This is a genomic window from Tsukamurella paurometabola (assembly GCF_900631615.1).
GTDB classification, from domain to species: Bacteria; Actinomycetota; Actinomycetes; order Mycobacteriales; family Mycobacteriaceae; genus Tsukamurella; species Tsukamurella paurometabola_A.
Genome location: NZ_LR131273.1, coordinates 4,198,472 through 4,425,670, shown reverse-complemented (window position 1 = coordinate 4,425,670; position 227,199 = coordinate 4,198,472). Strand labels below are relative to the sequence as shown.

At 71.0% G+C, this 227,199-nt stretch carries 215 protein-coding genes and 3 pseudogenes (2 of these 218 only partly in view); 128 read left to right on the top strand and 90 right to left on the bottom strand.

All coding sequences use genetic code 11. The features are described 5' to 3' along the window. The 5 genes from ELY19_RS22010 to ELY19_RS21990 form a co-directional block, all read left to right on the top strand. Positions 1–905, top strand: the end of a protein-coding gene (locus ELY19_RS22010) for a penicillin-binding transpeptidase domain-containing protein (protein ID WP_126198992.1). The gene continues 922 nt to the left of window position 1, outside the view; 905 of the gene's 1,827 nt are visible here — the last part of the coding sequence; its start codon lies off the left edge, out of view; its stop codon occupies positions 903–905. Positions 906–1,078: 173 nt separating this feature from the next. Beyond that, on the top strand, positions 1,079–1,672 hold the full coding sequence (locus ELY19_RS22005; protein WP_126198390.1) for a GNAT family N-acetyltransferase: 594 nt from the start codon (positions 1,079–1,081) through the stop codon (positions 1,670–1,672). Next, complete coding sequence (gene map, locus ELY19_RS22000; RefSeq protein WP_126198389.1) at positions 1,669–2,535, top strand: type I methionyl aminopeptidase; 867 nt, start codon at positions 1,669–1,671, stop codon at positions 2,533–2,535. Before ELY19_RS22005 ends, map begins: the two co-directional genes overlap by 4 nt. Continuing rightward, positions 2,536–4,059 carry a cobyric acid synthase gene (locus ELY19_RS21995; protein WP_126198388.1) on the top strand — a complete coding sequence of 508 codons (1,524 nt, stop codon included), beginning with the start codon at positions 2,536–2,538 and terminating at the stop codon, positions 4,057–4,059. An 11-nt stretch (positions 4,060–4,070) separates the two neighbouring features. After that, entirely contained in the window at positions 4,071–4,904 is an 834-nt protein-coding gene (locus ELY19_RS21990; protein ID WP_126198387.1) for an alpha/beta fold hydrolase, read from the top strand. A gap of 170 nt (positions 4,905–5,074) precedes the next feature. Here the strand turns inward: ELY19_RS21990 and ELY19_RS21985 are convergent, their stop codons facing one another. Then, complete coding sequence (locus ELY19_RS21985; RefSeq protein WP_126198386.1) at positions 5,075–6,487, bottom strand: mycothione reductase; 1,413 nt, start codon at positions 6,485–6,487, stop codon at positions 5,075–5,077. 1 nt (position 6,488) lies between these two features. Further along, positions 6,489–7,481 carry an alpha/beta hydrolase gene (locus tag ELY19_RS21980; protein ID WP_126198385.1) on the bottom strand — a complete coding sequence of 331 codons (993 nt, stop codon included), beginning with the start codon at positions 7,479–7,481 and terminating at the stop codon, positions 6,489–6,491. Between the two features lie 161 nt (positions 7,482–7,642). On the opposite strand from ELY19_RS21980, the gene mqo reads away from it, so the two are divergent. The 9 genes from mqo to ELY19_RS21935 all read left to right on the top strand — a co-directional run bounded on the left by mqo (position 7,643) and on the right by ELY19_RS21935 (position 20,649). Next, positions 7,643–9,139: a malate dehydrogenase (quinone) gene (gene mqo, locus ELY19_RS21975; RefSeq protein ID WP_126198384.1), complete on the top strand. Its 1,497-nt coding sequence runs from the start codon at positions 7,643–7,645 to the stop codon at positions 9,137–9,139. Between the two features lie 4 nt (positions 9,140–9,143). Then, positions 9,144–9,593: a GNAT family N-acetyltransferase gene (locus tag ELY19_RS21970; RefSeq protein ID WP_126198383.1), complete on the top strand. Its 450-nt coding sequence runs from the start codon at positions 9,144–9,146 to the stop codon at positions 9,591–9,593. After that, positions 9,586–11,460 carry a VWA domain-containing protein gene (locus ELY19_RS21965; protein WP_126198382.1) on the top strand — a complete coding sequence of 625 codons (1,875 nt, stop codon included), beginning with the start codon at positions 9,586–9,588 and terminating at the stop codon, positions 11,458–11,460. The genes ELY19_RS21970 and ELY19_RS21965 overlap by 8 nt, the downstream gene beginning before the upstream one ends. A gap of 105 nt (positions 11,461–11,565) precedes the next feature. After that, positions 11,566–12,183 carry a cob(I)yrinic acid a,c-diamide adenosyltransferase gene (cobO, locus tag ELY19_RS21960; RefSeq protein ID WP_126198381.1) on the top strand — a complete coding sequence of 206 codons (618 nt, stop codon included), beginning with the start codon at positions 11,566–11,568 and terminating at the stop codon, positions 12,181–12,183. Further along, entirely contained in the window at positions 12,146–13,540 is a 1,395-nt protein-coding gene (locus tag ELY19_RS21955) for a cobyrinic acid a,c-diamide synthase CobB (protein WP_197715950.1), read from the top strand. The genes cobO and ELY19_RS21955 overlap by 38 nt, the downstream gene beginning before the upstream one ends. 63 nt (positions 13,541–13,603) lie before the next feature. Further along, positions 13,604–14,203 (top strand): DUF4822 domain-containing protein, encoded by a 600-nt coding sequence (locus tag ELY19_RS21950; RefSeq protein ID WP_197715949.1) that lies wholly within the window; start codon positions 13,604–13,606, stop codon positions 14,201–14,203. Between the two features lie 30 nt (positions 14,204–14,233). Further along, positions 14,234–15,451, top strand: a complete 1,218-nt coding sequence (gene cobA / locus ELY19_RS21945) for a uroporphyrinogen-III C-methyltransferase (protein WP_126198379.1) — start codon at positions 14,234–14,236, stop codon at positions 15,449–15,451. A 217-nt stretch (positions 15,452–15,668) separates the two neighbouring features. After that, positions 15,669–17,996, top strand: a complete 2,328-nt coding sequence (locus ELY19_RS21940; protein ID WP_227967030.1) for an MDR family MFS transporter — start codon at positions 15,669–15,671, stop codon at positions 17,994–17,996. A gap of 208 nt (positions 17,997–18,204) precedes the next feature. Beyond that, positions 18,205–20,649: an MFS transporter gene (locus ELY19_RS21935; protein ID WP_227967029.1), complete on the top strand. Its 2,445-nt coding sequence runs from the start codon at positions 18,205–18,207 to the stop codon at positions 20,647–20,649. Between the two features lie 9 nt (positions 20,650–20,658). On the opposite strand, the gene yaaA is transcribed toward ELY19_RS21935, so the two are convergent. Continuing rightward, positions 20,659–21,405, bottom strand: a complete 747-nt coding sequence (gene yaaA, locus ELY19_RS21930) for a peroxide stress protein YaaA (protein ID WP_126198378.1) — start codon at positions 21,403–21,405, stop codon at positions 20,659–20,661. Between the two features lie 25 nt (positions 21,406–21,430). Here yaaA and ELY19_RS21925 point away from each other — a divergent pair, with 25 nt between their 5' ends. After that, a complete protein-coding gene (locus tag ELY19_RS21925; protein WP_126198377.1) occupies positions 21,431–23,188 on the top strand; it encodes a proline--tRNA ligase in 1,758 nt (585 codons plus the stop codon). A gap of 70 nt (positions 23,189–23,258) precedes the next feature. Here ELY19_RS21925 and ELY19_RS21920 read toward each other — a convergent pair whose 3' ends face one another. Genes ELY19_RS21920 through ELY19_RS21910 form a run of 3 tightly spaced genes read right to left on the bottom strand, consistent with a single transcriptional unit; the run spans position 23,259 to position 25,055 of the window. Then, complete coding sequence (locus ELY19_RS21920) at positions 23,259–24,065, bottom strand: DUF4190 domain-containing protein (protein WP_126198376.1); 807 nt, start codon at positions 24,063–24,065, stop codon at positions 23,259–23,261. Between the two features lie 31 nt (positions 24,066–24,096). Then, a complete protein-coding gene (locus ELY19_RS21915; RefSeq protein WP_126198375.1) occupies positions 24,097–24,531 on the bottom strand; it encodes a DUF4439 domain-containing protein in 435 nt (144 codons plus the stop codon). Beyond that, a complete protein-coding gene (locus ELY19_RS21910; RefSeq protein WP_126198374.1) occupies positions 24,528–25,055 on the bottom strand; it encodes a hypothetical protein in 528 nt (175 codons plus the stop codon). The genes ELY19_RS21915 and ELY19_RS21910 overlap by 4 nt, the downstream gene beginning before the upstream one ends. An 87-nt stretch (positions 25,056–25,142) precedes the next feature. On the opposite strand from ELY19_RS21910, the gene rimP reads away from it, so the two are divergent. The 3 genes from rimP to ELY19_RS21895 are packed head-to-tail and all read left to right on the top strand — an operon-like array spanning position 25,143 to position 27,052. Further along, the gene (gene rimP / locus ELY19_RS21905; RefSeq protein WP_126198373.1) at positions 25,143–25,745 is read left to right on the top strand and encodes a ribosome maturation factor RimP; all 603 of its coding nucleotides are present in this window, start codon (positions 25,143–25,145) and stop codon (positions 25,743–25,745) included. Then, on the top strand, positions 25,746–26,747 hold the full coding sequence (nusA, locus tag ELY19_RS21900; protein ID WP_126198372.1) for a transcription termination factor NusA: 1,002 nt from the start codon (positions 25,746–25,748) through the stop codon (positions 26,745–26,747). Then, the gene (locus tag ELY19_RS21895) at positions 26,744–27,052 is read left to right on the top strand and encodes a YlxR family protein (RefSeq protein WP_227967027.1); all 309 of its coding nucleotides are present in this window, start codon (positions 26,744–26,746) and stop codon (positions 27,050–27,052) included. Before nusA ends, ELY19_RS21895 begins: the two co-directional genes overlap by 4 nt. Positions 27,053–27,070: 18 nt before the next feature. Here the strand turns inward: ELY19_RS21895 and ELY19_RS21890 are convergent, their stop codons facing one another. From ELY19_RS21890 to ELY19_RS21875, 4 genes are all read right to left on the bottom strand, one after another. Continuing rightward, on the bottom strand, positions 27,071–27,874 hold the full coding sequence (locus ELY19_RS21890; protein ID WP_126198371.1) for an ABC transporter ATP-binding protein: 804 nt from the start codon (positions 27,872–27,874) through the stop codon (positions 27,071–27,073). Between the two features lie 11 nt (positions 27,875–27,885). Then, positions 27,886–28,920 (bottom strand): ABC transporter substrate-binding protein, encoded by a 1,035-nt coding sequence (locus tag ELY19_RS21885; RefSeq protein WP_126198370.1) that lies wholly within the window; start codon positions 28,918–28,920, stop codon positions 27,886–27,888. Between the two features lie 25 nt (positions 28,921–28,945). Then, a complete protein-coding gene (locus tag ELY19_RS21880) occupies positions 28,946–29,806 on the bottom strand; it encodes an ABC transporter permease (RefSeq protein ID WP_126198369.1) in 861 nt (286 codons plus the stop codon). A gap of 125 nt (positions 29,807–29,931) precedes the next feature. After that, positions 29,932–30,963 carry a LacI family DNA-binding transcriptional regulator gene (locus ELY19_RS21875; RefSeq protein WP_126198368.1) on the bottom strand — a complete coding sequence of 344 codons (1,032 nt, stop codon included), beginning with the start codon at positions 30,961–30,963 and terminating at the stop codon, positions 29,932–29,934. 159 nt (positions 30,964–31,122) lie between these two features. On the opposite strand from ELY19_RS21875, the gene ELY19_RS21870 reads away from it, so the two are divergent. From ELY19_RS21870 to ELY19_RS21825, 10 genes are all read left to right on the top strand, one after another. Next, the gene (locus ELY19_RS21870; protein WP_126198367.1) at positions 31,123–32,289 is read left to right on the top strand and encodes a Gfo/Idh/MocA family protein; all 1,167 of its coding nucleotides are present in this window, start codon (positions 31,123–31,125) and stop codon (positions 32,287–32,289) included. Then, positions 32,286–33,479, top strand: a complete 1,194-nt coding sequence (locus ELY19_RS21865; RefSeq protein WP_126198366.1) for a dihydrodipicolinate synthase family protein — start codon at positions 32,286–32,288, stop codon at positions 33,477–33,479. The genes ELY19_RS21870 and ELY19_RS21865 overlap by 4 nt, the downstream gene beginning before the upstream one ends. Continuing rightward, complete coding sequence (locus ELY19_RS21860; RefSeq protein WP_126198365.1) at positions 33,476–34,357, top strand: sugar phosphate isomerase/epimerase family protein; 882 nt, start codon at positions 33,476–33,478, stop codon at positions 34,355–34,357. Before ELY19_RS21865 ends, ELY19_RS21860 begins: the two co-directional genes overlap by 4 nt. Beyond that, positions 34,354–35,469, top strand: a complete 1,116-nt coding sequence (locus ELY19_RS21855) for a glycerate kinase family protein (RefSeq protein ID WP_126198364.1) — start codon at positions 34,354–34,356, stop codon at positions 35,467–35,469. The genes ELY19_RS21860 and ELY19_RS21855 overlap by 4 nt, the downstream gene beginning before the upstream one ends. A 169-nt stretch (positions 35,470–35,638) precedes the next feature. Then, positions 35,639–38,446 carry a translation initiation factor IF-2 gene (gene infB / locus ELY19_RS21850; protein ID WP_126198363.1) on the top strand — a complete coding sequence of 936 codons (2,808 nt, stop codon included), beginning with the start codon at positions 35,639–35,641 and terminating at the stop codon, positions 38,444–38,446. Between the two features lie 80 nt (positions 38,447–38,526). After that, positions 38,527–38,817, top strand: coding sequence for a DUF503 domain-containing protein (locus ELY19_RS21845; RefSeq protein WP_126198362.1), 291 nt, complete (start codon positions 38,527–38,529; stop codon positions 38,815–38,817). A gap of 162 nt (positions 38,818–38,979) precedes the next feature. After that, positions 38,980–39,447: a 30S ribosome-binding factor RbfA gene (gene rbfA, locus ELY19_RS21840; protein ID WP_126198361.1), complete on the top strand. Its 468-nt coding sequence runs from the start codon at positions 38,980–38,982 to the stop codon at positions 39,445–39,447. Beyond that, complete coding sequence (locus ELY19_RS21835) at positions 39,444–40,388, top strand: DHH family phosphoesterase (protein WP_126198360.1); 945 nt, start codon at positions 39,444–39,446, stop codon at positions 40,386–40,388. The genes rbfA and ELY19_RS21835 overlap by 4 nt, the downstream gene beginning before the upstream one ends. Further along, positions 40,388–41,755 carry an MATE family efflux transporter gene (locus tag ELY19_RS21830; protein ID WP_374101485.1) on the top strand — a complete coding sequence of 456 codons (1,368 nt, stop codon included), beginning with the start codon at positions 40,388–40,390 and terminating at the stop codon, positions 41,753–41,755. The genes ELY19_RS21835 and ELY19_RS21830 overlap by 1 nt, the downstream gene beginning before the upstream one ends. Before the next feature lie 53 nt (positions 41,756–41,808). Next, entirely contained in the window at positions 41,809–42,225 is a 417-nt protein-coding gene (locus ELY19_RS21825; RefSeq protein ID WP_126198358.1) for a hypothetical protein, read from the top strand. Positions 42,226–42,307: 82 nt separating this feature from the next. On the opposite strand, the gene fmdA is transcribed toward ELY19_RS21825, so the two are convergent. Together fmdA and ELY19_RS21815 are read right to left on the bottom strand one after the other, a co-directional pair. Beyond that, positions 42,308–43,564, bottom strand: coding sequence for a formamidase (gene fmdA / locus ELY19_RS21820; RefSeq protein ID WP_126198357.1), 1,257 nt, complete (start codon positions 43,562–43,564; stop codon positions 42,308–42,310). 37 nt (positions 43,565–43,601) lie between these two features. Beyond that, the gene (locus ELY19_RS21815; RefSeq protein ID WP_126198356.1) at positions 43,602–43,922 is read right to left on the bottom strand and encodes an FmdB family zinc ribbon protein; all 321 of its coding nucleotides are present in this window, start codon (positions 43,920–43,922) and stop codon (positions 43,602–43,604) included. A gap of 80 nt (positions 43,923–44,002) precedes the next feature. Between ELY19_RS21815 and ELY19_RS21810 the strand changes: the two genes are divergently transcribed. Then, positions 44,003–44,413, top strand: a complete 411-nt coding sequence (locus tag ELY19_RS21810; protein ID WP_164711679.1) for an HNH endonuclease — start codon at positions 44,003–44,005, stop codon at positions 44,411–44,413. 12 nt (positions 44,414–44,425) lie between these two features. Here the strand turns inward: ELY19_RS21810 and ELY19_RS21805 are convergent, their stop codons facing one another. Both ELY19_RS21805 and ELY19_RS21800 read right to left on the bottom strand, forming a co-directional pair. After that, entirely contained in the window at positions 44,426–46,123 is a 1,698-nt protein-coding gene (locus ELY19_RS21805) for a purine-cytosine permease family protein (RefSeq protein WP_126198355.1), read from the bottom strand. A 94-nt stretch (positions 46,124–46,217) separates the two neighbouring features. Next, entirely contained in the window at positions 46,218–47,030 is an 813-nt protein-coding gene (locus ELY19_RS21800; protein WP_126198354.1) for an ion transporter, read from the bottom strand. 107 nt (positions 47,031–47,137) lie between these two features. On the opposite strand from ELY19_RS21800, the gene ELY19_RS21795 reads away from it, so the two are divergent. Genes ELY19_RS21795 through truB form a run of 3 tightly spaced genes read left to right on the top strand, consistent with a single transcriptional unit; the run spans position 47,138 to position 49,714 of the window. Further along, positions 47,138–48,151, top strand: a complete 1,014-nt coding sequence (locus ELY19_RS21795; RefSeq protein ID WP_126198353.1) for a metallophosphoesterase family protein — start codon at positions 47,138–47,140, stop codon at positions 48,149–48,151. Then, entirely contained in the window at positions 48,151–48,819 is a 669-nt protein-coding gene (locus tag ELY19_RS21790; protein WP_126198986.1) for a 4'-phosphopantetheinyl transferase family protein, read from the top strand. Before ELY19_RS21795 ends, ELY19_RS21790 begins: the two co-directional genes overlap by 1 nt. A gap of 1 nt (position 48,820) precedes the next feature. Then, complete coding sequence (gene truB / locus ELY19_RS21785) at positions 48,821–49,714, top strand: tRNA pseudouridine(55) synthase TruB (RefSeq protein WP_126198352.1); 894 nt, start codon at positions 48,821–48,823, stop codon at positions 49,712–49,714. Between the two features lie 5 nt (positions 49,715–49,719). Here truB and ELY19_RS21780 read toward each other — a convergent pair whose 3' ends face one another. Further along, entirely contained in the window at positions 49,720–50,802 is a 1,083-nt protein-coding gene (locus ELY19_RS21780) for a GNAT family N-acetyltransferase (protein ID WP_164711678.1), read from the bottom strand. Between the two features lie 109 nt (positions 50,803–50,911). Next, complete coding sequence (locus tag ELY19_RS21775; protein ID WP_126198350.1) at positions 50,912–52,033, bottom strand: citrate/2-methylcitrate synthase; 1,122 nt, start codon at positions 52,031–52,033, stop codon at positions 50,912–50,914. Between the two features lie 54 nt (positions 52,034–52,087). Here ELY19_RS21775 and ELY19_RS21770 point away from each other — a divergent pair, with 54 nt between their 5' ends. Together ELY19_RS21770 and ELY19_RS21765 are read left to right on the top strand one after the other, a co-directional pair. Next, complete coding sequence (locus ELY19_RS21770; RefSeq protein ID WP_126198349.1) at positions 52,088–53,161, top strand: citrate synthase; 1,074 nt, start codon at positions 52,088–52,090, stop codon at positions 53,159–53,161. A gap of 110 nt (positions 53,162–53,271) precedes the next feature. Beyond that, positions 53,272–53,862 carry a DNA alkylation repair protein gene (locus ELY19_RS21765; protein WP_232015598.1) on the top strand — a complete coding sequence of 197 codons (591 nt, stop codon included), beginning with the start codon at positions 53,272–53,274 and terminating at the stop codon, positions 53,860–53,862. Here the strand turns inward: ELY19_RS21765 and ELY19_RS23925 are convergent. From ELY19_RS23925 to ELY19_RS21755, 3 genes and pseudogenes are all read right to left on the bottom strand, one after another. Beyond that, positions 53,849–54,319, bottom strand: coding sequence for an MFS transporter (locus tag ELY19_RS23925; protein ID WP_227967024.1), 471 nt, complete (start codon positions 54,317–54,319; stop codon positions 53,849–53,851). The two genes, ELY19_RS21765 and ELY19_RS23925, sit on opposite strands and share 14 nt — an antisense overlap. 226 nt (positions 54,320–54,545) lie before the next feature. Further along, positions 54,546–54,974, bottom strand: a pseudogene (locus ELY19_RS23920) (MFS transporter); the annotation flags it as partial. A 59-nt stretch (positions 54,975–55,033) separates the two neighbouring features. Beyond that, positions 55,034–55,789, bottom strand: coding sequence for an SDR family oxidoreductase (locus tag ELY19_RS21755; RefSeq protein WP_126198347.1), 756 nt, complete (start codon positions 55,787–55,789; stop codon positions 55,034–55,036). A 79-nt stretch (positions 55,790–55,868) separates the two neighbouring features. Between ELY19_RS21755 and ELY19_RS21750 the strand changes: the two genes are divergently transcribed. After that, entirely contained in the window at positions 55,869–56,477 is a 609-nt protein-coding gene (locus ELY19_RS21750; RefSeq protein WP_126198346.1) for a TetR/AcrR family transcriptional regulator, read from the top strand. Between the two features lie 28 nt (positions 56,478–56,505). Continuing rightward, positions 56,506–57,504, top strand: coding sequence for a hypothetical protein (locus ELY19_RS21745; protein WP_126198345.1), 999 nt, complete (start codon positions 56,506–56,508; stop codon positions 57,502–57,504). Here the strand turns inward: ELY19_RS21745 and ELY19_RS21740 are convergent. Beyond that, positions 57,494–58,192 (bottom strand): metal-dependent transcriptional regulator, encoded by a 699-nt coding sequence (locus ELY19_RS21740; RefSeq protein ID WP_227967023.1) that lies wholly within the window; start codon positions 58,190–58,192, stop codon positions 57,494–57,496. The genes ELY19_RS21745 and ELY19_RS21740 overlap by 11 nt on opposite strands. 34 nt (positions 58,193–58,226) lie before the next feature. On the opposite strand from ELY19_RS21740, the gene ELY19_RS21735 reads away from it, so the two are divergent. Next, positions 58,227–59,189 carry a bifunctional riboflavin kinase/FAD synthetase gene (locus ELY19_RS21735; RefSeq protein WP_126198344.1) on the top strand — a complete coding sequence of 321 codons (963 nt, stop codon included), beginning with the start codon at positions 58,227–58,229 and terminating at the stop codon, positions 59,187–59,189. A gap of 89 nt (positions 59,190–59,278) precedes the next feature. Next, positions 59,279–59,548 carry a 30S ribosomal protein S15 gene (gene rpsO, locus ELY19_RS21730; RefSeq protein ID WP_126198343.1) on the top strand — a complete coding sequence of 90 codons (270 nt, stop codon included), beginning with the start codon at positions 59,279–59,281 and terminating at the stop codon, positions 59,546–59,548. Positions 59,549–59,715: 167 nt separating this feature from the next. On the opposite strand, the gene ELY19_RS21725 is transcribed toward rpsO, so the two are convergent. Beyond that, positions 59,716–60,465 (bottom strand): SDR family NAD(P)-dependent oxidoreductase, encoded by a 750-nt coding sequence (locus ELY19_RS21725; RefSeq protein WP_126198342.1) that lies wholly within the window; start codon positions 60,463–60,465, stop codon positions 59,716–59,718. Between the two features lie 103 nt (positions 60,466–60,568). Next, the gene (gene lysX, locus ELY19_RS21720) at positions 60,569–63,937 is read right to left on the bottom strand and encodes a bifunctional lysylphosphatidylglycerol synthetase/lysine--tRNA ligase LysX (protein ID WP_126198341.1); all 3,369 of its coding nucleotides are present in this window, start codon (positions 63,935–63,937) and stop codon (positions 60,569–60,571) included. 332 nt (positions 63,938–64,269) lie between these two features. On the opposite strand from lysX, the gene ELY19_RS21715 reads away from it, so the two are divergent. Further along, positions 64,270–66,525 carry a polyribonucleotide nucleotidyltransferase gene (locus ELY19_RS21715; RefSeq protein WP_126198340.1) on the top strand — a complete coding sequence of 752 codons (2,256 nt, stop codon included), beginning with the start codon at positions 64,270–64,272 and terminating at the stop codon, positions 66,523–66,525. Between the two features lie 3 nt (positions 66,526–66,528). Further along, positions 66,529–67,860 carry a M16 family metallopeptidase gene (locus ELY19_RS21710; protein WP_126198339.1) on the top strand — a complete coding sequence of 444 codons (1,332 nt, stop codon included), beginning with the start codon at positions 66,529–66,531 and terminating at the stop codon, positions 67,858–67,860. Positions 67,861–68,039: 179 nt separating this feature from the next. Here the strand turns inward: ELY19_RS21710 and ELY19_RS21705 are convergent, their stop codons facing one another. Continuing rightward, positions 68,040–68,636 (bottom strand): TetR/AcrR family transcriptional regulator, encoded by a 597-nt coding sequence (locus ELY19_RS21705; RefSeq protein WP_227967021.1) that lies wholly within the window; start codon positions 68,634–68,636, stop codon positions 68,040–68,042. Between the two features lie 58 nt (positions 68,637–68,694). On the opposite strand from ELY19_RS21705, the gene ELY19_RS21700 reads away from it, so the two are divergent. Continuing rightward, positions 68,695–69,540, top strand: coding sequence for an alpha/beta fold hydrolase (locus ELY19_RS21700; RefSeq protein WP_126198338.1), 846 nt, complete (start codon positions 68,695–68,697; stop codon positions 69,538–69,540). 16 nt (positions 69,541–69,556) lie between these two features. On the opposite strand, the gene ELY19_RS21695 is transcribed toward ELY19_RS21700, so the two are convergent. From ELY19_RS21695 to ELY19_RS21685, 3 genes are all read right to left on the bottom strand, one after another. Beyond that, a complete protein-coding gene (locus ELY19_RS21695) occupies positions 69,557–70,558 on the bottom strand; it encodes a glycerophosphodiester phosphodiesterase (protein ID WP_126198337.1) in 1,002 nt (333 codons plus the stop codon). A gap of 79 nt (positions 70,559–70,637) precedes the next feature. Next, positions 70,638–70,895, bottom strand: a complete 258-nt coding sequence (locus ELY19_RS21690; RefSeq protein WP_126198336.1) for a hypothetical protein — start codon at positions 70,893–70,895, stop codon at positions 70,638–70,640. A 172-nt stretch (positions 70,896–71,067) separates the two neighbouring features. Next, a complete protein-coding gene (locus tag ELY19_RS21685; protein ID WP_126198335.1) occupies positions 71,068–72,573 on the bottom strand; it encodes an amino acid permease in 1,506 nt (501 codons plus the stop codon). Positions 72,574–72,715: 142 nt separating this feature from the next. On the opposite strand from ELY19_RS21685, the gene ELY19_RS21680 reads away from it, so the two are divergent. Beyond that, positions 72,716–74,596, top strand: a complete 1,881-nt coding sequence (locus ELY19_RS21680; RefSeq protein ID WP_126198334.1) for a putative nucleotidyltransferase substrate binding domain-containing protein — start codon at positions 72,716–72,718, stop codon at positions 74,594–74,596. 23 nt (positions 74,597–74,619) lie between these two features. Here ELY19_RS21680 and ald read toward each other — a convergent pair whose 3' ends face one another. After that, positions 74,620–75,735: an alanine dehydrogenase gene (ald, locus tag ELY19_RS21675; RefSeq protein WP_126198333.1), complete on the bottom strand. Its 1,116-nt coding sequence runs from the start codon at positions 75,733–75,735 to the stop codon at positions 74,620–74,622. Positions 75,736–75,833: 98 nt separating this feature from the next. Between ald and ELY19_RS21670 the strand changes: the two genes are divergently transcribed. The 7 genes from ELY19_RS21670 (at position 75,834) to ELY19_RS21640 (ending at position 85,600) form a co-directional block, all read left to right on the top strand. Then, positions 75,834–76,343, top strand: coding sequence for an Lrp/AsnC family transcriptional regulator (locus ELY19_RS21670; RefSeq protein ID WP_126198332.1), 510 nt, complete (start codon positions 75,834–75,836; stop codon positions 76,341–76,343). Positions 76,344–76,428: 85 nt separating this feature from the next. Next, positions 76,429–77,517: a 2,3-butanediol dehydrogenase gene (locus ELY19_RS21665; protein ID WP_126198331.1), complete on the top strand. Its 1,089-nt coding sequence runs from the start codon at positions 76,429–76,431 to the stop codon at positions 77,515–77,517. Positions 77,518–77,543: 26 nt separating this feature from the next. Then, positions 77,544–78,269, top strand: a complete 726-nt coding sequence (locus ELY19_RS21660) for a pirin family protein (RefSeq protein ID WP_126198330.1) — start codon at positions 77,544–77,546, stop codon at positions 78,267–78,269. A 173-nt stretch (positions 78,270–78,442) separates the two neighbouring features. Then, complete coding sequence (locus tag ELY19_RS21655) at positions 78,443–81,148, top strand: MGH1-like glycoside hydrolase domain-containing protein (protein WP_126198329.1); 2,706 nt, start codon at positions 78,443–78,445, stop codon at positions 81,146–81,148. 131 nt (positions 81,149–81,279) lie between these two features. Beyond that, a complete protein-coding gene (locus ELY19_RS21650) occupies positions 81,280–82,563 on the top strand; it encodes a SidA/IucD/PvdA family monooxygenase (protein ID WP_197715948.1) in 1,284 nt (427 codons plus the stop codon). Continuing rightward, positions 82,560–83,396, top strand: a complete 837-nt coding sequence (locus tag ELY19_RS21645; RefSeq protein WP_126198327.1) for a GNAT family N-acetyltransferase — start codon at positions 82,560–82,562, stop codon at positions 83,394–83,396. The genes ELY19_RS21650 and ELY19_RS21645 overlap by 4 nt, the downstream gene beginning before the upstream one ends. Next, complete coding sequence (locus ELY19_RS21640; RefSeq protein WP_126198326.1) at positions 83,393–85,600, top strand: MMPL family transporter; 2,208 nt, start codon at positions 83,393–83,395, stop codon at positions 85,598–85,600. Before ELY19_RS21645 ends, ELY19_RS21640 begins: the two co-directional genes overlap by 4 nt. Here ELY19_RS21640 and ELY19_RS21635 read toward each other — a convergent pair. Beyond that, complete coding sequence (locus tag ELY19_RS21635) at positions 85,514–86,002, bottom strand: TspO/MBR family protein (RefSeq protein ID WP_126198325.1); 489 nt, start codon at positions 86,000–86,002, stop codon at positions 85,514–85,516. The two genes, ELY19_RS21640 and ELY19_RS21635, sit on opposite strands and share 87 nt — an antisense overlap. Before the next feature lie 122 nt (positions 86,003–86,124). Here ELY19_RS21635 and ELY19_RS21630 point away from each other — a divergent pair, with 122 nt between their 5' ends. Together ELY19_RS21630 and ELY19_RS21625 are read left to right on the top strand one after the other, a co-directional pair. Beyond that, positions 86,125–87,408, top strand: a complete 1,284-nt coding sequence (locus ELY19_RS21630) for an AAA family ATPase (protein WP_126198324.1) — start codon at positions 86,125–86,127, stop codon at positions 87,406–87,408. Then, positions 87,405–88,517, top strand: a complete 1,113-nt coding sequence (locus ELY19_RS21625) for a tetratricopeptide repeat protein (protein WP_126198323.1) — start codon at positions 87,405–87,407, stop codon at positions 88,515–88,517. Before ELY19_RS21630 ends, ELY19_RS21625 begins: the two co-directional genes overlap by 4 nt. Before the next feature lie 12 nt (positions 88,518–88,529). On the opposite strand, the gene ELY19_RS21620 is transcribed toward ELY19_RS21625, so the two are convergent. Both ELY19_RS21620 and ELY19_RS21615 read right to left on the bottom strand, forming a co-directional pair. Then, positions 88,530–89,501 (bottom strand): magnesium transporter CorA family protein, encoded by a 972-nt coding sequence (locus ELY19_RS21620; protein WP_126198322.1) that lies wholly within the window; start codon positions 89,499–89,501, stop codon positions 88,530–88,532. A gap of 10 nt (positions 89,502–89,511) precedes the next feature. Then, positions 89,512–89,892, bottom strand: coding sequence for an MmcQ/YjbR family DNA-binding protein (locus ELY19_RS21615; RefSeq protein ID WP_126198321.1), 381 nt, complete (start codon positions 89,890–89,892; stop codon positions 89,512–89,514). A 23-nt stretch (positions 89,893–89,915) separates the two neighbouring features. Here ELY19_RS21615 and dapB point away from each other — a divergent pair, with 23 nt between their 5' ends. From dapB to ELY19_RS21590, 5 genes and pseudogenes are all read left to right on the top strand, one after another. After that, positions 89,916–90,659, top strand: a complete 744-nt coding sequence (dapB, locus tag ELY19_RS21610) for a 4-hydroxy-tetrahydrodipicolinate reductase (protein ID WP_126198320.1) — start codon at positions 89,916–89,918, stop codon at positions 90,657–90,659. After that, positions 90,656–91,135: a hypothetical protein gene (locus tag ELY19_RS21605; protein WP_227967016.1), complete on the top strand. Its 480-nt coding sequence runs from the start codon at positions 90,656–90,658 to the stop codon at positions 91,133–91,135. Before dapB ends, ELY19_RS21605 begins: the two co-directional genes overlap by 4 nt. Beyond that, positions 91,135–91,365 (top strand): annotated as a pseudogene (locus ELY19_RS21600) (flavodoxin family protein); the annotation flags it as partial. The gene ELY19_RS21605 and the pseudogene ELY19_RS21600, both read left to right, overlap by 1 nt. A gap of 22 nt (positions 91,366–91,387) precedes the next feature. After that, a complete protein-coding gene (locus ELY19_RS21595; RefSeq protein ID WP_126198318.1) occupies positions 91,388–91,867 on the top strand; it encodes a flavodoxin family protein in 480 nt (159 codons plus the stop codon). Positions 91,868–91,890: 23 nt separating this feature from the next. Next, positions 91,891–92,832, top strand: a complete 942-nt coding sequence (locus ELY19_RS21590; RefSeq protein WP_126198317.1) for a hypothetical protein — start codon at positions 91,891–91,893, stop codon at positions 92,830–92,832. Between the two features lie 47 nt (positions 92,833–92,879). Here the strand turns inward: ELY19_RS21590 and ELY19_RS21585 are convergent, their stop codons facing one another. Genes ELY19_RS21585 through ELY19_RS21575 form a run of 3 tightly spaced genes read right to left on the bottom strand, consistent with a single transcriptional unit; the run spans position 92,880 to position 94,275 of the window. Then, positions 92,880–93,311 carry a hypothetical protein gene (locus tag ELY19_RS21585; protein WP_126198316.1) on the bottom strand — a complete coding sequence of 144 codons (432 nt, stop codon included), beginning with the start codon at positions 93,309–93,311 and terminating at the stop codon, positions 92,880–92,882. A 34-nt stretch (positions 93,312–93,345) separates the two neighbouring features. Beyond that, positions 93,346–94,023, bottom strand: a complete 678-nt coding sequence (locus tag ELY19_RS21580) for an AbiV family abortive infection protein (RefSeq protein WP_126198315.1) — start codon at positions 94,021–94,023, stop codon at positions 93,346–93,348. A 33-nt stretch (positions 94,024–94,056) separates the two neighbouring features. After that, positions 94,057–94,275: a helix-turn-helix domain-containing protein gene (locus tag ELY19_RS21575; RefSeq protein WP_126198314.1), complete on the bottom strand. Its 219-nt coding sequence runs from the start codon at positions 94,273–94,275 to the stop codon at positions 94,057–94,059. Positions 94,276–94,339: 64 nt separating this feature from the next. Between ELY19_RS21575 and ELY19_RS21570 the strand changes: the two genes are divergently transcribed. Both ELY19_RS21570 and ELY19_RS21565 read left to right on the top strand, forming a co-directional pair. Next, positions 94,340–94,702, top strand: coding sequence for a DUF732 domain-containing protein (locus tag ELY19_RS21570; RefSeq protein ID WP_126198313.1), 363 nt, complete (start codon positions 94,340–94,342; stop codon positions 94,700–94,702). A 43-nt stretch (positions 94,703–94,745) separates the two neighbouring features. Further along, positions 94,746–95,414 (top strand): hypothetical protein, encoded by a 669-nt coding sequence (locus ELY19_RS21565; protein WP_126198312.1) that lies wholly within the window; start codon positions 94,746–94,748, stop codon positions 95,412–95,414. 36 nt (positions 95,415–95,450) lie between these two features. On the opposite strand, the gene ELY19_RS21560 is transcribed toward ELY19_RS21565, so the two are convergent. From ELY19_RS21560 to ELY19_RS21525, 8 genes are all read right to left on the bottom strand, one after another. Further along, entirely contained in the window at positions 95,451–95,933 is a 483-nt protein-coding gene (locus tag ELY19_RS21560) for a hypothetical protein (protein WP_126198311.1), read from the bottom strand. A 452-nt stretch (positions 95,934–96,385) separates the two neighbouring features. Then, positions 96,386–97,165, bottom strand: coding sequence for a hypothetical protein (locus ELY19_RS21555; protein WP_126198310.1), 780 nt, complete (start codon positions 97,163–97,165; stop codon positions 96,386–96,388). Between the two features lie 48 nt (positions 97,166–97,213). Then, on the bottom strand, positions 97,214–97,909 hold the full coding sequence (locus tag ELY19_RS21550) for a hypothetical protein (RefSeq protein ID WP_126198309.1): 696 nt from the start codon (positions 97,907–97,909) through the stop codon (positions 97,214–97,216). A 33-nt stretch (positions 97,910–97,942) separates the two neighbouring features. Then, a complete protein-coding gene (locus tag ELY19_RS21545) occupies positions 97,943–98,287 on the bottom strand; it encodes a hypothetical protein (protein WP_126198308.1) in 345 nt (114 codons plus the stop codon). A gap of 94 nt (positions 98,288–98,381) precedes the next feature. After that, positions 98,382–98,513, bottom strand: coding sequence for a hypothetical protein (locus ELY19_RS24165; RefSeq protein ID WP_416222729.1), 132 nt, complete (start codon positions 98,511–98,513; stop codon positions 98,382–98,384). Positions 98,514–98,770: 257 nt separating this feature from the next. Continuing rightward, positions 98,771–99,373 carry a recombinase family protein gene (locus ELY19_RS21535; RefSeq protein WP_126198306.1) on the bottom strand — a complete coding sequence of 201 codons (603 nt, stop codon included), beginning with the start codon at positions 99,371–99,373 and terminating at the stop codon, positions 98,771–98,773. Positions 99,374–99,558: 185 nt separating this feature from the next. Then, the gene (locus ELY19_RS21530) at positions 99,559–100,245 is read right to left on the bottom strand and encodes a hypothetical protein (protein ID WP_126198305.1); all 687 of its coding nucleotides are present in this window, start codon (positions 100,243–100,245) and stop codon (positions 99,559–99,561) included. Next, positions 100,242–100,682: a hypothetical protein gene (locus tag ELY19_RS21525; protein WP_126198304.1), complete on the bottom strand. Its 441-nt coding sequence runs from the start codon at positions 100,680–100,682 to the stop codon at positions 100,242–100,244. Before ELY19_RS21525 ends, ELY19_RS21530 begins: the two co-directional genes overlap by 4 nt. A gap of 873 nt (positions 100,683–101,555) precedes the next feature. Between ELY19_RS21525 and ELY19_RS21520 the strand changes: the two genes are divergently transcribed. Genes ELY19_RS21520 through ELY19_RS21510 form a run of 3 tightly spaced genes read left to right on the top strand, consistent with a single transcriptional unit; the run spans position 101,556 to position 103,792 of the window. Then, positions 101,556–101,810, top strand: a complete 255-nt coding sequence (locus ELY19_RS21520; protein ID WP_126198303.1) for a hypothetical protein — start codon at positions 101,556–101,558, stop codon at positions 101,808–101,810. A gap of 8 nt (positions 101,811–101,818) precedes the next feature. Beyond that, entirely contained in the window at positions 101,819–101,998 is a 180-nt protein-coding gene (locus ELY19_RS21515; protein ID WP_126198302.1) for a hypothetical protein, read from the top strand. Between the two features lie 57 nt (positions 101,999–102,055). Continuing rightward, positions 102,056–103,792 carry an AAA family ATPase gene (locus tag ELY19_RS21510; RefSeq protein ID WP_126198301.1) on the top strand — a complete coding sequence of 579 codons (1,737 nt, stop codon included), beginning with the start codon at positions 102,056–102,058 and terminating at the stop codon, positions 103,790–103,792. 139 nt (positions 103,793–103,931) lie between these two features. Here ELY19_RS21510 and ELY19_RS21505 read toward each other — a convergent pair whose 3' ends face one another. Beyond that, positions 103,932–105,362, bottom strand: coding sequence for a recombinase family protein (locus tag ELY19_RS21505; protein ID WP_126198300.1), 1,431 nt, complete (start codon positions 105,360–105,362; stop codon positions 103,932–103,934). A gap of 25 nt (positions 105,363–105,387) precedes the next feature. On the opposite strand from ELY19_RS21505, the pseudogene ELY19_RS21500 reads away from it, so the two are divergent. The 6 genes and pseudogenes from ELY19_RS21500 to ELY19_RS21475 form a co-directional block, all read left to right on the top strand. After that, positions 105,388–105,630, top strand: a pseudogene (locus tag ELY19_RS21500) (flavodoxin family protein); the annotation flags it as partial. 69 nt (positions 105,631–105,699) lie between these two features. Then, positions 105,700–106,227, top strand: coding sequence for a DinB family protein (locus ELY19_RS21495; protein WP_126198298.1), 528 nt, complete (start codon positions 105,700–105,702; stop codon positions 106,225–106,227). Between the two features lie 76 nt (positions 106,228–106,303). Beyond that, positions 106,304–107,062, top strand: coding sequence for a thymidylate synthase (locus ELY19_RS21490; RefSeq protein WP_232015649.1), 759 nt, complete (start codon positions 106,304–106,306; stop codon positions 107,060–107,062). Next, on the top strand, positions 107,062–107,532 hold the full coding sequence (locus ELY19_RS21485; RefSeq protein WP_126198296.1) for a dihydrofolate reductase: 471 nt from the start codon (positions 107,062–107,064) through the stop codon (positions 107,530–107,532). Before ELY19_RS21490 ends, ELY19_RS21485 begins: the two co-directional genes overlap by 1 nt. Positions 107,533–107,575: 43 nt before the next feature. Beyond that, positions 107,576–108,481, top strand: a complete 906-nt coding sequence (gene dapA / locus ELY19_RS21480; RefSeq protein ID WP_126198295.1) for a 4-hydroxy-tetrahydrodipicolinate synthase — start codon at positions 107,576–107,578, stop codon at positions 108,479–108,481. Positions 108,482–108,484: 3 nt separating this feature from the next. Then, positions 108,485–110,434, top strand: a complete 1,950-nt coding sequence (locus tag ELY19_RS21475) for a ribonuclease J (RefSeq protein ID WP_126198294.1) — start codon at positions 108,485–108,487, stop codon at positions 110,432–110,434. Between the two features lie 22 nt (positions 110,435–110,456). On the opposite strand, the gene ELY19_RS21470 is transcribed toward ELY19_RS21475, so the two are convergent. The 5 genes from ELY19_RS21470 to ELY19_RS21450 form a co-directional block, all read right to left on the bottom strand. Beyond that, the gene (locus ELY19_RS21470; RefSeq protein ID WP_126198293.1) at positions 110,457–111,044 is read right to left on the bottom strand and encodes a hypothetical protein; all 588 of its coding nucleotides are present in this window, start codon (positions 111,042–111,044) and stop codon (positions 110,457–110,459) included. A gap of 71 nt (positions 111,045–111,115) precedes the next feature. Next, on the bottom strand, positions 111,116–111,688 hold the full coding sequence (locus ELY19_RS21465) for a hypothetical protein (RefSeq protein ID WP_126198292.1): 573 nt from the start codon (positions 111,686–111,688) through the stop codon (positions 111,116–111,118). After that, positions 111,685–112,272, bottom strand: coding sequence for a hypothetical protein (locus tag ELY19_RS21460; RefSeq protein WP_126198291.1), 588 nt, complete (start codon positions 112,270–112,272; stop codon positions 111,685–111,687). Before ELY19_RS21460 ends, ELY19_RS21465 begins: the two co-directional genes overlap by 4 nt. After that, positions 112,269–112,832: a hypothetical protein gene (locus tag ELY19_RS21455; protein WP_126198290.1), complete on the bottom strand. Its 564-nt coding sequence runs from the start codon at positions 112,830–112,832 to the stop codon at positions 112,269–112,271. Before ELY19_RS21455 ends, ELY19_RS21460 begins: the two co-directional genes overlap by 4 nt. Next, on the bottom strand, positions 112,832–113,437 hold the full coding sequence (locus tag ELY19_RS21450; RefSeq protein ID WP_126198289.1) for a hypothetical protein: 606 nt from the start codon (positions 113,435–113,437) through the stop codon (positions 112,832–112,834). The genes ELY19_RS21455 and ELY19_RS21450 overlap by 1 nt, the downstream gene beginning before the upstream one ends. Before the next feature lie 99 nt (positions 113,438–113,536). On the opposite strand from ELY19_RS21450, the gene ELY19_RS21445 reads away from it, so the two are divergent. The 3 genes from ELY19_RS21445 to ELY19_RS21435 all read left to right on the top strand — a co-directional run bounded on the left by ELY19_RS21445 (position 113,537) and on the right by ELY19_RS21435 (position 118,047). Further along, positions 113,537–114,154: a TIGR03085 family metal-binding protein gene (locus tag ELY19_RS21445; protein ID WP_126198288.1), complete on the top strand. Its 618-nt coding sequence runs from the start codon at positions 113,537–113,539 to the stop codon at positions 114,152–114,154. Positions 114,155–114,228: 74 nt separating this feature from the next. After that, positions 114,229–116,880, top strand: coding sequence for an FtsK/SpoIIIE family DNA translocase (locus ELY19_RS21440; protein ID WP_126198287.1), 2,652 nt, complete (start codon positions 114,229–114,231; stop codon positions 116,878–116,880). A gap of 141 nt (positions 116,881–117,021) precedes the next feature. Next, positions 117,022–118,047, top strand: coding sequence for a TerC family protein (locus tag ELY19_RS21435; RefSeq protein ID WP_126198286.1), 1,026 nt, complete (start codon positions 117,022–117,024; stop codon positions 118,045–118,047). Between the two features lie 3 nt (positions 118,048–118,050). Here ELY19_RS21435 and ELY19_RS21430 read toward each other — a convergent pair whose 3' ends face one another. Then, entirely contained in the window at positions 118,051–118,779 is a 729-nt protein-coding gene (locus ELY19_RS21430) for a putative protein N(5)-glutamine methyltransferase (protein WP_126198285.1), read from the bottom strand. 286 nt (positions 118,780–119,065) lie between these two features. On the opposite strand from ELY19_RS21430, the gene pgsA reads away from it, so the two are divergent. The 8 genes from pgsA (at position 119,066) to ELY19_RS21395 (ending at position 124,003) form a co-directional block, all read left to right on the top strand. Beyond that, positions 119,066–119,644 carry a CDP-diacylglycerol--glycerol-3-phosphate 3-phosphatidyltransferase gene (gene pgsA / locus ELY19_RS21425; protein ID WP_227967014.1) on the top strand — a complete coding sequence of 193 codons (579 nt, stop codon included), beginning with the start codon at positions 119,066–119,068 and terminating at the stop codon, positions 119,642–119,644. Continuing rightward, positions 119,631–120,134, top strand: coding sequence for a CinA family protein (locus ELY19_RS21420; protein ID WP_126198284.1), 504 nt, complete (start codon positions 119,631–119,633; stop codon positions 120,132–120,134). Before pgsA ends, ELY19_RS21420 begins: the two co-directional genes overlap by 14 nt. Before the next feature lie 28 nt (positions 120,135–120,162). After that, positions 120,163–120,438, top strand: a complete 276-nt coding sequence (locus ELY19_RS21415) for a helix-turn-helix domain-containing protein (RefSeq protein ID WP_126198283.1) — start codon at positions 120,163–120,165, stop codon at positions 120,436–120,438. Between the two features lie 166 nt (positions 120,439–120,604). Next, a complete protein-coding gene (locus ELY19_RS21410) occupies positions 120,605–121,420 on the top strand; it encodes a PspA/IM30 family protein (protein ID WP_126198282.1) in 816 nt (271 codons plus the stop codon). 13 nt (positions 121,421–121,433) lie between these two features. Continuing rightward, a complete protein-coding gene (pspM, locus tag ELY19_RS21405; RefSeq protein ID WP_126198281.1) occupies positions 121,434–122,303 on the top strand; it encodes a phage shock envelope stress response protein PspM in 870 nt (289 codons plus the stop codon). A gap of 127 nt (positions 122,304–122,430) precedes the next feature. Beyond that, a complete protein-coding gene (locus ELY19_RS23580) occupies positions 122,431–122,601 on the top strand; it encodes a hypothetical protein (RefSeq protein ID WP_164711677.1) in 171 nt (56 codons plus the stop codon). A 58-nt stretch (positions 122,602–122,659) separates the two neighbouring features. Continuing rightward, positions 122,660–123,802: a glycosyltransferase gene (locus ELY19_RS21400; protein WP_126198280.1), complete on the top strand. Its 1,143-nt coding sequence runs from the start codon at positions 122,660–122,662 to the stop codon at positions 123,800–123,802. 9 nt (positions 123,803–123,811) lie between these two features. After that, the gene (locus tag ELY19_RS21395) at positions 123,812–124,003 is read left to right on the top strand and encodes a DUF3046 domain-containing protein (protein ID WP_126198279.1); all 192 of its coding nucleotides are present in this window, start codon (positions 123,812–123,814) and stop codon (positions 124,001–124,003) included. On the opposite strand, the gene ELY19_RS21390 is transcribed toward ELY19_RS21395, so the two are convergent. Further along, positions 124,004–127,144: an arabinosyltransferase domain-containing protein gene (locus tag ELY19_RS21390; RefSeq protein WP_126198278.1), complete on the bottom strand. Its 3,141-nt coding sequence runs from the start codon at positions 127,142–127,144 to the stop codon at positions 124,004–124,006. It abuts the gene before it with no gap. A gap of 173 nt (positions 127,145–127,317) precedes the next feature. Here ELY19_RS21390 and ELY19_RS21385 point away from each other — a divergent pair, with 173 nt between their 5' ends. The 5 genes from ELY19_RS21385 (at position 127,318) to ELY19_RS21365 (ending at position 134,456) form a co-directional block, all read left to right on the top strand. Beyond that, on the top strand, positions 127,318–130,902 hold the full coding sequence (locus ELY19_RS21385; protein ID WP_126198277.1) for an indolepyruvate ferredoxin oxidoreductase family protein: 3,585 nt from the start codon (positions 127,318–127,320) through the stop codon (positions 130,900–130,902). A gap of 88 nt (positions 130,903–130,990) precedes the next feature. Next, entirely contained in the window at positions 130,991–131,803 is an 813-nt protein-coding gene (locus ELY19_RS21380) for a methyltransferase domain-containing protein (RefSeq protein WP_126198276.1), read from the top strand. A gap of 330 nt (positions 131,804–132,133) precedes the next feature. After that, entirely contained in the window at positions 132,134–133,183 is a 1,050-nt protein-coding gene (gene recA, locus ELY19_RS21375) for a recombinase RecA (RefSeq protein ID WP_126198275.1), read from the top strand. Positions 133,184–133,192: 9 nt separating this feature from the next. After that, on the top strand, positions 133,193–133,795 hold the full coding sequence (locus tag ELY19_RS21370) for a regulatory protein RecX (protein ID WP_227967011.1): 603 nt from the start codon (positions 133,193–133,195) through the stop codon (positions 133,793–133,795). Positions 133,796–134,081: 286 nt separating this feature from the next. Further along, positions 134,082–134,456, top strand: coding sequence for a VOC family protein (locus tag ELY19_RS21365; RefSeq protein ID WP_126198273.1), 375 nt, complete (start codon positions 134,082–134,084; stop codon positions 134,454–134,456). Here ELY19_RS21365 and ELY19_RS21360 read toward each other — a convergent pair. From ELY19_RS21360 to ELY19_RS21340, 5 genes are read right to left on the bottom strand one after another with little or no spacing between them, the layout of a single operon-like run. Then, a complete protein-coding gene (locus tag ELY19_RS21360) occupies positions 134,453–135,415 on the bottom strand; it encodes a glutamate ABC transporter substrate-binding protein (RefSeq protein WP_518165999.1) in 963 nt (320 codons plus the stop codon). The genes ELY19_RS21365 and ELY19_RS21360 overlap by 4 nt on opposite strands. 5 nt (positions 135,416–135,420) lie before the next feature. Next, positions 135,421–136,371, bottom strand: coding sequence for an amino acid ABC transporter permease (locus ELY19_RS21355; protein ID WP_126198272.1), 951 nt, complete (start codon positions 136,369–136,371; stop codon positions 135,421–135,423). Further along, a complete protein-coding gene (locus tag ELY19_RS21350; protein WP_126198271.1) occupies positions 136,368–137,051 on the bottom strand; it encodes an amino acid ABC transporter permease in 684 nt (227 codons plus the stop codon). Before ELY19_RS21350 ends, ELY19_RS21355 begins: the two co-directional genes overlap by 4 nt. After that, on the bottom strand, positions 137,044–138,243 hold the full coding sequence (locus ELY19_RS21345) for a transporter substrate-binding domain-containing protein (RefSeq protein ID WP_126198270.1): 1,200 nt from the start codon (positions 138,241–138,243) through the stop codon (positions 137,044–137,046). The genes ELY19_RS21350 and ELY19_RS21345 overlap by 8 nt, the downstream gene beginning before the upstream one ends. Further along, entirely contained in the window at positions 138,243–138,971 is a 729-nt protein-coding gene (locus ELY19_RS21340; protein WP_126198980.1) for an amino acid ABC transporter ATP-binding protein, read from the bottom strand. The genes ELY19_RS21345 and ELY19_RS21340 overlap by 1 nt, the downstream gene beginning before the upstream one ends. A 202-nt stretch (positions 138,972–139,173) precedes the next feature. Here ELY19_RS21340 and miaB point away from each other — a divergent pair, with 202 nt between their 5' ends. Together miaB and ELY19_RS21330 are read left to right on the top strand one after the other, a co-directional pair. Next, positions 139,174–140,628, top strand: coding sequence for a tRNA (N6-isopentenyl adenosine(37)-C2)-methylthiotransferase MiaB (gene miaB / locus ELY19_RS21335; protein ID WP_232015597.1), 1,455 nt, complete (start codon positions 139,174–139,176; stop codon positions 140,626–140,628). Positions 140,629–140,686: 58 nt separating this feature from the next. Beyond that, on the top strand, positions 140,687–141,313 hold the full coding sequence (locus ELY19_RS21330; RefSeq protein ID WP_227967006.1) for an Rv2732c family membrane protein: 627 nt from the start codon (positions 140,687–140,689) through the stop codon (positions 141,311–141,313). Between the two features lie 3 nt (positions 141,314–141,316). Here ELY19_RS21330 and ELY19_RS21325 read toward each other — a convergent pair whose 3' ends face one another. Both ELY19_RS21325 and ELY19_RS21320 read right to left on the bottom strand, forming a co-directional pair. Then, the gene (locus ELY19_RS21325) at positions 141,317–142,168 is read right to left on the bottom strand and encodes an AAA family ATPase (RefSeq protein WP_197715947.1); all 852 of its coding nucleotides are present in this window, start codon (positions 142,166–142,168) and stop codon (positions 141,317–141,319) included. A 13-nt stretch (positions 142,169–142,181) separates the two neighbouring features. Then, positions 142,182–143,567, bottom strand: coding sequence for a DUF349 domain-containing protein (locus ELY19_RS21320; protein WP_126198268.1), 1,386 nt, complete (start codon positions 143,565–143,567; stop codon positions 142,182–142,184). Positions 143,568–143,692: 125 nt separating this feature from the next. On the opposite strand from ELY19_RS21320, the gene ELY19_RS21315 reads away from it, so the two are divergent. The 5 genes from ELY19_RS21315 (at position 143,693) to ELY19_RS21295 (ending at position 148,283) form a co-directional block, all read left to right on the top strand. Further along, a complete protein-coding gene (locus ELY19_RS21315) occupies positions 143,693–144,334 on the top strand; it encodes a hypothetical protein (RefSeq protein WP_126198267.1) in 642 nt (213 codons plus the stop codon). Next, a complete protein-coding gene (miaA, locus tag ELY19_RS21310) occupies positions 144,331–145,251 on the top strand; it encodes a tRNA (adenosine(37)-N6)-dimethylallyltransferase MiaA (RefSeq protein WP_126198266.1) in 921 nt (306 codons plus the stop codon). Before ELY19_RS21315 ends, miaA begins: the two co-directional genes overlap by 4 nt. Positions 145,252–145,271: 20 nt before the next feature. After that, positions 145,272–146,153 carry a diaminopimelate epimerase gene (dapF, locus tag ELY19_RS21305; RefSeq protein WP_126198265.1) on the top strand — a complete coding sequence of 294 codons (882 nt, stop codon included), beginning with the start codon at positions 145,272–145,274 and terminating at the stop codon, positions 146,151–146,153. A gap of 73 nt (positions 146,154–146,226) precedes the next feature. Next, on the top strand, positions 146,227–147,636 hold the full coding sequence (hflX, locus tag ELY19_RS21300; protein ID WP_126198264.1) for a GTPase HflX: 1,410 nt from the start codon (positions 146,227–146,229) through the stop codon (positions 147,634–147,636). Beyond that, positions 147,633–148,283 carry a DUF1345 domain-containing protein gene (locus tag ELY19_RS21295; protein WP_227967005.1) on the top strand — a complete coding sequence of 217 codons (651 nt, stop codon included), beginning with the start codon at positions 147,633–147,635 and terminating at the stop codon, positions 148,281–148,283. Before hflX ends, ELY19_RS21295 begins: the two co-directional genes overlap by 4 nt. On the opposite strand, the gene ELY19_RS21290 is transcribed toward ELY19_RS21295, so the two are convergent. After that, positions 148,280–148,864 carry a TetR/AcrR family transcriptional regulator gene (locus ELY19_RS21290; RefSeq protein WP_126198263.1) on the bottom strand — a complete coding sequence of 195 codons (585 nt, stop codon included), beginning with the start codon at positions 148,862–148,864 and terminating at the stop codon, positions 148,280–148,282. The two genes, ELY19_RS21295 and ELY19_RS21290, sit on opposite strands and share 4 nt — an antisense overlap. 52 nt (positions 148,865–148,916) lie before the next feature. On the opposite strand from ELY19_RS21290, the gene ELY19_RS21285 reads away from it, so the two are divergent. Beyond that, on the top strand, positions 148,917–150,149 hold the full coding sequence (locus ELY19_RS21285) for an acyl-CoA dehydrogenase family protein (RefSeq protein ID WP_126198262.1): 1,233 nt from the start codon (positions 148,917–148,919) through the stop codon (positions 150,147–150,149). Continuing rightward, positions 150,150–151,298 carry an acyl-CoA dehydrogenase family protein gene (locus ELY19_RS21280; RefSeq protein WP_126198261.1) on the top strand — a complete coding sequence of 383 codons (1,149 nt, stop codon included), beginning with the start codon at positions 150,150–150,152 and terminating at the stop codon, positions 151,296–151,298. Between the two features lie 11 nt (positions 151,299–151,309). Here the strand turns inward: ELY19_RS21280 and ELY19_RS21275 are convergent, their stop codons facing one another. Next, on the bottom strand, positions 151,310–152,149 hold the full coding sequence (locus ELY19_RS21275; RefSeq protein WP_126198260.1) for a LysR family transcriptional regulator: 840 nt from the start codon (positions 152,147–152,149) through the stop codon (positions 151,310–151,312). 79 nt (positions 152,150–152,228) lie between these two features. Between ELY19_RS21275 and ELY19_RS21270 the strand changes: the two genes are divergently transcribed. Then, on the top strand, positions 152,229–153,158 hold the full coding sequence (locus ELY19_RS21270) for a DMT family transporter (RefSeq protein WP_164711676.1): 930 nt from the start codon (positions 152,229–152,231) through the stop codon (positions 153,156–153,158). Here the strand turns inward: ELY19_RS21270 and lexA are convergent. Then, positions 153,142–153,852: a transcriptional repressor LexA gene (gene lexA, locus ELY19_RS21265; RefSeq protein ID WP_126198258.1), complete on the bottom strand. Its 711-nt coding sequence runs from the start codon at positions 153,850–153,852 to the stop codon at positions 153,142–153,144. The genes ELY19_RS21270 and lexA overlap by 17 nt on opposite strands. A gap of 255 nt (positions 153,853–154,107) precedes the next feature. Here lexA and ELY19_RS21260 point away from each other — a divergent pair, with 255 nt between their 5' ends. Both ELY19_RS21260 and nrdR read left to right on the top strand, forming a co-directional pair. Further along, positions 154,108–154,740 carry a LysM peptidoglycan-binding domain-containing protein gene (locus ELY19_RS21260; RefSeq protein WP_126198257.1) on the top strand — a complete coding sequence of 211 codons (633 nt, stop codon included), beginning with the start codon at positions 154,108–154,110 and terminating at the stop codon, positions 154,738–154,740. 214 nt (positions 154,741–154,954) lie between these two features. Then, complete coding sequence (nrdR, locus tag ELY19_RS21255; RefSeq protein ID WP_126198976.1) at positions 154,955–155,428, top strand: transcriptional regulator NrdR; 474 nt, start codon at positions 154,955–154,957, stop codon at positions 155,426–155,428. 11 nt (positions 155,429–155,439) lie between these two features. Here the strand turns inward: nrdR and hrpA are convergent, their stop codons facing one another. After that, complete coding sequence (hrpA, locus tag ELY19_RS21250) at positions 155,440–159,432, bottom strand: ATP-dependent RNA helicase HrpA (RefSeq protein WP_126198256.1); 3,993 nt, start codon at positions 159,430–159,432, stop codon at positions 155,440–155,442. 20 nt (positions 159,433–159,452) lie between these two features. Here hrpA and ELY19_RS21245 point away from each other — a divergent pair, with 20 nt between their 5' ends. The 3 genes from ELY19_RS21245 (at position 159,453) to ELY19_RS21235 (ending at position 162,799) form a co-directional block, all read left to right on the top strand. Further along, positions 159,453–160,706, top strand: coding sequence for an aminotransferase family protein (locus ELY19_RS21245; protein ID WP_126198255.1), 1,254 nt, complete (start codon positions 159,453–159,455; stop codon positions 160,704–160,706). Positions 160,707–160,823: 117 nt separating this feature from the next. Then, positions 160,824–161,168 (top strand): DUF485 domain-containing protein, encoded by a 345-nt coding sequence (locus tag ELY19_RS21240; RefSeq protein WP_126198254.1) that lies wholly within the window; start codon positions 160,824–160,826, stop codon positions 161,166–161,168. Continuing rightward, positions 161,165–162,799, top strand: a complete 1,635-nt coding sequence (locus ELY19_RS21235) for a monocarboxylic acid transporter (protein ID WP_197715946.1) — start codon at positions 161,165–161,167, stop codon at positions 162,797–162,799. The genes ELY19_RS21240 and ELY19_RS21235 overlap by 4 nt, the downstream gene beginning before the upstream one ends. 102 nt (positions 162,800–162,901) lie before the next feature. Here the strand turns inward: ELY19_RS21235 and ELY19_RS21230 are convergent, their stop codons facing one another. The 3 genes from ELY19_RS21230 to ELY19_RS21220 all read right to left on the bottom strand — a co-directional run bounded on the left by ELY19_RS21230 (position 162,902) and on the right by ELY19_RS21220 (position 164,833). Next, entirely contained in the window at positions 162,902–163,582 is a 681-nt protein-coding gene (locus tag ELY19_RS21230; RefSeq protein ID WP_126198253.1) for a hypothetical protein, read from the bottom strand. A 120-nt stretch (positions 163,583–163,702) separates the two neighbouring features. Further along, positions 163,703–164,242 (bottom strand): alkylhydroperoxidase, AhpD family, encoded by a 540-nt coding sequence (gene ahpD, locus ELY19_RS21225; RefSeq protein WP_126198252.1) that lies wholly within the window; start codon positions 164,240–164,242, stop codon positions 163,703–163,705. 3 nt (positions 164,243–164,245) lie between these two features. Then, complete coding sequence (locus ELY19_RS21220; protein ID WP_126198251.1) at positions 164,246–164,833, bottom strand: peroxiredoxin; 588 nt, start codon at positions 164,831–164,833, stop codon at positions 164,246–164,248. A 122-nt stretch (positions 164,834–164,955) separates the two neighbouring features. Between ELY19_RS21220 and ELY19_RS21215 the strand changes: the two genes are divergently transcribed. Further along, positions 164,956–165,876 carry a hydrogen peroxide-inducible genes activator gene (locus ELY19_RS21215; protein ID WP_126198250.1) on the top strand — a complete coding sequence of 307 codons (921 nt, stop codon included), beginning with the start codon at positions 164,956–164,958 and terminating at the stop codon, positions 165,874–165,876. A gap of 54 nt (positions 165,877–165,930) precedes the next feature. Here the strand turns inward: ELY19_RS21215 and ELY19_RS21210 are convergent, their stop codons facing one another. After that, entirely contained in the window at positions 165,931–167,028 is a 1,098-nt protein-coding gene (locus tag ELY19_RS21210; RefSeq protein ID WP_126194392.1) for an IS630 family transposase, read from the bottom strand. Positions 167,029–167,092: 64 nt separating this feature from the next. Between ELY19_RS21210 and ELY19_RS21205 the strand changes: the two genes are divergently transcribed. Further along, positions 167,093–167,662, top strand: coding sequence for a cysteine hydrolase family protein (locus ELY19_RS21205; RefSeq protein WP_126198249.1), 570 nt, complete (start codon positions 167,093–167,095; stop codon positions 167,660–167,662). A gap of 3 nt (positions 167,663–167,665) precedes the next feature. Here the strand turns inward: ELY19_RS21205 and ELY19_RS21200 are convergent, their stop codons facing one another. Next, positions 167,666–168,394, bottom strand: coding sequence for a LysR family transcriptional regulator substrate-binding protein (locus ELY19_RS21200; RefSeq protein ID WP_126198248.1), 729 nt, complete (start codon positions 168,392–168,394; stop codon positions 167,666–167,668). A 29-nt stretch (positions 168,395–168,423) separates the two neighbouring features. On the opposite strand from ELY19_RS21200, the gene ELY19_RS21195 reads away from it, so the two are divergent. Further along, entirely contained in the window at positions 168,424–168,810 is a 387-nt protein-coding gene (locus tag ELY19_RS21195) for a DUF5997 family protein (RefSeq protein ID WP_126198247.1), read from the top strand. Between the two features lie 129 nt (positions 168,811–168,939). Then, on the top strand, positions 168,940–169,404 hold the full coding sequence (locus ELY19_RS21190) for an SRPBCC family protein (protein WP_126198246.1): 465 nt from the start codon (positions 168,940–168,942) through the stop codon (positions 169,402–169,404). Position 169,405: 1 nt separating this feature from the next. Here the strand turns inward: ELY19_RS21190 and ELY19_RS21185 are convergent, their stop codons facing one another. From ELY19_RS21185 to ELY19_RS21165, 5 genes are all read right to left on the bottom strand, one after another. Next, positions 169,406–171,961, bottom strand: a complete 2,556-nt coding sequence (locus tag ELY19_RS21185; RefSeq protein ID WP_126198245.1) for a DEAD/DEAH box helicase — start codon at positions 171,959–171,961, stop codon at positions 169,406–169,408. Between the two features lie 33 nt (positions 171,962–171,994). Next, positions 171,995–172,963 carry an alpha/beta fold hydrolase gene (locus tag ELY19_RS21180; protein WP_126198244.1) on the bottom strand — a complete coding sequence of 323 codons (969 nt, stop codon included), beginning with the start codon at positions 172,961–172,963 and terminating at the stop codon, positions 171,995–171,997. A gap of 69 nt (positions 172,964–173,032) precedes the next feature. Beyond that, positions 173,033–173,962 (bottom strand): alpha/beta fold hydrolase, encoded by a 930-nt coding sequence (locus ELY19_RS21175; protein WP_126198243.1) that lies wholly within the window; start codon positions 173,960–173,962, stop codon positions 173,033–173,035. Beyond that, positions 173,959–174,894 carry a proteasome assembly chaperone family protein gene (locus ELY19_RS21170; RefSeq protein ID WP_126198242.1) on the bottom strand — a complete coding sequence of 312 codons (936 nt, stop codon included), beginning with the start codon at positions 174,892–174,894 and terminating at the stop codon, positions 173,959–173,961. The genes ELY19_RS21175 and ELY19_RS21170 overlap by 4 nt, the downstream gene beginning before the upstream one ends. Positions 174,895–175,000: 106 nt before the next feature. After that, positions 175,001–175,426, bottom strand: a complete 426-nt coding sequence (locus ELY19_RS21165) for a MarR family winged helix-turn-helix transcriptional regulator (RefSeq protein WP_126198241.1) — start codon at positions 175,424–175,426, stop codon at positions 175,001–175,003. A gap of 59 nt (positions 175,427–175,485) precedes the next feature. On the opposite strand from ELY19_RS21165, the gene ELY19_RS21160 reads away from it, so the two are divergent. Beyond that, the gene (locus tag ELY19_RS21160; protein ID WP_164711675.1) at positions 175,486–176,289 is read left to right on the top strand and encodes an alpha/beta fold hydrolase; all 804 of its coding nucleotides are present in this window, start codon (positions 175,486–175,488) and stop codon (positions 176,287–176,289) included. Positions 176,290–176,299: 10 nt separating this feature from the next. On the opposite strand, the gene ELY19_RS21155 is transcribed toward ELY19_RS21160, so the two are convergent. After that, complete coding sequence (locus ELY19_RS21155; RefSeq protein ID WP_227967243.1) at positions 176,300–178,189, bottom strand: APC family permease; 1,890 nt, start codon at positions 178,187–178,189, stop codon at positions 176,300–176,302. 225 nt (positions 178,190–178,414) lie between these two features. Here ELY19_RS21155 and ELY19_RS21150 point away from each other — a divergent pair, with 225 nt between their 5' ends. After that, entirely contained in the window at positions 178,415–179,470 is a 1,056-nt protein-coding gene (locus ELY19_RS21150) for a DUF4192 domain-containing protein (RefSeq protein WP_126198239.1), read from the top strand. Positions 179,471–179,491: 21 nt separating this feature from the next. Here ELY19_RS21150 and galE read toward each other — a convergent pair whose 3' ends face one another. Both galE and ELY19_RS21140 read right to left on the bottom strand, forming a co-directional pair. Next, positions 179,492–180,478 carry a UDP-glucose 4-epimerase GalE gene (galE, locus tag ELY19_RS21145; protein WP_126198238.1) on the bottom strand — a complete coding sequence of 329 codons (987 nt, stop codon included), beginning with the start codon at positions 180,476–180,478 and terminating at the stop codon, positions 179,492–179,494. Positions 180,479–180,481: 3 nt separating this feature from the next. Continuing rightward, positions 180,482–181,165, bottom strand: a complete 684-nt coding sequence (locus ELY19_RS21140) for an iron-dependent transcriptional repressor DtxR (protein WP_126198237.1) — start codon at positions 181,163–181,165, stop codon at positions 180,482–180,484. A gap of 116 nt (positions 181,166–181,281) precedes the next feature. Between ELY19_RS21140 and ELY19_RS21135 the strand changes: the two genes are divergently transcribed. Both ELY19_RS21135 and ELY19_RS21130 read left to right on the top strand, forming a co-directional pair. Further along, positions 181,282–182,511 carry an acetoin utilization protein AcuC gene (locus tag ELY19_RS21135; protein ID WP_126198236.1) on the top strand — a complete coding sequence of 410 codons (1,230 nt, stop codon included), beginning with the start codon at positions 181,282–181,284 and terminating at the stop codon, positions 182,509–182,511. Positions 182,512–182,564: 53 nt separating this feature from the next. Beyond that, positions 182,565–185,276: a bifunctional acetate--CoA ligase family protein/GNAT family N-acetyltransferase gene (locus ELY19_RS21130; protein WP_126198235.1), complete on the top strand. Its 2,712-nt coding sequence runs from the start codon at positions 182,565–182,567 to the stop codon at positions 185,274–185,276. 38 nt (positions 185,277–185,314) lie between these two features. On the opposite strand, the gene ELY19_RS21125 is transcribed toward ELY19_RS21130, so the two are convergent. From ELY19_RS21125 to ELY19_RS21115, 3 genes are all read right to left on the bottom strand, one after another. Beyond that, positions 185,315–186,316 (bottom strand): sigma-70 family RNA polymerase sigma factor, encoded by a 1,002-nt coding sequence (locus tag ELY19_RS21125; RefSeq protein ID WP_227967004.1) that lies wholly within the window; start codon positions 186,314–186,316, stop codon positions 185,315–185,317. A 112-nt stretch (positions 186,317–186,428) separates the two neighbouring features. Further along, entirely contained in the window at positions 186,429–187,907 is a 1,479-nt protein-coding gene (locus ELY19_RS21120; protein ID WP_126198234.1) for a DUF7782 domain-containing protein, read from the bottom strand. Further along, a complete protein-coding gene (locus ELY19_RS21115) occupies positions 187,908–188,243 on the bottom strand; it encodes a DUF3099 domain-containing protein (protein WP_126198233.1) in 336 nt (111 codons plus the stop codon). A gap of 38 nt (positions 188,244–188,281) precedes the next feature. Here ELY19_RS21115 and ELY19_RS21110 point away from each other — a divergent pair, with 38 nt between their 5' ends. Next, complete coding sequence (locus ELY19_RS21110; RefSeq protein ID WP_126198232.1) at positions 188,282–188,518, top strand: DUF3039 domain-containing protein; 237 nt, start codon at positions 188,282–188,284, stop codon at positions 188,516–188,518. A gap of 3 nt (positions 188,519–188,521) precedes the next feature. Here ELY19_RS21110 and ELY19_RS21105 read toward each other — a convergent pair whose 3' ends face one another. Further along, on the bottom strand, positions 188,522–189,814 hold the full coding sequence (locus tag ELY19_RS21105) for a YihY/virulence factor BrkB family protein (RefSeq protein WP_197715945.1): 1,293 nt from the start codon (positions 189,812–189,814) through the stop codon (positions 188,522–188,524). A 151-nt stretch (positions 189,815–189,965) separates the two neighbouring features. Here ELY19_RS21105 and ELY19_RS21100 point away from each other — a divergent pair, with 151 nt between their 5' ends. Then, complete coding sequence (locus ELY19_RS21100; RefSeq protein ID WP_126198230.1) at positions 189,966–191,657, top strand: DEAD/DEAH box helicase; 1,692 nt, start codon at positions 189,966–189,968, stop codon at positions 191,655–191,657. A gap of 86 nt (positions 191,658–191,743) precedes the next feature. Here the strand turns inward: ELY19_RS21100 and ELY19_RS21095 are convergent, their stop codons facing one another. Then, positions 191,744–191,959, bottom strand: a complete 216-nt coding sequence (locus ELY19_RS21095; protein ID WP_126198229.1) for a DUF7455 domain-containing protein — start codon at positions 191,957–191,959, stop codon at positions 191,744–191,746. Positions 191,960–192,140: 181 nt separating this feature from the next. Between ELY19_RS21095 and ELY19_RS21090 the strand changes: the two genes are divergently transcribed. After that, a complete protein-coding gene (locus ELY19_RS21090) occupies positions 192,141–193,025 on the top strand; it encodes an EamA family transporter (RefSeq protein WP_322745653.1) in 885 nt (294 codons plus the stop codon). A gap of 10 nt (positions 193,026–193,035) precedes the next feature. Here the strand turns inward: ELY19_RS21090 and ELY19_RS21085 are convergent, their stop codons facing one another. From ELY19_RS21085 to ELY19_RS21050, 8 genes are read right to left on the bottom strand one after another with little or no spacing between them, the layout of a single operon-like run. Beyond that, entirely contained in the window at positions 193,036–194,373 is a 1,338-nt protein-coding gene (locus tag ELY19_RS21085) for an aspartate aminotransferase family protein (RefSeq protein ID WP_126198228.1), read from the bottom strand. 35 nt (positions 194,374–194,408) lie between these two features. Further along, entirely contained in the window at positions 194,409–195,407 is a 999-nt protein-coding gene (locus ELY19_RS21080) for a choline kinase family protein (protein ID WP_126198227.1), read from the bottom strand. Between the two features lie 52 nt (positions 195,408–195,459). After that, on the bottom strand, positions 195,460–196,425 hold the full coding sequence (locus ELY19_RS21075; RefSeq protein WP_164711674.1) for a phosphotransferase family protein: 966 nt from the start codon (positions 196,423–196,425) through the stop codon (positions 195,460–195,462). Further along, entirely contained in the window at positions 196,422–197,825 is a 1,404-nt protein-coding gene (locus ELY19_RS21070) for an amidase family protein (RefSeq protein ID WP_126198225.1), read from the bottom strand. The genes ELY19_RS21075 and ELY19_RS21070 overlap by 4 nt, the downstream gene beginning before the upstream one ends. Positions 197,826–197,834: 9 nt before the next feature. Then, the gene (locus ELY19_RS21065; protein ID WP_126198224.1) at positions 197,835–199,097 is read right to left on the bottom strand and encodes a Zn-dependent hydrolase; all 1,263 of its coding nucleotides are present in this window, start codon (positions 199,095–199,097) and stop codon (positions 197,835–197,837) included. Next, positions 199,090–200,646, bottom strand: coding sequence for a sodium:solute symporter family protein (locus ELY19_RS21060; protein ID WP_126198223.1), 1,557 nt, complete (start codon positions 200,644–200,646; stop codon positions 199,090–199,092). The genes ELY19_RS21065 and ELY19_RS21060 overlap by 8 nt, the downstream gene beginning before the upstream one ends. Position 200,647: 1 nt before the next feature. After that, positions 200,648–200,926 (bottom strand): hypothetical protein, encoded by a 279-nt coding sequence (locus tag ELY19_RS21055; RefSeq protein WP_126198222.1) that lies wholly within the window; start codon positions 200,924–200,926, stop codon positions 200,648–200,650. Next, positions 200,926–201,708, bottom strand: coding sequence for an inositol monophosphatase family protein (locus tag ELY19_RS21050; protein WP_164711673.1), 783 nt, complete (start codon positions 201,706–201,708; stop codon positions 200,926–200,928). Before ELY19_RS21050 ends, ELY19_RS21055 begins: the two co-directional genes overlap by 1 nt. 220 nt (positions 201,709–201,928) lie before the next feature. Here ELY19_RS21050 and ELY19_RS21045 point away from each other — a divergent pair, with 220 nt between their 5' ends. Further along, complete coding sequence (locus tag ELY19_RS21045) at positions 201,929–202,720, top strand: GntR family transcriptional regulator (protein ID WP_126198220.1); 792 nt, start codon at positions 201,929–201,931, stop codon at positions 202,718–202,720. Further along, entirely contained in the window at positions 202,707–204,920 is a 2,214-nt protein-coding gene (locus ELY19_RS21040; RefSeq protein WP_227967003.1) for a M13 family metallopeptidase, read from the top strand. Before ELY19_RS21045 ends, ELY19_RS21040 begins: the two co-directional genes overlap by 14 nt. Here ELY19_RS21040 and ELY19_RS21035 read toward each other — a convergent pair. Genes ELY19_RS21035 through ELY19_RS21025 form a run of 3 tightly spaced genes read right to left on the bottom strand, consistent with a single transcriptional unit; the run spans position 204,907 to position 207,517 of the window. Beyond that, entirely contained in the window at positions 204,907–205,692 is a 786-nt protein-coding gene (locus tag ELY19_RS21035; protein WP_126198219.1) for a rhomboid-like protein, read from the bottom strand. The genes ELY19_RS21040 and ELY19_RS21035 overlap by 14 nt on opposite strands. Before the next feature lie 34 nt (positions 205,693–205,726). Then, a complete protein-coding gene (locus tag ELY19_RS21030) occupies positions 205,727–206,884 on the bottom strand; it encodes an acyl-CoA dehydrogenase family protein (protein WP_126198218.1) in 1,158 nt (385 codons plus the stop codon). A gap of 18 nt (positions 206,885–206,902) precedes the next feature. Beyond that, positions 206,903–207,517 (bottom strand): TetR-type transcription factor C-terminal domain-containing protein, encoded by a 615-nt coding sequence (locus ELY19_RS21025; protein ID WP_126198217.1) that lies wholly within the window; start codon positions 207,515–207,517, stop codon positions 206,903–206,905. 170 nt (positions 207,518–207,687) lie between these two features. Between ELY19_RS21025 and ELY19_RS21020 the strand changes: the two genes are divergently transcribed. The 13 genes from ELY19_RS21020 (at position 207,688) to ELY19_RS20960 (ending at position 220,617) form a co-directional block, all read left to right on the top strand. Beyond that, entirely contained in the window at positions 207,688–208,905 is a 1,218-nt protein-coding gene (locus ELY19_RS21020) for an acetyl-CoA C-acetyltransferase (RefSeq protein WP_126198216.1), read from the top strand. A 204-nt stretch (positions 208,906–209,109) separates the two neighbouring features. Continuing rightward, positions 209,110–209,862: an SDR family oxidoreductase gene (locus ELY19_RS21015; protein WP_126198215.1), complete on the top strand. Its 753-nt coding sequence runs from the start codon at positions 209,110–209,112 to the stop codon at positions 209,860–209,862. Between the two features lie 3 nt (positions 209,863–209,865). Beyond that, positions 209,866–210,672, top strand: a complete 807-nt coding sequence (locus ELY19_RS21010; protein ID WP_126198214.1) for an SDR family NAD(P)-dependent oxidoreductase — start codon at positions 209,866–209,868, stop codon at positions 210,670–210,672. Then, positions 210,669–211,658 (top strand): NADPH:quinone oxidoreductase family protein, encoded by a 990-nt coding sequence (locus tag ELY19_RS21005; RefSeq protein WP_126198213.1) that lies wholly within the window; start codon positions 210,669–210,671, stop codon positions 211,656–211,658. The genes ELY19_RS21010 and ELY19_RS21005 overlap by 4 nt, the downstream gene beginning before the upstream one ends. Continuing rightward, on the top strand, positions 211,655–212,335 hold the full coding sequence (locus ELY19_RS21000; protein WP_227967002.1) for an HAD family hydrolase: 681 nt from the start codon (positions 211,655–211,657) through the stop codon (positions 212,333–212,335). Before ELY19_RS21005 ends, ELY19_RS21000 begins: the two co-directional genes overlap by 4 nt. A gap of 12 nt (positions 212,336–212,347) precedes the next feature. Further along, positions 212,348–213,100 (top strand): SDR family oxidoreductase, encoded by a 753-nt coding sequence (locus ELY19_RS20995; RefSeq protein ID WP_126198212.1) that lies wholly within the window; start codon positions 212,348–212,350, stop codon positions 213,098–213,100. Positions 213,101–213,134: 34 nt separating this feature from the next. After that, positions 213,135–213,587: a MaoC family dehydratase gene (locus ELY19_RS20990; protein WP_126198211.1), complete on the top strand. Its 453-nt coding sequence runs from the start codon at positions 213,135–213,137 to the stop codon at positions 213,585–213,587. Beyond that, entirely contained in the window at positions 213,587–214,603 is a 1,017-nt protein-coding gene (locus ELY19_RS20985) for a phosphotransferase family protein (RefSeq protein WP_126198210.1), read from the top strand. The genes ELY19_RS20990 and ELY19_RS20985 overlap by 1 nt, the downstream gene beginning before the upstream one ends. Position 214,604: 1 nt before the next feature. Next, entirely contained in the window at positions 214,605–215,828 is a 1,224-nt protein-coding gene (locus ELY19_RS20980) for an acyl-CoA dehydrogenase family protein (protein ID WP_126198209.1), read from the top strand. Next, on the top strand, positions 215,825–217,012 hold the full coding sequence (locus ELY19_RS20975; protein ID WP_126198208.1) for an acyl-CoA dehydrogenase family protein: 1,188 nt from the start codon (positions 215,825–215,827) through the stop codon (positions 217,010–217,012). The genes ELY19_RS20980 and ELY19_RS20975 overlap by 4 nt, the downstream gene beginning before the upstream one ends. Beyond that, positions 217,009–218,085: an acyl-CoA dehydrogenase family protein gene (locus tag ELY19_RS20970; protein ID WP_126198207.1), complete on the top strand. Its 1,077-nt coding sequence runs from the start codon at positions 217,009–217,011 to the stop codon at positions 218,083–218,085. The genes ELY19_RS20975 and ELY19_RS20970 overlap by 4 nt, the downstream gene beginning before the upstream one ends. Before the next feature lie 42 nt (positions 218,086–218,127). Next, the gene (locus ELY19_RS20965) at positions 218,128–219,111 is read left to right on the top strand and encodes a phosphotriesterase family protein (RefSeq protein WP_126198206.1); all 984 of its coding nucleotides are present in this window, start codon (positions 218,128–218,130) and stop codon (positions 219,109–219,111) included. Further along, positions 219,112–220,617, top strand: coding sequence for a long-chain-fatty-acid--CoA ligase (locus tag ELY19_RS20960; protein WP_126198205.1), 1,506 nt, complete (start codon positions 219,112–219,114; stop codon positions 220,615–220,617). 144 nt (positions 220,618–220,761) lie between these two features. Here the strand turns inward: ELY19_RS20960 and ELY19_RS20955 are convergent, their stop codons facing one another. After that, a complete protein-coding gene (locus ELY19_RS20955; RefSeq protein ID WP_126198204.1) occupies positions 220,762–221,694 on the bottom strand; it encodes an alpha/beta fold hydrolase in 933 nt (310 codons plus the stop codon). Positions 221,695–221,868: 174 nt separating this feature from the next. On the opposite strand from ELY19_RS20955, the gene ELY19_RS20950 reads away from it, so the two are divergent. The 4 genes in view from ELY19_RS20950 to ELY19_RS20935 are tightly spaced (at most 52 nt apart) and all read left to right on the top strand, a layout consistent with a single transcriptional unit that may run on beyond the window. After that, positions 221,869–223,251 (top strand): MFS transporter, encoded by a 1,383-nt coding sequence (locus tag ELY19_RS20950; RefSeq protein ID WP_126198203.1) that lies wholly within the window; start codon positions 221,869–221,871, stop codon positions 223,249–223,251. A gap of 52 nt (positions 223,252–223,303) precedes the next feature. Then, the gene (locus ELY19_RS20945; protein WP_227967001.1) at positions 223,304–223,918 is read left to right on the top strand and encodes a TetR/AcrR family transcriptional regulator; all 615 of its coding nucleotides are present in this window, start codon (positions 223,304–223,306) and stop codon (positions 223,916–223,918) included. A 26-nt stretch (positions 223,919–223,944) separates the two neighbouring features. Continuing rightward, a complete protein-coding gene (locus tag ELY19_RS20940) occupies positions 223,945–225,678 on the top strand; it encodes an AMP-binding protein (RefSeq protein ID WP_126198201.1) in 1,734 nt (577 codons plus the stop codon). After that, on the top strand, positions 225,675–227,199 hold the beginning of the coding sequence (locus ELY19_RS20935; protein WP_126198200.1) for an acetyl-CoA carboxylase family protein. 1,658 nt of this gene lie beyond the right edge of the window; 1,525 of the gene's 3,183 nt are visible here — the first part of the coding sequence; the start codon lies at positions 225,675–225,677; the stop codon falls past the right edge of the window. The genes ELY19_RS20940 and ELY19_RS20935 overlap by 4 nt, the downstream gene beginning before the upstream one ends.

Here is a 227,199-nt window from a genome sequence, read left to right as displayed (position 1 = left end):
CGCCGATCGCGCAGGCGGCGGCGCAGGCCGCCGTGAACACCCGCCGCGACCGCCAATCGATGATGGTCGTGATCCAGCCGTCCACCGGCAACGTGCTCGCCGTCGCTCAGAACCCGGAGGCCGACAAGCTCGGTTCGCTCGCCACCTCCGGCCTCTATCCCCCGGGTTCGACCGGCAAGATCGTCACCGCGACCGCGGCGATCTCCGCCGGCATCGCCACGCCCGAGACGATCGTGCCCTGCCCCGGGACGCTCACCATCGGTGAGCGCGAGGTGCCCAACTACAACCGCTTCGCCCTCGGCGACGTATCGATGCAGCGCGCCTTCGCCCGTTCGTGCAACACGAGCTTCGCCTTCCTCGGCGCCAAGCTCAAGCCCGAGGCGCTGCCCACCGCGGCCGCCGAGCTCGGCATCGGCCCGGAGTACGCGATCGCCGGGCTACCCGTCTCCTCCGGGCAGTACCCCCTGGCCAAGGCCATGGTCAACCAGGTCGAGGACAGCTTCGGCCAGGGCGAGGTGCTGGTCAGCCCGTTCGCCATGGCGCTGGCCGTCGCCTCCGTCGCGCACGGCGGCGCGGTCACCCCGCAGCTCCTCCTCGGCAAGCCCACCAAGGTCGACGGGGAACGTCCGCCGCTCGACGCCAAGGCCGCCGACGGCGTGCGCGCCATGATGCGCGAGGTCGTCGCCTCCGGAACCGCCGAGCTGATCCGGGGCTCGGGCGACATCCTGGGCAAGACCGGTGAGGCGGAGGTCGACGGTGGCTCGCACGCCTGGTTCGTCGGCTACCGCGGCGACCTGGCCTTCGCCACCCTCGTCGTGCTCGGCGGCAGTTCCGACAACGCCGTCGCGGTCACCAAGGAGTTCTTCGACCGCTTCGACGCGCCCGTCCCCGCCGCCCCGAACTGAGCACGCCCGAGTGCGAGGCCGGCCCCCGAGCGGCGCCACCTCCTACCTGCGGGAGGTTCTCACTCGTCATCGGGTTGCACCCCGATGATCCGTCAGAACGTCCCGCGCGAACACCGTCAACGCCCCACGAATTCGTTTGCGGAGCCGACGGGGACCGCGGGACGCTCGTTCCCATGGACATCGAGCTGATGGCACCGGCCGCCGACTGGCACGACGAGTGGCTGCGCAACGTCGCGGAGTGGGGCGACGTGACGCACCACCCGGGCTCCGGTGGCGCGCTCGCGGGCGACCTCGACCTGACGGCACCGTCGGACTTCGCGACCTGGGTGGACCGCCTGAACGAGCAGGCGACGGTCGACCGCGGCGGCGACCGCGTGCCCGCCACGAGTTGGTGGATGGTCGACGGTGACCGGTACCTCGGGGCGATCCAGCTCCGGCACGAGCTCAGTCCGATGCTCGCCGAGCTCGGCGGCCACGTCGGCTACCACGTGCGGCCCTCGGCGCGGCGGCGGGGCGTCGCCTCGGCGGCGCTGCGGGAGGTGGTCCGCCGCGCGGGCGCGCTCGGACTCACCGAGGTCCTCGTCACCTGCGACGAGAGCAACCTGGCCTCGCGCCGCACCGCCGAATCCGCGGGCGGTGTGCTCACCCGGATCCGCCCCGTCGACGACTACGGCATCGGCCACGACTTCCTCGAACCCGTCTGCCACTACTGGATCCAGACGGGGCCCGACGGTGTGCGCGCGGCGCCGATTACGCTGAACGGATGACCCGCGCTGCACTCGTCCCCGGCACCGTCTCACCCCGTCTGGCCGTCCCGGCGACGATCGTGCGGCCCGAGTACGTCGACAAGCCGTCGGCGAACGAGGGCAACGAGCCGTGGGTGCAGACGCCCGAGACGATCGAGAGGATGCGCGTCGCCTCGCGGATCGCCGCCGACGCCCTGCAGGCCGCGGGTGCCGAGGTGGCTCCCGGAGTCACCACCGACCACCTCGACCGGGTGGCGCACGAGTACATGCTCGATCACGGCGCCTACCCGTCGACGCTGGGCTACCGCGGCTTCCCCAAGAGCTGCTGCACGAGCCTCAACGAGGTGATCTGCCACGGCATCCCGGACTCGACGGTGATCGAGGACGGCGACATCGTCAACATCGACGTGACCGCCTACATCGACGGGGTGCACGGCGACACCAACGCCACCTTCCTCGCCGGCGACGTCTCCGAGGAGCACCGCCTCCTCGTCGAGCGCACGAAGATAGCCACCGAGCGGGCGATCAAGGCGGTCAAGCCCGGCCGCGAGCTCAACGTGGTCGGCCGCGTCATCGAGTCCTACGCGAATCGCTTCGGCTACACCGTGGTCCGCGATTTCACGGGCCACGGCATCGGCGAGACCTTCCACAACGGCCTCGTCGTGCTGCACTACGACGAGCCGAACGTGGAGACAGTGCTCGAGCCGGGCATGGTGTTCACCATCGAGCCGATGATCAACCTCGGCGGCCTCGACTACGAGATCTGGCCCGACGGCTGGACGGTCGTCACCGCCGACCGGAAGTGGACCGCGCAGTTCGAGCACACTCTCGTCGTCACGGACGACGGTGCGGAGATCCTCACCCTGCCGAGCGACGCCGCCTAGATGCGCGGGGCGCTGCTGATCGCCGGCGCCACCTCGGACGCCGGCAAGTCCACGATCACGGCGGGCCTGTGCCGGCTCCTGGCCCGGCGGGGCGTGCGGGTCGCGCCGTTCAAGGCGCAGAACATGTCCAACAACTCCGTCGCCACCGTCGAACCGGACGGCACCAGCGGCGAGATCGGCCGCGCCCAGGCGACCCAGGCGCTCGCGTGCGGGCTGGCCCCGTCGGTCCGGTTCAACCCCGTCCTGCTCAAGCCCGGCAGCGACCGCCGCTCCCAGCTCGTGCTCCACGGCCGCGCGGTCGGCGACGTGGGCGCCCGCGACTACGTCACCCGCCGCCAGTGGCTGCTCGACGAGGTCACCACCACGCTGCAGGGCCTGCGCGACGAGTTCGACGTGGTCCTGTGCGAGGGCGCCGGCAGCCCCGCCGAGATCAACCTGCGCGCCACCGACATCGCCAACATGGGGCTCGCCCGGGCAGCGGGCCTGCCGACGCTGATCGTCGGCGACATCGACCGCGGGGGAGTGCTCGCGCACCTCGCCGGCACCGTCGCCGTGATGCCGCCCGAGGACCAGCGCCTCGTGTACGGATTCCTCGTCAACCGCTTCCGCGGTGACCGCTCGATCCTCGAACCCGGCCTCGAGCAGCTCGCGGACCTCACGAAACGTCCCACGCTCGGCGTGCTCCCGTACCTCGCCGACCTCTGGCTCGACGCCGAGGACTCGCTCGCCGCGTTCGGCACCGACCTCGTCGGCCGCGGCTCCACCCGGCCCGATGCGCTCCGGGTGGCCGCCGTCGCGCTGCCGCGCGTCTCCAACACCACCGACGTCGAGGCGCTCGCGTGCGAACCCGGTCTGACGGTCCGCTGGACGACCCGGGCCGCCGATGTCGCCGCCGCCGACCTCGTCGTGCTCCCCGGCAGCAAGAGCACCGTCGGCGACCTCACGTGGCTGCGCGGCAACGGCCTCGCGGACGCGCTGGTCCGGCGCGCCGCTGCCGGCCGCCCGATCATCGGTATCTGCGGCGGCTACCAGATGCTCGGCCGCACCATCAGCGACCCGTCCGGCGTCGAGGCGCCCGCCGGCACCCGGGTGGACGGCCTCGGCATCCTCGATCTCGACGTCGTGTTCGCGCGCACCAAGTGCGTCCGGACGGTCGCCGGCACCGGGCTCGGCGTGGGCGCGACGGGTTACGAGATCCACCACGGCACCGTCGTCCGGAACGCGGAAGGTCCTGCGCTGCAGGGCCCCGACGGCCCGGAGGGGGCGCTCACGCCGCAGGTGCTCGGCACCCATTGGCACGGGCTGTTCGGGTCCGACGACTTCCGCCGGGCCTACCTCGCCCGAGCCTTCCCCGGCCACGACCCCGGGCCGTCCGTGAGCTACGACGGTGCGCGCCTCGCGCAGCTCGACACGATCGCCGACGCGCTCGAGGAGCACGGGGACGTCGATGCCATTCTGGAACCTTTGCTTTCACCTGTCGCATTTTCGGCGATCCTGCCGACCATTCGGATCATCAGTGACTAGCGTTGACGACCATGCCGATCGATTCAGCTGACACGGTGCAGGTGCCCACGGGCTCGTGGACCTTCGACGTGTCGGTCGGGGGGTCTGAGCACGGCGTGCCCGTCCTGCTGCTGCACGGATTCCCGCAGACCGAGGAGTGCTTCGACCAGGTCCGGGAGAGACTCCACGAGGCGGGTCTGCGCACCATCGCGCCCCGCCAGCGGGGGTACAGCGCGGGCGCGCGCCCGGTGGGCGTCGACCAGTACACGATGAAACACCTCGCGGAGGACGCGGCCGGTGTTCTCGACGCGCTGGACGTGCCCTACGCGCACGTCGTGGGTCACGGCCTCGGCGCGACGGTGGCGTGGCACTTCGCGGCCGCCTACCCGCTGCGCGCCATGAGCCTGACGGCGGTCTCCTTCGGCCACCCGTCGGCGTTCGGCGACGCGATGGCCACCGATCAGGACCAGCGGCAGCGCTCGCGTTACCTCGAGCTGTTCCTGCGGTCCGGTGAGGCGGAGAAGGCGCTGCTGGCCAACAACGCGCGCACGCTCCTCGCGACGGCGCCCGGCGGCGGCATCGAGGCGCTCGCGGACGAGCCGACTCTGACGGCCGCCCTGAACTGGTATCGCGCGAACCTCGCGCCGGGCGGCGAAGGACTGGAGTGCCCCGTGATCGAGGTGCCCACCACGCTGGTGTGGGGCAACCGGGACGCGATCGCGGGCGCGGCGCAGGCCAAGGGCACCGCGCACTACCTCCGGGCCGACTACCGGCTCAGCGAGGTGCCCGACGGTGACCACTGGCTCCCGTTGCGCGCGCCCGCGGCGCTGGCCTCGGAGATCGCGCTGCGGACGCTGCGGAACTGACCGCGCTCCCGCGCGGCCGGTCCGCAGCGGTCCGCGTTACTTGTCGCTGCCGCAGGTGCAGCTGTCGCCGCACGAGCAGTTCTCGCACGTGCAGTTCGGGTTGGAGCAGCCGGGAACGAAAGAATCATGCTGAATCATGCATATGACTCTACCTCGTGCGGCTCCCGCGATCACGCGTCCTTCCCGAGCCCCAGCAGCGCGTTCTCGACCAACTCCGGCAGCGCCGGGTGGATCCAGTACTGCCCGCGCGCGAACTCCTGCGCCGGGATGGAGAAGGACATCGCCGTGATCGCGGACTGGATCAGCGCCGAGGCCTGGTGCCCGACGATGTGCGCGCCGACCAGCAGGCCCGTGGACCGGTCGGCGATGAGCTTGCACACCCCGTCGGCGTCGGCCATCGCCCAGCCGTAGGCGATGTCGGCGTAGCGCTGCTCGGCGACCGCCACGTCGATGCCCCGCGAGCGGGCCTCCGCCTCCGTCAGCCCCACCGACGCCACCTGCGGGCGGGAGAACACCGCGCCCGGCACGAACCGGTGATCGGAGGTCGCGGCGGGGGAGTCCCAGCCCGACAGCAGGTTCTCCGCCACGACCCGGGCCTCGTGGTTCGCGACGTGCCGCAGCGGGAACCGCGTGCTCACGTCGCCGAGCGCCCACACGCCGCGGACCGGCGTGCGCTGGTGCTCGTCGACCGGGACGCGGCCGGCGTCGTCGAGCTCGATGCCGATCGCCGAGAGCGCGAGCGTGTCCCCGTTGCGCGTGCGCCCGGTCGCGACGAGCAGCACGTCGCCCGCCACCGCCCCGCCGTCGGTGAGGTCGACCTCCACGCCGTCGCCGGCCGGCCGGGTCGCGGTGACCTCGGTGCCGAGCCGCACGTCCCACCGCTGCGAGACCGCCTCGGTGAACGCCTCGGAGATGGTCTGGTCCTGGGAGCGCAGCAGCCGCTCGCCCCGCGCCACGACCGTGACCTCGGCGCCGAGGCCGGCGAAGACGTGCGCGAACTCGGCCGCGATGTAGCCGCCGCCCACGATGATCACGCGCCCCGGCAGAGCGTCGAGCCGCATGATCGTGTCGTTGGTGTGGAAGGGCGCCGCGCCCTCGGCGGTGAACACCGGCGGGATCACCGGGCGCGAGCCCGCCGAGATCACCACGTCGCGCCCGGAGACCACGGTGCCGTCGGCCAGCTCGAGGCGGTGCAGGCCGTCGCCGGAGGAGGGCAGGAACCACGCCTCCTGCTGGAAGACCGTGATGTTCGGGCACGTGTCGCCCTCGCGGTACCGCAGCCCGCCCGCCGCGTACCGGTCGATCCGGCCGAAGACGCGGTCCCGGATGTCGGCCCATCGGGTGCCGGTGATCTCCGCGTCGACGCCGACCACGCCGCCCTCGCGGGCCTCATCGGCGACGTCGGCGGGGTAGACGAACATCTTGGTCGGGATGCAGCCGACGTTCAGGCAGGTGCCGCCGAAGGCGCCGTTGAACTGCCCCTTGTCGACGATCGCGATCGAGCGGTCGTCGAAGCGGTGGTCGGGGATGGTGTTGCCGGCCCCGGACCCGATGATGACGAGGTCGAAGACGCGCTCGGCCATGTCAGGCCTCGATCTCGCGGGCCAGCCAGGCGCCCAGCTCGGCGTAGGCGGTCTCGCGGGCGTCCTTCTCGGAGAGGAAGACGTCGTGCTTGGCGTTCTCGACGGGGATCACCGTGAGCCGGCCGCCCAGGGCGCCCGACCACTTCGCGATCTGCCGGGTGTCGAGCACCACGTCGGCGCGCCCGGCCTCCTCGCTCCACTCCTTCGGGGCGAAGCTCTTCGTCGAACGCAGCACGAGCGACGGGACGCCCACGTCGAGGCCGCGGTGCAGCAGGCTGTGCGCGACGCGGACGGCGCGCAGCCAGCCGAACCGCACGGGGAAGCCCTCGATGGGCTTGATCCGCACGTCGAACTCGAACTCGCCGTGCTCGTCGGCGTGGATGGTCTGGCCGTACACGCCGACCGCCTCGACGGGGACGATGCGGGTGCCCACGGCCTTGCCGATGAGCTTCACGACCGGCGTCGCGACCTCGCGCAGCACCGCGGAGCCCTGCAGGTCGAACCACGGGCTGTCGAGCACCAGGCCGACGATCGGGGCGGTGCGACCCGCCTTGCGGCGGCGGTCGAGCCACAGCGGGGTGATCAGGCCGCCCGTCGAGTGCGCCGCGACGACGACGCCGAGGCCCGGGTGCTCCTGCTCGATCGCCGCGACGGCGAGGTCCAGCTCGGCGTCGTAGACGGTGAAGTCGGTCGCGTAGTGCGCCGACTGCCCGTCGCGCAGCGAACGCCCGCACTTGCGCAGGTCCAGCGCGTAGAAGGCGTAACCGCGGTCCGCGAAGAACTCGGCGACGGCGGTCTGGAAGAAGTAGTCCGAGAATCCGTGCACCCACAGCACCGCGTGGTGCGGGTCCTGTGGACCCGCCACGTGCTTGACCAGCGTGGCGACGACGTCGCCGCCCGGCTCGCCGTCCGGGTCGGGGCCCAGCTCGAAGGTGTGCTGGGCGAAATCGTCGCCCAGAATGTCGGGGGAGAAGGTCAGCTCAGTGGTCGCCACGGCTTCACTGTAATGACGCCGCGCGGTCCGGTCGTGCTCCGCGGGTGGTCCGGCCGTCCAGCACGGTGTGCCGCGCGCCACCGAAGGGCCCCGGAGTAAGGTTCTGGCGCAGAAGGGGGCCGATCGGTGGCCCCGCCCCACGTCGAGGAGTGAACTACCAGATGGCCCGTAACGTGATCAGCACGGACGTCGCGCTCGTCGGCGCGGGAATCATGAGCGCCACGCTCGGCACCCTGCTCCGCAAGCTCGAGCCCAGCTGGTCGATCAACGTCTTCGAGTCCCTCGACGCCGCCGCCGCCGAGTCCTCCGATCCGTGGAACAACGCGGGCACCGGCCATTCGGCGCTGTGCGAGCTGAACTACACCCCGCAGGCCGCCGACGGTTCCGTCGACATCTCCAAGGCCATCACGATCAACGAGCAGTTCCAGGTCTCGCGCCAGTTCTGGGCCTACGCGGTGGACGCGGGCGTGCTCGATCAGCCCTCCGACTTCATCAACCCCATCCCGCACGCCAGCTTCGTGCACGGTGCCGACAACGTCGAGTACCTCCGCAAGCGCTACGACGCGCTCGCGCACCAGACCCTGTTCGAGGGGATGGAGTTCTTCACCGACCCGGCCACCTTCACCGAGCGCCTGCCGATAATGGCGGCCGGCCGCAACTTCGGCGATCCCGTCGCCGTCAACTGGTACGAGGGCGGCACCGACGTCGATTTCGGGTCGCTGACCAAGAAGCTCATCAACTTCGTCGGCAAGGGCGGCGCCGTCCACTTCGGCACCAAGGTCACCAACCTCAAGCGCACGAAGGAGGGCTGGCGCCTCACCGTCAAGAACCTGCGCACCCACGAGGTCTCCCACGTGGACGCGCGCTTCGTGTTCGTCGGCGCGGGTGGTGGTGCACTGCCGCTGCTGCAGAAGTCCGGCATCAAGGAGGCCAAGGGCTTCGGCGGCTTCCCCGTTTCGGGCCAGTTCTTCCGCTGCTCGAACCCCGAGCTCATCGACCACCACGCCGCGAAGGTCTACGGCAAGGCGGCGGTCGGCGCCCCGCCGATGTCCGTGCCGCACCTGGACACCCGCGTCATCGAGGGCAACAAGGGCCTGCTGTTCGGGCCCTACGCCGGCTTCTCGCCGAAGTTCCTCAAGGCCGGCCAGTACACCGACCTGCCGCTGTCGGTGAAGCCGAACAACCTGCTCCCGATGATGGCCGTCGGCCTCAAGGAGATGGGCCTGACCAAGTACCTCATCGGCGAGCTCCTGCAGTCGCCCGCCGACCGCGTGAAGACGCTGTCCGAGTTCGTCCCCCGCGCCGACGGCCACGACTGGGAGCTCATCACCGCGGGCCAGCGCGTCCAGGTGATCCGCAAGGGCCCCGGCGGCGGCAACCTCGAGTTCGGCACCGCGGTCATCGCCGCGAACGACGAGTCGATCGCCGGCCTGCTCGGCGCCTCGCCCGGCGCCTCGACGGCGGTCCCCGCCATGCTCGACGTGCTGGGCAAGTGCTTCCCCAAGCACATGCAGGCGTGGAAGCCGTTGCTGCAGGAGATGATCCCGTCCTACGGGACCACCCTCAACGACAACAAGCAGCTGTTCGACCAGGTCTGGGACTGGACCAACCGCACGCTGCAGCTGTCCCCGGGTGTCGGGGCCGACGCGCAGGCGTAGCGGCGTGCGCCGGGCCACCGGGGACGAGCTCGACGCGAGCAGCCTCTACGCGCTGCTGAAGCTGCGCGCCGAGGTCTTCATCGCCGAGCAGCAGAGCCCGTGGCTCGACGTCGACGGGCGCGACCTCGACCCGTCGACCGTCCACCTCTGGCTGCCCGACGGTGCCGCCCCCGGCGGTTCCGGCGGCGCGATCGCGACGGTGCGCGTCACCGACGAGGGACCGGGCGTCGCCGCGATCGGCCGGGTGTGCGCGGCCCCCGCGTACCGCGGGCGCGGCCTGATCGGCGAGCTGATGAGGGCCGCGCTCGCCGAGCTCGACGGCCGTGCCTGCCTGCTCGAGGCCCAGTCGCACCTGGAGGGCATGTACGCCAAGTACGGATTCGCCCGCGAGGGCGACGAATTCATCGAGGACGGCATCCCGCACGTCCCCATGAGGAGGCCTGCCGGTGTCTGACCGCTACCCGTTCAGCGCCGTGGTCGGCCACGACGAACTGCGGCTGGCCCTGACCCTGTGCGCGATCGCGCCCGCCGTCGGCGGCGTGCTCGTGCGGGGCGAGAAGGGCACCGCGAAGTCGACCGCCGCCCGCGCGCTCGCCCCGCTGCTCCCGGCCCGTCCCGACGGAGCGCCCGCCCGCCTCGTCGAACTGCCCATCGGCGCCACCGAGGACCGCGTCGTCGGTTCGCTGGACCTGCACCGCGCCCTCGGCGAGGGACGCGTCGACTTCACGCCCGGCCTACTGGCCGATGCCGACGGCGGCATCCTCTACGTCGACGAGGTCAACCTCCTCTCCGACCACCTCGTCGACGTGCTGCTCGACGCCGCGGCGATGGGGCGGGTCACCGTCGAGCGGGACGCCGTCTCCCGCTCGTACCCCGCACGGTTCGTCCTGGTGGGCACCATGAACCCGGAGGAGGGCGAGCTGCGGCCGCAGCTGCTCGACCGCTTCGGCCTCGCCGTCGACGTGCGGGCGAGCCGCGACGTGGACGCCCGCGTCGAGGTGATGCGGCGCCGCCTCGCGTTCGAGGCCGACCCCGCCGCCTTCGCCGCGGAGTACGCCGATGCCGACGCCGCACAGGCCCGTCGCATCGCCGACGCCCGCGACCGGTTGCCCGGCGTGGCGCTGCCCGACGGGGAGCTGCGCCGCATCGCCGCGGTGTGCGCCGCCTTCGACGTCGACGGCATGCGCGCCGACCTGGTGATCGCCCGGGCGGCGCGCGCCCATGCTGCGTGGCGCGGCGCCGCCGAGGTCACCGAGGACGACGTGCGCGTGGCGGCCGCGCTCGCCCTGCCGCACCGCAAGCGCCGCGACCCGTTCGACGAGCCGGGCCTCGACGACGCCGAACTCGACCGCGCTCTCGACGACGCCCGTGACGCCGCCGACGAGCCCGATCCCGACCCGGACGGCCCCGATCCCGACGGCCCCGGCGACGGCGGACCCGGCGACGGCGGGCCCGGCGGACAGCAGGCGGACCCACCGGCGCAGGACGATGCCGCGGAGCCCGGGACCGAGCCGCAGGGCACCGCGCTGCCGACCACGCGACACCGCACCGTGGGCCGGCTGACCGTGCCCGGCACGGGCACCGGCGGAGCGACCGGCCGCCGGTCGAAGACGCGCGCGGAGCGCGGCAGCGTCGTGCGCGCCGCACCCGCCGGCACCGGTGCGGGCCTGCACCTGGCCGCGACGCTGCGCGCCGCCGCACCCGCACAGGCCGCCCGCGGCCGCATCGCCGGCCCGCTGCACCTGGCGCCGTCCGACCTGCGGTCCCCGATCCGTGAGGCCACCGAGGGCAACCTCGTCGTCTTCGTCGTGGACCTGTCCGGATCGATGGCCGCGCGGGAGCGGATCGCGCTGGTCGGCGAGGCCGCGGTGTCCCTGTTGCGCGACGCCTACCAGCGGCGCGACAAGGTCGCCGTGATCGGCTTCCGCGCCACGGAGGCCACGCTGCTGGTGCCGCCGACGCGGTCCGTCGACGTGGCCGTCGCGCGGCTCGCCCGCGCCCGCACCGGCGGCCGGACTCCGCTCGCGGAGGGGCTGATCGAGGCGCGGAAGCTGCTGCGGCGCGAGGACCTGCGCCCCGACGCGCGCCGCCCGCTCGTCGTGGTGCTCACCGACGGTCGGGCGACCTCCGGCCGGGACCCGCTGCCCCGCGCCCTCGCCGCCGCCGCGGGCCTGCACGCCGACGGTCGAGCGACGGTCGTCGTGGACTGCGAGACCTCGATGGTCCGGCTGGGCCTCGCGGCGAAGGTCGCGACGGCGCTCGGCGCGCCGATGATCCCGCTCGGCGGCCTGAGCCCGCAGGATCTGGCCCGCGTCGCCTGACGTATGTTCCGAAAGTCGACTCGCGGCGGGCAGCGCGACAGTATTCGTCGCCGCGCCTCGCTGGAGTGAAGTTCGGTAGCGCCCCCGACCCGAAGGAGTGATGTCATGCCGCAGGGCAAGGTCGAATCAGTGCCGCAGGACGGCCTGACCACCCGGCAGCGCCGCAACCAGCCGGTGCTCGCCGTCCACACCGGGCCGGGCAAGGGGAAGTCGACGGCCGCCTTCGGCATGGCGATGCGCGCGTGGAACCAGGGCTTCGACATCGGCGTCTTCCAATTCGTCAAGAGCGCGAAGTGGAAGGTCGGTGAGGAGGCGACCATGCTCGCGCTGAACGAGCTGCACGAGCGCACCGGTGCCGGCGGGCCCGTCGAATGGCACAAGATGGGGCAGGGCTGGTCCTGGCTGCGCCGCACCGACGACGCCGAGCAGGACCACGCCGAGGCCGCCCGCGACGGGTGGCGGGAGATCGCGCGCCGGCTCAGCGTCGAGCAGCACCGGTTCTACGTGCTCGACGAGTTCACCTACCCGCTCAAATGGGGGTGGATCGACGTCGACGAGGTGGTCGAGACACTGGTGCACCGGCCCGGCAATCAGCACGTCATCATCACCGGTCGCGACGCGCCGCAGGCGCTCGTGGACGCCGCCGACCTGGTCACGGAGATGACCAAGATCAAGCATCCGATGGATGCGGGGAGGAAGGGCCAGAGGGGGATCGAGTGGTGAGCCCGGCGTGAGCGTCCCCGCAGTCGTCATCGCCGCACCGTCGTCGGGCAGCGGCAAGACCTCCATCGCCACCGGCCTGATGGGGGCCCTCGCTCGGACCGGCGTCGTCGCCCCGTTCAAGGTGGGGCCCGACTACATCGACCCGGGGTACCACGCGCTCGCCACGGGCCGTCCCGGCCGCAACCTCGACGCGGTGCTGTGCGGAGCGCCCCGCGTCGCCCCGCTGTACCGGCACGGTGCGTCCGGCGCCGACATCGCCGTCGTCGAGGGCGTGATGGGGCTGTTCGACGGTCGCATCGTCGACGGCCCCGGTGGCGCCGCGACCGAGGGCATCGGCTCCACCGCCGACATCGCCCAGATCCTCGGCGCGCCCGTCCTGCTGGTGGTCGACGCCCGCGGGCACTCGCAGTCCCTCGCCGCGCTGCTCGCCGGATTCGCCACCTACCGGCCCGGAGTCTCCATCGCCGGCGTCATCCTCAACCGCGTCTCCAGCGCCCGGCACGAACGTGTCCTGCGCGACGCCTGCGCACAGGCGGGCCTGGAGGCCGTCGGCGCGGTGCCCGGCGCGGCGGCGCTGGAGGTGCCGGCGCGGCACCTCGGCCTCGTCCCCGCCGCGGAGCGGGGGCCGGGCGCCGTCGCCGCGGTCGCCGCGATGACCGACCTGGTGGAACGGCACGTCGACGTCGACCGGATCCGCGCGGTGGCCCGGCCCGTCGCGGACGGACCGGTGTGGTCACCGTCGGAGGAGGTGGCGCGCGCGGGCGAGCCCGTCGTCGCGCTGGCCGGCGGCCCGGCGTTCAGCTTCGGCTACGCCGAGCACGAGGAGCTCCTGCGCGCCGCCGGGGCGCGGGTGCGCCGATTCGACCCGCTCGCCGACGAGCTGCCGGACGGGGCCGCCGCCGTCGTCCTGCCCGGCGGCTTCCCCGAGGTGTACGCGGAGAAGCTGTCGGCGAACACGGCCCTGCGGGCGCAGCTGCGGAGCCTGGTCGCAGCCGGCGGTGTGGTGCACGCGGAGTGCGCGGGCCAGCTGTACCTGGCCGAGTCGCTCGACGGCGTGCCCATGTGCGGCATCGTGCCCGGGACGGCGACCTTCACCCCGCGCCTCACGCTCGGGTACCGGGACGCCGTGGCCCTGGGTGGCGGCGCCCTGTTCGAGGCGGGGGAGCGCGTCACCGGCCACGAGTTCCACCGCACGGCGCTCGCCCCGGGCCCCGCGCCGGCGTGGGGATGGCGCGACGGGGAGGGGGCCGCGGTGACCGATGGGCACCTTTCGCCCACAGTGCACTCCTCGTACCTCCATGTGCACCCTGCCGGATACCCGGACGTGGCGGAACGCCTGGTCAGAGCGGTCGCGTGAGGAATTCGTCTCACCCTGAACGGGGGCCTCGCGCGGGCTGAGAGCATCCTGTACAAAAGCCTCATGCACACGTCGATCAAGCTCGTCTCCGTCACCTTCGCCGCCGCTGCCGTGGTCGCCACCTCCGCCTGCGCCGCCGGTTCGTACGCCGCCCCCGGCTCGCCGTCCTCCTCGTCCTCCGCCAAGCCCAGCGCGTCGGCCAAGCCCTCCGTCAAGCCGTCGACCGGTGCTTCGGCGTCGGCCACGCCGTCGGCCTCGAAGCCGACCCCCGTCAAGGCCGGCACGCCGAGCGCCGTCCTCGCCTCGACCGCGTGGGAGACCACCTCCGCGAAGGATGCGAAGGGCGCCAAGGTCGCGCTCACCGACAAGGACGTCAAGAACTACGTCGGCTGGGCCTACTTCAAGAAGGACGGCACCTTCACCCTCTACAACCTGGACGACACCGCCAAGGGCAAGGGCACCTGGTACGTCTCGCCCGACGGCAAGAAGCGCACCATCGTCGCCAAGAACGCCGATGGCAGCGTCCAGTACACCCGCACCGTCGAGATCGTGACCCTCACCGAGAAGGAGTTCACGTACCGCGTGTACCCCGAGGCCTCGAACAAGGCCGTGTACTACGACATCGTGCACACGCCCACCAAGCACGCCGAGCCGCGCGCATAGCGACGGATGCCGCTCACTAAGCTGAGCGGAATGAACAGCCACGGCGCCCCGCACGATCCCTACCTCGTCGGTCTGGATCTGCGAGGGCGCCGTGTCGTCGTCGTGGGGGCCGGCACCGTCGTCCAGCGGCGACTGCCGGTGCTCCTCGCGGCCGGCGCGGACGTCCACGTCATCGCCCCCGAGGCGACGCCGGCCGTCGAGGCCACGCCCGGCATCGTCTGGCACCGCCGGGAGTACGCCTCCGGCGACCTGCTCGGCGCCTGGTACGCGCTGGCCGCGACCGACGACCCGGCGGTGAACGCCGCCGTCGTCGCCGAGGCCGAGGCGGCGCGCACCTTCTGCGTCCGCGCGGATCTCGCGCGTGAGGGCACGGCCGTCACCCCGGCCACGGTCGCCACCGACGGGCTCCAGGTGGGCGTCCTGGCGTCCGGGGATCACCGACGGTCCGCCGCGGTCCGCGACGCCCTGCGCGCCGTCCTCACCGGCGACGAGGCGGCTCGGCCCACCCACAAGCCCGAGGGCGTGGCCCTCGTGGGCGGCGGGCCGGGCGACCCCGATCTCATCACCGTGCGCGGTCGCGCCCTGCTCGGGCTCGCCGACGTGGTCGTCGCCGACCGCCTGGCCCCGCCGCGGCTGCTCGCCGAACTCGCGCCGCACGTCGAGGTCATCGACGCCGCGAAGGTGCCCTACGGCCGGGCCATGGCACAGCAGGCGATCAACCGGGTGCTCATCGACCGGGCGCGCGAGGGCAAGTTCGTCGTCCGGCTCAAGGGCGGCGACCCCTACGTCTTCGGCCGCGGCTTCGAGGAGCTCGAGGCGCTGGCCGCCGAGGGCATCCCCGTCACCGTGGTCCCCGGCATCACCAGCTCGATCGCCGCGCCCTCCGCCGCGGGGATCCCCGTGACGCACCGGGGCGTCACGCACGAGTTCGTCGTCGTCTCCGGCCACGTCGCGCCGGGGCACCCCGACAGCCTCGTCGACTGGGACGCGCTCGGCCGGCTGCGCGGCACCGTCGTGGTGCTCATGGCCGTGGAGCGCCTCGCCGCCATCGCCGAGGCGCTGATCGCGGGCGGCCGTCCGGCGGAGACCCCGGCGGCCGTCGTGGAGAACGCGACCACGGGCGGGCAACGCACTGTGCGCGGCACCCTCGCCACGATCGCGGCGGACGCCGCGGCGGCGAGCGTCGTACCGCCGGCCGTCCTCGTCGTGGGTGCGACGGCCGGTTTCACCGCCGCGCTGGGCGGCTGACCCACACCCGGGCTGGGTTTCGCGCGTGTCGGCGGAATGTGACGCCCCCGCGACGGCCGCGGCGCCTCCGGGCTGCGATCACCGCTCTGCGCTGCGCTGATCGCCCGAATCGGTGGAAATCCGCCGCCGTCAGACCTGTCACTACAGTAACTCTCGTCACAATTGTTACCGTTCACGACTTCCGAATCCGCTGGGGTAGTCGGTAGCCTCGGGCATCATGACCTCAACGATGGCGCCCAGCAGCCCGGCGCAGACCTACCGCGTCAAGGGCAGCGCCGTCGGCATCCCCATCCTCGTCCTGTGCGGGATGATCTTCCTCTCGGTGCTCGATGGCACCGTCGTCTTCGTGGCGATGCCGGAGATCCAGGACGCCCTGGGCCTCTCCGACGCCACCAAGGTCTGGGTGTTCGGCGCGTACGCGCTCACGTTCGGTGGGTTCCTGCTGCTCGGCGGCCGGCTCGGCGACACCTTCGGCCGGAAGAAGATGTTCCTGCTCGGCGTCATCGGCTTCACCGTGGCGTCCGCACTCGCGGGCTTCGCGACGAACGAGGCGTGGCTGTTGGCGGCCCGCGTCGGCCAGGGCTTCTTCGCCGCGATCGCGGGGCCCACCGCGCTGGCGCTGATCGCGACCACGTTCGCGCCCGGGAAGGCCCGCAACCAGGCCTTCGCCGTCTTCGGTGCGATGGCGGGCCTCGGCTCCATCGCCGGGCTCGTGGCGGGCGGGCTGCTCGCCACCATCGACTGGCGCCTCATCTTCTGGATCAACGTGCCCGTGGGCATCGCCTGTGCCATCGGCGGTTGGTTCACGCTCGACGAGGCGATGTCGGAGCGGCGCCACGCGCTCGACGTCAAGGGTGCCGTCCTCGCGGTCGCGGGCTGCGTGACCGGCGTCTACGCCCTCACCGCCGGGCCCGAGGCGCACTGGCAGAGCGCCTCGGTCTACATCGCGGCGGTGATCAGCGCGATCTGCCTGACCCTGTTCCTGTGGGTCGAGCGCACCGCGAAGAACCCGATCCTGCCCTTCTCGCTGTTCAACAACCGCAACCGCGTCGCCGCGATGCTCGCGATCCTGGTGTGCGGCGCCCTGATCCCCACCCTGGGCTTCTACGTCGCGCTGACCTTCCAGCTGGTCCTCGGTTACACGCCCTTCCAGTCCGGCCTCGCGCTGCTGCCCTTCGCCGTGGGCTTCGGCATCTCCGTGGCGATCAGCGCCTCGCTGGTGCGCCGCTTCCAGGCCCGCTGGCTGGTGGCCATCGGCGGCGTCATCGTCTTCCTGCCCTGCCTGTACGTGCCGACGCTGATGAGCAAGGCGCCGGCCACCATCGACTACTTCCCGCAGATCGCCCTTCCGGTCTTCTTCATCGGCATCGGCGTGGGTATGGCCGTCGTGCCGCTGCCGCTCGGGGCCGTCGCCGGGGTGCGCCCGTCGGAGATCGGCCCGCTGACCGCGCTGATCGAGGTCGCGCAGAATCTCGGCGGCATCATCGGCCTGGCGTCCGTGCAGGTCGTCGTGACCTCGCGCATCATGGCCGAGGGCGGCCCGACCACCGGCCACCTGCGCCACGACACGTTGACCGGCGACCAGATCCATGCCCTGGCCTCCGGGTACGGCCTCGCCTTCATCGCGTGCGCGGCGATCCTCATCCTCGCCGGCCTCGTGGTGGTGCCTTTCATGCGGTTCACCCCGGAGGAGATCGCCGAGGGGCAGGCCGCCAAGGAATCCAGCGAGTCCGGTGGCGCGATACCGTCCACGTCCTTCCCGGCGCAGGCCTTCGAGGATGATGACGACGACGTCGACGACGACTGGGAGCCTCTCGAAGGAGACGTGACCTCGGGGTCCTTCGCCGCGATCCGCCGCGAGGACTTCGACCGCGCCTACAACGAGGAGCCGGGCGATCCCGAGCCGGTGTACTTCACCGATCGGTTCCGCGCCATTAAGCGCTCCGACGTCGAGGGCGGATCCGCGCAGTCCGGCGCGGCAGCGCCCCCGGCGGGCCCGGTGCCGGCCCGACCCGGCCCCGGCGTGCCGCAACCGCCGACGCAGCAGGTCCCCGTCGCCCGCCCGCCGCGCCGTCCCGCGCCGTCCGCTCCGCAGCAGGCCCACCCGCGGCCCGCCGCCCCGCAGCCGCACCGCCGCCCGGCACCGTCGACGCCCCAGCAGGCCTACTCGCACCCGAGCGATCCGTTGCCCCGTCCGGGCAGCCGCCCGGGGGAGGGGCTCGCCGGGATCGCCCGGCCCTCCGGTCCGATCCAGCGCGAGAGCGTCGACCTGCCGCGCCCGCCGGTGCCGCCCACCCCGCGCGCCGCGGTTCCCGACTACCGCCCGCCGCGGCCCGCCCCGCAGCAGTACCGGGTCGACCCGCCCGCGCCGCGGACCGACGGGCCCGCGCCGGCACCCCGGCCCGAGCCCCGCTTCGAGCCCGTCCCCGCGGGTGCGCGCACGGGCCGGCACGCCGCACCGGAGCCCGACGGCATGCACCACCCGGCGCCGACCCCGCAGGCCGACCGCGTGAGCCGGGCGCGGCGGCACCGCCGGGAGGACTGACGGGGCCGTGCCCGGCGTGTCGCCCGAATTGTGACCATCGGGTGTGCGGCCCGGCGCTCGATTCGGCTGCACCGTCCGTGGTCTGCGCAAACGCCCCGCACAATGCTTGCTGAGTGCACGCACCGGCCCCGCGGGCCGCGCCCTGCCGCCCGGAAACCGGCACGAGCGATTTCTTCGTGACTTCTCTCAGCCGGTAGCCTCGGTCTTCATGACCTCAACGATGGCCCCCGGGGCCCCGGCGCAGACGTACCGCGTCAAGGGCAGCGCTCTCGGTCTCGCCATCGTCGTCCTCTCCGGCATGATGTTCCTCGCCGTGCTCGACGGCACCGTGGTCTTCGTCGCCATGCCGAAGATCCAGGACGCGATGCACCTGTCGGACGCCGCCAAGGTGTGGGTGTACGGCGCGTACGCGGTGACCTTCGGCGGCTTCATGCTGCTCGGCGGCAGGCTGGGCGACACCTTCGGCCGCAAACGGATGTTCATCCTCGGGGTCGCGGGATTCACGCTCGCGTCCCTCCTCACCGGCTTCGCGACCAACGAGGCGTGGCTGCTGGCCGCCCGGGCGGGGCAGGGCCTCTTCGCCGCGATCGCCTGTCCGACGGCGCTGGCGCTCATCGCGACCACGTTCGCGCCCGGGAAGGCGCGTAACCAGGCCTTCGCCATCTTCGGTGCAATGGGCGGCCTGGGCTCTGTTGCCGGGCTCGTCGCAGGCGGTGTGCTCGCGACGATCGACTGGCGACTGGTCTTTTGGATCAACGTTCCGGTCGGCATCGCCTGCGTGGTCGGAGGCTACTTCGCCCTCGAGGAGTCGGCCGCCGAGCGTCGGCACGCCCTTGATGTGAAGGGAGCGATCCTCGCAGTCGCCGGCTGCGTGACCGGCGTGTACGCACTCACCGCTGGACCGGAGGAACATTGGAAAAGCCCGGCCGTTTACGCCGCCGCCGCTGTCAGCGTCGTCTGCCTCGTAGCGTTCCTGTACGTCGAGCGATCCGCGAAGAACCCGATCCTGCCCTTCTCGCTGTTCCGTAACCGGAATCGTGTCGCCGCGATGATCGCGATCCTGATCTGCGGTGCTCTGATCCCGACCTTGGGCTTCTACGTTGCGCTCACCTTCCAGCAGGTGCTCGGTTACACCCCGTTGCAATCGGGTCTCGCGCTCGTACCGTTCGCCGTCGGCATGGGCATTTCGGTGGCCGTCGCCTCGAAGCTCGTGGTGAAGTACCAAGCGCGATGGCTGGTACTGATGGGTGGAATCATCGTCTTCGTGCCGTGCCTCTACGTGCCGACCCTCATGACGAAGGATCCCGCCGAGGTCACGTACTTCCCGTACATCGCGCTGCCGGTCTTCTTCATCGGCATCGGCGTGGGCTTCGCGATCATGTCGTTGCCACTGTGCGCCCTCGCGGGTGTGCGCCCGTCGGAGATCGGACCCATGTCCGCGTTGGTCGAGGTGTGCCAGAACCTCGGCGGCATCATCGGTCTCGCGTCGGTTCAGGTTGTCGTAACCTCGCGGATCATGAAGGAGGGCGGCCCCACCTCCGGTGAGCTGAGCAATGACCCGACTGTCCACGCTGAGCAGCTCAAGGCACTCGCCTCGGGGTATGGACTCGCGTTCATCTCCTGCGCCGCGATCCTCATCCTGGCCGGCCTCGTCGTGGTGCCCTTCATGCGGTTCACTCCGGAGGAGGTCGCCGAGGGGCAGGCGGCCCAGGAGTCCAGCAAGTCCGGTGGTGCGATCCCGTCGACCTCGTTCCCGGCGCAGGCGCTCGAACACGACGATGACGACGTCGACGACGACTGGGAACCGATCGAGGGCGATGTCACGTCCGGATCCTTCCCGGCGGTCAACCGCGCGGACTTCGACCGCGCGTACAACGAGCAGCCGGGCGACCCCGAGCCGGTGTACTTCACCGACCGGTTCCGCGCGATCAAGCGGCCGCAGGCCCCGCAGCAGCCGGCGCAGCACCGGCCGGCGGCGCAGCCGCCGCAGCGGTCGGCCGCGCCCCAGCCCGCCGCGTCCCAGCCGGTCGCGCCGCAGGCGTACTCGCATCCCAGCGATCCGCTGCCGCGCACCGGCCGGCCGGGCGAGGGGCTCGCCGGCGTCGCTCGCCCGTCCGGCCCGATCCATCGGGAGAGCTCCGACCTGCCGCGCCCGCCGGAGCCCCCGCAGCAGCCACCGCGGCCCGCGGCGGATCCGCAGTACCGGCCTCCGGCCGGCGCGCCGCAGGCACAGCATCGACCGAGTGCGCCGATCCAGCGGCCGAGCGCGCCGATACAGCGCCCCAGCGCGCCGATCCAGCGGCCGAGCGCACCGGTGCAGCGGCCGAGCGGTCAGGTCCCGCGGTCGGCGCAGCCGCCGCTGTCCGGCCCGGCCCGGCCCGGACACCCCGGCGGGCCGAGCCCGGAGCACCCCGGCGGCGCCCTCGGGCGTCCGGGACAGGCCCCGCGCCCGAGCGGCCCGGTGCGGCGTCCGAGCGGTGCCGTTCAGCGCCCCAGCGCCCCGGTCCAGCGCCCACCGGCGCCGCCGCAGCAGCAGGCTCCGGCAGGCGGCCGACACGCGCTGCCCGAGCCGGACGGCATGCACCATCCCGAGGCGTCGCCGCAGGCCGAGCGCGTCAGCCGCGCCCGCCGGCACCGCCTCGAGGAGGACTGACTCGGCGGGTCAGCCGGCGGTGACGATCGTGACCTCGGTGGGGGACGAGAGCTCGGCGCGCAGGCCCGCCTTCTCGGCCACCTTCACCACGGCCTTCGCGTCGCCGGGCTCGGCGCGCGTGACCACCAGTGCCCGGGCCAGCAGGCCCTTGTGGTGCTTGTTGAAGTGCGAGACCACGGCGCGCGAGCCGTCGGGTTTCTCGGTCACGACGGTGGCGGTGACCGCTCCCGGCACCTTGCCGAGCGCCGCATAGCCACCGGACCTCAGGTCGACGACGAGGCCGCGGTCGGCGGCGGCCAGCGCGTCGGCGAGGTCGGGCTTCCACTGCGCGGCGAGCGTTCCGAGTCCCGGCAGCTTCGATCCCGACGAGAGCCGGTAGGCGGGGATCGGATCGACGGCGCCGACCACCCCGAACAGCGCCGAGCCCACGGCCAGCCGGGCGTCCGCCTTCGCGCGCTGCGCCTTCGTCAGGCCGCGCACGTCGAGGGCGTCGTAGAGCACACCCGTGTACTGCTCGATCGCCGGACGGGTGGGCGCGGTGCGGAGCGTCCGGTTCCGTTCCAGCTCGTCGGTCTGCCCCTCGGACAGCCCCAGCGCCGCGCGGGCGGCACCGTCGTCCTGTGAGACGGCGATGAGCGCGTCGAGGAGGCGTTCGCGGGTCGGCGTGAGCGACGGGAAGGCCAACGCGCCCAGGTCCAGCGGCGCGCCCTTCCCGCCACCGGCCTTGGTTTCGGACGGGGGAAGCAGGATCAGCACACCGGACACACTAAGCTGTGGCGTCGTGATCACCCGATTCTCCCAGCTGTTCCTGCGCACGCTCCGCGACGACCCGGCGGACGCGGAGGTCCCCAGCCACAAGCTGCTCGTCCGCGCCGGCTACGTGCGGCGCATCGCCCCCGGCGTCTACTCCTGGCTGCCGCTGGGCCTGCGGGTGCTGCGGAACGTCGAACAGGTCGTGCGCGAGGAGATGAACGCCATCGGCGGCCAGGAGATCCTGCTGCCCGCGCTGCTGCCACGGGAGCCCTACGAGGCCACGAACAGGTGGACCGAGTACGGCGACAGCCTGTTCCGGCTCAAGGACCGCAAGGGCGCCGACATGATGCTCGGGCCCACTCACGAGGAGATCTTCGCCCTCACCGTGAAGGGCGAGTACAACTCGTACAAGGACCTGCCGGTCATCCTGTACCAGATCCAGACCAAGTACCGCGATGAGGAGCGGCCCCGCGCCGGCATCCTCCGCGGCCGCGAGTTCGTGATGAAGGACAGCTACAGCTTCGACACCTCCGACGAGGGTCTGGCCGAGGCGTACGCCAAGCACCGCGCCGCCTACCAGCGGATCTTCGCGCGCCTGAACGTCGAGCACGTCATCGTCTCCGCGACGTCCGGTGCGATGGGCGGCAGCGCCTCCGAGGAGTTCCTCGCGGTGAGTGAGGTCGGCGAGGACACCTACGTGCACTCGACCGAGTCGGACTACGCGGCGAACGTGGAGGCCGTGGTCACGCCCGCGCCGCCGGCGATCCCGCTCGACGGGCTGCCGGCCGCGCAGGTCTACGACACTCCGGACGCCCCCACGATCGACACGCTCGTCGCCTGGGCCAACCAGGGGGCCGACGGTGGCTCCGTCCTCGGCCGGGAGGTCACGGCGGGCGACACCCTCAAGAACGTCATGGTCAAGACCCGCGCGCCGGGCGGCGACTGGGAGCTCCTGGGCGTCGGGGTGCCGGGGGACCGCGAGGTGGACTTCAAGCGCCTCGAGGCGTCGCTGGAGCCGACCGAGGTCGCCCTGCTCGAGGAGGCCGACTTCGCGAAGTACCCGTTCCTGGTCAAGGGCTACATCGGGCCGAAGGCGCTGCAGGAGAACGAGGTCCGCTACCTCGTGGATCCTCGTGTGGTCACCGGCACCGCGTGGATCACGGGCGCCGACGCGCCGGGGCGGCACGTCGTGAACCTCACCGCGGGCCGCGACTTCACTCCCGACGGCACCATTGAGGCCGCCGAGGTCCGCGACGGCGATGCCTCGCCCGACGGCAAGGGCGTGCTCAAGTCGGCCCGTGGCATCGAGATCGGCCACATCTTCCAGCTGGGCCGCAAGTACACCGACGCCTTCGAGATCGACGTGCTCGGCGAGAACGGCAAGCCGGTACGGCTGACGCAGGGGTCCTACGGCGTGGGCGTCTCGCGCCTCGTCGCCGTCATCGCCGAGCAGCAGCACGACGACAAGGGGCTGCGCTGGCCGAAGGGCATCGCCCCGTTCGACGTGCACGTGGTCATCGCGAACAAGGACGAGGGGGCCTGGACCGGCGCCGAGTCGCTCGCCGCCGAGTTGGACGCCGCCGGCCTGCAGGTGCTGCTCGACGACCGCAAGGCCTCGCCCGGCATCAAGTTCAAGGACTCCGAGCTGGTCGGTGTGCCCACGGTGGTCGTGGTCGGTCGCGGCTGGGCCGACGGTGTGGTCGAGCTCCGCGACCGCCTCACCGGCGAGTCCCGCGAGATCCCCGTCGCCGACGCCGCCGCGGAGATCGTCGCCGCCGCGCGCTGACGCCGCCCCTCAGACGCAGGAAGCCCGCACCGACCGGTGCGGGCTTCCTGCGTCGTGCGAAGGGCCGACGTCAGCCCAGCAGCGACAGCAGCGAGTTGCCGGTGTCGAACTCTCCGGAAGCGACCAGCCCCACCCCGACGATCACGAGGATGACGCCGAGCACGATGTACACGATGCCGAGAACCAGACCGGCGATGGCCATGCCGTGGCCCTGCTGGCCGGTCTTCTTGGTCTGGTTCATCCCGACGGCGCCCAGGACGATCGCGGCGATCGCCATGAGGAACCCGACGACCCCCACGTACGGGATGCACGTGAGCGGGAAGGCGAGGACGCCGACCGCGAGCGATGCGATCGCGAGGCCGTTGGTGCCGGTCGGCTGGCCGTAGCCGGGCGCGGGGTAGCCCGGCGCGTTCTGGCCCGGGTAGGCGGGGAAGCCCTGCTGTCCGTAACCCGGCTGGCCGTAGGGATCCTGACCGTACGGCTGCTGCCCGTACTGCTGCTGGCCCGGGTACTGCGGGGGCGCGGCGTACGGGTTCGACGGTGCCGCATACGGATCCGCGGGCGCACCGTACGGGTTCTGCTGCGCGTACGGATCCGCGGGTGCGGCGTACGGGTTCTGCTGCGCGTACGGATCGGCGGCCGGTGCCGCGTAGGGATCCGCCGGCGGGGCGTACGACGGGGGCGCGGTGTACGGATCCGGCTGCGCCGTGTTGTGCACGGTGGTGGCCGCGTCGGGATCGCCGGCGACGTCCTGTCCGGCGGGCGCGTCGCCGTCGCGCTTCGTCAGGTCGGGCGCGGCGGGCTTCGGCTCAGCCGGGCGGATCACCGTCGGGTCGTAGGTCCCGTCGCCGGGCTGCTGCGGATCGCTGGACGTCATTCCCCGAGTGTAAAGGCAGGCAAAGGGAACGTCAGGTGCGGATACCGGGGAACGGCGTGGTCACCGGGGACGCTCCGAGCGCGGCGCGCCAGCGGGCCCCGCGGACCGCGGCGTCCCCGAGCCCGGTGACGCCGAGGTGCCGGATCCCGTCACCATCGGCGTGGGACAGTACGTTCCGATGCGCCGCGGCGGTGTCGTCCTCGGCCGCCGCGGCGACCTTGGCGGCACTGACGGGGTCGGTGACCGGCTCGGGCGGGGTGTACGCGGGAGCCGCGGCGGGAACTTCGACGCCGGCGGCACTGAGCACCCGCGCCAGGGCGTCCCGCTGTGAGCGGTGCTCGGCGGCGTACGTCGCGATCTCGGCCTTCCGGGTGGGGGAGGCGTACGCCTCGACGAGCCCGTACAGGTAGACGGCGGCGTGCTCGGACGTGACCGCGGCGGCGACGGCCTCCTGGGCGGGGGTCATCCGAGCACCACCTCCGCGTGGACGCGCGTCGCGGCGGCCACGGAGCCGAGCAGCGCGGCCTGGTAGCCGGACGCGGCGACCGCTGCATCTCCCGCGTCCTTCGCCGACCGGGCGAGCTGGGCGCGCAGCGATTGGCGGTTCAGCGGCGACGGCGCCGCGGCGGTCGACGACGGTGCGGCGGTGACGGACGTCGGGCGCTCGACGTACCGCGACAGCTCGTCGGCCAGTGCCGTGGCGTGCTGGCCGCGCTGATCCGCGATGAGTCGCAGCTGCGGTCCGGCGGCCCCGTCGAGCACGGCGAGGCCCCGGGCGGCGTCCGCGTCGGCCTGGGCCCGGGCGGCCGCGGCCTGCAATCGCACGGCCTGCGGGTCGTCGGCGCGGTCCTCGGGGGTGGTGCACCCCGCCAGTGCGGCCCCGCCCGCGAGGGCGCCCCCCGCGAGGAGGACGGATGTCAGGGCGGTGCGACGGTCGATGCCGGGACGGGACGGGGAGTCGTCGTCGCGGCTCGGGGATGGGGCGATCACGGGGCGAGTGTAGCGAGACGCCCGGGTACACTGGCTGCAGCGTTCGACACCGGGCACGTCCGGTGACAATTTCACAGGGAGGCGCGTATGGCTTACGACGAGGCGAAGGTGTTGGCCGTCATCGCGCCCCACCTGGATGCGGCCGGGCTCGACCTGGAGCGGCTGAAGATCAACAACGCGGGCACCAAGTCCTCCATCGCCGTGGTCGTCGACAGCGACGCGGGTCCCACCCTCGACGAGTTGGCGGAGGTCGCACGGACGCTCTCCGCCGCGGTCGACGACGCGGACGACGTCTTCGGTGCCCAGGCGTTCACCCTCGAGGTCACCACGCCCGGTGCGGAGCGCCCGCTCACCGAGCCGCGCCACTGGCGGCGCGCCCGCGGACGCCAGGCGGCGATCGAGCTGACGGACGGTACGAACCTCCTGGCCCGGATCGGGCGGCTCACGGAGGACGGGCCGCGCGGGGCGACGGTCACCGTCGTGCTGCCGGGGGTGAAGGGGGCCGCCCCGACGACCCGTGATCTCGACCTCGCGGAGGTGGCCGCGGCCGCCGTCCGCGTCGAGTTCCGCAGGCCGAACCCCAAGGAGATGGAGCTCTCGGGCATCATGCCCGGGCGCGTGGAGTCGGGTGCCGAACCGGAGGACCTGACGGGCGAGGACGCCGGTGCGGCGCAGAGGAATGAGGACTAGATGAACATCGACATGGCGACCCTGCGGGCGATCGAGGCGGAGAAGGACATCTCCGTCGACACGGTCATCGAAGCGATCCAGGTGGCTCTCCTCACCGCGTACAAGCACACCGAGGGGCACCAGCCGCACGCGCGGATCGACGTCAACCGCCGCACCGGCGAGGTGAAGGTGCTGGCGCAGGAGCTCGACGCGGACGGCAACATCATCACCGAGTGGGACGACACCCCCGAGGGCTTCGGCCGCATCGCCGCGGACTCGGCGCGCCAGCTCATCACCCAGCGGCTGCGCGACGCCGAGAACGACCGCACCTTCGGTGAGTTCGCCGTCTACGAGGGCGAGGTCGTCTCCGGTGTGGTGCAGGCCGACGCCCGCGCGGCGGCCCGCGGTTTCGTCGTGGTCCGCATCGGCAGCGAGCGTGAGGGCCACGAGGGGCTCCTGCCGCCCGCGGAGCAGGTGCCGGGGGAGACCTACGAGCACGGCGACCGGATGAAGTTCTACGTCGTGGGCGTGAGCCGCGGCCAGCGCGGCACCCAGATCACCCTCTCGCGCACCCACCCGAACCTGGTGAAGAAGCTCTTCGCGCTCGAGGTGCCCGAGATCGCCGACGGCAGCGTCGAGATCACCTCGGTGGCGCGGGAGGCGGGGCACCGCTCCAAGATCGCGGTGCGCACCTCGGTCGCGGGCCTCAACGCCAAGGGCGCCTGCATCGGCCCGATGGGCCAGCGCGTGCGGAACGTGATGAGCGACCTCGAGGGCGAGAAGATCGACATCATCTCCTACGACGACGACCCCGCGGTCTTCGTCGGCAACGCCCTGTCGCCGTCGTCGGTGGTGTCGGTGACCATCGTCGACGCCAAGGAGAAGGCCGCCCGCGTAGTGGTCCCGGACTTCAAGCTCTCCCTCGCGATCGGCAAGGAGGGGCAGAACGCCCGCCTCGCCGCCCGGCTCACCGGCTGGCGCATCGACATCCGCTCCGACGCGGAGGGTGCGGAAGCGAAGTGACGAGGAGGCCGGGCGGGATCCCCGGCCCCGGGCCGGGAACCGGCGTGCACGGCGACGCCCCGGGGCCGGTCCGCACCTGCATCGGATGCCGGCGCCGGGCCCCCGCGGGCGAATTGGTCCGGGTGGTCGCATCCGCGCCGGTCGACGGTGCGCGGACCGTCGTGGTGGACGGGCGGCACCGGTTGCCGGGGCGGGGCGCGTGGTTGCACGACGACCCCGGCTGCCGGGAGCAGGCACGGAAGCGGAACGCCTTCCGCCGGGCCCTGCGGGTCTCCGGCCCGCTCGACGACTCCGCGGTGGGGTGACGTCGGCGGGCCGGGCCGTCAGTCGGCCGCGGAACTGCTTCCGAGGAGCTCACGGACGCGGTTCGCGATCCGGATGAACTCCGGCCGCTCCATCGTGTCCGCGTAGTCCCGCTCGGCCGGCAGGTCCACGGCGATGTCCTCGACGATCCGGCCCGGGCGCGGGCTCATCACGACGACCCGGTTCGCGAGGTAGACGGCCTCGGCGACGGAGTGCGTGACCAGCACGACGGTCGTGCCCGTTTCCCGCCAGATCCGGTGCAGTTCGACGTTCATCTTCTCGCGGGTGAGCGCGTCGAGAGCGCCGAACGGCTCGTCCATGAGCAGCACGTCCGGTTCGTGCATGAGCGCCCGGCACAGGGACACTCGCTGCTGCATGCCGCCGGACAGTTCGTACGGCATCGCGTTGGCGAAGCCCGTGAGCCCCGTCATCTCGAGGAGATGATCGCAGCGCTGCGCGGCGGCCTGCTTGGGCATGCCCCGCATCTCCGCCTGCAGGAGGATGTTCTTGCGGACGTTGCGCCACTCCAGCAGCGCCGCGCGCTGGAAGACGTAGCCGATCTCGCGCTGGGGCCCGGCGACCTTCTTCCCGCGGAGGAGCACCTCGCCGCTGGACGAGTCGGTGAGTCCGGCGACGACCTTGAGGAGGGTCGACTTACCGCATCCCGAGGGGCCCGCGATGGTGACGAACTCGCCGTCGGCGACGGTCAGATCGACGCCCTCGATCGCGGTGGTGGTGCCGCGCTTGGAGGAGAAGGTGACGGTGAGGTCGTTCACCGCGATCGCCGCGGGTGCGGTCTGCAGCCGTTCGGTGGTGGCGGACATGGACATGGCGCCTACTTCCCGGCCGCGGTGAACGACGGATCCCAGTAGTTCTGCGGCGGATTCGCGGCCTTGAGCAGGCCGGCCTGGTTGAGCGTGGCGATGGTGGTCTTCCAGTCCTCCTCGGCGTTGACCCCGGGGCCCTTGTCCTTCGTGGCGGGGGTGGACAGCAGCGGAATGGTCTGGCGCCACTGCGCGAGCAGGACGTCGCGGGGCGGCATCTGCGGATCCTTGCCGGCCATCGCGTCGACGGCGGCCTCGGGGTTCGCCACGGCCGCGGCGAAGGCTTCGCGGACGGCGTCGAGCATGGACTTCGCGAGGTCGCGCGAGCCGGTGATCGTCTCGTCCGCGGCGATCAGGCCGTTGCTGTAGAAGTTCAGGCCCGCGTCGGAGTAGCGGAGGTAGCGCATCTCCCGCCCGCTCTTCGCGGCGATCGTCGGGCCCTGGTCGTGGGCGAAGCCGATCAGCCCGTCGACCCGTCCCGAGAGCAGGGCGGACATCTTGCCCGCGGCGTCCAGGCTCTGCTGCGTGACCTGGTCGGGCTTGAGGCCGACCTTGTCGAGGTAGATGGGGAACGTCGTGGTGGGCGCGTCGCCCGCGGAGACCGCGATGGTCTTGCCGGCGAGGTCCTGCGGGGTGGTGATGCCGGAGTCCGCGAAGACCTGTACCGCGGACGGCGTGGTCTGCAGGAAGACCGAGAGACTCTTGACCTTCACGCCCTTGTCGATGTTGCTGAGCACGGCGGGCGTATCGGCCCAGCCGAAGTCGGCCTTCCGGGATCCGACGGCCTGGACGGTCTTGGTCGAACCCTGGCCGGCGTCGATCTTCAGATCGATGCCGTGCTTGGCGAAGATGCCCTGCGCGACACCGAGATAGAACGGGGCGTGCTCGCCGTACGGGTACCAGTTGAGCATCAGCGTCTTCTGCGCGCCTCCGCCGGGGCCGGCGGAGGGGGAACCGTCGCCGCTCCCTCCGCCGCAGGCGGTCAGGGTGAGGGCGAGGGCTCCGGTGGCCGCGACGGTGGCGGCGATGCGGCGGGGGAACTTCATGGTGACTCCTGGGGAGGGTGGGCGGTCAGGCGCCGGGGATGGTGGACGAGGTCGCGCGGCGCGAGGAGTGCCACGGGATGAGCAGCTTCTCGGCGATCTCGATGACGGCGAAGAGCGCGATGCCCAGACCGGACATGATGATCAGGGCCGCGAACAGCATCGCGGTGTCGACGTTGCCGTTGGCCTGCAGGATGACGTAACCCAGGCCCTCGTTGGAGCCCACGAACTCGCCGACCACGGCGCCGGTCACGGCGAGCGTGGCCGCGACCTTCAGGCCCGACATGAGCTGGGGGAGCGAGGCGGGGAATCGGACCTTCGCGAACGTCTTGAGGCGGCTGGCGCCCATGGTGGAGGTCAGCTCGAGGATCTCGGGATCGACCGATCGCAGGCCGGCGAGCCCGGAGATGGCGATGGGGAAGAAGGCCATCAGCACGGCCACGAGGATCTTCGGCGTGGGCCCGAAGCCCAGCCACACGATGAACAGAGGTGCGATCGCGATCTTCGGAATGACCTGGGCGAACAGGATGAGGGGGTAGAGCGTCTTCTCGACGCTCGGCGAGTACACCATCGCGACCGCGACCAGTTCGCCGATGACGGCGGCGATCACGAAGCCGATGATGGTCTCCCAGGTGGTGACCCAGGTGTGGTCGGCGAGGTAGGCGGCGTTCTCGCGGGCGACGTTCCAGGTGTCGGCGGGCGAGGGGAGGATGTACGGCGCGACCAGTTCGGCCTTGGTGACCGCCCACCACGCGATGCAGAGGACCACGATCAGGGCGATGGGGCGCCAGAGGCTCGCGAGGGTGGATCCGGGCGCGAAGGTCGGACGTTGTCGCCTGGGAACCGGTGTCGCGGTGCGAGACGGTTCTGCCGGCGCGGATACGGCCATGGGCAGTTCCTATGTTCGAAGTGCCGGGTACGACGACCCGTTGGGAATGCGCTTTCCGAAGCGAGTTCGACGATAGCGTGATCCAGCACACAGTGTCAACGGATTCGGTGAATCCGCGGCCGCGCTCAGCCGTCCAGGGCGGTGCTCCTCCGCAGGACCACGCGGCCCGGTACGCGCTCGCGCAGGCCGGTGTCGTCGGCGTCCGTCCGGAGCGCGAGTTCCACGGCGCGCGTGCCGATCTCCTCCAGCGGGAGGGCGACGGTGGATAGGCTGGGCGTGTGATCCCGCAGCGTCGGGATGTCGTCGAAGCCCGCGATGCAGACGTCTTCGGGCACGGTGAGTCCCCGCTCGCGCCAGGCGGCGATCGCGCCGATCGCCATCACGTCGGTCACCGCGAAGACGCACGCCGGCGGGCCGCTGCGCGGAGCGCCCAACTGCAGGGCGTCGGCCAGCCGCCGGGCCGCCGCGTACCCGCCGTCGCGGGTGAAGTCCCCGGACACCTCCACCAGCGGGGTGAGGTCGTGCCGCGCGAGCGCCTCGACGAATCCGGTGCGGCGGTCCACCGCGGTGCGGATGCTCGCGGGCCCGCCGATCACGGCGAACTCCCGATGGCCCGCGGCGATCAATGCCTCCGCCAGTTCGCCGGCCCCGCTACGGTTCTCGGGCTCCACCGCGCTGCCGAAGGCGAGTGGCTGGCCGATCACCACGACCCGCCCGCCGTCGGCCCGGTAGCGGCCGAACTGCGCTTCGAGATCGCGGTCGAGATCGCCGCTCTGGCGCGAACCGGCGAGGATCACGGCGTCGGCGCGGTGGGCGATGAGGGTGCCCACCGCCTCGCGCTCGACGTCGAAGTCGCGATCGGTGCTGGCCAGGAGCACCTCCTTCGCAGCGGTGCGGGAGGCGGTCTGCACGCCGCGCACGATCGACGAGAAGTACGGGTCGGCGATGTCGTGCACCACCACCCCGAGGAGCCCCGTCGACGATCGGGCCAGGGCCTGGGCCTGTGCGTTCGGGACGTAGCCCAACTCGAGTGCCGCGGCGCGCACGCGATCGGCGACGTCCTCGCGGGGAACCCGGCTCGAGCCGTTGAGGACCCGCGATGCCGTCGACTGGGAGACGCCCGCGCGTTGCGCGACGTCCTGCAGGGTGACCGCCATGTCGTGTCCCGTCTGTGTGGCCGCAAGGGGTGCTCCGGCGCCGGAGCTTGACGCGTGCTGCCGGTCTAGCATAGCTTGGAATGCGCATTCCGAAGTGCAACCGACCGCAATGTCCGCGGGTGTCGATCGACGCCCGCGCCCGAAGACGGGGCACACCTGATGACTCATTCCGCACTTCCCTCCCGCCGCACCCTCCGGATCGCCATGAACGGCGTCACCGGCCGCATGGGGTACCGGCAGCACCTGGTCCGCTCGATCCTTCCGCTGCGCGATTCCGGGCTGCGGCTCGAGGACGGCACGCTCGTGGACGTCGAACCGATCCTGGTGGGGCGCAACGCCGAGCGCCTGCAGGAACTGGCCGCGCAGCACGGCGTCGAGCACTGGACCACCGACGCCGCGGCGGTGATCGCGGATCCCGCGGTGGACGTCTACTTCGACGCGCAGGTCACCTCGCGCCGTGTCGCGGCCCTGACGGCCGCGATCAAGGCGGGCAAGCACGTCTACACGGAGAAGCCGACCGCCGAGACACTCGTCGAGGCCGTGGAGCTCGCTCGGCTGGCGCAGAACTCCGGCGTCGTCGCCGGCGTCGTCCACGACAAGCTGTACCTTCCGGGCCTCGTGAAGCTGCGGAGGCTCGTGGACGAGGGCTTCTTCGGGCGCATCCTGTCCATGCGCGGCGATTTCGGCTACTGGGTGTTCGAGGGCGACGGTCAGCCCGCGCAGCGGCCCAGCTGGAACTACCGCGCGGAGGACGGCGGCGGCATCACGGTGGACATGTTCTGCCACTGGAACTACGTGATGGAGGGCATCCTCGGGCCGGTCCGTGCGGTCACCGCGAAGGCCGTCACCCAGATCCCGGTGCGGTGGGACGAGAACGGGAAGGAGTACGCCGCGACCGCCGACGACGCCGCGTACGGCATCTTCGAGATCGACGGCGGCATCATCGCGCAGATCAACTCGGCGTGGACCGTCCGCGTGCACCGGGACGAGCTCGTCGAGTTCCAGGTCGACGGCACGCACGGTTCCGCCGTCGCCGGGCTGCGCGGCTGCGTCGCCCAGCACCGGTCGAACACGCCCAAACCCGTGTGGAATCCGGACCTGCCGGTCACCGAGTCCTTCCGCGACCAGTGGCTCGACGTGCCCGCGAACGCCGACCTGGACAACGGCTTCAAGCTGCAGTGGGAGGAGTTCCTGCGCGACGTCGTGGCCGGACGCCCGCACCGGTTCGGACTGCTCTCGGCGGCGCGCGGCGTCCAGCTCGCGGAGCTCGGGCTCGCCAGCTCCGAGCGCGGCATGCGCCTCGAGGTCCCGGAGATCGAGCTGTGAGCGCCCCGGCCGGTACGAGCGCCGGACTGCTCCTACCCCTCGACGGCGAGCTCCGCCCGCACCGGCTCGGCGAACCGGGACCCTGGCAGCGGCCCACCGCGCCCATCACCTCACGCGTGGCGTTCGCGGCGGCGCACGTCGTGCCGCGGACCACGGCGGACAACACCCCCGGTGCGCCGGCCGACCTCGACTGGGACGCGACCCTGGCCTACCGCCGGGAACTGTGGTCGTACGGGCTCGGCGTCGCGGAAGCCATGGACACCGCGCAGCGCGGCATGGGCCTGGACTGGGCGGCGACGGCCGAGCTGATCCGGCGCAGCTCCGCCGAGGCGCGGGCGGTGGGAGGCCGGATCGCCTGCGGAGCGGGGACGGACCAGCTCGACCCGGCCACGCTCCCGTCCGGCCGGGCCGGGCTGCGTGCGATCACGGACGCCTATCGCGAGCAGATCGAGGTGGTGGCCGGCGCGGGCGCGCAGGTGATCCTCATGGCCTCGCGCGCCCTCGCGGCCGTGGCCGAGTCCGCGGAGGACTACCTCACCGTCTACGGAACCCTGCTCGCCGAGGTCGACCGCCCCGTCGTCCTGCACTGGCTGGGCGAGATGTTCGACCCGGCCCTGCGCGGGTACTGGGGCAGCGCCGACGTGGGAGAGGCGACGCGGACCTTCCTCCGCCTCATCGAGGAGAACGCGGCGGCCGTCGACGGCGTCAAGGTCTCGCTGCTCGATGCCGGCCACGAGATCGCGCTGCGGCGCGCACTTCCCGAAGGGGTGCGGCTGTACACCGGCGACGACTTCAACTACCCGGAACTCGTGGTCGGTGACGAGCACGGTCATTCGGACGCGCTGCTGGGGATCTTCGCCGCGATCTACCCCGCGGCCTCCACCGCCTTGCAGGCGCTCGATGCTGGGGACGCCGCCCGCGCGCGGGCGATCCTGGACTCCACCCGCGACCTCGGCCGCCTCGTCTTCGAAGCGCCGACGTACTACTACAAGACGGGGATCGCCTTCCTGTCCTGGCTCAACGGCCGGCAGCCGGGCTTCGTCATGGTGGGCGGGCTCGCGACGGGTCGGTCCGTCGAACACCTGTCCCGGGTCTTCGTGCTCGCCGACCGCGCCGGCCTGCTGCGCGACCCCGAGTACGCGGCCCGCCGCATGCGCGGATACCTCGAAGTGAACGGAGTCCTGGGATGACCATCACCGCAACGCAATCCGTCGCCGCCCCGGGCGGTGCCGGGAGCACCGGGTGGGAGCGGCTCTCGCTCAACACCCGCACCACCGCGTCCTGGACGCTCCGCGAGGCCGTCGAGGGCGCCGCTCGTGCGGGCCTGCCGGCGGTGGGCCTGTGGCGCGACCGGCTCGAGGAGGCGGGTGTCGACGAGGCCGTGCGGGTCCTCGCCGACAGCGGCCTGCGCGTCTCGAGCCTGTGTCGGGGCGGCTTCCTCACCGGTCACGACGACGCGGCGCTCGACGACAACCGTCGCGCCCTCGACCAGGCGGCCGCCGTCGGCGCGCCCGAGCTCGTGATCGTGGCGGGGGGCATGCCCGACCGGGACCTCCGGGGTGCCCGCCTGCGCCTCGCCGACCGGATCGCCGACCTCGCGCCGTACGCCGCCGACCGCGGCGTCCGGCTCGCGCTGGAGCCGCTGCACCCGATGTACTGCGCGGACCGCGCGGTGATCTCCACCCTGGGACAGGCACTGGAACTCGCCGCCCCGTTCCCGGCGGAGCAGGTCGGCGTCGTCGTCGACGCCTTCCACGTGTGGTGGGACCCCGAGCTGGCCGACGCGGTGGCCGCGGCGGGCCGCGCCGGACGGATCAGCAGCTACCAGATCTGCGACTGGCTCGTGCCCATCGCCGCGGACCCCCTGCTCTCCCGCGGGATGATGGGCGACGGCGTGGTCGACTTCGGATACCTCACCGAGCTGGTCACGGCGGCGGGCTACCGGGGCGACATCGAGGTGGAGATCTTCAATCAGGAGATCTGGGACACCGATCCGGCGGCGGTGGTCGACAGCATGAAGGAGCGGTACCGCGAGCTGGTGCTGCCCGGCCTGCGGTCCGGCGCGTGAGGGTCCTCGTCGCCCCGGACTCCTTCAAGGGATCGCTCGACGCGGCGGCGGTCGCCGCCGCCCTCCGCGAGGGGTGGCTGGGGGCGCGCCCCGGTGACGATGTGATCGCCCTGCCGCAGGCCGACGGCGGCGAGGGCACGGTCGCGACCGTCGCCGCCGCGCCCGGGTGGGCGGACCGGTACACCGTCGTCACCGGACCGGATGCTCGCCCAGTCCGCGCGCGCTGGATCCGCGACGGCGCCGGTACGGCCGTCGTCGAGCTCGCCGAGTCGTCCGGCATCGCGCTCCTCGCGGCCCCGGACCCCATGGCCGCCACCTCCCGGGGGCTCGGTGAGGTGATCCGCGCCGCGCTCGACGACGGTGCACCGGCCCTGCGGGTCGGGCTGGGCGGCTCCGCCAGCACCGACGGTGGCCTGGGTGCCCTCACGGCGCTCGGGTTGCGCGCCCTCGACCGACGGGGGCGGCCGCTGGGACGCGGGCCCCTGGCGGCCGTCGCCGCCGTCGACGTCGAGGGGCTGATCCCGGTGCCGGCGGGTGGCGTCGAGCTCCTCGTGGACACACGCGCGCCGCTGCACGGGCCGGACGGCGCCGCGCACGTCTTCGCGCCGCAGAAGGGAGCCGATCCGGCGCAGGTGCGCGAGCTCGACGACGCCCTGCGCGCGTGGGCGGGCCTGCTCGCGGCCGCGGGATGTGATCCGGCGCTCGCGGACGCGGCCGGCGCGGGCGCCGCGGGCGGCGTGGGCTTCGGCCTGATGTGCTGGGGAGCGAGCGCCGTGTCGGGCGCCGACCGGATGGCGGACCTCACCGGGCTCACGGAGCTGCTGCCGACGGCCGACCTGGTCATCACGGGGGAGGGCCGGTTCGACAGCACCTCCGCGACCGGCAAGGTCGTGGGGCGCATCGTTCGCCGATGCGCGGCGCTGCGGGTGCCCGTCGTGGTGGTCGCGGGGCAGGTCGCGGCTGGTCTGGGCGACCCGGACGCGGCGGGCGGCACGCTCGCGCTGACCGATCTGGCGGGTTCCGCGGCGGCCTCGCTCGCCGCGCCGCAGCGGTGGCTGCGCGTCGCCGGCGACCGCGCGGCGAATCGATTTGCCACGACGCGCTATTATTGACAACGGTCTGAAGACGGCAGGTCTGCAGTGGCCGCCGGACGGAAGAATCGAAGGAATCGAGCTGAAGACATGAGCACACCGTGAAGCACCAGCGATGAACGGCAATCGGAGTTACTAACCGAGGTCGGCGGGACCTGCAGTGCCCTCGACCTCGCAGATGAGGAGAGTAGTGGCAGGCAAGGCCCGCGTGCACGAGTTGGCTAAGGAACTCGGTGTCACCAGCAAGGAAGTTCTCGCACGGCTCAGTGAGCAGGGCGAGTTCGTGAAGTCCGCGTCGTCGACGGTGGAAGCACCCGTCGCGCGACGCCTGCGCGAGTCGTACGGATCCAAGTCCGACGGCGGCGCCAAGCCGGGCCCCGCCCCGGCGAAGAAGCCCGGCCCCGCGGCCGCGAGCACCCCGGCAGCAGCGGCACCGGCCGCGGATGCCCCCCGTCCCACGTCGGCTCGTCCCGGCCCGCGCCCGGCGGCGCCGGCCGCGCCCGAGCCCGCCCCGGAGCCCGCCGCACCGGCGGCTCCCGCGGCGAGCGCCGCACCGTCGGCGCCCGAAGCCCGTCCGGCGGCGCCCGCCGCACGCCCGGGCCCGCGCCCGGCCGGCCCGAAGCCCGGGCCGCGCACCCCGAAGGTGGGCAACAACCCGTTCTCCTCGCAGGCTCCCGTCGAGCGTGCGCCGCGCCCGCAGCCGGGCCCCGGTGGCCCGCGTCCGCAGGGCGGCGCCCGTCCGGCTCCGGGCCAGGGTGGTCCGCGTCCGCAGGGCGGCGCGCGCCCGGCTCCGGGCCAGGGTGGTCCGCGTCCGCAGGGCGGCCGTCCCGCGGCCGGTCCCGGCGGCCCGCGCCCGACCCCCGGCAGCATGCCTCCGCGCCCGACCCCGGGTGCGATGCCGCAGCGCGCCGCGCGCCCGGCCGCACAGGGCCGCCCCGGCCCCGGTGGCCGTGGCGGGCCCGGCGGGCGTCCCGGCGGTGGCGGCGGCTACCGCGGTGGGCCCGGCGGTACCGGCACCGGTGCTCCCGCGGGCGGTTTCCGCGGGCGTCCGGGCGGTGGCGGCCGTGGCCGCCCCGGCGGCACCGCTGGTGCGTTCGGTCGTCCCGGTGGCGCCCCGCGCCGTGGCCGCAAGTCGAAGCGGGCGAAACGCGCCGAGTACGAGAACATGCAGGCGCCGATCGCCGGTGGCGTCCGGCTGCCCCGCGGCCAGGGCGAGACCATCCGTCTCGCTCGCGGCGCATCGCTGAGCGACTTCGCGGAGAAGATCGACGCGAACCCGGCTTCGCTGGTCCAGGCGCTGTTCAACCTGGGCGAGATGGTCACGGCCACCCAGTCGGTGAACGAGGAGACCCTCGTGCTGCTGGGCGAGGAGATGAACTACGTCGTCCAGGTCGTCAGCCCCGAGGACGAGGACCGCGAGCTGCTCGACAGCTTCGACCTCACCTACGGCGAGGACGAGGGCGGCGAGGAGGACCTCGAGTACCGTCCGCCGGTGGTCACCGTCATGGGCCACGTCGATCACGGTAAGACCCGGCTGCTCGACACGATCCGCAAGGCCAACGTCCGCGAGGGCGAGGCCGGCGGCATCACGCAGCACATCGGTGCCTACCAGGTGCTCACGGAGCTCGACGGCAACGAGCGGCTCATCACCTTCATCGACACCCCGGGTCACGAGGCGTTCACCGCCATGCGTGCCCGTGGTGCGAAGGCCACCGACCTCGCGATCCTCGTGGTCGCCGCCGACGACGGCGTCATGCCCCAGACGGTGGAGGCCATCAATCACGCGCAGGCGGCCGACGTGCCGATCGTCGTGGCGGTCAACAAGATCGACAAGGAGGGCGCGCAGCCGGAGAAGATCCGCGGCCAGCTCACCGAGTACGGTCTGGTGCCCGAGGAGTACGGCGGCGACACGATGTTCGTCGACATCTCCGCGAAGCAGGGCACCAACGTCGACCAGCTGCTCGAGGCGGTCCTGCTGACCGCCGACGCGTCGCTGGACCTGCGGGCCAACCCGGACATGGACGCGCAGGGCGTCGCCATCGAGGCGCACCTCGACCGCGGCCGTGGCCCGGTCGCCACCGTGCTCATCCAGCGCGGCACGCTGCGCGTCGGCGATTCGATCGTCGCGGGCGACGCGTACGGTCGCGTCCGCCGCATGGTCGACGAGAACGGCGACGACATCTCGGAGGCGACCCCGTCGCGTCCGGCGCAGGTCATCGGCTTCACGTCGGTGCCCGGAGCGGGTGACAACCTGCTCGTCGTCGACGAGGACCGGATCGCCCGGCAGATCGCCGACCGGCGCGCGGCGCGCAAGCGCAACGCCCTGGCGGCGCGCTCGCGCAAGCGCGTCTCGCTCGAGGATCTGGATGCCGCGCTGAAGGAGACCAGCCAGCTCAACCTCATCCTCAAGGGCGACAACTCGGGCACCGTGGAGGCGCTCGAGGAGGCCCTGCTCGGGATCGAGGTCGACGACGAGGTGCAGCTGCGCGTCATCGACCGCGGCGTCGGTGGCGTCACCGAGACGAACGTCAACCTGGCGTCGGCGTCGAACGCGATCATCATCGCGTTCAACGTGCGGGCCGAGGGCAAGGCGACGGAACTCGCGAACCGTGAGGGCGTGGAGATCCGGTACTACTCGGTGATCTACCAGGCGATCGACGAGGTCGAGGCCGCGCTCAAGGGCATGCTCAAGCCGGTCTACGAGGAGAAGGAGCTCGGCCAGGCCGAGATCCGCGCGATCTTCAAGTCGTCCAAGGTGGGCAACATCGCGGGTTGCATGGTCCAGTCCGGGATCATGCGGCGCAACGCGAAGGCGCGCCTGCTGCGCGATTCGGCGGTCGTGGCCGAGAACCTCACCGTCACGTCGCTCAAGCGCGAGAAGGACGACGCGACCGAGGTCCGCGAGGGCTACGAATGCGGTCTGACGCTCTCGTACTCCGATATCAAGATCGGCGACGTGATCGAGACCTACGAACTGGTCGAGAAGCCGCGCGACTGATCCCGGGATCGGGTGCGGCCGGCGCGATCCGCGCCGGCCGCACCCGCCCGACTATCCCCGGGGCCGGGTGGCCCGAGAAGATGTTCACAGGTGTCATCGAAGTAGACCTGCTCCTGGGTGACGTGCATTCGCTCAAGCACAAGCGTTCCGTCCTCCGTCCGATCCTGGCCGAGCTGCGCCGGTTCTCCGTCAGCGCGGCCGAGGTGGGCCATCAGGACCTGCACCGTCGCGCCCTGGTCGGGGTGGGGCTCGTCGGCCCCGATGCGGGCCACGTCGGCGAGGTCCTCGATCGGTGCGAACGCACCGTCGCGGGGCACCCCGAGGTGGAATTGTTGTCGGTGCGGCGTCGCCTGTGGGGCCCGGAGGACTGAACCTCACGGTCGTGCGGCTTCGGTCGCAGGTTCGCCGCAGGATTGAGTGTGGTGGACGCAGGTGCCGACGCCGCAGTGCCACACCGGGATATGCTCGCTGTTCCATCGGTTGATCGCACCGTTCCACCGATTGATCGTTCGACGTGTAAGGGAGGACTGGCCATGGCTGACCCGGCACGGGCCGCTCGGCTCGCCAAACGGATCGGGACCATCGTCGCGACCGCGATCGAGCACGACATCAAGGATCCGCGGCTCGACTACGTCACCGTCACCGACACCCGGGTGACCAACGACCTGCACGATGCCACGGTCTTCTACACGGTCATGGGACCGACGCTCGACGTCGAGCCCGACTACGAGGCGGCCGCGGCCGGCCTGGAGAAGGCCCGCGGTCAACTGCGCAGCAAGGTCGGCGCGGGCACGGGGGTGCGGTTCACCCCCACGCTGCGGTTCGAGCTCGACGGCGTGCCCGCCGCGGTCGCGAACATGGAGGCGCTGCTCGCCAAGGCGCGGGAGCAGGACGAGCGGGTCGCGGCCGTCGCCGCCACCGCCACACCGGCGGGCGAGGCCGACCCCTACAAGCACGACGACGAGGACGCCGACGACGACCCCGACGGGGACGAACGGTGACCGACGCCGCAGACGCCGCCGCGGCGGCGCTGCAGGGCGCCCGCAGCGTGGCGGTGTACTGCCACGTGCGCCCCGATGCCGACACCCTCGGCTCGGGTCTCGGCCTCGCGCGGGTGCTCCGCGCCCGCGGCGCGGCGGTCACCGTGAGCCACCCGGGCCCGGACCTGCCGTCCGGGATCGGTCTGCTTCCGGGTGTGGACACCTTCACCGCCCCGATGGCCGACGCGGACGTGGCCGTCGCGGTCGACTGCGCCAGCTCGGAGCGGCTCGCGGGGCTCGAGGAGTCCTTCCACGGTCATCCCGTCAGGGTGGTCATCGATCACCACGCGACGAACACCGGATTCGGCACCGTCGACCTGATCGATCCCGCGGCGAACTGCACCACGGAGCTCGTGCTCGCGGTCATCGACGCGCTCGGCGCGGAACTGGACCCGGGCACGGCCGACTGCCTGTACGCGGGCCTCATCACGGACACGGGTTCGTTCCGATGGGCGACACCCGCCGGGCACGTCATGGCGAGCCGGCTGCTCGCCGCGGGCGCGCGCGGCCGGGAGCTCTCGCGCGATCTGCTCGACAGCCATCCCCGCGCCTGGTTCGCGATGGTCGCCGCGGTGCTCGGCTCCGCCACGGCGGTGCCGGAGGCCTTCGGTGGGCGCGGCGCCGTGTACGCCGTGTGCCGCGCGGCGGATCGCGGGCCGCTGGGCTGGGACGCCGCCGAATCGCTCATCGACCTCCTGCGCACGGCCGAGGACTGCGAGGTCGCGGCCCTGTTCAAGGAGAGCGACGACGGCGAGTGGTCCGCCTCCCTCCGCGCGCGCACCGACCTCGACGTCTCCGCGCTCGCCCGCGGCTTCGGCGGCGGCGGGCACCGGCTGGCCGCGGGGTACTCCGCCACCGGTTCCAGCGACGACGTCGTCTCCGCCTTCCTGGCCCGGGTCTGATCGCGGGGAAGGATCGCGTGACCGGGACCTCCGTCGCGCCCGCCGGTCTCGGTAGGCGCATCGTCGGGCAGGCACTGCCCGCGCTCGGCGTGCTCGCCGCCGAGCCCCTGTACCTCCTGTGGGACACCGCGATCATCGGCCGCCTGGGCGCGCTCCCGCTGGCCGGACTCGCCGTCGGCGGGCTGATCCTCGCGACGGTCTCGACGCAGCTGACCTTCCTGTCCTACGGCACCACCTCGCGCTCGGCGCGCCGCTACGGTGCCGGCGACCGGGACGGCGCCGTCGTCGAGGGCGTGCAGGCCACGTGGATCGCGCTGGCGGTGGGCGGCGTGCTGCTCGCCCTCGTGCAGGGCTTCGCCGGCCCCGTGACGCGGGCGGTCGCGGGCCGTGCGGAGATCGCCGCCGCGGCGGAGTCCTGGGTGCGCGTCGCCGCGTTCGGCATCCCGCTGATCCTGGTCACCATGGCCGGCAACGGCTGGCTCCGCGGGGTGCAGCGGCCGCGCGCGCCCCTGGTCTTCGTGCTCGTCGGGCTGGGCCTGTCCACCGTGCTGTGCCCCGTCCTGGTCTTCGGGTGGGGCGGAGCGCCGGACCTGGGACTCGTCGGATCCGCCTGGGCGAACCTGGCCGGGCAGGTCCTGAGCGGCGCACTCTTCCTCGGCGCAGTGATCCGCGCGGCCCGGGAGGGCGGCGGCGCGGCGGCCCTCCGCCCGCGGCCCGACCTGGTGCGTGCACAACTGGTGCTGGGGCGCGACCTCATCGTGCGGAGCCTGTCCTTCCAGGTCTGCTTCGTCTCCGCGGGCGCGGTGGCCGCGCGTGCGGGCGCGCAGTACGTGGGCGCCCACCAGATCGCGATGCAACTGTGGAACTTCGTCGCGCTCGTCCTGGACTCGCTGGCCATCGCCGCGCAGACCCTGGTGGGCGCGGCGCTCGGCGCGGGGGACACCGGCGCCGCACGGTCCCTCGGCCGCCGTGTGACCGCCTGGTCCACGGCGTTCGCCGTCGGGATCGCGGCGGCACTCGCCGCGCTGCAGGGCACCCTGCCGCGCCTGTTCACCACCGACGCCGCCGTTCTCGATGCCCTCACCGTGCCGTGGTGGTTCCTCGTGGGGATGATCCCGATCGCCGGCGTGGTTTTCGCGTTGGACGGAGTGCTGCTCGGGGCCTCCGACGCCGCGTTCCTCCGGTCGGCGACGATGGCAGCGGCCCTCGCCGGCTTCCTCCCGCTGATCTGGCTGTCCTACGCGTTCGGATGGGGCCTCGCCGGGATCTGGTCCGGGCTCGCGGCGTTCATGGTGCTGCGCTGCGTCGCGGTGGTCGCCCGCTTCCTGGGGCACCGGTGGGAGCGGGTGGGCACCGCGCCGGCGTGACCGGCTTGCAATGCGGCCCTGAATACGATCCTATGTTGCATATGGCATTCACTGTGATTACCACCACGGCCGCGCTCCGCAGGGCCCTCGCCGGGGCGGCGGTGGTCGCGGCGTGCGGCGCAGCGGTCGCCTGCGCCCCGTCGGACCCCGAATCGGTGCCCTCGTTCACCGTGAATCCCTCGGCGACGCAGAGCGCGCCCGCCGGCCCGTCGTCGGCGCACGCCTCGGCGTCGTCCTCGGTGCCCGCCACCACCACCGCGCCCGCTCCCGCGGTCACCCAGGAGCAGCCGGCCGAAGCGCCGTACACCCCGCCGACCACGACCTACCCGACGGCCGGGACCACGACGGCCGCGCCGACCACCACGCAACAGCCGTACCCCACCACCGTGGTGATCCCGCCCGGCATCGACCTGCCGCCGGGTGCCCCTCGCACCATCACGATCCCCCCGGGCCTGCCCTTCCCGCGCTGACCGTGCACCTCGGCCCCGGGGCGCGGCGCCCCCTCGGCGACATCGCCGAGGCCGCGCTCCCGGGGCCGAGGACGGACGGGGATCAGCGCGACGCGCGCGGCGCCCCCTGACCGGGATCGATCTGCACCGGCCCGTCCTTGCCCGGGGTCACATCGAAGTCGAAGATCGACGTCGGGATGTACACGGTGGCACAGGAGTTCGGGATGTCGACGACGCCCGATAGGCGGCCTTCGATCGGTGCGGCGCCGAGCAGCAGGTACGCCTGCTCCGGGCTGTAGCCGAACTTGGTGAGGTAGTCGATCGCGTGCAGGCACGCCCGCTGGTAGGCGAGGTGGCTGTCCAGGTAGCGCTGCTCGTCGTCGAGGGTCACCGAGGTGCCGGAGAACGCGAGGAACTGCTCGTACCGCGGACCCACGTCGCCGCCGGGCAGGAAGATCGCGTTCTCGCTGACGCCGTAGGTCTCCATGCCGCCGGAGATGATGTCGACGTGCAGGTCGATGAAGCCGCCCATCTCGATGGCGCCGCAGAAGGTGATCTCGCCGTCGCCCTGGCTGAAGTGCAGGTCACCCACCGAGAGGTTCGCGCCGTCCACGAACACCGGGTAGAACACGCGGGTGCCGCGGGTGAGGTTCTTGATGTCCTGGTTGCCGCCGTTCTCGCGCGGCGGCGCGGTGCGCGCGGCCTCCGCGGCCGCCGCGGTGAAGGCGTCGCCCGTGAGCGTGCCGAGGATCGCGTCGTTCGGCTCGGGCGGGAGCGCCAGCGGCGGCACCCGGTCCGGATCGGTCGCGATGAGCGCCGCCTCGCGGGCGTTCCAGCGGGCCAGGAGGTCCTTCGACGGTGCCGTGCCCATGAGGCCCGGGTGGATGATGCCGGTGAAGCTCACGTGCGGCACGTGCCGTGAGGTCGCGGTGTGGCCGGTGAAGTCCCAGACGGCCTTGTAGGCGTCGGGGAACTGCTCGGTGAGGAAGCCGCCGCCGTTCTCCTTGGCGAAGATGCCGGTGTAGCCCCAGCCCTGGCCGGCGAGCGGGCCGCTGTCCTCCTGCGGGATCGGGCCCACGTCCACGATGTCCACGATGAGCAGGTCGCCCGGCTTCGCGCCCTCCACGGCGATCGGTCCCGAGAGCGTGTGCACCGTCGTCAGCGGTGCGTTGAGGATGTCCTCCGCCGAGTCGTCGTTGTGGATGGCACCGTCGAACCACTCCCGGCAGTGCACGCGAAAGGTGTCGCCGGGCTTGACGGTGACGGCCGGCGGGATGGCGTAGTGCCACCGGTTGTGGCCGATCTTCTCCTGGTCGGTGAACTTCTTGCTGGAATCGAGCGGAAAGACGACTTCGGGCATGGAGCGGGCCTTTCTTCGGTGGGTGATCTTCGGTGGTCTAGGGACGGGGCAGGCGGGCGTGCCGGGGGTCCGACGGTGCCGATTCACGGCTCGGCCGTGGTGCCGGCCGGCTCGGTCGGAGCGCGCTACCGGCGGTGCGGGCCGGCGGCGCCGACACGACGGCGGGCCGGTCCGCGGTCGCCTTCGTGGCGTCGATCAGGCGCATCGCGTTCGACGCGCCGCTGCCCAGCCGCGGCGCCGTGATGCCGCGCCGTGCCGGGGCGCCGCACCGGCACGCCGTGCTCGCCGGGACCTCGCGCATGCTGAACACGGCGTCGAAGGGTCCGCAACTGCTGCACCGGAATTCATAGGTAGGCATGAGTGGACCGTATTCCTTTCGTCCGGTTCCCGAGGGGAAACTACCGAATCGGTATCGTCTTTCGTGGGTACGGTGTCTCCGTGCCCCCGAAGTCGACGCCGCCGCGCGCACGGACCCGCAAGGCCAGGATCGCCCGCCGGCGCGCGAAACGCGTGGCCGCCGCCGACAACGACCTGACCGCGGCTCAGTGGGCGGAGCTGGTCGCGCTGTGGGGCGCGTGCGCCTACTGCGGGGGAGCGGGGCCGTTCCAGAAGGACTGCGTCCTGCCGATCTCGCGCGGCGGTCGATACACCCAGCAGAACGTGGTACCCGCGTGCCGTTCGTGCAACGCCAGCAAGTGCAATTCCGAGGTCACGGCGTGGATGCGGCGCAAGAAGCTCGACGAGAAGGCGTTCCTCCAGGGCCACGCCGAGATCCTGATGCACCTGCGGGAGCGGAACGCCGACGACGGCGCGCCGACCGGGGAGGTCGGCGCACCGTCGGGCACCTGAGGGGGAGGGCGCCTACCGCACCGGCGGGTCGGCGGGCAGGACGTGCGCACCGGTCTTGTCCGTCGACAGGGCCAGCGAGCTGATGTACTGCTTCTGCCCGTCCGGGCCGGGCACCGCGGAGGCCACCATGTCGGGGCGCTCGAACTCGACACCGGTCACGCAGCAGAGCAGCTTCTCGCCCGACGGGTTGCCGTACTCGTCGAACATCGGCAGGTCGATGCCGTCGTCGGATCGGCGCAGGTAGTACTTGCCCCGGGTGGCGAGGGCCAGCACCGGCGGCAGCACCAGGGCCAGGACCAGTGCGACCAGCGGCGAGTAGGGCTGCAGGGCCGAACCCAGGAGGCCGAAGAACGCGGCGATGGACAGGCCCGCCGCCACGATCACCGAGACGAAACCGACGGGGTTGACGCTGTAGAGCATGCCGCGGCGGAACTCCGGGACCTTCGGCGAGATCTTCAGCAGGTACTTGTTGATCGCGATGTCGCTGGCGACCGCGACGATCCAGGCGATGCCGCAGTTGGCGTAGAAGTTCAGCAGGTTGTTGAGGAAGCTGAACATGTCGGCCTCCATCAGCACGATCGCGATGACCACGTTGAACACGAGGAACACGAGCCGGCCGGGGTACGTCTTGGTGACGCGGGTGAAGCTGTTGGTCCAGGCGAGTGAGCCCGAGTAGGCGTTGGTCACGTTGATCTTGATCTGGCTGATCACCACGAGGATCACGGCCAGGGTGAGCGCCAGCCAGTGCGGCAGGAAGTCCTGGTAGATCTCCACGAACTGGTGCACGGGCTGGTTGGCGATGCCGGCGTTGTCGATCGTGATCCCGATCAGGTAGACCGCGAGGAACAGGCCGACGATCTGCTTGATCGCACCGAAGAAGACCCAGCCCGGTCCGGCGGTGATCACGGCGGTCCACCAGCGGCGCGAGTTCTCGGGCGTCTTGGGCGGCATGAACCGCAGGTAGTCGATCTGCTCGGCGATCTGCGCGATGAGCGACAGGCACACGCCCGCGGCCAGCATGGTGCCGGCGAAGCTGACGCCCTTGTTCAGGGGCTCGCCGGTGGCGGTGTCGATGCCGCCGAACGCGAAGAAGTCACCGATGGCCTCGGGATGCTTGAAGAGCAGGTAACCGAACGGCAGCACCATCATCACGAGCCACAGCGGGGTGGTCCACACCTGCAGCTTCGCGAGCGTGTTCATGCCGTAGATCACCAGCGGGATGATGAGCACGGACGAGAGCAGGTACCCGAGCCAGAGCGGGATGCCCAGGCCGAGCTCGAGGCCCTGCGCCATGATCGAGCCCTCGAGCGCGAAGAAGATGAACGTGAACGACGCGAAGATCACGTTCGTGAGCACCGAGCCGTAGTAGCCGAAGCCGCTGCCGCGGGTGATGAGGTCGAGGTCGATGTTGTACCGGGCCGCGTAGTAGGCCAGCGGGTAGCCGGTCAGCACGATCACCAGCGCGAAGAAGCCGATGCCCCACAGCGCGTTCCCGGTTCCGTTCGCGATGCCGATGTTGGCGCCGATCGCGAAGTCGGCGAGGTAGGCGATGCCGCCGAGTGCCGAGGTGGCGACCACGGCGGGCCCCCACTTGCGGTAGCTGCGCGGCGCGAAGCGCAGCGTGTAGTCCTCGAGCGTCTCGCGCGCGGCGGCGTCGCGGAGCGCGGTCGACGGTGCGCCCTCGGCCTCCGCGGGTTGCAGTGCGGTCACGGTTGTCCCTTCCGGCCCGCACCGCCCGGTGCGGGGTTGGGAAAATCGTGCTGGCGCGGCGTTCGGCGGGGGTGACTGCGTCGTAACGGATCGGTTACAGGGTCGGGCCGCGTGTGACGGCGGTGTTGCCCGCCTTCGGCTTCGCGGCCGCGTCCTCCTTGCGCTTCACCGAGTCCCGGATCTGGTCGATGTTCTCGCGCAGCATGTCGGCCACCAGCTCGTCGGTCCGCTCGTCGGCCAGCACCTGCAGCACCATCCGGAAGGTGGTGTCCACGATGAGCTGAATGATCTCGTCGTGGAACGGGATGTACTTGACGCGTTTGGTCTGCGGATCGTTCTTGATGGTCTCGAGGATCATGCCGCTCATCTCGGCCTTGTTCTCCTCGAGCGCCGCCGCGATGTTCTTGGTGTAGTGCCCGGATTTGAGCACCTCGGCCACCTCGTCCAGGACCGCCACGGTGATCGGGCGCTTGACCGCGTCGACCACGGTATCGGTGGCGCGGTTGACGACCGCGGCGGTGATCCGGTCGCCGTACAGCCGGTCGATCGCGCGCGCCAGGCGCGCGAGCGCCACCGCGATGCGGATCAGCCGGAACAGCCGCGGAGCCGGACTCGGCACCACCAGCGCGGGGATCATGCCGAGCAGTTCGTACCAGTTGACCAGTAGGAATCGTCGGTGCCAGCCGACCTGGCGCCACCGGTAGAGGAATTCCGCCGCGAAGACCGCGCAGATCACCGCATCCAGGATGAGGACGGCGGTGCGCGTCCGGTCCGCGACGTCGAAGAACGTGATCCACACGATGAGGCCCACGGAGACGAAGGCCAGGGCCACCATCGCCCAGTCGGTCCACAGGACGGGCGGTTTCCGCGGGTAGGGCGCGAGTCGTTCGTCGGTCGTGGCGTTCATCGCGTCCGAGACTACTGAGCGCAGGGCGCGCCGGAGGCCGGTCCGCCCGGACGGCCACCGGACCGGCGTCCGCCCGGTCGCGCGTCGGCGCCCGGTAGCGTGGAGGGGTGGCGAAGCTCTGGGCGATCAGTGACCTGCACGTCGGGCACCGCGGCAACGAAGGCGTCGTCGACCGCATCTGGCCCGACGCGCCCGACGACTGGCTGATCCTCGCGGGCGACCTCTGTGAACGCACGGACCAGCTCGACGAGGTGCTCGGAGCGCTCGCACCGCGGTTCGAGACCGTGATCTGGGTCCCCGGCAACCATGAGCTGTACACCACGTCGAAGGACCCGATGCAGGTCTTCGGCGAGGCCCGGTACGACCACCTGGTGGAGATCTGCCGGCACCACGGCGTGCTGACCCCGGAGGACCCCTTCCCGGTTTTCGAGGACGCCGACGCGGGACCGGTCACGATCGTTCCGATGTTCCTGCTCTACGACTACAGCTTCCGCGACGAGGGCCTGACGACGCTGCAGGCGCTCGCCCACGCGAAGGAGAAGAGCGTGGTCGCCACCGACGAGTTCCTGCTCTCGCCGGAGCCGTACGCCACGCGCGATGCCTGGTGCCGGGCCAGGCTCGAGTACACCCGCCGCAGGCTCGCGGCGCTGCCCGCCGGCACCCGAACGGTGCTCGTGAACCACTGGCCGCTGCGGCGCGAGCCCACCGAGGTGCTGTTCTATCCCGATTTCGCGCTGTGGTGCGGCACCACCTCGACGCGGGACTGGCACACGCGTTACGACGCCGAGGCGGTCGTCTACGGCCACCTGCACATCCCGCGCACCACCTGGTACGACGGGGTGCGGTTCGAGGAGGTCTCCGTCGGTTATCCGCGCGAGTGGCAACAGCGCGGCCTGCCCGACCCTCTGCTGCGCCGCATCCTGCCGGCGCCGGAGTACACGGAGGAGTCGCTCGGGCACTACGGCGTCCACTTCGAGGTGGATCCGAAGTACCGGGACGACCCGGAGCGGTTCGCCGCCGAACGCGCGGCGGCCCAGGAGCGACTGAGTGACCGTCGCGCCGCCGCGCGGGAACGGATCGCCGAGCGCCGTGCGGCGCGGGCGAAGGAGGGGGAGAAGTGATCCTGCAGTCGATGCTGCCGCGGGGCGTGGTCGCACGGGAGTCGCACGCCGATGTCGACGCGCCCCTGCATCCGCGGGAGGCCGCCCAGATCGCGAAGGCCGTGCCCAAGCGGCAGGCGGAGTACGCGACGGTGCGCCACCTCGCGCGGGAGGCGCTGGGCGAATTGGGCATCGGCGACGCCGTGCTGGTCAAGGGCGAGGGAGGTGGTGTGGACTGGCCGCGCAACGTGGTGGGCGCCCTCACGCACTGCGACGGCTATCGCGGCGCGGTGGTGGGTTTCCGGATGGGGGTGCGCACCGTCGGCATCGACGCCGAGCCGCACCTCGCCCTGCCCGACAAGGTGCTGCCGACGGTCTCCGTGGAGTCCGAGCGGGAGGTGCTCGCCGCGCGCCCCGACGACGGGCTGCACTGGGATCGGCTCCTGTTCTGCGCCAAGGAGGCCACGTACAAGGCGTGGAATCCCATCACCGGGCGGTGGCTGGGCTTCGAGGACGCCGAGATCAGCTTCGATCTCACTGAGCGCACCGCCGATGCGGCGGCGGGAACGTTCCGCTCCCGGATCCTCATCGACGGGAAGGCGACCGACGGCGGCCCGCCGATCGCCTCGTTCGACGGACGCTGGCGGATCACCGACGGCCTCATCGTGACCTCGATCGCGGTGGTGTGACATGGGATTCCTGGAACCGGACGGTGCCGGACTCGTCATCGTCGACAAACCGGCGGGCCTGACCAGCCACGACGTGGTCGCGCGCTGCCGGCGCGCGATGGGTACCCGCAAGGTCGGGCACGCCGGCACGCTCGACCCGATGGCGACGGGCGTGTTGGTGATCGGCGTCGAGCGCGCGACCAAGCTGCTGGGTCACCTCGCGCTGACCACGAAGGCGTACTCGGCCACGATCCGGCTGGGCGTCGCGACGTCCACCGACGACGCCGAGGGCGAGGTCACGGGAGGCGCCTCCGCGGTCGCGCTGGACGAGGCAGCCGTGCGGGCCGCGATGGCGCCGCTGACGGGCGACATCGAGCAGGTCCCCAGCAGCGTGAGCGCCATCAAGGTCGACGGTAAGCGGGCGCACCAGCTGGTCCGCGAGGGGGCGGACGTGCAGCTCAAGGCGCGCCCCGTCACCGTCGACGCGTTCGCGGCGCACGCCTTCCGCCGGGAGGGCGACCTGCTCGACGTGGACGTGACCGTGGAGTGCTCGTCGGGCACGTACGTGCGGGCGCTCGCTCGGGACCTGGGCGGAACCCTCGGCGTGGGCGGGCACCTCACCGCGCTGCGGCGCACCCGCGTGGGGCCGTACGGGCTCGACCACGCGATCACGCTGGAGGATCTCTTCGAGACGCCGCGCCTGTCGTACGGCATCGACGCGGCGATCGCCGCGGGCTTCACCACCCGCGAGATCACGCAGGCGCAGGCGGTCGACCTGTCGCTGGGACGGTGGCTCGACCCGATCGGCCTCCCCGGCGTCTACGCCGCGGTCACCCCGGACGGCCGCGCGTTCGCGCTGCTCCAGGAGTCGGGCAAGCGCGCGAGCTCGGTCTTCGTCGTCCGTCCGGCCGCCTGAGCGGGCTACAGGTCGTCTCGGACGCGGGTCCAGGATTCCCGCGCCGTGCTCTCGTCCCCGATGGTCGGGAGGGCCTGTCCCTCGGGGGCGAAGCCGACCGCAGCGAGCGCGTCGTGGCCGGCCGCGTTCCGGTCGGCCAGTGCGATCGTGAGGCGCCGGGTGTCCTGGCGTTCCGCTGCGGCGCGGCAGGCCGCGACGATTGCCGCGGTGCTGACGGAGGCCGGCGTATCGGTGCGCAACCAGTCGATGATGGTGGTCGTCGAACTCCCTCCGTCGACGGTCAGCTGCAGATCGCCGACCGGCGCTCCGTCGACGGTCACGGCGTAGCGGCCGTCGTGCGGATCGCCGTACTCGATGTCGAGGCCGTCCTCGCTGCGGGCGCGTGACGGGAGCGCTCGGGCCGGGCCGGCCTGCTGGGCGGCGCGGCGTGCGCGCAGGCGCCGAACGGCGATGCGCGCAACGTCCACGGCCGCGTGGGCCGGGGGGAGAGCCGCGCGCCTGGGGGGCATCGGCTGCGGCTCGACCGAGTCGATGATCGCCTGCATATCGCGCCGGGACTCGGCGGTGTTGTACCTGACGTAGATGGTGTGGTCAGTGGGGACTCCACCGTAGGTGCGCAGCGATCGCGCGGTCTGGAGATAGGTGAAACCGAGCGCTTTGGCCAGTCCCAGCGAGCCGCGGTTTTCGACCGGCTGGACTGCGAGCAGGGCGGAGACGTGTGGATTCGCGATGAACGTGTCGAGGACATTCACCGCCGACATCCACAGGGTGATCGTCTTGGAGTGGGGCAGGCCCGCGACCCAGGTGAGGGATTCGATGTGGCCGGACCGCGGATCGGGGCCGAGCATCTCCTGCTGGCCGACGACGCGCTGTTCCGCCCCGTCATCGACGGTGAGGACGCGGGAGAGCAGAGTGGTCTCGGCATGGCGAGCGTTCCACCACTCCTCCGCCCATGCGGCGGTGGAATGTTGATCACTCCAGGAGACTGCGGGGTCGTAGAATGCGGCTCGCAGCCACTCTTCGTGGTCGAGGTTGGTCTGGCGCCACGACGGGCCGTCGGACAACCGGGGGGAGCGCAGGTCGACCACGTGGTCCCCGATCCGGTAGCGCCCAGCATTGCTTCTGGTCATGGCTCGATGCTATTGCAACAGGCGTCGGGATGTTTCATCACCTGGCGCAATCGCGCACGTTCCGTCGTCAGGCCTCGGATTCGGGACAAGGTCCCGTGTACCGCGCGGAGGGGCGGATTATCTTGCCCTGGCGCACCTGTTCGAGGACGTTGGCGGTCCACCCGACCACGCGGGCGACGCCGAACGTCGGCGTGAACATCGACGGCGGCAGGCCCACCTCGCTCATCAGCACGCCCGCGTAGAACTCGACGTTGGCGTACAGCCGCCGGCCGGGCTTGAGCTCGTTGATCCCGGCTTCGATCTCGGCCTCGACCGCGAGTGCCCGCCGCACCAGCGGGGAGTCGAGAGGCGTGACGACGGACTTGAGCAGCTCCGACCGCGGGTCGTGCGTGCGGTAGACCGCGTGCCCGAAGCCCATGATCTTCTCGTCGCGGGCGATCTTCCCGCGCACCCAGTCCCGGGTGTTCGCGGGGTCGCCGATCTCGTCGAGTGCGGCGAGCGCGCGGCTCGGCGCGCCGCCGTGCAACGGCCCGAGGAAGGCGCCCAAGGCGCCGAGCAGGCACGAGGCCATGTCCGAACCGGTCGACGCGATGACGCGGCCGGCGAACGTGGACGCGTTGAAGCCGTGGTCGATGGTCGCGACGAGGTAGGTCTGCAGGGCGGCCGCGGCGTCCGCATCGGTGTTCCCGGTCGCCATCCGCAGGTAGTCGGCGGCGTGTCCGGCGCCCGGGTCCGCCTCGAGGAGCGCCTCGCCCCGCGCCAGACGGTGCGCCGCCGCCAGGACCGTCGGCGTCACGGCGGCGTACCGCAGGGCGGCGTCGGTTCGCTCGTCCTCCGGCAGGTCCATGAGGGGGCGGTCGCCGAGGCCGAGTCCGGCGAGCGCCACGCGGAGCGCGTGCATCGGCTCGGTGTCCGGTCCGACGGTGGCTCGCAGCAGGTCGTGCACGCCGCTGGGCAGCGTGCGGAGGGCGCCGACGCGGCGGGCGAAGGCGGCACCGTCGGCCCGACCGGGCAGGGAGCCGAACAGCACGAGGTGCCACGCGTCCTCGAAGGAGACCTGTGCTGCGAGGCGCGTGGCGTCGTGGCCGCGGTAGTGGAAGTAGCCCTCCTCGCCGCGGACATCGCCGATCGCGGTGTCGGTGACGATGACGTTCTTGAGCCCCGCCGGGGCGATGAGCGGTGTGGTCATGGCACGAGTGTGGGCGATATTGATCAACACCCGCAATGTTGATTCAATCAATACGTGGACCGGTGGATCACGACCTCGGAGGCGGCCGAGCGGCTCGGAGTCAAGCGCGGAACGCTGTACTCCTACGTCAGTCGCGGCGTGCTGACGTCGCGGAGGATGCCGGGACAGGCGGAGTCGCTCTTCGACCGGACCCAGGTCGATTCGCTCGCCGCGGCCAAGCACGACGGCCGTCGGGAGGCCGACCGCCTGCTGCGCTTCCGGGCCGTGACCACACGGGTCTCCGCGCTCCGCGGCGACGCCCTGTACCTGCGCGGCCGGCCGATCGCGGATGTCTGTGCCGAGATGGACTTCGCGGCGGCCGCCCGGTTCGTACTGGAGGCGGAGCAGGCCGCGGCGCCGCCCGCCGTCGATCTGGAACCTGCGCGGACGGTCGCGCTGGAGCGCCGGATTCCCCTGGCCGTGGCTCTCCTCGCGGCCCGGGACCCGGTGCGGGCGGACCGGTCCCACGTCGCCGAACGTGCCCTGGGCCTGCTGCCGGTCCTCGCGGACCTCGTTCCCGAGACGCGGCTCGAACACCCCTGGGTCGACGCTCTCGCCACGTGCCTCATCGACAACGGGCTGGCGGCGTCCACCACGGCCGCGCGGGTCGCGGCCTCGGCGCGGGCGGGTTTCTACGACGCCCTGCTCGCCGGCTACGGCGCGATGGCGGGCGTGCTGCACGGCGGGGCTCCGGCCGCGGCTCACGCCATGCTGGGGCGCGTGCTGGACGGCGGCGACGTCGACGCGGCGATCGCCGATGCGGCGTGGGGTGGGCACCTCGCGGGTTTCGGGCACATCGTCTACACGGGAGAGGACCCGCGCGCCACCGTCGTCCTGGGCCTGATGCGTGCGGACGACCCGGACGCGCCCGCGCTGCGGGCCGTCGCCGAACTCGCCGCCCGCACGGGCCGGGCGGTGAACATCGACCTCGCCGGCGCCGCCGTCGCGCACACGCTGGGGCTCCCGGCCCGTGCCGCGGAGGTGCTCTTCCAATACGCCCGGACCGTCGGGATGGCGGCGCACATCGCCGAGGAGTACGAGGAGGCGCCGCTGCGCTGGCGCGGCACGAACAGCGGCGGGGTGCGCTGAGGGCCGAGTAGCATCGCGCGCGTGAGGACGAGGTGAGGCTGGTCGACGGGATCCGGGCGTCACTCCGGGACGCGGCGGATCCTCAGCGGGCGCCGGCGATGCAGGCGTACATGAAATCCACGATGCCGTTCCTGGGTGTGCCGTCCCCGCAGGTGCGCGCCATCACCGCCGGCGTGCGCCGCGATCACCCGCCCAAAGACCTCGGCGAGTTGCGGGCCGCGGTGCTCGCACTCTGGGACGGCGCCGAGTACCGCGAGGAGCGCTACGCCGCGCAGAACCTGCTGCGGTACCGGCTCGGCAGGGGCGACCCCGCGCTGCTCCCGCTGCACGAGCACATCGCCGTCACGGGGGCCTGGTGGGACCACGTCGACGAGACCGCCCGGCACATCGCCGCGCTGCACGACGCGCATCCCGAGAGCACCGCGGCCGCCGTCCGCGCGTGGAGTCGCGGCGACGACCTGTGGCTACGCAGGCTGGCGATCCTCTCCCAGCTGGGCCGCAAGGACCGGCTCGACGTGGACGTGCTGACGGACGTCATCGAACCGGCCCTCGCGGAGTCGGAGTTCTTCCTGCGCAAGGCCATCGGCTGGGCGCTGCGCGAGCACGCCAAGACCGACCCGGACTGGGTGCGGGCGTACGTCGCCACGCACGAAACCGAACTCAGCGGGTTGTCCCGGCGCGAGGCGCTCAAGAACCTGTGAGGCACTCCGCGGGTCGTGCGGGCACGGCCCGCGGTGCGCGCCCCACCACGGAGTCGAGCGTCGCGATGGTCGCGGCGACGACCGCGAGCGCCGCACCCGCGACCGGCAGGGTCCGGTACGACGCGCCCAGGTCCAGGAGTGCTCCTCCCAGCCACGGCCCGATGGCGATCCCCACGTTGAAGGCCGCGACGGTGAAGGCCGGCGCGAGCGTCGGAGCGCCCGGTGCGAGGGCGAAGACGCGCGAGTTCAGGGCGGGGTTGGTCACGAAGCCGGCCGCCCCCGGCAGCGCCGCGGCCGCGGCGGCGACGACCGGGTGCGGCAGCGCCGCGGCGAGTGCCATCGAGGCGATGGCCAGCGCCGCCGTGCCCCCGATCAGGACCGAACCGGGGCGACGGTCCGCCAGCCGACCGCCCGCAGCGATCCCCGTGACGGCACCCGCGCCGTACAGTGCGAGCACGACCGGGACCGTGCCCGGCGCGGCGTGTGAGGTCGCGCGGAGCATCGCGCCGAGATAGGCGAACGAGATCAGGAGCGCCGCGATCGACGTCGTGGTGATCGCGTAGGACGTCCACAGCCGCCCGTAGCGCGCGTACCTCGCCCCGGGGGTGTGCGGCCGTACCCGTCGCGACCTGTGGTGGAACCGTGCCGACGATCGCGGCGCCCGCCACGACGGTCGCGACGGCCACCGCGACGAAGGTCGCGCGCCAGCCCGCGTGCTGGCCGAGCACCGTCCCCGCCGGGAGGCCGAGCACCGTGGCGAGCGTGAGCCCGCCCGCGACGACGCTCATGGCGCGACCTCGCCGGTCCGGTGGAACGAGGGCGATCGCGGTCGAGGCCGCCACGGCCCAGAATCCGGCGTACACGAAGGCGCCCGCGAATCGCGTCACCAGCAGGACGGCGAAGGAGTCGGTCACGGCCGCCACGAGGTGGGTGGCCGCGAAGATCGCGCAGAACACGAGCAGTGCCCGCCGTTTCGGCCAGCGGAGCGTCGCGAGGGCGAGGACGGGCGCGCCGAGCATCATGCCCACGGCGAAGCCGGAGATGAGCAGCCCCGCGCGCGGGATCGACACCTGCAGGTCGGCGGCGAGCTCGGGCAGGAGGCCGGCGAGCATGAGCTCCGACGTGCCCTGCGCGAAGATCCCGAATCCGAGGGCGTACACCGCGGGGCGCATCACAGCAGCGAACCGCCACTCGCGTCGATCCACTGCCCGGTGACCCATCCCGCCGCGTCGGACACGAGGAAGCCGACGACCGCCGCCACGTCGGCGGGGCGGCCGATGCGGCCGAGCGGCGAGTCGGCGGCCATCGCGGCGCGTCCCTCGGGGGTGGCGAGCCGCGCGGCGTTCATGTCCGTCGCCGTTCCTCCGGGGCCGACGGCGTTGACGGTGATCGACCGGGGCGCGAGCTCCTTCGCGAGCGCGAAGGTCAGCGCGTCGATCGCGGCCTTGGACATCGAGTACGGCAGCAGCGACGGGTTGTACGAGCCGTGCGTGAACCGGGTCGAGACGTTCACCACGCGGCCGCCGTCCCGGAGCCGGGGGAGAGCCTCCTGGACCAGGAAGAACGGGGCGCGGGTGTTGACCGCGAGCACCCGGTCGAAGGACTCGCGCGTGACTTCGGCGAACGGCGTCCGCCCACCGAGGATGCCCGCGTTGTTCACCAGCAGATCGACACCGTCGAGTCGCTCGTCGTACGCCGCCCACAGCGCGGATTCCGCCCCGTCCGCGCCGAGTTCGGCGCGCAGCGCGAACGCCGTCCCGCCTGCGCCGGTGATGGCCGATACGGCCGCGCCGGCGGCCTTGTCGTCGGATCCGTAATGCACTGCGACGGCGGCTCCGCGGCGCGCGAGGTCCTCCGCGATGGCCCGACCGATCCCTCTGCTCGCTCCTGTGACCAGGGCGTTCTTTCCTGTCAGGTCGTTCGGCACGGTGCCTCCTCCATTTCGTAGTAACTGTTACGGATTGTGACTGTACCGCATAACGTAGCGGACGTTATAGAATGACCTCATGGCGACGACCACACGCGGGAGGCCGCGGTCCTTCGATCGGGGCAGCGCGCTCGATGCGGCTGCCCGGTTGTTCTGGGAACGCGGATACGAGGGCACGTCGGTGCGCGACCTGACCGAGCGGCTGGGGGTGGAGGCTCCGAGCCTCTATCGGGCTTTCGGTGACAAGCGGCGCCTCTTCGAGGAGGCCGTCGCGGAGTACGACCGCCGCTACGGCGGCTTCATCGATCTCGTCCTCGCGGAGGAGGGGTCGGCGACGGCGGTGGCGCGCCGGCTCCTTCTCGAGGGGCCCGCGCGGTACACGCGCGACGGACTGCCGCGTGGCTGCCTCGTCGTGAGCGGCGATGCCGGCACCACGAATCCGGAGGTGGCGCAGTACCTGTCGGGGCTCCGTGCGGCGAACGTCGCTCGCGTGGCGGAGCGGATCCGGCGCGACGTGGCGAGCGGTGCGCTGCCGGATGAAGTGGATCCCACCGCGCTGGCGCGTTTCACGCTCACCGCGCTCAACGGGCTCGCCGAGGCGGCGCGCGAGGGCGTCTCGGCGGACGACCTGCGCGCGGTGGGTGACGTGGCCCTCCGTGCGTGGCCTGCGCCGGCAACTATTGATTGAGCAGTCAGTCAAATAATACAGTGGGAGCATGCGCAGCGCCCGGATGCAGATCGTCGGACTCCTCGTGCTCTGCGCGGTCTGTGCGGAACTTATTGCGGCATACGGAGATACCACCGGAGATATAGGAGGAGTCGCCTTCTCCACGGTGTTCTTCGCAGGCCTGTACGGTGCGCCGGCCCTCCTGGCGCGGGAAGTGGCTCGCCGCCGTGGTTGGGGGTGGGGAGCGTTGCTGTGGCTCTATCTCGGTCTCGGAGTGGCGCAGGCGTGTCTCATCGACCAGTCCCTCTTCGCGCAGGACTACATGGGGTACCAGGGCTGGGAGGCGATGCGCGCGGAGGCCTACCTGCCTGCGCTGGGGTTCAGTGCCGCGAACGCGTTCACCTTCATCGGCGGTCACCTGATCTTCAGTTTCGGCGCACCGGTGGCCCTCGCCGAGCGGTGGCGCCCACGGACCGCCGACCGGCCGTGGCTCGGCCGGATGGGCCTGGTGGTGGCGGCGGTCGCGTACGCCGCGACCGCCGGCATGATCGCGGCCGATCCGGAGTCGCACAGCGCGTCCGCCGGGCAGCTCGCCGGGGCGGCCGCAGTGGTGTTCGCATGCTTCGCCGCCGCTGCCGTCACCGGGACTCGACGGTCCGGGGCGACCGTGCGGCGGCTCGCGCCGGTGTGGGTGGTGTTCCTCGCCGCGATTCCGCTCGCGGTCGCGGCCGAGTACGTGGGCGGCGAGGGGTGGGTGGGTCTCACCGTGGGCGTGCTCGCGCTCGGTGGCGTCGGCGTCCTGCTGCGATACGCGGGCGGCGGGCGCTGGCGTTCGCCGCACGTGGCTGCGGCCGGATTCGCCTTCCTCCTGGTCCGGGGCGTGCTGGCGTTCACCTACTACCCGTTGCTCGGCCACGTCGACGCCGGGCCGAAGTACGTCCACAACGTGGCGATGCTGCTGATCGTCGTCGCCGCCGGAGCGGCTGCCCACCGTGCCCGGCCCGACCGTGCGCGGGTGCCCGCGAGCTCGGCCGAGATCAGCTCCTGACCCAGATCGCCTGCGCGGCCACGTCACCCAGATCCAGTGGCGCACCGTCGTCGACGGTGACCGCGATGGTTCCGAGGAACTTGCGCAGCTCCACGACCTCGATCCGCGCGTCCGGTGCGATGCCGACCTCCTGGAAGTACCGCAGCATCTCGGGATCCGAGTCGGAGATCCGGGCGACGGTGCCGGCCTGCCCCGCCGCGAGTTCGGACAGTAGGCACGCGTCGGGGGTGGGTACGGTGCCGTCCGGCTGGGGGATCGGGTCGCCGTGCGGGTCCCGGTCCGGGTAGCCGAGGCGTTCGTCGAGGCGGGCGAGGAAGCGCTCGGACACCGCGTGCTCGAGGACCTCCGCCTCGTCGTGGACCTCGTCCCAGCCGTAGCCGAGCTCGGAGACCAGGAACGTCTCGAGCAACCGGTGCCGGCGCACCATCGCCGTGGCCGCGGTACGGCCCTCGTCGGTGAGGGTGACGGCCCCGTACTTCTCGTGATCGACGAGGCCCTGATCGGCGAGCTTGCGGATGGCCTCGGAGGCCGTGGAGGCGGAGACGCCCAGCGCATCGGCGAGCGACTTGGTCGTGACCTTCACGTCGGACCACTCCTGGGCGGTCCAGATCTGCTTGAGGTAGTCCTGCGTGACCGCGGACAGCTCGCCGACGGGGCGCGGCGAATCGGGCAGGGGAGGCTTGGGCACGCACCCACCATAGGCCGTCCGATAGGGTGAGTGCGTGCTTCGCTGGCGAGGGCTCGATGACGTTCCCGCGGACTGGGGACGCTGTGTTGTGACGATCGGCGTGTTCGACGGTGTACACCGCGGACACGCCCAATTGATCGCACGCGCGACCGCGGAGGCCCACGAACGTGGCCTTCCCGCGGTCCTGATGACGTTCGATCCGCATCCCGCCGAGGTGGTGCGGCCGGGATCGCACCCGCCGCAGCTCACCACGCTCACCCGGCGCGCCGAGCTCGCCGAGGAACTCGGCATCGACGTCTTCTGCGTGATGCCGTTCACCGCGACCGTCATGGCGCAGCCCGCCGAGGACTTCGTGCACTCCGTGTTGGTCGAGAGGCTCCACGCGGCCGCCGTCGTGGTGGGGGACAATTTCACCTTCGGCTACCGCGCCCTGGGCAACGTCGAGATGCTCGAGGGACTCGGTCACAAGTTCGGCTTCTCCGTGGACGCGGTGCCGCTCCTCACCGAACACTCGGTGACGTACTCGTCCACCTACATCCGGTCGTGCGTCGACGCCGGGGACGTGAAGGCCGCCGCCGAGGCGCTGGGGCGGCCGCACCGGGTCGAGGGTGTGGTCGTGCGCGGCGACGGTCGTGGCCGGGAGCTGGGGTTCCCGACGGCGAACGTCGCGCCCCCGATGTTCGCCGCGATCCCCGCGGACGGCGTGTACGCCGCCTGGTTCACCGTGCTCGGCGCGGGTCCCGTCGTCGGTCAGGTGACGCCCGGCGAGCGGTACCCGGCGGCGGTCTCCGTCGGCAGCAACCCGACCTTCTCGGGGCGCACCCGCACCGTCGAGGCCTTCGTCCTGGATACCTCCGCCGACCTCTACGGCCAGCACGTGGCGGTCGACTTCGTGGACCGGGTGCGCGGTATGGAGCGGTTCGACTCGGTCGAGTCGCTGCTCGAAGCGATGGGAGGCGACGTGGACAAGACCCGAGCGATTCTGGGAATCTCCTGACCCCTGGTAAGGTGGTCGATCGTGCCTGCTGCAGTTCGCGGCGGCGGCACGGATTTCTGACGACGCGATACTGGAACAAGGAGCCTCGCATGGCGCTGACCACCGAGCAGAAGAAGAGCATCCTGGCCGAGTACGGCCTGCACGAGACCGACACCGGCTCGCCCGAGGCGCAGGTCGCGATGCTGACCAAGCGCATCACCGACCTCACCGAGCATCTCAAGCAGCACAAGCACGACCACCACAGCCGCCGCGGCCTGCTGCTGCTGGTCGGCCGTCGTCGCCGCTTGCTGAAGTACGTCGCCTCGGTCGACATCAACCGCTACCGTTCGCTCATCGAGCGCCTCGGCCTGCGTCGCTGACCCACGTCACCGAACGGCCCGCTCCCGGATCACCGGGTGCGGGCCGTTCGTCGTTCCGGGTGCGCCGGCGCGGGCGGCTCACGATGTGAATCTCCGGCGCCGCCCGCGTGTTCTCACGCACGTCCGACCGCGCGGAACCCGACATCCTGAGCGCGATCCGCGTGCGCTCAGCCGCGGCCGAGGAGAGTGCCGCCGTTGACCTGCAGGATCTGGCCGGTCGTCCAGCCCGCGTCCGGCGCGGCGAGGTAGGCCACCGCCGCGGCGACCTCCTCAGGGGTGCCGGGGCGCCCCACGGGGATCTGCGCGACGCGGCTGTCGTGCAGTTCGGCGGTCAGACGGTCCGTCCAGAACTCCGTCGCGGGCACGAATCCGGGCGCGACCACGTTGACGGTGACACCCTCCGGTGCCAGCTCCGTCGCGAGCCCCGCCGACCACGCGTGCAGGGCTCCCTTGGCCGCGCCGTACGCCCCCGGGCCGCGCAGCCCCGCGATCGAACTGATCGAGACGATCCGGCCGCCCGGGCGCGCGAGATGCGGGCGGAGGGCCTCGGTCGCCAGGACCGCCGTGATCACGTTGAGCCGGAACGTCGTGGCGTACGAGTCGGCCAGCGACGCGAGCTCGCCGGGCGCGCCGTCCCGGCCGGGATTGCCGCCGACGTTGTTCACGAGCACATCGACGGTGCCCGCCGCTCCGATCCGATCGGCGAGGGCTTCGACGGCCGCCGGATCCATCAGGTCGGCGACCTCGAAGGACACCCGCTCGGCGCCGATACGCGCGCCGATCGCGGTCGCGGTCTCGCGGAGGACGTCCTCGCGACGGCCCACGATGACCACGTCGTTCCCGTCGGAGGCCAGGCGGTGCGCGATCGCCCGCCCGATTCCCGTTCCGCCGCCCGTCACCACTGCCCGTCGTGTCATCGTTCGAATCTCTCACGATCGCTCGGCGTCCGCAGCGCGCGGCGTTCCGGGCCGTCGCTCGTCTCGACTCACGGCCCGCGACACGGGCCCGCCCCTCGGTGGCTCAGCGGTCCTGCGGCTTGACGAACGGGAAGGCCAGGGTGGCGCGGATGTTCACGCCCGCGAGCAGCATGACGATGCGGTCCACGCCGATGCCGAGACCACCCGTCGGCGGCATGGCGTAGGACAGCGCGTCGAGGAAGGACTCGTCGAGCTCCATCGCCTCCGGGTCTCCCGCGGCCGCGGCCATCGACTGCTTCGTGAGTCGCTCCCGCTGGTCGATGGGGTCGGTGAGCTCCGTGTAGGCGGTGCCCAGCTCGGCGCCGAAGCCCACCAGGTCCCACTGTTCGGTGAGCCGCGGATCGTCCCGGTGTCGCCGTGCGAGCGGCGAGACCTCGATCGGGAAGTCGCAGTAGAACGTGGGGAACTCCGTCTGCTTCTCCACCAGCGCCTCGTACAGCTCCATCACGAGCTTGCCCGCGGTCGCACCGCGCGGTATCGCGACGTGGTGCCGGGCGCACACCGCCGAGACCTCCTCGAGCGTCGACGCCGACGTGAGCTCGACCCCGGCGGCCTTCGAGACCGCGTCGTGGACCGTGACGACCGGCCACTCGGCCGTCAGGTCCACCTCGCGCGTCCCGCCGGCACCGTCCGGTCGCACGGCCACCGGCCGGCCGTTCACCGCGATCGCGGCGGCCAGGATCACCTCGCGCGTGAGCGCCCGCATCGTCGTGTAGTCCCCGTAGGCCTCGTAGGCCTCGAGCGCGGTGAACTCCGGGTTGTGGGTCGCGTCGGCGCCCTCGTTGCGGAAGTTGCGGTTGAGCTCGAAGATCCGGCCCATCCCGCCCACGGCGAGTCGCTTGAGGTAGAGCTCGGGCGCGATCCGCAGGTAGAGCCCCATGTCGTAGGCGTTGATGTGCGTGGTGAACGGACGGGCCGCGGCGCCCCCGTGCACCGTCTGCAGCATGGGTGTCTCGACTTCGGTGAAGTCGCGGCCGACGAACACGGCCCGCATCGCGGCGACGGCCCGCGAACGGCGGTACAGCAGATCGACGGCACCGTCGTCCGTGATGAGTTCCAGCGGGCGGTTGCGGGCACGCGTCTCGTCCCCGAGCCGCGCCCGCGTCTTGGGGACGGGGGAGAGGCATTTGCCTGCCATCGCCCACGCCGTGAGGAGCACCGACGGTTCACCCGTCCGCGAGCGGATCGCCTCGCCCGTCACCGAGACCAGGTCGCCCATGTCGATCGAGGTGCGCCACAGTGCCCGCACGTCGTCGGGGGTCCGCGAGCGCTCCGCGATCACCTGCAGGTGCGCGCCGTCCTCGTGGAGATCGACGAAGGTCACGCCACCGTAGTCGCGGACCGCGCGCACCCGCCCGGTCACGGAGACGACGGTGCCCGAGGCGCCGTCGGGCGCGAGGGCGGAGGCCTGCTCCCGGACCCGGGCCAGGGAGGCCGTGCGCGGCACCGATGGCGGATACCCGGGCATGCCCGCGTCCTCGAGGGCCCGCAGCTTGCGTCGCCGCACCCGCTGCTGCTCGGAGAGCCGCTCCGGCGGCGCTTCGCGGCGCAGCAGCCGCTCCTCCTCGGCGAGCAACCGGTCGACGAACTCGGCGTCCCGCGGGAATTCGTCCGGGATCGACGGTCCCGCCAGGAACTTCGGGCCGATCTGTGGAAGGAATCCCTCGGCGGTGCCGACGGCGATACCGGCGCGCACGGCGCTGAGTGCCGGGTCGTAGCAGAGGACCCGCGGAACCCAATCGGGCCGGTACTTGTCGTTCGACCGGTACAGGGACTCCAGTTGGTAGAACTTCGACGCGAAGCTGAGTACCGAGTCCACCATGCGTGTGATCGGTCCGGCGCCGACGCGGTCCGCCTCCGAGAAGACCGACCGGAACACCGCGAAGTTCAGTGAGATCCGCCGGATACCGATCTCCGCGCAGTGCTCGATGAGCCTGGCGACCATGAACTCGTTGAGGCCGTTCTCCGCGTCGCGGTCGCGGCGCATGAGGTCGAGGGACAATCCGCGCGTGCCCCAGGGCACGAAGCTGAGCAGCCCGCGAACGGCGCCGTCGGCGTCGTGGGCGGAGACGAGGACGCACCGGCCGTCCACGGGGTCGCCGATCCGGTTGAGGGCCATGGAGAAACCGCGCTCGGTCTCCTCGCCGCGCCACCGCTCGGCGAGCTCGGCGACCTCCGCGAGCTCAGCGGCGGACAGGTCGCCGTGCCGCCGGACCTGGAGCGTGTACCCGGCTCCCGCGACGCGGGTGACGGCCTGCCGCACGGCGCGCATGTCCCGGCCCTTGAGCGTGAACGCGTCGACGTGGATGATCGCCTCGTCGCCGATGGTCAGCGTGCGCAGCCCGGCGTCCTCGTACACCGTCGCGCCGTCGGCGCTCGCCGCCAGCACGGCGGGGTAGAGGCTGTGCGAGCGGCAGTCCTCGATCCACGCCGCCACCGCCGCGGGCCAGGAATCGCGGTGACCGATGGGGTCGGCGCTCGCCATCGACACCGGCCCGACGGCGCGGCAGGTCACCACGGCCCGACGGTCCCGCGAGGCGATCACCGCCTTGTCGCGCCGGGTCGCGAAGTAGCCCAGCGAGTCGTCCTCGCCGTACTCGAGCAGCAGCCGCCGGACCTCGAGCTCCTCGGGCTCGGTCATCAGTTCGTCGCCGCGTCCCGCGCGCCAGAACGCCATGAGGGCGAGGATCAGGACGGACGCGGACAGGACCCCGGCCAGCGAGTAGAGCCACATCGGGCCGGAGTGCCCGTTGAGCGCCAGGTCGATCCGTCGCGGCACGGCGACGCCGAAGGTGGACCGCAACGACCACACCAGGATCTCCACGGTGCCGCTCAGGCGGTTCGGCCCGCGGCCGGGGAAGGTGAACGCGAGCGCGACCACCACCAGGTACACGCCGACGAAGCCGCCGACCAGCACCCCGATGGCGGCGCGGCGCGAGCCCCGCGCGAGCTTGGCCGGGTACTGAGGGCGGGCGGCGATGACGAAGGCGAGGCAGACGGCGCTGATGGCCGCGGTGAGCGCGGCGCCGGGGAGGGAGAAGCGCACGGACACGTACGCGTCGATGTACGACGGGAGATGCCGCGTCTCGTCGGGATCGATCTGGTCGGTCGCGACGATGACCAGCGTCGCGATGTTCACCAGCACCTGGAGCGACATCATGATGACGGCGACGGTGTGCGCGGCCCGCAGCCGCCGGCGCAGAGCGCCCTGCAGGACCGTGAGCGCGGCGACGAGGAGCAGACTGGGGTGCGAGGGAATGCCCACGATGCTCAGGAGATCGGCCACCAGCGGCAGCACCCGGTCGCTGCGGATGACCACGCTGAGCAGCGACACGACGCCCGCGGCGGTGATCATGTGCGCGAGCCACGTCGCCGTGGCCTCCTGCACCCGCTCCCGGCTGGTCTGCGACACGGTTCGACCCCCCTCGGCCCGCGCACACGGCGTGTGCGACTCACGTGGAAAAGACTCCCGATGATAGCCTTGACACAGGTCCGTCCGACGTCGGTGCCGGTAGATCCGGTTCCCGGCCTCTGCGGTGCGCCGTCACGGTGTCACTCCCCGCGGGGTGGTCCTCGGTAGTGGTCGCCGGAAGCGCCGTCCTCATCCGACGCGCGAGTCCGACGGCTTCGATCGATGACCGCGCCCACGGCGCCCCGCCGCCATGTCGAACGACTCCGGCCGCGCGCAGCATGCGCGCCGCCAGGTGGGGACGGACCGCGCGAAGAAAGGCTTCCCCCCACTTCATGTCGGACAACACTCAGGTCGAATTCGACGACGACATCACCGAAGCGGTCGCCGTCATCGACAACGGTTCCTTCGGCACGCGCACCATCCGGTTCGAGACCGGCCGGTTCGCGCAGCAGGCCGCCGGTTCGGTGGCCGCGTACCTCGACGACGAGACGATGCTGCTCTCGGCCACGTCGCACAGCAAGCAGCCGAAGGAGCACTTCGACTTCTTCCCGCTGACCGTCGACGTCGAGGAGCGCATGTACGCGGCGGGCCGGATCCCCGGCTCGTTCTTCCGTCGCGAGGGTCGCCCGTCGACCGACGCGATCCTCACCTGCCGCCTGATCGACCGGCCGCTGCGCCCGTCGTTCGTCGACGGTCTCCGCAACGAGATCCAGGTCGTCGTGACCGTGCTGTCTCTCGATCCGAAGGATCTGTACGACGTGGTCGCGATCAACGCCGCCTCGGCGTCGACCCAGATCGCCGGCCTGCCCTTCTCCGGCCCCGTCGGCGGCGTGCGCGTCGCCCTGATCGACGGCCAGTGGGTCGCCTTCCCGACCGTCGAGCAGCTCGAGCGCGCGGTCTTCGACATGGTCGTCGCCGGCCGCATCGTCTCGGGCTCCGGCAAGGACGCCGACGTCGCGATCATGATGGTCGAGGCCGAGGCCACCGAGAACGTCATCGAGCTCATCGAGGGCGGCGCCACCGCGCCCACCGAGGCCGTCGTCGCCGAGGGCCTCGAGGCCGCCAAGCCGTTCATCGCCGTTCTCTGCGAGGCGCAGAAGCAGCTCGCGGCGGGCGCCGCCAAGCCGACCGGCGAGTTCCCGCTGTTCCCTGCGTACCAGGACGACGTCTTCGCCGCCGTGGAGGCCGCGGGTGCCGCCAAGCTCAACGACGCCCTGTCGATCGCCGGCAAGCAGGAGCGCGACAACGCGACCGACGTCGTCAAGGCGGAGGTGCTCGAGGCCGTGGGCCCGCAGTTCGAGGGCCGCGAGGGCGAGATCGGCGCGGCCTTCCGCTCGCTGACCAAGAAGCTCGTGCGCAAGCGCATCCTCACCGACCACTTCCGCATCGACGGCCGTGGCATCACCGACATCCGCTCGCTCAGCGCCGAGATCGCCGTGATCCCGCGCGCCCACGGCAGCGCGCTGTTCGAGCGCGGCGAGACCCAGATCCTGGGCGTCACCACGCTGGACATGGTGAAGATGGCGCAGCAGATCGACTCGCTGGGCCCCGAGACCAGCAAGCGCTACATGCACCACTACAACTTCCCGCCGTACTCGACCGGTGAGACGGGCCGCGTCGGCTCGCCGAAGCGCCGCGAGATCGGCCACGGCGCGCTCGCCGAGCGTGCGCTCGTGCCGGTGCTGCCGTCGGTGGAGGAGTTCCCCTACGCCATCCGCCAGGTCTCGGAGGCGCTGAGCTCCAACGGCTCCACGTCGATGGGCTCCGTCTGCGCCTCGACCATGTCGTTGCTCAACGCCGGCGTGCCGCTCAAGGCGCCGGTCGCGGGCATCGCGATGGGCCTCGTCTCCGACGAGGTCGACGGCCAGGCCCGCTACGTGGCCCTGACCGACATCCTCGGTGCCGAGGATGCCTTCGGCGACATGGACTTCAAGGTCGCCGGCACGGCCGATTTCGTCACCGCCCTGCAGCTCGACACCAAGCTGGACGGCATCCCGTCGCAGGTCCTGGCCGGCGCGCTGGGTCAGGCGAAGGACGCCCGCACCACGATCCTCGAGGTCATGGCCGAGGCGATCGACGCCCCCGACGAGATGAGCCCGTACGCCCCGCGGATCACCACGATCAAGGTGCCCGTGGACAAGATCGGCGAGGTCATCGGCCCCAAGGGCAAGACGATCAACTCCATCACCGAGGAGACCGGCGCCAACATCTCGATCGAGGATGACGGCACGGTGTTCGTCGGTGCGGCAGACGGTCCGTCGGCGCAGGCCGCGATCGACCGGATCAACGCCATCGCCAACCCGCAGCTGCCGAAGGTGGGCGAGCGCTTCCTGGGCACCGTGGTCAAGACCACCGCGTTCGGCGCGTTCGTCTCGCTGGTGCCCGGCCGCGACGGCCTGGTGCACATCAGCAAGCTGGGCAACGGCAAGCGCGTGAACAAGGTCGAGGACGTGGTCAACGTCGGCAGCAAGCTGCAGGTCGAGATCGCGGACATCGATGAGCGCGGCAAGATCAGCCTGATCCCCGTCGTCGAGGAGGACGCGGCGAAGGCGACCGCGGACGCCACGGCCGCAGCGGGCGAGGAGTAGGAACTGAGCAGCCTGACGTCACGGGCTGCGCGGACGGGGGTATCCGGATCGGGTGCCCCCGTTCGTCGTAGCGTCCTGCCCGGCGGCCTACGGGTGGTCACGGAGACGGTGCCGGGTTCCCGGTCCGCCGCCGTCGGCCTGTGGGTCGCGGTCGGCTCGCGCGACGAGCACCCCGCCTCGGCCGGGTCCGCGCACTTCCTCGAGCACCTGTTGTTCAAGGCGACACCGCACCGCGACGCGGCCTCCCTGGCCGCGGAGGTGGACGCGGTCGGCGGCGAGATCAACGCCTTCACGTCGAAGGAGCACACCTGCTACTACGCGCACGTGCTCGACACCGACGTCGATCTCGCGGTCGACGTGGTGACCGACGTCGTTCTGGGCGGGTTGTGCCGCGCCGCCGACGTGGAGGTCGAGCGCGAGGTGGTGCTCGAGGAGCTCGCCATGCGCGATGACGACCCGGAGGACCTGGTCAACGAGGCGGCGACCGCCGCCCTGTTCGGCGATCATCCGCTGGCCCGGCCGGTGCTCGGCACCGAGGAGTCGGTGGAGGCGATGACCGCCGCGCGACTGCGCGGTTTCCATCGTCGGCGGTACACGCCGGAGCGGATGGTGCTCGCGGTCGCCGGGAACGTGACGCACGCCCAGGTGGTCAAACTGGCGCGGAAGGCGTTCGAGGGCAGGCTCGACGGTGACGCCGCCTCGGCGCCCGTGCGGACCGGCGTCCGGCGCCTGCCCGGGCCGCCCGCGCTGCACGTCGTGAACCGCGAGGGCGAGCAGTCGCACCTCGTCGCGGGCACCCGTGCCTACGGCCGGTTCCACCCGGACCGGTGGGCGCTGTCGGTGCTCAACACCGCGATCGGCGGCGGTCTGAGTTCGCGCCTGTTCCAGGAGATCCGGGAGCAGCGCGGCCTCGCGTACACGGTGTACTCGGCCGTGGACACGTACGCCGACACCGGGCTGTTCTCGGTGTACGCCGGGTGCTCCCCGGAGCGGTTGGGCGAGGTGGCGACGGTGGCGCGGAAGGTCCTCGAGGACGTGCGGGACGACGGCCTCACGGCGGAGGAACTGGCGCGCGCCAAGGGCTCGCTCCGCGGCGGGCTCGTGCTGGGCCTGGAGGACGCGCAGTCCCGCATGCACCGGATCGGCCGCAGCGAGATCAACTACCAGAACCAGCGCACCGTCACCCGGACGCTCGCGCGGATCGACAAGGTATCGGCGGCGGACGTGAACCGCGTCGCGCGGGACCTGCTCTCGCAGCCCTTCGGCGGCGCGGTCCTCGGTCCGCACCGCGGGAAGCGCGGCGTGCCGTCGCCGGTCCGGAACTGGCTCGGCTGAGATGACGGTGCTCGTCGCGGCGGGCGGCTGGGAAATCGTGGACCGCGGTGCGGGCGGCCATGGCATTGCGCGCGAACATCGACGTCGTCCGGCCGGATCGGTGGAACGAGGGGCGGGGACGGCCGGATGGTCCGAGCGGATCCCCCGACGATCAGCGCTGAGTCGCGGCCATGGTGACGTTACGTGTGTTCGGCTGAAGTCACGACGAGCCGAACATGCTCGCGCAGTGCGGATCCCGCTGCCAGTAGCGGATCCGGACTGCGCAGCGATCGCGCGAGGATGAACGCGCCCTCGAGCGAGCTCAGCACCGCCAGTGTCAGTGCCCGCGCCGCGTCGTCGTCGAGACCCCGCGCCACGAAGTACGCGGTGCCGCCGGCGATCCAGTCCGCGAAGACCTCCGCCGCCGCGGCGGCCACCTCGGGCTCGGAGTCGGCGACCTCGCCGGCGACGGTGCCGACCGGACACATGGTGATCCAGCCCGCCTCGGCGATGTGCTCCGCGGCCAGCGCGAAGGCGCCCGGGATCGCGTCCTCGAGGTCCGGCGCATCGTCGAGCAGTGCGGGCAGGAGCGCCCCGTACGCGGCCCCGGAGGTGCGGAGCGCCGCCGCGGCCACCTCGGGCTTCCCGCCGGGGAAGTGGTGGTAGAGCGAGCCCATCGGGGCGCCGGCGGCCTCGGTGAGCTGTTTGACGCTGGTGGCGCCGTAGCCCTGACGGCGCAGCAGTTCCCCCATCGCGACGACCAGGCGCTCGCGGGTGGGCATTGACCGATCGACCATCACACCCTAGATTCTAGAGTGTCCGCTCTAGAGCGTTCACTCTAATGGAGGTGATGGCATGCCGGAGGTCGCCGTTCCCGCCGGCCGGATCCACTACGAGGCGTTCGGCGAAGGTCCGCCGGTCGTCCTCCTGCACGGGCTGCTCATGGACCACACGGTGTGGAACCCCGTGCTGCCGCTGCTCCCGGAGGGATATCGCTACGTACTGCCCGACCTTCCGCTCGGCGCCCATCCGGTGCCCCTGCGCGCGGACGCGGACCTGTCGAACGAGGGGATCGCGCACCTCATCGCCGACGTCCTCGAGGCTCTCGATCTGCGCGACGTCGCCCTGGTCCACAGCGATTGGGGAGGCGGCCTCCTCCTCACGTCGCTCGGTCGCGACGAGCGGATCGGCCGCCTCGTGATCCTCCCGAGCACGGCCTTCGACAACTTCCCGCCCGGCCTGCCGGGAAGGGCCGCGACGGTCGCCGCCCGGTTGCCCGGCCTGCGTTTCGGTCTCCGTGCCCTGCGGATCGGGGCAGTGCGCCGCCTGCCGATCCTGTTCGGGCGGATGGCGCACGACGTTCCCGATGCGCTGATGCGCGCGTGGACCCGCCCGGCGGTCGAGGACCCCCTGATCCGCCGCGACCTCCTCAAACATGCGCGGGCTCCGTTCGATCGTGCCGATCTCACCCGCCGGACCGAGGCGTTGCGCGGCTTCTCGGGCGATGCCCTGGTGCTGTGGATCGCCGACGGCACCGTCATGCCGCGGGAACACGGACGCCGGCTCGCCGAGCTGTTGCCGCGCGGCCGACTGGTGGAGCTGGGGGATTCGTACGTGCTGGCGATGCTCGACCGGCCGCAGCGGGTCGCCGACGAGATCGCCGGTTTCCTCGCGGAATCGGCGCCGGCGCGCAGGGATTGACGCGCTCGCCGCGCGCCTACTTCGTGAACGCCGGAGGCAGCGGCTTGCCCGCGGCCGCGAGCACCCCGCGCAGGCGGGTGGGGTAGTCGGTGATGATGCCGTCGACGCCGAGCGCGAGCTGCGCCCGCATGTCCTTCTCCTCGTTGACGGTCCACGGGATGACCGTGAGACCCGCCGCGTGCGCCGCGGTCACGGTCTTCGCGTCGGAGAGCTCCTGATCGGGGGAGAGGACGTCGAACCCCGCGGCCTTGACGGCTCGCACCACGTCGCCACCGGCCCGTTCGTAGCTGACGGGGCCGAGCCATGCCGAACCCTTCTTCCACGTCGTCGCGTCGTACAGCGCGACGAGGGGCACCGATGGCGCCTGCGCCCGCACCAGGGGCAGCGAGCGCCAGTCGAAGCTCTGGACGGTGATCCGGTCGAGCACATCCGCGCGGCGAGCCGCGCCCAGGATCTGCGCGACGAACGCCGCCGGCTCGGCCGACTTCGCCCGGTCCTCCGCCTCGATCTTGGTCTCGATGTTGAACCGCACGGTGTTGCCCCTGTACTGCGCGGCCAGGTCGAACAGCTGGGGCAGGGTGGCGATGCGGTTGCCCTCGACCACCTTCGCCGCGGGGAACGTATCCAGCTTCTTCGCGCACACGAGGGTCTGCACCTGTGCGGACGTCAGGTCGTGGATCGTCTTGCCCACGTAGGGGAACTGCGGGTCGCCGGGCGTGGCGGGCGCGGTGTCGCTGCACTTGTCGGCCTGCACCGTCGGGTCGTGCCAGATCAGGGGCACCTCGTCCTTGGTGAGCACGATGTCGAGTTCGAGCGTCGTGACGCCGAGTTCGAGCGACCGCGCGAAGCCGTACAGCGACTCCTCGGTGTGCTCGCCCCGGCCACCGCGGTGCGACTGCAGGTCGAACGAGCCCGACGGTGCCGCCTGCACGGGGGCGACCACCGCCCCGGCCAGCGCGACGGTGACGGCGGCCGCGAGCGCGGCGGCGCGGGACGGGGTGCGGGAGCGGGAGGTCATGGCGGCAACGTAATCGCACACGATGAATCCCGGGTGAACGGCGTGCGTGCGACGGAGCCGCGGGTGGCCGGCGAACGGATCAGGCGAGTGGCGGCGCCGCGGGGGTGCCCGGCGTCGGCGCCGCCACGGGCGCCGGTCGACCCGGAGCGCCGAGGGGTGGCGCGGGCTTCCCGGGGGCACCGCTCGCGGCCGGCGCGGGCGCGGGTGCGCCGGGAGCCGACGGGGCGGTCGGCGCGGGCGGCGCCGCCTGCGCGGCCGCGGCGACCGGCAGGGCCAGGGCTGCCGCGCCGATCGCGGCCAGGAGCAGCCGTCGGCCACCGGCGATGAGGATCGACATGGTTCTCTCCTTCGTGACGGGCCGCCGCGCCCGGTGCGGGCGGCCGCTGCCGACGGTACGAGCGCCGCGTCACCGCCGGATCGGCGTCACGTCGCAGGCCCGTCTCGGCCCGGTCCCGGAGACGACGGACGCCCGCCGGCGAGCCGGCGGGCGTCCTGACGTGCGGTCGTGACTACTTCGGGTCCTTGAGCGACCACGTGGGGGCGAGATCGCCGCCCGTGTGCTCGAGGACCCGCGGCTTCACGGCGATCCAGCCGATGGCCAGGATCGCGACGAAGGCGGGGATGCCGAGGATGACGACGATGAGGTTGGTCTTGTCCCAGAAGCCGCCGTCGGACTTGTAGCCCGAGTAGGCCATGCCGACGAGGACGAGGAACAGGAAGACCAGGCCGACGTAGCTCATGAACGGCGCCAGCGGCGCGCGGAACGGGCTCGTGGCGACCACGCCGGCGTCGGAGAGCTTCCGGTAGCGGATGTGGCACAGGAAGATCAGGCTCCACACGCCCACGACGGCGATCGCGGAGGCCTCGAGCGCGATGTCGAACGCGTTGCTCGGCACGAGCGCGTTCAGGACGGCCCCGAGGACGTAGAAGATCGACGTGACGATGATGCCCGTGGCGGGAACGCCCGACTTGCTCATCCTCATGAACATGCTCGGCGCCTCGCGACTGGCGGCGAGGCTGCGCAGCATGCGGCCCGTGGTGTAGAGGCCGGCGTTGAGCGAGCTCATGGCGGCGACGATGAGGACGCCGTTGATGAGGGTCGCCATCCAGCTGACGCCCATGCGCTCGAAGACCGTCACGAACGGCGACTCGAGATCGCCGGCGGCGTTCTTGGTGCCGTACTGGCTGGTCGGCAGGATGCACACGAGCAGGAAGATCGAGCCGCAGTAGAAGACGCCGATGCGCAGGATCACGGAGTTCACGGCCTTGGGCACCTCGCGCTGCGGATTCTGCATCTCACCCGCGGCGATACCGACCATCTCGATCGCGGCGTACGCGAAGACGACGCCCGACATCACGACGATGGGCGCGATCCAGCCGAAGGTCTCGCTGTGCGGCCAGAATCCGCCGGGGTTCGACCAGAGGTTGGAGATCCCTGCCCTGTGGGCCTTCTCGCCCTCGCCGACGGTGATCTGCCCGATCACGATGACGAGGCCGACGACGAGGAAGATGACGATCGCGGCGACCTTGAGCACCGAGGCCCAGAACTCGAACTCGCCGAACGCGCGGGCGGAGAGCAGATTGATCACGAGGACCACGCCGAGGGCGATGATCACCGAGACCCAGTTGGGCAGCTCCCACCACTTCCTGACGTACACCGCGACGGCCGACAGTTCGGCGACGCCGGTGAGCGCCCAGAAGATCCAGTACAGCCAGCCGGCGGCGTAGGCCGCGGCCTCGCCGAAGAACTCACGGGCGTACGAGACGAAGGCGCCCGAGCTCTGGCGGTACAGCACCAGCTCGCCGAGGGCGCGCATGAGGAAGAAGGCGATCACGCCGACGAAGGCGTAACTGAACAGCAGGGCCGGGCCCGTGCTGTTGAGGCGGCTTGCGGAGCCAAGGAACAGGCCCGTGCCGATGGCGCCGCCGATGGCGATCATCTGCACGTGTCGCCGACCGAGGGTCTGCTTGTAGCCCTCCTGCTCGGCCGCGAACTTATCGACGGATTGCGTCATGGATGAGTCTTTCTCCTCGACGTATCGGAGCGCATGGGGTTGTGCGCTGGATGGGAATGTAGACCTCGCAACGCTTCCGCGGACGCGTTACCGAGAGATGACTTCGGGATGTCGATCGGTGTGGGCGTGTAAACATAGGTCCATGACCGACTTCTCGGACCTCGGGGAGCTGTTCGCCTTCCTCTCCGGACACACCCCGTTCGACGGGCTGCCCGACGACGTTCGCGCACGTCTCGCGGCGGAATCGTCGATCAGCGAGTTCCCCGAGGGCGCGACGATCCTCGACGGTTTGTCCGCTTCGCCCGATCACGCCTTCGTGGTCCTCGAGGGGCGGGTCGGGGTGTGGAACTTCCCGGCCGCGTCGCCGACCGAGGTGGGCGACGTGGACGAGGTGGTCGGCCCGGGCGGCGTCTTCGGGTACGTGGTCATTCTGGTCGGGGCGAAGGGCGGCCCCCGGGCGGTCGCGCTGTCCGACGTGACGCTGCTGCGCCTGCCGGCCTGGGCCGTCGGGGACATGTTCTCGACCCCCGCCGGCGCGGCCTTCCTCGCCACCGAACTCGCCCGGCCCACCACGGCGGTCTCCGCCGAGGAGGTGCGCGAGCGGACGGCGGGCGAGATCGTGCGCCGCCCTCCGGTCGTCTGCCCGCCGACGGTCACGGTGCAGGAGGCCGCCACCGCGATGACCGCGGCCAAATCGGGCTACATCGTGGTGGAGAACGCGGCGCGCGAACCGCTGGGCATCGTCACCGATCACGACCTGCGCGCCCGGGTGATCTCCGTGGGCAGGCCCGTGACCGATCCCGTCACCGCGGTGATGACGGCACCCCTGGCGGCGGTGCCCGAGTCCGCGCTGTCGTCCGACGTCCTCATCGAGATGCTCGACCGGAAGCTGCATTACATGGCCGTGCTCGACGAGCACGCCGCCGTCCGGGGCGTCGTGCAGGACGTGGACTTCCTCACCGTGCCCACCACCTCGACGTTCGCGCTGCAGCGCCGGATCGAGCGCGCCGAGGCCGGGGAACTTCCGGAGATCGGCGCGACGATCCGGGAGATCTTCCCCGTGCTGTGGGGCCAGCAGGCGCCGGTCCGGCACATCTCCGGCGTCGCCGCCGTCGCGATCGAGGCGATGGTGCGCCGCTGCATCGAGCTCGAGCTGCCCGTCCACCCCGAACTCCGGGAGGGGGATTTCACGTGGCTCTCGCTCGGCAGCGTCTCGCGCCGCGAGGTGGTGCCCAGTTCGGACGTCGACAGCGCGATCATCATCAAGGACCTGCCCGGCGCGTCCGGGGACGAGATCGAGGTGCGACGGTCCGCCGCCCTCGCCCTGGCCGCCGCCGTCCACGGGCGGCTGGAGGAGTGCGGCATCCCGTCGGACACCAACGGCGCCGTCGCCGCGCAACCGCGGTTCTGCCGCACCGAATCGGAGTGGCTGTACGCGGCCGGCGAGTGGATCGATGCGCCGCTGTCGAACAACGCGATGATGATGGCGTCGCTGCTCGTGGACGGCCGCCCGGTGTGGGGCGACCTGACGCTCCAGCCGGTGGCCGGTGTCTATCAACATCTGTCGGAGCATCCTCGTGCCTTCATCCTGATGCTGCGTGAGGCCCTCACCGCGAAGGCGCGGTTGCGGTCCGTGCGTGACGTGATCTCGCTGCGCGGCGGCACCTTCGACATCAAGGCGCACGCTCTGGTGCCGGTGGTGAACATCGCCCGGTGGGCGGCGCTGAGCCGCGGATCGACCAAGCTGCAGACCCGCAACCGCCTGGCGGCGGGCGCGGATTCGCCGGTGCTGCCGGACGATTCCGCGGAGGTGCTCCGCGAGGCCTTCTCGATCCTGGAGCGGCTCCGGATGGAGCATCAGGTGGAGCAGATGGGGGCGGGCCGCACGCCCGGCGACGTCCTCTCGATCCGGCGGATGTCATCCCTGGACCGCGGACTCCTCGAGCAGTGCGTGCGCGAGGTGGCCGCGGTGCAGCGCCGGATGGCCAACCTCGCGCAGTACCTCGACGCCGGCGAATGGTGAACCGGCACCGGTGAGCCCGCGGCTCAGGCCAGGACGGCCTCGGGCGCCTTCGACTCGATGTCCAGCGCTGCGCCGACGCCGGCGTTGAGAAGCACCCCGTCGTGCGTGGAGAGGCCCGCGGCGAGGGCGGCGTCCTCGGCGCACGCCGCCTTCCAGCCCTTGTCCGCGATCCGCAGCACGTACGGCAGGGTGGCGCCGGTGAGCGCGAAGGTCGACGTGCGCGGCACCGCGCCGGGCATGTTGGCGACGCAGTAGAAGACGGTCTCGCCGACCGCGAAGGTCGGATCGTCGTGCGTGGTGGGGTGCGAGTCGGCGAAGCACCCGCCCTGGTCGATCGCGATGTCGACCAGGACGGCGCCCGGCCGCATGCGGTGCACCAGTTCGGTGGAGACCAGCTTCGGCGCGGCGGCGCCCGGGATGAGGACGGCGCCGATCACGAGGTCCGACTCGACGACGGCCTCCTCGAGCGCGAGGGAGGTGGAGTAGCTGGTGTGCACCCGGCCGCCGAACTGGGCGTTGACGGCGCGCATCTTGCGCACGTCGAGGTCGAAGACGGTGACGTCCGCGCCCATGCCCGCGGCGATCTGCGCCGCGTTGATGCCGGACACGCCGCCGCCGATCACCGTGACCTTCGCGGGCGCGGTGCCGGGGACGCCGCCCATGAGGACGCCGCGACCACCCTTGGAGCGCATGAGGTGGTAGCTGCCGACCTGCGGCGCGAGCCGGCCCGCGACCTCGGACATGGGCGCGAGGAGGGGGAGCGAGCCGTCGGGCAGCTGCACCGTCTCGTACGCGATCGACGTGGTCCTCGAGGACAGCAGCGCGTCCGTGCACGGACGCGACGCGGCCAGGTGCAGGTACGTGAAGACGGTCTGGTCGGCGCGCATCCGGGCGTACTCCGGTTCGATGGGCTCCTTGACCTTGAGCAGCAGGTCTGCCTCGCCCCAGACCTCGTCCGCCGTCGGGACGATGCGGGCGCCCGCGGCTTCGAAGTCCTCGTTGCCGATCGCCGACCCGACGCCCGCGCCGTCCTCGATCAGCACGTCGTGGCCGCGTCGCGTGAGTTCGGCGACACCACCGGGCGTGATCGCCACGCGGTACTCGTTGTTCTTGATCTCGGTGGGGATACCGACGCGCATCGTGTGCTCCTGTCAGGCGGGGTGGCTTGTGTCACATAGTCTGAAGAAACACCGGGAAGTGTTCAAGCGTGCGGAAGAAGATTCTGGAGAACTGAGAAATGACTGACGTACATTCTGTGAGGACGGCGTATCGCCCGACATCGTCGAACGATCGTCGCCCCCTGCTCGACGAGGCCGACCGGCGCATCCTGCTCGTGCTCCAGCGCGATGGCCGGGTGTCGAACGCCGCCCTCGCGGAGGAGGTCGGCCTCGCCCCGTCGACGGTGCACACGCGGGTGCGGCGACTCACCGACGCGGGCGTGATCCGCGGCTTCTACGCCGACGTCGACCCGGCGGCCGTCGGGCGGCCGCTGCGCGCCATGATCGCCGTGACGCTCCGGTCGACGGCTCGGCACCGGATCCGGCAGTTCGTGGAGTCGGTGATCGATCTGCCTCCGGTGATCGACGCCTACTTCCTCGCGGGCGGCGACGACTACCTCCTGCACGTCGCCGCCGTGGACACCGACGACCTCCGGCACCTCGTCGAGTACCTCAGCGCGCGCGAGGAGGTCGCCGGCACGAACACCTCCCTCGTCTTCGAGCACGTCCGCGGCTCCGCACCGCTCTGAGGCGTGCAACCCGCTGCAACGATCGACGCGGCACACCCGCCGTTGTGACTGTGTGGTGGATCACACGGCCCGATCGGAGGAAACCATGCGAGCAGCGCGCTATTACGACCGGAACGACGTCCGGATCGAGGACGTCCCCGCGCCCGAGGTGACGGAGGGCACCGTCGCCATCGACGTCGCCTGGTGCGGAATCTGCGGCACCGACCTGCACGAGTACGTCGACGGGCCGATCTTCGTCCCGCCGTGCGGTCACCCGAACCCGGTGAGCGGGGAGGCCGCACCACTGACGATCGGGCACGAGATGTCCGGCGTCGTGGCGGAGGTCGGCGCCGGCGTCGACGACCTGGAGGTGGGCGATCACGTGGTGGTGGAGCCGTACATCATCGCCGACGACGTGGACACCGGTCCGGCGAGCACCGACTACCACCTCTCGCCGAACATGAACTTCATCGGCCTCGGCGGCCGTGGTGGCGGACTCTCGGAGCGGATCGTCGTGCAGCGCCGCTGGGTGCACCGCGTCTCGAAGGAGGTCCCGCTGGATCAGGCGGCGCTCATCGAGCCGCTCGCCGTCGGCTACCACGCGGTGCAGCGCTCCGGTGCCGGCGCGGGGGCGTTCGCGCTGATCACCGGTGCCGGACCGATCGGCCTGCTGACCGCCGCGGTCTGCCAGGCGAAGGGACTCACCGTCGCGATCAGCGAGCCCAGCTCCCTGCGCCGCAGCCGCGCGGCGGAGACCGGTGTCGCCGACCACGTCTTCGATCCCACGGAGGTCGACGTCGTCGAGGCCGTCCGCGACCTCACGGGCGGCCGCGGCGCCGACGTCGGCTTCGAGTGCACCTCCGTGCAGCCCGCGCTGGACACGCTCTTCGACGCGCTGCGTCCGCAGGCGGTGCTCGTGGTCGTCTCGATCTGGGGGCACCCCGGCACCGTCGACATGCAGAAGCTGGTGCTCAAGGAGATCGACATGCGCGGCACCATCGCCTACGTCAACAACCACGCCGCGACGATCGCGCTGGTCGAGAGCGGGACCGTCGACCTGGCGCCGTTCATCACGGGGAGGATCGGGCTGGACGACCTCGTCACCGTCGGCTACGACACGCTCTTGCACCACAACGAGACCGCGGTGAAGATCCTCGTCTCCCCGTCCGGCGCGGGGCTGCCCGCCGCGGTCTGACGGCGGGAGCCGCCTACGCTGGCCGGGTGAGCGAGAGCAGGATCGTCCCCGCCGCCGACCGCACGCACTGGCGCGGCGAGGGGCTGTACGCCCGGCAGTCGATGCCCTTCACCGGCAAGTTCGATCTGGGCGCGAACGCGCACGGGCAGCTGCTCGTGCACAACGACGACCTCGTGGACCCGGGATCGGGCGTCGACCGGCACTTCCACCGCGACGCCGAGATCGTGACCTGGGTGATCACGGGCGAGGTGCACCACGACGATTCGTCGGGTGCCACGGGTGTGGTCCGCGCCGGTCAGGTACAGGCGATGAGCGCCGGAACGGGGGTGAACCACCGCGAGCAGAACCCGCGTTTCACCGGCGTGACGGCCCGGGTGATCCAGATGTGGCTCCCGCCGAACGCGCCCGGCGGCGAACCCGAGTACCGCACCGCCGACGTCCCGCTCGACGGTCGCGGCGCGGTGCTCGTCGCCTCCGGGATCGCGGGGCACGATCCGGCCGTCACCATCAACAACGACGCCGCCGCCCTGCACGCCGCCCGCCTCTCGGCGGGGGAGTCGGTCGTCTTTCCGCCCGCGCCCTACGGACACCTCTTTGTCGTGACCGGAGCGGTGACCGTCGGCGACGCGCGACTCGCGGAGGGCGACGCGCTGCGCACCGTGGACGCCGGGGAACTGGTCGTCCGTGCCGCGCAGGACGGGACCGAGATCCTGTTCTGGGAGATGCATGCGCAGGCGGTGTCAGCGCTCTGACCGCTCACGATTCGGGCGTCTGCCGGCCCGCGCGTGCTCAGGAGCACGTGCACCCGCGCGGAAATCGACATCGTGAGGCGTACCCGCCCGGAACGGGATGTCCGTTCGAGCCCGTTCGTCTTCGGCTCGGTCCACCTCCTGCGGTGCGGCGCTCCGTGTAGGAGGATTCTCCGGTGCAGAACACCGAATCGACGGCCGAACACCGCCGCCTCGCGGAGAGTCCCGGACCCGACGGGCCGTGGCGGCTGTGGGGTCCCTACCTGGCCGGGCGACAGTGGGGCACTGTCCGCGAGGACTACAGCGGTAACGGGGACGCCTGGGGGAGCTTCGGCTTCGAGCAGGCGCATCGCCGCGCCTACCGGTGGGGCGAGGACGGGCTGGGCGGCATCTGCGACCGGTACGGCTTCCTCAACCTGGCCGTGGGCCTGTGGAACCACAACGACCCGATCCTCAAGGAACGCCTGTTCGGGCTCACGAACGCGCAGGGCAACCACGGCGAGGACGTCAAGGAGTACTGGTGGCCCGTCGACGGGACGCCGACCCACAGTTGGATGCACTGGATGTACCGGTATCCGCACGCCGAGTACCCGTACCAGCAGCTCCGCGACGCCAACGCCGCGCGCGACCGCACGCAGCGGGAGTACGAGCTCGCCGACACCGGCGTCCTCGCCGACAACCGCTTCTTCGACGTGCACGTGCGCTACGCCAAGGCGGCGCCCGACGACATCTGCGTCGAGATCGAGGCCGTCAATCACGGGCCGTCCCCGGCGCCGCTGGACCTGCTGCCGCAGCTGTGGCTGCGCAACACCTGGGCATGGGGTCACGACGAGCGTCGCGGCGAGATCACGCGCGTGCGGTCCCCGCAGGCCGGAGGACTCGAGGCGGTGCGCGTCACGCACCAGTGGCTGGGCGAGTACCACCTCGCGGCGGAGGGGGCGCCGCAGCTCCTGTTCTGCGACAACGAGACCGACGCCGTGGAGCTCTTCGGCGCCGCCGCCAACGCCTCGCCGTACCCGAAGGACGCGATCACCAAGCGCGTCGTGCGGGGCGACGAGGCCGCGGTCAACCCGGCGGAGCGGGGAACCAAGGCGGCGATCTGGTACCGCTTCGCCTCCGTACCGGCGGGGCGGAGCGTCACCGTCCGGCTGCGCATGTCGCGCACGGCGCCGTCGCTCGACACCTTCGGCCCCGGCTTCGACGCCGTCTTCGCCGACCGCCGCGAGGAGGCGGACGAGTTCTACGGCACCGTGATCCACGAGGACGTGCAGGGCGAGGACCGCGCCGTCGCGCGGCGCGCCTACGCGGGGATGCTGTGGAACAAGCAGCTCTACCGCTACGACGTGGAGTCCTGGTTGGAGGGCGACCCGGCCGTCGATCCCGCGCCGCGCGAGCGGACCGACCCGGGTCGCCGGAACACGACGTGGAAGCACTTCTCGCTGGCCGACGTGATCTCCATGCCGGACGAGTGGGAGTACCCCTGGTTCGCCGCGTGGGACCTGGCCTTCCACTGCATCCCACTGGCGCACGTCGATCCCGAGTTCGCCAAGGAACAGCTCGTGCTGATGTGCCGCGAGTGGGCCATGCATCCCAACGGCCAACTCCCGGCCTACGAATGGGAGTTCGGCGACGTCAATCCGCCGGTGCACGCGTGGGCCGCCTGGCACGTCTACCGCATCGACGGCTGGCGGGATCAGGACTTCCTCGTCCGCGTCTTCACCAAGTTGCTGCTCAACTTCTCCTGGTGGGTCAATCGCAAGGGCTCCGACGACGCCGGCGTCTTCGAGGGCGGCTTCCTCGGCATGGACAACATCGGCTTCTTCAACCGGTCCGCGCCCCTGCCGCCCGGCTACCGGCTCGAGCAGTCCGACGCGACCAGCTGGATGGCGTTCTACTGCCAGCAGATGTTCAAGATCGCCATCGAGCTCTCGCGGCACGACCCCGTATGGCAGGACTGCGCCACCAAGTTCCTCGAGCACTTCCTGCAGATCTCGAAGGCCACCTACAACTTCGGCTCGCACAGCCTCTCGCTGTGGGACGAGGAGGACGGCTTCTTCTACGACGTGCTCGTGCGCCCCGACGGCAGCGCGCTGCCGATGCGCGTCCGCTCCATGGTCGGTCTGCTGCCCCTCCTGGGGACCACCGACGTCCCGTCGTGGGCGGCGCAGGAGTGCCCGGACGTCACCGCGCGGCTCAACTGGCTGCGGTCGCGTCGCCCGGAGCTCGTGGAGCCGGTCCTCTCGGGCGCGGCCCCGGACGGTTCGGGCGACGGGCGGATGCTGTTGTCGCTGGTCAGTCCAGACCGGCTGCGGCGGGTGCTGGAGCGGATGTTCGATCCCGCGGAGTTCCTCGCGCCCTACGGCATCCGGTCGCTCTCGAAGGCCGAGCAGCAGGTGACCGAGGACGTGGACGGGAACACCGTCTCCATCCAGTACGAACCGGGCGAGTCGACCACGGGCATGTTCGGCGGGAACTCGAACTGGCGTGGGCCGGTGTGGTTCCCGGTGAACGTGCTCCTCGCCGACAAGTTGCGGACGTACGGCAGGCACTTCGGCGACTCGTTCACCATCGCGATCCCCACGGGCTCCGAGAACATGTGCACGCTGGAGGAGGCCGCCGACGTGATCGACGAGGGGCTCGTCGGGTTGTTCCGGCCGGTCGCGCGGCCCGATGGCGGCGGCGCGCGCCGCCCGGCCGACGCGGGGCGGATCGAGGGGAGCGACAACCCGCTGTGGGCGGAGCACCCCACGTTCTACGAGTACTTCGACGGCGACACCGGCGAGGGGCTGGGCGCGACCCACCAGACGGGCTGGACGGGGCTCGTCGCGCACCTGCACAACCCGCGCCTGCCGATGGAGCCACCGCCGTCGGGCGCGGCCTGATCCACGACTCCCCGTTTCGCATTGCAAAGATCCGAAAATGTCTGATTGAGTACGCCGTACAGGTATTTTTCGGGGTTACGATCCGTTCAGGCGGATGACCAGCCACCCGCCCCGACTCGATGGGGAAGGGTGTGACGCGAACGACGGAATCAGTCGATGACGGCGACGTCGTCGATGTGCTCGGGGTCGGATTCGGGCCCGCCAACCTGGCGCTGGCGATCGCGCTGGCGGAGTCGCCGGGTCGGCTCGGCACGGTGCGCTTCCTGGAGCGCCGCGAGCATTTCGCCTGGCACCCCGGCATGTTGTTGCCGGGCACGTCCATGCAGATCAGCTTCCTCAAGGACCTGGTCACGCTCCGCAACCAGGCGAGCCCGTTCTCCTTCGTCGCCTACCTCGGCGCCCGGGGACGGCTCGTGGACTTCGTGAACCGCGCGGTGCTCACTCCTGAGCGGGCCGAGTTCGCGGACTACCTCGCCTGGGCGGCGGAGCCGTTCGCCGAGCAGGTGCGGTACGGCCGCACGGTGACGGGCCTGACCCGCTGCGCGGACGGCCCGCGGTTCGCCGTGACCCACCGGGGACCGGAGGGTGATGAGCGGGTGACCCGCGCACGGTCCGTGGTGGTCGCGCGCGGCCTCCGGCCCGTGCTCCCCGCATGGACGGACGGGCTCGATCCGACCCGGGTGTTCCACAACATCGATCTCGTCCCGCGGCTCGCGGCGCTCGAACGCGCCCTCCCCGGCGGAGTCGCGACCGCTCGCCTGCTGGTGGTGGGCGGCGGGCAGTCCGCCGCCGAGGTGGCGCTGCACCTGCACGACGCCGGCGCCGGCGTGGACATCGCCTTCCACGGCTTCGGGCTTGCGGACGTGGACGAGAGCCCGTTCGTCAACCAGGTCTTCGACCCCGGTGTGGTGGACGAGTTCGACGTCGCGCCGACCGAGGTGCGCGAGGCCCTGCTGCACCGGCACGGCAACACCAACTACGCGGCGGTCGAGCACGCGCTGACGCGCGAGCTCTACGACCGCTGGTACCGGGAGAAGGTGGGCGGCCCCCGTCGGCTCGGCGTGCACCGCACGAGCGAGATCGTCAGTGCGCGACCCGGACCCGGCGGTGGCATCGCGATCGAGCTGCGCCGACGAACCACCGGCGAACGCACCACCGCGGTGGTCGATGCCGTGGTCTGCGCCACGGGCTTCGAGCCCGGCGGACTGACCGGGCTCGAAGGTATCGCCGCGCCCGGAGCCGAGGTGCGTGTAGCCCGCTCGCACCGCGCCGTGATCGCCGGTGCCGAGGTGCCGGGCCTGTATGTGCAGGGCGCGGACCTCCCGGGCCACGGGCTCGGCACCACGCTGTTGTCCAACGTCGCCGTCCGCGCGGGCGAGATCGCCCGCGCGCTGGAACACGAGGAGTCGTCATGACCACAGGGACCCCGGCGGGGACGGTGCTGTTCGCGGCGACGGACCGCACCCCGTTCACCGTGTTCGTCGCGGAGGACCCGCGCGATGTCGAGCGTGCGCAGGCCCTGCGCTACGACGCCTTCTCCACGGAACTCGGCGCCCCGCTGCCCGGGGCGGTGATGAGTGAGCGGCTCGGTCGCCTCATCGACGTGGACCGGTTCGACGACTACAGCGCTCATCTCCTCGTCCGGCACGACCCGACCGACGAGATCGTGGGCTGCTACCGGATCATCCTGCCCGCGCCGAGCTATCAGCGGGAGGTGTTCACCACCAGTATGTTCCGCCTCAGCCCGGCGTTCGCGGCGATGGCCGACGACGTGGCCGAGTGGGGGCGCGCGACGATCGCCGCCGCCTACCGCGGCGGTGTGGTCTCGATGCTGCTGCGGATCGCGCTGCTCGCGTTCTACGAGCGCGCCGGCTTCCGGTTCGCGATGGGCTGCATGTCCGTCCGCATGGAGGACGGTCTCCACCCCCGCGCCGCCCTGGTGCGCGCGGCGCTCGGTTACCTCACCGACCACGGCGCCCTCGCCGACGGAGCCGTGCGGGCCGAGCCGATCCGCCCCGTCGTGGTCGACGGGGTGCCGATCGCCGATCTGCCGCGCCCCGAGGGCTCCGCCGAGGACCTGGTACCGCCGACGATCCGCATCGCCGTCCGGTACGGCGGCGTCGTCTGCGGCATGCCCTCGTACGACCCCGATTTCGAGATGGCGGACTTCCTCGTGCTGTTCGAGGACGAGCGCATGCGCCGGGCCGGCTGCCTCGACGAGGTCCGCTCCTTCCTCGCCGCGCTGTGATCGCGCGCCTGACCCGCGCCGTCGCCGCACGGCCCCGCACCGTGCTCGCCGCGGCCCTGCTGCTGCTCGTCGTCCTGGGCTGGCTCGGGGCGGGCGTCGGCGGCGCGCTCCGCAGCGGCGGCAGCACCGACCCGGCCGCCGAATCCGCCCGTGCGCAGCAGATCCTCGAGGACGACTTCCGCCGCAGCGGCTCGTCGCTCGTCCTCACGGTGCGTGCCGAGACGCCCGGCGCGGTGCCGGCCGCGGCCGAGTACGGCCGCGCGGTCACGGACAGCGTCCGCCGCGCCCCCGCGGTGCAGTCGGCGCTCTCCGCCTGGTCGGATCCCGCGGCCGCACCGCGCCTGACCTCCGCGGACGGCCGCACCGGCCTCGTCGTCGCGAGCCTCACCGGCGGTACGGGGGAGGCGCCCGATCACGCCCGCGCCATCATCGACGGGCTGCCCCGCCCACCCGACGGGGTGCGGGTCGAGGCGGGCGGCGAGGCGATGACCTACCTGCAGATCAACGACCAGTCGGGGAGCGACCTCCTGCGGGCCGAACTGATCGCGTTGCCGCTCACCTTCCTGGTCCTGGTGTGGGCGTTCGGCGGCCTCATCGCCGCCGCCGTACCCGTCGTGGTCGGGATCGCCGCCATCATCGCCACCTCGGGACTGCTCCGGCTGGTCGCCGAGATCACCGACGTCTCCGTGTTCGCACTCAACCTCATCACCGCGATGAGCCTGGCGCTGGCCATCGACTACACGCTGCTCGTGGTCAGCCGCTACCGGGAGGAGGTGCCGGCGCGGGGCCGGGAGGAGGCCCTCGTCACCGCCATGGCGACGGCCGGGCGGACGGTGCTGTTCTCGGCGATCACCGTGGGGTTCAGCCTCGCCGCGATGGTGCTCTTTCCTATGTACTTCCTGCGCTCCTTCGCGTACGCGGGCCTGGTCGTGGTCGCGTTCACGGCGCTCGCGACCCTCGTGGTGACGCCCGCGATCCTGACCCTCCTGGGCGACCGGATCGACCGTCTCCGTGTGGGCCGCGGGCCGCGTCCCGCGGACGAGTCCCGCTGGTACCGGATGGTGAAAGCCGTGCAGCGCCGGGCGGTCCCGGCCGGGATCGCCGTGGTCGTGCTCCTCCTCGCTCTCGGAGCGCCGTTCCTCGGCGCGAAGCTCGGCTACCCCGACGACCGCGCCCTGCCGGCCACCGCCTCGTCGCACCGGGTGGGCGACCAGCTGCGCGCGGACTTCCAGCCGAACCCCGCCGCGGACGTGCTGATCCTGCTGCCGGAAGGCGCACCCTCGGGCACCGAGGACTACGCCCGGGAGCTGTCCCGGGCCCCCGGCACGGGGCCCGTCACCGGGCCGGACGGGACGTGGCAGCGCGGCGTCCGCGTCGCCGACGGCGACCCCACGGCCCGTGCGGGTTTCGCCCGGCTGATGACGGTGACGAGCGAACACGACCCGCGGTCGGACGCCGGCCGCGCCCAGCTGGACGCCCTGCGTGCGGTCCCGGCCCCCGCGCCGACGCTCTTCGCCGGTGCGGCGCAAGCGGACCGGGACGCGGTGGATTCGATCCTGGGTGCCGTTCCGCGGGTGCTGGTCGCCATCGCCGTGACCACGCTCCTGCTGCTGTTCCTGTTCACCGGGAGCGTGCTGTTGCCGATGAAGGCGTTGGTACTCAACGTGCTCTCGCTCTCGGCGACGTTCGGGGCGATGGTGTGGATCTTCCAGGAGGGCCACCTCGGTGGACTCGGGACGACGGTGACCGGCCACCTCATCGCGGACATGCCCGTGCTGATGTTCTGCATCGCCTTCGGCCTCTCGATGGACTACGAGGTGTTCCTGCTGTCCCGGATCCGCGAGGAGTGGCAGGGGACACCCGGCCGGGACCGGGCCGCGAACGACGAGGCCGTCGCCCGCGGCATCGCGAGCACGGCGCGCGTGGTCACCGCCGCCGCGGTGCTCATGGCCGTGGTGTTCGCGGCGATCGGCTTCTCCGAGGTCTCGTTCATGCGGATGCTCGGCGTCGGTCTCGCCATCGCCGTGCTGCTGGACGCGACGCTGGTGCGGCTGGTGCTGCTGCCCGCGTTCATGCGGATCGCGGGTACGGCCAACTGGTGGCCGCGCGGTCACACGTCAGGTATTGAGGGTCCACACGGAGTAGTTGAGCGCGCTGGCGAACAGGATCCAGCCGAGGTACGGCAGCAGCAGGAGCGCGGCTGAGCGGCGGACCGCCCAGAACGCGGCGATGGTCGCGATCACCAGGACGTCGAGCAGGACGATGAGGCCGAAGGCGATGCCCCGCAGCTCCAGTCCGAAGAACAGTGGCGACCAGGACAGGTTCACCAGCAACTGCAGTACGTAGAGCCCGATCGCGCGGCTGCGGAAGGTGGGGTGCACGCGCCAGACCAGCCACGCCGCGACGGCCATGAGCAGGTACAGCACGCCCCACGCCGGGCCGAAGAGCCAGCTCGGCGGTGCCCACGAGGGCTGGGCGAGGGCGCCGTAGGCGTCGGCCGCGTCGGCGGAGGCGAGGCCGCCGAGGGCCGCGACCGCCGCCACCGCAAGCAGAGAGACGATCAGGGCCACCGGATGCCAGGAGTTCGTGCGCGGCGTGGAGGTCATGCCGTGCACCGTAGATCGGACACGCGCGATCGGCCGGGCGCGCCCCGGGTGGTGGTTCGCCGGTCCGTGATGTTCGCGACGTCGAATCGAAAATCAACGTTGTTGCTGGATAGAATGGCGGTGTGCCTGAGGATTCGCCGTTGTTGGCCAGCCTGCGTGCGGCGGTGGCCGCCGCCCCCGAGGACGTCGCACTGCGTCTGCACTTCGCGGAACTGTTGCTCGACGCCGGACAGGGTGACGAGGCCGTCGCCCACGTCGCCGCGGCACTGAGCCGCGCTCCCGGGGACCCACACGCCCGCGCGCTGATGGCGCGCGCCGTGGGCGGCCCCGTCGACCGGCCGGCGCCCGCGGCCCCGCCGGTCGCCCCCTCCGAGCCGCGCAGCCCCGACGCGCCCGTCGCCGGATTCGACTGGGCCGCGGCGGAGAAGCAGGTCGAGGACCTCGTCGGCCCGCGGTACGAGCAGGACGACGAGGACGAGCTCGTGACCGTCTCGACCACGGACGCGGGCTCGGCGGGCAAGTGGGAGGTCGAGAGCACCGAAGGCCTGCGGCTCGCCGATGTCGGCGGCATGCAGCACGTCAAGGAACGGCTGGAGGCCGCCTTCCTCGCGCCGATGCGCAATCCCGAACTCCGCCGGCTGTACGGGAAGTCCCTGCGCGGTGGCCTGCTGCTGTACGGTCCGCCCGGCTGCGGCAAGACCTTCATCGCCCGCGCGGTCGCAGGGGAGCTCGGCGCGAACTTCCTGTCCGTGACGATCAGTGACATCCTCGACCAGTACTTGGGCAACTCCGAGAAGAACATGCACGACGTCTTCGAGTCCGCTCGGCGCAAGGCCCCCTGCGTGATCATGTTCGACGAGCTCGACGCCATCGGTGGCAAGCGATCACGGCACCAGTCGCAGTGGATGCGCACCGTCGTCAACCAGATGCTCATCGAGCTCGACGGCGTGGAGTCCGGCACCGCGAACGACGGCGTCTTCGTCCTGGCGGCGACGAACGCGCCGTGGGACGTGGACCTCGCCCTGCGCCGGCCCGGCCGGTTGGACCGCATGGTGCTGGTGACACCGCCCGACGCGCCCGCGCGCGCCGCGATCCTCGAGTACCACCTGCGCGATCGCCCCATCGAGCGGATCGACCTGCGCGACCTCGTGGCCCGCACCGACGGGTACTCGGGAGCCGACCTCGCCCACGTCTGCGAGAGTGCCTCCGAGACGGCGCTGCTCGATTCCGCGCGCACCGGCACCGTCCGCATGATCACCCAGGCGGACCTGGTCTCGGCCGTGCGAGCGATCCGGTCGTCGTGCGGCGAGTGGTTCACCGCCGCCGAGAACGTCGCCACGTTCTCCAACGAGTCCGGCGCCTACGACGACCTGGTGCAGTACCTGCGGACCCGGGGCAAGCGGTGACCGAGCAGCGCGCCGCAGCGCCCGCCGGGGGGGACGCCGGGGCCCGCACGCTGCAGAAGGCCGGCATGCTCGTCGAGGCTCGGCAGTTCGCCTCCGCCGCGGCGCTGGCGGGGGCGTACCTCGCGGAACACCCGAACGATCCCGACGCGCAGGTCGTGCTTGGCGAGGCCTACGCGGGCCTCGGCCGCGCCGGCGAGGCGAAGGCCGCCTATCGGCGCGCGCTCGGCGCGGACCCGACGCACTACAAGGCGTCGGTGCTGCTCGCGCACGCGTACCTGGCCGCGCGCGATCAGCAGGCCGCGCTGGACGTCGCGCGCACTCTCGTCCGCACCTACCCGGACGCCTGGGGCGCGCACCTGACGCTCGCCTGGGTCGCCGTCGACACGAAGGACCGCACGCTGCTGAGCGAGGCCTACGCCGCGGCCCGCCGGGCCGTCGAGCTCGAGCCGGGCGAGGCCGAGAACCACGTGGCGCTGGGGCTGGCGGCGCAGCGTCTCGGGAACAAGGACGTCGCGCGGCGCGCGAACGAGGAGGCGCTGCGGCTCGATCCCACCAACGCGGCGGCCCTCAACAACCGCGGGCTGTCGATGAAGCGCTTCCGGCCGGGGAGGTGGACCGCGGAGGTGGACACCTACGCGCGGTCGGCGGCGATGGATCCGCACGACCCCGTGGCGCGGCACAACCTCGCCGTCATGGCCTACAACACCCTCAACCGCACCGGGTGGTTGCTGTTCGTGCCCATGTTCATCACCATCGTGGCGTCGATCGCGGTCTCGCCCGTCGGTCGCGCGGGCGAGATCTCGCTCGGCCCCGTGGCCGTCGGCGTGGCGCTTCAGCTGCTGTTCTGGGGCGCCTGGGCCCTGTTCGGCTATCGCAGGATCCCCGCCGGGCGCCACGCGATGATGGGGCGCGTGGTGCGCACCAGCGGGCCCGTGCTCACGATCGCGATCTCCTTGGGGATCTTCGCCGCGGCGTCGATCGTCCTGATCCTCGTCTCGCCGATCGTGCCGGGTCTCGGCGGGATCATGTTCCCGCTGTTGATCGCCCACCGCGTCGTCGAATGGATCACCCGGTCGGTGCTGAACCGGCGCAACCCCGACCGCCGGTAGCGCCGCGCGGCCTCAGAGCCAGCCGCGGCGCCGGAACGCGACATACAGGCCTCCGGCCAGGAGCAGCATCGTCACCAGGCTGAGCCAGAAGCCCCAGGCCTGACCGAAGCCGGGGTACGGCACGTTCTGGCCGAAGTAGCCGGTGATCGCGGTGGGCACCGCGATGATCGCGGCCCAACTGGTGAGCTTCTTCATCACCGTGTTGAGCTGGTTGTCGACCAGTGCCAGGTTGGTCGAGCGCACCGATTCGACGGCGTCGCGCAGGCCCTCGGTCCAGTCAGCGGCGCGCATCGTGTGGTCGTAGACGTCCTCGGCGTAGGGGAGCAACGCGTGCAGGTCGGGCGCCGCCGACACCCGGCGCAGGACCGAGCCCACCACGTCGCGCATCGGCAGTACGATGCGGCGCAGCTCTCCCACCTGCTTGTGCAGGTCGAAGGTGATCTGGGAGACGCGGTCGCTCGAGCGGCCGTCGAACAGGATCGATTCCACGTCGTCGAGCCGTTCGTCGACCGTCGTGATCCGGGCCGTGTAGCCGTCGACGACCGCGTCCAGCAACATCAGCTCCAGCGACTTCGGGCCGTACTGCAGCAGATCCGCGTTGTCCGAGATGTTCTCCGCGACATCGTCGACGGGGAAGCCGTGGCCCAGGCGCACCGTCAACACACCGTGCTCGAACAGGAACAGCGAGAGCCGGCTCGTCGCACCGTCCTCGGTCAGCGTGTACGCCGTCACGAACATGATCTCGCCGTACCGCACGGACTTGGGGCGTTCGTGCACCGTGAGCGCGTCCTCCACGGCCAGCTTGTCCAGCTTCATCGCCTCCACGAAGGGGACGAACTCCGCCTCCGTCGGGTCGAGGACGTCCACCCAGATCAGGCTCGACGGCGCCGCGAGCGCTCGGGTCGCGGCCTCCGTGGCGGCGTGGTGCACGACGTCGAAGCAGGCGTCCGTGTCGCCGACGAAGGTCCGGATGGTCACGTCCATGGCGCCAACACTAGGGCTCGTCGGCCTCCGGTCGCTCGACCTGCGCCGCGAGTGCCGCGGGCGCCTGCACGCAGTAGGAGTCGGTCAGCAACTCGGCGACCTCGTCCCAGTCCGTGTGCTCGTCGACGATGATGCCGACCGTGCTCTCGCCCCAGTTGACGCGGAAGTAGGGATCGCCGAGGTTCTCGAACGCCGGCACCTCGCCCGGCTCGGCCCGGAAGATCAGCCGGAACCGCTGGTCCTCCCCGCCGAACACGTGCGCCACCGTCGATCCGCGGACGCGCCAGCGCGTGCCCACCCAGGCCCGGTCGGCGACGCACTCCGGGAAGGCCTCGAGGATGTCGGCGAGGCGGTCGATCCATTCGTCGGGAACGTCCGGTCGGGTCGTCACGGAGCAAGGGTATCGTCGGGCGCATGCTGAACGTGGGTGTGTTGGGATCCGGCGGCAAGGTGGGCCGCGCCATGGTCGATGCCGTGGAGGCGGCCGATGATCTGGCGCTGAGCGCCACGGTGGACGCGGGGGACATGCTGACCGGCTTCCTCGACTCGGACACGCAGGTGGTCATCGATTTCACCCACCCCGACGTGGTGATGGACAACCTGAAGTTCCTCATCGACAACGGGATTCACGCGGTGGTCGGCACCACCGGATTCACCGACGACCGGCTCGACACGGTGCGCGAGTGGCTCGCCGAGAAGCCCGGGGTGGGCGTGCTCATCGCCCCGAACTTCGCCATCGGCGCCGTGCTGACGATGCGCTTCGCCGCACAGGCCGCGAAGTACTTCGACTCCGTCGAGATCATCGAATTGCACCACCCCTACAAGGCGGACGCGCCGTCGGGCACCGCCACGCGTACCGCGGAGCTGATCGCCGAGGCGCGTGAGGAGGCGGGCCGCGGGAAGATGCCCGACGCCACCTCCGCGGAGTTCGACCGCGCCCGCGGCGCCCGCGTCGACGGTGTCCGCGTGCACTCGGTACGCGTCGCCGGCCTCGTCGCGCACCAGGAGGTGCTGCTGGGCACCCAGGGCGAGACCCTGACCATCCGGCACGACTCGCTCGACCGCAGCTCGTTCATCCCCGGCGTGCTGCTCGGCGTGCGCGGCATCTCCTCGCGGCCGGGCCTCACGGTCGGCATCGAGCCGTTCATGGACCTGTGAGCCCCGTGGAGCGCCGAGACCGGGGGAACCTGGGCCAGCTGTTGGTCATCGGGTTCCTCGCGGTCGCGATGCTCATGTACATCGGTCTGATCGGCGCGTGGGCGTGGATGATCGCCCGGCGCGGCGGCGGTGCGAACCTGGGGCTCGCCTTCGGCATGGTGCTCGTCGGACTCGTGGGGCTGTGGATCCTGTGGTCCGTCCTCAGCAACGGCTACGCGCACCAGAAGCTGGCCGCGTCCGCCAGGGCGATGGGCCGCGATCTCGACGTCTCGGATTTGCCGAAGATGCCGTCGGGTCGCGTGCAGCGCGACGCCGCCGACGAGTTGTTCGCGCAGGTCAAGGCTGAATACGAGGCCGAGCCCGAGTCGTGGGTCAATGCCTATCGCCTCGCCCGGGCCTACGACTACGCCGGTGACCGCTCCCGAGCGCGGGACTGGATGACCAAGGCCGTCTCGATGGAGAAGAAGTCCCGCTGATGGCCGTGCTCCTCGTGATCCACCACACCCCGTCTCCCGCCTGCCAGGAGATGTTCGAGGCGGTGATCGCGGGCGCCACCGATCCCGAGATCGAAGGGGTGGAGGTGGTGCGCCGCGCCGCCCTGTCGGTCACCGCCTCGGACGTGCTGGCCGCCGACGGCTACGTCCTCGGCTCGCCCGCGAACCTGGGGTACATGTCGGGCGCGCTCAAGCACTTCAATGTCAAATACCCCTGTAATAGGGAGTCTGCCCATGTCAGCGCCTGATTCCGTCGCCCCGCGCCGCCTCCTGATCGTGCACCACACGCCTTCGCCCCACTGCCAGGAGATGTTCGAGGCCGTGCTGGCGGGGGCGACCGATCCTGACATCGAGGGTGTGGAAGTCGTGCGGCGTGCCGCGCTCACGCTGTCGCCCGCCGACGCGCTGGAGGCCGACGGCTACGTGCTCGGCACCCCGGCGAACCTCGGGTACCTCAGCGGCGCGCTCAAGCACGGGCTCGACAACATCTACTACCCGTGCCTCGACTCCACGCGGGGGCGGCCGTGGGGCTTCTACGTCCACGGCAACGAGGGCACCGAGGGGGCCGAGCGGGCGGCCGATTCGATCACCGGCGGCCTCGGCTGGGAGAAGGTCACGCCCAACGTCGTCGTGTCCGGCAAGCCCTCGAAGGCCGATCTGGAGGCGTGCTGGAACCTCGGCGCGACGGTCGCTGCGCAGCTCATGGAGGGGTGATGCAGGGCGCGAGCGACGAGGGTATGAGCTGGAAGGCGAACTGGGCGGTGGAGCGGGAACAGCGGCTCGCCCACCTCGCGGCGTTGCCCGGCAGGGCGCACTTCGAGATGTTCGACTCGCTGAACCGCGTCTCGCGGCTGTTCTCGGCTAACGGCAACGAACTGGCGAACCACATCGGCCAGTTCGTCGGCAACCCCATGCACGTCAACGACCTGCCGGATGAGTTCGAGCACGAGGCCGTGCGGTACTTCCATAACTACATCGCCTCGGTCGCCACGCTGCGGGACGTTCAGCGATCCACCCACCGCCGCATCTGGCCGGAGCGGCTGCCGGAGGGGGAGAGGCGCGATAACGACGACCGTCGAACCGTGTGGGAGCGGGACGTGTACGAGTCGAAGGTGACCGAGCTGTTCGGTGACGACGACATCAAGTTCCTGTTCGATCTGCGGAACTTCACCGTCCACTACTCCGTCCCGGTCATGTCGATGGGAACCAAGATGCAGTGGTCAGGTGGCGGCCCCACGGTCTGGACCAACAGAGTCGAGTTGAAGCGTTCCGAGCTGGACAAGTACACGAGGTGGGGCGGCCCCGCCAAGCGGTTCCTGCGTACCCAGGACGACGACGTGGAGTTCCTGCCGCTGCTGGAGAAGTATGGCCAGCGGGCGGCCGTGTTCCACGATTGGTTCTGGCGGCAGGTTGAGGACGCTGTACGGATCGAACTGGGCGAGTACATCAGTAAGCGGAACGAGTTCGCCAGTTGGGAATACGAGGAGAACCCTCGTCCCGACTGGGACGAGAACGGCAATCCAGTGCCGGGCTCATACCGTCGCAAACGCTGCGAGGCGCATCGGCTCAGGGCCGAGCTCGGTACGACCGGGTGGGGCGGATTCACAGTCGATCCCGACGGTGTCGCGGTGGCAGGGGAGACCGACTGGCCCCCGTTGCCGTCGGTGAATAGGTACTAGCCGGAAGCGATCCAGTTGCGCCGTAGCTCAAGCGGCGTGAGGTCGTTCTAGCCCGACATGATGTTGCCGCCTGCGCCGCCGAGGGCTCCGATGGCGACCTGGTAGAGGGCGCCCTTGAGGGACATTCCGAGTTGCCGAGCTTTGCTCCGCTCCTCCTCCGGTTGGGCCTCGTCTGCCGCCACAGCCTCGATCGCAGCGATCAGCCGATCGAGCTGGGCCTCGGGCGTTGGCCATTGCCCGACTACGCGGAGGGCGTTCCCGGTCGGTGCCCCGACGATTACGTCTCCGCTGGCCACGTACATCACATCATCGAAGAACGGTTCGAGAGCGAGTGCTCGCAACGCTCGCTGCACGTCCTTCTCCTCGAACCCGGTTAGCTGTGCAAGCTCGTTCGCCATTGGGGAATGGCCGTGTTCGTCGTAGAACTCGACTGCTGCGCGAAGTACGGGAAGGTCTCGGGTGTTCCAGGTGTCAGCCATGCCCAGAGGGTATGGCCGACCACCGACACGCGATCTAGTCGCCGGTCTCGGGCTCGGCGTCGCGCAGGTCGCCGTACACCGTCCGGAACATCTCTCGGTGCGCGTACGGGATGACCTTCCAGTGGAGATCCTGCGCGCTGTCCTCGGTCGCGGTGCCGAGGTCCTGCTTTCTGGTGTGGTCCTCGATCAAGGCCATCTCGGCGAGCTGTGCGACACGCTCCAGCTCGGCAGTCACGGGCTCCTTCTCGATGTCCAGCGGCGATGCGAATCCACCACCGTTGCGCTGCCTGTTCGCGACGTAGAACCCGGCTTGCTTGGCCTCGTCTACTTCCTTGGGGACGCGCGGCACGGGGCGCTCCTCGCCGGGTGCCCACCCGCTGTAGTCGCCCCAGAACGGCCCCAGGTTGAGCGCGTTCCGTTCCGCGTGCTCGATCTTGTCGCGGTGGGAGTTCGACACCGAAAGGTGCTTGCCGCCCTCCTCGACGGGGGCGAGCTCCACGGTGTCCGCTTCGCCCTCCCAGGCCGTTAGGGATGCCCAGTACACGGCATCGGCGCGGGCCAACTCCTCCAGGGCGAGCACGAGCAGGGACTGTGCGCGGCCCGCCGAACCTGCGGCGAGCAGAGTCGCCGCGTCCTCGATGAGACCGACGGCGTTCGCCATCAGGGCGTGCCAGAACTCGCGAGCGCGCGCGGCGGACAACCTGAGCGTCATTCCGCCGACTCTGCCACCTCGCGGGGCGTGTCGTCAGCCCTTGTCGCGCAGCAACTCGAGCGGGTCGAGCTGGAGGGTGTCGGCGATCTTCTCGACGGAGCGCAAGGTGAGGTTCCGCTCGCCGCGCTCCAGCCCGCCCATGTAGGTCCGGTGGACGCCCAGCACGTCTGCGAAGGCTTCTTGGCTCAGCTCCCGCTCCGCGCGGTACGCACGCAAGTTACGCCCAAGCGCGCGCTGTAGTTCGCCTTCCATAGCGTCATCGACTCTGCCGACCTGCTACTTGTAGGTCTACAGACTGATAAGTAGCATCTCCGTCATGATCAAGAAGTCGGTTTTGTCCGCAGTCCTTGCCGTCGGCATCGCTGCCACAGTTGCCCCTGCTGCCAATGCGTTCACGCCAGCCGAGTCTGCATACCTCGGTGAGGTCAAGATGTTCGCCGGTCCGCTCCCCGCTGGTGCCAACGACGCCGCCCTCGTCCGTGTGGGCCACCAGGTGTGCACTGACATGCGTGGGGGCGCAACTGCGTGGGAGGCCGCATCGAAGTTCCAGGGCGGCAATCGGTTCCTGGTGACGATGGTCAGTTCGGCATCCGCGCGACTGTGTCCTGATCAGAAGGGCAAGACTGTGACTGAGGCACGACTGTCGTACTCGTTGTGGCAGGCGGCGGGCGGGCGGTAGAGCCCGCCTCGACACCAACCCACCAGACCAGCAGAGGACACCCATGAACACCAAGAACATCACCATCGCAGTGCTCACGGCGGGGATGGCCGCCGCGCTGACCGGTTGTGGCGACGGCACCGCCTCGGACACCGGGGCCACGTCAACCGCCCCGGTCCCGGCCGCTGCGTCAGAAGGTGCGCCGAACAAGAACGCTCGGGGCGCGATTGAGGCTGAATGGGGCCAACCGGTCGAGGTCAAGGATGCGAGCGGCAAGCGCATCGTCAAGATCACCCCGCTCAAGCTGGATGCGACTGGGTGCGACAGCATTTCAGCTTCCAAGCTCGCTGGCTCCGAAGGCCCCACAGACGTGATCGTCAACGCGGTCCGGTTCGTCGCGAAGGTCGAGACCGGCGACTACAAGAGTTCGCAGTGGCTCTGGCAGTCGAACATCGACCTGATTGCGAACAACGGCCAAGTGGTGACGAATCTTGACCTCTCCCAGGATCCTGCGCTCTCCGACATCGAATGCCACGGCGCAATGAATCCCCAGCTCATCGGGGTCCCGACGAACTCCAGCAAGGTGGGCGGACCGAACATCTACTTGCCAATCGGGAAGACGAACGGTGGACCGAAGGCAATCGGATACGCGGTGATGGCTGACGGCGTGCCGGAGGGGACGTACCGCGTCGAATGGACTCGTCCCGCTGACGGCTGGCAGCTCATCAAATAGGTACAAGTGAGCCCCGGGTGGGAGCGGACGGGCCTGTCATAGCTTCCACGCCGAGTCGCGAGAGATGACCTCGAAGGTGCCGGGCACCGACCCCGCGCGGATGGCGGCGAGGGCGTGCGCGCGTGCCTCAGGATCACGCTCGGCGTCGGGCAGCCCGAGGGCGGTGTCCACGTCGGGCTGGCCGATGGTGCCCTCGGTGTAGAGCTTCTTCGCGAGCCCATCAATCGACTGCCAGCAGGTCGAAATGATGCGCGGCACGTCGCTGGGTCGAGGGTCGCCAGCAGCGACGAGGGCGGCGTGGTCGCGAGTGTTCGCGAGCACGACGCGGCGCACGTGGGCCGGTGTCGGGGGGCCACCGTGGGCCGCGTAGGCCTCGGCGAAGCTGCCCCCATAGAAGTACGCCGCCTCCGCGTGCGGAGGGAGATTGGTGACATAGCACCGGCCGCCATCACTCGAAGGGTCGTCGTCAGGGAGCAGGTACGCCTTGGTCACGGTGCCACCGAGGACCGTGGCCACCACGGCGTGACCCGCCTCGTGATGAGCTAGGGCGCGCCGTCCAGGGTCGATCCTCGCCACCGTGGGTGCGGGTACCCCGCCGCTGTACTTTCGCGCCGTTGGGACGGTGCGCGCCGTGGTGCGAGGTGCAGCCCTGGTGCTCGACCCCGCCGCGGCGCTGGCGCGCAGGGACGCGCTACGGGGAGATGCGGCGCGGTAGGCGCGGCCAGTGGTGAATTGCATGATCTTCTCTCCTCATCGGGGCGATTGCGACACGTGACGTGCGATGCGGTGGCGGGTCGCTGTAGACGGGGAAGGGGTTGCGGGCGCGGGGGTCGGCGGTCGGTCCGAAACCAGCACCGCCCAGGTAGTGAGACCACCCCCGCGCCCGCTCTCGTCGGGCGCGCGCGAGCCGACCGGGTTTCCACGGGCCAGGCCGGTCGCGCGCTGCTCACGACAAGTCTGTGTGCGCCGTCCTACCCGACGGTGACCGCGCCGATGGCGTGCTCGTAGCCGATGAGCACGCTGCGTTCCGCGATGGCGGCGGCGATGTTGTCGCGCTGCACCTCCAGCGTCTTGAACTCGGCCGCCGCAGTGCGCCACCCCGCAGTGGGCGAGGTGGCCACGATGGTGTCGCCGAGCACCAGCGGGTAGCCCCCGCCGAACACCCAGGTGTGGCCCAGCGGGGTGACCAGCTTGGACCCGTTGCGGATGAGCAGGTTCTGCGATGCCGCATAGGCGGCCCAGCGCGGCGAGGCGTGCAGGTAGCCGAGGGTGTTGGTCGCGCCGAGAAGTTCCTCCAGCTTGCCGACAGCCTCCACGATGTTCGGGGCCGTGGTCGGCGTCCCCGCGTCGATCAGTGCCCGGCCCGCGAACTCGCGCTCGACCAGAAGTTCCTCGTGAAGCCGGAGGTTCTGGAGCACGCGCAGCTCGATCTCAGCCTGCGACTGCGCGGTCGGGTCGCACTCGTCGTAGGACCACACCACCACGGGGTCGTGGGGGTCGGGCTGCTCGGGCCGGTCGCCGTCCTTGAGTGCGTCGCCGGGGTCGCCACACCACGGAACATCCCACAGTCCGACGGCATCCCCGCCGCCGTAGTTGTGCTGGCGGAACCGGACACCAGACGCGAGCCAACGCGGTACGTCGGCGCTGGCGTCCGAAACCCACGTGGTCCCCGCGTAGAGGCCCGTGCTCGTCGGGTTGACCAGGGGCGCTTCGTACTCGACCGGGTTCAGGGTCTCGTTGGGGGCGGTCATCGGATACCTTCTCTCATTGAAAACTATTGGTGTACAACGTTATTCATGTCACGCGGTGAGGTCGTTGTGGGCGATTCCGAGGCGGTCGAGTTCGGCGATCACCCCGCTCATATCGCGACCTCGCGCGGCCTGGGACTGCTCGGGGTTCGGGCGGCTGGCGCGCCACCGGCGGGCGGCGGTGATCTTCCGTTCCAGTGACAGCACCGACCTATCGACCCCGCGCAGTGCGTCGATCACGGCATCGCTCTCGGCGGGCACCCGCGTGCGGTCCTGTGCGGCAGCGCCGAGGATGCGCGCGAGTGGTGCGGCCAGGGGTGCGACGAACTCGGTCAGCGCCCCCGCCCATGATCCGCCGCGCAGCTCGTCGTCGGTGATGGCGGGGACAGGGCGGCGAACCAGCTCGCGGACGGCGCTCCGAGCCGCGCCTCGGTCACCGACGGCGGCGGCACGGCTGCGGTGGTCGGCCACCATGTCGCCCACCTCGCGGGCGAGGGCGTCCACGGCGGCGGAGATGTTCTCCACCGCCTCGCGGGCCGCTCCGCTGGCGGGGTTCGGCTCGGCGGCGAGCGCGACGGCCACCGGTCCCACAACGGCGGCCACCTCGGTGCTCAGGTCGAACTCGCCGTCGAGCACGTGGAGCTGGTGGGTGCGGCGTCGTTGCCGCTGCTCGGTCTGTGTGAGCTTGGTGGGTGCGACCTTGAGCGGCATGGGTCGGCGGCGGCTGCCTCTGGTGATCTTCTTCATGGTGGTCCTCGTCTCTCGGGTCGGGGTGGGTCGTTACGCGACCAAGTACGCGCGGACGCGGGGCTGGTCCAGCGGCTTGACCAGCGGGTCTCCAACGATCACGGTCCTCGTGCCGACGTGGACGACCGAGAGGTGGCTGGCCCCGTGCAACCACCAGAGGGCCATGTCGAAGGCCGAGAACGCGCCGGGCTGTGCGGAAGCGGTCAACTCCTTCGAGAGCGTGCGGGCGAGGCAGGCGCGCTCGATGACGGACCCCGGCGCGGCGTCGAGGGCAGCGAGGACGGCGGCCTTCGCCTCGGTGACGAGGGCAGGGTCGGGATCGTTCAGGAACATCGAGGTGTCGATGTCGCTGGTGGTGTGGTTCGTGGTGCTGGTCATGGTGTTCTCCGAGTCTCCGAGGCCCAGAAACGGAAGTGCTGGAACAGGTCGCGCAGTTGTGAACGCCACTGGCGGCCAGACACAAAGACGGCGGTCATGCTCGCCGCCTCGTGGGTTCTACCGCGATCATGAGAGCGTCGATGTCGGCCGTGCGGACGCGCAGATGCCCGGTGCCCCCACCCAACCGATAGCCGCAAAGGCGACCAGTTCGGATGTACTGCCGCACAGTCCATTCGCTCACGCGCGCACGTTCGGCGGCCTCGGCCGTCGTCAGCCAGACCGGTGGCGATTCTTGTGGGGAATCTTGGGCGTTCACGGGGCCATCGTTGCACGCGAGGGCGCGTTCACACTACTGGTAACAGTCGGTATTTTACTGTGGCGCAACGTGATTGCCTGCAACCGTCGGCCTTGTCGGTTCCCCGTTAAACGGGGCGCGAGGGCGCGGGTGTGGTGCCCCGCGCCCGAACCTGTGCCTACACGGCCCTAGCTCTCCTTGAGTAAGCGGTACATCGTTGCCCGGCCGACGCCGAACGTCTTCGCGATCTCGGGCACCGGCTCGCCGCTCGCCTGCATGCGGGCCGCCATCGCGACCTGCTGCGGGGTCAGGGCCGGGGGACGACCGATGGGCAGGTTGCGGGCCTTACGCGCCGCCTTCGCAGCCGCCCGGCGTTCGCGCTGTATCTCCAGCTCCAGCTCAGCCAGCGAGGCCATGACGCCCATGACCATCCGGCCGGTCGCCGTGGAGCTGTCCACGCCCTCACGGAGCGCCTTGATCACCACCCCGCGCTGGTCGAGGTTGCGAATCGTGGTCATCACCTCGGCCACGCTGCGGCCGAGACGGTCGATGCCGATGACGACGATGGTGTCGCCCTCGCGCGCGTAGTCCAGCAGCGCGGACAGACCGGGCCGCTGCTCCTTAGTTGACGTACCGGTGAGCTTGTCGGTGTACACCCGGTCGGTCGGCACCCCCGCGTCTCGCAGGGCGTCGAGCTGCTGATCGAGCGACTGGTGGCCGGTGCTGACGCGGGCATATCCCAGCACCACGCCGGAGGTGGTGCCAGTGGTGGAGAGCGAGTCGGTGGTCATGGCCGAATACTATCCCGAAAGTCTCCCGCACGCCATTTCGATACAAGACAACTTTCGGGACTGGTGAGCTGGTGAGATGCTCGCGGTCCAGGTCGTGCGCTCGGGCATCCCAAAACTAAAGTTCTGAGACAGGGTGACAGGCGGCCATCATGGCGCGGTGGTGCCCAGGGTAACGCTCTACGACCTCAGCGCCCGCGCTGGTCGGTCAAATGCTCCGAGCTGCTGACGATCTCGATGGTGCCGCTGCCACGCGGTCGCCCCAGCGTGCCCATGAACCCCGCCCCGCGCCCATCGACGTAAGAATGCCCCTCGGGCATCCGGTACCGCGTCACCGACGGTGTGATCTGACCTACGACCTCGGGGCTGGGCTCGACTGCCTCGACCAGCTCGGCCTCGATCACCTCGACGCCGCCGTCGAAGGCGGCCGAGTCGCCGTCTGGCGCGTCGGTGCCGGTCAGGGGTCCGTGGGTAGCCCCCGCATCGGGATCGTCCAGCAGCGGCGCGCTGAGCGCCCGTGCGGGCGCGTAGGTGGTCGGTGTGCCGATATTGCTCCACTGAATCTTGTCGAGCAGTTCGATTTGCCCTCGCAGGTCGAGGGTTTCGAGATGGCGTCGGGCCACCTCGGCGTGCATCCGGCGAAGCCACCCGGGCCGGTCGGCACCGGTCGAGCCGAACAGTGCCGTCAGCTCTGTCGAGAGGTCGGTCTCGATCTGTTCGGGTGTCTGGGTACCCTCCGCGACGGCGATGTTCGACTCCAACCCCGCCGCAACCGTGTCCAATACCTGCTGCTCCAGGTCGCGTTCGGCTATCAATCGCGCGAGCCGGACGGCCTGCTGCATGACTGTCTTTCGCTGTTCGGTCGTCGTGCTCATTCGACGGTCCCTTCGATGACGTTGCTGAGTTCGTCCTGCAACCGGTCGAGCACGTCGCTCGTCGTGACCGCGACGAGGTGTTGGTGACGTTCGGGACTGTGCAATCCGTAGAGCCTCAAGGTGTCGACATCCTGCGTGGTCAGCGTCCGGTGCAAGCTCGCCCACCCCGCCAGGTCGCCCGACGCGGCCGCCCGCGCGAGCAGAGTTTCACCGTTGTGGGTTCGCCGCGCCCGCAGCGCCAAGATGTTGGTCAGGGTTTCCTCGGCGTCGGGAACCGGGTTTCGCGCCCGGTGTCGCTCAACTGCGCGTTGAACTGCGCCGTGAGATTTGTAGTCGAGCTTGCGTGCGATCTCGTTCCAGCTCAGGCCGCAGGCGCGCAGGACGTGTGCCTTCTCCGCGCGTTCACGGGAAAGTCGGGTCGGCATAACGGGAGCCATGCCGCAAGCTTGCCTCATGCACGTGTACATTTCCACATCGCCGACTCTGGTAGGCGTTGTGTTGCACGGGATTCCGCCACGCACGCTGACCCCGCCTCCACCACTGACCCCGCCATGCCAACTCGGGTCAGTGCCGCGTGCCACGGCGCGGATTACGGACTCCGAGCGGGGTAGATCACGACCACCTCCTGGCCGCCGTCGCTGTTCTTCGTCACCACCCACCGATGGGGGCTCTGTGACCGGTGCGGCACGTGCGCGGCAAGCGCGGTGTCCTATAGACACCGGACGCACTTGCCGCACTCACTTCCGATACTTGCCGCACTCGTGACGCACTTTCCCGAGAAACAGGTCTCTACCTGGTGGTTTAGTGCGGCAAGGTGATTTTTGCCGCACTCTGACGCACTGCCGCGTTGAATCCGGGAAGGAGCGATGCGAAAAGGGTGTTGGCGCAGGTAGAGCGGCATTTCCTGGGGAGTGCGCCAGTGCGGCAGCGATGCTTGCCGCACTGCGCCTCTGAGGGGGTGGCGCGGCAGGCGTGTTTGACACACTCTGACGCACGGCCGCAGCAGGACGTAGACCGTCTCCACAGGCTCGAACTCCTGGAGGTTCCGCCGGTGTGGACGGCGGCCGAGCGTGGGGTAGTACAACACCGACTCTGGTAGGGAATGTATGTCCCGCAACGGTATTCGGCGCGCCGGTGCTTGAACGAGAGCGGATGGGTCCTGTACGGTATTCAGTAGGTCGCCGGCTCCGCCCGGCATAGGGGTCCGCACCACGCGCCCCGGTTCCCGACCTCTTCACGCCACCGCTTCCGCCCACGTAGCAGCCCCGCGCCCGCTTCGAGGAACTCGTTTCCAGCGAGAGCGATTCATCGTGAGTTCTACTGCCCCCACCGAAGCGGCGAAGTCCGCGCTACCCGTCTACGAGACGATGGCCGAGGTCACCGCTCGCACCAAGCTCAGCCGCGACTTCTTCATGAACCGCGTGGCCGACGGCTCCCTGCGCGCATTCCGCGCCGGTCCCAGCTCCCGCGCGCCGATCCGGTTCCGGCCGGAGGACATCGACGGCCTCATGCGCCGGTACGACCCCGAGACCGTGCCCGAGGCGTTCACCGGGCCGCGACAGTGAGCGCGCCCGTGGCGGGGTCCACCCCGCTCCCTGCCAGCGACCGGGCCGGTTCCGCAGTGCGAGCGGGGGAGACCGGCTCGCGGGAGTGGCTGGCGGCCACCATGTCGGCGTTCACCGACGACGAGCTGCGCCGGGCCGGAGAACTGTTCCGCAGCCTCACGCGCCGGGCTGGCGCGGTGGGCGGCTGAGGCATCGGCCCCGGCCCACGCTCGCCCATCACGTGCCGCGCACCGTAGATCGCCCGTATGGCGTCGGTCGTGCGGAGCCGGAACACCTACCCCGACATGCAACAAGGCCCCGTTCTCGGGGAACGGGGCCTTGCTTCGGAGTTTCCAGCATCCGCGACCACTCGCCTCCACGACGAAGGAATGATCGTGTCTCAGAATACCAGCTCCACCACGGCCGATGGAGCCAGCGAGCCCGCCGAGTTTGTTCCCGGTGCGTTCGTGCGCGACCAGTACGACTCCGAGCTGGGGCTGTTCGACAACCGTGCGGCCGAGGCTCTCGGCGCGCTGGCCGCCGTGCGGGTCGCGGACCTGCGGCGTGCCGGGATGGACTTCCCGGCTCCGCCTACCAACGGTGAGGTGGTCGCGTGGTGTCGCGGACGTGGGCGCGTGTGGAATCCGCCGCAGCGGGCGGGGGCCGACCTGCACACCGTCCGCGCCGCGCTCGGCGGAGTGCACCCCGCTTACCGAGTCGCGCTGGTCGATCTGGTCGAGCACGAGCGGCACGGCGAGGCGTGGGAGGCAGTGGCCCGGGAACTCAACACCGTTGCGCGAGGGGCCAGGCGGGGCAGCGAGCGCCCGACCACGCTGACCCCCGGCCAGTTGATCGAGGCGGGCCTGACCGCCGACCAGATCAGGACCTTGCCACGGGCCACGAAGGCGGCGACGGCTCGCTCGGTCGAGCTGGTGGAGACCTGGGACGCCGAGGCCCGGCTCGTGGCCAGCGAGCGGGGGAGCGAGGCCAAGGCTGCCCGCGCGGCGTGCTCGCTGGCCATCCCCGAGCCGATCAACCTTGCCGAGTACGTCCGTCAGACACCCCGCCAGATCGTTCACGATCTGCTGCCGTACGGACTGGGGCTCGGTCTGTTCGCCGAGAAGAAGGCGGGCAAGTCCACCGCCGTCATGGAGCTGGTCCGCGCGCTGATCAGCGGCGACAAGTTCCTCGGCCAGTTCGACACCGAGCTGCCCGAGGACGCTCGCGTGGTGCTTCTGGACACCGAGATGGGCGTGGACCTGCTGCACGAGGAGTACGTCACGAACGGGGTGCTCGCGCCGGATGAGGCTGCGAGATTCGACGTGTTCGACCTGCTCGGTACTCCTGCGCTGGCCGACGTGCGTACCGAGGCTGTGCGGGCGCGCTGGCGCGAGCGGATCACGCCGGGGTCGTTCATCATCATCGACTGCTTGTACAAGGTGCTCGGTGCGCTCAGCATCGGGGAGAACGACGATGCAGTGGGCCGGGTCATCACGGGCTTCGAGCAGCTCGTCACCGAGTGCGGCGCGGTCGGCTGGGTTCTCGTGCATCACCTGGGCAAAGACCCGACCAAGGGTGCTCGCGGCCACGGCTCCATCGAGGGTTCAATGGCGGTGCTGTCCTACCTGCGGCTGACCGGTTCGCTGACGGACCCGCGTGAGTTCTGGGCCTTCGGGCGCGGCGGGGTGAGCATCGAGCCTCTACTGCTGTCGTACGACGATCACCAACTCCGCGTGGACGAGTCCAGGTTGGTGCGAAAGGCCCGCGCCCGCGATGACAAGCAGCGCGACATCGACCTCAAGGTGCAGAAGCTCGTGCGCGAGAACCCCGGCATGTCGGTCAGGTTCTTCCAGGAACTGGAGAAGGACCAGCGTGGCGGCATCGGCAGCAAGGCGATTCGTGACTCCATCGCGCGGCAGCTACAGGCCACCCCGCCGACCATCAAGAACCTGGGAACCGAGCACAAGAGCGAGCTGCACCCTGCCGATCCGTACAACGCCTGATCTCCTCGCCGCCAGCGCGGACGGCGAGGAGGTTCACCCCGCGCCTGGGTGGCCCGCTTCGCCGACAACACACGGCCCCCTCGCCACGAACTGGGAGAGGGGGCCGTTCGGTGCGGTGCGTGCGAGCTGGCCGCCGCGCTCACCGACGCTGGGGCTCGATGGTGATTCCGGCGCGCTTGTCGTGCCACCGGCCGCGCCCGATCCGCTCGATGCGGATATGCAGGGTCGCCTTGATGAACTCGCGCTGGTCCGCCAGCGGCATACCGCGCCACTCTGCAACGGGGTCGGCGGCGGTGGCGAGGCTGCGCACGGCCGGGTCCGTGAACACCGGAGCTGCCGCCGCCTCGGCCTCCGCGATCAACGCCTCCAGCCGGGTCGCCGCACGCGCTCCGGTGGACGCGGGCATCCGCCCCTCGATGATCTCGGTCTCCACCGCGTCGAGCCTCGCGCGTAGCTCGGCCAGCCGGGCAGGGGCGGTGGTGTCGGCCTCGGGCGTCTCGGCCAGTGCGGCCAGGACGGCGGGGGAGGTCAGAATCTGTTCGACCACCTCGTGCACGGCCTCGTCCACCAGGTCCAGACGCCGGGCGGCGTGACGGCCGGGCCTGCACGTGTAGACCTCGTAGCGGCTGCCGTCCTTCTTGGTGCCGCCTCGGCCCCGCCACACCTTCTCGCCGCAGACCCCGCACTCAGCGATGCCGGACACCAGGTACTTGACCGGCACCCCGCGCGGGCCGCTCTGCCGGGCGGCGAACAGCGCCACCAGGTCGTTGTGCTGGTCCTCAGTGAGGATCGGCTCCCACGTGCCCCGGCCGTGGATCATGCGCGGCCCCCGCACGCCGTCCTTGACCTCGGTGTGCACGCGGAACCCCGCCAGCGTGGGGTTGATGAGCAGGCGGCGCAGCTTGGCCGCGTCCCAGCGCAACGAGTCGTCCTGCTCCGCGATCCATCGGACGACCGAGGCGAACGACTGGCCCGCGAGAACGCGCCGGGCCGCCTCCGCGATGAGCGGGGCCTGGCCGGGGTGCGGCTCGCGTCGTACGGGCTTGCCGGTCTCGGGGTCACGGATGATGCGGTATCCGTACGGCACGCGACCGTGCGGCTTGCCGTCAGCCAGGTTGGCGCGGTGTGCGCGGAGGATGCGGGTGCGGGTCTGTTCGGCCTCCTTCTCGGCCAGCAAGGCGTCCAGACCGGTGGAGAAGCGGTCGTCGCCGTCGCTGAGGTCGTAGAGGCGTCCGGAGTACGACCACCGCACTCCGCGACGGGCGCACAGATCGCGCAGTTCCACGTACCGCTTGAGGTCGCGTTGCGCGCGGCTCGCCTCCCACATCACGAGCACGTCGCCGGGCTGGAGCAGCGCCTGGAGCCGGGCGTACTCGGGCCGGTCCTTGGTGGCGTACCGGCTGGCGGATACGTCGTTGTCCACGAGCACGTCCGCGACCGGCCAGGCGTGCCGCTCGCACTCGGTCCGGCACTCGGAGACCTGCTCCTCGACCGAGCGCCCACCGGCGCGATCCGACGAGACGCGGGCGTAGATGACCGCCCGACCAGGGGCGGAGGCTGGGGTGCTCATAGTAGGGGAGTTTACGCCGAAATAACACGCCTTCGACACGATCTACTACCCGTGCCTCGACTCGACCCGAGACCGGCCCTTCGGCCTGTACCTGCACGCGAACGAGGGCGGCGAGGGCGCCGAACGGGCGGTGGACTCGATCACCGCGGGCCTCGGCTGGCAGAAGGTGACGCCGCACGTCGTGGTGTCGGGCAAGCCGTCGCGCGCGCAGGTCGAGGAGTGCTGGAACCTGGGCGCGACCGTCGCCGCACAGCTCATGGGGGAGTGAGCCGCGGATTCACAGAGCACCACCCCTCGCCATGGGCGCGACGGAGCCCTTCGCCGATAGGGTCTGGTGGTGACTGAATCGCGGCTCGACCTCCTGCGCTGGCAGTTCGACCTGACCTGGGCGCTCGGCGAGGTGCACCTCGCCGAACTGGCGCCCGACGACTTCCGCTGGGAACCCGCGGCGCACTGCTGGACGATGCGCCGCCAGGACGGCGGAACCTGGATCGCCGACTGGGCCGAGACAGAGCCGGACCCGACCCCGGTCCCCACGATGGCCTGGCTGAGCTGGCACATCGGCTGGTGGTGGGGCACCACGATGGACCATCTGCAGGGCCGGCCGATCCGGGCGCGCGAGGAGGTCCGCTGGCCCGGACCCGACGGTGCCGTCGCCTGGCTGACGGCGCTGCGCGACGAGTGGCTGACCGTCCTCGATGCGCTCACCGAGGAGCGCCTCGACGAGCCGTCGGAGTACCCGTGGCCCGAGGACGCGGGCCTGACCGTCGGGCACCAGGTCGCGTGGGTCAACGCGGAGTTGATGAAGAACCTCGCGGAGATCGGCCAGCAGCGGCTCGCCCGCGCCGCCCTCCGGACCGGCTGACCACAGCACGTCAGGGGGGCGGCTCTAGACTGAAGGGGTGATCGCGACGCCCTACGAAGACCTGCTCCGCGACGTGATGGAGAACGGCACGCACCGGCCGGACCGCACCGGAACCGGGACGCGCAGCGTCTTCGGTCGTCAACTCCGCTACGACCTGTCCCAGGGCTTCCCCCTCATCACCACCAAGCGGGTGCACATGAAGTCCATCGCGTACGAGCTGCTGTGGTTCCTGCGCGGCGATTCCAACGTCCGGTGGCTGCAGGACAACGGCGTCACCATCTGGGACGAGTGGGCCTCGCCGGAGGGGGAACTCGGCCCCGTCTACGGCGTGCAGTGGCGCAGCTGGCCCACCCCGAACGGCGAGCACATCGACCAGATCAGCAAGGCGATCGAGACGCTGCGCACCAACCCGTCCAGCCGTCGCAACATCGTCTCCGCCTGGAACGTCGCCGAGATCGAGAACATGGCGCTGCCGCCCTGCCACGCGTTCTTCCAGTTCTACGCGGCCGACGGCAAGCTGAGCTGTCAGCTCTACCAGCGCAGCGCCGACCTCTTCCTCGGCGTGCCGTTCAACATCGCCAGCTACGCCCTCCTCACCCACATGGTCGCGGCCCAGGTGGGCCTCGAACCCGGCGACTTCGTCTGGACCGGCGGCGACTGCCACATCTACGACAACCACGTCGACCAGGTCACCGAGCAGCTCAGTCGTGAGCCGTACCCGTACCCGCGGCTCGAGCTCGCCGAGCGGCCCAGCATCTTCGACTACGAGTACGAGGACATCACCGTGCACGACTACGTGCACCACCCCGCGATCAAGGCGCCGGTGGCCGTCTGATGATCGGGATGATCTGGGCGCAGGCCCGCGGGGGAGTGATCGGCGCCGAGGGCGGGATCCCCTGGCACATCCCCGAGGACCTGGCCTTCTTCCGCAAGACCACCGCCGGCAGTGCGGTACTCATGGGCCGGCGCACCTGGGACTCACTGCCGGCACGGTTCCGCCCGCTCCCGGGGCGCACGAACATCGTGGTCACACGGGACCGGTTGTGGCAGGCCGACGGTGCCGTGGTCCAGCACGACCCCGCGCTCCCGGGCGGCGACGTCTGGGTGATCGGCGGCGGCGAGATCTACGCCGCGGCATTGCCGTTCGCCGACCTGCTCGCCGTGACCGAGGTGGACGCCGACATCGAGGGCGACACCCGCGCACCGTCGATCCCCGGGGACTTCACCCTGGAGGACGACGCCCCCTGGCGCGAGTCCTCGTCGGGCCTGCGTTACCGGCACCTGACCTACCGGCGCAAGCGCTAGCCAATAGCAACTTTCCTGGGCCGGGTGGGTAGCCTTAGCGCTTATGAGTGCGACCCCGGCGACCACAACGCCCACGACCCCCTTCGGCGCGATCTCCGTGGCGATGGTGACCCCGTTCAAGGCGGACGGCACGCTGGACCTCGAGGCCGGGCAGAAGCTGGCGTCGCACCTCGCCGACCAGGGCTGCGACGGCCTCATCGTCGCGGGCACCACCGGCGAGTCGCCGACCACCCAGCCGTGGGAGAAGATCCAGTTCCTCAAGGCGATCCTCGAGGCCGTCGGCGACCGCGTGAAGATCACGGCCGGCGTCGGCACCTACGACACCGATGAGTCCGCCGTCTTCGCGCGCGACGCCGCCGAGGCGGGCGCGCACGGCCTGCTCGTCGTGACCCCGTACTACTCGCGGCCCCCGCAGGCCGGGCTGTTGGCGCACTTCACGACGGTGGCCGACGCCACCGACCTGCCCGTGCTGCTCTACGACATCCCGCCGCGCTCCGTGGTCGCGATCGAGACCGACACGCTGCGCAGGCTCGCCGAGCACGAGAACATCATCGGCGTGAAGGACGCGAAGGGCGACCTCGGCGCCGGAGCCCGGCTCATCGCCGAGACCGACCTGCAGTTCCTCTCCGGCGACGACCCGCTGAACCTGCCCTGGCTCTCCGTCGGCGCGCTCGGCTTCGTCTCCGTCATCGGGCACGTCGTCGCGCCGCAGCTGCGCGCGATGCGGGACGCCTACTTCGCGGGCGACGTCGCCCGCGCCAAGGACATCAACGCCTCCCTCGGGCCCGTCTACGAGGCCATGGCCGGCCTCGGCGGCGTGACCTTCTCGAAGGCGGCACTGGCCCTGCAGGGCCTGGATATGGGCGTGCCGCGACTGCCGCAGGTCGCGCCCACCGGTGAACAGCGCGACCGGCTCGCAGCGCTACTGACCCAAGCGGGGGTGCTCTAAACAATGACCGACGGTGCAGCAGGCGGAGGCCGACGGGGCCGCAAGGTCACCCGACAGGCGGGACCACCTGCCGAGCCCAAACCGGTGATCTCCACCTCGGCGGCGCGGGTCGTCGTGGAGGACGAGGCCCCGGCGGCGCAGCCCACCCAGCAGGCGGCAGCGCCCGCGAAGACCGAGGCGACGCAGCAGCCCCAGAAGTCCTCGCCGAAGGGCGGCGGTGGACGCCGCGGCGGCGGACGGCGCGGAGACCGGCAGAAGGCACCGTCGGCCCCTCTGGAGCGGCTGGGCGCCCCGCCCAAGCTGCCCAAGGGCGGCATGCGCATCGTCGCGCTCGGCGGCATCAAGGAGATCGGTCGCAACATGACCGTCTTCGAGTACGGCGGCAAGCTGCTCGTCGTCGACTGCGGTGTGCTCTTCCCCGAGGACCAGCAGCCCGGCGTCGACCTGATCCTCCCGGACTTCCGGTACATCGAGGACCGCATCAAGGACGTCGAGGCGATCGTCCTCACCCACGGCCACGAGGACCACATCGGCGCCGTGCCCTTCCTCCTGCGCCTGCGGCCCGACATCCCCGTCGTCGGGGCGAAGTTCACCCTCGCCCTGGTCAAGGCCAAGTGCGATGAGCACCGGCTGCGCCCCAAGCTGATCGAGGTGCGCGAGGGCGAGTCGACCGACCACGGCCCGTTCGAGTGCGAGTACTTCGCCGTGAACCACTCCATCCCCGACGCGATCGCCGTGGCGATCCACGCCGGCGGCCAGGTGGCGCTGCACACCGGTGACATCAAGCTCGACCAGCTGCCGCTGGACGGCCGCCTCACGGACCTCGCCGGCTTCTCCCGCCTCGGCGACGCGGGTGTCGACCTGTTCCTCGTCGACTCGACCAACGCCGAGGTCCCGGGCTTCGTGACCCCGGAGCGGGAGATCGGCCCCGTGCTGGACAACGTGATCGGCCGGGCCAAGGGCCGCGTGATCGTGGCGTCCTTCGCCTCGCACGTGCACCGCATCCAGCAGATCGCCGAGGTCGCGATGGCGCACAATCGGCGGATCACCTTCGTCGGCCGGTCGATGGTGCGGAACATGGCGCTCGCACAGGAACTCGGCTACATGCACCTGCCCGAGGGCGTCGAGGTGGACCTCGACACCGCGGCCTCGCTGCCGGACGACCGCGTCGTGCTCATCTCCACCGGCTCACAGGGCGAGCCCCTGGCCGCGCTCTCGCGCATGGCCCGCGGCGAGCACCGCAACATCACCATCTCGCCGAACGACCTCGTCGTGCTGGCGAGCTCGCTCATCCCGGGCAACGAGAACTCGGTGTTCGCGGTGGTCAACGGGCTGTCCAAGCTGGGCGCCAAGGTGATCACGCAGCAGAGCGCCAAGGTGCACGTCTCCGGCCACGCCAGCGCCGGCGAGCTGCTCTACCTGTACAACGCGGTGCGCCCCCGCAACGCCATGCCGGTCCACGGCGAGTGGCGCCACCTGCGCGCCAACGCCGCGCTGGCCGAGGCGACCGGCGTGCCGAAGGATCGGATCATGCTCGCCGAGGACGGCGTCGTCGTGGACCTCGTCGACGGTGTCGCGAAGATCGTGGGGCAGGTGCCCGTCGGCCACGTCTACGTCGACGGCACCTCCGTGGGCGACGTCGGCGAGTCGACGCTGTCGGACCGCCTCGTCCTGGGCGAGGGCGGCTTCATCGCCATCACCGTCGCGATCGACGAGGACGGCAACGCCGTCAGCAAGCCCGAGGTCTCCGGTCGCGGCTTCTCCGACGACCCGACCGCGCTCAAGGAGGCGGAGCAGCTCGTCGAGGACGTGCTCGCCGACCTGGCGGCCGAGGGGGTCAAGGAGGCGCACCGCATCGCGCAGGGGGTCCGACGGGCCGTCGGCCGCTGGGTCGACAAGGCGTACCGGCGCCGGCCGATGATCGTGCCCACCGTCATCGTGGTGGGGGAGTAGCGGTCACCGCGGCCGGGGCGCGTCAGGGCTGACGCTCGACCTTCGCGACCTGGGAGCGCAGCGTCTGCCAGAACACATCGGAATCCGCGGCGCCGTCCTTCTTCCCTTCGGCCTCGACGATGACCGTCACGCCGCGGACGTCGACCCACGCCTGCAGCGTGTTCCGGCCGACCGCCATGATGAAGGGCTTGAGCCGCGCGAGATCGTCCGGCGCGGCGAGGATCGTCGGACGGTCCGCCGCGTCGACGTCGGCGCGGCAGGCCTCGGTCGCCGCGCTGCGGGCCGCGGTGACCGGCCTGCTGAGGACCGAGGCTTCGAGCTCCGTCGTGCCGTGGACGGCCTCCGCCTCCACGATCTCGGTACCCTCCATGGCGCGCGCGAGGGCGGCGAGTCCGGCGCCGCACGGCGAATCGGCCGGCGAGCCCTCGGGGAGGCCGTCGGGTGCGGTCAGCGTCTCGCGCTCGACCTTGTAACCAGTACTGCCTCCGGGGAATTCGTGGGCGGCGAGCACTGCCTGCTGCGGCACTACGGGTGCCGCCTGCGCCCCGGCCGGTAGGGAGATGATGGCCGCGGCAGCTGCCGAACCTGCGACCCAGCGTCGTGCGTTCATGTGTGCACCTCCGAAGACGGATCCGCTCGTGGGCCGGAGCCTAGCGGAGTATCCGGTACGGGGGAGCGGAGTCAGCGAGCCCGCTCGACCTTGGCGACCTGCGCGCGGAGGAGCTGCCAAAAGGTCGCGGCGTCAGCCGGCTCCTGAGAGCCCGCGACGGAGACGGCGATGGACATGCCTCGCACATCCACGACGGCCTGGAGGAGCCGCCCATCCCGGGTGCGCGTGACGTACGGCGCCAACCGCACGAGGTCCGGTGGCGGGGCCACCTCCGACGCGGGAACGACGCCGGGGTCGGCGTTGCAGGACGTGATCACGTCGCGCGCGACCGCCACGGCGGGGCGATCCGATACTTCGACGCGCAGCGTATCGCCGGCCCGCCTCGCCGTCGCCTCGGTACTCGTGGACCCGGCGAGCGCGACATCCGCTCGCCGGCCCGCGCGATCGCACGCCGTATCCGGGACGGTAGCCGAGGGAACCCGAGCGGTCGCCGTGCGCACGGCGTACCCGGAACTTCCTGCAGGCATCTCGTGCTCGGTGAGGACCGCCCGCGACGTGGGCACCGGCGAGGCCTGGGCCGCGGCGGGAAACGCGGCGAGGAGCGCTGCGATGACGGCCGTCGCCGCGGACCGGCGCGCGGTCACGGTTGCCGCTCGACCTTGGCGACCTGTGCGCGGAGGGTCTGCCAGAAGGCGTCGGTGTCGACGGCGGAGCCGACGGTCGCCGAGGTGATGACGTTGACGGAGATGCCGCGGACGTCGACCCAGCCCTGGATCTCATCCTCATCGCGGAAGAGGAACGGGTTCAGCCGCGCCAGGTCGGCGGGTGCGGCGAGGATCGTCGAGCGACTCCTGGGTGGGAGGCTCGCCTCACAGGTCGGGAATCCCTCGGCCATGAACCGCGCCATCGGCCGGCTGACGATGGTCGCGTTGATCTTGGTGCCTCCGCGTCGGGCGTTGGCATCGCTGACCCGCGCGCCGCTGAGGTGCTGGAACATCGCGTCGAGGAACCGGCCGCACGCAGTGGCGGGGCGCGAGTCCGCCTGCGGCCGGTCGAACTGCCCGAGGGTCTCGGTCTCCACCTGGTACCCCGACGAGCCGAGGGGGAACTCGTGCGCCGCGAGGACGGCCCGAGCGGTGTTCACCGGTGCGGCGTGCGCGAATGCGGGGACGAACAACGACACCGCGGCGACCGGGACCAGCGCGGCGGCGAGACGTCGCGCGATCACGGCTGACGCTCCACCTTGGCGACCTGTGCGCGGAGCACCTGCCAGAACGTGTCGGCATCGAGTGTCTTACCCCGTGGGCTGGACGCGACGACTCCGACGTTGACCCCGCGCACGTCGACCATCGCCTCCATACGCTGAGAATTGCTGCGACGGACGGTCGGATTGACCCGCGCCAGGTCCGCCGGCGGCGCGATCTTGGGGCCGGCCTTGGTGCAGGCCAACGTCGCAGCTTCGAACTGTGCAGCGACGGGGCGATCGATGATCGAGGCGGTGAAGAGCGTGTCGCCTCGCCAGGCTTCGACCTCGATGGCAGAGGCGCCTGCGACGGCCGCGTCCAGCTCAGCGGCCCTCGCGTCGCAGGGAGTGCGTGCCGTCTGTGGCCGAGCGGCGGGCAACCTCCCTATCGGGAACGCCTTGTAGTCCTTGCTGCCCGCAGGGAATTCGTGCGCAGCGAGGACTGCCTGCGCCGGGACGACGGGCGAGGCCTGCGCAACCGCGGGCAGGCCGACGGAGGCGAGCACGGCCACCGTCGCCCCGGCCAGCAGGCCGCCCGGACGCATCAGCGCGCCGCCTCGATCTTCTGGATCTGCGCGCGGAAGACCTGCCAGAAGCGGGCGGAGTTGGCCGGGGTCTCGCTGAGCCCGCGCACGTAGACGTTCACCGTGTAGCCGTTGACGTCGGCCGCACCCTCGATGGCACCGGCCCGCTCGTCCTCGCCGTAGGTGATGACGGCGGGGTTGTACCGGGTCAGATCACCGGGGACCGGAATCTCCGCGATCCGGCCCGAGCACGCCTGCGCGACCCCGCGCCAGAGCGCACCCTGGGCGGGCGAGATGACGCCGGCCGTCATGAACGAGTATCCGTTGCGGGCCGAGGCGGCGGCGGACTGGGCGTTCGCGGTCGCGCCGTTCAGGCGGTTCGCCGCGTCCTTGCACTGCTGCGGGGCGGAGGGCTTGATGGAGACCGCTTCGCCGCCCAGTTGGCCGGTGCGGTAATCGACCGACCCGGCGGGGAACTGCGCCTGGGTGAGGACCAGGGCCTTGGACACGGGGGCGGCGGACGCCGCGGGCGCGGCGAGCGTCGAGCCCGCCGCCACGGCGGCGAGGAGCGCGGTGGCCGAGGCGAGGCGCGTGCGGCGGGACGTCGACATTGAGTTCGCAATCATGCGGTGAAGTATAGGACACTTCGTCTTGATTTCAGTACGAGGTTCGCGAGCGCGAGAGTGCCGTGCGGCACACCGCCCGGCAGCACTAGGGTGGCCGGTGTGAAGCCTGCTCGGAGTGAACGCGCCGCCCTCGTCGAAGCGGCGCGCGCCGCCGGCCCCGACGCCCCGACGCTCTGCGGCGACTGGACCGTGCGGGAACTCCTCGCGCACCTGATCCTCCGCGAGGGGCGCCCCGACGCGATGGCGGGCATCCTCGTTCGTCCGCTCGCCGGTTATACGGAGAAGGTTCAGGCGCAGATCGCCGCCCGCCCGTTCGAGGATCTGCTCGAGACCGTGGCGGGCGGCCCGCCGCGGTTCTCGCCGCTACGGCTCGTCGACGAGCAGGCGAATCTCGGCGAGTACTTCGTGCACACCGAGGACATCCGGCGAGCCGCGACGGGGTGGACGCCACGGGTGCTCGACAAGCGGGTCGAACGCGGGCTGCACGACGTGGTCGGGCGGATCGCGCGGGTGACGATGCGCGGCGCGCCGCTGCGGATCAGCCTGACGACGGAGGAGGGCACCGTCGCGACCGTCGGGCGCGGGCCGGAGGTGGCGGTGATCGGTGCGATCGGCGAGGTCACGATGTGGGCCTTCGGTCGGGACGAGGCGCTGGTCACGTTCGAGGGCGCCGACGGCGACATCGACCTCCTCGGTGCCGTGGTCCGCTCGCTCTGACGACCCGCCGCAGGTCCTGCTGTTACAAGTGTGGCACTTGATACTGATGGGGTTAATGTCGATAGACTGCCCCCATGGCATCGAAGACCACCACCCGCGCGCGCGGCACCGCGAGCTCCCGTTCCGGGGGTACGCGGTCCAGCCGCGCCGCGAGCCCGACGCGCAGCCGACAGGCCGCCCCGCGCAGCCGCGCCAAGCAGGGCGCCGCGGCCCCCAAGGGCGCATCGCGCGGCGGTGGGGGAGTGGCCCGCGGCCTCGGCGCCGGATGGAAACTGCTGGCCAAGGGGGTCGGTGGTGCCGTCCGGACCGGGCGCCACGCCGACGAGGCCGAGACCGCACCCGCGACCGGTGAGGTCGCCCCGCCGAAGCCGACCCACTCGCGCGACGGTCTCGCGCTCGCGCTCTTCGCCGTCGCGATCATCCTCGGTGCAGCCGTCTACTTCGATGCAGGCGGGCCCGTGGGGTCCTTCTTCTCGACGGGGGTGCGCGCGGTCGTCGGCTGGTTCGCGGTCCTCGTCCCGCCGCTGGCCATCGCGCTCGGTGTGATCATGATGCGGCGGCCCGACAATCCGTCGGCGCACGTGCGCCATCGCGTCGGCACCGCCCTCATCGTCCTGCCGTTCCTCGGGCTGCTGCACATCGCGTCCGGAGGGCCGTCGACGTTCGACGACCGCGCGGCGGCGGGCGGCTACCTCGGGTACGTCGTCGGCGGCCCGCTCACCGACGGTTTCACCCCCTGGATCTCCGTGCCGCTGCTCGTCCTCGTCGCGGCGTTCGGCCTGCTCCTGGTGAGTGGCATGACCGTGCGCGAGATCGTCGACCGGCTCAAGTTCTACTTCGGCGTCGACATGAAGGAGCAGTACGGCGACGCCGAGGAGCCCTGGGACCAGGCCTCCGACGACGACCTCGATTCACCGTTCGCGGCTTTCGATGCGGGCCGCGGCGACACCGCGACCCGTGCCCTGACCCCGTACGGCGACCCGTACGACAACTACCCGGCCGACCCCGAGCCGCCGAAGCGCGGGCGCCGCCGCAAGGCCGCCCCCGAGGCCGACCCGGCACCGTCGGACGAGGTGACCGCGCCGATCACGCCCGAGCCGGCACCGTCGGAGGAGCCCACCGTCGAGGTGCCCCCCGCCCCTAAGCCGCGCCGCACCGCGGTGGTCAAGGACCACACGCCGCCGCCGGCCCCGAAGGCGACCGAGTTCACGGTCGCGCGGACCATCGACAGCGAGGACTACGTCCTCCCGCCCGCCGACCTGCTGATCGAGGGCGAGCCGGCCAAGGCGGGGACCAGTGCGAACGACGCCATGATCGACGCGATCAGCGGGGTCATGGAGCAGTTCAAGATCGATGCGGCGGTCACCGGCTACACCCGCGGCCCGACGGTCACGCGGTACGAACTCGAGCTCGGCCCCGGCGTCAAGGTCGAGAAGGTCACCCAGCTGCACCGCAACATCTCGTACGCGGTGGCGACCGACAACGTCCGGCTGCTCGCGCCGATCCCCGGCAAGTCCGCCGTGGGCATCGAGGTGCCCAACACCGACCGTGAGATGGTCCGCCTGGCCGACGTGCTGGCCGCGGACAACACGCGCAGGGACACGCACCCCCTGGTGATCGGCCTCGGCAAGGACATCGAGGGCGAGATGGTCAACGCCAACCTCGCCAAGATGCCCCACCTGCTGGTCGCCGGTTCCACGGGCTCCGGCAAGTCGAGCTTCGTCAACTCGATGCTCGTCTCCCTGCTCGCGCGCGCCACCCCCGATGAGGTCCGGATGATCCTCATCGACCCGAAGATGGTCGAGCTGACGCCCTACGAGGGCATCCCGCACCTCATCACGCCCATCATCACCGACCCGAAGAAGGCCGCGGCCGCGCTGGCCTGGCTGGTCGAGGAGATGGAGCAGCGCTACAAGGACATGCAGGCCTCGCGCGTGCGGCACATCGACGACTTCAACCGCAAGGTCAAGTCGGGCGAGATCACCACGCCGCTCGGCAGCGAGCGCGAGTACCGGCCGTACCCGTACATCGTCGCCATCGTCGACGAGCTCGCGGACCTCATGATGACCGCACCGCGCGACGTCGAGGAGGCGATCGTCCGGATCACGCAGAAGGCACGCGCCGCCGGCATCCACCTGGTGCTCGCGACGCAGCGTCCGTCGGTCGACGTCGTCACCGGCCTCATCAAGACCAACGTCCCGTCGCGGCTGGCCTTCGCGACCAGCTCCCTGACGGACTCCCGGGTCATCCTCGACCAGCCGGGTGCCGAGAAGCTGATCGGCATGGGCGACGCGCTCTTCCTGCCGATGGGCGGCAAGACCACCCGCATGCAGGGCGCGTTCATCACCGACGAGGAGATCGGCTCCGTCGTCGACTTCGTGCGCAATCAGGCCGAGCCCGACTACGCCAACGGCGTCACCGAGACCAAGGTCGAGAAGAAGGACGTCGACCCGGATATCGGCGACGACCTCGACGTCTTCCTGCAGGCCGTCGAGCTGGTGGTGTCCTCGCAGTTCGGGTCGACCTCGATGTTGCAGCGCAAGCTGCGGGTGGGCTTCGCGAAGGCCGGCCGCCTCATGGACCTCATGGAGACCCGCGACATCGTCGGGCCGTCGGAGGGGTCCAAGGCGCGCGACGTGCTCGTCACGCCCGACGAGCTGCCCGGACTGCTCATGGTGCTGCGCGGCGGCGACGCTCCACAGGAAGCCGACGAAGCGGACTTCTGATACAGTCCTGTGTGCATGTGTGAGGGGAGTATCCCGCTCGCGGCGTGAACGTCAACACGGTGGATCCACATCCACCCGGGCGCGCCGGACCCGCTGGACGGGTCGGGAGAGACCTCCGGATCTGTACCGGAGGTGTATGCAATGCAGGTTTCTGCCGTCGTCTGGATCGTCTCGATCCTGGTCGTGCTCGGGCTCTTCGTCTTCGACTTCTTCAGCCACGTCCGCACGCCGCACGAACCCTCGCTCAAGGAATCCGGCTTCTGGTCGGCGGTCTACATCGGCATCGCGATCCTGTTCGGCATCGGCGTGTGGGTGGTGTCGGGGCCGCAGTACGGCGGTGAGTTCTTCGCCGGCTTCGTGACGGAGAAGGCGCTGTCGGTCGACAATCTCTTCGTCTTCGTCATCATCATGGCGAAGTTCGCGGTGCCCCGGATCTACCAGCAGAAGGTGCTGCTGATCGGCATCGTCATGGCGCTCGTGATGCGCGCCGGCTTCATCGCCGTCGGCGCCGCCGCGATCTCCGCGTACTCGTGGGTGTTCTACATCTTCGGCGCGTTCCTGCTGTACACCGCGATCAAGCTGGTCAAGGAGGCCTCGTCGCCCGAGGGGCCGGTCGAGGACGAGAAGGAGCGCGAGGGTCGCGTCGCCGCGCTGTTCAAGCGGATCGTCCCGACCACCGAGCAGTACGACGGCGACAAGCTGGTCACCCGGGTCGACGGCAAGAAGGTAGCCACTCCGCTGCTGCTGGCGCTGGTCGTCATCGGCTTCACCGACGTCCTGTTCGCGCTCGACTCGATCCCCGCGATCTACGGCCTGACGCAGGAGCCCTACCTCGTGTTCATGGCGAACGCCTTCGCGCTCATGGGCCTGCGCCAGCTGTACTTCCTCATCGGCGGCCTGCTCGACCGCCTCGTGTATCTGTCGTTCGGCCTGTCGGTCGTCCTCGGCTTCATCGGCGTGAAGCTGGTGCTGCACGCCCTGCACGAGAACACGCTGCCCTTCATCAACGGCGGTGAGCACGTCGCGGTGCCGGAGATCTCGACCGGCCTCTCGCTGTCGGTGATCCTGGGCGTCCTCGTGGTCACGACCGTCGCCTCGCTGATCAAGTCCAAGCGCGACGGCCAGAAGGCGCTCGTCGACGGGAGCGACCGCCACAAGTCCGAGTAGCAGTCAGGCCGGCCTGACACCCACCGCCACGGTGGCCTGCCGCTCGTCGTCGACCTCGATGTGCGTCTCGAGGCCGACGGCGCGCAGGGCGGCCACGGTGTACGTGGCCTGCTGGCGACCGGTCTCGATGAGCACCCGGCCGCCGGGGCGGAGCCAGTGCGGTGCGTCCATCGCGATCCGGCGATGCAGGGTCAGGCCGTCCGGGCCGCCGTCGAGCGCGCGGTGCGGCTCGTTGTCGCGCGCCTCCGGCGGCATGGTCCGGATCGCCGCGGTGGGCACGTAGGGCGCGTTGGCCGCGATCACGTCGACCGTGCCGCGGAGCGCGGTCGGGAGCGGCTGGAACAGGTCGCCGACGAGGACCGTCGCCTCCGGAGCGTTGCGTGCGGCGTACTCGGCGGCGACGCGGTCGATGTCGGCGGCGTACGCCTTCGCCGCCGCGGCGGTCGCCGCGATCGGCCCTGCGCCGCAGCACAGCTCCACGAGGACACCGCGTCCATCGGCGAGCTCCGACAGCAGTTCCGTGCGGCGGCGCGGCACGAACACGCCGGGGCCCACGGCCAGTCGGCGACCGCGGAACTCCGCCCAGCCGAGCAGGTGCTCCAGCGGCTCGCCGGCGCAGCGCCGCCGGACGAGGGCCTCGAGTTCGGGCCCGGACGCCGCCTCCTGGAGCAGCTCGGCCTCGCGTTCGGCGAAGGCGCACCCGGCCGCCCGCAGCTCACCGATCACGTTCACCGGAGGAGTCAATCACGGTTGGCCGTGATTCACCACACTCACGACACCCCGGTGCGGGCTGGTTCACAGTGCGCGAATCGCCGTGCGGTCAGGTGAATTCCGGAAAAGGCCGAGGGTGTCACCGGTGCCGGAGCGTTGCCCAGCGTGTTGGGCGCGACGGTGACGATGCCGACGGAACTCCAGGACTCGGAACCGGCGCATCGGACCACGCCGTGGGGGCCGGGGTTCACGGTCGAAACCGTAGCGCGCAGAGCCGCCGGTTCCGCCTACCGATAGGCTGACCGGCGTGAGTGCAACGGACGGAGTGCAGCCCGCGAGCACACCTGTCTCGAACGTCAACGTCGCGAACGGGTTGACGGTGCTCCGGATCGTACTCGTCCCCGTGTTCCTCGCGGCGCTGTTCGTCGACGGCGGGCACTCGACCACGTGGCGGTGGGTCGCCTTCGCGATCTTCGCCGCGGCGATGGTCACGGACCGGGTCGACGGCCAGATCGCGCGCCGCTACGGCTTGATCACCGACTTCGGCAAGCTCATGGACCCGATCGCCGACAAAGCGCTCACCGGCGCGGCCTTCGTCGGCCTCTCCGTTCTCGGCGACCTGCCGTGGTGGGTCACGCTGGTGATCCTCGCCCGCGAGTTCGGCATCACCGCCTTCCGGTTCGCCGTGATCCGCGACGGCGTGATCCCGGCCAGCCGCGGCGGGAAGCTCAAGACGCTCCTGCAGACCATCGCGATCGGCCTCTACCTGATGCCGCTCCCCGGGTGGATGGACGTTCCCAGCCACGTGGTCATGGGTGCGGCCGTCGTGGTCACGGTCGCGACGGGCGTCGACTACCTGCTGAGCTGGTGGCGTGGACGGAAGTGACGCCGCCCGCCTCGTAGCCGCCCTCACCGCGCGCGGCGAGACCGTCGCGTCCGCCGAGTCCCTCACCGCCGGCCTGTTCGCCGCCACCGTCGCCGACGTCCCGGGCGCCAGTGCCGTGCTGCGCGGCGGACTCATCGTCTACGCGACCGACCTCAAGGCGAGCCTGGCCGGCGTCCCGTCGGAGGAGCTGGCGCGCAACGGCCCCGTCCACCCCGACACCGCCCGCGCCCTCGCCGAGGGTGCGCGGGCGCGATGCGGCGCGGACTGGGGCATCGGCCTCACGGGGGTCGCCGGGCCCACGGAACAGGACGGCGTGCCCGTCGGCACCGTCCACCTGGGGATCTCCGGGCCGGCCGGCACCACCGTCACCACCCTGCGGCTCGACGGTGACCGCGCGACGGTCCGTCGCGGCGCTGTCGAGGCCGCCCTGCACGAGCTCCTGGTGCGGGTTTCGGCGAATCGGGAACCATCTGCGCCCGCCCCGCGTTGACTGGACAGTAACCAACACGGAGGTGAGCATGGCTCTACTGCTTCGCGAGGCGATCGGCGAGAACCTGCGTAAGACGCGCGTCCGCCAGAGCCGCACCCTGCGCGACGTGTCCTCGGCGGCCCAGGTCAGCCTCGGCTACCTGTCGGAGGTCGAGCGCGGCCAGAAGGAGGCGTCCAGCGAACTGCTGGCCGCGATCTGCGGTGCGCTCGCCGTCGACGTGGCCGACGTCGTCGCCCAGGCCAGCGTCTCGCTGCGGCCGATCCCGACCATGGTGATCCCTGCGCCGGCGCTCGCCGTCGCCTGACCCTGAGACGACCCGTCCGCGGATTCGGGGATTTCCCCCGAACCCGCGGACCAGGGCGGCGCGACGGGGTCCTTTCCCGATAGATTGGTAAGCACGAGTCCGGCGGTCGCCGGGCGGCCGGACGCGGATCCGGATTTGGACGTATCGAGGCGGAGGAGAACTGACGATGGCTAACCCGTTCGTCAAGGGGTGGCGCTACCTGATGGCGCTGTTCAATTCGAAGATCGACGAGAACGCCGATCCGAAGGTGCAGATCCAGCAGGCGATCGAGGACGCGCAGCGCCAGCACCAGGCGCTCTCGCAGCAGGCCGCCGCGGTCATCGGCAACCAGCGTCAGCTCGAGATGAAGCTGAACCGCCAGCTCGCCGAGGTGGAGAAGCTCTCCGCCAACACCCGCCAGGCCGTCCAGCTCGCCGATCAGGCCACCGCCGCCGGTGATGTCGCCAAGGCCACCGAGTACACCAACGCCGCCGAGGCCTTCGCCGCGCAGCTGGTGACCGCGGAGCAGAGCGTCGAGGACCTCAAGGGGCTGCACGACCAGTCGCTGCAGGCCGCGGGCCAGGCCAAGCGCGCGGTCGAGCAGAACGCCATGCAGCTGCAGCAGAAGCTCGCCGAGCGCACCAAGCTGCTGAGCCAGCTCGAGCAGGCCAAGATGCAGGAGCAGGTCTCCGCATCCCTCAACCAGATGGGCCAGCTCGCCGCGCCCGGCAACACCCCGAACCTCGATGAGGTCCGCGAGAAGATCGAGCGCCGCTACGCCAACGCCCTCGGCTCCACCGAGCTGGCGCAGAACTCGGTGCAGGGCCGCATGATGGAGGTCCAGCAGGCCACCGTCCAGATGGCCGGTCACTCGCGCCTCGAGCAGATCCGCGCGTCGATGCAGGCCAACGGCCAGATCAAGGGCGCCCCGGCGGCGCCGCAGGCCGCACCCGCCCCGCAGACCCCGCAGCAGGCGCCGAACCCGAACCTGCAGAAGCCCTGAGAACCGAGGAACCATGACCGACCAGCGAGGCCGCTACCGCACCGATTTCTCGGCGGTGGCGGCCTCGGCTGGTCGCATGGCCGCCTCTGCGATCACCGCGGCGTCCACCGCGATGGAGACCGCCGCCCGCGCCGCCGACGAAGCGCGCGACAAGGCCGCCCGGCGGCGCGATCCGAAGGTCGCGCATCAGCGGTCGATCACCCAGGCCCGGTACGCCGTGAACAGCTGGGCCGCCACCACCTCCACCTCCGCGGTCGTCGCCGTCGGGGGATTCGCCGCGGCCGCGCCCGTCGTGGGCGGGACCGCCACCGCGGTGACCGCCCTCGTCGCGGTGCCGGCCGGCTACGCCGTTCGCAAGCTCCGGCGCCTGCGCCGCACCCCGCCGCCGCCGCGCACCTATGCGCGCCGCACCGTGCCCGGGCGTTCCTCGGCCCTCCACGACTCGGTGCGGGCCCTCGCCGACGCCGAGCAGGAGTTCCTGGCCCTGATGTCCGTGCTCACGCGGTCCGGCGCCCTGCCGCCCGATGCGCTCAGCGAACTCGACGACGACGCCGAGGCCTCGGCCGACGCGATCGTGTCCTACGCCGAGCAGCTGGGCGACCTCGAGCGGGTCGTCGCCGGCGGCGGGAGTTCGGCCGCGTACCTGCGCGAGACCTTCGAGGAGGGGCTCAGCAGCCTCGACGAGGGCGTCGAGGCGTACCGGGAGATGGTCCGGTCCGCGGCGACGACGGTCGCCGCCGCCCGCCGGTCCCTCGGTTCGCCCGCCCGGTTCGACGAACTCAGCACCGCGACGCCGCGCCTGCGGGAGACCGCCGAGCGGCTGCGCGCCTGGGCCTACGGCATCGCCGCGCTGCCGCCGGTGCCCGATCCCCACAGCTGGTGACCCGCTCTCGGGGTTAACCCCCAATTCTCCCTGAAACCGCAGTTCAGAGCGTGACTTCCGGGTTCTCGCCGGGGCAGTATGGAAGACGAAAGACCTTCACGACACACTCCCCGAAAGGTGCACCGCAATGTTCTGGAAGATCCTCGGCGCCATCGTCGTCATCTGGCTCGCCCTGATGGTGGCCTCGGCGATCATCAAATCCCTGTTCCCGCTCGCGGTCATCGCGCTCGTCGTGATCGGTATCGTCACGGTGGTCAAGTGGCTGAGCTCGGGGAAGAAGACCCCGAGCACGTTCTAGCGGGCCGCCCCGCGCACGCCCCCGCGGGTGTGCCCACGGCTCACGAAGGAGTGCGGGTGTGCGCGTAGCGATCGTCGCGGGATCCGAGGCCGGGCATGCACTGCCCGGCCTCGCGCTCGCTCTCCGTCTCACCGGCGCCGGCCACCGGCCCGTCGTCTTCACCGGTAGGCAGTGGTCCGCGGTCGGCGAGCGTTACGGCATCGATACCCGCGAGCTTCCCGGCCTCGCCGCCCGGCCCGGCGACGACGACGGCGACGCCGGAGCCAAGATCCACGGCCGCGCCGCCTACATCGCGACCCGCGTCCTCCCCGCGATCGAGTCCTTCGCCGCCGACCTCGTCGTCGCCGACATCCTGACCCCCGGCGGCGGGATGGCCGCCGAGCTCCTGGGAGTCCCCTGGCTGGAACTGAGCCCGCATCCGCTGTATCTGCCCTCGAAGGGGCTCCCACCGATCGGCTCCGGCCTGGCGCCCGCACAGACCCCGCGCGACCTGCTCCGCGACGCCGTGCTCCGCGCATTCACGGCCCGCGACATCCGCAGTGGCCGCCGCCAACGCGCGGCCGCCCGCGTCGGGATCGGACTGCCGCCGCGCGACGGCGGACCCGCCGGTCGGCTCGTGGCCACCATCCCCGCTCTCGAGCTCCCACGCCCCGACTGGCCGGCGCGGACGCACCTCGTCGGCCCCCTCACTCTCGAGCCGACCGACGACCCGTGTCCCGTCCCCGACGGTGCCGGCCCGCTCGTCATGGTGGCGCCGTCGACCGCGGCGACGGGGGAGCAGAACCTGGCCGCCATCGCCGTCGACGGGGTGCGCGGCACCGGCGTGCGGCTCGCGGTGAGCGGCCTGAACCCGCCGGAGTTCGACGAGCCCTGGGTCGCCAGCGGCTTCGGCCGGCAGGACGAGCTCGTCGCGCGCGCCGACGCCGTGATCTGCGGCGGAGGACACGGCATGCTCACCAAGGCGCTCACCGCCGGTAGACCGGTCGTCGTCGTTCCCGGCGGCGGCGATCAGTGGGAGCTCGCCAACCGCGTCGCGCGGCAGGGGAGCGGCGTGCTCGTGCGGCCCGCCACCGCCGAGGCGATCCGCGACGGTGTGCGCCGCGTCCTCGACGACCCGTCGTACGCCCGCGCCGCGCGGTCCGCCGCCGCCGGGGCGCACCGCGTCGCGGACCCCGTGCTGGTCTGCGAGGCCTATCGGTAACCTGGTGCCGTGCGCCTCACCGACTTCCGCGAACTGCTCTACGCCGAGTTCGGCGCCCTCCGCGGCGACACCCTGATGCGCGACCACCGGCTCACCGAATTCGGCGCCACCGGCGATCAGGCCATCGAGTCCGGCGTCGACCCGCGGGACGTGTGGCGGGCCCTCTGCGTGGAATTCGATGTTCCGAGGTCCCGCTGGTAGTCACTCCTGGGGCGTCGGCCCCGGCGACCACAGCCCGGACCGCGTGACCTCGGACCGGCCCTGCTGCGCCGCCGGCGCGTCGACGTAGGGCACGTACCGCTCCAGCGCGCCCCACTCCCGGCCCCAATCGTGGTTGAGGTACGTGGGCACCGTCTGCGCCTTGGCGAGCAGCAACGCCCACCCCAGCGGCCCGCCCGCATCGCCGCCCTGCCACGTCGTGGTCGCCGCGGCCGCGAGGTCGCGCTCCGGGAGGATGCGCCACTTCGGCTGCTCCGCGACGCCGCCGTTCTCGCGCCACTGCCGTTGGCAGGGGAAGCCGATCCCGGCGCCCCAGTCCACGAGCGTCGGGTCGTCGCCCAGCAGTTCCTGCAGCGTCTCGAGCTTGGGGGCGCGCGGCGGCGTGTACGCCACCCAGGTGCTCTCCGACGGTGCGGTGACCGTCGCGCGCACGCGGACGGCGGTGGCACCGGCGGGGACCGCTTCCGCCGGGACGCGGAGGTTGCGCCACGCCGGCGCGGGGCCGATGTCGATCGGGGTGACCACGCCGTTCGGGGTGATCGTCCCCTCGCCGGAGCCGAATTCGAGCTGCAGGTCGCCGGGGCCGAACCGGCCCGCGACGCTGATCGTCAGCAGTCGGTCGATCCCGCCCGCGGGCAGCGCGTACCAACTGGAGATCGCGCGCGCGGAGTGCTGCGGGCCCGTCTGCCGGCTTCCGACCATCGGCACGCGGGCGGGGTCCAGCCCGAACGGCAGTGCCGCGGTCGAGCCGTTGATGCCGGGCGCGTCGAGCGTGCCGCCGCCCGTGCCGCCCGTGTTCGACGGGGTGTTGTCCGCGTCGCCGGTGCGCACCAGGTCCGCGGCGCCGCGCGACGACGAACTGAAGCTGGGGGCGATGCCGTTCGGCGTGAAGTTCGCGTTGAGCTCGCCGACGAGCGGGTCGGGCGCGGTGCCGATCGGCGCGAGCACACCCGCCGTGGCGTCGCGTTCGACGAGCACCTCGTCGGCCATGCCGCACGGCTGACCGGCGAGCGAACGCAGGTTCTGCTGCCCGTAGGAGTAGGCGGGCCGCTGGATCATGATCGACGCGACGTTGGTGGCACCGATCATCGCGATGATCAGCGTCGCGACCAGGGTGATCGGCGTCGCGACGCCGGGCAGCCGGCCTGCGATCGCGGGGACGGGCGGCACCCAGCCCGTCACGTGCACCACCAGCGCGGCGAGGAGCAGCACCACGGTGGCCGCACCGAAGACGGTCGCGATCTTCACACCCGCGACCGCGGGGTCCGCGCCGCCCCACGGGATACCGAAGTTGCCCGGGTAGAACCAGCCGTTGGTCGACTCGAACGCGAGGGTCGCGCAGCCCGCGACGGCCGCGAGCGCCAGCAGGCGGAACTGGGGCCGTCGGATCGAGCGGGGCCCGATCGCGACCACGGCGATCGCGGCGACCATCGCGCCGAGCGTCGCGAAGGCGCCGAAATGGTGGGTCCACTTCGTCGGGTTGAAAGCCATGACCAGCAGCGAAACGCCGATGGCCGCGACCACGCGCCGCGCCGGTCCGGTGGCGACCCCGGGGATCCGGCGGCGCCACAGCAGCAGCGTCGTCACGATCGCGGCGCCCAGGAACAGCGCGAGCATCGCGAACCGTCGGGCCACCGAGCCGTTGGGGTTCTGCTGGAAGAGGGCCTCGTACCGGATGATCTCGCGGTGCCACGGCTCGCTCGGCCCGACGTCGCCGAGCAGCTTCGTGGATTGCAGCATCTCCACGAGGCCGTGATCGGCGAAGACGAGGAACAGCACGGAGGCGCCCGCGGCACCCAGCGTGAGCAGTGTCGCGGCGTAGCCGTTGGCCCGCACGTGCGCGACGACGGCCCGCCACAGCGGCGCGGCCGCGACGAGGAAGACGACGAAAGCGAAGCTGCCCGTCGGGGCGGCGGAGACGGTCAGGCCGGCCACGACGAGGCCGACGCCCGCGGGGGCCAGGCGGCGGGTGGCGACGCTCCGCTCGACCAGGCACCAGGTGACGACGGTGCCGACCGCGACGATGGGCTCCGGGCGCAGGCCGGGGTTGTAGGTGAGCCAGAACAGCGTGAACACGGCCGCCATGGCCCACAGCGCCCGCGAGTAGTCCCCTGCGGAGCGCCGCTTGTCCAGGCCCAGGCGCGGAAGCACCTCGCGGGAGAGCAGGAACCACGCCAGGATCCCGGAGAGCAGCGCGGGCAGCCGCAGCCACGGGCTCGACACGCTGAGGTCCGCCATCCACGAGACCACGTAGAACGGCATGCCGAAGGGCGCGTACGGGGCGTCGTAGTACCGGAAGACCTCGGGCATGTAGCCGGAGTGCGGCGCGGCCTTGATCATCCCGAGGATGTAGCCGTCGTCGGAGGTGGGCGCCCCGACGATGTGCCAGGCCAACAGGCTCCCGACGACCGCGACATCGGCGAGGCGCACCTGCCGCCAGCTGCGGGGGAACAGCCGACCGCGGCGCCGCCCGTCGGCACGGTCGAGGAGCGCCAGCGCGAGCAGGGAGACGACGACGCAGGCCACCCCGACGAGGATCGCGATGCCCTTGAGCACCGACGGGGAGGAGGTGTAGCGGGAGTCGACGTCGATGGTGAGCTTCGGTGTCGGGCCCTGCAGGTCGGCGGGCAGATCGGAGAACACCCCGACCACCTGGGGCCGGAGGTCGCCGCGGACGTCGCCCTGGCCGGAGATGCCGGTGGCGGCGGCGAACGCGTGGTCGGCGTCGACCGCGATCCGCAGTTCGCCGCACCGTGCCAGGTCGGCGCGCGGGACGTGGTGCACCAGCGCGCCGCGGGAGCGGACCGTCAGGGCCTCGCCGTCGACGGTGACGTACAGCCCGGCCGTGCGCGCCCGGTCCCCGGCGGGCGGGGGCGTCGTGGCCGCGAGCACCGTCTGCCTGTCCGACGGTGCCGCCGCTGCGACCGAGCAGGGGATCGTCGCATCCACCTCCAGCGGCTTGTACATCGTGAGCGGCGCGGTGACCGGTGCGAGCGATCCGGACTGCGGCCAGTCGATCGTCACGGCGGTCTGCTTGATCGGCAGCAGCGGCGTCGCGAGGGCGAGCACCAGGCCGATCAGGCCGGCGACGACGGCGGCGATCCGGGCGATTCGGAGGTTCACGATCAGTCAGGGTATCGGCCCGGACCGGCGGGTCCGGTCGGCGCGCGGCGAGTCGCCCGAGACAGCTGTGAATTATGTCGTATCTGCGGCTATGCTGTGACCACCGACACAGCCCACGCCTCGTTCCGCCACCCCTGGAGCAGGGCGTATTGAAAGAAAGCACGGTGGTTTCAGTGACCCTTGACGCCAATTCGCCGATCGAGAAGCTTCCCGGCGGCACCGATGCCACGCAGGCGGGCCGGCACGACGCCGATCCCCGGGGCGGGCAGTCCGCCTCGGTCGAGTCCTTCTCGCTGGACGATCGGTACACGCGCGAAGAGGGCACGATCTACCTCACGGGTATTCAGGCCCTGGTCCGCATGGTGCGCGACCGGGCGCGGCTCGACCGCCGCCAGAATCTCAAGACGGGCTCGTTCATCTCCGGCTACGAGGGCTCGCCGCTCGCGGGCTACGACCTGGAGATCGCCAAGCGCACGAAGTACCTCAAGGACTTCGACATCGTCCACCGCCCCGGCCTCAACGAGGAGCTGGCCGCCACGTCGGTCATGGGTTCGCAGATCGCGGCGCAGGTCGGGCACCTCGACCGCGGCCTCGACGGCGTGACCGGCTACTGGTACGGCAAGGCCCCCGGCCTCGACCGCGCGACCGACGCGCTGCGACACGCCAACATGATCGGCACCCACCCCACGGGCGGCGCGGTCGCCCTCGTCGGCGACGACCCGGGCGCCAAGAGCTCGACGGTGCCGTGCGCCTCCGAGATGTCGCTGGCCGACCTCTACATGCCGATCCTCTACCCGGCCGACTCGCAGGACATCCTCGACCTCGGGGTGCACGCGGCGATCATGTCGCGCGTCTCGGGCCTGTGGACCTCGCTGAAGATCTCCGCGCACGTCGCGGACGGTTCGTCCACCGCGGACGTGCACCCCGACCGCATCCTGCCCGTCTACGGGGACCTGGGCACCAGCCCGCACGTGCCGTCCGGCCAGCTGCTCGGCGCGAAGCTGATGGAGCTCGAGCAGAACCAGCTCACCGTCCGCATGCCCCGTGCCACGGAGTACGCGCGGATCAACCGGCTCAACCGGATCACGGTGCGCTCCAGCGACGACCGGATCGGCATCGTCTGCGCCGGCAAGACCTACCTCGACGTGCGCGAGTCGCTGCGGCTCATCGGCATCGAGGACGGCGAGCTCAACCGCCTGGGCATCCGCATCCTCAAGATGGGCATGGTCTACCCGTTCGAGCGGCAGATCCTGCACGAGTTCATCGACGGGCTCGACGAGGTCATCGTCGTCGAGGAGAAGCGCGACTTCCTCGAGACCATGATGCGCGACATCCTGTTCCGGCACCCCGGCGCACCGAACATCGTGGGCAAGGCGAACGAGGACGGCTCGACGCTGTTCTCCCGCTTCGGCGAGCTGGACGTCGACTCCGTCTCCCGCGGTCTGGCGCAGCGCCTCGCCCGCGTGCACCACGTGCCCGCCGCCAAGGACTGGCTGGACCGCAAGGCCCAGGTCCGCACACGCATCGAGCTGCCGCTCGCCGCGCGCAGCCCCTACTTCTGCTCGGGCTGCCCGCACAACACCTCCACCAAGGTCGCCGACGACACGCTGGTCGGCGCCGGTATCGGCTGCCACGCCATGGTGCTGCTCATGGACCCGCAGCAGGTCGGCGACATCACCGGCGTCAGCCAGATGGGCGGCGAGGGCGCGCAGTGGGTCGGCATGGCCCCGTTCGTCACCGAGAAGCACTTCGTGCAGAACATCGGCGACGGCACGTTCATGCACTCGGGTTCGCTCGCACTGCGCCAGTCCGTGGCGTCGGGGGAGCGGATCACCTACAAGCTGCTGTTCAACGGCACCGTCGCCATGACGGGCGGCCAGGACCCCGTCGGCGAGATGACGCTCCCGCAGATCTGCACGCTGCTGCTCGCGGAGCGCGTCAGCAAGGTGGTCGTGACCTCCGACGATCCGAAGCGCACCAAGGCCCTCGGGCTGCCGAAGGGCATCGAGGTCCGCGACCGCGCCGACACCCTCGACGTGCAGCGGGAGCTCGCCGATATCGCCGGCGTCACCGTCCTCGTGCACGACCAGCACTGCGCCGCGGAGAAGCGGCGCAAGCGCAAGCGCGGCAAGTACCCGACGCCGAACCAGCGCGTGGTCATCAACGAGCGCATCTGCGAGGGCTGCGGCGACTGCGGCCAGAAGAGCAACTGCCTGTCGGTGCACCCGGTGGAGACCGAGTTCGGCCGCAAGACCCGGATCGATCAGAGCTCGTGCAACCTCGACTTCTCGTGCCTCAAGGGCGACTGCCCGTCGTTCGTGACGGTCACCCCGGGTGAGGTCGGGAAGGTCCGCAAGTCGGTGCCCGACATCACCGCCGAGTCGATCCCGCAGCCGAAGAAGGCCCGCCGCGAGGCCGACGGCATGGCGATCCGCATCACCGGCATCGGCGGTACGGGCGTGGTCACGGTCTCGCAGATCCTGGCCACCGCCACGGTGCTCGACGGTCACTCCGCGCGCACCGTCGACATGACCGGCATGGCCCAGAAGGGCGGCGCCGTGGTCTCCGACATCAAGGTCTCCGCGACGTACGTCGACCAGGCCGCGAAGGTCGCCTCGGGCGACTGCGACGTGTACCTGTCGTGCGACAGTCTCGTCGGCGTCGACCCGGCGAACCTCAAGGTGGCCTCGCCGGAGCGCACCACCTCGATCGTCTCCACCACCGAGGTGCCCACCGGTCAGATGGTGATCGACACCTCGGTCGGCTACCCCGACGCGCGGAGCATCCACGAGGCCATCGACCGCGCGTCGCTGCGCACCGTCTACCTCGATCCGGGCGACCTGACCCTGCAGCTGTTCGGCGACGAGCAGTACGCCAACCTGTTCATGGTCGGCGCTGCGTTCCAGACCGGCGCGCTGCCGATCAGCTCCGCGTCGATCGAGCGGGCCATCGAGCTCAACGGCGTGGCCGTGGAGAAGAACCTGCAGGCCTTCCGCCGTGGCCGCCAGTCGGTCTCGGACCCGGCGGGCGTGAAGGCGGCGATCGAGGCGCTGCACCCCGTGCCCGCCCCGGCCCCGGTCAGCGCGTTCGCCAAGGGGCTGGTCGCCGCGCTCGACGGCGGTTCGGAGGAGCTGCTGCGCCAGGTCGGAATCCGCGTCGACGAGCTCGTCGCGTACCAGGACAAGGCGTACGCGCAGCGGTACGTGGACGACGTGGCCCGCGTGTTCCGCGCGGAGCGGAGCTGGGGCTCGGAGGACCTGACCGCGGCCGTCGCGCACAATCTGCACAAGCTCATGGCCTACAAGGACGAGTACGAGGTGGCGCGGCTCTCGCAGGACGCCGGCTTCGCGGCGCAGGTCGCCGACGAGTTCGGTCCCGACGCCAAGAAGGCGATCCGCCTGCACCCGCCGACGCTGCGTGAGATGGGCCTGAAGAACAAGCTCGCCCTGGGCGAGTGGGTGAACCCGGGCATGAAGACGCTGGCCAAGATGAAGCGCCTGCGCGGCACCAGGCTCGACGTCTTCGGGATGACCGAGATGCGCCGTATGGAACGCTCGCTCATCGCCGAGTACCGCGCGCTGGTGGGCCTGATGATCGCCGCCGCCGAGGGTGGTCGCGTCGCGGAGCAGCAGCGCGAGCAGGTCGTCGCCCTGGCCGAGCTGCCGGACATGGTCCGCGGCTACGAGTCGGTCAAGACCGGCAACGTCGAGAAGTACCGCGCCGCCGTCCAGGCGCAGCTGGAGAAGCTGGGCTGGTAGCCCCGCCCGCCCTGGTTCGACGGTGACCGTCCCCCCGCCGGAGAGGCGGTCACCGTCGTTTCGGGGCTGCTCTCGCTAGGATCCGGGCGTGGGCGAGAGTGGGAGCAGCTGGGCCGAACGGATGTCGACTGCGAGTGTCGACGGTTTCGTCACGGCCCTGGACCGACAGGGACGGATGGACGTCGTTCGCGCGACGCGGGAGTGGGTTCGTGCGCGCCTCGCGATCGGACCGGGTTCGACGGTCATCGACGTGGGCTGCGGCACCGGTGATGAACTCGGCGAGCTGACCCGTCTCGTGGCTCCGGGCGGCAGGGCCATCGGCCTCGACCTGAATCCTCCGATGGCGCACGTTGCCCGGCGGCGGCTGAGCCGGGCGGAGGGAGTCCTGGTCGCGGCGGGTGAGGCAACCGCGCTTCCGGTCCCCGATGGTGCGGTCGACGCGGTGGTCTGTGAGCGGGTCCTGCAGCATCTCGGTCAGGAACCGGCCGACGCGGTGCGGGAATACGCGCGGGCGGTGCGAGGCGATGGGATCGTCGCGCTGACCGACTCGGACTGGTCGAGCCTGGAGATCCGGGTCGACGACGACGAGCGGGCGACTCGCCGCCTGCTCGACGTTCGCGCGCGCGTTCGGCTACCGTTCACTGCCAATCAAGGCGCAGGCGGGCGCCTCGGCGACTACCTGGAGGCTGCCGGGCTGACGGTCCTCGACCGGCGGGCGACCGTGCTCACCGACTTCGCGCCCGAACTCGTGCAGGGCGTCGCTGCAGGGGTGAATGCCTCGGCTGCGCAGGCGTTGTCCGCGTCCGACCTCGCGGATGTTCGGAGCACTGTCGACGATGCACTCGCCCGGGGTGCGCTTCGGATAGCCGTGCCATTTCACGCCGTGGTCGCACGGCGCTAGCCACTCGGCATCAGCACGCTCAACCATCACCTGATGTCTACGGTCAGCTGCGCGGCGTGGCCGCCGATCGGCGCAGTTCCGCAGGTCGCGAGGGTAGTTCGGCTGAGCCCGCCGGTGACTGCCGACGCGCTGCGGCGTGTCGCGCGTTCGATGCTTGCTTCGAACGCAGGTTCGCCTATAGTCGACGGTGTTCGACGTGAAAGTGAGCCGGCGAGAGCGCGCCCGATGTGGATGCGAGAACTTGTCAGAGGGTCCCTCTAGCGTCCGTAGCAACAGTAGAACCCAGCGCCGGCGGTACTTCCCACCCCGGCCCGAAGGACGGAGAGTCCCATGGCACCTGCACCCGCGGATCGCGATAAGGCCCTCGAGCTGGCGCTCGCCCAGATCGACAAGAACTACGGCAAGGGCTCGGTCATGCGCCTCGGGGACGAGGTGCGCCAGCCCATCGCAGTGATCCCCACCGGCTCCATCGCGCTGGACGTGGCGCTCGGCATCGGCGGCCTGCCGCGCGGCCGCGTCATCGAGGTCTACGGCCCCGAGTCCTCGGGTAAGACGACGGTGGCGCTGCACGCGGTCGCCGAGGCGCAGCGCAACGGCGGCATCGCGGCCTTCATCGACGCGGAGCACGCCCTCGATCCCGACTACGCCGCGAAGCTCGGCGTGGATACCGACGCGCTGCTCGTCTCGCAGCCGGATACGGGTGAGCAGGCGCTGGAGATCGCGGACATGCTGATCCGCTCCGGCGCACTCGACATCATCGTGATCGACTCGGTGGCGGCCCTGGTTCCCAAGGCCGAGATCGAGGGCGAGATGGGTGACAGTCACGTCGGCCTGCAGGCCCGCCTCATGAGCCAGGCGCTCCGCAAGATGACCGGCGCGCTGAACAACTCGGGCACCACCGCCATCTTCATCAATCAGCTGCGCGAGAAGATCGGCGTCATGTTCGGCTCGCCCGAGACCACCACGGGCGGTAAGGCGCTGAAGTTCTACGCCTCGGTCCGTCTGGATGTGCGCCGCATCGAGACCCTCAAGGACGGCACGGACGCCGTGGGCAACCGCACCCGCGTCAAGGTGGTCAAGAACAAGGTCTCGCCGCCGTTCAAGCAGGCCGAGTTCGACATCGTCTACGGCCAGGGCATCAGCCGCGAGGGCTCCATCATCGACATGGGCGTCACCGAGGGCTTCATCCGCAAGTCCGGCTCCTGGTACACGTACGACGGTGATCAGCTGGGCCAGGGCAAGGAGAACGCGCGCAAGTTCCTGATCGAGAACCCCGACATCCGCGACGAGATCGAAAAGCGGATCAAGGAGAAGCTCGGCGTGGGTGCCGATGTCACCGCCGACGCCGACGAGATCGCTCCCGCGCCTGTCGACTTCTAGGCCGCGATGGTGGACTACGCCGATGACGAGGTCGTCTCCCGGGGCCGGCGCCGCGGGCGACGACCTCGCGGCGAGGGGCCGGCGGAGGGCGAATCGCAGCAGCAGGAGCAGGACCCGGCCAAGCGTGAGGCGCTGGCCCGGGACCTGATCTACCGTGCGCTCGGGATGCGCGATCACTCGCGCGCCGAGCTGCGGAACAAGCTGGCTCGCCGCGGATTCGACGAGGACCTCACCGAGCGGATGCTCGACAAGTTCGTCGCCGCCGGCCTCATCGACGACGCCGCGTTCGCGCAGCGCTGGGTCCAATCCCGGCACCAGTTCTCCGGCCGTGGCCGCCGCGCCCTGGCGCAGGAGCTGCGTACGAAGGGCGTAGGCGAAGAAGAGGCCTCGGCCGCACTCGACACCGTCAGCCGCGAGGACGAGCGGGAACGCGCCGCGGAACTGGTGGAGCGCAAGCTCGCCCGCGTCGAGATCCCGGAGGACCGCGTCGAGCGGGACAAGCTGACCCAGCGGCTCGTCGGGATGCTGGGACGCCGCGGCTATCACCCGTCGCTCGCACTGTCCGTCGTTCTCGATGCGATCCGCGATAAAGCCGAGGCCGCGCAGGACTAGGGCGGACCGCGCCGGTGCGCTGGTGCAGCACCGCGAAGACCGCGGGGAATGGATCCCCAGTGCGAAGTGGAGCCCCCGGAGAACACTCCGGGGGCTTCGCTGCATCGGCACCCGTGCCCCTCAGGCCTTTCCAGAGGCGTGGGGGAGACGGTACGGTTCACCTCATGACTGCCGGAACGGCCTCGGGCCACGCACAGACGGGTGATCCGGCGAACGGTTGACGGCGCGATCTCCGCCGCTCGGAATCAGGCATCCCACACCCCGATTCCGAACCGAAGGAGATTCCATGCCCGCACGCTTCAACCACACCATCATCTTCGCCACGAACAGCGAGGAGTCCGCAGCCTTCTACCGCGACTATCTCGAGGCACGGCCGGCGCAGTCCTGGGGCCCGTTCACCAACCTCGAGATCGAGGACGGCGTCCTGCTGCAGATCGCGGCACCGCCGATCGACGTCCAGCCGCAGCACTACGCCTTCCTCGTCGACGACGACCACTTCGACCGCGCCTACGCGCGCCTCGTCGAACGCGGAGTCGACCACGCCGCCGACCCGTTCTGGAAGGAACCCGGTCGCATCAACCACGGGCACGGCGGTCGCGGCGTCTACGTGCGGGACCCCGCAGGGCACGGCATCGAATTGCTCACCCGGCCCTACCTCTAGCGGGCGGTGCACGGGGCACTCGTCGCTGCCAGGAAGCCGAGGTCGCCGATGCCCGCGACCAACCGGTCGGCGCCGCCGTCGCGCTCGATGGTCCGCCCGGCCTCCTCGTCGCCGACGGCTCGCCGCAGGGCACGCTCCCACTCGCCCGTTTCGAGCATCTGCCGCAGCGCGGCGTTGACCGCGTCGCGGGCGGCGTCGTCGCCGCGGGCGAGCCCGACCCCGTACCGTTCGACGGAGAAGGGGGAGCCCGCGGTGCGGAGCCGGCCGTCGACGCAGGTGTCCTTCGGCAGCAGCATGTCGACCAGGCGGAAGGCGTCCGGGCGCTGCGCGGCGAAGCCCGCGAGGATCACCTCGTCGGTCGTCACCGCGTCGACGGTGCGCCGGGCCAGCGCGTCCGCGCAGGCGGCATAGCTGTCGTACTCCAGGAGCCGCACGCCGGGCAGTAGGGAGGCGACCGTCCGCGCCGACGTCGAACCCGAGACCGAACAGAGCGTGCGATCCCGCCCGAGGTCGGAGACGGTCGCGATGGTGGTCTCGTCCTTCCGGACCAGCAGGCCCTGCCGCGTCGAGAGATACGGACCCGCGAACGTCACCTTCGCCGCGCGGGCGGCGTCGATCGAGTACGACGCAACGACGGCGTCCACCTCACCGTTGTCGATCAGTCGCTCCCGTTGCGGAGTCGGGCTCTCGCGCCAGGTGATCGTGGGCTCCGGCTTCCCGCGAGAGGCGGCCACCTCGCGGACCAGGTACCGGGCGAGGTCGATGTCGAAGCCCGAGTACTGCCCGTCGGCGCCGCGCAGGGCGAGCCCGGGCTGGTCGGCCTTCACCCCGAGGATCACGGCACCGCTGTCGATGGAGCGGAGGAGGCTCCGTGGCGACGGCCCCGAACACGCGCAAAGCGCGGCCACGAGCACTGTCACCAGTGCCGCGGCCGCGCTCGCGCGGTGTCCCGGAGGCACGGCGGTCAGTCGCCGTAGTCCTGTCGCAGATCCTTGTGCTTCGGGTCCGGGTGGGTGGTCTCCAGGACCTCCTTCGACATGAGCCCGGGTTCCGGGAGCGGTGCGATCGGCGCATCGACGATCATCTTCTTCTTCCGGCCCTCACGCAGGTTCTTCTCGATGTTCGATGCCAGCGTGGACAGGCCGAAGTTGATGAGGATCATGATGATCGCGACCACGATGAGCGAGGGGATCACGTTGCCCCACTCGTTGCCCGCCTGGATGCCGGACTTCACCACCTCGATGTAGCCGATCTGATAGCCGAGGGCGCTGTCCTTCAGGGCGATGACCATCTGCGAGATCAGTGCCGGCAGCATCGCGGCCACGGCCTGGGGGAGCAGGATCAGCCGCATCGTCTGGCTCTTGCGCAGGCCGAGTGCCTTCGCCGCCTCGAACTGGCCCTGCGGCAGCGAGTTGATGCCCGAGCGCAGGATCTCCGCGATGACGGAACCGTTGTACAGCGTGAGGCCGAAGACCACGGCGAAGAAGGCGATGTAGTCCGAGGTGAACACCTTGTACACGCCGAACACGATGTACAGGAAGTAGATCAGGATCAGCACCGGGATCGCGCGGAAGAACTCGACGATCGCGCCCGTCGCCCACCGCACCGACCGGTGGTCGGAGAGGCGGCCGATGCCGAGGAAGGCGCCCATGATCATCGCGAGGATGATCGACGCGAGGGCCGCCTTGAAGGTGCCCCACAGGCCCGGGAGGATGTACGTGCCCCAGTAGTTCTTATCGACGAAGGGCTCGAGCTTCTCCTGGTCGAACTGGCCGTTCGCGGCGAAAGCCGTGATCACCCAGGCGAACAGGGCGACCAGCACCACGATGAAGGCCACCGCGATGATGTTGTTGCGCACTCGGGCCTTGGGGCCCGGCGCATCGTAGAGGACGGTCGATGTGGCCTTCGTGCTCATCGCTTCACCGCCAGTCGCTTGGCGAAGTAGCCGAAGACGGCTCCCTCGAAGAGTGTGATCACCATGAAGCAGGCCGCGAAGATCACGAAGATCAGGATCAGCTGGTCGCTGTGCAACTCGAGTTGCTCCTTCATCAGCAGGGCCGCCTCACCGACGCCGATGATCGACGCGATGGTGGTGTTCTTGGTGAGCGCGATGAGCACGCTGCCCATCGGCGCGATGACCGCGCGGCCGGCCTGCGGCAGCACGATCAGCTGGAACACCTGCATGAACGACAGTCCCAGTGAACGCGCGGCCTCGGCCTGGCCGAGGGGGACGGTGTTGAAGCCCGACCGCAGGGTCTCGCAGACGAACGTGGCCGTGTAGACGATGAAGCCGATCACGGCCAGCCAGAAGTTGTTGTTCTCCGTGAAGTTCGCGTTGTTCGGCGCCAGCGCGAGCCCCATGTTCTGGTACAGGCCGAGCGACAGGAACAGGATGATCAGCGTCAGCGGCGTGTTCCGGACGACGTTGACGTACCAGGTGCCGAACACCCGCATCGCCGGGACCGGCGAGACGCGCATGCCCGCGAGGATCGTGCCCCAGATGGTGGCGCCGATCGCAGAGAAGAAGGTCAGCTTGATGGTCACCCAGAAAGCCGGCCACAGCTGTGGCCCGAGGTCTTCCCACATGTCAGACACCTGCCTTCGTGCACTGCGCCTGCGGATCGGTCTTGGGCAGCGTCATCGTCTGGCCGTTCACCGTGACCTTCACGTTGCCGTCCTTGTCGGGCAGCAGCCAGCTCTGGTCGCCGGGGACGGCGACGAGCACGGACTTGGGCTTTCCGCCGTCGACGGGGCGTCCCTGCTCGATCATCGTGTTCGCGTACTCGCCCAGGTTCTCCCGTAGCGCCTTGAACAGTTCGTTGTCGGGGTTGGCGTAGGCGAGTCCGGTGAACGTGGCGACCGCGGTCGCGGGGACCACGCACGTCGGGACCGACGGGACGGCCTCCGCGTCGTAGGTGGCGGTGCCCTGCTCGCCCAGCATCATCTGCCGCAGCGCCTTGTTGACCTCGCTCAGCGCCTCCGCGTCACCCTTGCGCAGGCCGATGCCGTAGCGCTCGGTGGAGAACTGGTCGCCCTTCTTCTTCTCCGTCTTGGTGCCCGTGCTGCTCGTGAGAGTCACGTCCTTCGGATAGGTCATCGGGACGATGTCGAACTCGCCGGGGTACTTCGCCTGGAAGCCGGCGAGGATCGTCGCGTCGGTCGTCAGCGCGTCCAGCACGCCGCGGCGCACGCCCTCGACGCACGAGGCGTATCCGTCGTACTGCTGCAGCTGGACGTTCGGGAGCGCCGCCTTGACGTTGATCGCCGAAGTCGAGCCCGAGACGGAGCACAGCTTGCGGCCCGAGTTGAGGTCCTCGAGGCTCTTGATCGGGTTGGCGGTCTTCTTGCTCACCAGCAGCGCCTGGTAGGTGGTCAGATACGGGCCGGCGAACGTCACCTTCTTGGTGCGCGCCGCACTGATCGAGTACGTGGCGGCGATCATGTCGACCTCGCCGTTCTCGATCATGCGCTCACGGAGCGGAGACGGGGTCTCCTTCCAGGTGATCTTCGGCTCGGACCAGCCGTTGTTCTTCGCGATCTGCTTGACCACGAACTCCGAGACGTCCACGTCGGAGCCGGAGTGCGACTTGTCGGGGTTGCGGTTCGCGAGGCCGGGCTGGTCGTACTTGGTGCCCAGCACGACGTCGCCGCTCTTGATCGACGCGAGCAGACTGCGCGGAGTGTCCGTGCCGCACGCGGAGACGAGGGGGACGGTGACGAGGGCCGCGGCGACGGCCGCGAACGCGCCCCGCCACCGACGGGTTCGAGTGTTCTGCGGTGTCGTCATCAGTGCCCCAGGATCTTGCCGAGGAAGTCCTTGGCGCGGTCCGACTCCGGTGCGGTGAAGAAGGACTCGGGATCGGTGTCCTCGACGATCTCGCCGTCGGCCAGGAACAGGATGCGGTCGGCCGCCTTGCGTGCGAAGCCCATCTCGTGGGTCACGCACACCATCGTCATGCCCTCCTTGGCGAGGCCGACCATGACGTCGAGCACCTCGTTGACCATCTCGGGGTCGAGCGCCGAGGTGGGCTCGTCGAAGAGCATGACTTTGGGGCCCATGGCGAGAGCGCGGGCGATCGCGACGCGCTGCTGCTGGCCGCCGGACAGCTGGGCCGGGTACTTGTCCTTCTGGGCGACGATGCCGACCCGGTCGAGCAGCTCCAGCGCGCGCTTCTCGGCATCCGCCTTCGACTGCTTGCGCACCTTGATCGGCCCGAGCGTGACGTTGTCGAGGATCGTCTTGTGGGCGAAGAGGTTGAACGACTGGAAGACCATGCCGACCTCGGCGCGCAGGCCCGCGAGGCCCCGGCCCTCCTCGGGCAGGAGCGCACCGTCGATCTTGATCGTGCCGGAGTCGATGGGCTCGAGCCGGTTGATGGTGCGGCACAGCGTCGACTTGCCGGAGCCCGAGGGCCCGAGCATCACGACGACCTGGCCCTTGGGGACCGTCAGGTTGATGTTCTTGAGCACGTGGAGGTTGCCGAAGTGCTTCTCCACCGAGTCGATCTCGATCATCGGAGCGGAGCCTGTGGGCTCGTTCGCGGGAGTGGTCATTTCTTGAGCCTAGGAGTTCCGACGTTTCGCTCGCGTTAACTCGGGCGGATTGGTACCGGAAATCTGGGGAAGGGGTTGATTTGCTCCCGGCGATTATCCTGGTGAGGTGATCGAAGCAGCCCCTGCCAGCCGAACGTACGAGGTCCGCACCTACGGGTGCCAGATGAACGTGCACGATTCCGAGCGCCTCTCCGGCCTGCTCGAGGAGGCCGGCTACGTGCGTGCGGACGGCGGCGAGCAGGCCGACCTGGTGGTCTTCAACACGTGCGCGGTCCGGGAGAACGCGGACAACAAGCTGTACGGGAACCTCAGCCACCTCGCGCCGATCAAGCGCGAGCGGCCGGGCATGCAGATCGCCGTCGGCGGCTGTCTGGCACAGAAGGACCGCGGCACCGTCGTCAAGAAGGCTCCCTGGGTCGACGTGGTCTTCGGTACCCACAACATCGGGTCCCTCCCGACGCTGCTCGAGCGCGCCCGGCACAACGAGAAGGCCGAGGTCGAGATCAAGGAGGCGCTGGACGCCTTCCCGTCGACGCTGCCCGCGCGCCGCGAGAGCGCCTACGCGGGGTGGGTCTCCATCTCGGTCGGCTGCAACAACACCTGCACGTTCTGCATCGTGCCGAGCCTGCGCGGCAAGGAGGTCGACCGCCGGCCGGGCGACATCCTCGCCGAGGTGCAGGCCCTCGTCGACCAGGGCGTCTCCGAGGTCACGCTGCTCGGGCAGAACGTCAACGCCTACGGCGTGAACTTCGCCGACCCCGAGTTGCCGCGGGACCGCGGCGCCTTCGCCGACCTGCTGCGCGCGTGCGGCCGCATCGAGGGCCTCGAGCGCGTCCGCTTCACCAGCCCGCATCCCGCCGAGTTCACCGACGACGTGATCGACGCCATGGCGGAGACGCCGAACATCTGCCCGCAGCTGCACATGCCGCTGCAGTCCGGCTCGGACCGGGTGCTCAAGGAGATGCGCCGCAGCTACCGCAGCACGAAGTTCCTCGGCATCCTCGACAAGGTCCGCGCGCGGATCCCGCACGCCGCGATCACCACGGACATCATCGTCGGCTTCCCCGGGGAGACCGAGGAGGACTTCCAGGCGACGCTCGACGTGGTCGAGAAGGCCCGGTTCAGCTCCGCGTTCACGTTCCAGTACTCCATCCGCCCCGGTACCCCCGCCGCAGAGCTCCCCGACCAGTTGCCGAAGAAGGTCGTGCAGGAGCGCTACGACCGCCTCATCGCGCTGCAGGAGCGGATCACGCTCGAGGAGAACCGGAAGCAGGTGGGCCGCCGCGTCGAGCTGCTCGTCGCGTTGGGGGAGGGACGCAAGGACGCCGAGACCAAGCGCATGTCGGGGCGTGCCCGCGACGGCCGGCTCGTGCACTTCGCCGGCGACGAGGGCATCCGCCCGGGCGACGTCGTCGAGGTCGTCGTCACCGGCGCGGCGCCGCACCACCTCGTCGCCGACGACGGAGTGCTCAGCCACCGTCGCACGCGGGCGGGCGACAACGCCGAGGCCTCCATCACGCCGGTCACCGCTCCGGTCGGCGTCGGACTGGGGCTCCCTCCCGTCGGCCGTCCGGCCGCCCCCGCGGAGCCGTCGTCGACGGGGTGTTCGGCCTGCTGACCCGCTCTACGACGACCTGTAGGAGACACGGGTCGACGCGGGGTGGACAATGGATGCCATGAACGCCGACAGCGAGAACCCCCGGAGCGCCGACGAGCTGGAGAGCCTGCGCTCGCAGGTCGAGTCGGTCGAGCGGAAGCTCGCCGGCGAGTTCCAGGTCAGTCCGCGCATCCTCGTGGCCGCGATCGCCGTCGTCGCGGTGATCGGATCGCTCGCGCTGCCGCACACCGGCTCTGTCACGGGAATCGAGATCATCACCGGCGATCCGCACATCGACGGGAGCTCACTGGTCATCGTGTCGAAGATCTTCGTCTGGTTCGAGGTGCTGTTCGGGGTCTTCGCCTCCGGTGCGGCGCTGCTCACGCGGCGGTGGGCGTTGTCCGTGATCGCCGGCGCCGGCTGTGGCGTGGCCGTGGTGTTCGGACTCCTCTCGGTATGGTCGCGGCAGACCCCCGGCCTGCACGGCGAGCCGCCGACGGGCGCCGGGATCGGCCTGTTCCTCGGCTGGTTCGCGATGATCGTCCTCGCGGTCGTGTGGATCAAGACCATCTGGGCGCGAACGCCCTACCAGCTCGCCGCCGAGCGGGAGCGTCGCGATGCCGCCCAGGAGTGGGAGGATTTCGCGCGCTCCAACCGCATCGGCACCCAGCCGCCGCGCCCGCAGCGCCCGACGGACCAGTCCTGACTCTCACTCGTCGCCGTGGATCCGGGCGCGCAGCCGCCGGATCAGGTCCCGTTCATCCTCGGGCGCGACGGTGCGCTCGGGCGCGACGGTGCGCTCGGGCGCGTCGGCCGGCTCGGCCGCGCGCGTGACCAATTCCGCGAGGTAGGTCTCGGGGTGGTCGAGGAAGCGCCGCCAGTGCCGGACCAGTTCCAGATCGCGCCACGGGGTGGCAGCCGGGCCGGTCGGCGTCATCTCGACGATCTGCGCGTCGGGCAGTGCCGTGAGGATCGGGGAATGCGTCGCGCAGATGATCTGTGAACCGCTGTCGCGCAGCCGACCGAAGAGCGCGACGAGCCGCAGGCACGAGTGGAAGGAGAGCGCCGACCCGGGCTCGTCGAAGACGTAGAAGCCCGGCTCGGTGAGCATGGCCTCGAAGATGCTGAAGAAGCCCTCGCCGTGGCTCTGGACGTCGATGTCGCTCCAGTAGCCGTGCTTTCCGTTGTACCGCTCGTTCATCTCGAGGACGGTCTCGGCGCGGAGGAAGAAGCCGTGTCGGGCCGTCCGCGGACCCCGGCGCATCGCCCAGCCCCGGTGGGTCAGGTCCAGGACCATCGCCTCGCCCAGCGGTGTCTTCTCGGTGTCCAGGTTGCCGCCCAGGACGGCGGCGCGTCCGCCGCGCGCATCGAGCCCGAACTGCTCAGCCACGGCCTCGACCAGGGTCGACTTACCGGAACCGTTCTCGCCGACGAGGAAGGTGACCGGCGCGGTCAACGGGAGGGCCGCTCCGGCGAGGAGTGGCTTCAGGGCCGGGACGTCGCGTACCCACCGGGGTAGGCCGGCACCGGACGCGCCGACGGAGATCCGCTCGACGAACACGATCCCGCGGTGGCTACCGGTTCTCGACCGCGCCCTCCGCGGCGTCGGCCCACTCGCGCCACTGCTGCGCCTGCTCGCGCAGCCGCACCGCGTCCTTGGTCTTGCCCGCCTTCTCGGCCTTCTCCGCCTGCTCCTCGAACTGCGCGACGCGGTCCCGGAACTGCGCGGCGCGGGCCGCGGCCTCGGGGTCGGTGCGGCGCCACTGGGTCTCGTCCGCGGCCTTGACCTTCTTCTCCAGCGCGCGGATACCCGCCTCCAGCGAGCCCATCTGGTCGCGCGGGACCTTACCGATCGCCTCCCACTTGTCCTGCAGCTCGCGCAGCACGGACTTCTGCGCGGACAGGCTCTGGGCCGACTCGATGCGCGGGGTGTACTCGTCGAGCAGCGCCTGCTTGGCCTTGCCGTTCTCCGCGAACTCGGCATCGCGTTCACTCGCGGCGGCGTTGCGGGCGGAGAAGAACTCGTCCTGGATGCCCTTGAACCGCGCCCACAGCGCGTCGTCGGTGTCGCGGGGCGCGCGACCCGCGGCCTTCCACTTGGCGAGCAGGTCCCGGAACTTCGCCGAGGTCTCGCCCCAGGACGTGTCGTTCTTGAGCTTCTCCGCCTCGGCGATCAGCTCCTCCTTGCGCGCCTTCGCTCCGGCGCGCTCACGATCGAGCTCGGCGAAGTGCGCGCCGCGCCGCTTGTTGAAGGCGTCGCGGGCCTTGGAGTAGCGCTTCCACAGCGCGTCGTCGGTCTTGCGATCGACGCCCTTGATCGTCTTCCACTCGTCGAGCAGCGCACGCATCCGGTCGCCGGCGGTCTTCCACTGGGTGGCCTCGGCCGCGATCTGCTCGGCCTCCGCGGCGAGCGCCTCCTTGCGGGCGATGCCCTCGGCGCGGCTGCGCTCGCGCTCCGCCTGCGCGGTCACGATCGCGGTGTCGGCGCCGGTGAGCAGCGCCCCGACACGAGCGGCGAGGCCGTCGAGGTCACCCACGACCGCGGCCGTGGGCAGGCCGTCAGCGATCTGCTGCGCGGCCGTGCGGATCTTCTTCGGGTCACTGGTTCCACTGGCGAGGCGCTCCTCGAGGACCTCCACCTCGGTGGCGAGCTCGTCGTACTTGCGGCCGTAGTGCGCGAGGCCCTCGGCGGACTCGCCGGCCTGCCAGGATCCGACGGCGCGTTCGCCGCCCGAGGTCACGACGTACACGGTGCCGTCCTCGTCGACCCGGCCGTGCTTGGTCGGATCGGAGGCCGGGCGGGTGCGCGGCGCCGGCTGCGCGGCGGCCGGCGCGTGCGGGCGCGGCCCACCGGGGCGGGGGCCGGGGTGCGGCTTGGGGCCGGGCCGGGCGCCGGGGGTCGGCTTGGGAGCGGCGTTCTCGATCGGAGCGGTCTCGGCGATCGGGTCGTTCTCGGCCACGGGGTTCCCCTTCGTCTGCGCCGCGCGTCACGGCTGCCGGTCGTCACGGACCCGCACAGCGCGCGGGCCCGGATCCATTGAAGCACTCCGCGGGCGCCCCGGCGCGATCGATTAGCGTTCTTCTCGTGCACCCGTCCCAGCGCAACCGCCGGCCCGTCGCCGTGATCCCGGGCGCCCCGCTGCTCGTTCCCGAGCTGGTGGGGACGCCGGGCGACCCGGACGCGGACCGGCTGCGCAGTGCCGCGCTCGCCGCGGGCGCCTGGCTCGGCGCTCGCGCGGGCACCTGGCGTGTCATCGCTGCGGAGCCCGTGACCAGGGACGACGAGGCATCCGCCGGAACCCTCGCGGGATTCGGTGCCGACGTGATCGTCACGACGGGGCCCGGCGCACCGTCGAACGACCTGCCGCCCAGCTCCGCCTGGCCCGTCCCGCTGCTGCTCGCCGCGTGGCTCCGGGGCGCTGCCGCCCCGTCGGCCCGGATCGTCGACGGCGACGATGCCGAGGGCCTGCTCTTCGTCCTCGACGGCCCGAACACCCTGACGGCCCGCGCGCCCGGCGGACACCGGCCCGAGGACCTGGAGGTCTTCGACGCGCAGGTGGCGGCCGTCTGCGAGGGCGGCGCTGCCGAAGGGCTCGACGAGGCCTGGCGGGCGGCCGCAGCGGCCTGCGCAGGCGGGCCCGTCGACGTCCTCTACCGCGGCGCCCCGTTCGGCGTCGGCTATCTCGTCGCGACCGGTGGCACACCGGAGGGCGGGGGAGCGTGGTGAGCCCGCGGCCGGTCGCCGTCGTCGGCCCGACCGCCACGGGCAAGTCGGATCTCGCGCTCGACCTCGCCGAACGGCTCGACGGCGAGATCATCAACATCGATGCGATGCAGATGTATCGCGGCATGGACATCGGCACGGCGAAGCTGCCGGTCGACGAGCGGCGCGGCATCCCGCACCACCAGCTCGACGTCCTCGACGTGACCGAGACGGCGACGGTCGCCGCGTATCAGGAGCGGGCGCGTGCCGACGCCGAAGCGCTGCTCGGCGCGGGGCGTACCCCGGTGATCGTCGGTGGCTCGATGATGTACTTCCAGGCCCTGCTCGACGAATGGAGCTTCCCCGCGACCGACCCGGACGTGCGGCGACGGTTCGAGGATCGGCTCGCCGACATCGGGCCGCTCGCTCTGCACCGCGAACTCGCGGCCCTCGACCCCGCCGCAGGCGCGAAGATCCTGACCACCGACGGCCGGCGGATCGTCCGCGCCCTCGAAGTCGTGACCATCACCGGGGAGCCCTTCGCCGCGTCGGCGCCCGAGATCGGCCCGGCCCGGTGGGACACCGCGATCGTCGCGCTCGATCGGGACACGGAGGAACTCGACGCCCGTATCGACCTGCGCACCCGGCGCATGTTCGATACCGGCCTCGTCGACGAGGTCCGCGCGCTCGAGGACCGCGGTCTGCGCGACGGCGTCACCGCATCCCGCGCGATCGGCTACGCCCAGGTCCTCGCCGCCTTCGACGGCGAGTACGACCTCGACCAGGCGCGCGAACTGACCTTCATCGGCACGCGCCGGTACGTCCGCCGGCAGCGGTCCTGGTTCCGGCGCGACCCGCGCGTGGTCTGGCTCGACGGGGCCGCCCCGGACCTGCTCGATGCCGCGCTCGCCGCGCACGCCGCGCCGGCGTGGCGGCCGTGAGGCGCCCGTAGACTGTCCGCATGACCGCAGTCGACTTCCTCAAGGGCCACGGCACGGAGAACGATTTCGTGATCCTCCCGGACCCGGGCGTCGACCTCGATCTCACCTCCGAGCTGGTGGCCGCGCTGTGCGACCGGCGCGCCGGCATCGGCGGCGACGGCGTGCTCCGCGCGGCGCGCGCGGGCGACCTGCTGGACGCGGGCGTCCTCGACGCCCTGCCCGAGGGCGTCGCCCGCGACGACTGGTTCATGGACTACCGCAACTCCGACGGATCGATCGCCGAGATGTGCGGCAACGGCGTCCGCGTCTTCGCCCACTTCCTGGCCGCGAACGCCCTGGTCGCGGGCGACGAGTTCACGGTCGGTTCCCGCGCCGGCGCCAAGCCGGTGCGCGTGCACCACGCCGATCCTGAGAACGCCGAGGTCTCCGTCTCGATGGGGGCGCCCCGGGTCTTCGGCGCCTCGTCGGCCGGGGTCGATGGCCGCGACCTGGCCGGTATCGCCGTCGACGTGGGCAACCCCCACCTCGCCTGCGTCGTTCCGGGGCTCACCGAGCAGGACCTGCACGCGCTCGATGTCGCGAGCGCCCCCACCTTCGATCACGGGCTCTTCCCGCACGGCACCAACGTGGAGGTGCTGACCCCCCTCGTGGACGGCACGACGCCATCGGGTGCCGACGGCGCCGTGCACATGCGCGTGCACGAGCGCGGCTCGGGGGAGACCCGGTCCTGCGGGACCGGCACCGTCGCCGCCGCCGTCGCGGCCCTGCGGGCGGCGGACCGCGAGACCGGCGTCGTCGACGTGCACGTGCCCGGCGGTGTCGTGACCGTCACGGTCGAGGCCGACGGTGCCGTGCTCCGCGGTCCCAGCCGCCTCGTGGCGTCGGGCACTGCGCGCCTGTAGCGGGCCCGCCGGGCTTCGGCCCAGGGAAAACTCGCGTGACCTCGCGTGTCGCGGCGTGCCACACTAGAGGCATATGACAGACATGGATACCTGGGAGCCGGCTCCGACCGTCGGCGAACTCCAGTTGGAGGAGCGCTCGTCGCTCCGTCGCGTCGTCGGCCTCTCGACCGAGCTCGACGACGTCACCGAGGTCGAATACCGGCAGTTGCGTCTTGAGCAGGTCGTGCTCGTGGGCGTGTGGACGTCCGGCTCCGCGGCGCAGGCCGACGCCTCGCTCGCCGAGCTCAAGGCGCTCGCCGAGACCGCGGGCTCGGTCGTTCTCGAGGGCGTCATCCAGCGGCGGGACCGGCCGGACCCGGCCACCTACATCGGCTCCGGCAAGGCGCACGAGCTGCGTGAGGTCGTGCTCGCGACCGGTGCCGACACCGTGATCTGCGACGGCGAGCTCACGCCCGCGCAGCTCAACGCGCTGGAGAAGGTGGTGAAGGTCAAGGTCATCGACCGCACCGCCCTGATCCTCGACATCTTCGCCCAGCACGCGACCTCGCGTGAGGGCAAGGCGCAGGTCAGCCTCGCGCAGATGGAGTACATGCTGCCCCGCCTGCGCGGCTGGGGTGAGGCCCTGTCCCGGCAGGCCGGTGGTCGCGCGGGCAGCAACGGCGGCGTGGGCCTGCGCGGTCCCGGCGAGACGAAGATCGAGACCGACCGGCGCCGGATCCGCGAACGGATGGCGAAACTGCGCCGGGAGATCAAGGGCATGAAGCAGGCCCGCGACACCAAGCGCGGCGCGCGGCGCCGCTCGGGAGTGCCCGCGGTGGCGATCGCCGGCTACACGAACGCGGGCAAGTCGAGCCTGCTCAACGCGCTCACCGACGCCGGCGTGCTGGTGCAGAACGCGCTGTTCGCCACCCTCGACCCGACCACCCGGCACGGCGTGCTCACCGACGGCCGCGACGTCGTCCTCACCGACACCGTCGGTTTCGTGCGGCACCTGCCGACGCAGCTGGTCGAAGCCTTCCGGTCGACGCTGGAGGAGGTCGTGGACGCCGATCTGCTCCTGCACGTCGTCGACGGCAGCGACGTGATGCCGCAGCGGCAGATCGACGCCGTGCGCCAGGTCCTGCGCGAGGTCGCGGGGGAGCGGGAGGCATCGCTGCCGCGGGAGCTGCTCGTGGTCAACAAGATCGACGCGGCCGACCCGGTGGTGCTGGCGCAGCTGCGCGTCGCGCTGCCCGAGGCGGTCTTCGTCTCGGCGCACTCGCGGGAGGGCGTCGACGAGCTGCTCGAGCGGATGACGCAGCTCATCACCGCGGGTGACGTCGAGGTCAGCACCCTCCTGCCGTACGACCGGGGCGATCTCGTCGCCCGGATCCACGCGGAGGGCACCGTGGTGACCGCCGAGCACGAGGCCGACGGTACGCGGATCCTCGCCCGGGTCCCCGGGCCCCTCGCCGGGGCCCTGGCGCAGTACCCGGCACCGTGAGCGACGACCGCGGCCTGCCCCCGTCGGCGACCGCCCGCGCGGGCCTCGCGGTCGCGGTCGGCGTGGTGACGGCGGTGGCCGTCGGGGTGCCCTGGGGCTTCCCCCTGGGAGCGTTGCTCGGCATCGGCGCCGCGGCGGCGGTCTTCGCCGCGGTCGGATGGCTGGTGCTGTGGCCGCTCGACGATTCGGCCACGCGGGCGACGGTGCGCCGCGAGAACTTCCGACCCCGCGTCGCCGAGCTCGTCGTCGGCGTCATCGCGGTGAGTGGCCTCGTCGCCATCGTGATCCTCCTGTTGGCCGGGCGCACCGACGCCCGCGACACCGCGGCCGGGGGCGCGCTGCTGGCGGCCTTCGCGGTCTGGGCCTCGCTGCACCTGACGTACGCCACGCAGTACGCCGCCCTCTACTACGGCGACGAGGGGGACGAGCCGGGCGGGATCGACTGGGGCAGCGACGTCCCGCCCGCGTACCGCGACTTCTTCTACTTCAGCTACAACCTGGGCATGACCTACCAGGTGTCCGACAACTCGGTGTCGACGCGGGAGATCCGGAGCGTCGTGCTGCGGCACTGCCTGCTCTCGTACGTCTTCGGCACGGTGATCCTGGCGACGGCGATCAACCTGGTCGTGGGCATCGTCTCGGGCTAGCCCCGGCCGGCCGCCGCACCGTCGAGGAGCAACTCGACGAGGGCCGCGGCCTTGTCGGGCTGCGGCGGCGTGCCGATGATCATGTCGGACCACAGGAACGACTCCGCCAGGCGCACGATCGCGTACGCGAGGTCGGCACGGGTGACCCCGCGGGCACCGTCGGGCACCGGCACCGCGATATCGGCGAGCCAGCCCTCCACCCAGGCGATGAGCCGCGCCTGCACCACGCTGCCGCCGGACTGCAGCACCCGCATGGCGAACTCCGGCTCGTCCGCCGCGAATCCGGCGAGCGGCGGATAGGCGCGGACCTCGTGCGCGAGCCGGCCGAACGCGCGCAGGAAGGCGGCGCGGTCCCGGACCGTCTCCTCCGCCTCGACCCGCGCGATCGCCTGGGCGATGCCCAGCCAGATCGCTTCGCCCACCACCTGTTCCCGGCCCTCGAACCAGCGGTAGAGCGTGGCCCTGCCGATCCCGCTGGCCTTCGCGAGCTGTCCCAGGTCCACCCGGCGGCCCTCCCGGAACCACTGTGCGGCGCGGCGGATCACCGCGATCTGGTTGTCAGGACGCTCGTCGTGAGACATAATCCTATTTTGTCTCGCCCGGAGCGAGGGTGTCAACGAGGGGAAGTCCCGGATGGATGTGACGTTCACGGCGGAGGAAGAGGCCTTCCGCGACGAGGTGCGGGAGTTCCTGGACGCGCACCTGACCGATGACCTGCGTGCGGCCGGCCGGCTCGCGACGAGCGTGTACTCGGACCACGAGGCGAGCCTGCGGTGGCAGGCGATCCTGCACGAGCGGGGCTGGGCCGCGCCCGCGTGGCCCGTCGAGTGGGGCGGATGCGACTGGACGGTCGCGCAGCACTACATCTTCGCCCGCGAGTCCGTGCTCGCCGGCGCCCCCTTCCTCTCGCCGATGGGGATCCGGATGGTGGCGCACGCCATCATCCGGTTCGGCACCGACGAGCAGAAGAGGTTCTTCCTGCCGGGGATTCTCGACGCGTCGGTCTTCTTCTGTCAGGGGTACTCCGAGCCCGAAGCCGGGTCGGACCTCGCCTCGCTGTCGATGCGTGCCGAGTCCGACGGCGACGACCTCGTGCTCACCGGATCGAAGATCTGGACCACGCACGCGCGCGAGGCGAACTGGATGTTCGCCCTGGTCCGCACGTCCAAGCAGGAGCGCAAGCAGCAGGGGATCACCTTCCTGCTCCTCGACATGACGGTGCCGGGCATCGAGATCCAGCCGCTCGTCATGGCCTCCGGCGAGGAGGTGCAGAACGTCGTCTTCTTCGACAGGGTGCGGGTGCCGAAGGCGAACGTGCTCGGCAGGATCGACGAGGGCTGGACCGTCGCGAAATATCTGCTGGAGTTCGAGCGCGGTGGCGGGGCGTCCGCCCCATGGCTGCAGGTCTCCCTCGATCGCCTCGCCGAGCAGGCCACGACGGTGCCCGGCCGCGGCGGGCGGCCGCTCGCCGAGGACGACGACTTCCGGCTCGGCCTCGCCGAACTCCGCGCGCGGGTCGACGTGCTGGAGATACTCGAGCACCGCTCGCTCGCCGTGCTCGCGGCGGGCGGGAACCCGGGCACCGCGGCGTCGATGCTCAAGATCCTCGGTACCGAGCTGAGTCAGGCGGTCACCGAGTTCATCCGTACGAGCGCCGGACCCCGCGGCCGGGTCTACCAACCGCACGTGACGCGGCCCGGTGGCCCGGTGGTCGAGTACCTGCCACCGGTGGACGGCGCGCACAGCGGCGACCTGTGGCAGGCCGTCGCGCCGCTGCGCTATTTCAACGATCGTGCGGGCTCGATCTACGCGGGCTCCAACGAGATCCAACGGAACATCCTGGCGAAAGCGGCATTGGGGCTGTAGATGGACTTCACACTCACCGACGAACAGACGATGCTGCGCGATGCCGTGCGGTCCTATCTCGCCGGCCGGTACCCGCTGGTCGAGTCGCGGACCGCGGCGCGCTCGGCGGCGCGATGGCAGCCAGGGGTGTGGGAGGCCTTCGCCCCCGAGCTGGGCATCCTCGGCGCGACGCTGCCGGAATCCGTGGGCGGCACGGGCGGCGGCCCCGAGGAGATGATGGTGATCGCCGAGGAGCTCGGCCGCGCGCTCGTCGTCGAGCCGTACATCGGGACCGCGGTCGTGGGGGCGGCGCTGCTGCGCGGCGCCGGCGGCCCCGCCGCGGAGGCGGTGCTGTCGGCGATCGCGGAGGGCGGCGCGCGGATCGCGTTCGCGCTCACCGAGCCCGAGTCCGGACGCGAGCCCTGGGACGTCGGGGCGACGGCCGTGCGTGACGGTGACGAGTACGTACTCGCCGGCGCGAAGATCGTCGTCGCGGACCTGCCGCTGGCGACCCATCTGATCGTCGCCGCCCGGACCGCCGGGGGCCGCCTCGATCGCGACGGACTCTCGCTCTTCGTGCTGGAGTTCGACCCGCAGGCCCCGCCCGCGGGGATGAGCGCGCACTACTTCCGCACGATCGACGACCACCACACGGGCGACCTCGTACTGGCCGACGTGCGTGTGCCCGCGACCGCGCTGCTGGGCGCGGAGGGCGGGGCCTGGGAGGTCATCGAACGCGCCCTCGACGACGGTGCCGCGGCCGTCTGTTGCGAGGCCGTCGGGATCATGCGGTGCGTCGTGGCGGACACGGTGGAGTACGCGAAGCAGCGCCGCCAATTCGGTGTGCCGATCGGCTCCTTCCAGGCGCTGCAGCACCGCATGGTCGACATGTCGCTCGAACTCGAGCAGGCGGTCGCGGCGAGCTACCTCGCGGTCCTCAACCTCGACGCGGAACCTCGGGCGCGGCGCCGTGCGGTGTCCGCCGCCAAGGTCACGATCGCGCGGGCGGCCCGGTTCGTCGGGCAGAACGCGGTCCAGTTGCACGGCGGTATGGGGATGACGGAGGAACTGGCGATCGGTCACTACTTCAAGCGGCTCACCGCCATCGAGACGGAGTTCGGCTCGGCCACCGACCACCTGCGCCGGTACGCGGAGGTCACCTCGGCGTAGGCGTGTTCCGGTCAGACCTCGTGGGTGAGGCAGGCGGCCGCACGACGGACCGCGGCGCGGACCTGGCCGGGTACGCGCGCACCGACGGTCACCGCGAGCGCGATGGGCGGCATGGTGGGCATGGTGTCGACGGCGACGAGTCCGTCGGTCGCGTCGATCGCGGGCAGCAGCGTGACCCCGAGGCCGCTGCGCGCGGCGGAGTACAGGCCCGCGAGATTCGCGGCCTCGGCGGCGACGACGTAGTCGATCCCGGTGCGCGCGAGGGCGTCCGCGGCGGGTGCGCGCAAGACGCAGGGATCGTCGAACAGCAGCACGGGGACCGCCTCGGCGGGGCGTTCCCACTCCCGCGCGGCGTACCAGCGCAGGGCGATGGGGCCGACGGCGTCCGGATGGTCACGGGGCGCGAGGAAGACCGCCACGTCCGCCAGTCCGCGTTCGACCGCGCCCGCGATCTGTGCGCTGCGATCGAACCGGAACTGGGCGGTCCAGCCCCCGGGGAGCGAGCCGAAACCGCGACTGAGCTCCGGGATGAGGCGGTCGGCGCCGTGCTCGGTCGCGGCGACGGACAGCGTGCGGGTCGTGGGGGAGGCGAGCGCGTGCACCGCCGCGTCGTGCGCGTCGAGGATCGCCTCCGCGTGGCCGAGTAGGCGGTTGCCGTGGTCGGTGAACCGGATCCCCCGGCCCGCCTTCTCGACGATCGTGCCCCCGGAGGACTTCTCGAGCCTGCGCAGGTGCGCGCTGACGGTCGACTGCGTGAGGTGGAGCGCCTCGGCGGCTCGGTGGACGCCACCGCACCGAGCGATCGCGACCACGCTGCGCAGCGGCACGATGTCCAGGATCGGCTCGGGCATGAATGAACGATACTGTCGATCGATCGCGATCGTCAATCATTGTTGGACGCGGGGCGCCGGCCCGTTCGACCATCGAGGCATGAGGATTCCGCCCGCGCTCGCGTTGTCCGTCGTCGTGCTCTACGCCTTCGGCTACCCGCTCGGCGCTCTCGGCATCGCCGCCATGAGCCCGTTCCTGCTGCTGTTCCTGCGGTTCGCGATCTCGGGCGCCCTCATGCTCGCCCTCGTGCGGGCGACGGGCCGCCGCCTGCCCCGGGGCGTGGAGCTGGGCCACGCGACCGTGGTCGGGCTCCTGACGCAGGCGACGCAGTTCCTGGGGTGTTACCTGGGACTGCAGGCCGGGGTGCCGGCGGGGGTCGCAGCGCTCATCATCGGCGTGAACCCGGCGGTGACCACGGTGGTGGCGAGGCTCGCGCTCCGCGAGCGACTCACGCCGCGTCGTGCCCTCGCCGCGACGCTCGGACTAGCGGCGGTCGTCGCCGCGTGCTGGTCGACGGTGCCGGCGCTGGCCCACGCCGGGGCGGGGATCGGCTTCACTCTGCTCGGTCTGGTGGGCATCGCCGTGGGCGGGGTGTATCACCAGCGGTTCTGCCGGGGCGTGGACCCGCTGGCGGGGAACGCCGTGGGGATGGCGGTCGCGGCGATCCCGGCGGGCGTCCTGGTGGCGGTCTTCGGCGCGACGGTCGTCCGCCCGATCCAGGGCGTCGTCGTGCTGGTTCTCATGGTGCTGCTCAGTTCGATGACGGCGACCACGTTGTACCTCCGCGTGATCGGCATCGCGGGAGCCGGCGGAGCGGCGATGCTGTTCGCCGTGATCCCGTCGGTCTCCGCCCTGTTCGCCTTCCTCCTGCTCGGCGAGCCGGTGCAGCCGGGCGCCATCGCGGGCCTGGCGCTCGGCGGCGCCGCCTGCGCGATCGCATCCCTCGGCGGACGACGAACGCCGGCCCGCGACCTCTCGGTCGGTGAGCCGGCGCTGCGTGAGGGGAGCGGAGTCAGATCCGGCGCATGACCGTGACCACCTTGCCGAGGATGACCGCGTCATTGCCGTGGATCGGGTCGAAGGCCGGGTTGTGCGGCATCAGCCAGACATCGCGCCCGGTCCGGCGGAAGGTCTTCACGGTGGCCTCGCCGTCGAGCATCGCCGCCACGATGTCGCCGTTCTCGGCCACGGACTGCTGCCGCACCACGACCCAGTCGCCGTCGCAGATCGCAGCATCGGTCATCGACTCGCCCACCACCTTGAGCAGGAACAGCGAGCCCTCACCCACCAGCTCGCGGGGGAGCGGGAAGATCTCCTCGACCGCCTCCTCCGCCAGGATCGGGCCACCGGCGGCGATGCGCCCGAGCACGGGGACGAACGCGGGCTCCGGCATCCGCTCCTCGTCCTCCATCACCTTCTGAATCACCTGCGCCGTGCGCTCCTCGGCGCCCTGGACGTTGACGGCGCGAGGGCGGTTCGGGTCGCGGTGCAGGAACCCGAGTCGCTCCAGGGTGCGGAGCTGGTGTGCGACGGACGAGGTGGACGTGAGGCCCACCTCGTCGCCGATCTCCCGGATGCTCGGCGGGTACCCGCGATCACGCACGGACCGGCGGATCACCTCGAGTACCTGCTTCTGGCGACGGGTGAGGTGATCCTCGGAGACGTTGCCCTGTGCGTCGCGGAAGCGCTTGTCCCGGTGCTGGACCTGTCGTTCATCTGTCATGTGTCGCTCCTCACGCCCGTTCGGTTCTGGTTCCACTGTAGTCCAGGCCGAACGGCCTGACAAACATCTGTTCGAGAATTTCCGGCGCGTGTCTTCCGCTCGGCCGAGGGGTGTGGTAGAAATCGAACAGAAGTTCTCTCGAACACTTGCACGCATTCCGGTGTGACTGGTGGGGCTGGATTGAAAAACTTGTCAGTCCCCTCCGATAGACCTGTGGGTGAGCGAGAAGGAACCGCTACCGACCGAGGAGAGACCATGACCGCGATCATCGATCGAGACGTCATCACCGCAGCGCAGGAGACCGCCGGCACGGCTCAGGCGCTCGTGCGGCACGGCTCCGCCGCCGCCGATCGGCGGGGTGCCACGCGTGCCCGCGGCGTCTCGCCGCGGCTCGCGCGGAGTCGTTCGCACGAGCCGGTGGCGGTATCGATCATCCCGTCGAACGGTGCGGTGGACCGGTCTGTTCGAACGGAGTCCACAGGGGTGCGCGTGACCGGAGCGCGCGGGTCGGCCCGGCGCGCTGTCGAACGTCCGGGCGTGCGTTCCGCAGTGCGGCGCGCGCCCCGCGGTCACTCGCGCGCCGACGGCTGCGCACGCCGCACCCCCGGCCCGTCGCTCGCGGCCTGTGTCCTGTTCGCGGTGGGTGTCTTCGCCGGTCTCGTGGTGCTCTTCGGCGGCTCGTCGTCCGCCGAGCCCGCTCCGACCGCGGCGCAGCCCGCTCTGACCTCGATCGTGACGGTGCGCAGCGGGCAGAGCCTGGAGCAGATCGCCCGGGAGATCGCGCCCGGCCGTGCCGAGACCGCCGTCATGGCGGAGATCGCGGAGATCAACGGGCTGCGCGACGGTCGGGTGCACGCCGGCCAGACCCTCATCACGCCGCGGTACTGACCGCCGTCCACGAGCGAAGGAGACGCACATGACCACCCGTATGGCGATAGTGGATTCCCGGCAGGGCGGGCGTTCGGCCCACCTCGACAACGTGGTGCCGTTCCCGCGCCGAGTATTCTCGAAGGGGAGATCGCGGGGCGCGTCGGTGGCAGGGGCCACCGTGCTGCAGCTGCCCCGCCGGACGTCCGAGCGCAGCCGCGCGGGAGGTGGGCCGATGTACTGCCCGTTCTGCAAGAACGAGGACACCCGGGTGGTCGATTCGCGCGTCTTCGACGACGGGCAGGGCATCCGCCGGCGCCGCTCCTGCAACGAATGCGGACGTCGCTTCACGACCGTCGAGAGTGCGGTGATGGCCGTGGTCAAGCGCAACGGCGTCACCGAGCCGTTCAGCCGGGAGAAGGTCGTCAAGGGCGTGCGGCGCGCATGCCAGGGGCGCGACGTGGCCGAGGACGACCTGCACAAGCTCGCCCAACAGGTCGAGGAGGCCATCCGCGCCACGGGCGTGGCCGAAGTCCCCGCCAATGAGGTCGGGCTCGCCATCCTCGGGCCGCTCCGCGATCTCGACGAGGTGGCGTACCTGCGGTTCGCCTCGGTGTACCAGGGGTTCTCGTCGATCGAGGACTTCGAAGCCGCCATCCGTGATCTGCGTGCCCGCGCGGCTGCCGCGGACCCGACCGACGCCGCCTAGGCCCCGGCGACTCAGGCCAGAGCGGCGATCGCTGCCAGCACCTTCTTCTCCGACACCGAACCGGCGGTCCCGAGGGACTGTGCGAACAGGCTCACGCGGAGCTCTTCGATCTGCCAGTGCACCTGGTCGAGCGCGCTGTCCCGGCGGTGTTCGGGCAGCGAGTCCAACGTGGCCGTGAGCGCGGCGTAGACCCGATCGAGAGTCGCCATCCCGCGGTCGTCGCGGTCCATCGAGCCGGGCAGCGCCGCCCAGCGGGCGGCGGCTCCCGCCGTGTATCGCGGTAGGTGCTGCAGGTGAACGTCCGGTGTGGCCGCGACGAACCCGGGGAACAGCAGGCCGTCGAGTTGTTCCGCGATGTCCTCGGCGGCATCCCGCAGCGCGGGTGGCGCTGCGGCGATGGCTCCCCGGACCTCGGTGGCCGTGGCGATCGCCGTGGCGACGTCCGCGAAGTTCTTCTGGACCGCCTCGCCCAGGCCCGCGCGCACCGTCGCCGTCAGCGCAGTGAATTCGGCGGGCGTCCACGCGAGCCCTGCGCGTGACCGGAGGTCGGTGATGGCGCGGCGCCGGCAGTCGGCGACGAGGTCCATCGGTGTCGCGTACGGACTCTGCGAGAGGGCCAACCGCTCCCGCTGCCCGACCGACTGCAGCACGGATTTGTGCGCACCGGGAAGGACGTTGGCGAGGAGGACGTCGAGCCCGGCGCCCATCAGGGCGGTCTGCTCGGTCTCCGCGGCGACCACCTTGACGCCCGCGGCGTCTCCGGCGGGGTAGAGGGTCCCGAATCCGATGACCCGGCTACCGCGGACCTCGGTGTCGATCGTCCGCGGCACGTCCCCCAGAGTCTCCGCGGTCCACTGCTTCGCCGGTGCACGTTCGTACGCGCCGGCACGGCTCGACAGATCCTGCTGCACCGCGGCGCCGAGCTTCCGCTTCAACGCGTCGAGGTCCTTGCCGGACCCCAGCGTGCGTCCGTCGTCGCCGATCACCGTGAACGTCACCCGCAGGTGATCGGGGATCGCGGCGGGAGAGAAGTCGCCGGCACGGATCACCGTGCCGGACAACTGCGTCAGCTCGCGGGCGAGGCCCTCGGTGAGCGGCTCCGCCCGGGGTGTGAGGCGCGCGAGCGCCGCCGCGGCGAAGTCGGGTGCGGGGACCACCTCGCGGCGCAGCTGCTTGGGCAGCGACTTGATCAGCGCCACGGCCAGCTCTTCGCGCATCGCGGGCACGAGCCACTCGAAGCCGTCCGCGCGGACCGTCGCCAGATCCTTCACGGGGATCCGGGCCGTCACCCCGTCGTCGGCGGCGCCCGGCTCGAAACGGTACTTCAGCGGCACCTCGATGCGGCCCTGCAGCCAGGACGTGGGGTACGCGTCCGCGGTGACGTCGGCGGCACCGTCGGCGAGCAGGTCGTCGACCGTGAAATCCAAGAGGGTCGGGTCGGTGCGCGAGGTCTTCTTCCACCACGAGTCGAAGTGCCGCGCCGAGACGATGCCCTCGGGCACCCGCCGGTCGTAGAAGTCGAACAGTCCGTCCTCGTCGACCACGATGTCGCGGCGGCGCGCCTTGTCCTCGAGGTACTCGGCATCGTCGAGCAGCGCACGGTTCCGGGCGAAGAAGGGGTGCCGGGTCCGCCACTCGCCCTGGACGAGCGCGTGCCGGATGAAGAGGTCGCGCGCGGCGGCGGGGTCGATCCGGCCGAAGTTCACCGTGCGGTCGGCCACCAGCGGCACGCCGAACAGCGCTACCCGCTCCTTCGCCAGCACGGCCTCCCGCTTGGTGGACCAGTGCGGCTCGGAGTAGTGGTGCTTCGCGAGCGGCCCGGCCAGCTTCTCCGCCCACTCCGGCTCGATCTTCGCGACCGTCCGCGCGAACAGGCGGGAGGTCTCCACGAGCTCGCCGGCCATGATGAATCGCGGCGGCTTCTTGGCGAGGGCGGAACCGGGGAAGACGAGGAACTTCGCGTTGCGGGCGCCCAGGAACTCCCGCCCGTCGGGCTCGCGCAGCCCGATGTGCGACAGCAGGCCCGCGAGCATCGCCTGGTGGATCAGGTCGGCCGACGGTGCCGATTCCCGCCCCAGGGAGTCGAGCTTCCAACCGAGGTCGCGGCAGATCTGCCTGAGCTGGCCGTGCAGGTCCTGCCATTCGCGGATCCGTACGTAATGCAGGAACTCCCGTTGGCATTCGCGGCGGAAGGCGCTGGAGCTGAGCTCGGCCCGGCGATCGCCGAGATGGCGCCACAGGTTGAGGTACGAGAGGAAGTCCGACGTGGGATCGGCGAACCGGGCGTGCTGCGCGTCCGCGGCCTGACGGTGCTCGGCCGGCCGCTCGCGCACGTCCTGGATCGAGAGGCCGGCGACGATCACCAGGACCTCCGGTAGTACCCCGAATTCGCGGGCCGCGACCAGCATGCGTGCCATCCGCGGGTCGACGGGCAGGTCCGCGAGCTGGCGGCCGACGGCCGAGAGCCGCTTGTGCCCCTCGGTGCGGATGCCGGCACCGGTCCCGCTCGCTCCGCCCCCGGCGACCTCGAGCGCTCCCAGCTCCTCGAGCAGTGCCGTGCCGTCGCGGACGGCCCGCTCGTCGGGCGGCTGCACGAACGGGAAGGCGGAGACCTCGCCCAGGTCGAGCGCCGTCATCGACAGGATCACGGAGGCGAGGTTGGTGCGGAGGATCTCCGGGTCCGTGTAGACGGGCCGCGCGTCGAAGTCCTCCTCCGAGTACAGACGGATGGCGATGCCGTCCGACGTGCGCCCGCACCGCCCGGACCGCTGCTGCGCCGAGGCCTGCGAGATCGGTTCGATCGGCAGCCGCTGCACCTTCGTCCGGACCGAGTAGCGGGAGATGCGCGCCGTGCCCGTGTCCACGACGTACTTGATGCCGGGCACCGTCAAGGACGTCTCGGCGACGTTGGTGGACAGCACGATCCGACGGCCGGTGTGCGGAGCGAAGACGCGGTGCTGCTCGGCGGAGGACAGTCGGGCGTACAGGGGGAGGATCTCCGTGCCCGGGCGGACGTGGGCCTGCAGTGCCTCGGCGGCGTCGCGGATCTCGCGTTCCCCGGAGAGGAAGACGAGCACGTCGCCGGGAGCCTCGCGGGAGAGCTCGTCGACCGCGTGCACGATGCCCGTGACCTGATCGAGGGGTTCGGTGTCGTCGGTCATCTCGTCGAGCGGCCGGTAGCGGATCTCCACCGGGTAGGTACGGCCGCTGACCTCGATGACCGGTGCGGGCGTTCCGTCGGGCTGCGCGAAGTGCGCGGCGAATCGCTCCGGCTCGATGGTCGCGGAGGTGACGATGACCTTGAGATCGGGTCTGCGGGGCAGGATCTGCCGCAGATAGCCGAGGAGGAAGTCGATGTTGAGGCTGCGCTCGTGCGCCTCGTCGATGATGATCGTGTCGTAGTCGCGCAGCAGCCGGTCGCGGGTGAGTTCGCGGAGCAGGATGCCGTCGGTCATGAGCTTGACCGAGGTCTTCGGCGAGACCCGGTCGGTGAACCGGACGGCGTAGCCGACGGCCTCGCCGAGTTCGGTCTTCGTCTCCTCGGCGATCCGCTCGGCCACGCTGCGCGCGGCGAGCCGCCGCGGCTGGGTGTGCCCGATCATGCCCCGCACCCCGCGCCCGAGTTCGAGGCAGATCTTCGGCAGCTGGGTGGTCTTGCCCGAGCCGGTCTCGCCGGCCAGGATGACCACCTGATTCTCCGCGATGGCCTTCGCGATCTCCTCGCGCCGTGCGCTCACCGGCAGGTTCTCGGGATACACGATCGCGGGGACGGCCGTCCGCCGCTCCGCGTACCGTTCGCGCGCCGCCGCCACGTCGCGCGCGAGCCGCGCCACGTCGGACTCCTTCGCCCGCTTGAGCTTCCCGCGCAGCCGCGTCTCGTCCCGGAGCGTGACCGCCGGCGCGGCGTCCGTGCCGAGGGCCGCGTACAGCTCGCGCTTGGTCGGCGTGTGCGCGCCGGACCCGCTCGCGCCCGCATCGACGGTGCGCGTCTCCTGCTTCGTCATTTGCGACTAGTTTATCCACCATGAGCGGACAGGGACCCACGACCTCATCGGCACTCTGGCACGGATTCGCGGACATGGGCGCCGTACAGCGCGACGGTGCCTTCGTCTTCGCGCGCGGTGACGGCGCGTACGTCTTCGACACCGAGGGCAACCGCTATCTCGACGCGACCGCGGGCCTGTGGTTCGCCAACGTCGGCCACGGCCGGGCCGAGGTCGCCGACGCGGTCCGCGACCAGCTGCTCAAGGTCGCGCACGTGACCGGTTTCGGTGACGCCGCGACCGATACGACGGTGGCCCTCGCCGAGCGGCTGCAGGGCATCGCCCCGGTGCCGGACAGCAAGGTCTTCTTCACCTCCGGCGGTTCGGACTCCGTGGACTCGGCGATCAAGCTGGCCCGTCGCTACTGGCAGGAGAAAGGGCGGCCGGAGAAGAAGCTCATCGTCGGCCGCTCGAACGCCTACCACGGCATGCATGTCGGCGGCACGAGCCTGGGCGGCATCCCGGTCAACGCCGAGGGCTACGGCGGCGTGCTGTTCGACGACACCGCGACGGTCGCGTGGGACGACGCCAAGGAACTGCTCGGCCTCATCGAGCGGGTCGGCGCCGAAGCCATCGCGGCCTTCGTCGCCGAGCCCGTGATCGGTGCCGGCGGCCTGCTGCCCCCGCCGGAGGGGTACCTGCGCGAGGTCCGCGACATCTGCCGCGAGCACGACGTGTTGTTCATCGCCGACGAGGTGATCACCGGCTTCGGACGCATCGGCGGCGCCTGGTTCGCATCGAGCCGGTTCGACCTCCAGCCCGACCTGATGACCACCGCGAAGGGACTCACCAGCGGCTACGTCCCCATGGGCGCACTGTTCGTGGCGCCGCACGTCGCCGAGCCGTTCTTCGCGGGCGGCGTGTGGTGGCGGCACGGCTACACCTACGGCGGGCACGCGGCGGCTGCCGCCGCATCGATGGCGGTGCTCGACATCATGGAACGGGAGAACCTCGTCGCCGAGGCGCTGCGCATCCAGGACTCGCTGCTCCGCGAGCTGGCGCCGCTCGCGGACCACCCGAAGGTCAAGGACGTGCGCGGCGGCGTGGGCGCGGTCGCGGGTGTGCAACTGCACGAGGCCGCGGAGGCCATGGCGATGGTGAAGAAGCTGCGCGCGCAGGGCGTGTCCGGTCGTGCGGCGGGCCTCGGCACGCTGCAGTACTCGCCGGCGCTGATCACCACGGACGAGCAGGTGGCGGAGATCGCGGCGGCGACCCGGCGCGCGCTCGACGCCTGACCGGAGCGACGCCGCGGTCGGCGGGTAGGCCCGGGTAAGGGCGGTTGCAAGGGGTTGCACTGCGTTTGTGGCCGATTCAAACCCGGGGCGAATGTGGTCCGTGCCACACTTTCGGACGTGAACGAAGAGGATACGGCGGCGGTATACCAGCGCGCCTACGACAGCAAGGAATTCCACGAACTCCGCCGCAGGCTGGCGTCGTTCGTGATCCCGATCTCCGTGGCCTTCCTGCTCTGGTACGTCCTGTACGTGCTGCTGGCCACCTACGCGCACGACTTCATGAGCCAGAAGCTGTTCGGCAACATCAACGTCGCGCTCGTCATGGGTCTCGGTCAGTTCGTGACCACGTTCGTCATCACCTGGGCCTACGTCCGGTTCGCCAACAACACGATCGACCCGATGGCCACCGAACTGCGTGAGCACATCGAGGGCGAGCTCAAGGCGGGGGAGGCGGGCAAGTGACCGATCTCCTCGCCTGGGAGCCGCGCACGATCGACGTCGGTCAGCAGGTCGGCTCCACGACGCTCAACATCGTGATCTTCCTGCTGTTCATCGGCGTCACGATGGGCCTGGTCATCAAGGCCAGCCGAACCACCAAGAAGGCCACCGACTTCTACACCGGCGGCGCCACGTTCACCGGGCCGCAGAACGGCTTCGCGATCGCCGGCGACTACCTCTCCGCCGCGAGCTTCCTCGGCATCTGCGGCGCGATCGCGGTCCAGGGCTACGACGGCTTCCTCTACTCGATCGGCTTCCTCGTCGCCTGGTTGGTCGCGCTCCTCCTCGTCGCCGAGCGGCTGCGCAACGTCGGCAAGTTCACCATGGCCGACGTGCTGAGCTTCCGGCTCAAGCAGCGCCCCGTGCGCATGGCGGCCGCCCTCGCCACGCTGACCGTCTCGCTCTTCTACCTGATCGCGCAGATGGCCGGTGCGGGCGGCCTCGTCTCGCTGCTGCTCAACATCAAGGGCACCACAGGTCAGGCCGTCGTGGTCGCGGTGGTCGGCGTCCTGATGATCCTGTACGTGCTCGTCGGCGGCATGAAGGGCACCACCTACGTGCAGATGGTCAAGGCCGTCCTGCTCGTCGGCGGGGCGCTCCTCATGACCCTCATGGTGCTCGCCGCGGTCAAGGGCAACTTCTCCGATCTGCTGCAGAAGGCCATCGACGGCAGCAAGTCGGGGGAGAAGATCATCGAACCCGGCCTCAAGTACGGCAAGACCGAGACCACGAAGCTCGACTTCATCTCGCTCGCGCTCGCGCTGGTCCTCGGCACCGCGGGCCTGCCGCACGTGCTCATGCGCTTCTACACCGTCCCGACCGCGAAGGAGGCGCGTCGCTCCGTCACCTGGGCGATCGGCCTGATCGGTGCCTTCTACATCTTCACCCTCGTCCTGGGATTCGGCGCGGCCGCCTACGTCGGGGCCGACGTCATCTCGAAGGCCCCCGGCGGGGTGAACTCCGCGGCGCCGCTCCTGGCGTTCTCGCTCGGTGGCACGATCCTCATGGCCGTCATCTCGGCCGTCGCCTTCGCCACCATCCTCGCCGTCGTCGCCGGCCTCGCGATCACCGCGTCGGCGAGCCTCGCGCACGACATCTACAACGGTGTCATCAAGCACGGGAAGGCGTCCGAGGAATCACAGGTGCGCGTCTCGCGGATCACCGTGGTCGTCATCGGTATCGCGTCGATCATCCTCGGCATCGGCGCGATGGGCCAGAACATCGCCTTCCTCGTCGCGCTGGCCTTCGCCGTCGCGGCGTCGGCGAACCTCCCGACGATCCTGTTCTCGCTCTTCTGGCGGAGGTTCAACACCACCGGTGCGGTGCTGTCGATGTACGGCGGCCTGATCTCGGCGATCGTGTTGATCGTCTTCTCCCCGGCGGTCTCCGGTAAGCCGACGTCGATGTTCAAGTCGCTCGACTTCAGCTGGTTCCCGCTGGAGAACCCCGGGCTCGTCTCCATCCCGATCGGCTTCGGTCTCGCGATCCTGGGCACGATCTTCGGCAAGCCCGATACGGAGCTCGCCGACCAGGCGGTCGAGATGGAGGTCCGCTCGCTCACCGGAGTCGGGGTCGAGAAGGCCATCGACCACTAGCGCCGGACGGACGACGGTGCCCGTCCCCGCCTCCGGGGGCGGGCACCGTCGTTCGAGGATCAGGGCGCGCCGTACGTGCGGGACCTCGCCGCCGGAGTGCGGTCAGGGGAGCACGGTGCCCGCGAGCCACCCGATCCCGGCGGCGGCGACCGCCGCGCCGAACCCGACGACGAGCGACAGCGCGCATCCCTCGCCGCCCGTTCGGCGGTCCTCCCGCGGACCCGTCCCGCGGGTGGTGTCCGGTGCGGGCTCGGGACGACGCAAGCCCGCGAGCTGGAAGCTGTGCCAGAGTGGGCGCGGCTCGAGCAGCAGGTACAGCGGTGCACCGACCTGCCCGATGGTGAACATCCAGAACCACGCCCATCGATTCCCCCAGCGCGGGCGGGAGGTGAGCATGGCGAGGAAGGTGAGCACCCACGCGATCGCCACCGCTGTGCCGAACCACGTGGGGATACGGAACGGCCAGTTGATCATCATGTCGTCGTACGTCTCGACCTGTACGCCGCGGTCGCGCATCAGCGTGCGGAACTCGGCGTAGGTGTTCGTGCCGGGGAGCGGTCCCGTGTACCAACGGAAAGGGCCCGTCGACCACTCCGCGGCGCCCACGGTGTCGTCGCTCGAGTGCTCCCACGGCACGACCCGGACCACCTCGCCGCGGTCGAGCGCACGGGTGAAGTCCTCGGAGCTCGCGACCTCCGGGTGCGCGGCGATCGCTCCTGCGACGGCGCCGACGAGGAGGACTCCGAGCAGGAACGCGCGGAGCACGGGCCGAACGTAGTTCACGATGCCTCCCTCTGGATTGCGATCAGTGATGCTATCGCGGGAGGTGGCTGGATGTGCGGACGACGGTGCCCGCCCCTCTGACGAGGGACGGGCACCGTCGAACGGGGTGGAGCGGTGAGGCTAGACCGAGGCGGTCGCGAGGGTCTCGGCGGCGAAGATCGCCTGCGCGACGCCCTGCACGGTGGCGGCGACCTTGACGGCCTCGAAGGCCTGCTCCTTGGTGAGGCCGGCCTTGCGGACCACGTCGTCGTGCGCGGCGACGCAGTGCTCACAGCCGTTGATGGCCGAGACGGCGAGGCTCCACAGCTCGAAGTCGGTCTTGTCGACGCCGGGGTTGCCGATGATGTTCATCCGCAGGCCCATGCGAACCTGGGCGTAATCGGCGCCGAGGAAGCCCTTGGCGCGGTACGCGACGTTGTTCATGCCCATGATCGAGGCGGCACCGAGGGCGGCCTGGTAGGCCTCCGCCGACAGGGTGTCAGCAGCCTCTTCGGCGATCTCGCGCAGGACGGTCGCGTTCTTGGTGGCCGCGGCCGAGGCGAGGAAGGTGCCCCACAGCTGCTGCTCGGTGAGCTCGGTGGAGCGCGCGAGCGAGCTGAGGTTGAGCTTGAGGTCCTTGGCGTACTCGGGGACCGCGTTCTTCAGGTTGTCGATCGACATGGCTTAGACGCTCTCCTTCAGCAGCTCGCCGGCGTCGATGGTGGGGTCGCCCTTCTTCCAGTTGCAGGCGCACAGCTCGTCCGACTGCAGGGCGTCGAGCACGCGGAGCACCTCGTCGACGTTGCGGCCCACGGAACCGGCCGTCACGGAGACGAACTGGATCTCGTTGTTGGGGTCGACGATGAAGGTGGCGCGGTCCGCGACGCCGTCGGCGTTGAGCACACCGGTGGCCTCGGCCAGCTCGCGCTTGAGGTCCGAGAGCATGGGGAACGGGAGGGTCTTGAGATCCTCGTGCTGCGCGCGCCACTGGAAGTGCACGAACTCGTTGTCGACCGAGGCGCCGAGCACCTGGGCGTCACGATCGGCGAACTCCTCGTTGAGCTTCCCGAAGGCGGCGATCTCGGTGGGGCAGACGAAGGTGAAGTCCTTCGGCCAGAAGAAGACGATCTTCCACTTGCCCGCGTAGTCGTCGCTGGTGACGGTGGTGAAGTAGTCGTCGGGCTGCTGCGCGTCGACCTTCGACAGGTCGCCGCCGATGACGGCGGTGAGGTTGAACGCGGGGAACTGGTCGCCGATCGTCAAGAGGGGCACGGTAACTCCTTCATCACTGTTGCAAGCGCCCGGTGGGTGCGGGCTTCGTTTCGCTGACGATTCTTCCGTCCGAATCACAACGTTGTAAAGCAAAGGTGATGGATGGCACTAGACTGATAGGTATGTCCGATCAGCCTTATCAGCCGACCCTCGCGCAACTGCGCGCTTTCGTCGCAGTGGCACGCTCCCGTCACTTCGGTACCGCGGCGACGTCGCTCGGCGTGAGTCAGCCGTCGCTCTCGCAGGCGCTGGCCTCGCTCGAGGCGGGGCTCGGCGTCCAGCTGGTGGAGCGCAGCACCCGGAAGGTGCTCATCACCGAGGCGGGGATGGCGCTGCTCGAGCAGGCGTCGGTCATCGTCGCCTCGGCGGCGGAACTGGTCAGCTCCGCCGCCGGCCTCACCGGCGAGCTCCGGGGAACGCTCCGGCTGGGCATGATCCCGACGGTCGCACCGTACCGGCTGCCGCGCCTGCTGCCGCAGCTGCGTGCGGAGGTCGACGACCTGACGGTCACCGTCGTCGAGGACCAGACCGCCCGCCTGCTCGACGCGTTGCGCTCCGGTCGCATCGACGTGGCGATGCTCGCGCTTCCGGTGCACAGCTCGTCCGTTGCCGAAATCCCCCTCTATGACGAGGAATTCGTCCTGGTGCTACCGCCCGGGCATCCGCTCGCCGGGCGCGACGACCTCACCGCGGACGACCTCTCCGGCCTGCCTCTCCTCCTCCTCGACGAGGGGCACTGCCTGCGGGATCAGGCGCTCGACCTGTGCCGCCAGGCCGAGGCCGGTGTCGGCGTCATGGGCGATACCCGCGCCGCATCGCTCGCGACGATCGTGCAGTGCGTCTCCGGCGGGCTCGGCGTCACCCTGCTGCCCGAACCCGCGGTCGCCGTGGAGCTGCGCGGCACCGACCTCGCGACCGCGCGGTTCGCCGCGCCCGCGCCCGGCCGGCGCATCGGACTGGCCTACCGCGCCTCCAGCGCGAAGACCGAGGGCTTCACGCGCCTCGCCGAGATCGCCCGCGCCGCCGCGGGATCCACCGTGTGACCTGCCCGCACACCGCTCGCGGTGCGGGTGGATCTCACTGCCGTGCGGTGAGCGCTAGTGGCGCGGGTTTGAAGTTGTTGGACGGTTCGCCTTCTCGAGGATCTGCTCGGCGGTCTTGGTCCAGACGAACGGCTGTGCTCTCGGGTTCCAGCCGTCGATGAACGCCCGGATCTTGGCGTTGAGGTCCTGGACGGAGGTGAACACGCCGCGCCGGATGGCCTGTCGTTCGACGATCCCGAACCAGGCCTCGACGAGATTCATCCAGGAGGCGTGTGTCGGGGTGAAGTGCACGACGATCCGGGGATGCTTGGCGAGCCAGGCCTTGACGTTCGCATGCTTGTGAGCTGCGTAGTTGTCCATCACCAGGTGCAGCTCGACCGGGTTGCCGTCGGAGTCGAGCACGTCGCGGTAGGCCCGCTCGATCTGACGCAGGAACGCCAGGAACTCCTGGTGCCGGTGCTTGGGTTTGAGGGCGGCGGTGACCTTGCCGGTCGCGATGTCGAGGGCGGCGAACAAGGTGGTGGTGCCGTGCCGGTAGTAGTCATGGGAGCGGCGTTCGACCTTCCCGGGCTGGGTCGGCAGGATCGGCACCGTCCGATCCAGGGCTTGGATCTGCGACTTCTCATCCACGCACAGCACGATCGCGTTCTGAGGCGGGTTCAAGTACAGGCCGCAGATGTCGGTGACCTTGCCGACCAGCTCGGGGTCGGTGGAGAACCGGAACGATTCGGCCTTGAACGGTTTGATCCCGTACGCGCGCCACGCCCGCGCCACCGCGGCCGGCGACACCTTGATCCGGGCGGCGAGCAGCCTCGTCGACCAATGCGTCACCCCAAGGCTTTTCGGCGGCGGCGTGAGCGTTGCGACGATGATCGCATCCTGATCGAGCTCCCGCGGCCGGCCTGGCCGAACCCGATCGGACAGGCCCTCCAGGCCACGCTCGAGATACCGATCCCGCCACGCGATCACCGTCGTCCGGCTCGCATCGACCAACTCAGCGATCCGCTGATTCGACTCACCATCAGCGGCCAGCAACACGATCCGCGCCCGCTTGGCCGCGGACGCCCGCACCGAAGCGGACCGGGTCCACGACTCCAGCACCTCCCGATCACCATCGCGCAGCGTCAACGCCGGAGCAGGATGATTCGCCATGCCTCAATTCTCGCAGGCACCAAACTGTTCAATGATTAACGACACGCGCCACTAGCCTTGGCGCATGGCTCCCGAACGCTCTGTTCTGCTTCTGATGGACTACCAGCGCGGCATCGTCGACGGTGCGGAGCGGCCCGGCGCCGCGGCGCTCGCGTCCGCGGAGCGGGCGCTGTCGTCGGCGCGCGATCACGGCGTCCCCGTCGTGCACGTACGCGTCGCGTTCCGGCCGGACTACCCCGAGATCCCGCCGACGAACCGGGCTTTCGCGATGATCCGCGAGGGCGGTGACTCGATGACCGAGGTCTCGCCGCTGACGGCGATAGTGCCCGAGGTCGCGCCGCTGCCGGTGGAGCCCGTGGTGGTCAAACGCCGGTTCGGGGCCTTCAGCGGCAGCGATCTCGACGTGGTGCTGCGCGGCCTGCAGGCCGATCACCTGGTGCTCGCGGGTATCTCGACGAGCGGCGTCGTGCTGTCGACGGTCCGGTACGCGGGCGACCTCGACTACCGCCTCACGGTGCTGGCGGATGCCTGCGCCGATCACGACCCCGAGGTGCATCGCGTCCTCGTGCGCAAGGTCTTCCCGCGGCAGGCGCAGGTCCTCGCCGTCGACGAGTGGATCGAATCCCTGGAGTGAACGTCAGCGGCGGGACCGCTTGGGAGGTTTCCCCTTCGGTGATCCCGCCTTCTTCCCGGCGGCGGCGCGCGCGGCCTGTTTGGCGAGGGTCTTCTCGCGCGCGGTGCGCTTGGGTGCGGGCTCGGCGCGGCCGCGCGACGAACCTGCGCGGCGGCCGCGCACGACGCCGATGAAATCGGCGACCTCCTCGGACTGTTCGCCCTCGGGCGCGGCGAGCACCACGGGGGAGGGGGGAGCGTCGGTGATCGGGCGGTAGGTGAGGTCCTTGCGGTGATGCAGGCGCGCGAGTGATTGCGGCACGATGAGCGCGCCCAGCCCGGCGGCGACCAACTCGACCGCGTCGTCGGTGGTCTCCGGGCGATGCTCGACCCGCGTGCCCGGAGCGGCGGCCCAGTGCACGCAGTCATCGAGGGGGTGCAGCGTCGGCTCGCCGTCGAGGTCCGCGGCCGTCAGCTCGTCCGCGGCCGCCGCATGGTGGTCCTTCGGCACGACCACGACCACCTGCTCCTCGTAGAGCGCGATCATCGCGAGGCCGCTCGTGTCCGCCGGCAGGCGCAGGAGCGCCAGGTCGACGGTGCCGGCGCGGACCGCCCCGGCCGCGCCCGATGCGGCGACGGGCACGAGTTGGAGCGCGACGTCCGGATGTCGCTCGCCCCAGATGCGTGCCCACTTGGCGGGCGTGGCGCCGGGGACGTAGCCGAGCCGCAGGGTCGGCGGGAGCGAGGAGGTCACTCCTGGAGATTACCGATAGGCTGGCACCCATGAGCAGGCAGAACACCCAGTCCATGAAACCGGCCACCGCTGCGAAGAAGCTGGATGTCTACCTGCCCGCGACGCCGGCCGAGTTCCAGGAGTCGTCGATCACCCGCGACGGACTCGCAGCGTTGCAGGCGGATCCGCCGCAGTGGCTCAAGGACCTGCGGAAGAACGGGCCGCATCCGAAGAACCTCGTCGCCGCCAAGCTGGGCGTTTCCATCTCCGGCCTGGCGCGGGGCGGCGTCGAGGACGCGCTGACCACCGAGCAGATCGACGCGATCATCGCCGAGAACCCGGAGTGGCTGGTCGCGGAGCGCGCCCGCTACCAGGTGGTCCTCCGAGAGGAACGGCGCGTGAAGTCGCTGCACGCGGAGCGCGCCCGCCGCGACTGATCGCGCCCCGCCTGCCGCGGTGGACCTATCGGCGTGATCGGCTGCGGACCCCCACACCGCATGTGTACGCTGTGAACATAGCGTGTGCAGCAGCCGCACGCCGGCACTCCTCAGGGAAGCAGGTGGACCATGCCCGAACAGATGTCCAGCAGTAGAGTCATCGCCGAGAGCCCCGACCGGGTGTTCGCCGTACTCGCCGACCCCGCTCACCACCAGGACATCGAACCCACCGACTGGGTGCGCGATGCCGTGGACGCCGCACCGATCGACCATGTGGGGCAGATGTTCTCCGTGAACATGTACCTCGAGCAGGCGGGCGGCGACTACGTCATGGAGAACAAGGTCATGGCGTTCGAGCCCGGCCGGACGATCGGCTGGCTACCCGGAACCAGCCAGGAGGGCGAGTGGCAGGCCGGCGGATGGTGGTGGCGGTACGACCTCGCACCGTCGGACGAGGGCACCCGCGTGACGCTGACCTACGACTGGACGGACACGCCGCAGTCGTTCCGCGACTTCGTCGGTGCGATGCCGCCGTTCCCGCCGGAGTACCTCGACCGATCGCTCGCCGGCCTCGACGCCGTGGTCCGCGGCTGAATCAGCCGGACACGACCTCGACGTCCACGAGCACGACGTCGCCACGCTCGTCGGAGGCCGGCAGGTCGACGACGGCGGTGATCGCCCAGCCGTGGTCCCCGTCGGGGTCGGCGATGGTCTGCCGTACCCGCCACGCCCGCGGCATCGAGGTGTCGAGCGAGAACAGCTGCGGACCGCGGGCGTCCGCGTCCGTCTCGATGTCGTCGTACTCCTCGTAGTAGTCGTCGAACGCCGCGTACCAGTCGACCCCCGGATCCATCTCGTCGAGGAGGTCGTACTCCTCCTCGGCGACGAGTTGGACGCGGCGGAACATCGCGTTGCGCACCATGACGGCGAACGCCCGCTCATCGGAGGTCAGGGAGGTGGACCTGCCGATCTCCGGTGCGGTGGCGTGCGCCTTCACCGGGTCGGGTGAGGTCATCTCCTCCCACTCGTCGACGAGAGAACTGTCGACGTATCGCACGAGTGCGCCGAGCCAGGCGATGTAGTCGTCGAGTTCGGGTGTGCGGACGGCCTCGGGGACGGTGTGCCGCAACGTGCGGAAGGCGTCCGAGAGGTACCGCAGGACGGCGCCCTCCGAGCGACCCAGCTGGTACTTCGAGACCAGGTCGTTGAAGGTCATCGCGCGCTCGATCATCTCGCGCACCACGGACTTCGGTGAGAGCTCGAACTGCGTCACCCAGGCGTGGCCGGCGGCGTAGGTCGCGAAGGCGGGAACCAGGAGGTCCTCCAGCGGCTTGGGGTAGGTGACGTCCTCGAGCAGCGCCATCCGCTCGTCGTAGTCGATGCCGTCCGCCTTCATCTCGGCGACCGCGGCGCCGCGCGCCGCGTTCTGCTGGGCCCGCAGGACGGGCCGCGGATCGTCCAGGACGGACTCGATCACCGAGATCACGTCGAGCGCATAGTCGGGGGACTCGGCGTCGAGCAACTCGAGCGCCGCGAGTGCGAACGGCGCAAGGGGCTGATTCAGCGCGAAGTCGGGCTGCAGCTCGACGGTGAGCCGCACGTGCCGGCCGTCCGCGTCCGGCTCGGCGAGCCGTTCCACCACACCCCCCGACTCCAGACCCCGGAACAGGGTGATCGCCGTGCGGATGTGCCGCAACTGGTTCCGGCGCGACTCGTGATTGTCCTCGAGCAGGTGCCGCATCGAGTCGAAGCAGTTCTGCGGCCGGGCGATCACGTTGAGCAGCATCGAGTTGGTCACCGAGAAGCGTGAGGCCAGCGGCTCCGGATCGGCGGCGACCAGCTTCTCGAAGGTCGCCTTCCCCCAGGAGACGAAGCCCTCGGGCGGCTTCTTGCGCTGGACCCGCTTGAGTTTCGCCGGATCCCCGCCCGCCTTGGCCTCCCGCCGGGCGTTCTCGATCTCGTGCTCGGGCGCGGCCACGACGACGGTGCCCATCGTGTCGAAGCCCGCCCGTCCCGCGCGCCCGGCGATCTGGTGGAACTCCCGCGCGCGCAGGTGGCGCGTCCGGTTCCCGTCGAACTTCGTCAAGCCCGTCAGGTAGACGGTGCGGATCGGCACGTTGATGCCGACGCCGAGGGTGTCGGTGCCGCAGATGACCTTGAGCAGCCCGTCCTGGGCGAGCCTCTCCACGAGCCGGCGGTACCGGGGGAGCATGCCGGCGTGGTGCACGCCGATGCCGGATCGGATCAGCCGCGAGAGGGTCTTGCCGAAGCCCGTGGTGAACTGGAAATCACCGAGCGCCTCCGCGATCGCGGCCTTCTCCTCCTTGCTCGCGAGCGGCAGCGACATCAGGGCCTGCGCGCGTTCGGCGGCGGCCTGCTGGGTGAAATGGACGACGTAGACGGGTGCTTGGTGCGTGGTCACCAGTTCCACGATCTGGTCCTGGATCGCCATCGTCGAGTACACGAAGTGCAGGGGCACGGGCCGCTCGGCCCCGGCGACGAGGACGGTCTCGCGGCCGGTCCGCCGGGTCAGGTCCTCCTCGAAGAAGGACGTGTCGCCGAGGGTCGCGGACATGAGGACGAATTGCGCACGCGGCAGTTCGATGAGCGGTACCTGCCACGCCCAGCCGCGGTCCGGCTCCGAGTAGTAGTGGAACTCGTCCATCACCACCTGATCGATGGAGGACGTGGCACCCGCCGCGGGGTGGCCCTGCGCGGCCCCGCCGGCGTCGTGGTCCGCCGGAGGCCCCGCGCCCTCGCGCAGCGCGAGGTTGGCGACGATCTCGGCGGTCGCGCACACGATCGGTGCGCCGGCGTTCACCGCGGCGTCACCGGTGACCATGCCGACGTTCTCGGTGCCGAAGACCTCGCAGAGCGCGAAGAACTTCTCGCTGACCAGAGCCTTGATCGGGGCGGTGTAGTACGTGCGGCGGCCCTGGGCGAGGGCGGCGAACTGGGCGCCCATCGCGACCAGGGACTTGCCGGAGCCGGTGGGCGTCGCCACGATCACGTTCGCTCCGGAGCACGCCGCGATCAGCGCCTCCTCCTGGGCGGGGTACAGCGTGATGCCGCGGTCGTCGGTCCACTCCAGGAAGGCCTCGAAGACCGCGTCGGCCGTCGGATCGGCCGGGAGCAGGTCGGTGAGGTTCACTCATCTCACTCTACGGGCCGCGATCGTGGCCGTTCAGCCCAGCTCCTGGGCGGGCGCGGCCACGGTGACGCCGGCGGCCGAGCGCAGGCCGTCGCGCAGGTGCGTCCGGGCCAGCCGTGCGGGCGTCGTCGTGGTGAGGAAGTCCGTCAGCAGTGTGAGGAACCGGTCGGGGGCCTCGGTCATGGGGAAGTGGCCGACCCCGTCGAAGACCTCGACCCGCGCCGCGGGCAGCGCCTCGCGGAGCACCTCGGCGTGCGAGGCGGGGATGATCGAGTCGTCGGCGCCCCAGGCGACGAGCGTGGGGACCTCGGCGGTGAGGTAGCAGCGGTCCCGCATCGTCACGACCTGCCCGCGCAGGTCCACCACCGACCGCAGCGTCCGCGCGAAGGCGTGCGGCGACGCCGTGTTCGGCATCCGGTCGAGCGCGCGGCGCAACTGCACCGCGTCGGGTCGCACGGGGCTCGGGACGGCCGCCGCGGCGAGGAGCGCCGTCGCCAGCACCTGCTTCGCGCCGGGGAGCGCCGTCAGCGCGACCAGTTGCTCGGCGAAGGGCAGGGAGAGGAGCCGCAGGATCGGCGACACGTCGTGGTCCACGCCGCCCGGCGCCACGAACGCGATCCGTTCCACCATCTCGGGGAACTGGTAGGCGAATTGTCCGGCGACGCCACCGCCGAGCGAGTGGCCGACGATCGAGACCCGCTCGATGCCGAGGTAACACAGCAGGTCGCGCATCCCGTTCGCGAACGCCGCCACCGAGTAGTCGGCACGCGGGCGGTCGGAGAGACCGTGGCCGAGCAGGTCCGGTGCGATCACGGTGAACCGGTCGGTGAGCGGTGCGAGGACCGAGTCCCAGACCAGCGAGTTGTCGCCGATCCCGTGCACCAGGAGAACGGCGGGGCCGGTGCCGCCGATCCGGTAGGCGCGGCGGTGGCCGTGGATCGTCGCGAAACACAGGTCGGGCACGTACGGGCGCGCCCGGAAGGGCAGGACGTCGGGACTCATCGCGGGCCTCCTCACGACTGACTGCACGTCAGTGTGGGCGGCCGGGATTACGGGCACGGCCCGCGCCGGTTACGCCGGCGTTTCGGCCTCGGCGTCGAGATCCGCGTCGCGGCGCAGCGCGGTCTGCAGGTCGGCGACCGTCAGCCGGGCGGGCTCGGTGCCGTCGACGAAGTCGCTCAGGACCGTGAGGAACCGGTCCGGGTCACTCCGGAACGGGAAGTGGCCGGCACCGTCGAACACCTCGAGGCGCGACGCCGGTAGCGAGGCGTGCAGCAGGTGGGCGTGCTCGACGGGGATGATCGGGTCGTCCGAGCCCCACACCACGAGGACCGGCACCGTGTCGGCGACGTACGTGCGGTCGAGCATCGTGACCACCTGGCCGAGCGGATCGACGACCGCGCGCAGGGTCCGGGCGAAGGCCCGCGGCGTCCCCGCGTGCGGCAGGCCCGCGAGGACGCGTGCGCACTCCGCATTGTCGACGAACAGCTTGTGCGGCACCCGGCCGAGGAGCTCCAGCGCGGCACTCGCCACCGGCAGTACACCGGGGAGGGCGAGTGACCGGATCGCGACCTCCGACAGGGGGAGGGAGACCGCGCGGAGCACGGGGGAGACCGACCGTGTGACGCCGCCGGTGTTGACGAAGACGAGCCGTTCGACCATCTCCGGGTACTGATAGGTGAACTGACCCGCGATACCGCCGCCGAGCGAGTGCCCGACCAGGGTGGCGCGCTCGATGCCGAGATAGAGGAGCAGGTCGCGCATGGCGTTGGTGAACGCCGGCAGCGAGTAGTCCGCGCGCGGCCGACCGGACAGCCCGTGTCCGAGCAGGTCGGGCACGATCACGGTGTACCGCTCGGCGAGGCGCTCGAGGATCGGCTCGAACGTCGACGAGTTGTCGGCCATGCCGTGGATCAGCAGGAGGGCCGGCCCGCTGCCGCCGATCCGGTAGGCCCGGCGATGTCCGTGGATCAGCGCGACGCGCTGACGGACCTGCGTCACGGCGCGGTGCCGTTCTCGCCTTCGTCGCCGGCCTGCTCCGCGAGGAAGGCCTCGAACTCGCTCGCCAGGTCGTCACCGGTGGGGATGGCCTCGCCGTCGGCGATGAGCAGCTCGCGCGGCTGGGCGGCGGCCTCGTCGTACTGCTGCTCCAGTGCCTCGACCACGGACGAGATCTCCGCGCTGGACGACACCTGGGCATCGATCTGCTCACGCAGCTCCGCGGCCTCCACGGAGAGGTCGCCGTCGGGCAGCTGCAGGCCGACGGAGCTGCGCAGCGCGCCGAGCATGCCGAGCACGGCCTCGGGGTAGTCGTTCTGCGCGAGGTAGTGCGGCACGTGCACGGACAGGCCGAGCGTGTCGTAGCCCTTGTCGGCCATGCGCAGCTCCAGCAGGCCGGCGGCGCTGCCGGGCAGGCGCATGGTGCCGCCGTCCCAGGACCGCAGCTCGGTGCGCAGTTCGGGGTTGTTGCCGTGCGCGGTGACCGGTACGGGGCGGGTGTGCGGGACCGCCATCGGGATGGCGTGCAGCCCCACGACCGTGCGCACGCCGAAGCGCTCGGCGAGGCCGGCGACGGCACTGACGAAGCCGTTCCACCGCAGGTCGGGCTCGGCGCCCGCGAGGAGGAGGAACGGTCGTCCCGCCGAATCGCGGATCGCGTACAGGTTGAGTTCGGGCTCGTCCACGCCGGTGAAGCCGTCCTCGAAGGTCATCGCGGGCCGGCGGGAGCGGTAGTCGATCAACTCGTCGACGTCGAAGGACGCCACGAGCTCCGTCGAGAGGTTGTCCTTGAGGTGCTGGCGCAGGAGCCGGAGCGCGTGACCGGCGTCGGCGTAGCCGTCGAGCGCGTGCACCAGTACGGGGCCGTTGCCGTCGGTGTCCGAGACCGACGGGCCGGGGAATTCCAGCTCGTACATGTGGGACTGCTCGTCCATGCGCTACCTCCAACCGCTGTGCTCCCCGCGCGGGGGAACTACCAGTTTTCCACGTGGGACAACCTCGCGTGCACCGTGTCGATTCCCGCGCGTCGCGTGTTTCCGCTCACGGCGTAACGGCGGAGGAGAGGAAGCGGCCCACGACCTCGGCTTCCGCGGGGGCGAGCGCGGCCGCCGCCGCGCGGATCGGGCCGATGAGATCGGCGAAGAAGTCCTCGCCGAGGCGCCGCGCGTGCGCGGTCACGAGGAGCCGGACCCGGCGTCGGTCCTCGGGGTCGGCCGCGCGCTCCACCAGGCCCGCGGCGGTGAGGCGATCGACGAGGGCGGTGCACGCCGCCGAGCTCAGGTGCAGGTGCGCCGCCAGCGCGCCCGGCGTGGAGGGGGCGCCGGCGCGCTCGAGGTCGAGCAGCGCCACCAGCGCCCGCACGTCGGTGCCGCCGAGCCCGTGGCGGGCGCCGAAGGCGGCGATCTCGCGCTCCCAGCGCTGCGCCGCGGCGCGCAGCGCGTGGACGAGGTGCTCGTTGTCGCTCACGCGGCGACGGTATCAGGTAGCTTGAGCGTGAGATATCTCGATCATCGAGAGGATTGGCCGTGGGAACGGAGTTCGCAGACGCCTACGACGCCCTGGTCGCGCAGTGGGGACTCCCCGTCCGGCGCACCGTCGTCGACGGTCCGCTCGCCCGCACGCGGGTCCTCGTGGCGGGCGACGATGCCGCGCCACCCGTCCTGTGCCTGCCCGGCGCCCGGGACACCGCCGCCGCGTGGTTCGCCCAGGCGGCCACGCTCGCCCGCACCCACCGCGTGCTCGCGCCCGACCTCCCCGGCGACGCCGGTGGCAGCGACCGTCGTGCGCTGCGGTCCCGCGGCCACCTGCCCGGATGGGTCGACGAGGTACTCGACGGGCTCGGCGTGGCGACGACCGCCGTCCTCGGGTACTCGCTCGGGGCCCAGATCGCGGTGGCCCACGCTCTCGCGCGGCCGGACCGCGTGCGGGCGCTGACCGTGCTCGATCCCACCCGCGTCTTCGCCCCGATGCGAATGACCACGGCGCTGCGGGCGCTGCCCGTGATGGCGGCCCCGTCGAGCCGGCGGGCGCGGGCGTACGCGGAGTGGGAGACGTCCGGCCACTGGCCGCCGACCCCCGAGTCCGGCCGGCTGGCGAGTGCAGCGGCCGACGGGCCGCGACCGTGGTACGCGGTGCCGGCCCGGCCGCGCCCCGCGGACCTGGAGGCGCTCCGGGCGCTACCGGGAGGAGTCACCGTCGTCGTCGCGCTGCGCAGCCGGTACCACGACGGCGCGGCCCTGGCGCGCACCGTCGAACAGCGGTATCCGTGGATGCGGGTCGAGACGCTGCCCGTGTCGCACCACCAACTGCCGTTCGCCTACCGGCCGTGACGGTCGTCGATCAGGAGACGTGGACCGTGGGGCGGCGCTTGGCGTCGTGCTCGGCCTGGCGCAGCACCTCGTGGCACACCGCAGCGACCTCGCCCGAGCCCTCGACGAGATACTTGCCCATGTTCAGCACGGGGTTCATCTCCGACCACTGGAAGTAGACCTCGGGCACCACGCCGGTCTCATCGCGGATGTACAACAGCACCGCGGCGATCGTGTTCGCGATACTGCCCGAGCGCACCTTGAGCAGGCGGTACCCGAACTTCTCGATTCCACGGACCTCCAGGTCCTCCTCGAAGTCCGAGGAGTCGCGGGGCCACACCTCGAGCAGGATCACCCGCGAGCGGCCGGGGATGTGGCCGAACTTGCGCTCGGCGCGGACCTTGTCGCGGTACTCCTTCTTGGTGTCCACGTCGGGCTCGTGCGAGACGATCCGGATCGCGTGCTGGGCGGCGGCGTCGTCGCGGATGAACTCGAGCGCCTTCTCGTCGAACGTGATCGACGATGCGCGCAACTCGAAGGATCGCCGCACGCGCGAGCCGATCGACACCACGGCGATGGCCAGGATGAACAGCGCGGCGATCCGGACACCGTCGGGACGCTCGATGATGTTGTCGATCGTGGTGTAGACGAAGACCGCCGAGATGAGGCCGAACCCCCAGGTGGCCGCGGTCTGCCGCTTGCGGCGCGCGGAGATGGTCACCGCGATCGCGGCGGAGGTCATGAGCACGAGGACGCCGGTGGCGTAGGCGCCGCCCTGCGCGTTCACATCCGCCTCGAAGATGAGCACGATCACGAGGGCGATCACCGTGAGCACCACGACCAGCGGCCGCACGGCCGACGCCCACCGCGGCGCCATGCCGTAGCGGGGCAGGTAGCGGGGCACCAGGTTCAGCATGCCGGCCATCGCGGACGCGCCGGCGAACCACAGGATCGCCACGGTCGACACGTCGTAGACGGTGCCGAAACCGTTCCCCAGGTACTCGTGCGCCAGCCAGGCCAGGGCGCGGCCGTTCGCGTCGCCGTTCGGTCCGAACTCCTCCGCCGGAATGAGCACCGTGGTCGCGAAGCTCGACGTGGCGAGGAGGACGCTCATGATCAGGGCGGCCGTCGTCAACATGCGCCCGGTGTCGCGAATGCGGGTGGCGGGGTATTCCGGCGGATCGTTCGGATCGCCCTTGATCTGCGGCATGACGGCGACACCGGTCTCGAACCCGGAGAGGCCCAGCGCCAGTTTCGGGAAGACGATCAGCGCGACGGCGATCACCATGAGCGGATTCGAGTGCTCCGTCCAGAGCAGATCCTGCCAGTCCAGCACCTTCTGCGGCCGTTCGGCGACGTGGAAGAGCGAGACGCCGATGACGACGACGTTGAGCGAGAGGTACACCGCGACGAGGAAGACGGCGGTGCCGATCGCCTCGCGGAAGCCCTTGAGGAAGATGACGCCCAGCGCGATCACGAGGACGAGGGTGATCGGGATGTTCGCGCCGTGGAAGAACGACGGGACCAGCGGGTTCTCGACGATGTGTTCCGCCGCGTCCGAGGACGACAGGGTGATCGTGATGATGAAGTCGGTGGCCGCGAATCCGAGGAGGACCAGGACGAAGAGCTTCCCTCCCCACCACGGCAGCAGCCGCTCGAACATCGCCAGCGAGCCGGACCCGTTGAAGCTCTCGCGCGAGACCCGCTTGTAGACCGGGAGCGCGCCGAACAGCGTCAGCGCGATGAGCACGAGCGTGGCGATGGGGGAGATGACGCCGGCCGCGATGAACGCGATGGCGGGCTGGTAGCCGAGGGTCGAGAAGTAGTCGACGCCGGTCAGGCACATGACCTTCCACCACGGCTGTGGGTGTTCCGCATCGGTCGCGTGCGGTCCGACGTGGGTGCCGGCCCGCTCAGACATGCCGCTGAGGAACCAGTCGCGCGTGCGGTCCGAGAACCGCGGTAAGCCGATCACGCGGTTCACAGTAGCGCTCACCGCCGCGGTGCGTCGGTCGCCCGTCCGCCGGTGTCCGGTTGCGACCGATCCTGTGCACAACGCCCAGCGTGGAGAACGTTTCGTACCCAAACTGGGGATGAGCGCCGGCGCGACCGCGTTGTCGTCCGCGGGCTCGGCGAGCATTCGACCATGACCAGACATCACGCGGACCCCGTCCTGAAGATCGACTCCATCGGCGACCTCGTCGCCGCCGTTCCGGCCCTCCTCGGCTTCTATCCCACGAGGTCGGTGATCCTGCTCGCGCACGACGAGGTGACGGGCCGGATCGGCGCCACCGCGCGCACCGACCTCGGCCTGAACCGATCCGGAGGACTGAGGAAGGACTGTCGCGCGCACATCGCCGAGGCGGTGGGGATGCTGCGACGGCAGGGCGCGGACCGGCTGTTCTGCGTGGTGGTCGACGAGCGCCCGTTCGCGCGCGTGGTCCCCGGGCTGCTGCAGGTCCTCGAGGACGCCGCGCGGTCCCGGGACACGATCGATCCGGACCTGGAGATCATCGACGTGCTGCTGCTGGACCGGATCGAAGCCGAGGAACGGTGGATCTGCCGGCACGGTGAGAGCGGATCACTGCCGGACCCGGCGGCCTCGCCGGTGATGGTCGCGGCGGTCGTCGAGGGGCGCACCGTGCACCGATCCCGGGCGGAGCTGACCGACCAATTGGCGGAGGAGGGCCCCGGCGTCACAGCGGATCGCTGCCGCGACGCCGCGGACGGCGAGGCGGACGGCGACCCCTGTGAACTGTTGGCCGTCGTGGTCAGTGCCGTCGCCGCGCAGGGGCGAGCTCCGCTCTCGGACGCCGATGTCGCGCTGCTCGGCGGCGCACTCCTCGACGTCGCGGTGCGCGACGCGGCGATGGCACTGGGAATCACCGTGATGGCCGACGAGGCCCGGGGCCTGTTCGCCGAGTTGGCGCGCCGCCTGCGGGGCACGCCCCGCGCCGCCGCGGCGACGTTGGTGGCCGCCGCGAGCTACCTCCGCGGGGACGGCCCGCTGACCGGCATCGCCCTCGACGCGGCGCTGACCGCGGACCGCGGCTACCGCGGCGCGCACCTCCTGGCGCACGCCCTCGCCGCGGGCATGCACCCGCGGGACCTGTGCCTCACCGCCGAGGTCGGCGTGGGCGTGGCGCGCCGACTCGGCGTGGAACTCCCGCCCCGGGGCATCGACTTCCCCCTCGCGGGATGAGGGGTCGGGGAGCGGGTTCCATCAGGCGCGACGTGCGGCGTGCGCACGATCACCGAGGGCCTGCGTGTACTCCCATGCGTCGGAGACGATCTCGCGCAGATCCGTCTTCTCGGGCCGCCACCCCAGCTCGTCGACCGCCCGCTGCGAGGAGGCGACGAGGACCGCCGGATCGCCGGCCCGGCGCTCGGCGGCGGTCTCGGGGATATCGCGCCCCGTGACCTCGCGGCAGGTGTCGATCACCTGGCGCACGGAGAAGCCCGCGCCCGATCCGAGGTTGAAGACCTCGTGCCGGCCCGGCTGCGCGTGGTCGAGCGCCAGCAGGTGCGCCTCGGCCAGATCCTTGACATGCACGTAGTCGCGGACCGCGGTGCCGTCCGGTGTGGGGTAGTCCGCGCCGAAGACGGCGATGTCACCGCGCTGGCCCAGCGCGGTCTGCAGAACCAGCGGGATGAGGTGGGTCTCGATCTCCCGGTTCTCCCCGAACCCGGCGTAGCTCCCCGCGACGTTGAAGTAGCGCAACGAGACCGCGGCCAGACCGTACGCGGTGGCGTACGAGGAGATCGCGGCGTCGATGGCGAGCTTGGTCGCGCCGTAGGTGTTGGTCGGCGCGGTGCGCGCGTCCTCGGTGATCGGGACGGACTCGGGCTCGCCGTACGTCGCCGCGGTCGACGAGAAGACCAGTCGCGGCACGCCGGCCGCGAGCATCGCGTCGAGCAGCGTCAGGGTTGTCACGACGTTGCCCTGCCAGTACTTGTGCGGGTGCGACACCGACTCGCCCACCAAGGACTTCGCCGCGAAGTGCAGCACGCCGTCGAAGTCGCCGTCGGCCAGCAGGGGGCGTGCGGCGTGCGCCACGTCGCCCTCCACGAAAGTCGCGCCGGCGGGCACCGCCTCACGGTTGCCGGTGCTCAGGTCGTCGAGCACCGTCACCTCGTGGCCGCGCTCGAGCAGCACCTGCGTGCACACGCTGCCGACGTAACCGGCGCCGCCCGTCACCACCAGGCGCATCGGCTACACCGCCTCGACGAAGACGGCGTGGGCCATCTCGTCGGGAAGCTCGAAGTCCTCGTGACCCGCGACCGAGATGATCACGGCGCCGCGCTGGACGGTGACGGACACGCGGGCGTCCGGCACGACGCCGGCCTCACGGAACCGGCCGATGAGGTCGGTGTCCGCCTGCACGTGCTCGGCCAGGCGCTTGATCACCACGGCGGTGGGGCCGCCCTGGGGGAGGTCGGTGAGACGGGCGGGGCGCGCGGGCTCGTTCGCGATCGCCATGCCGAGCTCGCCGAGGCCCGGGATCGGGTTGCCGTAGGGAGAGGTGGTCGGGTTGCCCAGCACCTCCAGCAGCCGCCGCTCCACGTCCTCGCTCATCACGTGCTCCCAGCGGCACGCCTCGGCGTGCACGTTCTCCCACTGGAGGCCGATGACGTCCACGAGCAGCCGCTCCGCCAGGCGGTGCTTGCGCATCACCGCGATCGCCAGCTGGCGACCCTTCTCGCTGAGCTCGAGATGACGGTCGCCGGCCACCCGGACGAGACCGTCGCGCTCCATGCGCTGCACCGTCTGCGAGACGGTGGGACCACTCTGCTCGAGACGCTCCGCGATCCGCGCCCGGAGGGGTACGACGCCCTCCTCCTCGAGCTCGTAGATGGTCCGCAGGTACATCTCGGTGGTGTCCACCAGATCGTTCACGTCTCCAGCTCCTTATCGTCACCGTCGAGCTTAACCGAGACGGCCTCCCGTCCCCCGTACTTAAGGTTACCTAACTTCGAAGCGGTGCAGGAGGGCAACGGCTAGGGTCGTGACTCATGGCACGGTTCCCCGACTCCCAGGTGGTCTGGGACCCCTCGGTACTCGACTACCGGTTCTCCCACTCCCATCCGATGGACCCCGTGCGGCTGCGCCTGACGATGGAGCTCTCGCGGATGCTGGGCGTCCTCGACGGGGCCGAGGTGGTGACCCCCGCGGACTTCGATCCGCTGGAACTCGCCCGCGCGCACACCGACGACTACCTCGCCGCGGTCCGCGTCGCGGGCTCGGGGCGCTCGCGGATCGACCTCACGGGGTACGGACTCGGCAACGACGACAATCCGATCTTCCTCCGCATGCACGAGGCCGCGGCGAGCCTCGTCGGGTCGACCCTCACCGGCGCGAAGGCGATCGCCGCGGGCCACACCACCCGGGCCGTCAACATCGCGGGCGGTATGCACCACGCGATGCGCTCGCACGCGTCCGGGTTCTGCGTCTACAACGACGCGGCCATCGCGATCTCCTGGCTGCTCGACAACGGATTCGACCGGATCGCGTACCTCGACATCGACGCCCACCACGGCGACGGGGTGCAGGCCCAGTTCTGGAACGACCCCCGGGTGCTCACGGTGTCCCTGCACGAGGACCCCCAGCATCTCTGGCCCAACACCGGCTACCCGACGGAGCTCGGCGGGCCGGAGGCCCGGGGCACCGCGGTCAACATCCCGGTGCCGGCCTTCTGTCCCGACGATCTGTGGCTGCGCGCCTTCCACGCCGTGGTCCCGTCGGTCGTGCGCGAGTTCCGTCCCCAGCTCATCGTCAGTCAATGCGGCTGCGACTCCCACGCGTCGGACCCGCTGACCGATCTCTCGCTCACCGTCGACGGGCAGCGCGCCGCGATCCTCGCGATGCGCGACCTCGCCGACGAGGTGTGCGACGGCCGGTGGCTCGCAGTCGGCGGCGGCGGATACCAGCTCGTGCACGTCGTGCCCCGAGCCTGGACCCACCTGATCGCGGCCGTCGTCGGTGCCGACGTCGATCCCACCACCCCGATCCCCGAGGAGTGGAAGGACCTCGCCGCGAGCCTGCCCACCGACCAGGTCGGCGCCGTCGGCGCGCTGCCGGACACCATGGGCGAGGGCGGCGCCACCGGCTACACCCCGTGGGAACCCTCCTCGTACGACCCCACCTCCGCACCGATGGAGGCCGCCGCGGACCGCTTCATCGCCCGCACCCGATCCGCTGTTTTTCCGCTCCACGGACTCGACCCCGAGGATCCCCGTGACTGACGTGATGCCCCTGCCGCCCTTCGCCACTCCAGGACGCGACCCGGAGGATCCCCGTGACTGACGACACCCCGCTCCACCCCCCGGGCCCCGCCACCGACCCGTTCCCGGCGCCGAGCCCGCAGGCACCGTCGGGCCCCTACGAGTTCCCGGCGCACTGGGTGGCCGATGTCCTCGCGTCCGACGGCGGTGTCGTGCACCTGCGGCCCGTCGTTCCCGACGACGCGGATGCGATGGTGGAGTTCCACGCCGGGCTCTCCGAGCGCACCCGCTACCTGCGCTACTTCGGGCCGTACCCGGTGATGCCGCCGCGCGACGTCGCCCGGATGACCACCGTCGACCACGAACAGCGTGTCTGCCTGCTCGCGATCCTCGGCGGCAAGATCATCGCCGTCGGCCTGTACGAGGGCCTCGCCGACTCCGGGAAGCCGACATCGGCGGAGGTGGCGTTCGTCGTCGCCGACGAACACCAGGGGCGCGGCCTCGGACCGATCCTGCTCGAGCACCTCGCCGGGGCCGCCGCCGAGAACGGCTTCCACCGCTTCGAGGCGGAGGTGCTCGCCGAGAACCGGTACATGGTCAACGTCTTCAAGGCCGCCGGCTACGAGCTGCGGCGCAGCTTCGACGGCAGCGTCGTGCACGTCGAGTTCGGCATCGACCCCACCGAGGCCCTCGTCGCCGTGCGCAACGCCCGCGAGCTGGCATCGGAGGCGCGGAGCGTGAGCAACGCGCTGCGCCCGACGTCGATCGCGGTGATCGGCGCGTCGACCACCCCCGGGAAGGTCGGGCACGCGGTGCTGCGCAACATCATCGCCGGCGACTTCGCCGGACCCGTGTACCCGGTGCACCCGGAACGCCGATCAGTCGCGGGCATCCGCGCCTACGAATCCGTGCGGGACATCCCCGACCAGGTGGATCTCGCGGTGGTGGCCGTGCCCGCCGACAACATGGACCAGGTGCTCGACGACTGCCTCGCCAAGGAGGTCCGGACGCTGCTCGTCGTCTCGTCGGGCTTCTCCGACGCCGGCGGCCGGGGCAAGGAGTCGGAGCGGCGCCTGCTCAAAGCGGTGCGCTCCCACGGCATGCGGCTGATCGGCCCGAACGCGCTCGGCGTGATCAACACCGATCGCGAGGTGCGGATCAACGCGACGCTGGCCCCCGTCGTTCCCGGTCGCGGCAACGTGGGCTTCTTCTGTCAGTCCGGTGCGCTCGGCATCGCGATCCTGGACACCGCGGCGAAACGCGGTGTGGGCCTGACGACCTTCGTCTCCGCCGGTAACCGCGCCGACGTCTCGGGCAACGACGTGTTGCAGTACTGGGACACCGACGACGCGACCGAAGTGGTGCTGCTGTACCTCGAGAGCTTCGGCAACCCGCGCAAGTTCGGCCGGATCGCGCAGCGACTGTCCCGGCAGAAACCGATCGTCGCCGTGCACCGCGGCGGGATCGACGCCGACCGCCGCCGGCGCGGTTCCGAGGCGCTGTTCGAGAACTCCGGTGTGGTGCAGGTCGATTCGATCCCGGAGCTGTTCGACTGCGCCACCTTCTTCAGCTACCAGCCGCTGCCCGCCGGCCCGCGCGTCGCCGTCATCGGCAACTCGACGGCGCTCGGGATCCTCGCCACGCACACCGGGATCCGAGCGGGACTCGACGTGGCGCAGCCCGTCGACCTCGGTGCGGCCGCGACCCCCGAGGAGTTCGGTGCGGCCATCGACGCGGCCCTCGCCGACGACGCGGTCGACGCGATCATCGCGGTCTTCGTGCCGCCCGTGGAGGCGCCCCCCGAAGCGCACGCCGCGGTGCTCCTCGAGGCCTCCCGGAAGCTGATCAAGCCGATCGTCTCCACCTTCCTCGCCTTCGACGGCGTCACCGAGCTGCTCGCCGCCACCGACGAGGACGGCGTGCGGGTACGCGGCTCGGTCCCGTCGTACCCCGAGCCGGAGCGTGCCGCGCGGGTCCTCGCCCACGGCTGGCGGTACGCGCAGTGGCGAGCCCGCCCCGTCTCGGACACCGCACGGCCCGACGGCACCGATGTGGAGACGGCGCGCACGCGCGTGCGGGAATGGTTGCCCACCGGGGACGCGGACACCGGCCCCGTCACCCTGAGCTTCGCCCAGAGCGCGGAGCTGCTGGGCCTCTACGGGGTGGGTGTCGTGGCCTTCGATGTGGCGTCGACGCCGGACGAGGCCGTCGGGGCCGCGGACCGCCTGGGCTACCCGGTGGCGGTGAAGGCCATGGGGGAGCGCTGGCGCCTGCGTGCCGACCTCGCGGCGGTGCGCCTGGACCTGACGGGGCCGCAGGCCGTCGCCGATGCCTTCGCGGAGCTGACGGAGGCGACGGGGGAGTCGACGCTGCACGTGCAGCGGATGGCGCACAAGGGCATCGGCTGCGCGGTGGGCTACGAGAACGACCCGCGGATCGGCCCGCTGCTGTCCTTCGGGCTCAGCGGAGCCGTGCCCGAGCTCCTGGGGGACCGCGCGTACCGATTGCTGCCGCTCACCAACGCCGCAGCGGCCGACCTGGTGACCGCGACGCGCTCCGCCCCGCTCCTCGACGGCTTCGCCGGCGAGTCCGGCGTCGACCGTGTCGCGCTGACGGACGTGGTGACCCGGATCGCCGCCCTCGCCTACGAGGTGCCCGAGATCGCCTCCATCGACTGCCAACCGATCCTCGCCACGACCGACGGCGCCTCCGTGCTGTCCGCCGTGATCCGCATCGGGCATGCGAGCGACGTTCTGGCCCAACAAGCGGAACCGCGCCGGCTATGAGAGCCGACGCGCTTCCTTCGGGGATGGATCGGGGCTGATCAGCTCGCGTACGCGCGCAGGCGGTCGGCCCGCTCGCCGTTGCGGAGCTTGCTCATGACCTCACGCTCGATCTGGCGCACGCGCTCGCGGGAGAGCCCGAAGAGCTTGCCGATCTGGTCCAGGGTGCGGGGCTGGCCGTCGTCGAGGCCGTAGCGCAGGCGGATGACCTGCTGCTCGCGCTCGTCGAGGGTCGCGAGCACGGAGCGCACGTCGCTGTGCATCAGGCTCGAGATCACGGCGGACTCCGCCGAAGCGGCCTCCGAGTCCTCGATGAAGTCGCCGAGGGGCGCCTCCTCGTCGGACCCGACGGGCATGTCCAGGCTGACCGGGTCCCGCGAGTGGTCCATGAGGTCCGCGATCTTCTCCGCCGGGATGCCCGACTCCGCCGCGAGCTCGGCGTCCGTGGCCTCACGGCCGAGCTGCTGGTGCAGCTCGCGCCGGATGCGGGCGAGCTTGTTCACCTGCTCCACGAGGTGGACGGGGAGCCGGATGGTGCGGGACTGATCCGCCATGCCGCGGGTGATCGCCTGCCGGATCCACCACGTGGCGTAGGTCGAGAACTTGAATCCCTTGGCGTAGTCGAACTTCTCCATCGCGCGGATCAGGCCGAGGTTGCCCTCCTGGATCAGGTCCAGCAGGGGCATGCCGCGGCCGGTGTAGCGCTTCGCGAGCGAGACCACGAGGCGCAGGTTGGCCTCCAGCAGGTGCTGCCGGGCGGCCTGGCCGTCGCGGACGATGTACGCGAGGTCCCGCTTCTTCGACGCCGCCATGCGCTTCTTGGTGGCCAGCAGGTGCTGGGCGTAGAGCCCGGCCTCGATGCGCTTGGCCAGCTCGACCTCGTCCTCCGCGGTCAGCAGGGCGGTGCGGCCGATGCCGTTCAGGTACACGCGCACCAGATCCGCGGCGGGACTCTGTGCGTCGAGATCGGCCTCGGTCAGCGGGGGCCGCACCCGATCAGCGGGGCGGGCTGCGGTGCTAGCGGTGTTGACGCGGTGTGCCATGTGGCTGCCTCCTGTTCGCCGGTACATCTGGTTCAACGGACGACGGGCGTGCAGAGTTCCCGGCCCGCGATGCGCTGACCTGCGGAAACAGCGAGATGTTCTGAGAAGTTGCTTAGAGGAAGGTTATGAATCCGTGCCGGAACAGGTCGGCGAGCAGGCGGCGGGCCGGATCGACGAGGTCGTCCTCGCCCGTCGCCGCTTCGAGCAGCAGCGCGAGATCCTCGGTGGTGAGTCCGCCGCGGCACCCCGCGAGCAGGCGGGCACCCGCGTCGTCGAGCTCGTGCACCCAGCGCGGGCCGGACATCCGGGTCACGCGCACGGCGACCTCGCCCCAGCCCTCCTCGCCGGGCGTCGACACCCGCTCGAGCGCGACGTCGTCGCCCAGCAGCGGGCGGGCCGCGTCCAGGTCCGCATCGCGCAGCCACCGCATCCGCGCGAAGTGCGCCGGGACCTCGTCGCCCAGTGGATCGTCGAAGGGGTGGCTCAGGTCCTCGCACACCACCTCGGACGGCCCGTCGGTCGACCGCAGGAAGACGAAGCCGAAGCCGATGCCCGTCACGCCGGCGTCGGCGAGGTGCGCGAGCCATCGGTCGGACTTCGCGCGGCCCTCGCCGACGCGGGGGTCGAGCCCTTCGTCGCGCAGCCAGGTCCCCACGTACAGCGCGGGATCGGCCACGTCGCGCTGCAGCACCCACGCCTCGATGCCCTCGGCGGGCAGCCAGGATGCGACTCGCGCCTGCCAGGTCTCGTCGTCGCGGTGCACCCACGACGCGAGTAGCGCGGCCGTGCCGCCCGCCGCGAGATGCTCGGGCGCGCCCCGCACCACCAGCTCGGAGGCGCCGTCGAGATCGAGTCCGGAGTCGCGGTAGGTGTGGTCGACGCGGCCCTCACCCACGACGAAGGGCGGGTTCGCCAGCAGCAGGTCGAAACGGCGCCCCGCGACGGGAGCGAACCAGTCGCCGGTCACCACGTCCACGTCGACGCCGTTCAGCGCGGCCGACGCCGCGGCGAATCCGGCGGCCCGCTCGCTCACATCGGTGGCGGTCACGGAGTCGGCGAACCGCGTCGCGGCGCAGGCGTGCACGCCGCAGCCGGTGCCCAGGTCGAGGACGGAACCGACGGGCTCCCGCGGCGTCGCCCGCAGCAGCGACTGCGAGGCGTGCCCCACGCCCAGGACGTGCTCGCGGTGTTGCGGGTGCGGCCGCATCAGGCCGTCGAGGTCCGAGAGGAACCACTGCGGCCCCTCGGGCAGATCCAGGGGGCGCAGGCTCAGCGCGGCCCGGACCCGGGACGGATCGTCCGGGGCGGGCTCGAGGAGCCCGGCGTCGATCGCCTCGTCGACGGTGACGGGGGCGAGGGCACCGTCGACCTGCGCGCGCTCGACGGGTGCGGCGGCGAGGAACAGGCGAATGAGCACGTCCAGCGGCGCTCGGCCGGCCGCCACGGTCTCGACGGGGCCGGGCTCGCCACGGGAGAGGCATCCGTAGGCGTCGCCCAGGCGATCGGCGACGGCCGATTCCGAGAAACCGGCGGCGGCCAGTGCGGGGCCGAGCCGGCGGCACAGCGGTGCCAGCGCGGGGGAGAGCCGCACCTACTCGCCGCGTGCCGAGACGGTGGTGATCGGGTGCCCCTGGAGGGCGAGGCGGTCGAGCTTGCGCCGCGTGAAGCGGTCCGGCTCACCCTTGCGCTTCTTCGGCCGGTCGTTCGCGCGGATCACCGCGATCCACGGGATCGGGATGGACCCGCCCAGCACGGCGAGCGCGATGATCCAGTTGCCGGTGGCCGAGTAGATCCACGCCGAGATCACGAGGGCGGGAATTCGGATCGCCATGATCATCAGATACCGGCGGACGCGCCGCCGGTGCTGCTCGTCGTACGAGTCCTCCGCATCGGTGATCACGTAGGTGGCGTCGCCTTGGTTTCCCACACTTCGATCGTCCCACTGCGGCTGGCAGAATGAAAGTCATGAGTACGAAGACCCTGGAGAAGCCGGACGTCGATGTCGACGCCGACACCGGCAACGACGACGACAGTCCCAAGTTCTTCCACTACGTGCGGAAGAACAAGATCGCCGAATCGGCCGTGATGGGGAACTACGTCGTCGCGCTCTGCGGCGAGACCTTCCCGGTCACCAAGTCGGCGAAGCCGGGTTCGCCCGTCTGCCCCGAGTGCAAGAAGATCTACGACCGCCTCAAGAAGTAGCCCTCAGCGCGGCTCCACCTCGCGCGCGGGCCGGGAGGGCGGCACGCGCGCGACACCCGGGTCGGCCGTGCGCGGCGACGGCAGGTCGGTCTCGACGGTGCGCCGCGGCGGCGCGTCGGTCTCGACGGTGCGCGCGTCCGGCGGCGTCTCCGCCTCGGCGGGCGGTGCATCGGACTCGGGGCGTTGGCGGCGCCGGATCGGGTCCGTCGCGCGGCGCAGCCCCTCGGCGGCGGCCCTGCCCGGATCGGGGATGCCCGCCTCCTTGATCTGCTCGACCACCCAGCCCCGCAGCTGATCGGTGCGGATCTCCCGGGCGGGCCACCGGTCCTGCAGCGCGGCGTTGAACTCGGCGCCCACCATGACGGCGAAGCCGAGGAAGAACGTGAACAGCAGGAAGGCGATGGGCGTCGCCAGCGCGCCGTAGGAGATGCCCCGCCCCGAGGCGATGAACGACAGGTACACCCGCAGTCCCGTCGACGCGACGAGGAAGATCAGCGCCGCCAGCGCCGCGCCGGGGACGTGCCGGTACCAGGGCAGCGGCCGCGGCAGCGCCTGCCGGTAGAGCAGGGCGAGCCCGCCCACCAGCATGAGCACGACGAACGGCAGGTAGCCGAAGTCGATGAGCTGCGCGACCGCCGGGTGCCAGGACGCGGGGATGTACTTGATGATGAAGCTCGGTCCGAGCGCGACGAGCGGCAGCGTGAACACCGCGATCACGAGGAACTCGAGGTAGAGCACCAGCGCGAACAGGCGCTGGTACACCGGGTTGCGCACGGTGTGCTGGTCGTGGGCCATGCTGATCGAGTCCACGTACGACGACAGCGCGGACGACCCGGCCCACAGGGCGATGATGAAGCCGACGGACGCCACGTCGCCGCGCCCCTGCTGGAGCACCCCGTCGACCATCGGCCGAATGATCTCGTCCACCACGTTGGGCGTGAAGACGCGCAGCCCGAAGGAGATGAGGCGGTCGTGGATCACCCCGATGGTGTCGGGGCCGAACCAGTTGGCGACGTAACCGATGAGTCCCATCAGCGCGAGCAGCAGCGGCGCCAGCGACAGGGTGGTCCAGAAGGCGGCCTGGGCGCTGTGCCCGACGATCGAGTCGTCCCAGGACTTCACGACGGTGCGCCACAGCACCTGCGGCATGCCCTTGACGACGCCCCACGCACGCCGCGGGAAGGAGACATGCGGGGGCTGATCCAGGTCCTGGGTGTGCGGCCCTGGATCGTGCCGCTCGGCATCCTGCGCCGGGCCCGGTTGCCGGTTCGCCGGCGTGCCGTGTGCGTCGTCCATCATGTTCAGTCTTGCGCACCGGCGCCGATCACGCCGGAACCGGGACCGCCGCGTGTTGCGAGTAGACTGCTTCCGGGTTCACGATCGACCCGCCCGCGCCGCGGACTCGCGCCGGGCGGGCTTGTCTCGCGGTTTAGGGGTGCGTTTCTCGATGGCGGTTTCACTTCGTGTCTGGCAGCGCCGTGCGCTCACGAAGTACTTGACCTCGAAGCCTCAGGACTTCCTCGCCGTCGCCACGCCGGGCGCCGGCAAGACCACGTTCGCGCTGCGGGTGGCCGCCGAGCTGCTGGCCGACCGCACCGTCGAGCGGGTGACGGTGGTCGCCCCGACCGAGCACCTGAAGTACCAGTGGGCCGAGGCGGCCGCCCGCAACGGCATCAACCTCGACCCGAACTTCACGAACTCGGGCGGCAGCACGTCGTCGGACTTCCAGGGCGTGGTGATCACCTATGCGCAGGTGGGCATGCACCCGTACAAGCACCACGCGCGGACCACGGCGTACAAGACGCTGGTCATCCTCGACGAGATCCACCACGCCGGCGACGCCAAGAGCTGGGGCGAGGGCGTGCGCGAGGCCTTCGAGCCGGCCACCCGCCGCCTCGCCCTCACCGGCACGCCGTTCCGCAGCGACGACAACCCGATCCCGTTCGTCACCTACGAGCCCGAGGCCGGTGGCGGCCAGCGATCCAAGGCCGACCACGTCTACGGCTACTCGGACGCACTCGCCGACGGCGTCGTCCGGCCCGTCGTGTTCCTCGCCTACTCGGGTCAGGCGAGCTGGCGCACCAGCGCGGGTGAGGAGTTCACGGCCCGCCTTGGCGAGCCGCTGAGCAAGGAGCAGACGGCACGCGCCTGGCGCACCGCGCTCGATCCGCACGGCGATTGGATCCCCGCGGTGCTGCAGGCCGCGAACACCCGCCTCGACCAGCTCCGGCGCGCGATGCCCGATGCGGGCGGTCTGGTGATCGCCACCGACCAGTCGACGGCGCGTGACTACGCGGAACTGCTCGAGGAGATCAGCGGCGAGAAGGTCACCGTCGTGCTCTCCGACGATCCGACCGCCTCGAAGCGGATCTCCCAGTTCTCCGAGGGCACCGACAAGTGGATGGTCGCCGTCCGCATGGTGTCGGAGGGCGTCGACGTCCCGCGCCTGGCTGTCGGCGTGTACGCCACGAGCGCGTCCACCCCGTTGTTCTTCGCGCAGGCCATCGGGCGCTTCGTGCGACTGCGGGTGCCGGGCGAGACCGCGAGCGTCTTCCTGCCCTCGGTGCCGGTCCTGCTGGACCTCGCCGCGAAGCTCGAGGAACAGCGGGATCACGTGCTGGGTAAACCGCACCGCGAGTCCGACGGGCTCGAGGACGCGCTGCTCATCGACGCGAACAAGCAGAAGGACGAGCCCGGCGAGGAGGAGAAGGCGTTCGTCTCCCTCCACGCCGACGCCGAGCTGGACCAGCTCATCTACGACGGTTCCTCCTACGGCACCGCCACCTTCTCCGGGAGTGAGGAGGAGGCCGACTACCTCGGCCTGCCCGGGTTGCTCGACGCGGAGCAGATGCGGGCGCTGCTGCAGCAGCGACAGAAGGAACAGGTCGCCGAGCGGACGGCCGTCGAGGAACGTCCCGCGCCCCCGCCGCAGGTCGAGGAGCGGGCGAGTGCCGGCGCGCAGTTGTCGGCCCTGCGCCGCGAGCTCAACTCCCTCGTCGCGATGCATCACCACCGCACGGGCAAGCCGCACGGCGTGGTGCACAACGAGCTACGCAGCCGGCTGGGCGGCCCCGTCACGGCGATGGCGTCGGCGGAACAGCTGCGGGAGCGGATCGCGGCGCTGCGCACCTGGAAGTGATCGCCCCGCGCTACAACGCCCGGAGAACGGCGACGGCGCCGTGCACCCGGAAGTAGGGCGGGTGCACGGCGCCGTCGGACGCGGAACTAGACGGTGACGGGCTCACCGGCGATGGTGGCGCCCTGCGCCTCCAGTTTCGCGCGGTGCTCGGTGAAGTGGTGCCCGCAGAAGAGCAGCTCGAAACCCGACGGGAGTACCGCACGGACCTGGGCGGCCGCCGAGCAGCGATCGCACCGGTCGGACGCCGTCAGGGGAGCGAAGGCATCGCCCGCGGGGGCCTCTGAAGTGACTGTGTTCGTCATGACTCCTCCGTTCCTCACGAACCGTTCTTACATCTCTTTATACGTTCGAGGGTACCCATTTGTTCCACCACACCGGGGAGGCGGGCGGCATGTTCTCCCAGGGTGAACAACGTCCGGGTACGGAGACGGCCCCGGGAAACACGGGTGCGGGGCGCGCGAGTGGTCCCCTAGGGTGAGGCCCGTGGCGCAGCTGATGATCCCCGCGATGTTCGTGATCGGGGCGATCAGCCAGTACGTCGGCGCCTCCCTGGGGGTGGGGCTGTTCGAACAGCTCTCGCCGGTCGCCGTGGCGTGGCTGCGCGGCGCCGGCGCCGGCCTCATCCTGCTCCTCGCACTGCGCCCGCGCCGTCGCGACTGGACCCCGGCACGACTGCGCGCGGCCGCGCTGTTCGGCACCGTCACCGTCGCCATGAATATGGCGTTCTACGAGGCCATCGACCACATCGACCTCGGCACCGCCGTCGCGATCGAGTTCCTCGGCCCCATCGCGGTGGCCGTCGCCGGCTCGCGTCGCTCCGTCGACCTGATCGCCGCCGGCGCGGCGCTGGCGGGCGTGGTGTGCGTGGCCGGGGTCAACGTGGGCGGGGTCGCCGGGTCCGACGGTGCGGTCGGCGTCGCGTGCGCGCTGCTCGCGGCCGGCCTGTGGGCGGGATACATCGTGCTCGGCAAGCGGGTCGCCGACGCCGGCGGTGGTATCGAGGGGCTCGGCGTCGGCCTGGCCGCCGGCGCCCTGGTGCTCGCACTGCCCGGCCTCGGGCCCGATCTCGTCACCCGCCCCGAGGCCTTCCTCAGCTGGCAGGTGTGGATCCTCGGCCTCGGGCTCGGCCTTCTCAGTTCGGTGGTCCCGTACGCGCTCGACCAGGTGGTGCTCACCCGCGTGGGGCGCGAGCGGTTCGCCCTACTGCTCGCCCTGCTTCCCGTGACCGCCGCCGGCGTGGGCGCCGTGATGCTGGGGCAACGCCCCGGTTGGCTCGAGGCGGTCGGCATTGCGCTCGTCGTGATCGCCATCGCCCTGACGTCGCGCCGGACGCCCGCACCCGATGAGCGTGCCTTTCCAGGAACGTGACCTGGAAAGGTCACATCGCGCCGAGTGCGTCGGCGAATTGGGTTGCGAAGAATTCGATCTCGTCGGAGTCGATCGGCAGTGGTGGCCGGACCTTGAGGACGTTGCCGTGGTGTCCTGCCGTGGAAATCAGCACGCCGCGGTTACGCAGCCCGTCGACCAGTTCGACTGCTCTCACGCGGTCTGGAACTTTGGTGTCGCGGTCGGCGACGATCTCGATACCCATGAAGAGACCACGCCCACGTACGTCTCCGATGACAGGGCTGCCCTTCTGAATCTCTCGGACGAGCCCGCGCAACTGCTCACCGCGGGTCGCGGCCGCATCGATGAGGCTCTCCGTCTCGATAACGTCCAGTACCGCGGCTGCGGCAGCCATCGACACCGGGTTGCCGCCGAACGTGTTGAAGTACGGCACTGCACTCGCGAGAGCGTCGGCGACGTCGGTTGCCAACACCGCGGCTGCCACAGGAAAACCCGCAGCCATGGGTTTGCCCATCGTCACGATGTCGGGCGTCACGGCATGGCGCTGGTAGCCCCACATCCCATGCCCCAGGCGGCCGAAACCGGGTTGGACCTCGTCCGCGATGAACAGGCCCCCTGTGGCTCGAACGGCCGCCACCGCACCCGCGAGGAGGCCGGCGGGGTCGGGCTGGATCCCGTCCGAGGAGAAGACTGTGTCGAGGAGCAGCGCGGCCACACCGATGCCGGATCGCTGCAGATCAGCTGCCGCCTCCGCGACCGCGGCCGTGAACTCCGCGGCTGCACGGTCGCCTGTCCGATAGGGATCGGGGGCATCGACGACGCGGACCCACCCGGGCACGTCGGGGTCCACCGACGGCGAGCACGCTGCACTGACCGTAGTGCCGCCGTGGTAGGCGCCGCGCGTGACGATGACGCCGCGGCCGCCGGTCGCGTGGCGGGCAAGCCGCACGGCGAGGTCGTTCGCCTCGGAACCCGTGCACGCGAACGAGATCTGGCCGAAGCCGGGCATCGTGCGCAGCAGGCGCTGCCCGTAGTCGATCGCGCCCTCGTGCAGGTATCGGGTGTGGGTGTTCAGGGTGGCCGCCTGAGTGGCGACGGCCTCGACCACGGCGGGGTGGCAGTGGCCGACGCTCGCGACGTTGTTGTACATGTCGAGGAAGCGGGTGCCGTCCGCGTCGGTGAGCCACAGGCCCTTCGCGGACACCGGGTGGATCGGACGCCGGTAGAGGAGCGGTGTGCGTTCACCGAGGACGGCCCCGCGGCGCGCGATCAGGTCCCGGACGTCGTCGGACAGGCCCGCCGCGTCGGCGGCGGTGAACCGGTTCACGTCGAGCGGCGAGGTGGTGGGTACTGAGGTGATGTCCGCCATGGTGCGGCCTTTCGTTCGTGCGTGCGGGGCGGGCCTCACAGGGTCGACAGCCACAGGCCCCAGCGCGGATCGTTCATCTTCAGGCGCGACCGCATGAGCTTCCACGCGCCGTACTTGTGGTAGTCGAAGTCCCACGCATCGGTGAGGCGCTGATTGACGCAACCCCACAGGCCCCACTTCAGGTCGGCGAGCGCGCTGAACACTTCGACGCGCGCGACCGTCGCGAAGTCCGCGCGGCCGTAGAACTCCTCGACCATCTCGTGGACCCGGACGTCGTCGTAGAACATCTCGGTGACCAGTACTGCTAGCTCGTACGCTCGCTCGTTGTCCGAGGCGAACTCGTAGTCGACGAGCTTCATCGGCCGGGTCGGGTGGTACAGGAAATTGCCGGGCATCGGGTCGTTGTGGCACGGGACGATGTCGAGCCCGCCGGCCAGAAGCGCGGCCCGCGCCGCCCGGTACTCCGTGAGGAGGGCACCGGTGAAGGCCGGTAGGCGGACATCGAGCTCGGCCGCCTGGGCAAGGTGCTCGTCGATCATGTCGAGGACCGTCTTGCGGTGGCCGAGCGGCCCGGACGCGTGCAGGGTGCGGTAGAGCCCGACGATCTCCAGTGGGACGTCGGCGCGCTTGAGATCGCCGTTGGTGCAGGCGGCGTACCCCTCGAGGAACTCGACCACTTCGACGCCCGTGGCGGAGTCGAAGAACACGATCTCCGGCCCGATGCCGAGGGCGCCGGCGCGTTTTCCGGCCTCGTCGGTGACGCCGCGGTCGATGAACGCCTCGCTCCCCGCGCCCGGGAGTTTGAGGAAGTACCGGCGGTCGGTGCCGGACACGGTGATCCGCCAGTTGCTGTTCTGCAGGCCGCCGGCGACGGGTGCGTAGTACAGGTCGCATCCGCGCCACGTTTCGATGCCCGCCAGGACGCACTCGACGGCGCGCTCGGCATCGGTGCGCGCGGTGCCCACGGCGCGGTCGTCGGGTTCGGGGAAGGTGGACGGGGCGCTCGTCGCGGGAGTGGGGGTGTCGGTCTTCATGTGGAACCGCTGTTCCTTTCTGTCCGGTGTCGTCTCTGTCCGGCGTCGTCGGTCAGACGGAACGGACCTGGTCGTCGAAGCGGGGATCGCGCAGTTGGGCGCGGGCGCGGAGGAACTGCCAGTCGGCGAACTTGGAGTACTCCTGCGTCGCCGGTCGCACCGCGTCGCAGTACGAACCGATGAGACCCCACCGCACCTGATCGGCGATGCCGTAGGCGCGTGCCCTGGCGAAAGCGGCGCGGTCGAAGGCGCCCCAGGCCCGTTCGAAGAGCGCCTCGGCGTCGCTCTCCAATGGGGCCAGTTCCGCCAACATCGAGCCGATGTCCTGCAGCGGGTCCGCGTCCGCGGCGCAGTCGAAGTCGACGAGAAGCAGACCGCCGTCGTCGGTGACCAGCACGTTGGAGACGTTGGCGTCGCCGTGGATCGGCACCCGGTCGAAACCCGCTGCGGTGATGGCGGATTCGGCCCGGTTCAGCAGGCGCAGCATCCACGGAAGGTCCGCGGGCAGAGCCGCACCCGCGCGACTGGCGGCGGCCGCCGCGGTGCGGATGTCGTCGAAGACGGTGGCGGAGCGGCCGGTCGGAGGCAGCCGGTGGACCGCGCGCCGGACCTCGATGAGCCGACCGAGCCGGTCGGGGGCGTCGAACAGGTCCAGGTTCGCGGTGTGCGCCCGGTCCGTGTAGTCCTCGGTGATCAGGATGCGCTCGGACGGGTCGGCGTGGTGGACGCGTGGGCCGATCCCGGCCTTCCCGGCCGCGACGGCAGCGGCGAACGACGTCGTGACGTCGACGTACGCCGCCGTGTGGGGTTCGAGAACCTTCACATGGCATCCGCCCGCGGCAGGCGAACCGGGGAAGGGCAGGGGCACCGACCAGCGCCGGGAATCGGCTCCCCACCAGCTGGGGCTGGCCATCACGGGCTGGGGCAGTGCGCAGCCGGTGTCCGGCCACCACTGTGCGAGGTCGTCGGTGCTCGGCTCGGTCATCGTCACGGTCGGCTCCTTCGTCGTCGTGGTCATCGGGTGCCACCTGCGGTGGCGAACAGGGGCGGGCGGCCCAGGGGCACGGGGCGGCGGGACTCGAGCCAGCGGGTCAGCCGCAGCACCCGCTGGTCGGACAGGCGCGGACCGGTGATCTGCAGGCCCACGGGGCACCCGTCGATCAGTCCGAAGGGAACGCTCGACGCCGGCTGGCCCGTCTGGTTGAACCATGCGGTGAACGTGCAGTGGGCGAGCGGATGAGCAGCGTCGATACCGGCGCTCTCGGCGGCGAAGCCGGGCTCCGGGATCACCGGCGCGAGAACGAAGTCGAACTGCGCGGTCGCGGCCTGCATGGCCGCCTGGGCGCCGTCGACGATGCCCAGGTCGCGCGCGTGGTCGGCGGCGGAGTACCCGGCCGCGGCCGCGGCCCAGCCGGCGACCGCCGGGTGCACCAGCTCCCGCTTCTCGGGGACGATGCCCTCCCATTCGGTGCGGGCCCGGACCTGGAACACGCGGTCGAGCGCGTCGCTCGGCTCGACGCCGAACGGTGCGGTCAGTACTCGCACGTCCGCGCCGCCCGACGCCAGGGCGTCCGCGGCGGACTGCAGGATCTCGCGGACCCGCGGGTCCAGCGGGAACCGCGGATCGACCTCGGTGAGCATGCCGATCCGCAATCCGGCCGGGGTCAGCTCGGCGTCGAGCCCGTCGGGAGAGTCCGGGCCGAGCGCGAGCGCATCGCGCGGGTCGAAGCGGGCGATCACCCGGTAGAGGTCGATCGCCTCGTCCACGGTGCGCGCCATCGGCCCGGGCGAGCGGGTCGTCGACGCCGGCAGGTGTGGGATCCTGCCTTGGGTGGGCTTGAGGGCGACCACGCCGCAGTGGCCCGCCGGCAGCCGGACGGAGCCGGCGATGTCGGTGCCGACGGCGCCGAACCCGATGCCCGCGGCCAGAGCGGCGCCCGCGCCGGCGGACGAGCCGCCCGTGTTACGGCTGGTGTCCCAGGGGTTGCGGACGACGCCGTACAGCGAGCTGACTCCCGCGGCCATCATGCCGAAGTCCGGCATCGTGGTCTTCGCCACGATGACGGCGCCGGCCTCCTTGAGGCGCGCGGCGGGCGGGGTGTCGACGGTCGTGTCCGGGACGTCCGTGTGCGCGGCACTGCCGTGGCGCCACGGGGTTCCGACCGCGTTGATGCTGTCCTTGATCGTGACGGGCAGACCGTCGAGGTCGCTCAGCGGCGCGCCCGCGACCCAGCGGGACGCGCTGGCTTCGGCGGCGGCGCGCGCCGCCCGGTCGTCGCGGTGCGCGATGGCGTTGATCGCGGGATTGCGTTCGTCGATCCTGTGGAGGGTGGCATCGAGCAGGTCGACGGGGGTCAGGTCTCCGGTGCGCAGCCGGGAGCGGATCTCGGCGGCGGGGAGGTCGAGGAATTCGGTCATGTGGTGCTCCTACGCTCCGAGGGTCTGGGGGACGGACGTGACGAGCTGTTCGGCGATCGAGCCGAGGACGTCGACACCGGCGAGAAGATCACAGTCGCGGGTGAACTCGTGCGTGGAATGGGAAACCCCGTCCACGCTCGGGACGAACGCCAGGATCGTCGGCACCACCCGGTTCAGGGCGACGGCGTCGTGGCCCGCGCGGGTCAGCAGGTCCCGCACCGGGAGCCCGGCGTCCGCGGCTGCCTTGTGCGTGATCCGCACGCCCGCCGGCCAGAACGGCTCGGCCTCGCGCAGCGTGCAGTCGGTGATCTCCACCGTGGTCTCGCCGGCGGCGGTGATGGCGTCGAACGCGGCGAGCAGCCGCGCGTGCGCCTCGTCGAGCCGCGCGGCGCTGTGGGCGCGAAGATCCACGTGCAGCGTGACGCGGCTCGGGACCACCACCGGCGAGCCGGGTTCGACCCGGATCCGGCCGACCGCGGAGAGAACCTCGTCCGCCGGATAGGCGGCCGCGACCTCGCGGGCCGCGAGGACGACGTGCGCCGCCCCGACAAGCGCGTCGCGCCGGTCCGCCATCGACGTGGCGCCGGTGTGGCTCTGTTCGCCGTGCACCACCACCGTGTACTTGCGCACCGCCCAGTTCGCCGCCACCGCGCCGATGCGGTCGCCGGAGTCGTCGAGTTCGCGGCCCTGCTCGATGTGCAGTTCCGCATAGGCGGCCGCGGTCGGTCCGGCGTCGTCGCCGCGCATACCGGTCGCCGCGAGCGCCTCCGCGACGGTCACGCCGTCGAGGTCGGCGGTCGCGAGCATGCGCTCGGTGTCGAGCCCGCCGGTGAAGCAGCTGGACCCCATCACGCTCGGGGTGAACCGGGCGCCCTCCTCGTTGAACCAGTCCACCACCGCGAGGTTGAGGCGGGGCGCCGTCGTTCCCGCGCGGACCGCGCGGTCGATCCGCGCCGCCGCGTGTGCGGCGGCCAGGACGCCGAGGGCACCGTCGAACCGCCCGCCGTTCGGTTGGCTGTCCGAGTGGGAACCGATCAGCACGTACGGCGCGCCGGGCACCCATTCGAACCGGCCGAACAGGTTGCCGATCCGGTCGAAGGAGGTGCGGGCGCCCCATTCGGTCAGGCGCTCGGCGAGCCACCGCCGGGCCTGCGCGTGCGCCGGCGTCCCGGCCAACCGGTGCAATCCGCCGTCGGGCGTCGCGCCGAACCCCGACCAGGTGGCGAAGTCGGAGAGGAACCGGCGGGAGTCGGTGTCGATCGTCTCAGGCATCGGCCACCTCCGGGACAGCCGGACCCGGCTCCGGGCGGGGCTCCGGGCGGGGCTGCGGGCGGCGCACCGGGGCGGCCGCGACGGCGAACATCTCGTCGACGTACCGGCGTTCCTCCGCGGACTGTCCTGTGGCGGCGGAGACCACCAGGAACACGAGGAGGTTCACGGCGAGGCCGACCACGCCACCGGTGAGCGATCCCAGCGCGGGGATGTCGTCGGGGTACATCACGGTCAGGGCGAGCGCCGTGAGGAAGCCGGTCGCCATCCCGGCCAGCGCACCGTACTTGTTGCCTCCGCGCCAGAAGATCCCGAGGAACAGCGGCACGGCGAGCTGCACGATCGACTGGTACGACAGTTGCGCGAGCAGTTGCAGCCGGGGCATGTCGAAGGTGAAGAACGCCACGACCGCAGCGAACGCCATGTAGAGCACCATGCTGCCCTTGGCGACCGCGGTGAGCTGGCGATCGGTCAGCGGCCGCCCCGGACGGTCGACGAGGTCGTTGGCGATCTGCAGCCCGCACACCTGGACACTGCCGTCGATGTGCCCCATCGACGCGGCGAACACCATCGTCACGGCCAGGCCCAGCAGCCACGTCCCGCCCCAGTCGCCGAGCAGCGTGAACCACCCGACCTGGGGCGCGTCATGGACCGCGGGCAACGTGGTGGCGGCGAGACCGACCAGCATGAGCAGCGTGTAGAACACGCCCGAGATCAGGATCGTGCGGATGGTGCCGGCCTTCACCGCCCGCACCCCGGACGCGGTGTAGATGCGTTGGAAGCTCATCGGCCAGCACAGGGAGCCGATGACGCCCGTGAAGATGAGGCTGAACAGGTACCAGGAGCCGTACCCGTCGCCGTCGCCGGGAACGCGGAGTGCCGAATCCGCGAGATGCGCGAGCGTGCCGAAACTGACCGGGCTCCCGGCGATCCCGCTGAGCAGGATCAGGCACACCACCGCGGAGAACCCGTACGCCACGATGCCCTGGAACATGTCCGTCATGATCAGACCCCGCATGCCCATTTTGACGGTCCAGTACTGGCGCACCACGATCGTGACCAGGCCTACGACCAGGCATGTTGTAACCGACCACGCACCGTCGCTGGCCACCCGGAAGATCTCGCCCAGGGCCTGCATCCCGAGGACCACCCAGGGGAACACCGAGACGATGCCGATTGCGCTGGCCATCACCTTTACGCCGCGGGAGCGGAACCGGACGCCCATCAGTTGCGGCTGGCTGCGCAGGTCGTACCGCGCGCCCCAGCGCCAGGCTCGGGTGGCCATGAAGTACATGGCCGCAACGCCGAGCGTGGAGTAGGCGAGTCCGTAGAACCCGAATACGCCGGGGCCCGCGGCCAGACCGAAGAACACGATGAAGACCGCGCCGGGCCACCAGGAGTTGACGTAGCACATCGCCACGTACCAGGGGCCGTAGCTGCGGCCGCCAACCGCGTACTCGTCGAAGCTCGGCTTCGAGGTACGCTGAGTGATGTACAGGATCGCAATGATGCAGGCGTAGAAGGCGCCGAGCATGGTGAGCATGAGGGCCATGTCAGTTCTCCTGCGCCGAAGAGGAATCGGGGACCAGGGACTCGTCGAGCTCGCCCCGGACGTCCTCGACCCAGTACTGGATCCAGAGCCCGAGCCCGACGAGCGCGGCGGTGGCGATCCAGTACACGAGCGACAGCGGGATTCCGAGGATCAGCACCGCTTTGCCGCTGGACCACAGGTACAGTGGCGGAAACAGCGCCAGCACCAGTGCGGTGGCGTAGCCCACTGTGAACAGGGTGGTGAGCACACGCCGATCGAGTGCTCGGATGATGTTCTTCATCAGGAAATTCCTTCGTTGACGAGGCGGAGCACATCGCTGTGGATGTGTCCGTTCGTGGCGATGCCGTGGCCCGAATCGAACCGGTCATCGCCGCGGAGATCGGTGAAGCGGCCGCCCGCTTCGGTGATGATCACGGGCATCGGCGCGAGGTCGTAGGTCTGCGCTGTGTAGTCGACTAGCGCATCCACGTCGCCCGCCGCGACGAGGGCGTATCCGAACGCGTCGCCCCAGGTGCGCAGAACCGCGCCACGGTCATGCAGGCGCGCGATGACCGCGGGGGACCAGTCCTCGAGCCAGGTGGCCATCACGTGGGCGCCGGCCAAGTCGGTCCGGTCGGAGACGTGCACGGGCCGGCCGTTGCGGAAGCAGCCGCGCCCGCGCTCGGCGTGGACCAGGATTCCGAGGCTGGGGAGGTTGATGGCGCCGAAGACGATGCGGCCCTGCACCTCGTGGGCGAGCAGGTTCGCGTAAAGGGGAACTCCGTGTACGAACGATTTCGTGCCGTCGATCGGGTCGATGATCCACCGGTCGCCGGATGTGCCCTCGACGGTGCCGAACTCCTCGCCGACGATGCCGTCGTCGGGGTACAGCGCGGCGAGAGCATCGCGAACGGACGCCTCGGTCTCGCGGTCGGCCCGGGTCACGGGCGATCCGTCGGCTTTGGTCTCGACGTCCAGGCGCCCTCGGTCGAACCACGATCGCGAGATCTCCCCGGCGCTGCGGAGGATGTCGAGCACGGGGTCGGCGACGGCGGATCCGACATCGTCAGTGATCGTCTGCATGGGTGCGGTCCTTCGGGTGGAGGTTTTCCCTGTGCTGCTCAGACGGGCCGCCGAGCAGTGATCCAGATCATGCGCGCGGCCCATTTCTGGTCTCACCGATTTCGCGTTACAGCCATATGACGCCTGGTCAGAGGTAGATTTCCTCCGAGATGTCGGCAACCTTCGGGAGCCCTCTTTGAGAGACGATGCTCGGATTGGTTCACATCGGACGGAGGCGGACGTGACGCTGGCGGACGAGACGGTAGTGACTTTGCGCCGACTCGCGGATGACATCGAGGGGCGCGGCGGTACCAAGCTGCCGCCGGAACGAGAGATCGCTCAGCGGCTAGGGGTCTCGAGAGCAACTGTGCGGCGAGCGATTGATTTGCTCGTCCGCGAGGGGCGCATCAGACGGGTGGTCGGTCGCACGGGAGGGGCCTACCTGGTGCGTAGTTCGGGGGCGGAGGTAACCGGATTCGAACTCCCGTCGGGACGACGGCTGGCACGCGACCTCAATACGGTGCGCGGGGTACCGGAGATGCTGAACCTGCAGGGGTTCGTCGAGGGGACGAGGGTAGTCGACGCTCGCCTCGTTCCGGCGAACGGAGCCGTCGCGCGTGCACTGGAAGTCGACTCCGAAACCGAAGTGCTTTCTCTGTTGCGCGTGCGGTTCGCTGATGCCGACACACTGTCGCTCGACCATGCGTACGTGACGTTGGGCAGGAAGATGATCGGTTGCGACTTCTCGACTTCGCTCTACGCAACTTTGCAGGACCGCTTTGGTGTTCCGATCGTGGCCACCGACGAGATCATCGATACGGTCGGGGCGAATGAACGCACCGGACGATTGCTCGGCGTCCCTCTTGAGGCACCGCTTCTGAGGCTGGAGCGCGTTGGCTACGACGCGCACGACAGACCGACCGAGTACTCGATCGACCTGTTCCGCGCAGATCGCACACGGCTACGTGTCCGAACGACGTCATCCGACACTGAGCCATCCTCACGGGTTAGATTCGGGTATGCAGACCGGTGATGCGCAATCGTCCACCCATCCGCCCCGCCCGGACCGCGACCCGTTCGGCGCACCGTCGGGCGGGCTCGACCGCCGGCGGTTCCTCGCCGGCTTCGGCCTGCTCGCGGGCTCCGCGGTGCTCGCGGCGTGCGGCGTGTCCTCGCCTGGCGGCGGAGCCTCGAGCTCCTCGGCTCGTCCCGCGCGGCCCCTGACGGGGCCCGACATGAGCGGCGCGGCCCCCGGCGTGCGCGTCCAGGACGACCTGTTCCGACATGTCAACGGTGCATGGGCCGACGGCTATCGGATTCCCGCGGACAAGGCCTCGTTCAACACCTTCACCGAGCTGTCCGACCGGGCCCTCGACCAGCTCAAGGCGATCATCGAGGGAATCAAGGATCCGCGCACCCGCAGCGACGAGGCGAAGATCCGCGACGTCTACGACTCCTTCATGGACACGGCACGGATCGATCGGGACGGCGCCGACCCGATCAAGCCCGATCTGGACGCGATCGACAAGGCGGCCGACAAGGACGCACTTCTCGACGTGATCGGAGCGCACGAGAAGCAGGGCGTCAGCGGGTTGGTGGGCTTCTACGTCGACACCGACCAGAAGGATTCGTCGAAGTACGTGCTCAGCCTGATGCAGTCGGGCATCGGCCTTCCCGACGAGGCCTACTACCGCGACCCGAAGTACGCCGAGATCCGCGACAAGTACCGGGCGTACCTGGAGAAGTCGGCCTCCCTCGCCGGGCTGCCCGACGCGGCGGGCGTCGCGGCCCGGGTGCTCGCCTTCGAGACCTCCGTGGCCAAGGGGCACTGGGATCGGGTCCGCTCGCGCGACGCCACGGCCACGTACAACCCGTACCCCTGGGCCGAGCTGTCGAAGCTCGCGCCCGGCTACGACTGGGACCGCTGGGCGAAGGCCGTGGGCATCAAGGCCGACGACGCGAAGAACGTCGTGGTCTCGCAGCCGAGCTTCCTCACCGCCGCGGCGAAGCTGTGGCAGGACACCGACCTGGGCACCCTCAAGGATCACGCCCGGATCCAGGTGATCCGCGCGTACGCGGCGTACCTCGCGGAGCCGTTCGCCACGGCCAACTTCGACTTCTACTCGAAGACGCTCAGCGGCGTCGAGCAGCAGCGCGACCGGTGGAAGCGCGGCGTCGCCGTGGTCGAGGGAGCCCTCGGCGAGGCGCTCGGGAAGCTGTACGTCAAGAAGCACTTCCCGGCGGATGCCAAGCACCAGGCGGAGCAGTTGGTGAACAACCTGCGCAGTGCGTACCGCGCCTCCTTCGAGGACCTCGACTGGATGACCCCGGCCACCCGGCGCGCCGCGGCGGCCAAGCTCGAGAAGATCCGTACGAAGATCGGGTACCCCGAGCAGTGGCGGGACTACGGCGGCCTCAAGACCGACGCGAAGTCGATCGTCGCCAACGTCCGCGCGTCCGGCGAGTTCGAGAACGCCTACCAACTCGCGAAGCTCGCGAAGCCGGTCGACAAGGGTGAGTGGCTCATGACGCCGCAGACCGTGAACGCCTACTACAACCCGGGGATGAACGAGATCGTCTTCCCCGCGGCGATCCTGCAGGCGCCGTTCTTCTCGCCCGACGCGCAGGCCGCGGTGAACTACGGCGGCATCGGCGCGGTCATCGGGCACGAGATCGGCCACGCCTTCGACGACCAGGGCGCCAAGTACGACGGTGACGGCAATCTCAAGGACTGGTGGGAGCCGGCCGATCGCGCCGAGTTCGACAAGCGCACCAAGGCGCTCATCGCGCAGTACGACGCGCTGGTCCCCGCCGGGTTGCCCCCGACGAACAAGGTGAACGGTGGGCTGACCGTGGGGGAGAACCTCGCCGACCTCGGCGGGCTGTCCATCGCCATCGCCGCCTACCGGATCGCCGTCGCGAACCGCGACGCCGGCACCGAGGACGCCGCGCAGGCGAGCGCCGCACCGTCGGCGGAGGCGAGCGCCGCGCCGAGCGCCGGGGTGGCGGCGGACCCGGACCTGACGCCGTTGTTCCTGAGCTGGGGCAGGATCTGGCGGAACAAGGCGCGCGAGGCCTCCGCGATCCAGTCCCTCGCGACGGATCCGCACGCGCCGAACGAGTTCCGCGCGAACCAGGTGGTGAAGAACGTCAGCGCGTTCGTCGAGACGTTCGGCGTCAAGCCCGGCGACAAGGAATGGCTGGAGCCGCAGGACCGCGTCACGGTGTGGTGACGGTCCTCCCGCCGGGCTCGTCGGGCCCGGCGGGGTGGAACCGCCACGTCCAGTCCGCGGCGCGGCGGCGGACGGAGGGGATGCGGGTGACCGGCCACAGCAGGTAGCCGAGCAGCACCGCCCGCAGGTGCCCGAGCGTCGAGTACATGCCGAAGAAGGGCAACGTGAGCCGCACCAGCACCGGCAGAGCCAGCATCGCGACGAGCCGCCAGCGCCACGACGGTATGCGGTAGACGAGCAGTCCGAGCACGCACAGGCTGCCGTAGCTGACGCCGACATCGATCATGCCGCGCAGGTCGAGATCGTCGGTGATGATCCCGTGCGCCAGGAGGCGGTTCGCCGACAGCACCGAGATCAGCGACGCGGTTGCGCTGCCGGCGAAGTAGATCAGCGGCATCCCGATGTGCCCCAGCCATCGTTCGGCGGGCCCGAGCACGAGCACGGTCATCAGCGTCGCGAAGACGATGTCGACGGGCTCGATCCACAGCGCCGAGGTGATGAGCGCCTGCAAGGGGTGCGTGGCGAACCGGTCGAGGTTGGTGCTGTGCACCTGCAGGACCTCGTCGGCGAGACGGTCCGGCAGGCCCAGCAGCATCACCGCGTTGATCGTCACCACCAGCCACAGCACCGCGGCCACCGGGCTCGCGACCACCCACGCCCGCGCGTACCGGGCCCACCGGAGCATCCACTCCGATCCCGGCCCGGCGCGGCGGACGTGAGCGACGGCGGCCCAGAGCAGCGCGACCCCGATCAGGCCGATCAGCAGGTCCATGCGATCAGTACAGCACCGTCATGCGGAGGGACTGCTACAGGCCCATGTCCTTGGCGATGATGGTCTTCATCACCTCGGACGTGCCGCCGTAGATGCGGTTGACGCGGTTGTCGGCGTAGAGGCGGGCGATCGGGTACTCGTTGATGTAGCCGTAGCCGCCGTGCAACTGCAGGCAGCGGTCGATCACGTCGGAGGCGGCCTCGGTGCAGAACAGCTTGAGCGAGGCCGCGTCGGCGGCGGTCAGCTGGCCCGCGTCGTGCAGCTCGAGGCCGCGGTCCACGCTCGACTCCATCGCGTCGACCTTCGCCTTGCACGCGGCGAGCTCGAACTTGCTGTTCTGGAACGACGCGACGGACTTGCCGAAGATGGTGCGGTCCTGGGTGTAGGCCTGTGCGAACCGCACCGCGGCGGCGGCCTGCGAGTACGCGCCGACGGCGATCGACAGGCGCTCCTGCGGGAGGTTCTGGCCGAGGTAGGAGAAGCCCTTGTTCTCCTCGCCGAGCAGGTCCTCGGCGGGCACCTTGACGTCGGTGAAGGAGAGCTCGGCGGTGTCGGAGGTGCGCAGGCCGATCTTGTCGAGCTTGCGGCCGACGGAGTAGCCGTCGAGCGTGGTGTCGACGACGAACAGTGAGATGCCGTGGCGGCGGTCCTCGGGGGTCGACGGGGCCGTTCGCGCGCAGACGATCACGCGGTCGGCGTTGACACCGCCGGTGATGAACGTCTTCGCGCCGTTGAGCACGTAGTGGCTGCCGTCCTCGGAGAGCTTCGCGGTGGTCTTCATGCCGGCGAGGTCGGAGCCGGTGCCGGGCTCGGTCATCGCGATGGCGAACATCAGCTCGCCGGCGGCCATGCCGGGCAGCCAGCGCTGCTTCTGCTCGTCGGTGGCGAGGCCCGTCAGGTAGGGCAGGCAGAGGGCGATGTGCACGCTGGAGCCGCCGAAGGAGACGCCGGCGCGGGCCAGTTCCTCGCTGATGACGGCCTGGTACTTGAAGGACTCGATGCCTGCGCCCCCGTACTCCTCGGGCACCTCGATGCCGAAGACTCCGAGCTCGCCGAGCTTGGGGTAGAAGTCCTTGGGAACGATGCCGTTCGCGTACCACTCGTCGTAGTGCGGCACCACCTCCGCCTCGATGAAGGCGCGGAGGGTCTCGCGGAAGGCCTCGTGATCGGCGGTGTAGACGGTGCGACGCATGGTGTTCTCCTCGGTTTTCTACTTCTGGGGTTCGGTGGCACGCGCCCCGACGGTGCGCAGTGCCAGGTCGGCGTAGAAGTCGCCGATGCGATCGGGGGTGATCTCGCCGCCGTCGTGGTACCAGCGGCCGATGTCGATGCCGCTGGAGAGCACCGCGATCGTCGCCATCCGTGGATCGGGCGTGTCGAAGGAGCCGTCGGCGACGCCCGCGTCGACGATCGCGCGCACGCGCCGGGTGATCTCGCGGCGCAGGCCGCCGATCTCGGACCGGTGCTCCTCGGTGAGGGCGTCCAGCTCGTAGTTCACGACGCGCACGCTCGTGTGCGACGAGGCGTGATGCGTCGTGAACGCCCGCATCGTGGCGGCGAGCCGCGCGGCGGGGGAGTCGGAGGCGTCGTCCACGGCGTCGATCGCGTCGATGATGCGCTGATGCCCGACGCGCGAGAGCTGGTGCAGCAGTTGTTCCTTGGACTTGTAGTGCACGTACACGGCGGCGGGGCTCATCCCGGCCGCGGCGGCTATGTCGCGGGTGGTGGTGCCGTGGAAGCCGCGTTCGGCGAAGGCCTCCGCGGCCGCTGCGAGCAGCCGCGCGCGAGTGGCGTCCGCGCGGGACGGTGCTTCGGGTTCGGTCATCGGTTCCCTTCCGGCGGTACCGCGATGGAAGAACATCGGCGCGGTGACTCTACTGTGAACGGGACCACAGCGAACGGTCCATTGACGACCGGCTCTCAGTGGTGCAGAGTAAATGGTACACCGCTAAGCGAGCGCTTAGTTAGTAATGGTTCAACTCGGAGGTCATTCCCATGCCCGAAGCAGTCATCGTCTCCACCGCCCGATCGCCCATCGGGCGCGCAGCGAAGGGCTCGCTCAAGGAGGCCCGGCCCGACGACCTCTCGGTCCAGATGGTGCAGGCCGCGCTGGCCAAGGTGCCCGGGCTCGACCCTCGCGAGATCGACGACCTCATGTTCGGCTGCGGCCAGCCGGCCGGCGAGTCGGGCTTCAACATCGCCCGGGTGATCGCCGTCGAGGCCGGCCTCGACCATCTTCCGGGAGTCACCGTCAACCGTTACTGCAGCTCGAGCCTGCAGACCACCCGTATGGCCTTCCACGCCATCAAGGCGGGGGAGGGTGACGTGTTCATCTCCGGCGGTGTCGAGACCGTGAGCCGCTACATCAAGGGCAATGCCGACGGCCTGCCCGACACCAAGAACCCGCTCTTCGCCGACGCCGAGGCGCGCACCGCGACGTTCGCGGAGGGCGGTCGGACCTGGGTCGATCCGCGCGAGTCCGGCACCCTTCCGGACGTCTACATCGCGATGGGCCAGACCGCCGAGAACGTCGCGCAGTTCAAGAACGTCAGCCGCCGCGACCAGGACGAGTGGGGTGTCCGCAGCCAGAACCGTGCCGAGGCCGCCATCGCCTCGGGCTTCTGGGAGAAGGACATCACCCCGGTCACCCTCGCCGACGGCACCGTCGTCGCCAAGGACGACGGTCCGCGTGCCGGTGTCACCTACGAGGGCATCGCCGGTCTGAAGCCGGTCTTCCGCCCGGACGGCACCGTCACCGCCGGCAACTGCTGCCCGCTCAACGACGGCGCCGCCGCCGTGGTGATCATGTCCGACACGAAGGCCAAGGCCCTCGGTCTGACGCCGCTCGCGCGCATCGTCTCGACCGGCGTCACCGGCCTCTCGCCCGAGATCATGGGTCTGGGCCCCGTCGAGGCGTCGAAGCAGGCCCTTCAGCGCGCGGGCCTCTCCATCGACGACATCGACCTCATGGAGGTCAACGAGGCCTTCGCGGCCCAGGTGATCCCGTCGGTGCGCGACCTCGGCATCGACCCCGACAAGGTCAACGTCAACGGCGGTGCCATCGCCGTCGGCCATCCCTTCGGCATGACGGGCGCCCGCATCACCAGCACGCTCATCAATTCGCTGCAGTGGCACGACAAGCAGTTCGGCCTCGAGACCATGTGCGTCGGCGGCGGCCAGGGCATGGCGATGGTCATCGAGCGGCTCAGCTGACTCGCGGCCCGGTCGTTCCGGAGCGGCTCGCACGTCCTCGACGTGCGGGCCGCTCCGTCGTTTCCGGGGTGTACGGGTTCCCGTGTCCGTACTGTGAGGAGCGTCACAGAGGTTCGCGGGTCCAACGGGTCGTCACACGACGGTATGTGTCGTAGGCTACAAACTAAGCGAGCGCTTAGTCAGTTTGAACGGAAGGTGTAGAGTATGACCCGATTCGCCGGGAAGACCGCGATCGTCACGGGAGCGAGCCGCGGCATCGGTCTCGCCATCGCGCAGCGGCTGGTGGCCGACGGCGCGAAGGTCGTCATCACGGCCCGCAAGCAGGAGGCGCTCGACGCCGCCGTCGCGGAGCTGGGCGGGGCCGAGGTGGCCGTGGCCGTCGCGGGCTCGGGGGACGACGAGGCGCACCAGGACCGGGCGATCGCCACGGCGATCGACACCTTCGGCAGCGCCGACTTCTTCGTCAACAACACCGGCATCAATCCGGTCTACGGCCCGCTCATGGAGCTCGATCCCGCGGCCGCCCGCAAGATCTTCGAGGTCAACGTGCTCTCCACGCTGTCCTGGACCAAGAAGGTGTACGCCGCCTGGCAGAAGGAGCACGGCGGCGCGATCGTCAACGTCGGCTCCGTCGCCGGCCTGCGCCCCGCGCCCGGCATCGCCTTCTACGGCGTCTCCAAGGCCGCGGTGATCCACCTCACCGAAGAGCTCGCCGTCGAGCTCGGCCCGGACATCCGCGTGAACGCGGTCGCCCCGGCCGTGGTCAAGACCCGCTTCGCCACCGCCCTGTACGAGGGCCGCGAGGAGGAGGTCTCCGCCGCCTACCCCCTCAAGCGTCTCGGTGTTCCGGACGACATCGGCTCGGTCGTCGCCTTCCTGCTCTCCGATGACGCCGCCTGGATGACCGGTCAGACGCTCACCGTCGACGGTGGCGTCCTGCTCACCGGCGGGGTGTAGGCAGTGCCCGGCTTCGAACCGAAGGACAAGGGCGTCGTCGTCACGGGCGCCGGCAACGGCATCGGCGCCGCGCTCGCCCGCGAGCTCGCCGCGCGCGGTGCCCGCGTCGTCGTCGCCGACCTCGATGCCGACGGTGCCGCGCGGACCGTCGACCGGATCGCCGCCGCGGGTGGCATCGCGTACGCGGCCCCCGGCGACGCCGCCTCCGAGGAGGGCGTGGCCGCGCTCGTCGCGACCGCGCGCCGCGAACTCGGCGCGATCGACGCCTGGTACGCCAACGCCGGCGTCGATCGCGGCCGTGGCCTCGACACCCCCGAGTCCGAGTGGGCATTGTCGCTCGACGTCAACGTGATGGCGCACGTGCGCGCCGCCCGCCTGCTCGTCCCCGGGTGGCTCGAGTCCGGCGGCGGCCGGTTCGTCGTGACCGCGTCCGCGGCGGGACTGCTCACGATGCTCGGCGCGCCCGCGTACTCGGTGACCAAGCACGCCGCCGTCGCCTTCGCCGAATGGCTCTCCGCGACCTACCGGCACCGCGGCGTGGTCGTCCAGGCGATCTGCCCGCAGGGCGTGAAGACCGGCATGCTCGAGCGCTCCGGCGAACTGGAGGAGCTGCTCAGCCGCGACTCCGCGCTCACGCCCGAACAGGTCGCGACCACCGCCGCCGACGCGCTCGCCGGCGACGAGTTCCTGATCCTCCCGCACCCCGAGGTGGCGGGCTACTACTCCGTCCGCGCGACGGCGACCGACAAGTGGCTGCACGGCATGAACAAGCTGCAGCAGCGACTCGAGACGAAGGAGGGCGACCGATGAGGGCCTGGCAGGTGCAGGAGCTGGGGGAGCCGCTCGCGGTGCTCCGCGAGGTCGACGCCCCGACGCCCGACCCGGGGCCCGGACAGCTCACCGTCCGCACGCTCGCGACCGCGGCGAACTTCCCCGACGTGCTCATGTGCCGCGGCCTGTACCAGGTCAAGCCGGACCTGCCGTTCACGCCCGGTGTCGAGCTGTGCGGCGAGGTCGTCGCCGTCGGTGAGGGCGTCGACGGCTTCTCGGTGGGGCAACGCGTTCTGGGCGGGTCCGCGCTCCCGCACGGCGGGTTCGCCGAGTACGCGGTCCTGAACGCGGCGCAGGCCTTCCCCGCGCCGGCGTCGCTCGACGATGCGCAGGCCTCGTCGCTGTTCATCGGCTACCAGACGGGCTGGTTCGGGCTGCACCGCCGCGCGCACCTGCGGGCCGGCGAGACGCTGCTGGTGCACGCCGCCGCCGGCGGCGTGGGCAGCGCGGCCGTCCAGCTCGGCAAGGCCGCCGGCGCGAAGGTCATCGGCGTGGTCGGCGGTCCGGAGAAGGCCGAGGTCGCTCGCGCTCTCGGCGCCGACGTCGTGGTCGACCGCCGCACCGAGGACTTCGTCGAGGTGGTCAAGGCCGAGACCGGTGGCCGCGGTGCCGACGTGGTCTACGACCCGGTCGGCGGCGAGACGTACAAGCGGTCCACCAAGTGCATCGCCTTCGAGGGCCGGATCCTCGTGGTCGGCTTCGCCGGTGGCACCATCCAGGAGGTCGCCCTCAATCACGCTCTGATCAAGAACTACTCGATCGTCGGCCTGCACTGGGGCCTCTACAACGCCTTCGACCCGGCTGCGGTACAGCAGTGCCACACGGAGCTCACGGCCCTCGCCGATCAGGGGCTCGTGAATCCGCTGGTCAGCGAGAGGCTCGCCTTCGATGCCGTGCCGGACGGCCTGCAGCGTCTCGGCGACGGCACGACGGTGGGCCGCGTGGTCTACCAGGCGGCGCAGTGACGGCGGCCGCAGCGGCCGAGACCCGGGTCGACGCGGTGCTCTTCGACTACGGCGGCGTCCTCACCGCGCCGATGCGGCACAGCATCGAAGCGTGGATCGCCGAGGAGGGCATCGAACCGGAGAGCTTCACCGCAACCCTCAAGGCCTGGCTGGGCCGCGACGCGGAGGCGGGCAGCCCGATCCACCGGCTCGAAACCGGGGAACTCCCGGAGGCCGAGTTCGACGCCGTGTTCGCCGCGGCGCTGCGCACCCGGACAGGCGCGCCCGTCGACCCCGACGGCGTGCTCCGCCGGATGTTCGCCCGGATCCAGGAGGACCCGGCGATGTGGCGGCTGGCCGCCGACCTGCGTGCGGCGGGCGTACCGGTGGCGATCGTCTCGAACAGCTGGGGTGGCGGGAATCTGTACCCGCGTGAGCGTCTCGCGGCGCTGTTCGCGCCGGTGATCATCTCGGAGGAGGTGGGACTGCGCAAGCCGGACCCCGCCATCTTCCGGCTCGCCCTCGAGCGGCTCGGTGTGCGCCCCGAGCGCGCCGCCTTCATCGACGACGCGACACCGAACGTCGACGGTGCCGCCGCTCTCGGCATCCACGCCATCCATCACATCGATGCGGGCACCACCCGCGCGGCGCTGCGCGGGCTCGTCCCCGCGCTCGCCGAGACCCCCATCCACCTCTGAAGGAGAATCACCATGACCCAGCGCATCGCCATCGTGACCGGAGCCGCCCGCGGCATCGGCGCCGAGGTGGCCCGCCGCCTCGCCTCCGACGGGCACGCCGTCGCCGTCCTCGACCTCGACGAGGCCGCCTGCCAGGTGGTCGCCGACGAGATCACCGCCGCGGGCGGCCGCGCCATCGGCGTGGGCGTGGACGTCTCCGACGAGGAGAAGGTCGAGGCGGCCGTCACCCGCGTCGCGGAGGAACTCGGGCCCCCGACCATCCTGATCAACAACGCCGGCATCATCCGAGACAACCTGCTGTTCAAGATGACCGTCTCCGACTGGGACGCCGTGATGGGCGTGCACCTGCGCGGCGCCTTCCTGATGTCACGCGAGGTGCAGAAGTACCAGACCCAGGAGAAGTGGGGTCGCATCGTCAACCTGTCGTCGACCTCGGCGCTGGGCAACCGCGGCCAGGCGAACTACTCGGCGGCGAAGGCCGGCATGCAGGGCTTCACCAAGACCCTCGCGCTCGAGCTGGGGCGGTTCGGCGTCACCGCGAACGCGATCGCCCCCGGCTTCATCGCGACGGACATGACCGCCGCGACGGCCGAGCGGATCGGGATCTCTTTCGAGGACTTCAAGACCGCCGCCGCCAAGGAGATCCCGGTGCAGCGGGTCGGCCTGCCCGCCGACATCGCGCACACCGCGAGCTTCTTCGCCAGCGAGGGCGCCGGATTCGTCTCCGGACAGGTGGTCTACGTGGCCGGCGGGCCCAAGGACTAGGACCGGACCGGGTTCGGAGAGAGGAAGTTCGACGATGCGGGTACTCAACGGGCTCGAGGAGCTGCAGGCGGCCGTGGGGGAGCACCTCGGCTACAGCGACTGGGTCGAGATCGACCAGAAGCGGATCGACCTGTTCGCGGAGGCCACGGGCGATCACCAGTGGATCCATGTGGATCCGGAGAAGGCCAAGGCCGGGCCGTTCGGCTCGACCATCGCGCACGGTTACCTCACCCTGTCGCTCATCCCCATGCTGGTGTGGCAGATCTACACCGTCGAGGGCACGAAGATGGGGGTCAACTACGGCAGCAACAAGGTCCGCTTCCCGTCGCCGGTGCCGGTCGGCTCCCGGGTCCGAGCCGGAGTCGAACTGGTCTCGGTCATCCCGGGCGCAGGCGGCCAGCAGGTCGTCGCGCGGGTCACCATCGAGCGCGAGGGCTCCGACCGCCCCGCATGCGTCGCCGAAACCGTCTCCGTGGTGGTCTTCTGATGGCGGAGCAGCACCCGGGTCTCGACCTCGACGTCCTCGGGACGTGGCTTCCGCAGCACCTCCAGGGGGCGGGGTCGCAGCTCGAGGCCGTCCTCATCGCGGGCGGGAAGTCCAACCTCACCTATCGGATCACGGACGGCGAGTCGTCCTGGATCCTGCGTCGGCCCCCGGTCGGCAAGCTCCTGCCGTCCGCGCACGACATGGGTCGGGAGTACCGGATGATGTCGGCGCTGGGCGGCACCGCGGTCCCCGTCCCGGTGATGTACGCCTACTGCGACGACCCGGAGGTACTCGGTGCCCCGTTCTACGTGATGAGCGAGATCGACGGTGTGCCCTACCGCCGGGCGACGGAGCTCGAGGCGCTGGGCGCGGACCGCACCCGCGCCATCTCCGAACGACTCGTCGACACGCTCGTCGACCTGCATCACGTGGACCCGGCGAGCGTCGGCCTCGGCGATTTCGGCCGGCCGGAGGGCTTCCTGGGGCGACAGGTGCAGCGCTGGCGCAAGCAGTTCGCCGCCGCGCACACCCGGGACCTCCCGAAGGTCGACGAGCTGTACGCCGCGCTGGAGGCCCGGGTACCCGCGGATTCGGCGCCCGGCATCGTGCACGGCGACTACCGCCTCGACAACGTGCTGGTCTCGCCGCAGGACCGCCCCGCGGCCGTCGTCGACTGGGAACTCGCCACGATCGGCGACTCCCTCACGGACCTCGCCCTCATGCTCGTGTACGGCAGGCTGGCGAAGGTCTCCGCCGGCACCGTCAGCGACGTGAGCGAAGCGCCCGGCTTCCTCGACGAGCAGCAGATCATCGACCGATACGCCGCCGGATCCGACCGGGACCTCGGCGATTTCGGCTTCTACATCGCCCTCTCCTGCTTCAAGCTGGCAGGCATCGTCGAGGGCATCCACTACCGCTACGTCAACGGCCAGACCGTCGGCGAGGGCTTCGCGGAGGCGGGGGAGGCAGTGAATCCGCTGCTCGACGCCGGCCTCGACGCACTGAAGGAGAACTGACATGGATTTCGCGTACGACGCCAGGACCACGGAGTTGATCGGACAGGTCAACGACTTCATGGACAGTCACGTCTATCCGGCGGAGGAGACCTTCCACCGGCAGTTGTCGGAGCTGGACGACCGCTGGGCGTGGGACAGCGTCCCCGTCCTGCACGAACTGCGCGCCGAGGCGCGTAGCCGCGGCTTCTGGAACTTCTTCCTCCCCGGCGCGAACGGTGCCGGGCTGACCAACCTGCAGTACGCGCCGCTCGCCGAGATCTCGGGTCGTAGCCTGCATCTGGCGCCCGCGGTGTTCAACTGCGCCGCACCGGACACGGGGAACATGGAGGTGCTCAACGAGTTCGGCACCGCGGAGCAGAAGGAGCGGTGGCTCACGCCGCTGCTGAACGGTGAGATCCGTTCCGCCTTCGCCATGACCGAGCCCGACGTCGCCAGCTCCGACGCCACCAACATCGGCCTGTCGATCGTCCGCGACGGTGACGACTACGTGATCAACGGCCGCAAGTGGTGGATCACGGGCGCCATGAACCCCAACTGCAAGATCTTCATCGTCATGGGCAAGACCGCCCCCGATGCGGAGCGCCACCGCCAGCAGTCGCAGATCCTCGTGCCGCGGGACACCCCCGGCCTCGAGGTGCTGCGCGGCATGGAGGTCTTCGGCTACGACGACCACAGCCACGGCGGCCACGCGGAGCTTCGGTTCACCGACGTGCGCGTGCCGGCGAGCAATCTCATCGCGGAGGAGGGCGACGGCTTCGCGATCGCGCAGGCCCGCCTCGGGCCCGGCCGCATCCATCACTGCATGCGCTCGATCGGCGTGGCCGAGCGCGCGGTCGAGCTGATGTGCGACCGGGTGTCGGGGCGCATCGCATTCGGCAAGCCGCTGTCCGAGCAGGGCGTGATCCGCGACTGGATCGCCGAGTCGCGCGTCCGGATCGAGCAGCTGCGCCTGCTGGTGCTCAAGACCGCGTGGCTCATGGACACGGTGGGGAACCGCGGTGCGCACACCGAGATCCAGGCGATCAAGATCGCCACCCCGCAGACGGTCCAGTGGATCCTGGACAAGGCGATCCAGGCCCACGGTGCCGGCGGCCTGTCCCAGGACTTCCCGCTGGCCGAGTACTACGCGGGGATCCGCACGCTGCGCTTCGCCGACGGTCCGGACGAGGTGCACAAGAACTCGCTCGCCCGCGCCGAGCTCAAGAAGCGGGCGGCGGCGAAGTGACGGCGCCGGGCCCGGAGGAGCTCGCCCGGCGCGTCGACGACTTCCTCGCGGCGTACCCGCCCGCCACGACCGACCCGCTCGAGTTCCTCCGCGCCCGGTACGACGCGGGTCTCGCCTGGGTCGCCTATCCCGAGGGCCGCGGCGGCCTGGGCCTGTCGCGATCGCTGCAGCAGGCCGTCGATGCCCGCTTCGCCGCCGCGGGCGCGCCCGACAATCGCAGTCGTGTCAACGGGATCGGGCTCGGGATGGCGGCGCCGACGATCCTCGCCTTCGGTACGCAGGAGCAGATCGACCGATTCCTGCGCCCGCTGTGGACCGGCGAGGAGATCTGGTGCCAGCTGTTCAGCGAGCCCGGCGCCGGATCCGACCTGGCGGGCCTGGCGACCCGCGCCGTTCGCGACGGGGACGACTGGGTGGTAACGGGGCAGAAGGTGTGGACCTCGGGCGCGCACAACGCGCAGTGGGCGATCCTCGTGGCCCGGACCGATCCCGAGCAGCCGAAGCACAAGGGGCTCACGTACTTCCTGTGCGACATGTCGGACCCGGGTATCGACGTGCGGCCACTGCGACAGATCACCGGGGAGGCCGAGTTCAACGAGGTCTTCCTCGAGGGCGTGCGCATCCCCGACGCTCACCGCCTGGGCGCGGTCGGCCAGGGCTGGCAGGTCGCCAACGCGACTCTCAACAACGAGCGGGTCGCGATCGGCGGCCGCGCGTCGCAGCGCGAGGACGGCATGATCGGTGTCGTCGCGAGGACCTGGCGCGACCGGCCCGAGCTGCGCACGCCGGACCTCCACGACGACCTGCTCCGCCTCTGGGTGGACAGCGAGGTCGCCCGGGTCACGGCCCTGCGCCTCGGGCAGAAGCTCGCCTCCGGGCAGCCCGGCCCCGAGGGCGCGGCGATGAAGCTGTCCTTCGCCCGCCTCAACCAGAAGCTCTCCGGCCTCGAGCTGGAACTGCTCGGCGAGGATGGACTGCGGTACGGCGACTGGACGATGGTCCGCCCCGACCGGGTGGACTTCTACGGTCGCGACGCCGGGTACCGCTACCTGCGCGCCAAGGGCAATTCGATCGAGGGCGGGACCTCGGAGATCCTCAAGAACATCGTGGCGGAGCGCGTGCTGGGCCTCCCGCCGGAACACCGGGTCGACAAGGACCTGCCGTGGAAGGACGTGCCGAAGTGAGCTTCACCCCACAGCTGCTCAGCAGCGACATCGAGGACGACCTCCGCGCCGCCGTCCGCGACCTGCTCGACCGGCGCGTGGCACCGTCGGACCTGATCGCCGCCTACGACGGCGCTCCGGCCCCCGGATTGCAGGCGGAGCTCGCGGAGATGGGCGTGACGGGCCTACTGGTCCCCGAGGAACTGGGCGGCGCCGGGGCGGGCGCTGCGGTCGCGGGCGTCGTCGCCGAGGAACTCGGCTCCGCCTGCGCGGCGGGGGACTTCCTCACGTCGTCGATCGCGGCGTCGGTCGCGGTCGCGGCCGGCGCGCGCGACCTCGCCGGGCAGCTGGCGGCGGGCGCACGGACGGCCGCGCTCGTCGTTCCCTTCTCCGTCGATCCACACGGACCGCTGGCGGGCTTTCCGGTGGCGGGGGACACGATCACCGCACGATCGGTGGCGGGCGCGCTCGGCGCGGACGTGCTGTTGGCGCTCGGAGACGACGGCGCCCTTTACGAGTTCGCAGCCACGGAGGTCCGGATCGACCCCGTGTCGTCGCTGGACATGACCCGGCAGGTGGCGGACGTGACGTTCGACGGTGCCCGGGGCGCGGTGCTCGCCGCCGACGGTGCCGCCGCGGTCCGTGCGGGCCTGCTCACCGGCACCGCGCTGCTCGCCGCCGAGCAGGCGGGCGTGGCGCGCTGGTGCGTCGCCAGCACCGTCGAGTACCTGAAGCAGCGCAAGCAGTTCGGGCGCGTCGTGGGCGGCTTCCAGGCGCTCAAGCATCGCCTGGCGGAGCTGTACGCCGACGCGGAGTCCGCCGCCGCGGCGGCGCGTTCGGCGACCGTGACGCTGGCCGAGCTGGGGCCGGAGGAGTCGGACACGGTGATCGCCGTGTCCGTGGCGGCCGCGTACTGCTCCGACCTCGCCGTCCGCGCGGCCGAGGAGGCGGTGCAACTGCACGGCGGCATCGGCATGACCTGGGAGGCGCCGGTGCACCTGTACCTCAAGCGCGCCAAAGCGGACCAGATCGGTTTCGGCACACCGGGGCGGCACCGCGCCGCGCTCGCGGGGCTGATCGACCTGCCCGCCTGAGAAACACCGCGCCCCGGCGCATCGAGAACGGAAGAAGGAACCATGGGAGTCGTCCACACCGTCACCGGAGACGTCGACGCCGCCGAGCTCGGCGTCACGCTCATGCACGAGCACGTCTTCGTGCTCACGCCGGACATCCAGCAGAACTATCCGGAGGACTTCGGCGACGAGGACGCCCGCGTGGACGACGCCGTCGCCCAGCTGCAGAAGGCCCACGACGCAGGCGTGCGCACCATCGTCGATCCGACGGTGGTCGGCCTGGGCCGCTACATCCCCAGGATCCAGCGGATCGCCGAGCGCACACCCGTGCGGATCGTCGCGGCCACGGGTGTCTACACGTACCGCGACGTGCCGCGGTACTTCATGTACCGGGGGCCGGCGCTCACCGCGATGACGGGGATCGACTTCCCGGATCCCATGACGGACATGTTCATCCGCGACATCACCGAGGGCATCGGGGAGACCGGGGTCAAGGCGGGGATGCTCAAGTGCGCCATCGACCACCACGGACTCACCGACGGCGTGGAGCGGGTGATGCGTGCGGTCGCCAAGGCGCACAACGCCACCGGTGTGCCGATCACCGTGCACACCCACCCGGGCGCGGAGACCGGTCTGCTGGTCGAGCGGGTGATGTGCGACGAGGAGGGCGTCGACCCGAGCCGGATCGTGCTGGGGCACAGCGGTGACTCCACCGACGTCGAGCATCTGTCGTCGCTCGCCGACGCCGGCTTCACGCTGGGCTTCGACCGGTTCGGCATCAACCTCGAGACCACGTTCGAGGCGCGCAACGAGACGCTCATCGAGATGGTTCGGCGCGGCTACGCCGAGAAGATCGTGCTCTCCCAGGACGCCTCCTGCTACATCGACTGGATCGACCCGAACGTCAAGGCGGGCATGACCCAGTGGCACTACACGCACGTCTTCGAGGACGTCTTCCCGTACGTGCTCGAGCGCGGCGTCACGCAGGCACAGATCGACACCATGCTCGTCGACGTGCCCCGACGCGTGCTGGCAGGGGAGGCGTAGATGACCTTCAACCTCGCGACGATGCTGCGGGAGTCGGCGTCGGCGGATCCCACTGCGTCCCTGGTCTTCGCCGGCGACGCCGAGCTGAGCTACCGCACCGTCGACGTCGAATCGGGGCGGCTCGCAGCCGGCCTGCTCGCGGCCGGACTCACGCCCGGCGACAAGGTGGCGGTGCAGTTGCCCAACCTGCCGCAGTTCGTCATCGCCTACTTCGGCATCCTCAAGGCGGGCCTGACGATGGTCCCGCTGAACCCGCTGTTCACCGCGCGCGAGGTCGAGTACCACCTCACCGACAGCGATGCGCGGCTCTTCATCACGTCCGCGTTCTCGCTGGCGGGGGCCCTCGACGGTGCTCGGGCCGCCGGGGTCACGGAGGTCGCGGTGGTCGGCGGCGAGGCTCCCGCCGGGACCCGCGTCTTCGACGCGTTGCTGGGCGAGGACACCGGGGAGATCCATCCGACGGACGCCGACGACACCGCCGTCCTGCTCTACACGTCGGGGACCACGGGACGCCCCAAGGGGGCCGAGCTCACCCACTTCGAGCTGTACATGAACTGCACCATCGCCCCGCAGCTCTTCGGCATGCGGGCGGACGACGTGGGCCTCGGTGCATTGCCGTTGTTCCACGTCTTCGGCCTCTCGAGCGTGCTCAACGCCGCCGTGCGGTACGGCGCGTCGGTGGCGCTGCTGCCGCGGTTCGACGCGGAGGCGGCGGTGGACCTCATCGAGCGTCGAAAGGTGACCGTGCTCTCCGGCGTGCCGACGATGTACGTCGCGCTGCTCGGTGTCGACACGACCGGCCGCGACGTCTCGAGCCTCCGCGCCGCCGTGTCGGGTGGTGCGTCGATCCCGGGCGGTGTGATCCGCGCGTTCGAGGAGAAGTTCCCGGGCCTGGCGATCCTCGAGGGCTACGGCCTCTCGGAGACCGCGTCGACCGCGACGTTCAACATCAGTGCCGAGCAGCGCAAGGTGCTGTCCATCGGCAAGCCCATCTGGGGTGTCGAGATGCGCGCCGTCGACCCCGACGGTGCCGAACTCCCGCCCGGCGAGGCGAACGTCGGCGAGATCGTGGTGCGCGGACACAACGTGATGAAGGGCTACTACAAGCGTCCCGATGCGACCGCGGAGGCGATCCGCAACGGCTGGCTGCACACCGGCGACCTCGGCTACCGCGACGAGGACGGATACTTCTTCATCGTCGACCGGCTCAAGGACCTCATCGTCCGCGGCGGCTACAACGTCTACCCGCGTGAGGTCGAGGAGGTCCTGTACGCGCACCCCGATGTCGTCGAGGCGGCGGTGGTGGGCCGGCCCGATGACCGGCTGGGGGAGGAGGTGGTGGCGCACGTGGTGCTGCGCCCCGGCTCCTCGCTCGACGAGGAGGGGCTGTCGGCGTACGCCAGGGAGCACCTCGCGGCGTACAAGTACCCGCGGGCCTACTACCTGCGTCCCGAACTGCCCAAGGGGGCCACCGGGAAGATCCTCAAACGCGAACTGCGCGGGTAGCCCCGCCCGGCGGCGCGCTCCCCGCGGGGAGCCCGCGTCCCCGGCCGGAGCTGGTGCCCCCGCTGCAGCGGTTGGTGGGACACCGATTCGTGACGGGGACACCAGCGCCCTGCTGGGAGCTGTCCACAGGCAGGGCGGCCGGCCTCAGCCGATGATGCGGTCGATGAACGCGAGGAGCTCGGCGGTCACGTCGTCACGGGTCTCCGGCTCGTTGTGCACCTCGTGCCGAACGCCCGGGTAGACGCGCGTGCGCACGGCGGGATGACCGGTGGAGACGAGAGCGTTCGCCACGTGGTAGGCGCCCTCGCCGTAGTTGGTCACCGGGTCCTGGTCTCCCGCGAGGATCAGCACGGGTGTCTCCGGCCGGAGGGCGGCGTAGAAGGCCGCGCCGTTCGCGGCGTCGTAGAGCTCGATGAAGCCCCGGAGGAACCGGGCCGACAGTGGCGCTCCGAAGTTGTTGAACGGGTCGCGCGCGTGGTCGCGGACGACCGCCGTATCGCGGGCGACCCAATCCGTCGGGCCGGCGCCGTCGCCGAACCGCGAGACGAAACCGTCGAAGAGTTCCGCCACGTAGTGCTCGGGCGCAGGGCCGGCCTGATCGGGCTCCGCGGCGAGCGCTGCGCGGTCGACGACCCCGTCGAGCCCCGCGATCTGCGCGGCGATCCCGCACAACGCCAGGCCGTCGATGCCGTCCGGCTCCGCGATGGCGAGCCCACGCGCGATCATCGAGCCCATCGAATGCCCGAACGCGATGTACGGAAGGCCGGGGTGCAGCTCCCGGACCGTGGACCGCAGCGCGGCGGCGTCGGCGACCAGGACGCGCGCGGCGTCGTCACCCGCGTCGCCCCACACGCCCGAGCTCATCGCGGTGGCGCCGTGGCCGGCGTGGTCCTCCGCGGCCACGACGACGCCGGCGTCGAGCAGGGCCGTGATCAGGCGCAGGTAGCGGCGCGAATGCTCGCCGAGGCCGTGGATCACCTGGACGATCGCGCGGGGCTGGCGCACGGGCGTGTAGATCCAGGCGCGCACGGTGTCGCGGCCGTTGGCGGACGGGAAATCGGGTTCGAGGAGTGCCATGGGCTCTTTGTACGTGATGGTGGCCCCGGCCGGTGCGGAACCGGTCCGAAGCCATGGAAACGTTCTCCCATCTGCGTAAGCAAACGCTTAGCAATTTCCCGTACCTGGTTGACACGAACGTCAACGTCAAGCATTCTCTGTGTCGGGGATCACAACTTTCACGAAGGGCCATCCATGACACAGACCCACGAGCCCGGTGCCGTCGCGCCGGTGAAGAAGTCGCACGGCAAACTCCTCACGGCCGGGCTGGTGAGCAGTTCGATCGAGTGGTACGACTTCTTCGTCTACGGCACCGCCGCCGCCCTGGTGTTCGACAAGGTCTTCTTCCCGGACCTGTCGCCCCTGATGGGAACGCTCATGGCGTTCGCCACGTTCGCGGTGGGCTTCATCGCCCGGCCGGTGGGCGGCATCCTGGCCGGTCACTTCGGTGACAAGATCGGCCGCAAGCCGATGCTCATCTGGTGTCTGGTCGCGATGGGCACGGCCACCTTCCTCATCGGCTGCCTGCCCACCGCGAGCGCGATCGGCTCGCTCGCGCCGATCCTGCTGGTGTCCCTGCGCTTCATCCAGGGCCTCGCCTGCGGCGGGCAGTGGGGCGGCGTCGTGCTGCTTCTGACCGAGTCCGCGGGACCCAAGAAGCGCGGCTTCGCCGGGACCTTCGGCCAGATGGGCGTGCCGCTCGGCCTGCTGCTCGGCAACCTGATGATGATCCTGATGAACGGCGTGCTCGACGACGCCGCCTTCCTGAGCTGGGGCTGGCGCGTTCCCTTCTGGGCCAGCGCGGTGCTCGTTCCGGTCGTGATGTACATCCACAAGAAGATCGAGGACTCACCGGAATTCCTGGCCCTCCAGCGCGAGGTCGCGGCCAAGAACGCGGGCAAGGAGGCCGTCGCCGCAGCGCCGCTGTCGGAGGCCGTCCGCAAGCACTGGCGGAAGATCGTGCTCGGCGCAGGCCTGCTGGCCGGAACGAACTCCGCGTTCTACGTCTCGATCGCGGGCTTCGTGAGCTACGGCAGCAAGAAGCCCTCCGCGGGCGGCCTGGGCATGAACAGCAACTCCATCCTCGCGTGCGTCCTCGTCACCTCGGTGGTGATGCCGCTCGTGATCATGGCCGCCGGCGCGGTCTCGGACCGTGTCGGCCGCCGGCCGCTGATCCTGATCGGCGCCGTCGTCCTGATGGCCTGGGCGTTCCCGTTCTTCTGGCTCGCTGAGACCACGAACGTCGGGCTCCTCGCGGTCGCGATGTTCGTCTCCAGCTTCGGGCAGGCCCTCACCTACGGTCCGCTCGCCGCGTTCATGGCCGAGCTGTTCGAGCCGCGGATCCGGTACTCGGGCGCCTCGCTGGCCTACCAGCTGGCGGCGGTCGCCGTCTCGGGCGTCGCGCCGCTCATCATGACCGCCATCATCGCCGAGACGCAGTCCACCACGTTCGTTTCAGTCTACCTGGCCGCCATGGGCCTCGTGACCTTCGCGAGCGCCTACTTCCTCAAGGAGACGAACGGCAGGGCGGTGCGCGAGGATCCGGACGCGGTACCGGGGATCCCCGTGGCGGCGTGAGTCGGCGCCGGCGTCCTTGAAGGTGCGAGCGGAGCCGAGCAGACTCGTGAGCGTGACGATCAGCGAATCGCAGGAGCGGGCCCGCGCGAACCGCAAGGACGCCGGCGGCACCCGCCGGGAGCAACTCCTCCGGGCGGCCGCCGAGTGCTTCGACGACCTCGGTTACGCGGCCACCACGGTGGAGCTCATCGCCGCCCGCGCACAGACCTCCAGGCCCACCTTCTACGCCTACTTCCGGTCGAAGGACGAGATCCTTCTCGCGCTCGTCGACCGGGTCGGCACGGAACTGGAGTCCGCGCAGATGCTGGACGGCATCGACACCGAGGAACCGCGCGAGGTCATCGCGGCCACGATGCGCGCCTACGCCGACGCGGTCTTCGCCAACGGGGGCCTCGTCGCACTGTTCGATGCGATGGCGCCGGTCCGGGACGACGTCGCCGAGATCTGGGGACGGACCACCCGCCGCACCCACCGCCGCTACACCGCCTACCTCGAAGCACTCGCCCCGGAGACCGTCGACCTGTGCCTCGAGCCCGCGGCCCTGGTCACCATCCTCAACGACACCATTCACCACGGCGCGAAGCGCGTCGCGCGCGACAGTCCCGCCGCCCGCGAGCGGTTCGTCGCGGATCAGATCCGCGTCGCCGAACGACTGATCGGCTTCTGACGGAGCCGACGCACCGAAGGAGCCCCATGACCGACCGGACCACCGACGTCGCCGCCGCGCTCGACGCCGCCGCGGACGAGATCCGCGCCCTGCGCGACCGGAACTGGCCCGCTCAGGTGCCGCGCAGCGTCGAGTACCCGGCGGGCACCCCCGCGATGGTGGAACACCTGCGGCACTGGGCCCGGCACCGGCCGGACACGGTCGCGATCACCTTCTACGGCCGCGACGTGACCTACGCCGAGTACGACGAGCTCTCCGACCGGTTCGCGGGTGCGCTCGCGGACCGGGGCGTCCGCCCGGGCGACGCGGTCGGCGTCTATCTCGGCAACTGCCCGCAGTTCGCCATCGCCATGCTCGGCATCCTGAAGCTGGGTGCGGTCCACGTGCCGGTCAATCCCCTCCTCAAGGGCCGCGAGCTGCAGCACGAACTGGAGGACGCGGGAGTCGGCGTACTGCTGGCGCAGACGGACCTGCTGGACCTGGTGGAGTCGGTCCGCGCCGAGACGCCGGTCCACACCGTGATCGCCACCGGACTCGGCGATCTCCTCGCCGGGTCGTCGCCGCTCCCGGACGCGTCGCCGCCGTTCGAGACCGCACCGGACCCGCGCAGCGACTGGCACCGCGTGACAGCTGCGGATCGCGCCCCGGCCCGGGATTCGGATCCGGATGCGCTCGCCGCGTTGAACTACACCGGCGGCACGACGGGCCTGCCCAAGGGCTGCGAGCACACCCAACGGCACATGGCCTACACCGCGGCCACGGCTACGCTGGCGGGCGGCGGCACCGTCGGCGAGGCTGACCCGGTCGGCCTGAACTTCCTGCCCGTCTTCTGGATCGCCGGCGAGGACTTCGGCATCCTCAAGCCCCTCATCAACGGCCAGACGATCGTGTTGATGACGCGGTGGGATCCCTCGGTCGCGGCCGCGCTGATCGCGCGCCACAGGGTCACGGACCTGGTCGCGACCGTCGACAACTACGTCGAGCTCATGGACCTGCCGGGCGTCGACGGTGCGGCCTTCCGCAGCGTGGTCAACCCACTCGCGGTCTCCTTCGTGCTCAAGCTCACGCCCGAGCTGCGCGCGCGGTGGCGCGCCCTCACCGGAGGCGTGCTCCGCGAGGCCTCCTACGGCATGACGGAGACGCACACCGCGGACACCTTCACGCTCGGCTTCCAGGACGACGACCGCGACCTCACGGCGGATCCCGTCTTCTGCGGACTTCCGGTGCCCGGCACGGACATCCTCGTCGTCGGTGCCGACGGCGCCCCCGTCCCCGTGGGCGAGACCGGCGAGATCGTGGTCCGCAGCGAATCGATCCTCAGCGGGTACCACCGTCGCCCCGACGCCACGGCCGAGGCGATCCGCCACGGTTGGCTCCACACCGGCGACGTGGGCAAGATCGACGACTGGGGTGCGGTGCACTACCTCGCGCGGACCAAGGAGATGATCAAGGTGAACGGCATGTCCGTCTTCCCGTCCGAGGTGGAGGCGCTGCTCAAGGGCCACCCGGCGATCGGATCCGTCTCGGTCGTCCCGCGTCCCGACGCGCGCCGCGGACAGGTGCCGCTCGCGTTCGTCGTCTCGGCGGGCCCCGTCGACGTCGCCCAACTCACCGCCTGGGCGCGCGAGAACATGGCGGGCTACAAGGTGCCCGACTTCGTCGTGGTCGACGCACTGCCGATGACCGCGACCGGCAAGGTCCGCAAGGGTGAACTGTTCGAGCGGGCCGCCCGTATCGCGGCCGAGGGGGAGTCGAAGTGAAGCTGCTCATCGCCAACCGCGGGGAGATCGCGCTGCGGATCATCCGCACCGCACGGGAACTCGGCGTGGCGACGGTGGCCGTCCATGCCGAGGACGATGGCGACACGCCCCATGTCACCGCCGCGGACGCCGCCGTCGCACTCCCGGGTTCCGGCCCCGCCGCCTACCTGGATCGTGATGCGATCGTGGCGGCGGCGGCGAGGACGGGCGCCGACGCCGTGCACCCTGGCTACGGATTCCTCGCCGAGAACGCGGATTTCGCGGCGGACTGCGCCGCCGCGGGCCTGACCTTCGTGGGACCGGATCCCGGCGTCCTTCGCACCTTCGGCGACAAGGCCGCGGCCCGTGCCGCGGCGGTCGCTGCGGGGGTGCCCGTTCCGGCCGCCACGGACGGCGGGGCCGACCTGGCGACGGTGCGCGCCTTTGCGGAGGGCCGCCCGCACGGTGTGATGATCAAGGCCGTCGCCGGCGGCGGAGGCCGCGGTATGCGAGCGGTGCTGCCCGGTCCCCGGTTCCACGACGACCTCGAGTCCGCGTACCGCGCCTGTGTCTCCGAGGCCGAGCTCGGCTTCGGCGACGGCCGGGTGTTCGCCGAGGAACTGCAGACCGGCGCCCGGCACATCGAGGTCCAGGTGATCGGCGACGGTCTCGCCGCGTTGGCCCTCGGGGACCGCGACTGCAGCGTGCAGCGCCGCAATCAGAAGCTCGTCGAGGTGGCGCCCGCGCCGGCGCTGGACGACGACCTCCGCGCCGCGCTGCACCGCCACGCCGCACGGTTGTGCGCCTCCGCCGGCTACCGCGGGCTCGCGACGGTGGAGTTCCTGGTGCGGGACGGCGAGCCCGCCTTCCTCGAGGTCAATCCCCGGATCCAGGTGGAGCACACCGTGACCGAGGAGGTGACGGGTGTGGACCTCGTCGCCACGCAACTCTCCCTCGCCGAGGGGGCGCGATTGGACGACGTCGGCCTGCCGCCCGCCGTCCGCTGCCGCGACGGCGTCGTCGCCGGCGAGCCCGCCGCCGCCCACGGCACCGCGGTGCAGGCCCGGGTGAATCTCGAGGTCCCGCAACGCGACGGCACCGTCCTTCCGGCCGCCGGCACGCTGACCGGCTACACCCCACCGACCGGGCCCGGAGTCCGCGTCGACGACTACGGCCGACCGGGGCTGACCACCTCCGCCCGGTACGACTCGTTGCTGGCGAAGGTGATCGTGCGCGCGGCCACTCCGGCTCGCGCCTACGCCAAGGCCGACGCGGCACTGGGGGAGTTCGTCATCGACGGCGTCGGGACCAACGTCGAGTTGCTCCGCGCGGTCCTCACCGACTCCGAATTCCGCTCGGGCCCCGTCGACACCGGGTACCTCGCGCGCCGCATCGGCGGCCTCGTACCCGAGCCGGCCGCGGCCGCGTCGCCCGACTCGGATCTGGCAGCGCTGGACGGCGACGTGCTCCGCGCGACGCTGACCGGCACCGTCGTCGCCGTGGCGGAGGCCGGCGCCGAGGCCGAACCCGGCACCGCCCTCG

What these genes read in the sequence shown, in the direction of transcription:
- ELY19_RS22005 (WP_126198390.1), top strand. Translation starts at nt 1,079, where the DNA reads ATGGACATCGAGCTGATGGCACCGGCCGCCGACTGGCACGACGAGTGG.
- map (WP_126198389.1), top strand. Translation starts at nt 1,669, where the DNA reads ATGACCCGCGCTGCACTCGTCCCCGGCACCGTCTCACCCCGTCTGGCC.
- ELY19_RS21995 (WP_126198388.1), top strand. Translation starts at nt 2,536, where the DNA reads ATGCGCGGGGCGCTGCTGATCGCCGGCGCCACCTCGGACGCCGGCAAG.
- ELY19_RS21990 (WP_126198387.1), top strand. Translation starts at nt 4,071, where the DNA reads ATGCCGATCGATTCAGCTGACACGGTGCAGGTGCCCACGGGCTCGTGG.
- ELY19_RS21985 (WP_126198386.1), bottom strand. Translation starts at nt 6,487, where the DNA reads ATGGCCGAGCGCGTCTTCGACCTCGTCATCATCGGGTCCGGGGCCGGC.
- mqo (WP_126198384.1), top strand. Translation starts at nt 7,643, where the DNA reads ATGGCCCGTAACGTGATCAGCACGGACGTCGCGCTCGTCGGCGCGGGA.
- cobO (WP_126198381.1), top strand. Translation starts at nt 11,566, where the DNA reads ATGCCGCAGGGCAAGGTCGAATCAGTGCCGCAGGACGGCCTGACCACC.
- ELY19_RS21955 (WP_197715950.1), top strand. Translation starts at nt 12,146, where the DNA reads ATGCGGGGAGGAAGGGCCAGAGGGGGATCGAGTGGTGAGCCCGGCGTG.
- ELY19_RS21950 (WP_197715949.1), top strand. Translation starts at nt 13,604, where the DNA reads ATGCACACGTCGATCAAGCTCGTCTCCGTCACCTTCGCCGCCGCTGCC.
- cobA (WP_126198379.1), top strand. Translation starts at nt 14,234, where the DNA reads ATGAACAGCCACGGCGCCCCGCACGATCCCTACCTCGTCGGTCTGGAT.
- ELY19_RS21940 (WP_227967030.1), top strand. Translation starts at nt 15,669, where the DNA reads ATGACCTCAACGATGGCGCCCAGCAGCCCGGCGCAGACCTACCGCGTC.
- ELY19_RS21935 (WP_227967029.1), top strand. Translation starts at nt 18,205, where the DNA reads ATGACCTCAACGATGGCCCCCGGGGCCCCGGCGCAGACGTACCGCGTC.
- ELY19_RS21920 (WP_126198376.1), bottom strand. Translation starts at nt 24,065, where the DNA reads ATGACGTCCAGCGATCCGCAGCAGCCCGGCGACGGGACCTACGACCCG.
- ELY19_RS21915 (WP_126198375.1), bottom strand. Translation starts at nt 24,531, where the DNA reads ATGACCCCCGCCCAGGAGGCCGTCGCCGCCGCGGTCACGTCCGAGCAC.
- rimP (WP_126198373.1), top strand. Translation starts at nt 25,143, where the DNA reads ATGGCTTACGACGAGGCGAAGGTGTTGGCCGTCATCGCGCCCCACCTG.
- nusA (WP_126198372.1), top strand. Translation starts at nt 25,746, where the DNA reads ATGAACATCGACATGGCGACCCTGCGGGCGATCGAGGCGGAGAAGGAC.
- ELY19_RS21890 (WP_126198371.1), bottom strand. Translation starts at nt 27,874, where the DNA reads ATGTCCGCCACCACCGAACGGCTGCAGACCGCACCCGCGGCGATCGCG.
- ELY19_RS21885 (WP_126198370.1), bottom strand. Translation starts at nt 28,920, where the DNA reads ATGAAGTTCCCCCGCCGCATCGCCGCCACCGTCGCGGCCACCGGAGCC.
- ELY19_RS21880 (WP_126198369.1), bottom strand. Translation starts at nt 29,806, where the DNA reads ATGGCCGTATCCGCGCCGGCAGAACCGTCTCGCACCGCGACACCGGTT.
- ELY19_RS21875 (WP_126198368.1), bottom strand. Translation starts at nt 30,963, where the DNA reads ATGGCGGTCACCCTGCAGGACGTCGCGCAACGCGCGGGCGTCTCCCAG.
- ELY19_RS21870 (WP_126198367.1), top strand. Translation starts at nt 31,123, where the DNA reads ATGACTCATTCCGCACTTCCCTCCCGCCGCACCCTCCGGATCGCCATG.
- ELY19_RS21860 (WP_126198365.1), top strand. Translation starts at nt 33,476, where the DNA reads ATGACCATCACCGCAACGCAATCCGTCGCCGCCCCGGGCGGTGCCGGG.
- ELY19_RS21845 (WP_126198362.1), top strand. Translation starts at nt 38,527, where the DNA reads ATGTTCACAGGTGTCATCGAAGTAGACCTGCTCCTGGGTGACGTGCAT.
- rbfA (WP_126198361.1), top strand. Translation starts at nt 38,980, where the DNA reads ATGGCTGACCCGGCACGGGCCGCTCGGCTCGCCAAACGGATCGGGACC.
- fmdA (WP_126198357.1), bottom strand. Translation starts at nt 43,564, where the DNA reads ATGCCCGAAGTCGTCTTTCCGCTCGATTCCAGCAAGAAGTTCACCGAC.
- ELY19_RS21815 (WP_126198356.1), bottom strand. Translation starts at nt 43,922, where the DNA reads ATGCCTACCTATGAATTCCGGTGCAGCAGTTGCGGACCCTTCGACGCC.
- ELY19_RS21800 (WP_126198354.1), bottom strand. Translation starts at nt 47,030, where the DNA reads ATGAACGCCACGACCGACGAACGACTCGCGCCCTACCCGCGGAAACCG.
- truB (WP_126198352.1), top strand. Translation starts at nt 48,821, where the DNA reads ATGGGATTCCTGGAACCGGACGGTGCCGGACTCGTCATCGTCGACAAA.
- ELY19_RS21775 (WP_126198350.1), bottom strand. Translation starts at nt 52,033, where the DNA reads ATGACCACACCGCTCATCGCCCCGGCGGGGCTCAAGAACGTCATCGTC.
- ELY19_RS21765 (WP_232015598.1), top strand. Translation starts at nt 53,272, where the DNA reads ATGAAATCCACGATGCCGTTCCTGGGTGTGCCGTCCCCGCAGGTGCGC.
- ELY19_RS21750 (WP_126198346.1), top strand. Translation starts at nt 55,869, where the DNA reads ATGGCGACGACCACACGCGGGAGGCCGCGGTCCTTCGATCGGGGCAGC.
- ELY19_RS21745 (WP_126198345.1), top strand. Translation starts at nt 56,506, where the DNA reads ATGCGCAGCGCCCGGATGCAGATCGTCGGACTCCTCGTGCTCTGCGCG.
- rpsO (WP_126198343.1), top strand. Translation starts at nt 59,279, where the DNA reads ATGGCGCTGACCACCGAGCAGAAGAAGAGCATCCTGGCCGAGTACGGC.
- ELY19_RS21725 (WP_126198342.1), bottom strand. Translation starts at nt 60,465, where the DNA reads ATGACACGACGGGCAGTGGTGACGGGCGGCGGAACGGGAATCGGGCGG.
- ELY19_RS21715 (WP_126198340.1), top strand. Translation starts at nt 64,270, where the DNA reads ATGTCGGACAACACTCAGGTCGAATTCGACGACGACATCACCGAAGCG.
- ELY19_RS21705 (WP_227967021.1), bottom strand. Translation starts at nt 68,636, where the DNA reads ATGGTCGATCGGTCAATGCCCACCCGCGAGCGCCTGGTCGTCGCGATG.
- ELY19_RS21700 (WP_126198338.1), top strand. Translation starts at nt 68,695, where the DNA reads ATGCCGGAGGTCGCCGTTCCCGCCGGCCGGATCCACTACGAGGCGTTC.
- ELY19_RS21695 (WP_126198337.1), bottom strand. Translation starts at nt 70,558, where the DNA reads ATGACCTCCCGCTCCCGCACCCCGTCCCGCGCCGCCGCGCTCGCGGCC.
- ELY19_RS21690 (WP_126198336.1), bottom strand. Translation starts at nt 70,895, where the DNA reads ATGTCGATCCTCATCGCCGGTGGCCGACGGCTGCTCCTGGCCGCGATC.
- ELY19_RS21685 (WP_126198335.1), bottom strand. Translation starts at nt 72,573, where the DNA reads ATGACGCAATCCGTCGATAAGTTCGCGGCCGAGCAGGAGGGCTACAAG.
- ELY19_RS21680 (WP_126198334.1), top strand. Translation starts at nt 72,716, where the DNA reads ATGACCGACTTCTCGGACCTCGGGGAGCTGTTCGCCTTCCTCTCCGGA.
- ald (WP_126198333.1), bottom strand. Translation starts at nt 75,735, where the DNA reads ATGCGCGTCGGTATCCCCACCGAGATCAAGAACAACGAGTACCGCGTG.
- ELY19_RS21670 (WP_126198332.1), top strand. Translation starts at nt 75,834, where the DNA reads ATGACTGACGTACATTCTGTGAGGACGGCGTATCGCCCGACATCGTCG.
- ELY19_RS21665 (WP_126198331.1), top strand. Translation starts at nt 76,429, where the DNA reads ATGCGAGCAGCGCGCTATTACGACCGGAACGACGTCCGGATCGAGGAC.
- ELY19_RS21645 (WP_126198327.1), top strand. Translation starts at nt 82,560, where the DNA reads ATGACCACAGGGACCCCGGCGGGGACGGTGCTGTTCGCGGCGACGGAC.
- ELY19_RS21635 (WP_126198325.1), bottom strand. Translation starts at nt 86,002, where the DNA reads ATGACCTCCACGCCGCGCACGAACTCCTGGCATCCGGTGGCCCTGATC.
- ELY19_RS21620 (WP_126198322.1), bottom strand. Translation starts at nt 89,501, where the DNA reads ATGGACGTGACCATCCGGACCTTCGTCGGCGACACGGACGCCTGCTTC.
- dapB (WP_126198320.1), top strand. Translation starts at nt 89,916, where the DNA reads ATGCTGAACGTGGGTGTGTTGGGATCCGGCGGCAAGGTGGGCCGCGCC.
- ELY19_RS21595 (WP_126198318.1), top strand. Translation starts at nt 91,388, where the DNA reads ATGTCAGCGCCTGATTCCGTCGCCCCGCGCCGCCTCCTGATCGTGCAC.
- ELY19_RS21590 (WP_126198317.1), top strand. Translation starts at nt 91,891, where the DNA reads ATGAGCTGGAAGGCGAACTGGGCGGTGGAGCGGGAACAGCGGCTCGCC.
- ELY19_RS21585 (WP_126198316.1), bottom strand. Translation starts at nt 93,311, where the DNA reads ATGGCTGACACCTGGAACACCCGAGACCTTCCCGTACTTCGCGCAGCA.
- ELY19_RS21580 (WP_126198315.1), bottom strand. Translation starts at nt 94,023, where the DNA reads ATGACGCTCAGGTTGTCCGCCGCGCGCGCTCGCGAGTTCTGGCACGCC.
- ELY19_RS21575 (WP_126198314.1), bottom strand. Translation starts at nt 94,275, where the DNA reads ATGGAAGGCGAACTACAGCGCGCGCTTGGGCGTAACTTGCGTGCGTAC.
- ELY19_RS21570 (WP_126198313.1), top strand. Translation starts at nt 94,340, where the DNA reads ATGATCAAGAAGTCGGTTTTGTCCGCAGTCCTTGCCGTCGGCATCGCT.
- ELY19_RS21565 (WP_126198312.1), top strand. Translation starts at nt 94,746, where the DNA reads ATGAACACCAAGAACATCACCATCGCAGTGCTCACGGCGGGGATGGCC.
- ELY19_RS21555 (WP_126198310.1), bottom strand. Translation starts at nt 97,165, where the DNA reads ATGACCGCCCCCAACGAGACCCTGAACCCGGTCGAGTACGAAGCGCCC.
- ELY19_RS21550 (WP_126198309.1), bottom strand. Translation starts at nt 97,909, where the DNA reads ATGAAGAAGATCACCAGAGGCAGCCGCCGCCGACCCATGCCGCTCAAG.
- ELY19_RS21545 (WP_126198308.1), bottom strand. Translation starts at nt 98,287, where the DNA reads ATGACCAGCACCACGAACCACACCACCAGCGACATCGACACCTCGATG.
- ELY19_RS21535 (WP_126198306.1), bottom strand. Translation starts at nt 99,373, where the DNA reads ATGACCACCGACTCGCTCTCCACCACTGGCACCACCTCCGGCGTGGTG.
- ELY19_RS21530 (WP_126198305.1), bottom strand. Translation starts at nt 100,245, where the DNA reads ATGAGCACGACGACCGAACAGCGAAAGACAGTCATGCAGCAGGCCGTC.
- ELY19_RS21525 (WP_126198304.1), bottom strand. Translation starts at nt 100,682, where the DNA reads ATGGCTCCCGTTATGCCGACCCGACTTTCCCGTGAACGCGCGGAGAAG.
- ELY19_RS21510 (WP_126198301.1), top strand. Translation starts at nt 102,056, where the DNA reads ATGGCGTCGGTCGTGCGGAGCCGGAACACCTACCCCGACATGCAACAA.
- ELY19_RS21505 (WP_126198300.1), bottom strand. Translation starts at nt 105,362, where the DNA reads ATGAGCACCCCAGCCTCCGCCCCTGGTCGGGCGGTCATCTACGCCCGC.
- ELY19_RS21490 (WP_232015649.1), top strand. Translation starts at nt 106,304, where the DNA reads ATGGAGAACGGCACGCACCGGCCGGACCGCACCGGAACCGGGACGCGC.
- ELY19_RS21485 (WP_126198296.1), top strand. Translation starts at nt 107,062, where the DNA reads ATGATCGGGATGATCTGGGCGCAGGCCCGCGGGGGAGTGATCGGCGCC.
- dapA (WP_126198295.1), top strand. Translation starts at nt 107,576, where the DNA reads ATGAGTGCGACCCCGGCGACCACAACGCCCACGACCCCCTTCGGCGCG.
- ELY19_RS21475 (WP_126198294.1), top strand. Translation starts at nt 108,485, where the DNA reads ATGACCGACGGTGCAGCAGGCGGAGGCCGACGGGGCCGCAAGGTCACC.
- ELY19_RS21470 (WP_126198293.1), bottom strand. Translation starts at nt 111,044, where the DNA reads ATGAACGCACGACGCTGGGTCGCAGGTTCGGCAGCTGCCGCGGCCATC.
- ELY19_RS21455 (WP_126198290.1), bottom strand. Translation starts at nt 112,832, where the DNA reads ATGCGTCCGGGCGGCCTGCTGGCCGGGGCGACGGTGGCCGTGCTCGCC.
- ELY19_RS21450 (WP_126198289.1), bottom strand. Translation starts at nt 113,437, where the DNA reads ATGATTGCGAACTCAATGTCGACGTCCCGCCGCACGCGCCTCGCCTCG.
- ELY19_RS21440 (WP_126198287.1), top strand. Translation starts at nt 114,229, where the DNA reads ATGGCATCGAAGACCACCACCCGCGCGCGCGGCACCGCGAGCTCCCGT.
- ELY19_RS21435 (WP_126198286.1), top strand. Translation starts at nt 117,022, where the DNA reads ATGCAGGTTTCTGCCGTCGTCTGGATCGTCTCGATCCTGGTCGTGCTC.
- ELY19_RS21415 (WP_126198283.1), top strand. Translation starts at nt 120,163, where the DNA reads ATGGCTCTACTGCTTCGCGAGGCGATCGGCGAGAACCTGCGTAAGACG.
- ELY19_RS21410 (WP_126198282.1), top strand. Translation starts at nt 120,605, where the DNA reads ATGGCTAACCCGTTCGTCAAGGGGTGGCGCTACCTGATGGCGCTGTTC.
- pspM (WP_126198281.1), top strand. Translation starts at nt 121,434, where the DNA reads ATGACCGACCAGCGAGGCCGCTACCGCACCGATTTCTCGGCGGTGGCG.
- ELY19_RS23580 (WP_164711677.1), top strand. Translation starts at nt 122,431, where the DNA reads ATGTTCTGGAAGATCCTCGGCGCCATCGTCGTCATCTGGCTCGCCCTG.
- recA (WP_126198275.1), top strand. Translation starts at nt 132,134, where the DNA reads ATGGCACCTGCACCCGCGGATCGCGATAAGGCCCTCGAGCTGGCGCTC.
- ELY19_RS21365 (WP_126198273.1), top strand. Translation starts at nt 134,082, where the DNA reads ATGCCCGCACGCTTCAACCACACCATCATCTTCGCCACGAACAGCGAG.
- ELY19_RS21355 (WP_126198272.1), bottom strand. Translation starts at nt 136,371, where the DNA reads ATGAGCACGAAGGCCACATCGACCGTCCTCTACGATGCGCCGGGCCCC.
- ELY19_RS21345 (WP_126198270.1), bottom strand. Translation starts at nt 138,243, where the DNA reads ATGACGACACCGCAGAACACTCGAACCCGTCGGTGGCGGGGCGCGTTC.
- ELY19_RS21340 (WP_126198980.1), bottom strand. Translation starts at nt 138,971, where the DNA reads ATGATCGAGATCGACTCGGTGGAGAAGCACTTCGGCAACCTCCACGTG.
- miaB (WP_232015597.1), top strand. Translation starts at nt 139,174, where the DNA reads ATGAACGTGCACGATTCCGAGCGCCTCTCCGGCCTGCTCGAGGAGGCC.
- ELY19_RS21330 (WP_227967006.1), top strand. Translation starts at nt 140,687, where the DNA reads ATGAACGCCGACAGCGAGAACCCCCGGAGCGCCGACGAGCTGGAGAGC.
- dapF (WP_126198265.1), top strand. Translation starts at nt 145,272, where the DNA reads ATGACCGCAGTCGACTTCCTCAAGGGCCACGGCACGGAGAACGATTTC.
- hflX (WP_126198264.1), top strand. Translation starts at nt 146,227, where the DNA reads ATGACAGACATGGATACCTGGGAGCCGGCTCCGACCGTCGGCGAACTC.
- ELY19_RS21290 (WP_126198263.1), bottom strand. Translation starts at nt 148,864, where the DNA reads ATGTCTCACGACGAGCGTCCTGACAACCAGATCGCGGTGATCCGCCGC.
- ELY19_RS21285 (WP_126198262.1), top strand. Translation starts at nt 148,917, where the DNA reads ATGGATGTGACGTTCACGGCGGAGGAAGAGGCCTTCCGCGACGAGGTG.
- ELY19_RS21280 (WP_126198261.1), top strand. Translation starts at nt 150,150, where the DNA reads ATGGACTTCACACTCACCGACGAACAGACGATGCTGCGCGATGCCGTG.
- ELY19_RS21275 (WP_126198260.1), bottom strand. Translation starts at nt 152,149, where the DNA reads ATGCCCGAGCCGATCCTGGACATCGTGCCGCTGCGCAGCGTGGTCGCG.
- ELY19_RS21270 (WP_164711676.1), top strand. Translation starts at nt 152,229, where the DNA reads ATGAGGATTCCGCCCGCGCTCGCGTTGTCCGTCGTCGTGCTCTACGCC.
- lexA (WP_126198258.1), bottom strand. Translation starts at nt 153,852, where the DNA reads ATGACAGATGAACGACAGGTCCAGCACCGGGACAAGCGCTTCCGCGAC.
- ELY19_RS21260 (WP_126198257.1), top strand. Translation starts at nt 154,108, where the DNA reads ATGACCGCGATCATCGATCGAGACGTCATCACCGCAGCGCAGGAGACC.
- nrdR (WP_126198976.1), top strand. Translation starts at nt 154,955, where the DNA reads ATGTACTGCCCGTTCTGCAAGAACGAGGACACCCGGGTGGTCGATTCG.
- hrpA (WP_126198256.1), bottom strand. Translation starts at nt 159,432, where the DNA reads ATGACGAAGCAGGAGACGCGCACCGTCGATGCGGGCGCGAGCGGGTCC.
- ELY19_RS21245 (WP_126198255.1), top strand. Translation starts at nt 159,453, where the DNA reads ATGAGCGGACAGGGACCCACGACCTCATCGGCACTCTGGCACGGATTC.
- ahpD (WP_126198252.1), bottom strand. Translation starts at nt 164,242, where the DNA reads ATGTCGATCGACAACCTGAAGAACGCGGTCCCCGAGTACGCCAAGGAC.
- ELY19_RS21215 (WP_126198250.1), top strand. Translation starts at nt 164,956, where the DNA reads ATGTCCGATCAGCCTTATCAGCCGACCCTCGCGCAACTGCGCGCTTTC.
- ELY19_RS21210 (WP_126194392.1), bottom strand. Translation starts at nt 167,028, where the DNA reads ATGGCGAATCATCCTGCTCCGGCGTTGACGCTGCGCGATGGTGATCGG.
- ELY19_RS21205 (WP_126198249.1), top strand. Translation starts at nt 167,093, where the DNA reads ATGGCTCCCGAACGCTCTGTTCTGCTTCTGATGGACTACCAGCGCGGC.
- ELY19_RS21195 (WP_126198247.1), top strand. Translation starts at nt 168,424, where the DNA reads ATGAGCAGGCAGAACACCCAGTCCATGAAACCGGCCACCGCTGCGAAG.
- ELY19_RS21190 (WP_126198246.1), top strand. Translation starts at nt 168,940, where the DNA reads ATGCCCGAACAGATGTCCAGCAGTAGAGTCATCGCCGAGAGCCCCGAC.
- ELY19_RS21180 (WP_126198244.1), bottom strand. Translation starts at nt 172,963, where the DNA reads ATGAGTCCCGACGTCCTGCCCTTCCGGGCGCGCCCGTACGTGCCCGAC.
- ELY19_RS21170 (WP_126198242.1), bottom strand. Translation starts at nt 174,894, where the DNA reads ATGGACGAGCAGTCCCACATGTACGAGCTGGAATTCCCCGGCCCGTCG.
- ELY19_RS21155 (WP_227967243.1), bottom strand. Translation starts at nt 178,189, where the DNA reads ATGTCTGAGCGGGCCGGCACCCACGTCGGACCGCACGCGACCGATGCG.
- ELY19_RS21150 (WP_126198239.1), top strand. Translation starts at nt 178,415, where the DNA reads ATGACCAGACATCACGCGGACCCCGTCCTGAAGATCGACTCCATCGGC.
- galE (WP_126198238.1), bottom strand. Translation starts at nt 180,478, where the DNA reads ATGCGCCTGGTGGTGACGGGCGGCGCCGGTTACGTCGGCAGCGTGTGC.
- ELY19_RS21135 (WP_126198236.1), top strand. Translation starts at nt 181,282, where the DNA reads ATGGCACGGTTCCCCGACTCCCAGGTGGTCTGGGACCCCTCGGTACTC.
- ELY19_RS21125 (WP_227967004.1), bottom strand. Translation starts at nt 186,316, where the DNA reads ATGGCACACCGCGTCAACACCGCTAGCACCGCAGCCCGCCCCGCTGAT.
- ELY19_RS21110 (WP_126198232.1), top strand. Translation starts at nt 188,282, where the DNA reads ATGAGTACGAAGACCCTGGAGAAGCCGGACGTCGATGTCGACGCCGAC.
- ELY19_RS21105 (WP_197715945.1), bottom strand. Translation starts at nt 189,814, where the DNA reads ATGGACGACGCACACGGCACGCCGGCGAACCGGCAACCGGGCCCGGCG.
- ELY19_RS21100 (WP_126198230.1), top strand. Translation starts at nt 189,966, where the DNA reads ATGGCGGTTTCACTTCGTGTCTGGCAGCGCCGTGCGCTCACGAAGTAC.
- ELY19_RS21095 (WP_126198229.1), bottom strand. Translation starts at nt 191,959, where the DNA reads ATGACGAACACAGTCACTTCAGAGGCCCCCGCGGGCGATGCCTTCGCT.
- ELY19_RS21085 (WP_126198228.1), bottom strand. Translation starts at nt 194,373, where the DNA reads ATGGCGGACATCACCTCAGTACCCACCACCTCGCCGCTCGACGTGAAC.
- ELY19_RS21080 (WP_126198227.1), bottom strand. Translation starts at nt 195,407, where the DNA reads ATGAAGACCGACACCCCCACTCCCGCGACGAGCGCCCCGTCCACCTTC.
- ELY19_RS21075 (WP_164711674.1), bottom strand. Translation starts at nt 196,425, where the DNA reads ATGACCACGACGACGAAGGAGCCGACCGTGACGATGACCGAGCCGAGC.
- ELY19_RS21070 (WP_126198225.1), bottom strand. Translation starts at nt 197,825, where the DNA reads ATGACCGAATTCCTCGACCTCCCCGCCGCCGAGATCCGCTCCCGGCTG.
- ELY19_RS21065 (WP_126198224.1), bottom strand. Translation starts at nt 199,097, where the DNA reads ATGCCTGAGACGATCGACACCGACTCCCGCCGGTTCCTCTCCGACTTC.
- ELY19_RS21060 (WP_126198223.1), bottom strand. Translation starts at nt 200,646, where the DNA reads ATGGCCCTCATGCTCACCATGCTCGGCGCCTTCTACGCCTGCATCATT.
- ELY19_RS21055 (WP_126198222.1), bottom strand. Translation starts at nt 200,926, where the DNA reads ATGAAGAACATCATCCGAGCACTCGATCGGCGTGTGCTCACCACCCTG.
- ELY19_RS21050 (WP_164711673.1), bottom strand. Translation starts at nt 201,708, where the DNA reads ATGCAGACGATCACTGACGATGTCGGATCCGCCGTCGCCGACCCCGTG.
- ELY19_RS21040 (WP_227967003.1), top strand. Translation starts at nt 202,707, where the DNA reads ATGCAGACCGGTGATGCGCAATCGTCCACCCATCCGCCCCGCCCGGAC.
- ELY19_RS21035 (WP_126198219.1), bottom strand. Translation starts at nt 205,692, where the DNA reads ATGGACCTGCTGATCGGCCTGATCGGGGTCGCGCTGCTCTGGGCCGCC.
- ELY19_RS21030 (WP_126198218.1), bottom strand. Translation starts at nt 206,884, where the DNA reads ATGCGTCGCACCGTCTACACCGCCGATCACGAGGCCTTCCGCGAGACC.
- ELY19_RS21025 (WP_126198217.1), bottom strand. Translation starts at nt 207,517, where the DNA reads ATGACCGAACCCGAAGCACCGTCCCGCGCGGACGCCACTCGCGCGCGG.
- ELY19_RS21020 (WP_126198216.1), top strand. Translation starts at nt 207,688, where the DNA reads ATGCCCGAAGCAGTCATCGTCTCCACCGCCCGATCGCCCATCGGGCGC.
- ELY19_RS21015 (WP_126198215.1), top strand. Translation starts at nt 209,110, where the DNA reads ATGACCCGATTCGCCGGGAAGACCGCGATCGTCACGGGAGCGAGCCGC.
- ELY19_RS21005 (WP_126198213.1), top strand. Translation starts at nt 210,669, where the DNA reads ATGAGGGCCTGGCAGGTGCAGGAGCTGGGGGAGCCGCTCGCGGTGCTC.
- ELY19_RS20995 (WP_126198212.1), top strand. Translation starts at nt 212,348, where the DNA reads ATGACCCAGCGCATCGCCATCGTGACCGGAGCCGCCCGCGGCATCGGC.
- ELY19_RS20990 (WP_126198211.1), top strand. Translation starts at nt 213,135, where the DNA reads ATGCGGGTACTCAACGGGCTCGAGGAGCTGCAGGCGGCCGTGGGGGAG.
- ELY19_RS20985 (WP_126198210.1), top strand. Translation starts at nt 213,587, where the DNA reads ATGGCGGAGCAGCACCCGGGTCTCGACCTCGACGTCCTCGGGACGTGG.
- ELY19_RS20980 (WP_126198209.1), top strand. Translation starts at nt 214,605, where the DNA reads ATGGATTTCGCGTACGACGCCAGGACCACGGAGTTGATCGGACAGGTC.
- ELY19_RS20965 (WP_126198206.1), top strand. Translation starts at nt 218,128, where the DNA reads ATGGGAGTCGTCCACACCGTCACCGGAGACGTCGACGCCGCCGAGCTC.
- ELY19_RS20960 (WP_126198205.1), top strand. Translation starts at nt 219,112, where the DNA reads ATGACCTTCAACCTCGCGACGATGCTGCGGGAGTCGGCGTCGGCGGAT.
- ELY19_RS20955 (WP_126198204.1), bottom strand. Translation starts at nt 221,694, where the DNA reads ATGGCACTCCTCGAACCCGATTTCCCGTCCGCCAACGGCCGCGACACC.
- ELY19_RS20950 (WP_126198203.1), top strand. Translation starts at nt 221,869, where the DNA reads ATGACACAGACCCACGAGCCCGGTGCCGTCGCGCCGGTGAAGAAGTCG.
- ELY19_RS20940 (WP_126198201.1), top strand. Translation starts at nt 223,945, where the DNA reads ATGACCGACCGGACCACCGACGTCGCCGCCGCGCTCGACGCCGCCGCG.